Genomic DNA, 177,277 nt, shown 5'->3' with positions numbered 1-177,277 from the left:
TTCCTGTGCCCGTTCGCCGTTCATCGCCTGCGGCCTCGCCCGCGCCGACGCGCGGGGAGATCCTTGTTGTCGTTCTGCGAAGCAACGCAAATGGGGCGCCGGGATACGGCGCGCATGAGACCCCCCATCACCTGCGCTGGCAGGTGATGGGGTCAATGGGACACCACGATGCAAGAGACGGGCATGCACCCGCTCCTCCGCAATCGCGGACCGTGCCGGATCGGCACAGAATGTTTTACCCAAAGATCGCGGAGGATCATTCGTCTCGCCGCACGAGGCGGCAGTTGGCAGCAGACGCATGACAATCCGCGATCGGCCATGTCCCCCCAAGGACGTGTGAATCGCTGACATGACGCTAGCAAGCCGTGCCGAGCATCTGCAACCGAACTTCGCTGTTGACTAATCCTTTGTCGCAGCGAATCCCGAAGGCCGTCGCGAGGCGTGACATTCCCGCCAGACCGGCCTCTCGGGACGGGCCGGAAACGCAAAACGCGCCCCAGAGGGGCGCGTTTCAAGCCACTGCGATTGCAGCGAAATCAGGCCGCGGCGGGAACCGACAGCACCTTCACGCGATGCGCGAGGCGCGACATCTTGCGGGCCACCGTGTTCTTGTGGAGGACACCCTTGGTGACACCCCGAGCCATCTCGGGCTGGGCGGTCTTGAGGGCGGCGGCGGCAGCCGCCGGATCACCCGAAGCGATCGCTTCCTCGACCTTGCGCAGGAAGGTGCGGATCCGCGACCGGCGGGCCTTGTTAACGGCGGCGCGGGCCTCGGCCTGGCGGGCACGCTTCTTGGACTGGGGCGAGTTGGCCATGTATCAGGACTTCCGTCTCTACGTTCGATCTCTCATTGAAGCCGCGTCTTTACGGGCGACTCGTTTCCAAGTCAACCCGTAGGCGTCGATTCCCGCCGCGGCCCGGCGAATTACTTGTCGCGGAACTGCGGCGTGCGCTTTTCCAGGAAGGCCGCCATGCCCTCCTTCTGGTCCTCGGTGGCGAACAGCGCGTGAAACAGCCGCCGTTCGAACAGCACGCCCTCGCGGAGCGTGGTCTCGTAGCTGCGGTTGACCGCCTCCTTCACCGCCATCGCCGTCAGGAGCGACTTGCCGGAGATCTTGGCCGCGGCCTTCATCACCTCTTCCATCAGGTTCTTGGCCGGCACGACCCGGCTGACCAGACCGCACCGCTCGGCCTCGGCCGCATCCATGAAGCGCCCGGTGAGATGCATGTCCATCGACTTGGACTTGCCCACGAACCGCGTGAGCCGCTGGGTTCCGCCGAGGCCGGCCACCACCCCGAGGTTGATCTCGGGCTGGCCGAACTTGGCCGTATCGGCCGCGATGATGAAGTCGCACATCATGGCCAGCTCGCACCCGCCGCCGAGCGCATAGCCGGCGACCGCCGCGATGATCGGCTTGCGGACGCGCAGCATCGCCTCGGAGTCCGAGGTGAAGAAGTCGCTGCCGAACACGTCCACGAAGCTCTGCCCGGCCATTTCCTTGATGTCGGCGCCGGCCGCAAAGGCCTTGTCCGAGCCGGTGATCACGATGCAGCGCACCTTGTCGTTGCGGTCGGCCGCGGCGAGCGCCTCGGCCAGCTCGGACATCATCTTGCTGTTGAGCGCATTGAGCGCGTCCGGGCGGTTGAGCCGGATCAGCGCCACATAATCCTCGATCTCGACGATCAGGGTCTCGTAGGCCATTCGGGTTCCCTCGTCATGGCAATTCCGCGAAGGTCTAGCAGCCCGGCGGCAGGGATCAAGTCATCTCTGGCACTCGGGGCAGTGGAACGAGGATCGCCCCGACTGCACGATCCGCCCCACGAGGCCGCGGCAGCCCGGCGTGACGCAGGGCTGGCCCTCGCGTCCATAGACCCGGAAGGTGTGCTGGAAATAGCCGAGTTCGCCATCGGCCTGACGGTAGTCGCGCAGCGATGAGCCGCCCGCCGCGATCGCCTCGGACAGCACCTCGCGGATGATGGGAACGAGACCGGCGGCCCGGGCTTCGCCGAGGCTGCCGGCAAGCCGGACGGGCGCCAGACCTGCGCGAAACAGCACCTCGCAGACATAGATGTTGCCCAGACCGGCCACGATCCTCTGATCGAGAAGCGCAGCCTTGACCGGCGTCCGCCGCCCCGCCAGCCGGGCCGCGAGATAGGCGCCGTCGAAGGCGTTGCCGAGCGGCTCGGGCCCCAGCAAGGCCAGGAGCGGGTGGGCATCGGCCGCCTCCGTCGGCACCAGATCCATGGCGCCGAACCGTCGGGCGTCGTTGAAGGTGACGCGCGCGCCCCCCTCCATCTCGAGCACGACATGATCGTGCCGCGCGGGGGCGGGATGGTCATGGACGAAGTCGCCGACCCGCGCCCCCGACACGAGCATCCGCCCCGACATGCCGAGATGGATCAGGAGCGACTCGCCCCCCGACAGATCCGCAAGGATGTATTTCGACCGCCGGCGGAGGCGCAGGACCCGCTGGCCGGTCAACCTCTCGGCCATGCGTGGAGGCAGCGGCCAGCGCAGATCAGGGCGGTTCACCCGCGCCTCGACGATCAGCCGGCCAGCCATCGCGGGCTCGAGCCCCCGGCGCACGGTTTCGACCTCTGGAAGCTCGGGCATCGGCCACTCCGCGACAGATGGCAGCAAGGGGGTCCATTGCAGCCCCCGCGCCCGGCCCTATAAAGAGGGCGCAGCAGAGGACGGCAAGAGCCCATGAACGACGAAACTTCCAACACGACGCATTTCGGCTTCCGCACCGTGCCGGAAGGCGAGAAGGCCGGGATGGTTCATGGGGTCTTCACCCGCGTGGCCTCGAAATACGACATCATGAACGACCTGATGTCCGGCGGCATCCATCGGCTCTGGAAGGACGCCATGATGGACTGGCTCGCGCCGCGGCCGGGGCAGAAACTTCTCGATGTGGCGGGGGGCACGGGCGACATCTCGTTCCGCTTCCTCAAGCGGGCTCCGGGAGCCCATGCGACCGTCTGCGACATGACCGAGTCGATGCTGGTCGAGGGCCGCCAGCGCGCCGACGCCGCGCAGATGGCCGACCGGCTCGACTGGGTGGTGGGCGATGCGATGGCGCTGCCCTTCGCCTCGAACACCTTCGACGTCTATACGATCAGCTTCGGCATCCGCAACGTGACCCGCGTTCAGGACGCGCTGAACGAAGCCTTCCGCGTGCTGAAGCCCGGCGGGCGGCTCATGGTGCTGGAGTTCAGCCAGTTGCCCAACCCGGCGATGCAGTGGGCCTACGACCGCTATTCCTTCAACGTGATCCCGGTCATGGGGCAGATCGTGGCGAACGACCGCGACAGCTATCAATATCTTGTGGAGTCCATCCGCAAGTTCCCGGATCAGGAGACATTCGCGGGGATGATTCGCAAGGCGGGCTTCGGGCTGGTGAAATACCGCAACCTCTCGATGGGCATCGCCGCGCTGCATTCCGGCTGGAAGATCTGACTTGAAGGGGCCCCACAACATCTGGCGGCTGGTGCGCACCGCCGCCACCATGGAGCGCACGGGCGCCATCGGTGCCATACTCGAGGCCATGGATGCTCCGGCGAACCTGAGGGTGGTGGCGCGCGTTCTCGGCTGGCCCTTCGCATGGCTCGGCCTGCCCGGCGACCCGGCGCTGCCGCCGGCCACCCGCGCGCTGACGGCCCTCGGCCCGGCCTATATCAAGTTCGGCCAGATCCTCTCGACCCGCCCCGACGTGGTGGGCCCCGAGATGGCGCTGCAACTCCAGTATCTGCAGGACAAGCTGCCACCCTTCCCGATCGATGTCGCCAAGGCGCTGATCGAGGAGGAACTGCACGTTCCGGTCGATCAGGTCTTCTCGGAATTCTCCGAACCCGTTGCGGCCGCCTCGATCGCGCAGGTCCACCGCGCCCGTCTGGCCGATACCGGGGTCGAGGTGGCGGTGAAAGTGCTGCGCCCCGGCATCGAGCGCGCCTTCCGCACCGACATCGACGCCTTCTACCTGGCCGCGCGGATCATCGAGATCCTCTCGCCCTCCTCGCGCCGGCTGCGCCCCACCGAAGTGATCCGCCACTTCGAGGGCGTGGTGAACGGCGAGCTGGACCTCCGGCTCGAATCGGCCTCCGCCGGGGAATTCGCCGCCAACACCGAGAAGGACGCCGGTTTTCAGGTGCCGAAGCCGGTCTGGAACCTGTCGGCCCGGCAGGTGATGACCATCGGCTGGGCCGAGGGCATCTCGCTGGCCGACAATGTGGCGCTCGACGCGGCAGGCCACGACCGGACGGCGCTCGGCACACGGGTGCTTGCGCTCTTCCTCAGCCACGCGCTGCGCGACGGCTTCTTCCACGCCGACATGCACCAGGGCAACATGAAGGTCGCCGCCAATGGCGACATCATCGCCTATGACTTCGGGATCATGGGGCGGCTCGACGAATACACCCGCCGGGTCTACGCCGAGATCCTCTTCGGCTTCATCCAGCGCGACTACCGCCGGGTGGCCGAGGTCCATTTCGAGGCGGGATATGTCCCGGCCGACCGCGACATCGACGAATTCGCCCGCGCCCTTCGCGCGGTGGGAGAGCCGATCTTCGGCATGGAGGCCTCGCGGATCTCGATGGGTCGGCTGCTCGCCTACCTGTTCGAGGTGACCGAACGTTTCGGCATGGAGACCAGGACGGAGCTGATCCTGTTGCAGCGGACGATGGTCGTGGTCGAAGGCGTGGCCCGTTCGCTGGACCCGCACATCAACATCTGGCAAGTCGCCCGCCCCATTGTCGAGGATTACATCCGAGACAACGTCGGCCCGCGTGCGGTGGCGCGTGATCTGGTGCGGACGGCGCGGATTCTGGGCCGGTTCGGCCCCCGCCTGCCGCGCCTTGTCGAGGCCCAGCTGATCCGGCAGGGCCATTCCGAGATCGAAGAGCCCCCGCGGCGCGAGACGCATCCCCTCATCTGGATGCTCGCCGGAGCCGGGCTGACCACAGCCGGCGTCTGGATTGGCAGCCTGCTATGAGCGCGAAACGTCACGAAGCGCGGTGACGGAGGAAGCCGGAACCTCGATCCCTCCGCGCAGGACCAGCAGCGTGCCTTCGCTGCCACTGCGGGCCTCGACGATGCCGGCATAGACCTTGGCCGGCGCGGTGGCGAGCAGCCTGTCCTTCAGGTAGCTCTCCAGCGAAAAGCTGTAGGCGCCTTCGGGCAGCGGCTCGCCCGCCGCATCCGTGCCGGCCCATTCGAGGTGCCCCGCGCCGGCCGCAACCGTCTCCTGCGAGACGATCGTTCCATCCGCGCTCCGCACGATGAGCTTCATGCTGTCGGCCCCGGCCGCAGGCTCCGGCGCAATGGTGACGGGCGCGCCGTCGAACCAGGCCGCCGCCTCGACCCTCGCCTCGCGGCCGATCCAGCCCGCAAGCTCCGACAGCCCCATGGCGCCGAAGGATCCGCTCATGCCCGTGAGGATCTGGTTCGTGCGCACCTGCTGCTCCACCCCCGAGAAGGTGGCAAGCTGCATGGCGAAGTCATCCGATTCCATCGGATTCAGCGGGTCCTGATTCTGCAGCTGCGTGGTCAGCATCCGCAGGAACGTCTCATAGTCCGAAGTCGTGGAACGGCCGCTCGCCGGGGCGGAACCGGCGGTCGGGGAGGGGGCGCTGCTGACTTCCATGTAAACTCCTATATGCGCCGGTCGAGGCCGGATGTCGGCCGGGCCGTTGCGGGGACGGCGGGTTGCAGTTCGGCGACTTCGCCCCCCGAGCCGTCCGGCCGACGGGGCGAAGGCCGTCCCTCGCGGCTGCCGAAACTGAGCGATGCGCCAGAGAAGCCGGCCTGCCTGAACTCGGCGCCCAGCTGGTCGGCGTGGCGGCGTATCATGTCGAGCGTGTCGGCCCGATCCGCCTGCACGAGCACCCGAAGGTGATCGCCTTCCTGCGCCATCGTCATCCTGATCTGCCCGATGTCGTCAGGCTGCAGCACGATCTCGACGGCGTCCTCTCCGGCCGGGGCAGCGGAGGCACCGGGCACGGGCAGATGAGGCGGAGGCGCCTGACCGCGCGCGGGCTCGGCGGCGGGCCGGGGCTCGGCTCCAGCGGGAGATCCCGTCGGTGCAGGTCCCGGCAGCCGCTCCGCTTCGGGCACGACGTCGGGGAGGGCCGCTGCGCCAGTTGCAACCGGGCTCGCATCCGGCCGGTCCGGAGACACGAGCATCCGCTCGGCCGACGGTTCCTGTGCGGGACGATCGAGGTGCGGATCGATGCGCCTGTCCGACACCGCCGTGTCCGGCCGTACGCCGGGAATCTCTGCCGCTTCCGTCCGGCGCGGAATCTGATGATGTTCAACGGATCCGGCCACCGCTGGGGGAGAGCCCCCTCTGTCGCAGGCTGAGGCACCCGCGGCATGGACCTCCACCCGAGTGGCTTGCGGCGGAGCCCACCGACGCGGGCCATCAGCGGTCGAAGTCCTTTCATGCCCAACCCATCTCGGCGCCATCTCCGGCAGGGCCGCATCCTCCGCAGCCATCGCGCTCGGAGCCCGGTGTTTCGCCGTGAGATCCGTACGCCACCCCAGCTCCCCGGCAGCATCATGCACAGCTGGCTTGATTTCAACCATCGCATGTTCATCTGAAGCCCCCTCGAGTGCTGCCAGTGGGCTCGTCTCGGCCCCGGACTTCGGCGCCTCTACCCGCATGTCACGCCCCCTCAACCGCCGCTCACCCGGAGGGACAGGGTCCCCTACACCTTGCGTGAGCGCCGGAGCGTCACCGGGATCTGCGGAGGCCGCGTTGGCCGCTGACGACCGTGGTGGAGACTCGCCCCGTGCCGTTCTCGCCTCATGAGAACTGGAGGCACCGGCAAGCTCCGCCGCCATTGGCACGGCATGCGGCTGGGGCAGAGCACGAGCCAGGCCGCGTTCAGCCGGGACTGCGGAAGGTTGCCTGGGCGAACTGGCGTCAGCCCCGATGGGCTCTCGCCGAATGATCAAGTCAGCCGGAGAAATCCGCGGCTCAATTCCCTCGACAGGGATGGTCAGACCCGCGCCCACTGAAGAAGGCCCGCCTGCCGCGACAGAGGGAAAGCGGGCCACCAACCCCTCTGGTGCAGAAGCCGTGCGGTCAGACCCAGGGTGGAGACCACCCGTCGAGCCTTCGAGCGGGTCAATGGCGCTCGGCAGCGGTTCTCCGCACCCGTCGGCACCAGCCTTGCCCAGCCCCTTCAGGGCGTTCGAGCCATCCTGAGGAGGCCGCGACTCACGTTCCCCAGCGGACGGCATGGCTGCGGCGCTTCGCATCGCGAGACCTTGGGCTGCGGGCTCCTGGGCGGTCGTCGCTTGCGGCGAGATGTCGGGAAGGACGTCTGGATGCGCATGCAGCCCGGACCGCGGGGGTTCCCTTTCCCCGGCGGCGTGAGGGCGTGCATGGGCCGACAAGCCGGCGCCTTGTGGGAGGACACCCCTGATCCAACCTTCCTGCGGCGCAGCCCGGGGCACAAGCGGGACACGATCCTGCCGAAGTTCAGCGCTTTCGTGTGAGGCTGCGGGCTTCGCCACGGACATTGACGTGGCGGATCGGGCCGGGGCAAGGACCATGGGTGGCACAAGACCGCCCGGGGCCGGTTCACCCGCCACCCCGAGATCCCAGGCCAAAGTCTCGTGAGGTTCCTCTCGCGTCCGCGGTGCGCCGGAACGATCCGGCGAAGAGGCCGACGCGCCGCCGATTGCTCCGGCATCGGCTTCGCTTTCCGGCCGGGGGACGTTGCCCTCGACCGCTTCAACCGCACCGACAGGCAGCGCAAGCGCCCCCCCATCAGGGGCGAGCCCATCACAAGGCCCCCCCACAAGCGCCGCGAACACATCGCCCCTCTCCCGATCCACTGCCACCTTGGGCGGGGTTTCGAGACCATGAACCACCTGCGGGATTGAACCGATTTCCACTGTCCGGACCTTCTGTCGCCTGATTCCCGTTTTTGCAGGAAGGAATTACCGAACATTTACTCATCCCGGGCAGGATCCGATAAATGAGGAACAAAAGGAGCATGTGCATGTCGATCGCGATCCCTCCCGCTATCGGAGAGGCCCCGCATCCGCGGCAGATCCTTCGCCAGAAGGCAGAGGAACTGGAATCCGCATTCCTGTCAGAGATGCTCGGGCACACCGGGCTCGGCGCTTTGTCCGCCTCCTTCGGAGGAGGATGCGGCGAAGAGCAGTTCGGCTCCTTTCTGCGCAGGGAGCAGGCCACGGCCATGGTGCGCGCGGGCGGCATCGGGCTGGCGGAGCATTTCCACCGATCGCTGACAAGAGGGATGGACGATGCGCTCTGAACCGACCCAGCTTCTGCTGGAGCACGTGCTCGAGGACATGCGCCAGAAGGTGATCGCAGGCGATCTCGCGGGGCTTGCCGACCTCGAACGCGGGCTGGCCGACGCGATGGAGCGGCAGCCGCCCGCAACGGCCGAACAGGCGCAGCGCGTGCGGGCGCTGGCATCACGAAACCTCGGCTGCCTCGAGGCCGCTTCGCGCGGGGTGCGCGCGGCCCGCCGGCGACTCACGGAGATCCGGCAGGCGGCATCCGGCGTCGTCGTGGTCTATGACGATCAGGGGCGGCGCACCGAGAGACCGCCCGAGCCGCCGCCACGCCAGCGGCTCTGACCTGTTCCCCCTTACCGTCCCAGACAGGCCGCGAGGCGCCGGAAGCTCGCCTCGATGCCGTCCGGCGCATCCTCGGCCAGAAAGCCATCCAGCGCGGGCCAAACCCGGATCGCCGCATCCACCTGAGCATCCGAGCCCTTCGCGTAGAGACCGGCCTGAATCATCATCTCCGCCCGATCCCAGGCGCCGAGCAGGCGCCTCGCCTCGGCGATGAGGTCGTTTTCCGGGTCGGACGCGGCATCGGGCAGGCTGCGCGACACGGATCGGAGCAGGTCGATCGCCGGGAACCGGCCCCGCTCGGCAATCCGGCGATCCATCACCACATGGCCATCGAGCACCCCGCGAAGGATGTCCGCCACCGGCTCTTCCATGTCCGAGCCCGCCACCAGCACCGAGAAGACAGCGGTGATATCGCCCGTTCCCTCGGCCCCCGGCCCCGCCCGCTCGGCGAGGGACATGATGGTGTGGGCCGTCGAGGGCGGAAAGCCTCGCATGCTCGCCTCTTCCCCGCCCGCCAGGGCAACCTCACGATGCGCTTCGGCGAAACGGGTGATCGAATCGGCCAGCAAAAGGACATGCAGCCCCTGATCGCGGAAATGCTCGGCCACGGCCATCGCGGCCCAGCCGCACCGTCGGCGCATGAGCGGCGACTGGTCCGAGGTGGCCGTGACGACCACCGAGCGCGCCATCCCCCTCGCTCCCAGCACGCGCTCCGTGAAGTCGCGCAACTCGCGGCCACGCTCGCCGATGAGGCCAATGACCACCACATCCGCGCCGACGCCCCGCGCAAATTTTGCCAGGAGCGAGGATTTTCCGACGCCCGAACCGGCAAAGAGGCCAATCCTCTGACCCTGCACGAGCGGCAGCATCGTATCAAAAACCGCAACTCCGGTGGGCAGGCGCGGCCCGAGGCTCCGGCGGCGGGCCGCCGGAGGCGCCGGCGCGCGCAGGGGCCGCGCGATGGGCCCCCTGAACAGAGGCCGCCCATCGAGCGGCCGGCCCAGCGGATCCACGATCCGTCCGATCCAGCTGTCGTCGGGCGCGATCTCGGCCGAGCCCACCAGTTCGACCTGATCGCCGATGCTCAGACCCTCGATCGCCGCGTCCGGCAGAATTGTCACCTCCTGGTGTGACAGGCGCAGCACCTCCCCTCCGATCTCCCCGTTCGTCCCGTGGACGATCACCCGGTCGCCCAGACCGGCACCGCTGGTCAGACCGGTGGCCGCGATCGTCCCGCGCGCGATCTCCGTCACGCGTCCGTAGCGGCGGCTGATGGGAATCGCCCTGATCTCCGAGATGAGTCCTTCAAATTCGGCAGACATCCGATCCCTCTTTGTTCGCGCCTTACCCTTTCTAAAGGAATCGACCTTAAGCCTTGATGAAACCAGTCGAGGGAGAAGCCCCGATGTTCGAAAAGCTCGAACTCGTCAGAATGGCGCAGGCCATGGCCAGACACGCCGGTGCACGGACGGATGTGATCGCACGGAACGTCGCCAACTCGGATACGCCCGGATACCGCGCCCGCGATCTTCCGGATTTCGAAAGCTACGCCGAGGGCAAGACGGGGCTGCGCGGCACGCGGGCCGGCCATCTGCGATCGGCAGCGGCGGTCGCGGCAGAGCCCGTGCCGGTCGGGATCATGGGCACAGCCTCGCCCAACGGAAACTCGGTGTCGCTCGAGGAAGAGATGGTCAAGGCCGTGTCGGCCCGGCAGCAGCACGAGATGGCGCTCTCGATCTACCAGAGCAGCTCGCGCCTGATCCGCACCAGCCTCGGCCGGAGTTCCTGAACATGACCGACCTCAGCCAGTCGCTCTCGCTTTCGGCCTCCGGCATGCGGTCACAGGCCCTCCGCCTGCGCCACGTGTCCGAGAACATCGCGAACGTCGATACGCCCGGATTTCACCGCAAGACCGTCAGCTTCCAGTCCGAGCCGGACAGCGGTCTCGTCTCGACCGGCCCGGTCCGCCTGGACCAGAGCAGCCTGCAGAAGATGTATGACCCTGGCCATCCGATGGCCGATGACACCGGATACTACGACGGGTCCAACGTCGATCTGGTGGTGGAAATCGCTGACGCGCGCGAAGCGCAGCGCAGCTACGAGGCGAATCTTCGGATGTTCGATCAGGCGCGGCAGATGACGCAGAGCCTGTTCGACCTCCTGCGTCGATAGAAAGGACTCCAGAATGGACATCAGCACCTCGGTCGCGGCACAGACCTACGCAAGGGCCAGACTCGCGACGGCGCCGGAGGCGCCCTCGATCGGCGTGGCGGCGGCGCTCAACCGTGCCGCCGAGAGCTTCACCGAGACCCTCGCCCACGGCGAGGAGACGGCGCGGGCGGCCATGACCGGAAAGGCCGATCCCCATGCCCTGGTCGAAGCACTGGCGGCCTCGCAGACGGCGGTCGAAACGGCCGTCACCCTGCGGGACAAGGTCGTCGAGGCCTATCAGGAGATCCTGAGGATGCCGGTCTGATGTCCGAGGCCGCGCTTTACGACGCGCTCCGTCAGGGTCTTTGGGTCGCGGTGCTCATCTCGGCGCCGCTGCTCACCGTGGCGCTCGTGGTCGGGGTGGGGATCGGCATCCTGCAGGCCCTGACCTCGGTGCAGGAGATGACGCTGACCTTCGTGCCGAAGGTGGGCGCCATGCTCCTCGTCTTCTGGGTCTCGATGAGCTTCATGACCACGAGCCTCGTCGCCTTCTTCGTCGAGGGGATCATCCCGCGGATCGAGGGAGGCTGAGATGGACGCTGCAGGCTACACCACCCTCACGCGCCAGTCCGGGCTCATGCGCGAGATGCAGAGCATCGCCAACAACATCGCCAACCTCTCAACGACAGGGTTCCGGCGCGAGGGCGTGGTCTTCACCGAACATGTGAAACGGCTGGACGGCGAGGCCTCCCTCTCGATGGCCAGTGCCAGCGCACGGCACGTCGATCTTTCTCAGGGCGGCCTCACCCATACGGGCGCCACCTTCGATTTCGCCATCATGGGAGACGGGTTCTTCCTGATCGAGACGCCGCAGGGCGAGCACCTCACCCGCGCCGGAAGCTTCACGCCCGACGCGGAGGGCGAACTGGTGGACATGGACGGCAACCGGCTGCTCGATGAAGGTGGCGCGCCGGTCTTCATCCCGCCCGATGCCCGGGACGTGGTTCTTGCCAGCGATGGCACGCTCTCGTCCGGGGGCCAGCCGATCGGCCGGATCGGGCTCTGGCAACCGACCGAGCCTCTCGACCTTCGGCACGAGGGCGGCACGCGCTTCTCGGCCGAAGCGGGGGTGGAGCCCGCGGCCGGCGCTTCGCTCATCCAGGGCTCGCTCGAGGAGTCGAACGTCACCCCGATCTCAGAGATCTCGCGGATGATCGAGGTGCAGCGCGCCTACGAACTGGGCCAGGGCTTCCTCGACCGCGAGGACGACCGGATCCGCAACACCGTCAGAATCCTCGGAGACAGCCGATGAAGGCGCTTCAGATCGCAGCCACCGGGATGAGCGCGCAGCAGACGCGCGTCGATGTCATCTCGAACAACCTCGCGAACATGTCCACGACCGGCTACAATCCCCGCCGCGCGGACTTCGCCGACCTCCATTACCAGCAGATGGTCCGCCCCGGCACCGTCAGCGCCGAAGACGGGCGGATGCTGCCCACCGGCGTGCAGCTCGGGATGGGCGTGCGCCCGTCGGCGGTGTCCGTCGTGCTTTCGCAAGGCGCCCTCGCCCAGACCCGCGGCGACCTCGATCTGGCGATCGACGGGCGCGGCTACATCGAGGTCACGCTCCCCTCCGGCCAGTCCGCCTACACCCGCGACGGGTCTCTCAAGCGCAGCGGAGAGGGCCTTGTCGTCACCTCCGACGGCCATGAGGTCGCCCCCGGCATCACCATCCCCGAGGATGCCGCGAGCGTTGCGATCAACGGCTCGGGAGAGGTATGGGCCTACTTCAGCGGTCAGGTCCAGCCGCAGCTGATGGGGCAGATCACGCTCAGCGGTTTTGCCAACGAGAAGGGGCTGGAAGCCATCGGCTCGAACCTCTTTGTGGAGACGGCCGCCTCCGGCGCCCCGATCGCGGGCACCCCCGGAGAGGACGGCTTTGGCACATTGCGGCAAGGCTATCTCGAGGAAAGCTCGGTGGATTCCGTGCAGGAGATCACCGAGCTCATCAAGGCGCAGCGCGGATACGAACTCAACGCCAAGGTCATCACGGCGGCCGATCAGATGCTCGCGGCAACGGCGCAGGTGAAATGATGCGCTGGGTCCTGCTGCTCCTCTGTCTCGCCTCACCCGCGCCGGCCGACACGGTTGTTGCCACCCGCACCATCCGCGCACTGGAGGTGCTGGGGCCCGGAGATCTCGCTCTCCGGCCCGAGACCCTGCCCGGAACGCTGACGGAACCTGCCCAGGCCATCGGGCTCGAGGCGAGGGTCACACTCTACGCGGGTCGCCCCGTCGGGATCGGCGACGTCGGTCCGCCCGGGATCGTCAACCGCAACCAGATCGTGCCGCTGGCTTACAGCCTCGGCGCTCTCGAAATCCGCGCCGAGGGCAGGGCGCTTGCTCGCGGAGGCGTGGGCGACGTGATCCGCGTCATGAACCTCTCCTCCCGCTCCACCGTGTCCGGCCGCATCGCCGATGACGGCTCGGTGCATGTCGGCCCCGGCTCCTGAAGGGACAATCATGCGACACCTGCTCCTGCTCCTCCTCGCCCTGCCCTCCTGCGGACGACTTGCCGAAGTGGGCAAGGCGCCCTCCTTCAGCCCGGCGGATGAGACCTTCCAGTATCACGCGATGTATGCCCTGCCGATCCCGGAGAACCTCGGGAATCCGGGGCCTACGGCGGGTTCGTCGCTCTGGGCGGGGGATCGCGCCTCGCTGCTCGGGGACCGCAGGGCCAGTCGCCGCGGAGACATCCTGACCGTCGCCATCGAGATCGACGACCGGGCCGAGATCTCCAACTCCACCGGCCGCAGCCGCTCGGGAGGCGAGAGCCTGGGCCTGCCGTCCTTCTTCGGCATCCCCCAGCGGATCGACCGGCATCTCCCGGACGGGGCGTCGATGGAGGATGCGGTCTCGACGAGTTCCTCCTCCAGCTACTCGGGCGACGGCTCGGTGCGCCGGAAGGAGAAGCTGACACTGCGGGTCGCGGCAACCGTCGTCGAAGAACTGCCGAACGGGGTGCTCCGCATTCAGGGCCAGCAGGAGGTGCGCGTGAACTACGAGCTGCGCGAGCTGGTCGTCACGGGCTATGTCCGGCCGGGCGATATCTCGCGCCAGAACGAGATCACCTACGACAAGATCGCCGAAGCCCGCATATCCTACGGCGGGCGCGGGCAGATCACCGATGTCCAGCAACCGCGTTACGGCCAGCAGGTGGCCGATATCATTCTGCCGTTCTGACATGATGCGTCTTGTCCTGCCCCTTCTTCTGGCAGTTCTGGGGCTCGCTGCCGGCATCGGCGGCGGGATCCTGCTCCGCCCCGGCACATCCCCGTCCCCGTCCGACGAGGCCGAGGCGGTTCATCCGGGAAAGGATGACGCCCGGCCAGCCGCACCCCGTTCCGTCGATCCCGCCGAACAGCCGGACTACGTCAAGCTGAACAACCAGTTCATCGTGCCGATCGTGGAGAAGGAGCGCGTAGCCTCCATGGTGATCCTGTCGCTCAGCCTCGAGGTAGCGCAAGGGGCCGGCCAGGACGTCTATGCGGTCGAGCCAAAGTTGCGCGACGGCATGTTGGGCGTTCTGTTCAACCACGCGAACACTGGTGGGTTTCGCGGTTCGTTCACCGAAGCTGCGAAGCTCGTGTCCTTGCGACGCGCGCTGCTGGAAGTGGCGGTATCCGTGCTGGGTCCGAAGGTCACGGACGTACTCATCACGGACATCATGCGTCAGGATGGATGACATACCCCGAGGTCTGGAACCAGAGCATCCAATCTTCCGCGTATCAGTGATCTGGACCGCGCTTCCTGAATTAAGCGAGGAATCGCGCTGGTCGAGCCGCTTGAGAAGCAGGCCGACGGCACCCTTGCGCGCGAGGTTCTGGTCTTTGCGTCCGAGTGTATCGAGTCCGGCCTGAACAACCGCGAAGTGGTTTATCTGTAAGTGATAACCTGAGGTTTCAGTCGCCATGGCCTGCAGAATTTTCACAGAATTAGGCCCAGAACCGTGCAGTTTCGGCCGAGGCTGTGTGGAAACCCCTACCTGTGGTAGACTTTCTGAGGTCGGAGGGGTTCGGGATGGCAGGTTTCATCGAGGGCGCCGAGCGCAGCCAGACGGTGCTGTTTCCGGATCGGCTTGAGGATTGGATCAGCGAGGATGCCCTTGTGCGCGTCGTCGATCTCTTCGTTGACGAACTGGATCTGGCGGAACTCGGCTTCGTCCGATCGGCTGCGGCACGCACGGGTCGGCCGGGGTATCACCCGGCCGTGCTGCTCAAGCTGTTCATCTACGGGTACCTGAACCGCATCCCGTCGAGCCGCCGACTGGAGCGGGAGGCCGGCCGCAACGTCGAGGTGATGTGGCTGACCGGCAAGCTGGTGCCCGACCACAAGACCATCGCCGACTTCCGGCGCGACAATGCAGCTGCCATCCGCAAGACCTGCGCGCAATTCGTCGAACTCTGTCGCCGGATCGGCGTGCTGAAGGGCGACTGCGTCGCCATCGACGGGAGCAAGTTCAAGGCGGTCAACAACCGCGACAGGAACTTCACCAAGGGCAAGATCGCCAGCCGGCTGACCCATCTCGAAGCGGATGTCGCGCGCTGCATCAATGAGATGGTCCGGATCGACCGGCAGGAGGAGGGAGAGGCGCGGGCGGAGAAGGTTGCCCATCTCGCCCGCCGCTACGGCCGCATCCGGCGGGAAATCGAGCGGCTGAAGGCGATGGACAAGGCCTTGGCCGACGCACCGGACGGGCAGATCTCGCTGACTGATCCTGATGCCCGTGCGATGGCGACCAGTGCCAGGAACAGCGGCCTGGTCGGATACAACGCGCAGTGCGCGGTCGATGCCGAGACGCACCTGATTGTCACCCATGATGTCACCAACCACGGCTTCGACCGCGACCAGCTGAGCCCGATGGCGACGGCGGCCAGGGAGGCTCTTGGTCACGACGACCTGCACGCAATCGCCGACAAGGGCTATTTCAGCGGCACCGAGATCCTCGCCTGCCATGAGGCCGGCATCACCACGACCGTGCCGCGGCCCATGACCTCCGGCAACGAGGCCAAGGGCATGTTCGTGAAGACGGACTTTCTCTACGACCCGGCGCGCGACATCTACACCTGCCCGGCTGGCAACGGGTTGACCTACCGCGGCACCCGCGAGGAAGGCGGCCTGCAGGTCCGCCGATACTGGATCAACGACTGCCAGACCTGTCCCATCCAGCGCCGCTGCACGAGCGGCACGGAGCGGCGGATCACCCGTTGGGAGCACGAGCACCTGATCGACGCGATGCGGGAACGCCTCGCCCGCGATCCCCGACCCGATGACGCTCCGGCGCCGCACGGTCGAGCATGTCTTCGGCACCCTCAAGGCCAGGATGGGCACGACCCATTTCCTGACGCGGCGTCTGAAGAACGTCCGGACGGAGATGGCGCTGAACGTGCTGGCCTACAACATGAAGCGGATGATCTCGTTGATCGGTGCCCGGCGCCTGATGGAGGCGATTCCCGGCTGATCGGCGGAAACGAGCGCCGCTATTTGCAACGAGGAGCCCCACGCGGCTCCTGCCGCCGCCGAACCATCCCCCAGATCCGCTTGCCGGAAATCCCACCCTACAGGGCGCAGGGCCGTTCCTAACGAACGTCAGGCCGGGAGTTTCCACACAGCCTCGGCCCGTCGCATGAAGCATCGCCCCTGCCCGCCTGAGCAGAACGACCTCTTCCGGCCGCGTCTCGTCGACATGATCGACATGCGTCACGAGCTGGTCACGTTGGCGGGGCTGATCGACTGGGAGTTCTTCGATCGGGAATGGGCGGGGTTCTTCCCCTCCATCACCGGGCGTCCGGCGACCTCGCCGCGGCTCGTGGCGGGGCTGCTCTACCTCAAGCACCCCTTCCGGCTTTCGGACGAAGCCGTCGTCGCGCGGTGGGTGGAGAGGCGTTGTTGCAGAACTCAGGCCTGGGGCGTGACCGCCCCTTACCCACGGATGCTCATGCCACGCGGGCGATCTCGGCGGTGCCGAGGGCGTTGAAGTGGTTGATGAGGGCGATGCGGATGTGGATTTCGGCTGCCAGGCGGTCGGGGTCTCTCGCGGCGATGCGCTCGCCGAAGGACTTAAGGCAGCGCATCCTGGCCTCGGCGCGGCTGCGGACGTGGTAATTCCGTCCACCGTTTCCACAACGCCCGGCCGTAGTAACGCGTGGCGCGCAGGATTTCGTTGCGGGCTCGAGCCGCGGGGCAATTCTCAGCGGCAACTTGAACAACACCTTAATCGACAAGCAGAACGGGATCGCCGCATCTGAGAAGACCGGCGGGCGCCCCGGACGGCCCTCATGCGGCGCGTGCCAAGCCATCTCCTTGTCCAGCCAGATCAGCAACGACCCGCGCCTGCGGAGCGCAGCGTTGTAGGTGGACCAGTTCGTCGTGCGGTAACGCGCGGGCTTGGGCTTGCTCATCCCATCCGTCTGACCGCATGAATTCGTGATGTGCATCCTTCACGCTCAGTGTTCTGCAACAACGCCCCGTGGACCTGAAAGACGTTCTTCGCGCGATCAACACCGACAGTCACAACATCCGACATGGTGGTTCCTTCCTAATTGGAGCCCCGATGACAGCCCGGAAGCCGCTTCGCGCCGCGCCCGGGACAGGGGCCGTCCACCACATTAAAATGCACACCAAAGCACAGCCATGTCACCTTGAGACGGGAGGTTCCTCCAGAAGCCCCACGTGCGCGGCAGCGCTGGAACGAGATGCCGGTTTCAAAGTCGTCGCAGTGCCTCGGCCCGGGCAAGGGCTGTACGGGCGGAACTGGTCCTCGACGTCCACTCCGCCGTGCACCGGGCGAGTGCCACGTTGAGCTCCGACCGGCGGCCGTCCGCCCATGCCTGGTAGGAAAGCGCAACCTGAGCCGCAGTTACCGGATCCAGGTCACTCGCCGGTAGGGCCTCCAGCGCCTTCAACCCGTCGAGGCAGCTCTGCCGCTGGCGCGCGACACGGGCAAGGTCTGCCAGACGTACGTCGAGAACCATTTGGGCCAGCTCCCGGAGACGGACAATCTCCTCCTTCTGCTTCACGCTCGCACCCCTTTCATCCTGCGCCTGATCCGCTCCGAGAATCGGATGGCCGCTGCGACCGCCTTGTAATGTTCGGGACGGATCTCTTCGCCAACGCGCACGGCGGCGTGCAGCGCGCGCGCCGTCGGGGGGTCCCGATGTATCGGAACTCCGGCCTCCGCCGCCCTTTCACGGATGCGCGCGGCAATCTCGTCGGTTCCCTTGGCCACACAGAGCGGGGCGCGCCGATCCCCGCGCTTCCAGCGCAGCGCGACGGCATAATGGGTTGGATTGACCACGACCACGTCGGCGCCCGCCACATCCTGAAGCATGCGATTGGTGGCAATCTCCATCGCCTTCTGCCGCCGCTGCGCCTTCACATGCGGATCGCCCTCGGCATCCTTGGCCTCGTCCGTAAGCTCCTTGCGCGACATCCGGTGGCGTCGGAGATGCTCGGCGCGCTGCCAGAAGTAGTCGATGAGGCCGATCCCGCCCGACAGGAGCACCACAATCGCGAGAAACTCGAGCATCAACATGAACATGCGGCCAACCGCGAGGCCCGGCGCCATCGCGAGCATGTCGAGCATCCCGGCCATGTGGAACGTGATGAAGAGCGCGAAGACCACCGCCACGAGGAGGAGCTTCACGAGGCTCTTGGCGAACTCGAACAGGCCGTTGCGACCGAAGCGGTTGCGAAAGCCGGATACGGGCGAGATCCGCTCGGTCTTGGGAGCGAGCTTTGTCGGCGCGACGACCAGGGCCCGTTGCGCCACCAGTGCGGCGACCGCAGCGAGGGCGGGTATCGCGAAGAAGGGCAGGACGGCGAGCAGCACAGAGCCGAGCAGCCCCCCCACCTGCGGCTGAGCCTTGTCAGACAGGAGCGTCGAGAAACGGTCCGCCTGCCCAAGGAGCGAGGTGCCCATGTCTCCCATCCGCTGGATGGCGCCCTGCCCGAGGCCCAGAGCCGCAAGGAGGAGACCGCCATAGCTGGCGGCCGTCACGAGATCCTGCGACTTTGGAAGCTCGCCCTTTCGCCGCGCCTCCTCAAGCTTGCGTTGGGACGGTTCGTGCGGCTTGTCCTCGTCTCCCTCGCTCATGGCGGCGCCACGAGGGAGGGATTGTCGAGGAAATCGCCGAGCCTCGTCACCCAGAGCCCGAGTGCAAGCGGGGCGGACAGGGCGAGCAGCACAAGCCCGCCGAATGTGAGGGCGGGCGCCCCCACAAAGAACACCATGAGTTGCGGCATGGCGCGGTTGATGATGCCGAGCGCCACGTTGAACACGAAGGACGCGGCCACGAACGGCATCGACAGCATGAAGGCGAGGGCGAAGGTGTGCACGATCAGGTGCAGGCCCCAGTCCGCCACGTCACCCGCGACCGGAAGACGCGCCGCGGGCAGGAGGTCATAGGACAGGATCAGAAACTCGGCCAGGCGCACATGCAGGCCTCCCGCAACCGCGATCGCGAGACCGGCGAGCGTCAGGACGTTGCCGATGACGGGCTGCGGCTCGCCCGACGGCGATCCGAACATCTGGGACAGCGACACGGCCTGGGCCGCGACGGTGCCGGCCGTCTGCAACGCCAGCACGAAGAGCCGCAAGGAGATCCCGAGAACGAGGCCGATCGCGGCCTCGATTCCGAGGGCCACCGGCGAGCCGTCGAAGGCGGGCACCCGGTCACTCACGGCCGGGAAGACGATGGCGGTGAAGGCAAGGGCGATGGTCAGCCGCACGCGGGCCGGCAGCGTCATCTCTCCGAAGGCGGGCAGCAGGGCCATGGCGGCTCCGACCCGGATGAAGACCAGAAAGCCCGCCCGGAACAGGTCCTGGACCATCAGGGTCAGCTCGGTGGCCTGTTCAAACAGGGTCATGCCGGCACGATGGCGACCATCGACGCGCGCGCTTCGGTGCCGATCTCGTCGTAGGACAGCACCGGCACCCTCAGACCCTTGGCCGCCGCCACGGCCCGGACGAAGCGGCGCCGCAGGGTCGAGGTGACCAGCGCGGGCTGGATGCCGCTGTCAGCCGCGCGCGCGAGCTTTTCGGCCAGGCCGTTCGCCAGCCGGCTGAAGGCCTCGGGCGGAAGGGCCACGTCGCGAAGGCCGCGACTGCCCTCGATCTGGTAGGTGGTAAAGGTCTTCTCCCACTCGGGCGCCAGCTGGATGAGTGGAATGGTCCCGTCCTCGCGCTTCAGTTCGGCCACGATCTGGAAGCCGAGCCGCTGGCGCACATGCTCGCAGATGTCCTCAGGCGCCGTCAGGGCCCGAGCCTCGGCGATCGCCTCGAGGATCAGCGGAAGGTTGCGGATCGAGACGCGCTCCTCGAGCAGGAGGCGCAGCACCGCCAGCAGCAGATCGACCGGCACACGATCGGGGACGAGTTCATCCAGGAGGCGGCGGTTGGCGTCGGCCCTCGCCCGGTCCGAGAGGTTGACGAACTCGTCGAGGAGCCGCCGCAGCCCCTTGAGCGTCAGCAGCCGCGCCAGGTTTCCCTTCAGCACTTCCAGCAGATGAGTTGCCAGCACCTCAGCGGGCGTCACCACGGTCAGCCCATTGAGAGCCGCTTCCTCCTGGTGATCCGCCGGAATCCACCGCGCGGGCGCGCCATAGACCGGCTCGCGGACGTCGAGGCCGTCGGGCGCATCGGCTCCTTCGGCCAGCAGGACGAGAACATGGTCGGGCATGAGGCGGTCGCGGACACGCTCCACCCCCTGAAGGCGGATCCGGTAGCTGCCGGGCGGCAGCATCGCCTCGTCCGTCACCCGGATCTCGGGCAGGATCAGGCCGAAGGCCCCGGCGATGTGGTTGCGCATGTTGTTGATCCTGGAGTCGAGCCCCGTCGCGGGATCGAGAACCATGCCCACCAGACTCGGCGCAAACTCGATATGGATGTCGTCGAAGTCGAGAACGTCGCCCAGTGGCCGCGCGCGTGGCTCCTCGACGTCCTCCGGTTCGGCGGCGAGAGCGCCCTCCTTTCCCTTGAGCCCCATGTAGGACAGCCCCGCAAGGAGCACCGCCGCGATCATGAACGGCCCGAACGGGAGACCCGGAACCAGCGCGAAGAGCGCCATGAGGAGTGCGACCGTCCCGAGCGCGCCGGGGTAACGGCCCAGTTGCTGGAAGAAGGAGACGTCCGCCGCCCCCGTGGATCCGCCCCGTGCCAGCAGGAGCGCGGCCGCGATCGAGATGATCACGGCCGGAATCTGGCTCACCAGACCGTCGCCGATGGTCAGGATGGCGTAGGTCTCGAACGCCCGGCTCAGCGGCATGTCGTGCATGATGACGCCGGCCAGCAGCCCCACGACGATGTTCAGGGCGGTGATCAGCAGCCCGGCGACCGCATCCCCCTTCACGAACTTGGACGCCCCGTCGAGCGAGCCGAAGAAGTTGGTTTCGGCCAGTTCCTGCTCGCGCCGCCGCTTGGCCTCGGCGTGGTCGATGGCGCCTGCGGACATGTCGCTGTCGATCGCGAGCTGCTTGCCCGGCATCCCGTCGAGCGCAAAGCGGGCGCCCACCTCGGCCATGCGCCCGGCGCCCTTGGTGATCACCACGAAATTGACGATGAGCAGGACGCAGAAGATCACCACCCCCATCATGACGCTGCCGTTCATGATGAAGCTGGCAAAGCCTTCGATGACATGGCCGGCGGCCGAGGTTCCGGTATGGCCCTCTCCGATGATGAGCTTGGTGGACGAGATGTTCAGCGACAACCGGAGCATCAGCGACGCCAGCAGGATCGTCGGAAAGGCGGAAAAGTCGAGCGGACGCTGGATGAAGAGCGTCACGGTGAACATGAGGATCGCCAGCGAGAAGGACAGGGCGAGGCCGAGGTCAAGCATCCAGGCGGGCACCGGCAGCACCATCATGACGATGACCGCCATCAGCGCGAGGGCCAGGAGAATGGTCGGCTGGAAGAGGTCCTGTCTGGAGAAACGCATCGTGTCAGTTCCCGAACAAGGCACCAAGAGGGGCGGCATCCAGCGGCACCAGCGAGCCCCTGCCCCGCAGCGCGCCGCTTGTCAGAAGCGGATAACGGTTGACGTGGAGGGCGGCCGGCTGGACCGCCGGGCCCCGGGGCACGCCGGCGAGCAGGGTGTCGAAGCGCGCCCGGTACCGATCGGCATGTTCGGGAGTGGCGGAGTGATAGGCCCCCGCGGCCATCGACCAGTCGGCCGATCGCTCTCGAAGCCGAAGCATGTAGTGCGCGGCATAGAGGGCGTTTGCCTGAGGGTCGAACATCTCATGCACGGAGGCGAAACCGTCCGCATGCCACCTGTGATTGATCTGAAAGCAGCCGACATCGAGGTTCCGCCTCCCGGCCAGAAGGACCTGCTTCACGAAGCCTTCCGCCTCGGCCCGGGTGGAGAACCAGTGGCTTTCACCGGCCAGGTTCACGGCCCAGGGCCAGGGGCGCAGCGCGCCTTCCGCCGAACGGCGGCCGGTCTCGGCCAGCGTGATCGCCTGAAGAACCTCCTCGGGCACCCCGGTTGCGCGGGCGGCGCGTCGTGCGGCCTCTTCGCAGAGCCCGGCGTCGTCGCCGCCACGCATCAGGGCATGCGCGGCGGAGGCCGGTTGGCTCAGGATGGCCAGAAGGCCGAGGAGGATGGCCCGCGCGGGGCCGGAGAGATCCATGCGAGGCTCCAGTGACTCACGATGAGGGCACTATGGAGCGCGAATCTTGGTAAAGGGTTACGGGCCTCCGCGAGAGGGGCCTGTTGCTGCCCGGCAGCCTCAGCCGGGGCTGCGACCGGGCGTGTGGAACGCCCGATCGCGCGTCCGTCCTCAGACGAAGCGGTTCCAGAGGTTCTCGAGACGCTCCTGCCGGCCCGAGCGGGGCTGGGGGTTGATGTCCTCGGCCAGAACGCGGGCCTCGATCTCTTCGAGCGACGAGGAGAGCATCGCCTTCGCCTCGGGCGTCTCCCATCCCGCATAGCGGTCTGCACGGGCCCGTTCCAGGCTGCCGTCCTCGTAAAGACGAGCTGCGGCCTTCAGGGCACGGGCGCAGGTGTCCATCCCCCCGACATGCGCGAGGATCAGATCCTCGGGATCGAGGCTCTGGCGACGGATCTTCGCGTCGAAATTCGTGCCTCCGGTGGTGAAACCGCCCGCCCTCAGCACCTCGTAATAGGCCAGCGCCATCTCGGGGTGGTTGTTGGGGAACTGGTCGGTGTCCCAGCCCGACTGGTAATCGTTGCGGTTCATGTCGATCGAGCCGAGGATGCCAAGGCTCGCCGCCAGCGCCAGTTCGTGCTCGAAGCTGTGGCCGGCCAGGATCGCGTGCCCCTGCTCGACGTTGAGCTTCACCTCGTTCTCCAGCCCGAACCGCTTCAGGAAGCCGTAAACCGTTGCCACATCATAGTCATACTGGTGCTTGGACGGCTCCTGCGGCTTGGGCTCGATCAGGATCGTGCCCTCGAAGCCGATCTTGTACTTGTAGTCCACGACCATCTGCAGGAAGCGGCCGGCCTGCTCGGCCTCGCGCTTGAGATCGGTGTTCAACAGGGTCTCGTAGCCCTCGCGCCCGCCCCAGAGGACGTAGTTCGCCCCGCCGAGCTTCTTCGTGGCGTCCATGCAGGCCTTCACCGTCGCCGCCGACCAGGCGAAGACATCCGGGTCCGGGTTGGTCGCGGCGCCCGACATGAAGCGGCGGTGCGAGAAGAGGTTGGCCGTGCCCCAGAGCAGCCGGGTCTTCGACCTCTCCATCCTGGCGCCGATGTGATCCACGATCGCCTCGAGGTTGCGCTTGCTTTCGGCGAAGGTCGCGCCCTCGGGACGGATGTCGGCATCGTGGAAGCAGAAGAAGGGCGCGCCGAGGATCTCGAACATCTCGAAGGCCACGTCGGCCTTCATCCGCGCCAGATCGAGCGTGTCGCCGAACCACGGCCGCTCGAGGGTCTGCGCGCCGAACGGATCGCCGCCCGGCCAGGCAAAGCTGTGCCACCAGGCAACGGCGAAGCGCAGATGATCCTCCATCCGCTTGCCGAGGATCACCTCGTCCGGGTTGTAGTGGCGGAAGGCAAACTCGTTGGAGGAGCCTTCGCCCTCGTAGCGGATCTGCGGGATACCGGCGAAGAAGTCGGTCATGTGAGGCTCCTGATGGCTGTCTGGGCGGCGCGGTAGCGCGCGTGTGCGTCGTCGAAGGCGGACGTGAGGCCGCGCTCGGGCGGGATGGTGCGGGCGATGGGCGGCAGGGTCGCGATCTCGGCCCCGGCCCCGGTCGCGGCCATCAGCGCAAGGCGCGCGGCCCCGAAGGCGCCGCCGAAGTCGCCCGCCGCAGGCAGCAGCACCGGCACGTCCAGCGCCGTCGCGATGGCCGACAGCCAGTAGTCCGAGCGCGAGCCGCCGCCGACGGCCAGAAGGCTCTCCAGCCGGGTTCCCGTCGCGGCCAGCGCGTCGCGGCAGTCGCGGATGGCGAAGGTCACGCCTTCCAGAACGGCCCGCGTTCCGGCGGCGCGGTCGGTCGCATGTTCGAGCCCCGTGAAGGCGCCGCGGATCGCCGCGTCGTTCAGCGGCGTCCGCTCGCCCCCGAGATAGGGCAGGAACAACGCACGCCCCGGCGCCTGAAGCGCGCCAAGGTCGCCGGTCAGCACCCGCGCCTCCTGCCCCACCAGCCGCGCATACCAGTTCAGCGCGTCGGTCGCGGCGAGGATCACGCCCATCTGGTGCCACGCCTCGGGCAGGGCGTGGCAGAAGGTATGAACGGCCGTCTCCGGCGCCGGCTGGTAGCCGTCGGTGGCGGCAAACAGCACCCCGGAGGTGCCAAGGCTGACGAAGGCCTCGCCTGCGCGGACCACGCCCACCCCCACGGCCGAGGCGGCGTTGTCGCCGCCTCCGCCCGCCACGACCACCCTTTGGGGCAAGCCCCAGCGGGCGGCCAGCGCCGGGCGCAACTCACCCGACACGGCCGAACCCTCGACCAGCCGCGGCATCGCCTCGCGCGTGAGGTCGGTCGCGGCCAGAAGTTCGTCCGACCAGTCGCGCGCACCGACATCCAGCCAGCTCGTCCCGGCGGCGTCCGACATCTCGGCGACATGCTCGCCCGTCAGCCAGAGCCGCAGGTAATCCTTGGGCAGCAGAACCCGCGCCACCCGCGCCCGGATCGCCGGCTCGTGCCGCGCGACCCAGGCCAGCTTGGGCGCGGTGAAGCCCGGAAAGACGATGTTGCCGGTGATGGCCCGAAACCGCGGATCAGCATCCAGTTCCGTCGCCTCGGCATGGCTGCGGGTGTCGTTCCACAGGATGCAGGGCCGCAGCACCTCGTCCGAGCCATCCAGCAACGTCGCGCCGTGCATCTGGCCCGAGAGCCCGATGCCCTTCACGCCCGCAAGCCCCTGCGCCGCAAGCTGGTCCATCACCGCCTCGGCCGCGGCGATCCAGTCGGCCGGCGACTGTTCGGACCACCCCTCGTGCGGACGGCTGACAGTGAGAGGCGCGCTCGCCTCGGCCAGCACGCGCTGGCCCTCGTCGATCAGGATGCCCTTGAGCCCGGACGTCCCGAGATCGAGACCGATATACATTCAGTTTACTCCCGCCCGTTCGGGCTTCTTTCCAAGGATGATCATGCCGAGGATCTCGTCCTCGGTGACGTCGCCCACCTGCTCCGAGCCGACCAGCACTCCGTTCTTCATCACCGAGATGCGGTCGCAGAGGTCCATCACGTCGTGGATGTCGTGGCTGATCAGGAAGATGCCGAGACCCTGGCGCTTCAGCTCCTGGATCAGCTCGCCCACCATCCGCGTCTCCTGCGGACCGAGGGCCGCGGTCGGCTCGTCCATGATGAGGATTCTCGCGTTGAAATAGACCGCGCGCGCGATGGCGACCGACTGGCGCTGCCCGCCCGACAGCGCCGCCACCGGCACCTTGAACTTGCGGAAGTTGGGGTTGAGCCGCCCCATGATCCGGCGCGTCTCGGCCTCCATGCGCGAATCGTCCACGAAGCCCAGCGGCGTGACCAGCTCGCGCCCGAGGAAGAGGTTCGAGGCCGCGTCGAGATTGTCCGCCAGCGCGAGCGTCTGGTAGATCGTCTCGATGTTGTAGCGGCGGGCGTCGCGGGGATTGTGGATCTCGGCCTTCTCGCCGTCGATGAGGATCTCGCCCGAGTCCATCCGGTAGGCGCCCGAAAGACACTTGATGAGGGTGGACTTGCCGGCGCCGTTGTGGCCGAGAAGCCCCACCACCTCGCCCGCATGCAGGTCGATCGAGACGTGATCCACCGCCCGGATGCCGCCGAAGCTGATCGAGATGTCCTTCATCGCCACCAACGGCGTGGCGCCGGCGGCCCGGTTCGGGTTGAGCGTCATTTGAAGCCTCCGGTCCGCTTGCGGTAGATGATGTCGATCAGCACGGCGAGCACGAGCACCGAGCCCACGACGATGTTCTGGAAGGGCGCATCCACGCCCACCATCGCCATCCCGGACTGGAGGGACTGCATGATGATCGCGCCAAGGATCGCGCCGTAGATCGTGCCCATCCCTCCCGAGAGCGCGGTGCCCCCGATGACGGCGGCGGCGATCACGCGCAGCTCGTCGAGCGTGCCGATGTCATTGGCGTGGTTCGTCAGGCGCGCCGAGGCCACCACCGCCGAGAGCGCGCAGAGCCCACCCAGCAGCGCGAAGATCTTGACCGTCAGGAGCCGCGTGTTGATGCCCGACAGCTCGGCCGCATCCGGGTTGCCGCCGGTGGCAAAGATGTAGCGCCCGAACCGGGTGCGCTTGGCGATCACCGTCATGGCGATGGCGACCGCGATCAGCACCAGCACCGAGACGGGCAGGCCGTATCCAGTCGTGTAGCCTTCGGGCATGGTCTCGCCGCGCGCCTCGAACAGGCGGCGCAGGCGGGCGGCCGGAACCTCGTAGGCATTGACGATGGCGACGAAGCCGAGGATGGCCGCCGCCACGAGGCCGCCCATCACCAGCTCGGCCCAGGCCGGCTTGACCCTGAAGCCGTGGACCTGCTTGGCCCGCCGCGCGCTCCAGAGGCTCCACAGGGCCGCGGCTGTGCCGAGGCCGCCGACGACCCAGGACCAGAAGGGGCCGATCGTGCCGTTGATCCCGCCAAAGAGCTGGAAGGTCGGATCAAGCGGCCCGATGGTCTGGCCCGAGGTCAGATACCAGGCGACGTTGCGCCAGATGAGAAGCCCCCCCAGCGTCACGATGAAGGAGGGGATTGTCAGGTAGCCGATCAGCCAGCCGTTGAAGGCGCCGATCAGCACGCCCACCACGACGCCCGACAGGATCGCCAGCGGCGCGATCAGCGGGTGGCCGAAGCCCATCCCCATCATCTGCGGCATGACCACCACCTGCATCATGCCCATCACCGCCGAGCAGAGCGCCAGCAGCGACCCCACCGACAGGTCGATGTGCCGCGTGACGATCACGAAGACCATCCCCGTGGCCATGATCGCGACCGAGACGGTCTGGATCGCCAGCGTGAAGATGTTGCGGGGGGTCAGGAACCGCCCGTCGGTCTGGAAATGGAACACGAGACAGAGCACGATGAAAGCGCCGATCATGCCCAGAAGGCGCGTGTCGATCTCCAGTGTCTCGATGAAGCTGCGCTTCCGGGCGGCGCCATGCGCCTCGGCGGTGTCGCTCATGGGGGCTCGTCCTGCTGGGCCGGCGTGGCGCCGGGGTCAGGGGCGCCCCGGCCGGCGGGGCGCCCGATCAGAGGCGGATCAGTTGCAGGGCGCCGGCCCGTTCGACACGCCCTGACAGAGCGCGTCCAGGCCGATCCAGCCGGCATCCACCACGACGGACAGGTTGTCTCTGGTGATCGCAATCGGCTCGAGGAACACCGCGTTCATCTCGGTGCCCTTCGGCGAGGTCCATTTCTGCGCGCCCTCGACCTCTTCCATCGCCGCTCCGCCAGCCATCGCGAGGGCGATTTCGGCCGCGGCCTTGCCGAGTTCGCGCGAGTCCTTCCAGACCGAGACGGTCTGCGTGCCCTGCGCGATGCGGTTCAGCGCGGCATGGTCGCCATCCTGCCCCGAGACCGGGATGCCCTGCATCCCCTGCGCCGTCAGCGCAGCGATGGCGCCGCCCGCGGTGCCGTCGTTCGAGGCCACGACCGCATCCACGGCATTGTCGTTCGCGGTCAGGATCTGCTCCATGTTCCGCTGTGCGTTGGCGGGCAGCCAGCTGTCGGTGTAGGCCTCGCCCACGATGGTGATGTCGCCGGCGTCGATGGCCTGCTGCAGGACCTCCTGCTGGCCGCCGCGCAGGAAATCGGCGTTGGGATCGGCGGCGTTGCCCTTGATCATGACGTAATTGCCCTTCGGCGCCTGCTCGAACACGGCCCGGGCCTGCATCCGGCCCACCTCGACGTTGTCGAAGGTCAGGTAGAAGGCGCGGTTGTCCTCGATCAGCCGGTCGTAGGCCACGACCGGGATGCCCTCGTCGGCGGCGGCCTGCACCGCGGGCCCGATGGCATCGGCGTCCTGCGCGAGGATGATCAGGGCATCGACCCCCTGCGAGATCAGCGCCTCGACATCCGAGAGCTGCTTGGCCGAGGAGGACTGCGCATCGGCCGAGACATAGGTTGCACCGGCGGCGTCGAGGGCCTGCCGGATCGCGGCCTCATCGGTCTTCCACCGTTCTTCCTGAAAGTTCGACCAGCTTACTCCGACGGTCAGGTTCTGGGCCAGCGCGGCAGAAGAAAAGCCAGCCGTGGCGACCACGGCGGCCAATAGGGCAGTTCGCATTTTCTAGACCTCCCTTGGTGCGGCGGAATCGCCGCCACAGGACAGGATTGGCCGGAATAATTTCAGTTGTCAAAGTAAACTTGACCCCCCAATCTGGATGTGCGCAGCTCAGATGCGCCCCAAGGCCGGACATCAACAAGTTGAAGGCAGTCGGCACAGGATCTGCAGCATCATTATTTTGGACGGGAAACAAATGTCTCGGCAGATCCGCAAGCGCGCCGCGCCCGAGCCGACCACTGGCTGCGGGCCCCTGATTCCGCCGCTCGCCGAAACCTCGCGCTCGCTGCGCCAGCAGGTGTTCGAGCGGGTGCGGGCCGCGGGTCTGACCGCCCGGGTGCAGGTGGCGCGCGATCTCGGCGTCAGCCCGGCCTCGGTCACGACCATCGTCTCGGAACTGATCGAGGCCGGGCTGGTCGAGGAGGTGGCCACCCGCCGCGGCGGAGAAAGCGGCCGGGGCCGGCCGGTCGTCGCGCTGGGGGTGCGGGGGGCGGCGCATCGCGTGGTCGGCCTCAAGATCTCGGATCGCGACCTGTCGGCCGTGGTGATGGACTTCGCCGGCCGGCTGCTCGCCGAACATCACGAGGAACGCCGCCCCGTGGCCCTGGCGCCGGCCGCGCTTCTCGCGGTGCTCGAGACGCTGCTCGACCGGGTGACGGCCAAGGCGGGCCTTGCGCGGCAGGAGCTTGCGGCGGTGGGCATCGGTCTGCCCGGCTATGTGGACAGCACCGGCGGGCGGGTGCTCTGGTCCTCGATCCTGGCCGAGCGGGACGTGCCGCTGGGGCGGCTTGCGACCGAGCGGCTGGGCCTGCCGGTGCAGGTGGACAATGACGCGAACCTCTGCGCGATGGCCGAACTGTGGTTCGGGGCCGGGCGTCGGCTGTCGGATTTCGTGGTCGTCACCATCGAGCACGGGCTCGGGATGGGGATGGTCACCAACCACCGGATCTTCCGCGGCGCCCGCGGCATCGGGATGGAGCTTGGCCACACCAAGGTGCAGCTCGACGGCGCGCTCTGCCGCTGCGGGCAACGCGGCTGCCTCGAAGCCTATGTGGCCGACTATGCCCTCGCGCGCGAGGCGACGACCGCCCTCAACTGGACGCATCGCGAAAGCCAGTCGATGGCGATCCTGCTCGAGAGTCTGCACGACCATGCCAAGGCGGGCAACCAGGCGGCGCGCTCGATCTTCCGACGAGCGGGGCGCTACCTCGCGGTCGGGCTGGCCAATATCGTGAATCTCGTCGATCCGCCGCTCATCATCCTCGCCGGTGCCCGGCTGCGCTTCGACTATCTCTACGCCGAAGACACGCTGGCCGAGATGAACGCCCTCGTGCTCGCGACCGGCCGCCCCCTGCCCGAGATCGAGATCCACGCCTGGGGCGAGATGCTCTGGGCACACGGAGCGGCCGCCCTCGCCCTGTCCGCGCTGGGAGAGCGGCTCGTTGCGCCTGTGCGCGACGTGGCCGCGCAATAGTTGGACGTGGCCGTTCGGCCACATGAAGAATCGCATGGAAGGCGGTGAAACCCCGGAACTTCCGGCGGAAATGCGCCATTGTGTCCTGACGACGCCCCGCTGTCCGGGGGCAGAACGGGGTCTGCCGGTTGTCGCAGCAGATTCTACCTGCAATAGTTTCGGCAGACATCTGTTTCGGGGGAGGTTGCGTGTCCGTCTCTTGCATCCGGTCGCTCGGCCTCCTTGCCGGGATTGTCGGCCTCGCCTTCACATCCGCGGCGCCTTCGGCCCAGACGCTGGACCGGCTCGAATTCCGCGTCGCCGGCGGCAATGACGAGGTCGAGCGCACGATCAAGGGCGCCTCGGCCCTCATCGCGGCCCGCGATGTCGAGGGGGGCGACGCGCAGGACCTGCTGAGCGCCGCCCGCGCCGAGTACGGACGCCTCGTGACGGCTCTCTATGGACTTGGCTATTACTCGCCGGTGGTCAACGTGCTCGTGGACGGACGCGAGGCCGCTCAGATCCCGCCGCTCGATGCGCCCGAGACCATCCGCACGATCATCGTCCAGGTCCAGGTGGGTCCACCCTTCCGCTTCGGGCTGGCCCGGGTCGCGCCGCTGGCGCCCGAGACCGAGCTGCCCGACGATTTCCGCACCGGCGAGCGGGCCCGAAGCACGCTGGTTCAGGATTCGGCGAGGGCCGCGGCCGATGGATGGCGGTCGGCCGGCTTCGCCAAGGTCGATGTCGGATCCGAAACGGTCGTGGCCGACCACGCCCGGCAGATCCTCGACGCCGATGTCCGCATGGCCCCCGGGCCGCGGCTCCGCTTCGGCGAGATGCGCATTGTCGGCGCCCAGCGGATGAGCGAGCGCCGCATCCACAAGATCGCGAACCTGCCCACGGGCGAGGTCTATGACCCCGAGGAGTTGCAGGACAGCGCCGACCGCCTGCGCCGGACGGGCGTCTTCCGCTCGGTCTCACTCACCGAGGACGAGGCGGTGACGCCGCCCGATCTGCTCGGCATCACCGCGACCGTGGTCGAGGAACTGCCGAGGCGCTACAGCTTCGGCGTCGAGGTCTCGAGCCTCGAGGGCGCCACCGTGACCGGCCAGTGGATGCACCGGAACCTGCTCGGCGGGGGCGAGCGGCTGACGGTGACGGGCGAGGTGGACAACCTCGGCGCGGCGAACAGCGGCGTGGACTACCGCCTCGGGGTGACGCTCGATCGGCCCGCGACGCCGACGGCCGACACGACCCTCGGCTTCGGCGTGCAGGTGGAGCGTCTGGACGAGGAGGATTTCCTCGCCGACACGATCACGCTGAACACCTCGCTCACGCGGCTGTTCAGCCGACAGCTCACGGGCAGCATCGGCGTCTCCTACGCCTATTCGGACGTCGAGGACGATTTCGGCCAATACGTCTATGAATATGTCTCGCTGCCGGGGACGCTGATCTGGAACAGGCGCGACAACGACCTTGACACGACCGAGGGCTTCTATCTGGCCGCCGGCGCCACGCCCTTCCAGGGCTTCGGCGAGACCGGATCGGGCGGGCAACTCACGCTCGACGGACGCGCCTTCTTCGGCTTCGGCGACGAGGATCGGCCCTTCGTCCTTGCCGGCCGTCTTCAGGCGGGCGCCGTCTTCGGCCCCGAACTGATCGAGATCCCGCGCGAATATCTCTTCTACTCGGGCGGCGGCGGCACGGTCCGGGGCCAGCCCTATCAGTCGCTCGGCGTGCGGCCCGACGCGAGCGATCCCGATTACAAGATCGGCGGCACGCGCTTTGCCGCGCTGTCGGCCGAATTCAGGGCGCCGATCACCCGGAACATCGGCGTCGTGGCCTTTGCCGACGCAGGCTATGTGACGGCCGACAGCATCGACTCGGACCGGGATGAATGGCACGCGGGCGCGGGCCTCGGTGTGCGCTACGCCACCGGCTTCGGCCCCATCCGGGTGGATGTCGCAGGCCCGGTGGGCGGCGACACGGGCGACGGCGTGCAGATCTACATCGGCATAGGGCAGGCCTTCTGATGCGGATCCTCCTCGTCCTCCTCTGGCTTCTCCTGCCCGTTGCGGCCTTCGCCCAGTCGGCGGAAGAGGACCGCGGATTCCTTCAGGCGCTGATCGAGGACAATCTCTCGTCCGCCGGCCGCGAGGTGAGGATCGAGGGCTTTCGCGGCGCGCTCTCGTCGCGCGCGACCGTCGAGCGGCTCACCATCGCCGACGATGAGGGCGTGTGGCTCACGCTGAACCGGGTGGTGCTCGACTGGAGCCGCTCGGCGCTGCTCACGGGGCGGCTGTCCGTGTCGGAGCTGTCGGCCGCCGAGATCCTGCTCGAGCGGCTGCCGGTGGCCGACGATGGCATCGACGTGCCCTCGCCCGAGGCGCGCGACTTCGCGCTGCCCGATCTGCCGGTTGCGGTCGAGATCGGGCGGATCGCGGCCAACCGGCTCGTTCTGGGTGCGCCCGTGCTGGGCACCGCCGTCGAGGCGACGCTGGAAGCGTCCGGTTCGCTCGCGGGCGGCTCGGGGCAGGCGCAGCTTCTGGCGCGGCGCACCGACGGGCCGCAGGGCGAGCTGCGGATGACCACGAGTTTCTCGAACACCAGCCGCCAGCTGGCGCTGGATCTGACCCTGGCCGAGGCGGCAAACGGCATTGCGGCAACCCTTCTGGACCTGCCGGGCAATCCTCCGCTTGAGATGACGGTGCAGGGAACAGGCCCGCTGTCCGATTACACGGCCGACATCCGACTCGTGACCAACGGCGAAGAGCGGCTTGCGGGGCGCGTGACGCTTCAGGGGGACGCGGCACAGGGGCGCCAGTTCGCGGCCGTGCTGGGTGGCAATGTCGCGCCGCTGTTCCTGCCCGACTATGCCGAGTTCTTCGGACCGGATGTGCAACTCGATGTGGCCGGAACGCGGGCCTCCGACGGGCGGCTGGACCTCAGCCGCCTCAACCTCGCGACGCAGGCGCTGCGGCTTGAGGGAAATCTCGTGCTCGCGGCGGATGGTCTGCCCGAGCGGATCGCACTCGCCGGACAGATCGCTTCGGCCGATGGGGCGCCCGTGCTGCTGCCCCTCTCGGGACCTGAAACGCGGGTGGATCGCGCGGACCTGAACGTGTCTTTCGATGCGGCGCAGGGCGAGGCATGGACCGCCCGGCTGCGGGTGGCCGGTCTGGACCGGACCGACTTCTCGGCCGCGAGCTTCGCGCTTGACGGTTCGGGCCGGATCGCCCGCGTCGAGGGCGGCACGGCGACGGTTTCGGGCAGCTTCGACTACGCCGCCGACCAGTTGCAGCCCGCCGATCCCGACTTCGCGGCGGCGCTCGGCCCGCGCATCGCCGGAGCGGCCGACTTCAGCTGGACCGAGGGCGCCGACGGCCTCAGGCTGCCGCGGGTGACGCTCGACGGCGACGACTTCGGCCTTCTGGCCGATCTGACGCTGGCGGGGCTGACGAGCGGCCTTGCCGTGTCGGGCGAGGCGGAACTCCGCTTCGAGGATCTCTCTCGCTTCTCGGGCCTTGCCGGGCGGCCGCTGGAAGGGCGGGGAACGGGCTCGGCCTCGGGAAGCTACGCCGCGCTGACCGGCGTCATCGACGCCGAAGCCGCCGTCACGGGGACGGATCTGGCCATGGGTCAGGCGGAGCTGGACAACCTTCTGCGCGGCACGTCGCAAGTGCAGGTCTCGCTTCTGCGCGACATCGAGGGCACGCGCCTGCGCGAACTGCGCATCGAGGCGCAGAGCCTAACCGCCACGGCCTCGGGCACGCTGGCCACCGCCGGAAGCGACATCTCGGCAAATCTGGCCTTCGCGGATCTCGGCGTTCTGGGTCCGGCTTACGGCGGGCGGATGGAGGCTGAGGCGCGCTTCACCGGCACGCCTGAGGCCGGCGAGATCGCGGCCACCGCGACGGGTCAGGATCTGCGCGTGGGCCAGCCTCAGGTGGACGCGCTCCTGCTGGGCACGTCTCGGATCAACGTGGCGGGGCGGCTCGAGGAGGGCACTCTCGTTCTCGACCGTGCATCGGTGAACGCCCGGACGCTGGATCTGTCGGCGGCGGGCCGACTGGCCACCGAAGGCAGCGATGTGACCGCCGAACTCGACTTCAGCGACCTTTCGGTGCTCGGGCCGGGCTATGGAGGCGCGTTGGCAGCCACGGCACGCTTCAGCGGCACGCCGGAGAATGCCACGATCACGGCCGACGCTCGGGGGACGAACCTGCGCGTGGGCCAGCCGACGGCCGACACCCTTCTGCGCGGCCAAAGCACCCTGGCGGCGCAGGTGCGGCTGGTGGATGGCGCGATCCGCGTGGACCGGGCCGACCTCCGCAACCCGCAACTCACCGTCGAGGCGCAAGGCTCGGCCGCCGGAGACGACCGGACGCTCACGCTCGACGCGCGGCTGTCGAACCTCGCGCTTCTGGTGCCGCAATTTCCCGGGCCGCTCACGGTGACGGGCACCGCCCGGAGCACGGGTGGCGGCTACCAGATCGACATGCGCGCCCAGGGCCCCGGCCAGATCAACCTGCGGGCCCAGGGCACCGCCGCCGAGGACGGCTCGGCCCTCGATCTGGCCATCACCGGCAGCGCCGAAGCGGCGCTTGCCAATCCGTTCATCGAGCCCCGGAACGTGGCCGGTCCCATCCGCTTTGACCTTCGGGTGAATGGGCAGCCCGCGCTGTCCTCGGTTTCGGGCCGCGTGTCGCTCGCGGGGGGGCGCTTCGCCGATACCGATCTGGGGTTGATCATCGAAGGATTGCAGGCCACCGCCGACCTCTCGAACGGGAGGGCGACGGTCGATCTTCAGGGCAGCCCGGCGGCGGGGGGTCGGCTGGCCGTGTCGGGAGCGATCGGGCTGGAGGCGCCCTTCACCTCGGACCTCGCCATCAACATCTCGCGCGCGGTCCTGCGCGATCCCGAGCTGTACGAGACCACCGCCAGCGGCAGGGTCACGATCCGCGGGCCGCTCGCCGGAGGCGCCCAGATCGCCGGGCGCATCGACCTCGAAGAGACCGAGCTGCGCATCCCCTCGACCGGGTTTGGCGGCGCGAACGGTCTGCCCAATCTGCAGCACCGCAACGAGCCGGCCGCCGTGCGGACAACCCGCGCCAGAGCGGGCCTGATCGACAGCGGCCGCGGGGCCGCGGGCGGTCGCTCGGCGGTGCCGTTCGGGCTGAACCTTCTCATCAGCTCGCCCGATCGGATCTTCATCCGCGGTCGCGGCCTCGATGCCGAACTCGGGGGTGAAGTCCTGCTGGCGGGCACGACCGACAATGTCGTGCCGAGCGGCGCCTTCAACCTGATCCGCGGGCGGCTCGACATCCTGGGAAAACGGCTTGTGCTCAGCGAGGCGCAGCTGCTGCTGGAGGGAGATTTCGTGCCCTTCATCCGCGTCGTGGCGTCAAGCCAGAACGACGGGATCACGACCTCGGTCGTGATCGAAGGGCGCGCCGATGAGCCGGAGGTGAGCTTCACCTCATCGCCCGAACTGCCAGAGGAAGAGGTCATCTCGCGCCTGCTCTTCGGCCGGGGGCTCGACACGATCAGCCCGCTACAGGCGGCGCAGCTTGCAAGCGCCGTGGCCACGCTCGCCGGGCGCGGCGGCGAAGGGGTGATCGGCCGGCTGCGTCAGGGCTTCGGCCTTGATGATCTCGACGTGGCGACGGATGCCGATGGCGGCACCTCGGTCCGCGCGGGGAAGTATATCTCGGAGAATGTCTATACGCAGGTCGAGGTGGACCAGCAGGGCCAGAGCCAGATCAACCTCAATCTCGACATCACCTCGAGCATCAAGCTGCGCGGCAGCGTCGGAACGGAGGGCGACACCTCGCTCGGCATCTTCATCGAGCGGGACTACTGAGGATCAGTGCGGCGCGGCGCGGACGGCATCCACCGCCGCGCCGAGCAGGACCGCGAAGGCGCTGAGATAAAGCCACACGAGCAGCGCGACCACGGCCCCGATCGAGCCATAGACCTCGTTGTAGTTCGCAAAGTTGGCGAGGTAGAAAACGAGCGCCCGCGAGGCCAGCGCCCAGAGGGTGACGGCGGTCAGAAGACCCCAGGTCACCACGGGTCTCGGGCTGCCCTTGGGCCGGTTCGGTCCGAGGCGGTACACCAGCGCCACCCCGAAGATGACGACGAGCATCCCGACGGCGACGTTGGCAAGCTCGAGAACCCTCTGGTTGAAATCGCCGAGCGGGATGACGTTCAGCACCAGCGGCGCGACGACCGAGAGCAGCATGGCGACCAGCCCGACCCCGACCAGCGTCAGGGTCAGCACGATCGCCCGCACGATATGCCAGGGCCCCATCCGGTTCGGAAGCCGGTGGGTGGCGTTCAGTCCGCGGATGAGGGCGGCCACGCCCGCGCGCGCCGACCAGATGGCCGCCCCCGTGGTAAAGAGGCTTGCCCATCCGAGATGCCGGCTGTTGGCCGCCAACAGCGCCTCCACCTGCCCCCGGAAGAGGGCGTAGGCCTGTTCGGGAAGGAAATCGGCCGCAAGGTCGATCTGCGCGCGGATCACGCTCGGATCCGAAGCCCAGCCCCAGATGGCGATGAGCGCCGCAACCGCGGGAAATATGGCGAGGAAGCCGTAGAAGGCGATCCCGGCCGCCGCAAGGTTGAGATCGGCCGAGTCGACCCGATCATAGAGCCGCACCAGCAGCCGCCACCGCGCATGCCAGAAGCCTTCGGCGCCCACACGTCACCTGTCGGGGAATGAAGAAGGCCCGCGAACGTCGCGGGCCTTCGGTTCTCTTTCCTCTGGACCGAAGATCAGTCTTCGAGCGTGGTCGGCGAGCTGTCGTTGTCGTCCGAAGCGATCAGCGCGATGATCGCCGCAGCGCCGAGCACCGGGAGGAGCACGCCGCCCAGGCTGCCGGTTTCTTCGGCCGCGACGACGGCAACCGGTTCGGCTTCGTCAACCACGACCACCGGGCCGCCAGCAAAGGCCGCCATGGTGGACGAGACGAGCGCAGCAGACGCCACGAGAGCAGTGAGTTTCTTCATTTGCGTTTCTCCAAGTATGATGGCCGCTTGATTAACTGATACCATAGGGGCAACTACCAGAAAAGTCCGAACATCGGGTTTACGTCAATCGATTGCCCGGCTGATTCTGACCTTTCCGAGCATCCGGTCGAATGTCTGCAAGCTCTGCCGGATCGAGCCGGCAGCATCGACCCAATATTCATTGGTGAACCGCCCCGTAGCCCCCTCACAATGCTCCAACACATGACGTGTCGGATAGTTTCGCTCGATGATTGTAATGGTTTTGGTGCCATTCGTTGCGAGCGTGCAACGGAACTCGCGCTTCACGGTCTGATCGAGCCCGTCGATCAGGTAATTCACCCGGCGATGGCTGCCACTTCCAGAGGCAATCTGCGAAGCGGAGGGAACTTCGGCCGACATCAGATCCGGGCCAAGCCCGCGAGTCGCGACAAGGATGCCGTCCCGCAGCGCAACAGTCCGATCATCGGTGGAGGACCATGTCACCACGTCACCGTTGATCTGGAACGGCACCATCAGGGCCCAGGCTCCGGTTTTCTCGACGTCCGCAACGATGAGCGGCGTTGTCACCCGCGAGATTTTCGCGCGCGTCAGGCTTTGCGGGCCGCTCGGCGGCCCGTCTTGCCGCGTGGTGATGCCCGCCAGTCCCTGCTTGAAGAAGGCGGCACGACCGTCGCCCTGCGACCCGCAGGAGGCGAGAAACGCGCAGGCGACGACGAAGGCAAGGGGGGTTGCGTGCCGCGTCACTTCCAGAATCTCCCCCATTGGTCGTCAAGCTCCTGCGCATGGTAATGCCGCACGGTCTCGTAGAGCCTGCCGTCGACACTGACCCGCGCGCCCCCATCCCGCGTTACGGGGCGGACAGTGAAGGCCGAGTTCTCCCGCGTCGGTTGCCCAAGCAGCGCCGTCAGCGGAATGTTGATCCGGATGCCCTTGTCGAACGACCCTTCGCCAAACTCTTCCGACGAGGCATCCGTGAGCGTGGCGAAGGCCCCGACCTTCCAGCCGTTCTCGAACTCCCGGTCGATGGACAGGGTGGCGCCGACGTCCCCCGCGAGATACCGGCCCACGTCAAGTTGCCCGACGAACTGGTTGCCGAGATCGTAATAGGCCGAGGCGTGGCCGGTCACGATGTCATAGGCTTCGTCGCCCGACAGAAAACCAAACCCCTGTTCGAACTCGCGCTTTTTCGCATAGTTGATCTCGGCGCCAAGCGCGAGACGGCTGTCAACCGGCTTCCAGAGCAACTCGGCCGACCCACCGCCGTACATGCGTTCCAGATAGCCGACCGTCACGCGGCTGTAGAAATTCCCGGCCGGGCGCGCGTACCAACTGGCCGTCAGGCTGTCGAGCGTGGTCTCGCCCTCGCGGCTGTAGAGGTAGTTGTCCGTCCGAACCCGCGGAAGCCCGGACACCGAGCGGTTCTGTCCGTCGAGGTTCCCGCCGAGCTTGTGGCTCAGAACGCCGGACAGCATGAGGCCGGGCGCGACCTCATACTGACCGCGAAGGCGAAGACCCACATCCGCGCGAATGGGCTCCTGGGGGTCGAACAGGCTTGTGCGCAGATAGGGCCCGAAGGACCAGTTCAGCCTGGGATACCGCTCGGGATCGAAGGCCAGGCCCTCGATCGGCGGGCCGGCCTCTCCCACGGCGACGCGGGGCCTGATCCGGGTGGCGGCGTCCGGCGCGAACTCCAGCCGTTCGAGATCGGATCGGCGCAGCGTGACCTTCGAGAGAGGCATCCCGTTGACGACCGGCACGATCTCGAAGGTCTCGACGGAGGCCGGCAGCGAGTAGGCCATGGCGCGGGCGGTCCGCCCGATCGCCTGCGACTCGGCGTCATAGCGGACGTTCTGGATGCGGATCTGGGCCGTCCGGCCGTCGGTGCCGAAGGCCTCGATCAGCAGGCCGTCGTTGTCGAGCTGCTTCTGCATGTTGTTTCGCAGGAGGCTCGTGGCGTCGGCCTGCGTCACCCACTCGGCCGACCAGGCATCCGGATCGGCCGCACGCGCGGGCCGCGGGCGGATCGGCGTCGGCGCGCCATCGACAAGCCCCGTGGAAACACGTTCCCGCGGGTTCAACACGAAATGCAGGCCGATGCCCACCTCGCTGCCATACATGTAGTAGGCACCGAGCTGAACGCCTTGCGACACCTCATATTCTGCGCCGAAGTTGAACGGGCTCTTGCGATCAAAGATGCGCCGGTCCTCGGACTCCTCCTCATAGGAGTCCGAGGAATATTCGACCTTCAGGCTCAGCTTGTCGGTAGGCTGCCACTCGATCCCCGCGAAGCCCGCGGCATCGCCCCGGAACCACTGGTCCGCATTCACCTCGCCGCCTTCGCTCTCGGTCGGCTGAAAATCGGGGCGGGTGCCGAAGCCTCCGAAGCTGCCGTAACTGCCGAGACGGCCCCAGCCCACGCCGGCCGTGACCTTCACGTTCGGCAGGACGTGCTTCGTCGCGGCGATATATTCGCCGCTGATGATGCCGGTGCCCACGAAATCCTGCAGGCCGACCGTGACGGAGGGCATGTAGCGGCCTTCGTCGAAGGCCCGGAAACGGAGGTCGAAGCTGCGATCGTAATAGGTGCTGAACTTGTTGACGCCCACCCGGTCCGCCTCGGGGATGGCGGCATTCCAGTCGCCGATCCCTTCGTAGCGGAAGCTTGCCGAGAGGCGGGGCGTGATCTGGAAGGTCAGGGTCGTCCGGGTGATGCCCGCAAAGCTCGAGACGCTGGTGCTCAGGATCCCGTCCGGCTGCGCTTCTCCCGAAGGCATGTCGATCAGGCCGGTCGAACCATACAGGTTGAACGTCGGCCGCGTCTCCGACAGGGCGGGGGCCGTCGCCGCAAGAGCGGCACAGGACACGCCTGCGAGAAGACCGCGCCGACGCGCGGTAGAAGGCATTGCCATGGTCACCTCGTTCGTTGACCGCACTCTAGGCAGCCCGTCCCCCGCAAACAATGGCCTTTGCCGATCGGCTCGGCAGAGCGTTGCCAGCTATCGCTTTGCCGCCACAACCTCGGGGAGTCTGTAGCCCTCAACCCACGAGAGAATCACCCGGCGCGCGGCCTCTGCATCGCCGGTCGCCATTGCGCTTCGCAGCGCCCGAAGGGCCGTCGCCATCTCGAGTTCGGAGAGGCTGTCCTCCTGCGCCCGGAGGATCTTGGAATGCGGCGTCGTGAGCAGTCCCTCGCCGATGAGCAGTTCCTCATGCAGCTTCTCGCCGGGACGAAGGCCCGTCACCACGATCTCGATATCGCCAAACGGGTGGCGCTCATCCCGAACCGACTTGCCCGCGGCCTCGATCATCTGCACGGCCAGGTCGCGGATGCGCACCGGCTTGCCCATGTCGAGCACGAAGACGTCGCCCCCGCAGCTTTCAGCCTGATGGGCGAAGGATCCCGCCAGCAGCACCAGACGCGCCGCCTCGGAAATCGTCATGAAGAAGCGGGTGACATCCTCGTGGGTCAGCGTCACGGGGCCGCCGCGCGCGATCTGCTCCTTGAAGAGCGGGATGACGGAGCCCGAGGATCCGAGCACGTTCCCGAAACGCACCATCGAGAAGATCGTGCCCTTCGACCTCTTGGCCAGATCCTGGATCACCAGTTCGGCCAGACGCTTGGAGGCGCCCATGACATTGGTGGGACGCACCGCCTTGTCGGTCGAGATCAGGATGAAGCGCGCCACCCTGGCCTCATGTGCCGCATCGGCGAGCGTGCGGGTGCCAAGCACGTTGTTGGCCAGACCGGCAATCGGATTGTGCTCGACCAGCGGAACATGCTTGTAGGCGGCCGCATGGAAGACGACCTCGATCCCGTGATCCTGCATCACCATGCGCGCGAGGCGCGAATCCGTCACCGAGCCGAGGACGGGCACGATCTCCACTCCGGTGCCCTCGGCCATCTCTCGCAGTTCGCGGTCGATGTTGTAGAGCGCGATCTCGCTGATCTCGAACAGCACGATGCACCGGGGGCGGATCAGCAGAAGCTGACGGCACAGTTCGGACCCGACCGAGCCACCCGCGCCGGAGACAAGGACCGAGCGCCCGACATAGGCTTCGGCGCCCTGCGGCAGCGCATCCTCGATCTGCTGACGCCCCAGGAACCGCCCGAAGGTGAAGGGAGAGAGGTTGTCGACAAGCTTCTCCTCGCCCACGAGTTGCGCGAAGGACGGAACCGTCTGGACGTCGAGACCCACCGCCTGAAGCCGCTGGACGATCTTCGCAAGGCGGGCAGGCGACTCCGATGGCATCGCCAGGAGGACACGCGTGACGTCGCGCTCGCGCACCAGCCGCTCGAGCCGCTCGGCCGGATGGACCTTGAGCCCGCCGATGATCATGCCGTGAAGCGTCCGGTTGTCATCGACGAAGGCGATGGGACGGATGGCCCCCCTCGACCGGAGCGCGGCCGCAAGCTGCGTGCCCGTGTTGCCCGCGCCATAGATGATGACCCGGCACCCCTTCTGCTCGACCTGAAGCACCCAGAGCAGGGCGTGCAGCATCGCCATCCGGGTGCCCACGGCAAGGATGAAGAACAGCAGGCCATGGAGGATGGCTGCCGCCGCAGGAACATCCACACCCGAAAGCGTGGCCACCAGCGCCAGCGCCATGGTCAGGATCGAGGCGAAAGCGGCGGTCTTCAGGATCGCCACCGACTCATAGGCATTGAGCTTGATCCGCGGCATCCCGAGCAGCATGGAAATCCCGCCCGCGATCAGCACGGAGGCCGGGAAGAGCACCCACTCGAATGCGGAGGCCTGACCCCGGATGAAGATCCCGGTCAGAAGCAGCGCGAGCGGCGCCACCAGAAGATCCGACAGAAGCATCGCGGCGCGCTTCTGACCTCGGGTCAGTCGGTCCACCAGACCGAACAGGAGTTTCTTCACTTGGAGTGCCCTGCCCTCTTGTCGCCGCGGTTGTATCGGACTGTCCGTCGTCCCCGTGACCGACATTGTTCTATGCCCAAGAAAACTCCGAAAATCGAATGAAGAAAGCCTAGTCGAGGCCAGGAATCACTACAAGCGTGGCGGCACTATGCTCTGCGTTCCTTTGCAAAAGGTTGCCGATTGCGCAACACCATGACGCGCGCAACCGTCTGGTACATGAGCGCCAGATCCAGACAGAGGGTGCGCCTCTGCTGATAGATGAGGTCAAGCTTCGCCTTTCGGGGGATACATCTCTCCCTGTAGGTGCGGTCCGTTTCCTCGGCCGTTCGGCATTGTGCGAGAAGCCATTCCTCGTGCCTGTGGAAATGAAGACTGGCCAGCCCGGTAATTCCCGGCCGGCTGCGCAGGACGCGCGCATAGAGGTCGCGGTAATCTTCGACATAGCGTCGAAGCGGAGGTCTTGGCCCGACAAAGCTCATGTCGCCGCGCAGAACGTTCCAGAGCTGCGGGATCTCGTCGAGGCGCGTGCGTCGCAGGAACCGGCCGGTGCGCGTGATCCGGTTGGCCTTGTCACCGCCCGAAACGCCTTCGTTCCTCGCGGCCGCCCGCATCGTGCGCAGCTTCCAGAGCTGGAACGGCTCATTCGGCGCCCTCATGCGCTCGGCCACGTAAAACAGCGGCCGGCCCTCGACGACAAGCAGGATCAGCAGCAACAGCGCGAAGGGCAGCGCCAACACAAGCACCAGCGCCAGCGCCACGATCAGGTCCAGCAGACGCTTCGCGGGGGTCACGCCAGCGCCCTCCACTCCGCCACAAGGCGCGCGGGCGCGCCGGCATCGGCGGGCATCGGACACAGCGCCGCCAGCCGGCCAAGCGCGAGACTGACCCGCGGGATCACGCCATCGCGCGGCGGATCCCACCTCCAGGCCAGCCCCGCCGCCTCAAGGAGATCGGCCATGTCCACCGGCGGCGCGGCCCCGAGGTTGAGCACCTCAGGCAGCGGCGCACCGCCGATCGCCAGCCGCGCAAGCCGCGCCAGCACATCGGCAAGGCTCACCGGGCCGATGTAGGTCCGCACCGGCCCGCCCGCGCCCGGCACGGGGTCGAGCACGATGATCTCGCCGGGTGCGCGCCGAGGGCCCAGAAGCGCATCCGCCCCCGCCACATTGCCCAGCCGCAGGATCGTGAGCCCCGGCCGCCCCGGTCCTCGCCACTCCAGAGCCGCGCGCTCCATCGTGAGCTTCGCCTCGCCGTAGGGGGTGTCGGGGCGCGGCTCGTCCTCTTCTGACAGATCCTCGCTGCGGGCCGAGCCATAGACGGCACCCGAAGACAGCAGGAACACATGGCGCGCGCCCGCGGCCTCGGCCGCACGGCAGCCAGCCATGCCCAGCGCCCCATTGTCCTCAAGCCGCCCGGCACGGCTCGTCACGCCGGCCAAGGTCAGCACGATGTCGGCGCGGCCGCCGGGCCATGCCTCCGACAGCATGTCCCAGGCGAGATCGGACGAGGCGCCGCGGCCATGCCAGACCGGGCTGAGCCCCTCGGGCGGCTCCTGCCAGGCGCGGCGCAGCAGGCACCCGATCCGCCCGGTCGAACCCAGCACGAGGAGACGGGCGGTCACTCAGTCCTCCTCCTCGAACCGTGTCCGCATTTCGCGCAGCACGGGCAGCACCGCGCGTACCCGCTCGGCGCCCAACGCCTCCACCACCTCGGCGATCAGCGGCGCAATGGCGGCCACGGCCGCATCGCGGGCGCTGCGACCCGAGGGGCTGATCGAGACGAACTTCCGCCGCGCATCGTCCCAGTCGGGCCGGATATGGACATGTCCCGCCCATTCCAGCTTGGCCAGAGTGTTGGTCATGGCGCCGCGCGTCACATGGAAGGCGCGGGCAAGCTGCGCGGGCGTCCGCTCTTCGGCGGCGCGCGCCAGATGGTTCAGCACGCCGAAATGCGACAGCTCCATCCCCTTCGGCAGCACCTTCGACAGCCGGTTCCGGGCAAGCTGGTCGGCCATGAACAGCTCGCCGAACAGCGCCACCGCCAGTTCCTCGGTCCGCTCCGCCATCAGGGGCCGTCGAACGGGCGGTCATGGCCCAGCGAAGGCACGCGATGGCGCGCCCGCTCGACCTGCGAGAGATCGAGATCGACCAGTGTCACGCCCGGTTCGGTGCCCGCATCGGCAAGGATCTCGCCCCAGGGCGCGATGGCGAGACTGTGGCCATGGGTGCGCCGCCCCTTGCCCCCGGCCTCTGCGTGAAAGCCAGTCTGCGCTGGCGCCAGCACGAAGCAGCCGGTCTCGATCGCGCGCGCGCGCAGCAGCACCTCCCAGTGGGCGGCGCCGGTCAGGTGATTGAAGGCCGCAGGAACCGTCAGGATCTGCGCCCCCGCCTGCGCCAGCCGCCGATAGAGGTGCGGGAAGCGCAGGTCGTAGCAGACGGTCATGCCGATCGCGCCGAGATCGGTCCGCGCAAGCACGGCTTTCGTTCCGGGCCGATAGGCTGCGGACTCGCGATAGACCTCGGTCTCGGACACGTTCACGTCGAACATGTGGATCTTGTCGTAGCGGGCCGCCACGCGGCCATCGGGCGCGATCAGGAAGCTGCGGTTGGCAAAGCGGCCGTCCGCGTCGTGCGTCCGCAGCCCGATCGAGCCCACCAGCAGCCAGATGCCCGAGCCCGCCGCCGCCTCGCGGAGCGCGGCCAGGGTCGCATCCTCTTCCTCATGGCGGAGGATCCGGCGCTGATGCTCGCGGCTGGAGGACAGGGCGTTGGTGCATTCCGGCGTCAGCACGAGCTCCGCGCCCGCCTCGGCCGCCGCCCGGACATGGCCAAGCGTCACCGGCAGATTGGCCTCCGGGTCGTCACTCACCGAGAGCTGGACGAGGGCTGCGCGCATCGCCTGTCAGTCCGCCAGCATCGGGTCGAGCTTGCCGGCCCCGTCGAGCGCGAAGAGATCGTCGCAGCCGCCGACATGCTGCCCGCCGATGAAGATCTGCGGGACGGTCCGCCGTCCGTGGGCGCGCTGGGTCATGGCGGCGCGAAGCGACGGATCGCGGCTCACGTCGGTCTCGGCGTAGCTGACGCCCTTGCGCTGCAGCAGCGCCTTGGCCGCCTGACAGTAGCCGCAGGTGGGCGTGGTGTAGATCTCGACGGACTTCATGGCATTCCCTTCCAGTCGTTCGTGACTATAGGGATTTAGGCGTCCTTCGCAACGCGCGCCAGCACGGCCACCGTGACATGGGTGGCGCCCGCCCCCTGGCAAGCCTCGGTCGCCGCGGCGAGAGTGGCGCCCGAGGTCATCACGTCATCGACGATCAGCACACGCCGCCCGCGCAGCAACGTGCCGCGCTTCGGATGGGGCAGGATGGCGCCGGTCATGTTGTCGAACCGGCCCTCCCGGCTGCGACCTTCCTGGCTGTGGGTGTTGCGCCCCCGCACCAGCGCGTCGGGACAATGGTCCAGCCCCGCCTGCCGGGCCAGTTCCGCCGAGAGCAGGGCCGACTGGTTGTAGCGGCGCCCCAGCAACCGGGTCCAGTGCAGGGGCACCGGCACCACCAGCACGCCGGGCGAAAGGAGGGGCCGCGCGACCCCGAGGATCCATCCCGCGGCAGGCCGCGCCAGATCCAGCCGGTCCCCATGCTTCAGCGCCAGCACAAGCTTGCGGGCGTTGTCACGATAGAGCATCGCCGCGCGCCCGTGGTCCCAGGGTCGGGCCGACGTCAGGCATTCGTCGCAATGAACCGGATGGCCGGGATCCTCGCCCGGCAGGGGGCAGCCGCAGAGCTCGCAGACGAGACCCGCTACGAAAGGTGTCGCGCGCCAGCACGGACCGCAGAGGCCGAAGTCGGTCGTGACCAGCGTCTCGCAGAGCAGGCACTGCGGCGGGAACAGAAGGCGCAGCGCCGCTTGCAATCCCATGCCGCCCCTCTTACCTCGCGCCAGAGGCCCCATGACCCCCACCCTGACCGACCGCACCGCCCTCGACCGCAACCGGACCCGCGCCCGCCGCGCGCCCGAACTGTTCCTGCACGAGGAGGCCGCCCTCGAGATCGAGGAAAGACTGGCCGAGGTTAACAGGAGGTTTACGGCCCCCGCCGTTGTCTCGCCCTTTCCAGACCTCTGGCGCGATCGGCTGCCGGATGCCCGGATCGTACCGGACGCCGATCGGCTTGCGCTCGAACCCGAGGCACACGATCTCGTGATACATGCGCTGGCGATGCACTGGGCGAACGATCCCGTCGGCCAGCTGGTCCAGTGCCGCCGTGCGCTCCGGCCGGACGGGCTGTTCCTGGGGCTCCTGTTCGGCGGGCGGACGCTCTCGGAGTTGCGGATCGCGCTCGCCGAGGCCGAGGCCGCGGTGAGTGACGGCCTCTCGCCGCGGGTGCTGCCGATGGCCGAGATCCGGGACCTGGGGGGCCTTCTGCAGCGGGCCGGCTTTGCGCTTCCGGTGGCGGATTCGCTCCTCCGCGAGGTGTGTTACCGCGACACGCTTCATCTGATGCGGGATCTGCGGGCGATGGGCGAGACCAACGCCCTCGACGCCCGGCTCCGCCGCCCGAGCCGGCGCGCGCTCTTTGCCGAGGCCGAGGCCCGCTACCCGCGCAGGGCCGACGACCGGATCGTGGCGAGCTTCGAGATCATCTGCCTGACCGGCTGGGCCCCGCATGACAGCCAGCAGAAACCGCTGCGCCCCGGCTCGGCCGCGCACAGCCTTGCGGATGCGCTCGAGGCGGCGCGGAAGGATGCCATCCGGACGGGCGATGGTTGACCCCGGACCCAATGCCTATATGTGTCTCACGGATTGAATGTATGGAAGCGGAATGACGCCGATGCTGCAAGCCACGCCGGAGCAGGCGCGAACCCTGGGGGCCGAAGAGCCGATTCATCCCGGCGAAGACCGGCTGACCCACGCGCCCGCCGATCACCCGGACCTGCCGCAGCCCAAGATCGGCATCCTGCTTGCCAACCTCGGCACGCCCGACAACTATGACTACTGGTCCATGCGGCGCTACCTGAACGAGTTCCTCTCGGACAAGCGCGTGATCGACTATCCGGCCTGGAAATGGCAGCCGCTTCTCCAGATCCTGATCCTGTCCAAGCGCCCCTTCTCGTCGGGCGCCAACTACAAGCTGATCTGGAACCACGACAAGGGCGAAAGCCCCCTCATGACCATCACCCGCGACCAGACCGCCAGGATCGCCGCCGAGATGCGGGCGCTTCACGGCAACCGGGTCATTGTCGATTTCTGCATGCGCTACGGCAACCCCTCGACCGAAAGCCGCGTGCGCGCGATGGTCGATGCGGGATGCGAGAAGATCCTCTTCTTCCCGCTCTATCCGCATTACGCCGGCGCGACCTCGGCAACGGCCAACGACCAGTTCTTCCGCGCCATGATGAAGGAAAAGCGCCAGCCCGCGGTTCGGACGGCGCCGGAATATTACGCCCATCCGCTCTACATCGACGCGCTGGCCCGGTCGGTCGAGCGGGCCTACGCCGAGCTTGACCACCGCCCGGACGTGCTCGTGGCCTCCTACCACGGGATGCCGAAACGCTACCTGCTGGCCGGCGACCCCTATCATTGCCAGTGCGCCAAGACCTCGCGCCTGCTGCGCGAGCGGCTGGGATGGGACAAGGACGCGATCGACACGACCTTCCAGTCGGTGTTCGGCCCCGAGGAATGGCTCAAGCCCTACACGGTCGAGCATGTGGCCGAGCTGGCGCGCGCCGGCAAGAAGCGGATCGCGGTGATCGCGCCGGCCTTCTCGGCCGACTGCATCGAGACGCTGGAAGAGATCAACGGCGAGATCCGCGAGGCCTTTGAAGAGGCGGGTGGCGAGGAGTTCACCTATATCCCCTGCCTCAACGACGATGAGGCGCATATCAAGGCGCTGGTCGCCGTGATCGAGGAAAATCTCGCGGGCTGGGTGGGCCGGGACTGAAACCGGCCCCGACACGGCTTGCGGAAACGAAAAAGGCGGCAGGTTTCCCCGCCGCCCCGTATCCCGTGTCGCGCCGATCAGTTGGCGGCGACGGCAGCCACGACCACCAGAAGCATCAGCGGAACGAGGATGCCGCCCGACGACGCGGTTTCGGCTTCCACGACGGCCGGCTCCATGACGGGTTCGGCCATGCCGCCGGCAAAGGCCGACGTGGCGGCGATGGACAGGGCAGCGGCGAGCGCAAGTTTCTTCATTTGTGACCTCCAGATTTGGCACCCGGTCATATTGAGCTGAGGCGGCCGGGTGCCCCCAAGACTGTTCCTCGTGATGCTGACTAAGCAGCATGCCGGAGGGAAAGCAACGAGGGTCGCTGAAGTTCCCTTGACTGTTGCAGCCTTACGTCAAATCAGCAGCACCTGTGTCCCCACCTTGGCGAGGGGGAAGAGCTGCTGGATGTGCTCGTTGTAGAGGCCGATGCAACCGTTGGACGATTTGCGCCCGATCTTGCGCGTGTCATGCGTGCCGTGGATGCGGTAGTAGGTCCAGGACAGGTAGAGCGCGTGGGATCCGAGCGGGTTGTCCGGCGCCCCGCCCGGCACCATGTCCGGCCACTCGGGGTTGCGCTCCTTCATGGCGGGCGTCGGACGCCACGGCGGCGCCACCACCTTCTGCACCACCTCGGTCCGGCCACGGCGCGTCAGATCCTCGGACAGCGGCACGGAGGTGGGGAAGAGCAGGTAGGTCTGCCCGTCCTCGGACCAGTAGTGCAGCGCCCGCGAGGTGATGTCGACCAGAACGGCGCCGTTGCGCAGGCTCGAGAAGTAGGGTTGCCAGTCGAGCATCCGGAAGCTCGAGATGTTGTTGCGCACCGGGCTCTGGGCTGCCGGAATGACACTTTCGGCAGCCTCCTGCGCGCGCGCCGGCAGCGCCATCGCGCCGAGACCCGCGGCCGCGCCCCACAGCAGCGTGCGACGGTCGAGCCTGTTCGATTGATCCGCACCCATTCCGCTCGTCTCCTTGATCGTGGTGCCCGAGATTTCGGACCGAAGCATCCTATCCTTCCGGGCCAGTGGCGACAATTCACGCCCGCGTCAACGCCGAACTGCCCGCCCGAGATGCGTTTGAACAGGCTGCGGCCTTTCTGTTATGAGGGCCGGAATGATCCTTGTGGGTGGATGACACATGAAGACTATCTCCGCGCTCGCGCTTTGCGGCGCCCTGGTCCTGTCGGCCTGCGCCTCGACCACCGAGGTCGCGCTCGGACCCGACGGCAAGCCGCTTCCGCAGGTCTACAAGATCGGCCCGGGCCAGCAGAGCGAGGTCACCTACCGCCTGCTCGATTCGGTCAACACGCTGCGCCAGGCCAAGGGCGCGGCGCCGCTGCAGCTCAACTCCGAGCTGACGGCCGCGGCCGCCACCCATGCGCGGGACATGTCGGTGCAGAACCGTCCCTGGCACTTCGGCTCGGACGGTTCCTCGCCGCTCCTGCGCGTGCAGCGGTCGGGCTACGGGGGCAAGCTCAAGGGCGAGCTGATCTCCGAGACCTACCAGACCGAGCTTGAGACCCTGGCCGCCTGGATGGAGCAGAAGGACACGCGCGACATCGTGCTGGACCCCACCGCCACCGATCTCGGCTTTGCCTGGTATCAGGAGCCGCAGGGCAAGATCTGGTGGACGGTCGTGACCGGCGCCGCGGGCCCTATGGCCGTCGCCGGTCTCTGACGCGCAGGTTTTCGGCGCCCCGATCAGGCCGGGGCGCCCTTGCCCGGTCAGGGCAGGATGTAGATCGGGGTGCCCACCCGCACCATCGCGTAGATCTCCTCGACCTCCTGATCGGTCACGGCAATACAGCCGGCCGTCCAGTCACGCTTGTTCGGACCGTTGTACTTGCCCCGGCCGTGGATGAAGATGTCGCCCCCGGGCTTCTTGCCCTCGAGGAAGGCCATCTTCTGGTCCGCGGTATTGGGATAGGAGATCCCGAGCGACAGGTGGTAGGACGAGCGCGGGTTCTGCCGGTCGATGAAATACACGCCTTCGGGCGTGCGGCCATCGCCTTCATATTGCTTGTGGCCGGTCGGCTTGAAGCCGAGCCCGATGTCATACTGGCGCAGGACCTTGGCCCCGCTCAGCAGGTACATCTTTCGCTCCGCCTTGTGCACCTGCACGCTGGTGACCGGCGGGCCTTCGTATTTGCGAATCTTCGAGTCACCGCATGCGGTCAACCCGAGCGCAAGGATGATCAGGGTAATCTTCAGAAATTTCATGTTCACTGCCCGACATGTTTTTTTGTTTCTGGAATAACCGGATTCGGTCTTCCTCGCCAGACAATCTTTGGACAGCTTGGGTTAAATCCGTCTGAAGCGTGGCCCTGACCTGCTCAGGCTGGCAGGCTGAGCCGGGCGGCAAGCTCCACATGCGCCGACCACCGGAACTGATCCACCACCTGCACCCAGTCGAGCCGGTAGCCCGCCCGCACGAGAAGCGCCGCATCCCGGGCGAAGGTCACCGGGTTGCACGAGACAAAGGCGATCACCGGCACCCGCGCGCGCGCCAGCGCCGCGCACTGCGCCTCGGCCCCGGCGCGGGGCGGGTCGATCACCACCGCCTCGGCCCGGCGAAGCTCGTCCGGCTCGAGCGGGCGGCGGAACAGGTCGCGCGTCTCGACCGTCACCCGCTTCAGGCCCTGCGCCTGCCTCCAGCCGCGATCGAGCGCCGCGGTCATGGACGCATCCCCCTCGACCGCATGGACTTCGGCCGCGGCGGCCAGCGGCAGCGCAAAGGTGCCCACGCCGGCAAAGAGGTCGGTCACCGTTCGCGCTTCGCCAATGGCATCGCGCACGGCGGCGAGAAGCGCGGCCTCGCCCTCGGCCGTCGCCTGCAGGAAGGCGCCCGCCGGCGGCACCACGCGGGCCGCGCCGAACGCCTGCGCGGGCGGCACGCGCAGCGCGATCGTCTCACCCTCCCACGTCAGCCGTGCAAGCGACCGCTCTTCGGCAATCCGGGCAAGCTCGGCGCGAAGCGGCGCGTCGAGCGCCTTGCCGCCCGTCACCGCCACGTCGGGCCCCCCCAGACTGCGCGTCACGGTCAGCGACAGCTCGCCCGAGCGGGAGCCGGCGGCCCGGACCAGCGTCTCGAGTGCGGGGATCGTCTGCATCAGGTCGGGATGAAGCAGCTTGCACTCGGGGATCGGGATGATCGTGCCTGACTGGCGCGCGTGGAACCCCACCAGCGCCCCGCCCTTCGTCCGCCGCCCCGAGAGGACCGCGCGCCGGCGCGTCGCGGGCGGCGAGACCGCCATCGGCCGGAACGGCGCCTCAAGCCCCTGCCCCGCCAGCGCCGAGCGCACGACCTCCTGCTTCCACCGCTCCACGAACCCGTCCGAGGCATGTTGCAGCAGGCAGCCGCCGCAGCTGCGGGCATGGGGACAGGGCGGGCGCACACGGTCCGGCGAGGGCGTCAGGATGCGCGGCGCGGCGATCCGGCCCTCGTGAACCTCGCCCTCGACCGTCTCTCCCGGCAGGGCGCCGGACACGAAGACACCCTGGCCGATCGCATCGCCCAGATGACCCAGCCTCTCGATGGTGACGATCACTCCGCGGCCTCTTCCTCGCACGCCATGAAGCCGCCGCTTTGCCGGTTCCAGTAGCGCGCGTAAAGCCCGTTCTGGGCCAGCAGCTCGTCATGGGTGCCCTGCTCGACCAGAAGGCCCCGGTCCAGGACGACGATCCGGTCCATCGCCGCAATGGTCGAGAGACGGTGCGCGATGGCCAGCACCGTCTTGCCCTCCATCACCCGCGCCAGCGCCTCCTGGATCGAGGCCTCGACCTCGCTGTCGAGCGCCGAGGTGGCTTCATCCAGAACGAGGATCGGCGCGTCCTTCAGGAAGGCGCGCGCCAGCGCGATCCGCTGGCGCTGCCCGCCCGAGAGCTTCACGCCGCGCTCGCCGAGGAAGGCGTCATAGCCGTGGCGGCCGGAATGATCGGCCATCGCGGTGATGAATTCGTCGGCCTCGGCGGCGCGGGCGGCGGCGATCATCTCCGCGTCGCTGGCATCCGGGCGGCCATACATGATGTTGTCGCGCGCCGAGCGGTTGAACATCGCCGTCTCCTGCGTGACCATCGCGATCTGGCGCCGCAGGCTCTCCTGCGTGACCGAGCGCAGATCGTGGCCGTCGATCAGCACCCGCCCCTCCTCGGGGTCGTAGAGCCTGAGGAGCAGCGAGACGAGCGTGGATTTCCCCGCCCCCGAGGCGCCCACGATGCCCAGCTTTTCCCCCGGCCGAACGGTGAGGTCGAGGCCATGAAGCCCGCCCGAGCCGCGTCCATAGGCGAAGCTCACCCGGTCGAACCGGATCTCGCCGCGCACCCTCGCCAGCGGCGCCGCGCCCGCACGGTCGGGCAGGGCATGCGGCACCGAGAGGGTGCGCATCCCGTCCTCGACCTCGCCGATCGAGGTGTAGATCGACATCAGCGTGAAGCTCACCCAGCCCGACATCTGCGAAATGCGCATGGCGATGGCCCCCGCCGCCGCGATGGCGCCCGCGGTGGCCTCGCCCCGCTGCCACAGAAGCAGCGTGCCGCCGATCAGAAGCACGGGCAACAGCCCCGACAGCGCCATCAGCGCCGAGCGGAACCAGGTCGAGATCACGCCGAACTCGAGCGAGCGGTCGCGGAAGCTCTCCATCGCGCGGAGCGCCACCTGATCCTCGAAGTCGGCATGGGCGAAGAGCTTGACCGTCTTGATGTTGGTGATCGTATCGACCACCTGCCCCGATACCATCGCCCGCGCCGACGCTCGGGCCGCGGAATTGACCCGCACCTTGGGCAGATAGTAGCGGATGAGGCCCAGGTAGGCCACGAGCCACAGGCCCAGCGCGAGGGCCACCCGCCAGTCCACCGACAGCAGATAGAGCGTCGAGGCCACGACAGAGGCCAGCGCGAAGGCGACCGTATTGATGATCTCGGTCACGGCGTCGGTGACGGCGCGCGCCGCCTGCATCTGCTTCTGCGCGATGCGGCCGGCGAAGTCGTTGTCGAAGAAGGTCACCGCCTGCCCCAGTGTCCAGCGGTGCAGCCGGCTCAGCACCAGGGGCAGGACGTTCGGCCCGATCACGATCGAGTTCGCGGCCGACGAGAGGCCGAACGAGACCGGCCGGACAAAGAGGTAGAAGCCCAGAAAGACCGCCAGAAGCCCCAGATGCTGCGAGAAGAACGCCTCCGGCCCCGAGTCCACGGCCGCATCGATCACCCAGCCGATGATCATGGCCGAGACGACCTCGAACGTGCCCGCCAGCGCCGACAGCGCCGCCGCAAGGCCGAGCATCGGCCAGGACCCCCGCAGGCACCAGCGCATGAAGGCGCCGAGGCTCTGCGGCGGGGGCCCGTCGGCCGGGCGGAAGGCGTCGATCAGGTTGCCGAGGCGCACGAGGTTCATTCCGCGGCATCCTCGGTGCCGATGAAGCCGCCCGACTGCCGGGCCCAGAACCGCGCATAGAGCCCGCCCTGCGCCAGCAGCTCGGCATGGCTTCCGGTCTCGGCCACCCGGCCCTCCTCGAGCACCACGATCCGGTCCATCGCGGCGATCGTCGAAAGCCGGTGGGCGATGGCGATCACGGTCTTGCCCTCCATCACCCGGTAGAGCGTCTCCTGGATCGCCGCCTCCACCTCGCTGTCGAGCGCCGAGGTGGCCTCGTCGAGGATCAGGATCGGCGCGTCCTTCAGCATCACGCGCGCCAGCCCGATCCGCTGGCGCTGCCCGCCCGAAAGCTTCACGCCGCGTTCACCCACATGGGCCTCGTAGCCGCGCCGCCCCTCGGGATCCTCGAGCGTCAGGATGAAGTCATGCGCCTCGGCCCGCTTGGCGGCGAGGATCATGTCCTCGTCGCTCGCCCCCGGCCGGCCATAGAGGATGTTGTCCCGCACCGACCGATGCAGGAGGCTCGAGTCCTGCTGCACCATGCCGATGGCGCGGCGCAGGCTCTCCTGCGTGACCTCGGTCACATCCTGCCCGTCGATGCGGATGTGCCCGCCCTCGGGGTCGTAGAAGCGCAGCATGAGTTTCACGAGCGTGGATTTCCCGGCACCCGAGCGGCCGACGATGCCCACCTTCTCGCCCGGCGCGATGGAGAGCGTCACCCGGTCCAGCCCGCCCGAGCCGCGCCCGTAGTGGTGCGAGACGCTGTCCAGCTCGATCCCGCCGGCCGTCAGGCGCAGCGGCCGCGCGCCGCGCCGGTCCACGAGGCCGATGGGCTGGGCGATGGTCTCCATCCCTTCGGCCACCACGCCCAGCGCCTGCACGAGCGAGCTGGTGGCCCACATGATCCAGTAGGTCATGTTGTTCAGCCGCAGCACCAGCGCCGTCGAGGCCGCCACGATCCCGACCGTCGCCTGCCCCTGATACCACAGAAGGATGGCCCAGCCGGTGACCGAGGTGATCAGCGCGCCGTTCAGCACCGTTAGGGTCACATCCATGCGCGTGATGATGCGCATTTCCTTCTGGAAGGTGGTGCGGGCATGCTCGATCGCCTCGCGGGCATAGTCGAGTTCGCGATCGTGGTGGGCGAAGAGCTTCACGGAGTGGATGTTGGTGTAGGCATCGACCACCCGCCCCGTCACCGCCGAGCGCGCGTCGGACGAGGCCTTGGCGGCCGGGCCCGCGTGGCGGACCGTCCAGCGCACCAGCATCCCGTAAAGGACGAACCAGACGATCAGCGGCAGCGCAAGCCGCAGGTCGGCATCGGCCAGCACGAAGACCGCGCCGATCACGGTGGTGATCGCGAAGGCGCCCGCGTCAAAGGTCTGGAACACCGCATCGCCCGCCGCGGGCGGGGTCTGCATGATCCGGTTGGCGATCCGGCCGGCGAAGTCGCTCTCGAACCAGCCGACGGGCTGGCGCAGGACGTGGTTGTGGGCGCGCCAGCGGATCAGCGTGCCGAAGTTGGGCAGGATGGTGTTGTGCAGCAGCGCCACGTCCACTCCCGCCACCAGCGGCCGCAGAAGCAGGATCGCCAGCGCGACGGCGATGACCTCAAGCCCGTGGCTCTCCCAGACCTCCTGCGGCGCGCCCTCGGCCAGAAGGTCCACAAGGCGCCCCACATACCAGATCAGCAGCACCTCGACCGAGGCGTTCAGCACCGACATCAGGCCCGTGATGGCAAAGACCTTGCGGAAGGGCTGCACATAGTCCTTCAGGAAGGGCCAGAGCCGGCGGGGCGGGGTATCGGTCCGGTCCCAGGGCGCATAGGGATCGACCAGGTTCTCGAAGAAGCGGAACATGGGGAGGGCCTCGTGAATGCCGCCAAGATATAGCCTGCCCTCCCGCAAAGGAAATGCGGAGAGTTCAGCCCAGCAGCGCCGCCCGGTCCAGCCGGAAATCCGAGGCGATCCAACGCTCCTCAAGCTCGCGAAGCCGGGCGCCGAGGGCGGGGCCGGCCAGCGCGGGCATGAGGTCGGCGGCCTTCACGGGGAAGCGGGCGCCGGCCCCCCGCGCCACGTCGGCGCGCCAGCCCTCGGGCGGTGGGGCCTCGGAGAGGGCCGCATGCAGCAGCACGGCCCCGGCGCCGAGGTCCAGGCCCAGACGGTAACCCTGCTCGGCCGGCGGCGCGCCCTCCAGCGCCGCAGCCCGCAGCCGGCCCAGCGCCGCCCCATCGGCGCGCGACAGGCGCAGGCGGTCGGCCACCTCCTCTCCGCCGAGGCTGGCGAGGCGCACGAGCCAGCCCGCGGGCCGGTCCTCCTCCAGATGGACCAGCACCGGCAGGGCGCGCGCCGAGGCGCCCGGCAGAACCCGGACGAGCACGCCCGCCGCCTCCATTGCCGCCACTGCGGGGGCGGGATCGTCGGCCGCGAGCAGCTTGCGCATCTCGGCCCCTACCCGCTCACGCGAGAGCTGGCAGAGCCCCTCGGCGCGCGCCGCGCAGGCCGCCAGCCCCTCGGCGTCGAGCCCTTCCGAGGGATCGCCATAGATGGCGTGAAAGCGGAAGAAGCGCAGGATGCGCAGGTAGTCCTCTTCGATCCGCTGAATCGGATCGCCCACGAAGCGCACGCGGCGGGCGATCAGGTCGGGCAGACCGCCGAGCGGGTCGATCACCTCTCCCGTTGCCTCGGCATAGAGGGCGTTCATGGTGAAATCGCGCCGGGCCGCGTCCTCGGCCACATCCGTCGAGAAGGCCACGACCGCGTGCCTGCCGAATGTCTCGATATCCCGCCGGAACGTCGTCACCTCATGCGGGATCCCTGAGGCAATGACGGTCACGGTGCCATGCTCGATCCCGGTCGGCACCACCTTGAAGCCCGCCGCCGCCGCGACCGCCGAGACGGTGTCGGGCACCGCATCCGTCGCAAGGTCGATGTCGGCCACCGGCCGCCCGAGCAGCGCGTTGCGCACGCATCCCCCGACGAACAGCGCGCGATGCCCGGCGGCGGCCAGCGCCGCGCACAGCGTCTGCGTGGCCGGCTCGGCAATCCAGTCGCCTTCAATCCTCACGCCCGCATCCTTTCGGCCAGCCCGTAGAGGATCCGCGCGGTGGCGCCCCAGATGTAGTAGGGTCCATAGGGCACCACATAATAGCGACGCCAGACGCCGCGCCAGAGCCGCTGCTCGACCCGGTAGTGCGCGAGATCGAGAAGGTGCGCGAACGGGACGGTGAAGGCCTCCTCCACCTCGGCCTCCTGCGGGATCGGCAGGAAGGGACCGCGCACCTCGGCCAGAACCGGAACGACCGTGTAGCCTGTCACCGTCTCATGCAGCGGAAGCCGGCCGATCAGATCGACCTGCGCCGGGGGCAGGCCGATCTCCTCCTGCGCCTCGCGCAGGGCCGCCGCCTCGGGGCTGGCGTCGCCCGGATCGATCTTGCCGCCCGGAAAGGCGATCTGGCCGGGGTGGTGCGCAAGATGCGAGGCGCGCTTGGTCAGGATGACCCGCGCCCCGCCCTCGCCCTGCCAGACCGGCACCAGAACGGCCGCCGCCCGCAGGCGGCGGTCGGGCGGCAGCACCGTGCCCGGGTTCAGGTCATGGTCGGACGAGGCGGCGCCGCCGCTCTGCAGCGCGCGGCGCAGCGCGTCAGGCATCGCCGCTCCCTGCGCCGGTCCCCAGCGTCGCGGGGTCGAACTCGTAATGCGCGCCGCAGAACTGGCAGTCGGCGGTAAGGATGCCCTCATCCGTCGTCATCTCGGCGATCTCCTCGGGCGCGTAGATCGACAGCGACTCGCGCACCCGATCCGCCGAACAGGAGCAGCCAAAGCGCAGGGTCTGCGCCTCGAACACGCGCGGTTCCTCTTCGTGGAACAGCCGCACGAGCAGGTCCGGCGGCTGAACCGACGGACCCACCAGTTCGAGATCCTCGACCGTGTCGAGCAGCAGGTTCGCGCGCGTCCAGTTCTCGCCCTCGTCGCCCTCGAGCAGGTCGTGGTGCTGCAGAAGCCCGCCCTCGCCCGATCCGCCCTCGCCCGCCACGCCGGGCGAGGCCTTGGGCATGTGCTGAAGCATCACGCCGCCGCCCCGCCAGTGAGTCGCGCCGTTGGCCGTGGACTGGCCGAAGGACAGGGCGAAGCGGGTGGGAAGCTGCTCGGACTGGGCGAAATAGGTCTCGGCGCAGGCGGTCAACGACCCGCCCGCGATCGGAGTGATGCCCTGATAGGGCACCATCCCCTGCCCCTGATCGATCAGGATGGCAAAATAGCCCTCACCCAGCTGGTCGAAGGCGGCGGCGCCGGGGGCCAGATCCTCGGCGACATAGCTCGCATAGGCACGGATCCGCGCGGGCTCGCCATCTTCCGGAGGGCTGTAATAGTCGGTGGCAATCATCCGCACCGCCCCGTTGCCGCGGATCTGCAGCGACAGTTTCCAGCGCAGCTTGATGGCCTGCCCGATCAGCGCGGTCAGCAGCGACGCCTCGGCCACCAGCGCCTCGATCTGCGGCGGATAATCATGCTTCGACAGCACTTCCTCGAGCACGCCATCCAGCCGCACCACACGGCCGCGGATGTCCGAGCGGTCAAGCTGGAAGGGCAGGACGGTGTCGTCCCAGGCGATCTGTGAACCGATGGTCATGGGGTTTCCTTGAGGCACGAGCCTTGGCATACCGACACAATATAGGCAGGACAACCGGGGGACCAAGGGCAGATGATCAGGCGGTACGGCGAGCCGGTCCGGGCAGACCGGCGCTACAGGCGCAGGGCGGGGGTCTATGCGGTGCTGCTGAGCGGCAGCGAGATCCTCACGACGTTCCAGGAACAACCCTTTGCCGAGTTCCAGTTGCCCGGAGGCGGGATCGATCCCGGCGAGCATCCGGTTGCGGCCCTGCACCGCGAGGTGATGGAAGAGACCGGCTGGCGCATCGGGCAGGCCTGCAGGATCGGCGCCTTCCGCCGCTTCACCCACATGCCGGAATACGACCTCTGGGCCGAGAAGCTCTGCACGGTTTACCTCGCCCGGCCCGTCCGGCGCCTCGGCCCGCCCACAGAACCCGGCCACCACGCCGTCTGGCTGCCCATCGACGAGGCGCTGAGGCAGCTGAGGAATCCCGGTGACCGGGCGCTTCTGGAACTGGCCCTGCGCTGATCTCCCGCGGGCCACGCGGCATCAGGGACGGTAGTCGAACATCACCCCCGAGACATCGTCCCGAAGATCCGCACGCCCCATCCGGTCGTGGAGCGACCAGACCAGCGCCTCCATCAGCGCCTCGGGGTTCAGCCCCGCATTGGCGTGCAGCAGCGTCGCAAGACCTTCCTCTCCCAGTGCATGACCCGCGACGTCGGGACATTCCGTCACCCCGTCCGACAGCAGAAGCACCCGGTCGCCCGGCGCGAGGCGACATTCGGTGCGCTCGTAGCTGGCATCCGGGATCAGGCCGATCGGCAGGCCGCCCTGCCCCAACATCTCGATCGTGCCGTCGGCGCGCATCACCACGGGGTGCGGATGACCCGCCTGAACCAGTTCCACCCGTCCGGTGCCGAGATCAATCTCGGCATAGGCCATGGTGAAATACTGATCGACCTGCAGCTCTTCGAGCATCATGCGGTTGAACCGGCTTGCCACCATGTCGGGCGGCCAGGTCTGCCGCCCCTTGCACCGATAGCAGTTGCCACCTGTCAACGCGAAGTTCCGGTCGGGAGAGACACCCGAGAGCAGCCCCGCCAGCCGCGCCGTCATCAGCGCCGAGGCGACGCCATGGCCCGAGACATCGATCGAGTAGATGGCGACTCGCCCGGTCGCGATCTCGAACGAGCCCGCCAGATCCCCGCCGACCCGGCCCGAAGGCCGCATCAGGAGCGTGACGGTCGAGTTGCCGAACCGCCGGTGCCGGTCCCGCGCGAGCGACTGCTGCAGCTTGCGGGCCTCGATCAGGTCGCGATCGAGCGTCTCATAGACGGCGCGCAGTTCGCCGAAGGCCTCTTCGAGCAGGTGGTTCTTGCCCACCAGCTCGGCCTGCATCCCCAGCACGCGCTCACCGGCGCGCAGCCGGGCGCGAAGTTCGTCGGATGCGACGGGCTTGACGAGATAGTCGTCAGCCCCGCAATCGAGGCCGTCCACGACCTCACCCGTGCCCGAACGCGAGGTCAGCAGTATGAAATAGCAGTAGTTTTCCCGTGGAAGCGCCCGGATGAGGCGACACAGGTCAAGCCCCGAGAGGCCCGGCATCATCCAGTCGCTCAGGACGATGTCGATACCCGCCGTGCCGCACAGTTCCAGCGCCTCGTCGGCCCCGTCGGCCTCGCTGACGCGATAGCCCCAGCGCCTGAGCGACAGCGCGAGCAGCCGCCGCTGGGCGCGGCTGTCATCCACGACCAGCACATGCCGCGACGGAGCGGCGGATCGGCGCGGGGCGACATCCGTCATCAGAAGGGATCGGGCGCTCACGAGTCTGTCTTCAAGATGGGCCTCTCGGCGGATTGCGCGCCAAGGATGCGGGACCGGAGCTTAAGGGGGGATGAAGGCTAAAATGGTCCGCATCGGCCGGCCTCGCGGTCATGCAACGTTAAGACGGGGCGGCGAGGGTCAGCCCGTGCGAAACCGGACGGGCGGACAGGATGATAGACTGGAACAGGATCGCGGCCCTGCGGGACGAGGTCGGCCCCGAGGGCTTTGACGAGGTGGTGCAGATGTTTCTCGAGGAGACGGACGCGACAATCCGAAGCCTCTCCGGGCGCCCGGATCCGGGCCTTGAGGAGATGTTGCATTTCCTCAAGGGGTCCGCGCTCAACCTGGGCTTCGTCGCCGTCTCGCGTCTGTGCGAGGAAGGAGAGCGGCTCGCAGCCGGCGGGCGGGGATCCGAGGTCAACCTCGACGCTCTGATCGCAAGCTACCGCCGCGCGCGGATGGATTTCCTCAAGGGGCTGGAGCCTAGATCAGGAATTCCGCCAGCGCCTCATCGCCCGTGATGTCGCGATGCTTGAGACCGGCCGCCTCCATCACCTCGACGAGACGTTTGAAATTCTCGGCCTTCTTCGTCTCGATCCCGATCAGGACCGAGCCGAAGTTGCGCGCCGACTTCTTGAGATACTCGAACCGCGAGATGTCGTCGTCGGGGCCGAGCATCATCAGGAACTCGCGCAAGGCCCCGGGGCGCTGGGGCATCCGAAGGATGAAATACTTCTTGAGACCCGAGTAGCGTTGCGCCCTCTCCTTCACCTCGGGCAAGCGTTCGAAGTCGAAGTTGCCGCCCGACGTCACGCAGACGACCGTCCGGCCGCGGATCTCCTCGGCAAGCTCGGGCAGCACATCCACCGAAAGGGCGCCCGCGGGTTCAAGCACGATGCCCTCGACGTTCAGCATCTCGAGCATGGTGATGCAGATCCGGTCCTCGGGCGCGAGCAGCACCTGTCCGGGCTGCGCCCAGTCGAGCATCGAGAAGGGCAGATCGCCCAGCCGCGCCACCGCCGCCCCGTCCACGAAGCTGTTCACCCGCGGCAGCGCCACCGGCCCGCCCGCCACAAGGGCCGCGCGCAGGCTGGCCCCGCCTTCCGGCTCGACGAAGCGGAAGGCCGTGCCGGGTGCCTCGGATCGCAGGAAGGCCGTGACACCCGAGGCAAGCCCCCCGCCGCCCACCGGCAGAACCACCAGATCCGGCGCCCGGCCCAGCTGCTCGAGCAGTTCCACCCCGACGCTCGCCTGACCCTCGATCACATCGGGATCGTCGAAGGGGGCCAGGAAGTGCGCGCCCTGCTCGGCGCACCACGCCTGCGCGGCCGCGAGCGTCTGGTCGAAATAGTCGCCCGTCAGCACGATCTCGACCGCCTCGCCGCCGAAGGTGCGCGTCTTGTCGATCTTCTGCTGCGGCGTCGTCACCGGCATGAAGATCGTGCCCCGCACGCCGAAGTGCCGGCATGCATAGGCCACCCCCTGCGCATGGTTGCCCGCCGAGGCACAGACGAAGGACCGCTGCTCGGGTCGCGCAGCGCGCACCTTGCGCATCGCCGTGAAGGCCCCCCGCAGCTTGTAGCTGCGCACCGGCGTCAGATCCTCGCGCTTCAGCCAGATCTCGGCCTGATACCGGGCCGAGAGATGGTCGTTGCGCTGGAGCGGCGTCTCGGGAAACAGATCGCGCAGGGCACGGGTGGCGGAACGGGCGTTTCGGGCAAACTGGGTCATGCGCACACCCTAGCCGCTTCCGTCAGCCTCCGCCACGCCCTCGCACGCCTGCGCCCCTTGTTCAGAACGGCGAAGTTCACTAGACCGGCGTGCGAACTTTCCCGCCATGGAGCCCCGCATGTCCGCCCCGAAGAAAGTCGTCCTTGCCTATTCCGGCGGGCTCGACACCTCGATCATCCTGAAGTGGCTGCAGACCGAATACGGCTGCGAGGTCGTGACCTTCACCGCCGACCTCGGCCAGGGCGAGGAACTGGAACCCGCCCGCGAGAAGGCGGTGATGCTGGGCATCAAGCCGGACAACATCTTCATCGAGGATGTGCGCGAGGAGTTCGTGCGCGACTTCGTCTTCCCGATGTTCCGGGCCAACGCACTCTACGAGGGGCTCTACCTGCTCGGCACCTCGATCGCGCGGCCGCTGATCGCCAAGCGGCTGGTCGAGATCGCGGCCATGACCGGCGCCGATGCGGTGGCCCACGGCGCGACCGGCAAGGGCAACGACCAGGTGCGCTTCGAACTGACGGCCTATGCGCTGGACCCCGCCATCAAGGTGATCGCGCCGTGGCGCGAGTGGGATCTGACCTCGCGCACCAGGCTGATCGAGTTTGCCGAGCAGAACCAGATCCCGATCGCCAAGAACAAGCGCGGCGAGGCGCCCTTCTCGGTCGATGCGAACCTCTTGCACACTTCGTCCGAAGGCCGCGTGCTGGAGAATCCGGGCGAGGAAGCGCCCGACTATGTCTATCAGCGCACCGTCGATCCCGAAAAGGCGCCCGACACGCCGGAATTCGTGGAGATCACCTTCGAGAAGGGCGACGCGGTGGCGATCAACGGCGAGGCCATGTCGCCGGCCACGATCCTGACCCGGCTGAACGAACTGGGCGGCAAGCATGGCGTGGGCCGGCTGGATCTGGTGGAAAACCGTTTCGTCGGCATGAAGTCGCGCGGCATCTACGAGACGCCCGGAGGCACGATCCTTCTGGAGGCCCACCGCGGCATCGAGCAGATCACGCTCGACAGCGGCGCGGGGCACCTCAAGGATTCGATCATGCCGCGCTACGCCGAGCTGATCTACAACGGCTTCTGGTACAGCCCCGAGCGCGAGATGCTTCAGGCGCTGATCGACAAGTCGCAAGAGCACGTCTCGGGCACCGTTCGTGTCAAGCTTTACAAGGGCTTCGCCCGCACCGTGGCCCGCTGGTCGGATCACTCGCTCTATTCCGAGAAGCATGTCACCTTCGAGGAGGATGCGGGCGCCTACGACCAGAAGGACGCCGCCGGCTTCATCCGGCTGAACGCCCTGCGGCTGAAACTGATCGCCACGCGCAACGCACGCGTGAAGGGCTGAGAGGCCCGCAGGCGGAACCGGCGCCGGGCGGCGCCGGTTGACCTCCTTTCCCAAGGGAGAGGAGACCCTGAAATGAGCCTCAAGAAAGTCCTCGGGTTGATGCTGGCCTCGCGGATGGCCGGGCGCGGCGGGCGCGCGGGAGGGCTCGGTTCGGCCGCCGCCCTTGGCGCGGGTGTCAGCAAGAAGGCCGGAATGGCCGCCCTTGCCTACATGGCCTACCGCGCGTGGCAGGACCAGCCGTCGCGCGCGCCGGGCACGGCCACGGGCGGCACGTCTGGCAGCGCGTCGGGCGGCATCGGCGGCATGATCGGCGGCGTCATCGACAGCCTGACCGGCCAACAGAACGGCGCGCAACCGCAACAGATGGCGGATCAACCCTTCGAAGAGGCGATTTCGGACGCAAAGGCCCTGCTTTTGCTGCAGGGGATGGTGGCCGCGGCCTGGGCCGACGGCGCGCTCTCGACGGATGAGCGGCAGCGCATCATCGACCAGCTCGACGCCGCGGGTGCCGACGCGGACGATCGGCGTCTGGTGGAGCGCGAGATCGCGCATCCCCAACCGCTCGACCGCCTGCTGGAGCAGGTGCGCGATCAGGAGACGGCCGAGCAGTTCTACCTGGCCTCGCGCGCGGCGGTCGATCCCACGACCAGCGCGAACCGTGCCTATCTCTGCACGCTGCGGGGCCGGCTGAACCTGTCGGAAGCCGAGGTGCGTGAGGTCGAGGCCCTCACGTCCTGATGCGATGGGCGGCGAGGCGCTCGTAATGGGGCAGCGCCTGCCGCACCAGTTCGGCATCCGGCGGGCTCAGGTCGGGAAGTGGCCCTTCCGGCTCGTCGAATCCGGTCGAGCGATGGACGGCGCCATACCAGTGCGAGGCCCAGATGCCATCCGACGGATGGCCGCCGGCCGGCCAGTTCAGCATCGCCTCGGAGTAAGGGATGCCGAGCCCCGCGCAGAGGTTCGCAAGCGCCGCTCCGGGGTTGCGCCGGATATCGGCGCTGTCGATCACCAGCGGCGGCCGGCCGAGCCAGCCTGCGACCTCGTCGAACAGCTCGGCCTGCTGGACGTATCCGATGTCGGCCAGCGTCGGACCTTCCCGCTTTCTGGCGTAGCTGGCCACGACGCGGGCCGGGTGACGAATCAGGAAAACATTTTCACAACTGCGCATGAAGCTCCGGTCAAAGCCCGGGACCAGGTGCATGGTCATCTGCTTCTGATAGAACAGCGGCTCGCCGCCGGGTGCATCGCCCGCGCAGCGACGCGCGATCACGTCCGGGTCGGTCTCGTGAGCGGCGAGGATCTGCGCACGCATCGGATGGTCGATCCCCGTGACCTTCAGATAGGCCGCGTAGAACGGTTCGTCCCACACGCCGCAGTCGCCGCGCGTCGCGAAGGCATACATCATGGCCGTCGAGAGGTTCCGCGGCCCCGACCACATCGCGATCCTCATGCCGCCACCATCGCCTTGTAGAGATCGCGGATCCGTCGCGTCATCAGACCCATGTCGCCCGTTCCGATCCGCCGACCGTCGATCGTGCCGACCGGGGTCTGCGCGCCGAAGGTGCCGGTCAGGAAAGCCTCGTCGGCCGAGTAGGTCTCGACCAGCGAAAAGTTCTTCTCGAAGACCGGAATGCCTTCCGCGCGGCAGATCTGGATGACTTTTCCACGGGTTATGCCGTTCATGCAGTAGTCCCCCGTGGACGTCCAGACCTCGCCCTTGCGCACGATGAAGAAGTTGCAGGCGTTGGTCGTGTTCACGAAGCCGTGGACATCGAGCATCAGCGCCTCGTCGGCCCCCGCCTTTTCGGCCGCGATGCAGGCGAGGATGCAGTTCAGCTTGGAATGGGAGTTCAGCTTGGGGTCCTGGCTCATCGGCAGGCCACGGATGTGCGGCACGGTCGCGAGGCGGATGGGACGTGGAACCCTGGGCCGCGAATGCTCCATGATGATGGCGATGGTCGGCCCCTGCCGCGACAGCGAGGGATGCTGGAACGGCCGGGTCTTGACGCCGCGCGTGACCATCAGGCGCGCGTGGGCGTCCGTGACCATTCCGTTGGCCTCGGCCGTGTCGTGGATCGCCCGCCGAAGCGCGGCGCGATCCAGCCCGATCTCGAGATCGATCGCCAGCGCCGCCTCGAACAGCCGGTCGAGATGCTCGTCAAGAAAAGCCCAGCGCCCGTCATAGAGGCGGATGCCCTCCCACACGCCGTCGCCCAGCATGAAGCCCGAGTCATAGACGGACACCAGCGCCTCGGCCTTGGGTAGGATACGGCCGTTCAACCAGATGCGGATCGTCTCGTTCCGGCTGTCTTCCTCGGCCTGATGGGTGGTGATCTGTTCGGTCATCATCGGCTCCCTGTTCGGGTCCGAGGCTAGACCGGCGGCGGCAGCGCGCCAAGGGTTTCGGCAAGCGGGCGGCCGGTGTGACACCCGCCGCCCGCAGCCTTGTTCCGTCAGCCCACCTTGCAGGCCGCCATGACGGCCATGTTCAGGATGTCGTTCACGGTGGAGTTGACCGAGCAGATCTGGATCGGCTTCGACACGCCGGTGAGGATCGGCCCGATGACGGTGGCCCCGGCCATCTCCTGCATCAGCTTGATCGAGATCGAGGCCGAGTGCCGCGCGGGCACGACGAGGATGTTCGCGGGCCCGCTCAGCCGGCAGAACGGATATTGCGCCATGGCCGCCGGGTTCAGCGCCACGTCCACGGTCATTTCGCCCTCATATTCGAAATCGACCTTCATCGCGTCCAGCACGCGCGAGGCAGCGCCCATCTTCGCCGCCCGCTCGGAGACCGGATAGCCGAAGGTCGAGAAGGAGACGAAGGCCACCCGCGGCTCCAGCCCGAGGTTGCGCGCCACGCGGGCCGACTTGATGGCGATGTTGGCCAGATCCTCGGGCTCGGGCCATTCATGCACCAGCGTGTCGGCGATTAGGACGATCCGGCCCTTGTGCAGCAGCGCCGTCACGCCCACGGCCCCGTCCGACGCCTTGGCGTCGAAGACGTGGTTGATGAGCTGCATGACATAGGCCGACTTGCGCGTGGCCCCGGTCACGAGGCCGTCGCCATGCCCATGCGCCAGCATCAGCGCCGAGAACACATGCCGGTCGCGCGTCGCCAGCCGCTGGATGTCGTAGCTGTCGAAACCGCCGCGCTGGAGGCGGTTGTAGAGGAACTGCTTGTAGGCATCCATGTGGCGCGAGTTGGCGGCGTTCACCACCTCGAGCTCGCGCACCGCATCGCCGAGGCCGGCGGCCTCCAGCTTCTCGCGCACATCATGCTCGCGGCCCACCACCAGCGCCTTGCCCATGCCGGCGCGCTGGTAGGCCACGGCGGCGCGCAGCACGCGCGGATCGTCGCCCTCGGCAAAGATCATCCGGGCCTGCGCGGCCTTGGCCCGCGCATGGATGCCCTGCAGGATCGAGGCGGTCGGGTCCATCCGCGACTTGAGCGCCAGTTCATAGCCCTGCAGGTCGATGATCGGGCGGCGCGCAACGCCGGTATCCATCCCCGCCTTCGCCACCGCCGGCGGGATCGTGTAGATCAGCCGCGGATCGAACGGCGTGGGAATGATGTAGTCGCGCCCGAACGAGAGCTTGCGGCCGTAGGCCATCGCCACCTCGTCCGGCACATCCTCGCGCGCAAGCGCGGCCAGCGCCTTGGCGCAGGCGATCTTCATCTCGTCGTTGATGGCGCGGGCGTGGATGTCCAGTGCGCCGCGGAACAGGTAGGGGAAGCCCAGGACGTTGTTCACCTGGTTCGGATAGTCCGACCGGCCGGTCGCCACAATCGCATCGGCGCGGACGGCGTGGGCCTCTTCGGGCGTGATCTCGGGATCGGGGTTCGCCATGGCGAAGATCACCGGGTTCTCGGCCATCGAGGCCACCATCGCCGGCGTCACCGCGCCCTTGGCCGAGACGCCGAGGAAGACATCGGCCCCCACCATCGCCTCTTCCAGCGTGCGGCAGTCCGTCTTGGCCGCATGGGCCGACTTCCACTGGTTCATGCCCTCGGTGCGGCCCTGCCAGATCACGCCCTTGGTGTCGCACATGATGCAGTTGTCGTGGCGCGCGCCCATGGTCTTGAGGAGTTCCAGGCAGGCAATCCCCGCCGCCCCGGCGCCGTTCAGCACGATGCGGCAATCCTCGATCTTCTTGCCAGACAGCTCCAGCGCGTTGATGAGGCCCGCGGCGCAGATCACCGCCGTGCCGTGCTGGTCGTCATGGAACACCGGGATGTCCATGAGTTCCTTCAGGCGCTGCTCGATGATGAAGCACTCGGGCGCCTTGATGTCCTCGAGGTTGATGCCGCCGAAGGTCGGCCCCATCAGCTTCACGGCCTGGATGATCTCGTCCGGGTCTTCGGTGTCCAGCTCGATGTCGATGGCGTTGACGTCGGCGAAGCGCTTGAAGAGCACCGCCTTGCCCTCCATCACCGGCTTCGAGGCCATCGCGCCGAGGTTGCCCATGCCGAGGATCGCGGTCCCGTTCGAGATCACGGCCACCATGTTGCCCTTGACCGTGTAGTCATAGACCGTCTCGGGCGCGTCGGCGATCGCCTGCACCGGGACGGCCACCCCTGGCGAATAAGCGAGGCTCAGGTCGCGCTGCGTCGCCATGGGCGTCGAGGCGACGATCTCGTATTTGCCCGGCCGCGGTTCGAGATGGTAGAGAAGCGCCTCTTCGGGCGTGATCTTTGTCTTGGTCATGAGGGGGCCATCCTGTGCAAGCACGGCCCTTCTAGCGCCGCGCCGCCCTCGCAACAATCACCAAGGATTTGCGGCTTTTCCCCGCAGAGGCGCTTTTGTAGGGTCGGCCGACCTGCAGGGGAGATGATGTGAGCGACGACACCGTCACGCCGATGATGGCGCAATATCTGGAGATCAAGGCGCAGCACCCCGGCGCGATCCTGTTCTACCGGATGGGCGACTTCTACGAGATGTTCTTCGAGGATGCGGCGCTGGCGGCCGAGGCGCTGGACATCGCGCTGACCAAGCGCGGCAAGCACAAGGGCGAGGATATCGCCATGTGCGGCGTGCCGATCCATGCCGCCGAGGGCTACCTGCTGACGCTGATCCGCAAGGGGTTCCGCGTCGCCATCGCCGAGCAGATGGAGGATCCGGCCGAGGCGAAGAAACGCGGCTCCAAGTCCGTTGTCCGGCGCGAGGTGGTGCGGCTCGTCACCCCCGGCACGCTGACCGAGGACAGCCTGCTGGAGGCGCGGCGGCACAACTTCCTCTGCGCATTCGCCGAGATCCGCGACGAGGCGGCACTCGCCTGGGCCGACATCTCGACCGGCGAATTCAGCGTCACGCCCTGCCCGCTGCCCCGCCTTCTGCCCGAGCTTGCCCGCCTCGCGCCGCGCGAACTGCTGGTGGCCGACGAACGCCCGCTCGACTGGATCGAGGAGGTGGGATGCGCCCTGACCCCTCTCGCCCGCGCGAGCTTTGACAGCGCCTCGGCCGAAAAGCGGCTCTGCACGCTCTTCGGGGTCGGCACGCTGGACAGCTTCGGCAACTTCACCCGCCCCGAGCTGTCGGCCATGGGCGCGCTGGTCGATTACCTCGACCTCACGCAGCGCGGAAAGCTGCCGCTCCTGCGCCCGCCCGTGCGCGAGGTCGCGGGCGGCACGGTGCAGATCGACGCCGCCACCCGGCGCAACCTCGAGATCACGCAAGCCCTCACCGGCGGGCGCGAAGGTTCGCTGCTATCAGCGGTGGACCGCACCGTCACCGCCCCCGGCGCCCGCCTGCTCGAGCGGCGGCTCTCCAGCCCCTCGCGCGACCTTGGCCTGATCCACAACCGGCTCGCGGCTGTGAGCTGGCTGACGGACGAGCCGCGGCTGCGCGAGGATCTGCGGGCGAGCCTGCGCCGCGTGCCGGACATGGACCGCGCCCTCTCGCGGCTCGCGCTCGACCGTGCCGGGCCACGGGACATGGCGGCGATCCGCGCCGGCCTCACGCAGGCCGAGGCCATCGCAGGCCGTATGCCGGCCGACGCACCTTCCCTGCTCGCGGAGACACTCGAGGCGCTCCGCGGCCACGAGAACCTCGTGGAACTCCTCGATCAGGCGCTGGTGGCCGAGCCGCCGCTGCTGGCGCGCGACGGCGGCTTCATCGCCCCGGGCTTCGATGGTGACCTCGACGAGACACGGCGCCTGCGCGACGAGGGCCGCGGCGTGATCGCGTCGATGCAGGCCGGCTTCATCGAGACGACCGGCATCCAGAGCCTGAAGATCAAGCACAACAACGTGCTCGGCTATTTCATCGAAGTCACCTCGACCCACGCCGAAAAGATGCTCTCACCCCCCCTGTCCGAGAGCTTCATCCACCGCCAGACGACCGCGGGGCAGGTGCGCTTCACCACCGTCGCCCTCTCGGAACTCGAAACGCGCATCCTGAACGCCGGGAACCGCGCGCTCGAACTCGAGAAGATGCATTTTGCGGCGCTGCGGACGGCGATCCTCGATCAGGCGGGCGCGATCGGCCGCGCCGCCCGGGCGCTGGCCGAGGTGGACCTGATCGCGGCCTTCGCCGACCTCGCCGTGGCCGAGGACTGGACCGAGCCGCAGGTGGACGACAGCCGCGCCTTCGCCATCGAGGCCGGCCGGCATCCGGTCGTCGAGCGTGCCCTCCGCCGGACCGGCACGCCCTTCGTGGCGAACGACTGCGACCTGTCCAAGGCCGAGACGCCGGCCGTCTGGCTCATCACCGGGCCGAACATGGCCGGTAAATCCACCTTCCTGCGCCAGAACGCACTGATCGCGCTGCTCGCCCAAGCGGGCAGCTTCGTCCCGGCCCGCCGGGCCCATATCGGCCTCGTCAGCCAGATCTTCAGCCGCGTCGGCGCCTCGGACGATCTGGCCCGCGGCCGCTCGACCTTCATGGTCGAGATGGTCGAAACCGCCGCCATCCTGAACCAGGCCGATGACCGCGCGCTTGTGATCCTCGACGAGATCGGCCGCGGTACAGCCACCTGGGACGGGCTCTCGATCGCCTGGGCCACGCTCGAGCATCTGCACGACACGAACCGCTGCCGCGCGCTCTTCGCCACCCACTACCACGAGATGACGGCGCTCGCCGGCAAGCTCACCGGCGTCGAGAACGCCACCGTGTCCGTCAAGGAATGGCAGGGCGAGGTGATCTTCCTGCACGAGGTCCGGCGCGGCGCGGCTGATCGGTCCTATGGTGTGCAGGTGGCGCGGCTCGCGGGCCTTCCCGCCTCGGTGATCGAGCGCGCACGTACCGTCCTCGACGCGCTCGAGTCCGGCGAACGCGAGAGCGGTCCACGGCGGCGGGCGCTGATCGACGACCTGCCGCTCTTTCGCGCCGCCCCGCCGCCGCCCGCCCCCGCCGCTCCTCCCAAAGCCTCGCAGGTGGAAGAGCGGCTGCGCGCGATCCAGCCCGACGACCTCAGCCCGCGCGAGGCGCTCAAACTCCTCTACGATCTCCGGGCCCTCCTGCCCTGAGATCGCTTTCATTCTGGTTCAAATATCCCGCGGGGGGCCCGACCCAACGGGTCGGGCGGGGGGCGCGCAGCCCCCCTCCGACATCGGCCCGGCTCAGGCGCCGGTGTTCGACGACACGCCCACCTGCGCGGGACGCAGCAGCCGGTCATGGATCATGAAGCCCTCGGTCATCACCTGGATGATCTGGCCGGCCTTGGTGCCGGGCACCGGAGCCTCGAACATCGCCTGATGCTGCTGCGGGTCGAACGTGTCGCCGACCTGCGGCGTGATCGGCCGCACGCCATGCTTGTTCATCACGTTGCGCAGCTCGCGAAGCGTGAGTTCCACCCCCTCGATCAGCGCCGCGGCGGCGGCCCGCTGCTCGTCCCCGGCCACCTCGAGCGCGCGGCTCAGGTTGTCATAGACCGGCAACAGGTCGCGCGCGAGGCGCGTGCCGCCATATTGCTCGGCCTCGCGCCGGTCGCGGTCGGCCCGCTTGCGGCTGTTCTCGGCATCGGCCAGCGCGCGCATGAAGCGGTCGCGCAGCTCGTCGCGCTCGGCGCGCAGCACCTCGAGCTCGTCGATCTCGGGCGCCTCCGCCAGTTCCGGCGCATCCACACTCTCGTCCCGGGGTGCCTGGTCCTCGGCCATCTCGTCTTTCCTTGCGTTCGTCATGCTCGTCATCCCTTGCCGCGGTCGGACACCAGCCGACCCACCAGCTGCGCCGTGTAATCGACGATCGGCACGATGCGCCCGTAGTTGAGCCGCGTCGGACCGATCACGCCAATGGCGCCGATGATCTTTCGATCCGCGTTCATATAGGGAGAGACCACCAGAGAGGAACCCGAAAGTGAGAAAAGCTTGTTTTCCGAGCCGATGAAAATGCGCACGCCCTCGCCCTCCTCGGCCAGTTCGAGGAACTCGGCGATGTCGCGCTTGCGCTCCAGATCGTCGAAGAGCGTTCGGATCCGCTCGAAATCAGCCGCCTCGGTCGATCCCTCCAGGAGGTTGGCGCGCCCCCGCACGATCAGGCGCTCGGACTGCTCGCCCGGGTTCTCCCACACGGCAAGGCCACTCTGGACCAGATCATGCGCCAGCGCGTCGATCTCCCGCCGGCGCCGGGAAATCTCATGACCGATGGTCTGGCGCATGTCGGCCAGCGTCCGGCCCTCGACCAGCGCGTTGAGGAAGTTCGCCGCCTCCCGCATCGAGGAGGCGGTCTGGCCCGGCGGCGGGCGGAAGACGCGGTTCTCGACATGGCCATCGGCGAAGACCAGCACGACCAGCGCCCGGTCGGCCCCGAGGCTCACGAATTCGATATGGCGGATCGGCGCCTCGTGCTTGGGCGACAGGACGAGGCTGGCACCGTGGGTGATCGAGGAGAGCGTCGCCCCCACCCGGTCGAGCAGCGACACCACGTCATGCTCGTTCCCGCCCATCGTGGCGTCGATCCGCTCGCGGTCCTCGTCCGAGACGGTGCCGACCTCGAGCAGCCCGTCCACGAACATCCGCAGGCCCAGCTGCGTCGGGATCCGCCCCGCCGAGACATGCGGACTGTCCAGCAGGCCCAGATATTCCAGATCCTGCATCACGTTGCGGATGGTGGCCGCGCTGACCTTCTCGGTCATGTGGCGTGTCAGGGTGCGCGATCCCACCGGATCGCCCGAGGCGAGATAGCCCTCGACCACGCGCCGGAACACCTCGCGCGAGCGGTCATTCATCTCGGATAGCATCTTGCTGCCTTGACTCATCACCCAGCCTTCAAGCGACTGCCGACTTTAGCGAGGCGGCTTGGTGCCCGTCAATCGGGCTGGCCTTCACTAAGGGTTGCATCTGCGCGCGCGGGCGGCCTATCTGGCCCGGTTCCAGACATGAGGTTTTCCATGCGTCCTTCCGGCAGAAAGCTCGACCAGATGCGGTCGGTGTCCATCGAGCCCAACGTGATGAAACATGCCGAGGGCTCGTGCCTCATCCGCATGGGCGAGACGCATGTGCTCTGCTCGGCCTCGATCGAGGACAAGCCGCCGCCGTTCCTGAAGAACACGGGCCTCGGCTGGGTGACGGCCGAATACGGGATGCTGCCGCGCGCCACCACCTCGCGCAACCGGCGCGAAGCCACCGCCGGCAAACAGAGCGGCCGCACGCAGGAGATCCAGCGCCTGATCGGCCGCGCGCTGCGCGCCGGCATCGACCGCTCGGCGCTGGGTGAGCGGCAGATCGTGATCGACTGCGACGTGCTGCAGGCCGACGGCGGCACCCGCTGCGCCTCGATCACAGGCGGGTGGGTCGCGCTGCGGCTGGCCGTCAACAAGCTGCTCAAGGCCGGGATCGTGGTCTCGGACCCGATCGTGGATCACGTCGCGGCCGTCTCTTGCGGGATCTACGCCGGCCAGCCGGTCCTTGACCTCGACTATGCCGAGGATTCCACCGCCGGCACCGATGGCAACTTTGTCCTGACCGGCCGGCAGCGGCTGATCGAGGTGCAGATGTCGGCCGAGGGCGCCAGCTTCTCGCGGGACGAGATGGGCCAGCTGCTCGACCTGGCCGAGGCGGGCATCGCCGATCTGGTGGCGGCGCAGAAGGCGTCGCTCGGATGACGCGGACGTTCTCGGGCGACCGGCTGCTGGTCGCCACGCACAACAAGGGCAAGCTCGAGGAGATCCAGCATCTCTTCGAGCCCTTGGGGATTGCGGTCGTCTCGGCGGGTGAACTGGGCCTGCCCGAGCCGGAGGAGACCGAAACCACCTTCGTGGGCAACGCCCGCATCAAGGCCCATGCCGCGGCGAAGGCGGCCGGCATGGTGGCGCTGGCCGACGATTCCGGCATCACCATCGACGCGCTCGACGGGGCGCCGGGCGTCTATACGGCCGACTGGGCCATGACACCCACGGGTCGGGATTTCGTCAAGGCGATGACCGACACATGGGCGAAGCTCGAGACGGCGAACGCCCCCTTCCCGCGCAAGGCGCAGTTCCGCTGCACGCTGGTTCTGGCCTGGCCCGACGGGCACGACGAGGTGTTCGAGGGCGTGATGCCCGGACAGGTCGTCTGGCCGATGCGCGGCGATCAGGGCCACGGCTACGATCCGATCTTCCAGCCCGACGGCAGCGATCTGACCTTTGGCGAAATGGACCGCTGGGAAAAGAACCAGATCAGCCACCGCGCCCGCGCCTTCCGCAGCCTGATGGCGGGGTGCTTCACGTGAAACGGATTTCCAGCGGTTCGCCCTTCGAGGCTGCGATGGGCTATTCCCGCGCCGTGGTGAAGGGCAACTGGTGCTTCGTCGCGGGCACTACGGGCTATGACTATGCCACCATGACCATGCCCGAGGGCGTGGCCGAGCAGGCCCGGAACTGCCTTGGCACCATCGCACGGGTTCTTGATGAGGCCGGTTTCTCGATGGCCGACATCGTGCGGGTGCAGTATACCGTCACCGACGCGGCGCTGATCGAGGCGCTGGCCCCCGTTCTGGGGGACGTGCTGGGCGAGATCCGTCCGGCCGCGACCATGGTCATCGCCGGGCTGATCCGCCCCGAGATGCTGGTCGAGATCGAGGTGACGGCCTTCAAGGGGTAGCGATGGACGACTGGCGGAACGGCGGCTTCGGGCTTTACCTGCACTGGCCGTTCTGTCAGTCGAAATGCCCCTACTGCGACTTCAATTCCCACGTCGCGGCCACCATCGACCAGAGCCGCTGGCAGCGGGCCTACCTGTCCGAAATCCGCCGTCTGGGCAACGAGACCGAAGGACGGGTGCTGAACTCGGTCTTCTTCGGCGGCGGCACGCCCTCGCTGATGGAGCCCGAGCTGGTGGCCGCCATCCTCGAGACGGTGCGGGCCACCTGGCCGCTTGCCAACGATCTGGAAGTGACACTTGAGGCCAACCCCGGATCGGTCGAGGCTGGCCGCTTCCGCGGCTTCCGCGACGCCGGCGTCAACCGGATCTCGATGGGGATACAGGCGCTGAACGACGCCGACCTCCGCCAGCTCGGGCGGCTGCATACGGTGGCCGAGGCGCGCGCGGCCTTCGACGTGGCGCGCGCGACCTTCGACCGGGTGAGCTTCGACCTGATCTATGCCCGGCAGGACCAGTCACTCGCGGACTGGCGACAGGAACTGTCGGAGGCGCTGGCCATGGCGGCGGATCACCTCTCGATGTATCAGCTCACGATCGAGGACGGCACGGCCTTTGGCGAGCGGTTCAAGCGCGGCAAGCTGAGAGGCCTGCCGGAAGAGGAACTGTCGGCCGACATGTATGCGCTGACGCAGGATCTGTGCGACGCGGCCGGCCTGCCCGCCTACGAAATCTCGAACCACGCACAACCGGGCGCCGAATCACGCCACAATCTGATCTACTGGCGGGGCGGCGACTATGCCGGAGCCGGCCCCGGCGCTCATGGTCGCGTCAGTCTGGCGACCGGCCGCTGGGCAACGGAGGCACCAAAAGCGCCCGGCGGATGGCTGGAACGTGTCGAACGCGACGGAAACGGCGAGCTGCCGCGCGTAAGGCTGGACCGCGAGGACCATGCGCTGGAATATCTGATGATGGCGCTGCGATTGCGCGAGGGCCTGGACAGCGAGCGTCATGCCGCGCTGGCCGGGCGACCACTGGACGAGCGGCGGGTCACCGACCTGCAGGAGATGGGCATGATCGAAACAGACGGCGCGCGGCTGCGCGCAACCACCCGGGGCCGCATGGTCCTGAACTCCGTCATCGCCTCATTGGCGGGTGAGTGACATGCGGCTGCTGTGGGTCTCGGCCGGTCTCACGTCGCTGGGGCTCGGAACGCTCGGCATCTTCCTGCCGCTGCTTCCGACCGTACCGTTCCTGCTGCTGGCAGCCTTCTGCTTCGCCCGCTCGTCCGAGCGGTTGCATCACTGGCTGGTCACCCACCCCGTCCTGGGGCCGCCGATCCAGGATTGGCAACGTTCGGGCGCCATCTCGATCAAGGGCAAGCGGATGGCCACCGTGTCGATGCTGGCGGTCTTCGGCTTTTCGGTCGGGATGGAGCTTCGCCCGGCCATCCTCGCCGTTCAGGCGGCCGTGCTCTGCGCCACCAGCATATTCATATGGACCCGTCCCTCGGCATGACCGAGAGGGTGCGGCAGAGCGTGTCCAGATCGTCGAGCGTGTTGTAGCGGATCGTCAGGCGCCCGCTTTCTCCACCCGGCTCGTGATCGATCGTGACCGCCATCTTGAGATTGGCCGAAAGATCGGCCTCCAGAGCCCGCGTATCCGCATCCTTCTCGCGCCCACCGCGCGGGGCGCTCGGCTTCCGCTTGTCGGTGGCGCCCCGGGCGAGCCGCTCGGTGTCACGGACCGACAGGTTCCGCGAGATCACCTGACGCGCCAGATCCGAGGCGTTCGGCGTTGTGATCAGGGCGCGCGCATGGCCCGCCGTCAGCTTCCCCTCACGCAGCCAGCCTTGGACTTCGTCAGGAAGTTGAAGCAATCTCAACAGGTTAGCGATGTGAGAGCGGCTTTTGGAGAGCGCCTCGGCCAGCTTTTCCTGCGTATGGCCAAACCGGTCCATCAGCTGACGGTAGCCCATGGCCTCTTCGATCGCGTTGAGATCCGCGCGCTGGATGTTCTCGATGATCGCAACCTCGAGAACCTCGGTGTCGTCGAACTCGCGCACGATGACGGGCAGCTCATGCACCTGCGCAAGCTGGGACGCACGCCAGCGCCGCTCACCCGCCACGATCTCGTAGCGGTCGGTCTCGGGGATCGGTCGGACGATCAGCGGCTGGATGACGCCCTTCTGCCGGATCGATGCCGCCAGATCCTCCAGCGCCTCCGGGCCAAAATCACGGCGCGGCTGGTTGGGGTTGGGAACCAGCTTCTCGACAGGCACCAGAAGGTCTGCGCGACGGCCGGCGCCCTGCCCCGGATCAACCTCCACCTGAATGTCTGCCATCAAGGCGGACAGGCCGCGGCCGAGCCCCCGACGTTCCATCTTTCTCTCCATTCCTACGCGGGTTCCTGTTGGGCCGCAAACTTGTGCCGGGCGGCAATCTCGCGTGTCAGTGCCCGGTAGGCCTCACTGCCCTTTGATGCGGGATCGTAGGCAAGCACCGGAAGCGCGTAGGACGGCGCCTCACTGACCCGCACGTTCCGCGGAATCATGGTGCGAAACACGAGGTCCCCCAGGTTCTGCCGCGCGTCTCCCTCAACAAGTTGCGAGAGGTTGTTGCGCTTGTCATACATCGTGAGAAGCACGCCCTCGATCTTCAACGCCGGATTGGCGGTGCTGCGCACCTCGCGAATCGTCAGCATGAGTTGCGACAGACCCTCAAGGGCGAAAAACTCGCTCTGCAGAGGCACGAGCACCGAATCGCATGCGATCAGAGCATTCACGGTCAGCAGGCTCAGGGAGGGCGGACAGTCGATCAGGATGTAGTCGAAACCGAACGTCCCCATCGCTGGCTGCCTCAGCGCCTCGCGGAGAAGCTGGCTTCGCTTTTCGTTTGCCGCAAGCTCGATATCCGCCGAGGCGAGATCCGCGTTGGCGGGACAGATAAAAAGCGTCTCGACCCGCGTCGGCTGAATGACCTCGGCCAGATCCGGCTGGTCCAGGATCAGATCGTAGCTGGTCTTGAGCCGGCTGCCGACGTCGATGCCAAGCCCGGTTGAGGCATTGCCCTGAGGGTCGAGATCCACGACCAGAATCCGCGCACCCAGCTCGGCGAGTCCCGCGGCGAGATTGATCGCCGTTGTTGTCTTGCCGACCCCTCCCTTCTGGTTGGCAATCGCCATGATGCGCGGCTTTGCGGGGCGGATCGTCTCAGACATGAGCCATGGCCTTCAGCTTCAGGATGACAGCGCTGGGATCGGTGACGCTCGGATGAATCTCTGGCTCCATGTTCCACGAAAGGCGCGCCGCCGCAATCTCGGACGCATGGTTGGCGCCCTTCGGGAAGAGGCACATGCCCTCTGGCGCAAGATGAGGCGCCGCGAGGGCGCACAGGTCCGTGAGGGGGGCGAGTGCCCGGGCGCTGATGACGTCCGCGCGCTGTGGAGGCAGTTGTTCCACGCGCGCAGCGTGGACTGTCACGTTGAGACAGAGGGTCCGGGCCGCAGTGCGAAGAAAGGTTGCTTTTCGCTGATCCGATTCGACCAGAACGAATCGAGACTCGGGCGCCTTTTCGGTGGCTATCGTGGCCAAGACGATACCGGGAAGTCCGCCGCCGCTTCCGAGGTCAAGCCAGGTACCAAACGGCGCCGCCCGGAGACCCCAAAGCTGAGCCGAATCCTGGATGTGCCGGATCCAGATCTGCCCTTCGGTGGATCTGCCGATCAGGTTGATCGCGCTGTTCCACTTGCGGACAAGATCCGCATATTGCTCGAGCTTTCCCAGTGTTTCACGTGAAACATTCAGCGCCTCGGCGACTTTGAAATCATCCTCTGTCATCCTGCCGCGGCGCTCCTGCTGGCCCGGCGGAGGCGCGAGAGGATAAGCATCAGCGCAGAGGGTGTCATTCCCTCCAGGCGGGCGGCCTGGGCAATCGTCGCCGGCCGCGCGCGGAGCAGCTTTGCTGTCAATTCATGCGACAGGCCGGAGAGCGATCCATAGTCGAAATCTGAGGGGATTCGAACCGCCTCGTCACGCTTGAGCGACTGAGCTTCCAGTTCCTGTCGTGCAATGAACTGCGCGTAAAGCGCATCTCTGGCCAGTTGCTGACGAATGTCGTGCGGAAGCTGGGCAAGTTCGGGAACGGCCCGCTCGACTGCGGACGCCGCCTCCTCGCCGAACGCCATGACGTCGAAAGCCGATCTGCGCGTGCCGTCCTGACTGATCCTGATCTCCAGACGTGCCAGATCCGTCGGGGTCAACGTAACCTGTTGCAACATCGTTCGCCCACGAGCGAGTGAGTCCATCTTTGTCAGAAACGCATCTCTCCGCGCCGGTCCCACGCAACCGAGGTCGATGCCGGTCTGGGTGAGGCGCTGATCCGCGTTGTCCGCGCGAAGTGACAGCCGAAACTCCGCCCGCGATGTGAACATGCGGTATGGTTCCGTCACGCCCCGGCTGGTCAGATCATCAATCATCACGCCGATGTAACTGTCAGAGCGGCTGAAATGCAGCGGCTCCCTCCCCCGCACCGCCAAGGCGGCATTCAATCCCGCGGCCAGGCCTTGCGCGGCAGCCTCTTCATAGCCCGTCGTGCCGTTGATCTGGCCGGCAAAATACAGGCCGCACATGGCCTTCACTTCCAGCGTTGGACGAAGCTCGCGAGGGTCGAAATAGTCATATTCGATGGCATAGCCGGGTTGGAGGATCTTGACCTCCTCCAGACCAGCGATTGTGCGAACGTAACTTTCCTGCACCTCCGCGGGCAGCGAGGTGGAGATGCCGTTCGGATAGACCGTGTGATCGTCGAGGCCTTCAGGCTCCAGGAACACCTGGTGCCCTGTCTTGTCCGCGAAGCGAACGATCTTGTCCTCGATCGACGGGCAATACCGCGGCCCAACGCCTTCGATATGTCCGCCGTACATGGCGGATTGATGCAGATTATCCCGGACAATCTCGTGCGTCCGCTCGTTGGTGCTGGTGATTCCGCAGGAAATCTGCCGAGCGACCGGAGCGTGGTTCAAAAAGGAGAACATCACCGGATCCGCGTCGCCCGGCTGCATCTCCAGCTGAGTCCAATCGATTGACCGGCCGTCGAGCCGCGGGGGCGTGCCCGTCTTGAGGCGACCGCGAGACAGGTTCAGGTCCATCAGCCGCTGAGCAAGCCGGATTGAGGGCAGGTCCCCCATCCTCCCCCCCGGTCGCCTGTCGTGCCCAATGTGAATGGTACCATTCAGGAAGGTCCCGGAGGTCAACACAACAGCCTTGGCATCAAGACGCGTTCCATCTGCCAACAGGACGCCGGTCGCCGTCCCCTGATCCAGAAGCAGATCAACAACTTCGCCTTCGACGACATCAAGACCGGGTTGTTCCAGGAGAAATCTCTGCATCGCCGCCCGGTAGAGACGACGATCGGCCTGTGCACGCGGGCCCTGAACCGCCGCCCCCTTCTTGCGGTTCAAGAGCCGGAACTGGATCCCTGCGGCATCGGCCGCCCGCCCCATGAGACCATCCAGCGCATCGATCTCGCGCACAAGATGCCCCTTCCCCAGCCCACCAATCGCGGGATTGCACGACATCACGCCGAGATCCGAAGGGCGAAGTGTGACCAAAGCGGCGCGAACGCCCATCCGCGCCGCCGCAGCGGCCGCTTCACAGCCCGCATGCCCGCCGCCAATGACAATCACATCGAACTGTTTCACGTGAAACATGCTCATTTCCCAATGCAGAAGCTGGAGAAGATCTCGCCCAGCAAGGCCTCCACATCCACCCGACCCACGAGAGAATCCAGCGCCCTCAGGGCCAGCCGCAGATCCTCGGCCGCGAGTTCCGGATGCGGCACGCCCTGCATTAGCTGAACATGCGCCGATTCCATAGCCCTGATCGCCCGCTCCATGGCAAGGCGATGCCGCTCACGGGTAAAACTTCCGGCACCGGCGGTCCGAGCGAGAAGCCGATCCTGCAGCGCCTCCACCAGTTCCTGGATTCCGTCGCCCGTCAGGCCGGACACGCTGAGGCCCCGGGTCAGGCGCGTGTCCGCCTTCCCCTGCACGATCAGATCGTCAGCCTCCGGCTCAAGACCCACAACTTCCCCGCTCCGATCCAGCAAGAAGATTCGCAGATCGGCCGCCCGAGCCCGTGTCAGCGCCCGATCGATGCCCAGAGCTTCCACCGGGTCATGGGTTTCGCGCAGCCCGGCCGTGTCCAGCAAGGTCACGGCGAGCCCGCCCAGGTTCATCCGCACCTCGATGACATCGCGCGTCGTACCGGCCACTTCGGAAGTGATGGCGGCCTCGCGCTGTGCCAGCGCATTCAGAAGCGTGGACTTGCCAGCGTTCGGGGCGCCAATGATGGCAACTTCAAATCCATCGCGAATCCGTTCGGCGACGCGGGAGCCATCCACTTCCCTCTTCAGGTCCGAAATCAGGCGCTCCAGAAGGCCCCGCACTTCCGGGGTTACATCAACCGGAACATCCTCATCGGCGAAATCGATCGTCGCCTCGAGCAGCGCCGCTGCGCGGATCAGATCCGACCGCCAACGTTCCGTACGCTTGCCGATGGCGCCAGAGAAGACCCGCATCGCCTGTCGCCGCTGGGCCTCCGTTTCGGAGTCGAGCAGGTCTGCAAGCCCCTCCACCTGGGCCAGATCCAGCCGCCCGTTGTCCAGCGCCCGTCGCGTGAACTCGCCGGCGTCGGCCAGCCGCAATCCGGGCAGTTCCGAGAGGGCCTGAAGGACCGACGAGACAGCGGCCGCACTGCCATGAAGGTGTATCTCTGCCGAACGTTCGCCTGTGAAGCTGGCCCCTTCCGCAAACAACAGGATCAGCGCCTCATCGAGCACCTCGCCGTTCCACGTCAGGCGTCGCAACGCCGCACGCCGGACCTCCGGCAACGACACTCCGAAGGCAGCCACCGCCTCATGCGCCTGCGGCCCGGAGAGGCGCAATACCGCCACCCCGGCCTTGCCGCGTGCGCTGGCCAAGGCGTAGATCGTGTCCATTTCGGCGTCCCGTGATTCCGGGTCTGTCAGGTGTTCATCGAGTCGAAGAACTCGGCATTGCTCTTGGTTTGCCGCAGCTTCGAGATCAGGAATTCGATCGCGTCCGTCGTGCCCATCGGGTTCAGGATGCGGCGCAGGACGTAGGTCTTCTGCAGGTCCGACTTGTCGACCAGCAGATCCTCTTTCCGCGTGCCGGATTTGAGGATGTCCATCGCCGGGAAGACCCGCTTGTCGGCCACCTTCCGGTCCAGCACGATCTCGGAGTTGCCGGTGCCCTTGAACTCTTCGAAAATCACTTCGTCCATGCGGCTGCCGGTATCGATCAAGGCCGTGGCAATGATCGTCAGCGATCCGCCCTCCTCGATGTTCCGTGCCGCACCGAAAAACCTTTTCGGACGCTGCAGGGCGTTGGCATCGACGCCGCCGGTCAGCACCTTGCCCGACGAGGGCACCACGGTGTTGAAGGCTCGGCCCAGACGGGTGATCGAGTCGAGCAGGATCACCACGTCGCGCTTGTGCTCGACGAGGCGCTTGGCCTTCTCGATCACCATTTCCGCCACCGCCACGTGCCGCGTCGCCGGCTCGTCGAAGGTCGAGGACACGACCTCGCCCTTCACCGAGCGCTGCATGTCGGTCACTTCCTCGGGCCGCTCGTCGATCAGGAGCACGATCAGGTAGCACTCGGGGTGGTTCGTCGCGATGGAATGGGCGATGTTCTGCAGCAGCACCGTCTTGCCGGTCCGCGGCGGCGCCACGATCAGACCGCGCTGGCCCTTCCCGATTGGCGCCACCAGGTCGATGATCCGGGCCGAGCGGTCCTTCACCGTCGGATCGTCCACTTCCATCTTCAGCCGCTCGTCAGGATAGAGCGGCGTCAGGTTGTCGAAATGCACCTTGTGGCGGGCGCGCTCGGGATCGTCGAAGTTGATCCGCGTCACCCGCGTCAGGCTGAAATAGCGCTCGTTCTCGCGCGGGGCAACGATCACGCCCTCGACGGTATCGCCGGTGCGCAACGAGAACTGGCGCAGGATCTCGGGCGAGACATAGATGTCGTCCGGGCCCGGCAGATAGTTCGCCTCGGGCGAGCGCAGGAAGCCGAAGCCGTCCTGCAGCACCTCGAGCACGCCGTCGCCTCCGACCTCGTACCCTTCCTCGGCATGCTCCTTCAGGATCGAGAACATCATCTCGCCCTTGCGCATGGAAGGTGCGTTCTCGATCTCCCATTCCTCGGCCATCGCCAGCAGGTCGGCCGGGGTCTTGGCCTTCAGGTCCGCAAGATTGAGACGTTCGGTCATGGCGATCTGCCGTTCATGGAGGGCCCACCGCACGGATGGGGCGCTTCGGTCAGGACTGGGAAATGCGATGGGCCGGACGGCCCTGCAAGGCCGCACATAGGCGCTGCAGCGCCGCGAGTCAATCGCCTTGGCCTTCGGCTCAGAAGTCCCAGAAGTTCCACTTGGCGACCGCCGAGAAGACGATCACCAGCATGAGAAGCGTCGGCAGCTCGTTCATCATGCGGTAGGTGCGCCCCGCCCGGCTGTTCGTCCCGGCGGCGAAGTCCTTGCGGCGGGCGGCGAGCCACATGTGGAAGGCCGTCATCGCGATGACGGATGCGGCCTTCGTCCAGGGCCAGAGCATCGACCAATCCACGATCCCCGGCGTGAAGACGAGCGCGAGGCCGAAGATCCAGGTCGCGATCATCGCAGGGTTCATGATCGCCCGCAGAAGCCGCCGCTCCATCGTCTGAAAGAGCGTGTCGGTCTCGGTTCCGGTTTTCACGACCTCCGCGTGATAGACGAAGAGGCGCGGCAGGTAGAACAGCCCCGCCATCCAGGCCAGCACCGAGATCACGTGAAGCGACTTGGTCCACAGGTAGTAGTCGGCCAGGAACGTGCCCATCGTGATCTCCTCGAAGCGGTTGGGCATCTGCATAAGAAAAGAAAGAATGAAAGGGAATGATGCAGTAGGGCGCAGGGATAACTGGATTTGCCGCTTTGCCCCGCCTCTTGTCCACAGATACCCGGCTGGGGGCAACGGTGTGTATCAATGTGGAGAAATTTTTTCGTGTCCGTGAAACATAATATAAATCAGTATCTTGCAAAAGTTCTGCCCTGTGGATTGTTTTCGCCGTTCTGTCCCGTCCCTCGGGAGAGAAGAGTCGTCCACCGACGCCGTGACGCTTCTTCCAGAAGTGGACAACTGTGGCTCTTTGCCCGATAAGATAGGATCTTGACGAACGAACGGTCGCCGACGGCCCGGATTGTGCCGGATTCGCCGTCAGGAACAGAAGCAGACTATCCACAGCCTCCTCCCCATGCGCCTCCTCCTCGCCTCTGCCTCGGAAACGCGGCTCGCGCTCCTTCGGGCCGCGGGGCTGGAGCTTGAAGCCATCCCCGCCCGCATCGACGAGGAGGGCGTCCGCGCGGCGCTGGAGGCCGAGGGCGCCTCGCCCCTCGACGTGGCGGACACGCTGGCCGAGATGAAGGCGCAGAAGCTGGCCGAGCGGCATCGGGAGGCGCTGGTGCTCGGCTGCGATCAGGTGCTGGCCTTCCGGCGCGAGGTCTGGGGCAAGGCGCCCGACCCCGAGGCGCTGCGCGCCCAGCTGGTCCGTCTTCGTGGCGAGACCCACAAGCTGATCTCCGCCGTTGTCCTCTACGAGGCGGGTCGCCCGGTCTGGCGCCATGCCGGCGAGGTGCGGCTCACGATGCGCGACTTTTCGGATGGCTGGCTTGACGACTACATCGCCCGCAACTGGCAGACCGTGCGCCACTCGGTCGGCGGCTATCATCTCGAAGGCGAAGGCGTGCGGCTCTTTTCCGCCGTCGAGGGCGATTATTTCACCGTCCTCGGCCTGCCGCTGCTGCCGCTCTTGAATTATCTGGGTCAAAGAGGCTTCATCCCGACATGACGGAACATATGCGCATCCCGCTTGCGGGGGTGATCGGATCGCCCATCGCCCACAGCCGTTCGCCGGCCCTGCACGGCTACTGGCTGAAACGCTACGGCCTGAAGGGCCACTACATCCCCATGGATGTGGCCCAGGCCGACCTGCGCGAGGTGCTGGCCGCGATGCCGCGGATGGGGTTCGTCGGCTGCAACGTGACGATCCCGCACAAGGAGACGGTGATTGCGCTGGCCGACATCGTCACCGACCGGGCCGCGCTGATCGGGGCCGCCAACACGCTGATCTTCCGCAAGGACGGCAAGATCCACGCCGACAACACGGACGGGGCGGGATTCAGCGCCAACCTGCGCCAGAACGCGCCCGACTGGCAGCCTCAGGCGGGGCCGGCGGTCGTCTGGGGGGCGGGCGGGGCGGCGCGCGCCGTGATCGCGGCCCTGATCGAGGTGGGAGTGCCCGAGATCCGGCTGTCGAACCGGAGCCGGGCGCGGGCCGATGCGCTGCGCTCGGACTTCGGGGCCAAGGTGCAGGTCTTCGACTGGGTACAGGCCGGCAACATCCTCGAGGATGCGACGACGGTGGTGAACACGACCTCGCTCGGCATGATCGGCAAGCCGGACTTCCGGGTGCCGCTGGATGCGCTGAGCCCGAAGGCCGTCGTGACCGATCTCGTCTATACACCTCTGCGGACGCGGCTTCTCGCCGAAGCCGAGGCCGCCGGCTGCCGCACGGTGGACGGGCTCGGGATGCTGCTGCATCAGGCCGCGCCGGGGTTCGAGCGGTGGTTCGGGGTGCGGCCGGAGGTGGACGAGGACACCCGGGCCGCCGTGCTGGCGACATGAGATCCTTCCGCCTTGGCCTCACCGGCTCGATCGGCATGGGCAAGTCCACCACCGCGGCCCTCTTCGCCGAGGAGGGCGTGCCGGTGTGGGACGCCGATGCCGCCGTGCATCGCCTCTATGCCCGGGGCGGTGCGCTGGTCGCGCCGGTGGGTGCGCTCTGCCCCGCCGCGGTGCTGGAGGGCGCGGTGGACCGCGGCGCCCTGCGGGACTGGATCGCGGCGGACCCCTCGGCCCTGCCCCGGCTCGAAGCGGTGGTTCACCCCGCCGTTGCGGCGGACCGGACGGCATTCCTCGCCCGCACACAGGCCGACATCGTGCTGCTCGACATCCCGCTGCTGTTCGAGAAGGGCTCGGAGGCCGAGATGGATGCGGTGCTCCTCGTGACCGCCCCGCCGTCCCTGCAGCGGGCCCGGGTGCTCGCGCGCGGCGCCATGACCGCGGCGCAGCTCGAGGCGATCCTTGCCCGCCAGATGCCCGACCGCGAGAAGCGCGCCCGCGCCACCCACATCCTCGAGACGTTGGGGCTGGAGGCCGCGCGCGCCTATGTCCGGGCGCTGATTGCCCATATCCTCGAGAGTGCCCATGCGTGAGATCGTCCTCGACACCGAAACCACCGGCTTCGAACCCTCCGAGGGCCACCGGATCGTCGAGATCGGGGCGGTCGAGCTGTTCAACCACATGCCGACCGGGCGGACCTACCACCAGTATATCAACCCCGAGCGGCCGATGCCGAACGAGGCCTTCGAGGTCCACGGGCTTGGCGACGAGTTCCTGCGCGACAAGCCGGTCTTCTCCGAGATCGGCTCAACCTTCCTCGAGTTCGTGGGCGAGGCGCGGCTGGTGATCCACAACGCCGCCTTCGACATGAAATTCCTGAACTTCGAGCTGGGGCGGGTCGGGCTGCCCCGCCTGCCGTTCGAAAGGGCGCTCGACACGCTGGCGCTGGCACGAAAGCGGTTCCCCGGCGCGCCCGCGACGCTCGACGCGCTCTGCCGCCGGTTCGGCGTGGACAATTCGGCGCGCGAAAAGCACGGGGCGCTGCTCGACAGCGAGATCCTGGCCGAGGTCTATCTGGAACTGATCGGCGGCCGGCAGCCGGATTTCGGCCTGTCCGCGGCATCCGGCACGCGGTCGGGCGGCGCCGAGGGCGAGTGGCGCCCGCGTCCCCGGCCCGTGGCGCTGCCGCCCCGGATCACCGAGGAAGAGGCCGCCGCCCATGCCGCCTTCGTGGCAAAGCTGGGCGACGGCGCGATCTGGCTCAAGCGGGCCTGAGCGTCACTGGACGGGCTGGGCGGCCTTCTGCGCTTCGGCGCGGCGGGCCAGCTCCATCCGGTAGAGCGCGAGGAAATCGACCGTGTCGATGTTGAGCGGCGGGAAACCGCCGTCGCGCGTCACGTCCGAGATGATGCGGCGCACGAAGGGGAACAGCAGGCGCGGGCATTCGATCAGCAGGAACGGATGCATCTGCTCTTCCGGCACGTTCTCCACATGGAAGATCCCGCCGTAGTCGAGTTCCATCAGGAACAGCGTCTCGGCCGCGCCGGACTTGTTCTTCGAGGTCACCTTGAACTTCGTGATGACCTCATACTGATGTTCGACCGACCGCTTGCGGGCGTCGAGGCTCACCTGAACCTGGATGTCGGGCTGCACGTCCCCGCCCTGAAGGCCCTTCTGGGCCACCATGTTCTCGAACGACATGTCGCGCACATACTGCGCGAGCACCTGCATCCTGATCTGCGGTGCCGCCTCGGCGGGCGCTCCGTTGGCATCGGTCATCGTGTCTCTCCCTGGGTCACGGGCCATTTCCGGCCGGTGTATCAGGTCGTTGGCTGCGCCTCAATGCCGCGTCCAGCCGGAATTGCCCGGCGGCCGGGTCGGCGGGGCCAGCGGATCGCGCGGGGCCGGGTCCACCTCGTGATAGTCGCCCTCGATCGGCCGGTCATCCGTCATGGGGCCGCGCCAGGTGGTCGTGCGCACCTGCACGTTGCGGCCGAGCCGGCGGATCAGCGCGCGCCGCAGCGGCGGGATCAGCAGCAGAAGGCCCAGCGTGTCGGTGAAGAAGCCGGGCAGGATCAGCAGACCCGCCGCCAGCGACACCACGGCCCCGTCCGCCATCAGCGCCAGCGGATCCATCCGCCGCGGCATCTGAAGGGCGGCCTGCATCTCGACCCCCTGCCGGCGCAGCAGGACGATGCCGAGCGCGGCCGTGCCGAAGATGACGAGCAGCGTCGCCAGCAGGCCGATCGCCCCGCCAATGGTGACGAACAGCGCGATCTCGAGGATCGGAAGGGCAAGGACGGCCGCGAGTGGCCACATGGGAGCCTCCTGTATCATGCGACTTGTCGGGCGCAGCGGTGGACTTGCCGCCAGCCCTCCCCTACATAGGGAAGGATCGCTATCCGTACCAACCCCGATATGCCGCGGGACTTCAGGCCCGACGCCCCCGACCGAGGTTAAAAATGAGTTCGTCCCTGATCCAACTGCTGGTGCTGGCCGGGATCGCCGTCTTTCTGATCATCAAGCTCAAGAGTGTTCTGGGCACCCGCGAGGGGTTCGAGAAGCCTCCGGTGCCGCTGGAAGACCCCAGGCCGCGGCCACGGCGTGAGTTCGAGGTGATCGAGGGCGGACCCGACCGCGACATCATCGACCACGTGACCGACGGCAGCCCCTCCGCGAAGGCGCTCGCCGGCATGAAGATGGCCGAGCCGGGCTTTTCGGTGTCGGAATTCCTCACCGGCGCCCGCGGGGCCTATGAAATGATCGTGATGGCCTTCGAGAAGGGCGAGCTGGAGCAGATCCGGCCCTTCCTCTCGGCCGAGGTGTTCGAAAGCTTCGAGGATGCCGTCAACGCCCGCGAGGCCGAGGGGCTGAGCGTCGAGGCGAACTTCCTCGGCCTGCGCGAGATCGACATCCACGAGGCCTCCTTCGAACGCGACTCGCGGATCGGGCAGATCGCCGTCCGCTTCGTGGGCGAGCTGACGTCGGTCGTGCGCAATCGCGAGGGCCAGGTCGTCGAGGGCAGCCCCACCGAGATCAAGCGTCAGCGCGACGTCTGGACCTTCGAGCGGCACATGGGCGCGAACGATCCCAACTGGCAACTCGTCGCCACCGGGGAGTGATGCGTGCCCTGCTCTGCGCGCTGGCGGTCTGCGTTGTGACGGCAGCGTCCGGTGCCGCCCCGGCGCAGGTGCTCGACTTCGAAGAGCTGGACGGCTGGCGCGAGGACGATCATTCCGAGGCGCTGGCCGTCTTTCGCCAGACCTGCGATCTGCTGAAGGGGCCCGAATGGGCCCCGCTCTGCCAGCTTGCGGGTGACATGGCGGGCCGACCCGAGGCCGCGCGCGAATTCTTCGAACTGTTCTTCCGGCCTGTTCAGGTGGGTGACCCGCCGGCGCTGTTCACCGGCTACTACGAGCCCGAACTCGAAGGGTCGCCCGTCCGCACCTCGCGCTTCAACTGGCCGATCTACGCCCGCCCCCCCGAATTGCAGGACGGCACCGTCTGGCGCAGCCGCATGGAGATCGACGGCGGGATCCTCTCGGGCCGCGGGCTTGAAATCGCCTGGCTCGACGATCCGGTCGAGGTCTTCTTCCTCCATGTCCAGGGCTCGGGCCGGATCAGGATGCCTGATGGCCGGGTGCTCCGCGTAGGCTTTGCGGGCAAGAACGGCCATCCCTATGTCTCGGTCGGCAAAGAGATGGTCCGCCGCGGGCTGCTGCGGCTCGAGGAGGCCTCGGCCCGGACGATCCGCGACTGGGTGCAGCGCAACCCGATCGAGGGGCGGGCGCTGCTTGGCCTGAACCCGTCCTACGTCTTCTTCCGCAAGCTGCCGCAGCTGGCCTCCGACAAGGGGCCGATCGGGGCGATGGGCCGGTCGATCACAACGCTGCGCAGCATCGCGGTGGATCCGCTGTTCACGCCGCTCGGCGCGCCCGTCTGGGTCGAGAAGGACGGCGGGCGCCCGCTGCGCCGGCTGTTCGTGGCGCAGGACACCGGCGGGGCGATCAAGGGCACGCAGCGGGCGGACATCTTCTACGGCACCGGCGCCCGCGCGGGCGAGATCGCGGGCGAGGTCAAGGACGGCGGGCGGATGATGGTGCTGCTGCCCATCGACCGCGCCTTCGCCATGCTGCCGGAACACTGATGGCCCGCCGTCGGACGCTCCGCCCGGACGAGGAAGAGCTGTGGCAGGCCGTCGCCCGGTCGGCCCAGCCGCTCCATCCTCAGCGCATCCGCAGCCACACGCCCAAGGCCGATCCCCTGCCCCATGCACCCGAACCGCGGGCGCAGGTGCCGGCCTTTCCGCATTTTCATGTCGGAGAGAAGGTCCGGCACGCCTCGGGCCACGATCTCGTGCCTGCGCTGCGCGACCAGCTTGCGGCGCAACCGCTCCGCATGGATGCCAAGAGCTTCGCGCGCATGTCGCGCGGCAAGCTCTCGCCCGAGGCGCGGATCGACCTGCATGGCATGACCCTCACCGAGGCCCATCCCGAGCTGATCCGTTTCATCCTGAACGCGCACGCCGACGGGTTGCGGCTGGTGCTGGTCATCACCGGCAAGGGCAGCCGGAGGGTGGACGATCACGGCCCGATCCCGCAGCGGCCGGGCGTCCTGCGCCATCAGGTGCCGCACTGGCTGCGGATGCCGCCACTTGGCGCGGCGGTGCTTCAGGTGGCCATGGCGCATCTGAAGCACGGCGGCGAGGGCGCCTATTACGTCTATCTCCGCCGCCCCCGCTGAGGCGCGTCCTTCGCGCTTCGTGAAGGGTCACGACCAGATCGCGGGATCCGCAAACTCGATCGAATTGCCGGCGGGGTCACGGACATAGATCGAGCGCGCACCGTTCGGCCAGTGGAAGTCCGCCTCGATCTCCACGCCCGCCTCCTCCAGCCGCCGCCGCCAGAGATCGAGCGCCTCGGGCGGGACGGCGAAGCAATAGTGCCCCTGCCCCTTCGTCCCGTGCGGCGGCACCGGCAGCGCGGGGTTGCCCGGCGGCTTGACCGTTTCCGCCGGGTTGAAGACCAGCAGCACCCCCTCGCCCACCTGGAAGAAGATGTGCCTGTCGCCGGCCCGGGCCAGCACCGGCAGGCCGATCAGCCCGTGATAGAAGGCCTCGGCCTCGGCCAGGTCATCGGTGTAGAGCGCGGATTCGAGGGTGCCGAGGATCGGAGGATGGGTCATGGGGATGCTCCTGTGCCACAAGGAGGTGCAACGCTCTGCCGCCGGATCAGCTCCACCGGCAGCAGTTCGGACGGGCCGGTGAGGGTGCGCGTGTCGATCATGGCCGACAGCAGTTCGGCCGCCCGGCGCCCGATCAGGCGGCGCGGTTGCCGGATCGTGGTCAGCGCCGGCGTGAGATGGGCCACCACCTCGATATCGTCAAAGCCCACCACCGAAACATCCGCCGGAACCGCGATGCCCGCATGCTGGAGCGCCCCCATGAAGCCGCAGGCCATCTCGTCCGAGGCGCAGAAGACCGCCGTGGGGCGGTCCTTGAGACCGAGCCACGTCATCGCCGCCGCCGACCCCGAGGCCAGCCCGAAGTCGCCGCGGAAGATCCAGTCGTCGCGCAGCGGCAGCCCGAGGTCGCCGCGCGCCCGTCTCACGCCCTCGAGCCTGCTTTCGGTCAGCACGTTGCCCGCGGGGCCCATCACATGGCCGATGCGCCGGTGCCCCATCTCGTGCAGGTGCCGGATCGCGATCTCGGCCCCGGCCGCATTGTCCACCCGGACCGAGGGCAGCGCCTCGCCCATCCATTCGCAGGCAAGGATCACCGGCGGTCGCCGCCGCGTGGCCAGCGCCTCGAGAGGCAGGCTGCCGTCGAAGATCACCACCCCGTCGGCCAGCCCGCTCTCGAGATAATGGGCCAGCCGGCCGGCCGGGTCCGTGTGCGTATCCGCGATCAGAAGACCGTAGCCCGCAGGCGTCAGGACGGAGGCGAGGCCCGAGAGGATCTCCGAGAAGAACGGATTGGCGAGGTTCGGCACCAGCGCAAGGATGCTGCCTGTGCGCCGCCGCCGCAGGTTCCTCGCCATCGAGTTCGCGACATATCCCGTGTCGCGCACCGCGCGCAGCACCGCCTCGCGCGTGGTTTCGGCCACGCGTTCGGGGTGCGACAGGGTGCGGCTCACGGTGGCGGTCGAGACCCCCGACAGCCGGGCAACATCCTGAATCGTGGCGACTTTCTGCGGCATCTCACCCTCCGGTTCGGCGCCATCCTGCGGTGCAGGAGAATCGTTGTAAACGATTGTTGCGTGCCTATAGTGAATCTGCAAACGATTACATCAACGACGCCGGTCGCGATGGGGACGTTGCGCCGGTGGCGACCGGAGGGAGGAAAGCGCTTGAAGACGATCAAGGGGCCTGCGCTGTTTCTGGCGCAGTTCGCGGGCGATGCTGCGCCCTTCAACTCGTGGACGTCGATCACCCGATGGGCCGCCGACTGCGGCTATGCCGGGGTTCAGGTGCCGACATGGGACGCGCGGCTGTTCGATCTGGACCGGGCGGCCGAGTCAAAGGACTGGTGCGACCAGTTCAAGGGCGAGGCGGCCGAGGCCGGCATCGAGGTGACCGAGCTGGCAAGTCACCTGCACGGCCAGCTCGTCGCGGCCCATCCGGCCTATGACACGATGCTCGACGGCTTTGCCGACGCCTCCGTGCGCGGCAATCCCAAGGCACGGCAGGAATGGGCGGTGGACCGGGTGATGAAGGGCCTGACCGCCTCGCGCAATCTGGGCCTGAAGGCGATGGCCACCTTCTCGGGGGCGCTGGCCTGGCCCTATCTCTATCCCTGGCCGCAGCGCCCGGCGGGCCTTGTCGAGACCGCCTTCGACGAACTGGCCGCCCGCTGGCGCCCGATCCTCGATCATGCCGAGGCGTGCGGGATCGACCTCTGCTACGAGATCCACCCGGGCGAGGATCTGCACGACGGAGTGACCTTCGAGATGTTCCTCGAGCGCGTCGGCGGCCACGCCCGCTGCAACATGCTCTACGATCCGTCGCATTATGTGCTGCAGGCGCTGGATTACCTCGACAACATCGACATCTACGGCAGCCGCATCCGCATGTTCCACGTCAAGGACGCCGAGCTGAACCCGACGGGACGGCAGGGCGTCTATGGCGGCTTCCAGTCCTGGGTGAACCGGGCCGGCCGCTTCCGCAGCCTCGGGGACGGGCAGGTGGATTTCGGCGCGATCTTCTCCAAGCTCACCGCGATCGACTTCGACGGCTGGGCCGTGGTCGAGTGGGAATGCGCGCTGAAACATCCCGAGGACGGAGCGCGCGAGGGGGCGGAGTTCGTCCGCAACCACATCATCCGCGTCACCCCCAACGCCTTTGACGATTTCGCGGGCGCGGGCACGGACGAGGCCGCCAACCGCGCCATGCTGGGGCTCGACCGATGAGCCGGTTTGCAGGGCGCGAGGGGCCGATCCGCCTCGGCATGGTGGGCGGCGGCAGCGGGGCCTTCATCGGCGCGGTCCACCGGATCGCGGCGCGGCTCGACGGGAAATACCAGCTGGTGGCGGGGGCGCTCTCCTCGACACCCGAGAAGGCGCGGGACAGCGCGGCGGCGCTTGGCATCCCGCGCAGCTATGATGATTTCACCGCCATGGCGAAATCCGAGGCCCGGCGGCGCGACGGGATCGAGGCGGTGGCGATCGTCACCCCGAACCACATGCACGGGCCGGTGGCGCGCGAGTTCCTCAAGCGCGGCATCCATGTGATCTGCGACAAGCCGCTGACCGCGACGCTGACCGAGGCCAAGCGCCTCCAGCAGGCGGCCGAGAAGGCGGACGCCCTCTTCGTGCTCACGCACAATTACACCGGCTATCCGATGGTGCGCGAGGCGCGGGCGCTGGTGGCCTCGGGCGCGCTGGGGCGGCTGCGGGTGGTGCAGGTCGAGTATCCACAGGGCTGGATGGCGGCGCCCGTCGCCAACAAGCAGGCCGAATGGCGCAACGATCCGGCGCGCAGCGGTGCGGGCGGCTCGACGGGTGACATCGGGACGCACGCCTACAACCTCGCCCGCTTCGTGACCGGCCTGAAGGTCGAGGCGCTGGCGGCGGACCTCTCGGAGTTCGTCGAGGGGCGGCAGAACGACGACAACGCCCATGTGATGCTGCGCTTCGAGGGCGGGGCGCGCGGGATGCTCTGGTGCAGTCAGGTGGCGGTGGGGCACGAAAACTCGCTCCGCCTGCGGATCTACGGCGAAACGGGCGGGCTCGAATGGGCGCAGGAGAACCCGACCGAGCTATGGCACACCCCCTTGGGCGAGCCGAAGCGCCTGATCACCCGCATGGGCGCGGGCGCAGGCCCCGAGGCCGCGCGGGTGAGCCGCACCCCCGCAGGCCATCCCGAGGGCTTCCTCGAGGCCTTCGCGACCATCTATTCCGAAGCGGCCGAGGCGATCTTCGCCCATCGCGCGGGCAAGGCTGCGCCCGAGGGCGTGACCTTCCCCGGCATCGCCGACGGCATGGAGGGCATGGCCTTCATCGACGCCTGCATCCGCTCGTCGCGGCGCAACGCCGCCTGGGTGGTGCCATGACCGAGCCGGTGCTCGCGATCCGCAAGGTCTCGCGGCTGTTCGGGCCGGTCCAGGTCCTGTTCGATGTGGATTTCGACCTCCGCCCCGGCGAGGTCCATGCGCTGATCGGCGAGAATGGCGCGGGCAAGTCCACGACAATGAAGATCCTCGCGGGCTATCTCGCGCCCTCGGCGGGTGAGGTGCTGCTGGACGGCCAGCCCGTCCACTTCCCCTCCTCGCGCGAGGCCGAGGCGGCGGGGATCGTGATGATTCATCAGGAGTTCAACCTCGCGACCCCGCTCACCGTCGAGGAGAACATCTTCCTCGGGCGCGAACTGAAGCGAGGCCCCTTTCTCGACCGCCGCGCCATGCAGGCCGAAAGCCGCCGCCTGCTCGAGCGGCTGCACTGCGCGGTCGATCCGGGTGCGCGTGTCTCGTCGCTCTCGGTGCCGAACCGGCAGATGGTCGAGATCGCGAAGGCGCTGGGGCTGAAGGCGCGTGTCCTGATCATGGACGAGCCGACGGCCGTGCTGACCCACCGCGAGACCGACACGTTGCTGGAGCAGGTGGACCGGCTGCGCAGGGCGGGCACGGCGATCCTCTACACCTCGCACAAGCTGGATGAGGTGGCGCGGATCGCGGACCGCGTGACGGTCCTGCGCGACGGGCGCCGGGTCATGACGGTTCCGGCGAAGGGCCTCACCGAGGACCGGATGGCCGAAGCGATGGTGGGGCGCGAGTTGTCGGACCTCTTCCCGCCCAAGGGCACGCCCGCGGCCGAGCCGGTGCTTGAGGTGACGAACCTGACCGTGCCGGGCTTCGTCCGCGACGCCTCGTTCACGCTCCGGCGGGGCGAGGTGCTGGGCTTTGCGGGCCTCGTGGGGTCGGGCCGGACAGAGCTGATGGAGGGGATCGTGGGCCTCCGCCCCGCCACGGGCGAGGTGCGCATGGCGGGCCGCGCCCTGCCCCACGGATCGGTTGCGGCGGCGCGCGCGGCGGGCCTCGTCTATCTGACCGAGGACCGCAAGGAGAAGGGCCTGCTTCTCGGAAAGTCGCTGACCGAGAACCTGACCCTCCTCGCGCTCGACCGCTTCGGCCGGGTGCTGATCGACAAGGCCGCCGAAGAGCGCGCCCTGACGCAGGCCATCTCGGACTTCGACATCCGCGCGGGCGACCGCGGGATCATCGCGGGCAGCCTGTCGGGCGGGAACCAGCAGAAGCTGCTTCTGGCCAAGACCATGCTGGCCGAACCGCAGGTCGTCATCATCGACGAGCCGACGCGCGGGATCGACGTGGGCACCAAGCAGCAGATCTACGGCTTCATCGCCCGCCTCGCCGCTGAGGGCCGCAGCGTGATCGTCGTCTCGTCCGAACTGCCCGAGGTGATCGGCGTGGCCAACCGCATCGTGGTGATGAGCGCGGGCCGGATCGCCGGCGAGGTCGAGGGCCCGGCCATCACCGAAGAGAACATCGTCCGCCTCGCGATGGGGCTGAACCACCGGAAGGCCAGCGCATGAGTGCCGTCACCGTTCCCCGTCCCCGTTTCCAGCTTTATGTTCTCGGGCCGCTGCTCGCCCTCTTCGTGCTGATCGCGCTGGGGGCCTGGCTTAACCCGAACTTCCTCAGCTACGGCAACATCACCAACGTGCTCGCGCGCTCGGCCTTCATCGGCATCATCGCGGTGGGCATGACCTTCGTCATCACCTCGGGGGGGATCGACCTTTCGGTGGGCTCGATGGCGGCCTTCATCGCGGGCCTCATGATCCTGTCGATGAACGCGCTTCTGCCCCACATGGGCGCAGGCGTCCCGGTCATTCTGATGGGGGTGCTGGTGGCGGCCTGCGCGGGGCTGCTCGCGGGCTGGCTCAACGGGTTTCTCATCGCCAAGGTCGGGATCGAGCCCTTCATCGTGACGCTGGGCACCATGGGCATCTACCGCTCGCTCGTCACCTGGCTGGCCGACGGGGGCACGCTTTCGCTCGATTTCGGGCTGCGCGGCCTCTACCGGCCGGTCTATTATGGCGGGATCTTCGGCATAGCCTGGCCGATCATCGTCTTTGCGATCGTCGCCATCCTGGGCGAGATCGTGATGCGCCAGACCGCCTTCGGCCGGCATGTGGCCGCCATCGGCGCCAACGAGCAGGTGGCGCGCTACTCGGCCGTCAAGGTGCCGCGGGTGCGGATTGCGACCTATGCGCTGCTGGGGCTGCTCGTGGGGCTCGCCACCATCATGTATGTGCCGCGGCTGGGCTCGGCCTCGGGCTCGACCGGCGTCCTGTGGGAGCTTGAGGCCATCGCCGCCGTCATCATCGGCGGCACGGTGCTCAAGGGCGGCTACGGCCGGGTCTGGGGCACGGTGGTGGGTGTCCTGATCCTCAGCCTGATCGACAATATCCTGAACCTCGCCTCGATCGTCAGCCCCTACCTGAACGGCACGATCCAGGGCGTCATCGTGATCCTCGCTGTCGTGCTGCAGCGGGAGAAGAAGGCCGCCGACGCGCGGTAGATCCTTGGGAGGTATGTGATGAAACGGAGACAATTTCTGACGAGTGCCGCCGTGGCCGGGGTGGCGGCGGGTGCCGGCGCACCCGCACTGGCGCAGGAGAAGGTCGGCACCATCGGGATCGCCATCCCGTCGGCGACGCACGGCTTCATGGGCGGGCTGAACTTCCACGCGCAGGACACGATCAAGCGCCTGCAAGAGGTCTATCCGCAGCTCGACTTCGTGCTGGCGACGGCCGGAAACGCGGGCAAGATGGTCAATGACATCGAGGACATGGTGGCGACGCGCAACATCAGCGCCCTCGTCGTCCTCCCGTTCGAGAGCGAGCCCCTGACCTCGCCCGTGCAGGCGGTGAAGGAGGCGGGCATCTGGGTAACGGTCGTGGACCGCGGCCTCTCGGTCGAGGGGATCGAGGATCTCTATGTGGCCGGCGACAATCCCGGCTTCGGGCGCGTGGCGGGCGAGTATTTCGCGCAGAACCTCGGATCCGGCAAGAAGATCGTCGTCCTGCGCGGCATCCCCACCACGCTCGACAACGAGCGGGTCGAGGCCTTCACCGCGGCCATCGAAGGGTCGGGGATCGAGGTGCTCGACATGCAGCACGGCAACTGGAACCGCGACGACGCCTTCAACGTGATGCAGGATTTCCTGTCCAAGTATTCCCAGATCGATGCGGTGTGGGCCGCCGACGACGACATGGCGATCGGCGCGATGGAGGCCATCGCGCAGGCCGGCCGCACCGAGGAGATGTGGGTCATGGGCGGCGCCGGCATGAAGGAGATCATCCGGCGCATCGCCGACGGCGATCCGCAGCTTCCGGCGAACGTCACCTACCCGCCGGCGCAGATCTCGACCGCCATCGAGCTGACGGCGCTGAAGCTCGTCTCCTCGACGCCGGTTTCGGGGCGCTTCATCATCGGCTCGCAGCTCGTCACGCCCGAGAATGCCGAGCAGTTCTACTTCCCCGACAGCCCCTTCTGAACAAGGTGGAGCGCGGCACCCCCATGCCGCGCTCCGGCCGCCCTACTGGGCGACCTGGGCGAGCAGCGGCTCGAACCGCTTCTTCGCCGTTCCCTTCATCGGCACCCCCGCAACCTCCTCGTGGTTGACCGGCGCGCCCACCTGGATCAGCGCCACCATCCCCATCGAAAAGTGCGGGGCGCATTTGACGCCGTAGAGCCCTTCGTCCGTCAGCGTCACCGAGACGTCCTTGCCCATCTTGCCCTTGAAGGCCTCGGCCCCCTCGGGAAGCATGCCCTTGATCGTCTCGGCGTTGTGGCCCTTGTCGGTGGCCTTGAAGAGGATCGTGTCTCCGGGCTGGGCCACGACGAAGGCGGGCTCGAACACCATGGCGCCGTCGGCGCCCTTGTTGAGCATGATGACCTCGTGCGTGGCGGCCTGCGCCGCGGTGCCGAGAACAAGCATGAGCGTGGCCGCGGCCGTTATCTTCTTGAGCATCTGGCTTTCCTTGCAACTGATGCCCTTCGGATAGCAGGCGCGGTTCCTGCCCTTGTTGTGCTGCCGCAAGCTCGGATTGCGAATCATGCCTGCCGCTTCACCGGGCAGCGCGTGGACGTTCGGGGGCCCGCCTGCGCATGCAAACGATTGCTCATGCCGCGCCTGCGCAGCATCCCGCTTCCCACGCCAAATTTCATTGACGCATTGTGCAAGAGTCCCCACCGTCGCGCCATGCGTCCAAAGTCGCAGAAGTTACGACCGATCTGGAGGATGAACATGACCAAACCGGCCGAGACGTCCCGCACCATCTACGACACGATGACCGAGCTTTTCTCGAGCATGTCCGCCGCGCCCATGGGGGCGATCATGGCCAAACGTGCGCTCGACATGCAGCAGGGCATCGCTGGCGAAATGAACCAGGCCGCGCACGATTGGCTCGACCGCCGTCAGGCCGCGGTCTCGAGCCTCGTCGGCACGGCGCACAAGGTGATGGACAAGGGCTTCTCCGACACGGCGACCTTCAGTTCGATGCAGGAATGGTATGGCGGCATGGTCGAGCGTCTCGCCGCCGACATGAAGAGCCCCTATGACCTCATGCTGGCCTGCAGCGCACATGTCGTTCCAGCCACGACCAGGAAGCCGGCCGAAAAGCCCGCATCGACGATCCGGCGCGCCGCCTGAGGCGTCCCTCGACCGGATGCCGGAGCGCTTCGGCATCCGTCACGGTCGGCGCCGTGATCCTTCATCGGCGCCTCCACGCCGACTTCCTGTCCGGCGAACGATTGTCCCTGTCGCCGATCGGTCGGCGGATCCTGCGCGCACGTCCACCCGGTGCGCCTGAGGCTGACGTGCAACAGATTCCCGTTCGCGATCCGACATATATTCAAAAGTATATGTTTTCATACCTCAAAGAGATTGTCCGTCCGTCCAGACCTTAGGTATGGTGAGAAAAATTGGCCACAGAGCCGGCTTTCCTCGCTGGCTTGGGAAGGCCGGGGATGGTCGGAATGAAGTTGAACATTGAGCGGTTGACTCGGGACGAACTTATAGACCTCTACGGTCGGATTTCCGCGGCACTGGATGCCTGCGAAAGCCGTCAAATCGCCAGAAAGGCGAAAGAAGAGGCCGCAAGGATCAAGGGCGAGGCAGGAGAGAGCGGAAAGAGGGTGAGTTACTTCAACCCCACCAACCGCTCCGTTTCATGGAACGGGCGCGGGCGCTGCCCGCACTGGTTCAAGGTCGCCATGGCGCAGGGCCGCACGCCGGAAGAACTGGCGGCGCTCTGAGCAACGGCGCCCTCGGATAATTCTCGTTTTCGCTCCCCGGTTCCCGGAGCCCGCCATCCGGCGGGCGCCGGGAACCGAGGCCGGCGTCAGAGCCAACCCTCGGTGCGGGCCTCCGCTGCGCAGGCGGCGACCGCCGCTTGATACTCATCAATGAGCCGGCGGCAGAGATCGCCCGCCCCGGGAATGTCGCCGATGCCGCCGACGCCCTGCCCCGCCGACCACACGTCCCGCCAGACCTTGGCCTCGGACTCCATGTCGAGATGCGGAGATGCGCCCCCCTCGGGATCGATGCCCGCGGTGGCCAGGCTCTGGCGCAGGAAGCTGGCCGGGATACCGCTGACCTTCGGCGTATAGACGATGTCGGCGGCCGTGCTGTCGGCCACCATCCGCTTCTGCGCCTCGGGCACCATCGCTTCCTCGGTCGCCAGGAAGCGGGTCCCGAGATAGGCCAGATCCGCCCCCATCATGCGGGCCGCCGCGACTTCATGGCCCCGGTTCATGGCGCCCGACAGGATGACGGTGCCCGCAAAGAAGGACCGGATCTCCGAGACCAGCGCGAAGGGGCTGAGGGTGCCGGCGTGCCCCCCCGCCCCCGCCGCCACCGCGATGATCCCGTCCACCCCCGCTTCGGCCGCCTTGCGCGCGTGCCGTGCATTCACGACATCGTGGAACACCAGCCCGCCATAGCCATGAACCGCCGCCACCAGTTCGGGCACCGCGCCGAGCGAGGTGATGATCAGCGGCACCCTTTCCTCGATGCAGATGGCGAGGTCGGCCTCGAGGCGCGGGTTCGACTTGTGGACGATGAGATTGACGCCGAAGGGCGCGGCATCGGGCGCCAGACGGCCGCGGATCGCCCTGATCCATTCGCGGAACCCGTCACTCGTGCGCTGGTTCAGCGCGGGGAAGGTGCCCAGGAGGCCCGCGTTGCAGGTCTCCACCACGAGGTCCGGGCCCGAGGTCAGGAACATGGGTGCGGCGATCACGGGCGCCTTGAGGCGGCCCTTCAGGGCCTCGGGTATGGGCATGGTCTCCTCCTCACGATTGGGCCGAGGTGACACCCGCTTGCCCGCGTGGGTCAACCGTTCCGCTGCGTCCTAGAGCGGCAGGATCAGCGGAACGAGGGTGACGCTGACGACGAGGCAGAAGAGCGTCAGCGGCACGCCCACCTTGACGAAATCCACGAAGCGGTAGTTGCCCGGCCCCACCACCAGCATGTTCACCGGCGAGGCGACCGGCGTCATGAAGGCGGCCGAAGCCCCCAGCGCCACGATCATGGCGAAGGCCTGGGGCGAGGAGTCGAGCCGCTCGGCCAGCGCCACGGCCACGGGCGCCATCAGCACCGCCGTGGCCGTGTTCGAGATGAAGAGACCGAGCACCGCCGTCACGCAGAAGAGCGCGCCGAGGATCATCCGCGGCCCGGCATCGCCCAGAAGGCCGATCAGCGCCTCGGCCGCCAGATCGACGCCTCCCGTCCGTTGGAGCGCGATGGAAAAGGGCAGCATCCCCACGATCAGAACCAGCGTGTCCCAGCGGATCGAGCCGAGGGCCGAGCGCATGTCGATGCAGCGGAAGAGACCGAGCAGAAGGCAGCCCACCAGCGCCGCCTGCACGTTGGAGACGAGGCCCGAGATCATCAGCCCGACCACCAGCGCCAGCACGGCGAGCGCCGCCGGCGCGCGGCGCCGTTCGGGCGCAACATCGTCGGCCTCGCCGGGCAGGTCGAGCAGGATCATCTCGCGCTGCCGCCCCGAGAGTCGCCGGATCGCCCGCCAGGGGCCGACGACCAGCAGCGTGTCGCCTCCCCGCAGCTTCTCGTCCGCAACGGGTGTGGTCAGAGGGTGCGCGCCGTGCTTCAGCGCCACCACGGCGAGGTTGTGGACCGACCGGAAGCGCAGATCGACGACGCTCTGGCCGACGAGGGGCGAGGTTGCCGGGATCATCACCTCGGCCATGCCGATGTCGGACACACGGTCGGCGAAATAATCTCCGGTCGGCGGCAGCTCCTCGAGCTGCCAGCGCGAGCAGAGCGCCGCCAGATCAACCTCCGACCGCGCCGCATCCAGCAGCAGGATGTCCCCCGGCCGGAGCCGGGTCGAGGCCGTCGGATGGACCAGCTCGGCCCCGAAGAGGCCGCGCCGCTCGATGGCGAGGATGGTCATGCCCTGGCTGGACAGCAGGCCCGTGTCCGAGACGGGACGGCCCGCGAGCAGGGAGGCAGGGCCAAGCCGCAGCCGCGCCTCATGTCCGGCAAGTCCATATTCCGACACCCAGTCCCCCAGATGCCGCCGTTCGGCCGGGGCCGCGCCGTCCGCCGAACCGAGAAACCGGCGGGCCACCAGCATCCAGAGGATCGCCACCAGAAGGATCGGCAGACCGAAGGGCGTGAAGGCGAAGAACGAGAAGCCTTCGTGCCCGCTCCGAACCAGCTCGCCATGCAGGACGAGGTTCGGGGGCGTCGCCACCAGCGTCGTCATGCCCGCCGTCAGCGCCGACACCGAGAGCGGCATCATCAGGCGGCCGACGGGTATGCCCGAGTCCCGCGCGATGCGCAGGACCACCGGAACGAAGATGGCGACCACGCCGGTCGAGCTCATGATCGCCGACAGGGCCGCCACGGACAGCATCAGGAACACGATCAGCCGAGTCTCGCTGCCGGCGGCGCGGGCGATCACCCAGTCGCCGAGCCCCTTGGTGACCCCTGTCCGCACCAGCGCCTCGCCGATGACGAAGAGCGCGCCGATCAGGATCACGTTGGGATCGGCAAAGCCCGAAAGCGACTCCTGGAGCGTGATCGCTCCGGTGAAGGGCAGGGCAACCATCATGATGACCGCCACGGCATCCATGCGCGGGCGGTTCATGGCGAACATCACGACAGCGGCACAGAGCAGGGCGAGAACAAGCGCAAGCTCGAGCGTCACTGCAAGTCTCCTTCCGGGGTCGGAGACTGCCGGGAGGGCGGCCGCTTGTCCAGCCGCCTTCCCGCAACGTCAAGGCCACTGGCCGCGCGAGAGGCGCAGCGCAGACGCCGGGCGGGCCGTTGTCAGCGGATGACCGCGCCTCCGACACCACCGACCACGGCGCCGGTGATCGGGTCGTCGGCAAGCACCTGGCCGGCCACCGCACCGCCGAGGGCGCCGGTCGCGACGCGCTGGGTCCGGGTCTCGCCGCAGGCGGCAATCACGAGGCTCGCCGCGAGGGCGGGCAGCAGGAACTTCGGAATGGTCATGGGGATCCTCCGTGTCGGGTCCGGGCGGTGGTGCCCGCCCGGAACATTACGCAGAGGAATGCGCGCCGTGACAGGAACGTTCCCCGCCGCCACCGATATGAGCGGACAACCGCGAATCCGGTCGTCAGGCCAGCGCGCTGCGGGCGGCGAAATGGGCGATCTCGCCGCGGTGGAGGGCGCGCAGGATCACCTCTTCCTCGTCCGTTGCGATGACGGCTGCGGCCACCCGGCTGCCGGGGGCCGAGATCACCCCCTCGCCCGCAAGGTTCGCGGCCGGATCGGGGACGAGCCCCAGCCAGCCGAGCCCCGCCATCACCCGCGCCCGGATCTCGGGCGCGTGCTGGCCGATGCCGGCCGTGAAGACCAGCGCGTCGATCCCGCCCATGCCGGCCGCCAGCGCGCCGATCTGGCGCAGGATGAAGCGCACGAACAGCTCCACCGCCTCCGCGGCCTCGGGCCGGTCGCTCTGCAGCAGGTCGCGCATGTCGGGGCTGATCCCCGAGACGCCCAGAAGCCCGCTCTTGCGGCCGAGGATCGCCTCGATCTCGGGACCCGTCAGGCCCTGCCGCAGGAAGTGGAGGATCACGCCGGGGTCGAGTTGCCCGCAGCGCGTGCCCATCATCAGCCCGTCGAGCGCGCTGAAGCCCATCGTGGTATCGACGCTGCGCAGGTTCTCCATCGCGCAGAGGCTGGCGCCGCTGCCCAGATGCGCCACGATCACCTTGCCCCGTCCGGCCTCGCCCAGAACCTCGGGCAGGCGCGTCGCGATGTAATCGTAGGAGAGCCCGTGAAAGCCGTAGCGCAGGATGCCTTCCTCGGCCATGGCGCGGGGCAGGGCGTAGAGCCGGGCGAGGCGGGGCCGGTCGTGGTGGAAGGCCGTGTCGAAGCAGGCGATCTGCGGCACCCCCGGCCAGCGCGCCTCGACCGCGCGAATGCCTGCGAGGTTGAAGGGCTGGTGGCTGGGGGCCAGCGGCGAAAAGCTCTCGAGCCGCTCGATCACCTCGGGCGTCAGCAGCACCGGCGCGTTGTAATCCGGGCCGCCATGCACGACGCGGTGGCCGGCGGCGTGCAGGTCGAGCGGTCCGAGCCGCCCCTCCAGCAGGCCCAGCAGCCACAGCGTCAGCTCCTTCGCATCCCGCGCATCGGCCGGCGCGCGCAGCTCGAGCGTGCCGTCGGGCAGGCTGGCCTTCAGCCGCGGAGCAAGGCCGATCCCTTCGACCAGACCGCGCACGAGAGGGGTGGCGTCCTCCACGCCGAACAGTCCGAACTTGACTGTGGAAGAGCCGATGTTCAGGACCAGCCAGACGGGTTTCATTCGGCCACCGGCTTCGTGGGCCGTGCCTCGGCGTGAAGGCGGGCGAGGGCGGCCGAGGTGAGGCGCGCCGAGGGGCCGTCGGCCCGGCTGGTGAGCATGATCGGCACCTTCGCCCCCAGCACGAGGCCCGCGGCCTCGGCGCCGCCCAGATGGATCAGCTGCTTGGCGATCATGTTGCCGCTTTCGAGGTTGGGCGCCACGAGGATGTCGGCGCGGCCCGCCACGTCCGAGACGATGCCCTTGGCCTTCACCGCCTCGAGCGAGATCGCATTGTCATAGGCGAGCGGCCCGTCGATCAGCCCGCCCACGATCTGGCCCCGGTCGTGCATCTTGCAGATCGAGGCCGCAAGAAGCGTCGAGGGGATCTTGCCCGTGATGGTCTCGACCGCCGACAGAAGCGCCGTGCGTGGCGTCTCGATCCCCAGCGCCATCACGAGGTCGATGGCGTTCTGCACGATGTCCTTCATCGTCTCGAGATCGGGGGCGATGTTGATGGCCGCGTCGGTGATGAACAGCAGCCGGTCCACGTCCGGCACGTCGAGGGCGAAGACATGGCTGAGGCGCCGCTCGGTCCTGAGGCCCTTGTCGCGGCAGAGCACGGCCGAGAGAAGCTCGTCGGTGTGCAGCTTGCCCTTCATCAAGGCGCCCGCGCGCCCGTCGCGCACCAGATCGACCGCGACTTCCGCCGCGGCATGGCTGTGGGGCGCGTCGATGATCCGGCTCTCGTCCAGCGTGACGCTGGCCGCGGCGGCCGTGGCGAGGATCTTCGCCTTCGGCCCGACCCAGAGCGCGGTGATGATGCCCGCGGCCTCCGCCTGGATCGCGCCCAGAAGGCTCAGGTCGTCGCAGGGATGGACGATGGCGGTGGGCAGGGGCGGCAGGGCGCGCGCGGCGAGAATCAGGTTGGCAAAGCGCGCGCCGGGCGTGTGCAGCCGCACTTCGGGCAGGTGCGAGACCGGCCGGCGCACCTTCTCGCGGGGCGCCAGCACCAGCGCCTCGCCGGTGATCACCATCTCGCCGGACTGGTTGAGGCAGACGCAGTCGAGCGTGACCTTGGCCGTGGCCATGTCCTTTTCCCGCACCGTCACGCGGACGGTGATCTTGTCGCCGGGCGAGACGGGCCTGCGGAAGCGCAGCGACTGTCCGAGGTAGATCGTGCCGGGGCCGGGCAGGCGGGTGCCCAGCACCGCCGAGATCAGCGCGCCGCCCCACATCCCGTGGGCGATCACATGGTGAAAGCCCGTCTCGGCCGCATAGGTCGCATCCAGATGCGCCGGGTTCACGTCGCCCGACATGACGGCGAACAGCTCGATGTCCTTGGGCGTGAGCACCCGGTCCACCTCGGCGCTGTCGCCGATCTGCAGCTCGTCCAGCGTCCGGTTCTCGACCGTGGTGATGGAAGGATCACATCCGAACATGTCGGCCTCCGTCGATATGGGTCACGGTTCCGGTGACGCCCGAAGCGGCATCGGAGGCGAGGAAGGCGGCCACGGCCCCCACCTCGTCGATGGTCACGAGCCTCCGCTCGGGCGCGCGGGTCCGGGCATCCTCGATCAGCGCGTCGAAATGGTCGATGCCGCTGGCCGCGCGGGTCGCGATCGGACCGGGCGAGAGCACGTTGGCCCGGATCCCCTGCGGCCCCAGTTCGGCCGCCACATGGCGGGTGCAGGCCTCCAGCGCGGCCTTGACCGGGCCCATGATGTTGTAGTGATCGACCACCTTCTCGGCGCCATAATAGCTCACGGTCATCAGGCTGCCGCCCGCCGTCATCAGCGGCTCGGCCAGCCGCGCCATGCGCAGGAACGAATGGCACGAGATGTCCATCGCCTGCGCGAAGCCTGCGGCCGAGCAGTCGGTCACGCGGCCGTGCAGATCCTCTTTCGGGCAGAAGGCCACCGAATGGAGCAGGAAGTCGAGCCGGCCCCAGCGGCCGCGGATGTCGTCGAACACCGCCTCGAGCGCGCCCTCCTGCGCAAGGTCGAGCGGCAGCAGAGCCGCGGCACCGATGTCCTCGGCCACAGGCCGGACGTGGGGCAGGGCGCGCTCGTTCAGGTAGGTGAGTGCCAGGTCGGCTCCGGCCCCGGCGAAGGCGCGGGCGCAGCCGGCGGCGATCGACTGGCTGTTGGCGACGCCCACCACCAGCCCGTATTTTCCCTTCAGCATCGTCTTGTCCCCTCAGCGCTGCAGGATGTAGGCGCCGGGCGCATCGCACAGCGGCGGGTAGCCGGCCGATGCGCTGCCCATCGGCGGCAGTTTCGCCTTGGCCGAGGACCGCTCGGCCAGCCAGGCGCCCCAGGCCGGCCACCATGACCCCTCGACCGAGGCATGGGCGGCAAACCACTCGTCGGCGTCCTTGTAGGGGTCGTCGCGTTGGGTTGTGGCGATGCGGAAATGCCGCCGCGGATGGCCCGGCTCGGACACGATGCCGGCGTTGTGCCCGCCGGAGGTGAGGATGAAGGTCGTCTCGGTCTCGGTCAGCCGCTGGATCTTGAACACCGACCGCCAGGGCGCGACATGGTCCGTCTCGGTGCCCACCGCGAGGATCGGCACCCGAAGCTCGGTCAGCGACAGCGTATGACCCTCCAGCTCGAACTTGCCCTCGGCGAAACGGTTCTCGAGGAACAGTTGGCGGAGGTATTCCGAATGCATCCGGTAGGGCATCCGCGTGGAATCCGCGTTCCAGGTCATCAGATCGTTCGGATGCGGCCGCTCGCCCATCAGATATTCGTGGATCATTCGCGACCAGATCAGGTCGTTCGAGCGCAGCAGCGTGAAGGCGCCGCTCATCTGGTCGCTGTCGAGATAACCCTGATGCCACATCATGTCCTCGAGCAGCGCCACCTGCGCCTCCGAGATGAAGAGCGCCAGTTCCCCCGCTTCCGAGAAATCGACCTGCGCGGCAAAGAGCGTCATCGAGGCCAGCCGCTCGTCATGGTCGCGGGCCATCTGGGCCGCCATGATCGACAGGAGCGTCCCGCCGAGGCAGTAGCCCGCGGCATGGACCTTCGGGGCGCCGGTGATCGCCTGAATGGCCTTGAGCGCGGCCCGCGGCCCCTGGTCGATGTAATCCACGAGGCCGAGGTCGCGGTCCTCGGGGCCGGGGTTGCGCCACGAGATCATGAAGACGGTGAAGCCCTGCGCCACGAGCCAGCGGACCAGCGAGTTCTGCTCGGTCAGGTCGAGGATGTAGTATTTCATGATCCAGGCCGGCACGATCAGCACCGGCTCGGGATGCACCTGCCTCGTGGTGGGCGTGTACTGGATCAGCTCCATCAGATGGGTGCGCGCCACCACCTTGCCCGGTGTGACGGCGAGGTTCTCGCCAACGCGGTAGTCGCCGGTCTCCATCGGGGCGCCGGTCGCGAGCTGCATCATGTCGCCGGTGAAGTTCACCGCGCCCTGGATCAGGTTCGCGCCGCCGGTCTCGGCGGTGCGGGTCAGGATCTCGGGGTTGAAGAACGGCACGTTCGAGGGCGACCAGACGTCGAGGATCTGCCGCACCGAGAAGCTGAGGGCGGCCTCATGCGCCCGGTCCATGCCGCGCAGCCCGGTCGTCGCCGCCTGCCACCAGTCCTCGGTCAAGAGGAAGCTGTCGCGCAGCGCGGCGAAGGGTTGCCGGCTCCAGGCCTCGGTCGCGAAGCGGCGGTCCTTCACCGGCGCCTCGTGCGCGTGAAGCCCGCCCTCCATGATCGCTGTCGCCGACCTGGCGGCCTTTTCCCACAGCTCCGCCTGCTTTCCCGGCGCAGCCGCCAGATGCATCATCCAGTCCAGCGTCGCCGTCGCCAGCACCGACGGGGCAAGGCCCCGCGTCATGCCCGCGATCGTCGCCCGTGCCGCCCGATCGAGCGCCTGCCCATAGGTCGGCACGCCTTCCGCATTCCACTTCATGTCAGACATTGGTCTTTCCGTATCCGGTGTCCCGGGAGTCGATCTTAAACCGTTTTCATGAAAAGGATGTAATGCAGGTGCAGCATTGAGCAATTGAGCAGGATCAACTTGCTCAATTGCCTTGATTTAAGGCGATGATCCCCATGCTGCGTTGCAGCGCAAGGGCTTGACCTGAACCGTCGCGCCGAGGTGCGGCACGATGCCGCGCGGCGCTATGAAGCATTGACGAGGAAGAGGTGCGCTCTATCTGCCCGAATCACGAGTGAAGCGATTCTCCGGTGCTTGCGGCAACGGGGAAGCGGCTGTCGAGTTCCGAGCGGTGGTGCATGTCCAGGATCCGTCATATCCGTCTGATCTTCGTGTTCAACCTCATGATCGCCGTCATGCTGGGGACGGGACTGGCGCTCTGGACGCCGGATCTGCCGCGGGCCGAACTCGAGCAGCGGTATCTGGCCAATCCCGCCGATCTTGTGGAGGTCGCGGGCACCACGCTTCACATGCGCGACCGCGGGCGGCGGGACGCGCCGGCCGTGATCCTGATCCATGGCTTCGGCTCCAGCCTGCACACCTGGAGCGCCTGGCAGGACCGCATGGCCGGGAGCCGGCGCGTGATCAGCTTCGACCTGCCCGGCTTCGGTCTCTCTCCGCCCGATGCGACCGGGAATTATTCCGATGCCCGTGTGTCGCAGATCGTTCTCGGCATCATGGATCGGCTGGATCTCAAGCAGGCGGACCTTATCGGCAATTCCATCGGCGGCCGGATCGCCTTCACCTTCGCGGCGGCCCACCCCGAGCGGGTGCGCAAGCTCGTCCTCGTGTCGCCCGACGGCTACGAAAGCCCCGGCTTCACCTATGGCCAGCCGCCCGATGTGCCGATGCTGGCGCAGGCGGTCCGTTTCTGGCTGCCAAAGCCGCTGCTGCGCCTCTCGCTGGGCATGGCCTATGCGGATCCGACCGTGATGTCCGATCAGATCGTCAGCCGCTACCACGACCTGATCCGGGCGCCCGGCGTGCGCGAGGCCCTGTTCGACCGGATGCGCCAGACGGTGCTGGTGCCGCCCGAGACGCTGCTGGCCAATGTCCGCGCGCCGACGCTGCTGCTGTGGGGCGAGGAGGATGCGGTGATCCCTGCAGCGAATGCCGGATCCTACGCCCGCGCCCTGCGCGACGCGCAGACGGTCCTTCTGCCCCGGATGGGCCATGTTCCGCAGGAAGAGGGACCGGCCCGGTCGCTCGCCCCGGTCGAAGCCTTCCTCGCCACCTGAGCGCCGCTCCGCGGCCTCCCTGCCCGGCGCGGGCGGCGTCCGAGGAACCTCGGTTCCGGCGGGGCGTTGGCCGGGAGAGGCATCCCGCACAGGAGGACGTTGCAGATGGAGATGAATATGTTCCAACTTCGGGGGTTCGGGGGCCTGATCATCCTTGCGCTCGATCTGTGGGCCTTGGTATCCATTCTCGGCTCCTCCGCTTCGACGGGGCGGAAGGTGCTCTGGGCGCTGATCGTCATCCTGCTTCCCGTGGTCGGCTTCATTCTCTGGCTGATCCTCGGTCCGCGCTCGGGGTCGCGGGGGATCTGATCGGACCCGGATCGCCTCGGGCCACCCAGATGGAGGACGAGTTGATGGCCGGGATCAGACCCTTTGCCGCGCCGGAACCTGCGGCGCTGAAGGCGCTCGAGACATTGCACCTGCGGTGCGTCGATGTGCTTGCCGGCTTCGAGACAATGGTGGGGCGGGCAGAGCCCGAGTTCCGCGCCACGGCCGAGCGTTTCCGCGACCTTCACCGCGCGCAGGCGCAGGAGCTTGCGGAAATGATCGCCCGCTTCGGCCGCGAGCCCGAGATCGACGGCAGCCTCATGTCCACGGTGAACCGGGCCGTCGTGTCGATGCGGTCCCTGATCAACGGGATCGACGGCAGCATCCTCGACCAGATCCAGGATGGCGAGCAGCATGTGGTCGATGCTTTCGACGATGCGCTTGGCGCGGGGCAGCCCATCGACGTGACCGCCCGCCTGCGGTCGATGCGGCGCGAGCTGTGCCTCCTGCTGTTCGAGACCCAGGCGGCGGCGACGGGGCGCTGAACCCGGTCCAGTCCGCTGAACAAGCAAAAGGCCCGCCGAGGCGGGCCTTGTCTTCGTCGTGCCAGAGGCTCAGAGGCCGCGCATCCAGTCATCGACCTTGCGCTCGGCATCGGCCTTGTTGTCGCCGTACTTGCGCTGGATGAGGCCGACCATCCGCTCGCGGTCGCCTTCGACCTGATCGATCTCGTCATCCGTCAGCTCACCCCACTTGGTGCGAGCCTGACCCTTGAATTCCTTCCAGCGACCGCTGATCTGATCCCAATTCATCTCACTTGCTCCTTGTACTGTTGCCTTATCGGGCTGCCGTAAGAACGCGGTGCGCTGGGCACGGGTTCCACCGCGCATCGCATCGACCATACGGTGCCGTGGGGTCAGGACGCGGCGGCCGCGCTGCTCTCGGCGTCCGTCTCGTTGCGGGCTTCGGCATCGGCCAGCGGACGGATCTCGAACCGCACCTTGAGGCTGTGCCGTGTCTCGGTCCGGTCGATGCGGACCTCGCCGCCGATCTGCTGGGCAAAGCCGGCCAGAAGCTGCGCGCCAAGGCCGGTGCCCATCGCGGCGGTCTCCGGCGAAGGGGGGCCGATCCCGACGCTGTTCGTGACGTCGAGCACCGCCATTGCGGCATCCTCGCGCCGCAGCGAGACATCGAGCCGCGGCGTCTCGCCCGCCGGAGCGCCCGCATATTTCATGACGTTGGTGAGGGCTTCGGTCAGCAGGAGCGCCAGCGGTACCGCCTGATCCGGCGTCAGGCGCACATCGCCGAAGTCGGTGTGGACGGCGATCCGCCGCCCCGGCCCGGTGGCGAGGTTCACGACCTGCCGCACGATGTCGGACAGAAGCTCGTCGGCCCGGATGTCGGTGAGGCCGGTGGTCTGGTAGAGCCCGCGGTGGATGGTGGCGAGGCTCATCACCCGATCCTGCAACCCTTTCATCAGCCCCTTCGCTTCGGGCGTGCGGGCCTGCCGCATCTGCATGTTCATGATCGAGGCAATGAGCTGGAGGTTGTTCTTCACCCGATGGTGGACCTCCCGCAGCAGGACCTCCTTCTGGTGGACCATGTCCTCGAGTTCCGCCTCGTCATGCAGGATCGTGTCCGTCATGCGGGCGAAGGCCTCGGCAAGCTGCCGGATCTCTTGCGGCGCGTCGGCGTAATCCTGCGGATCGACGACCCGGCTGCCCTTGGCAAAGTCGAGGATCGCCTTGCGCAGGTGCCGGATGGGCCGGACGATCATCCTCTCGGCCGCGAGCCACGTCACCAGAAGGCAGGCCAGCCACATGAGCGAGGGCAGGGCGAAGGCGGGCAGGGTGCGGATCCAGAGCCCCGCCTCGCCCCCCGCGGGCCAGGAGCCGAGGGCATAGAGCCGCTCGGGGATGATGGGGACGATCGAATAGACCCGTTCACCGCCGCTCTCGGTGAGGGCGGTAAAGGCGATGCTGCGCGACTCTCCTGCGAGTGCCGCAAGCGACCGGTCGCGGGGCAGGAGTTGACGGCCCAACTCGAATCCCGCCGACGAGGTGAGGATGTCTCCGGCGCCGTTGAAGGTGATGAGAACCGGAGGAACCTGGCCCGAGGATAGGCTCGGCTGACCTATGAGCGCGCCGTGGGGCAGCGAGATCGCCAGCACGCCCAATTGCCGCCCGCTCGTGTCCATGACCGGATTGCTGGCGATCACCACGGACTTGCCAGAGATCCGTCCCGTCGGATTGACCTGCAGCAACGGCTCGCCGGCACGCAGGGCGAACGCCGCGGTCTCGGAATCGGACATGTCCTGTTCCTGACCGATCGAGGAACAGGTCATCCTCATGTCATTGCCGACGAACCCGACGACTTCGTAGATCTGCGATGCTTCGCGCACCTCCTGCAGGGCATTGTCGCAGGCCTCGCCTGTGGCCAGCAGCGGCCGCACCACTTCGGCCAGGGCGGCGGCGGCCCCCTGTGCCTTCTGGATCAGGCGGACCTCATGCTCGGCCGCGCGCATGGTCTCGCCCGTGAGCGCGGCCTCGGATCGGGCCTCGGCCTCGCGCAGCACCGCATGGGACTGCGCCACGGAAATCGCACCCAGCGGAAGCAGCGCCAGAGCGAGCAGGAAGGCCATGCGCGACCCGATCCTGTCCGCGTAACGGCGCTGCAACCCGGCGAGGGATGTCATGCAGCCGTCATCCCCGACCGGGACATGACGGCCATCGTCTGCCCGTCCACGCCGGAGAAGATCTCTTCGCCCTTCTCGAGGCCCAGAAGCTCGGCCAGACGGGCCCGTGCGCGGTTGGCGCGGCTCTTCACGGTGCCGACCGCCACGCCCATCATGGCCGCCGCATCCTCATAGGCAAAGCCGGACGCCCCCACGAGGATCAGCACCTCGCGGTGTTCGGGCGACAGCTGGTCGAAGGCCGCGCTGAAGTCCGAGAAGGCCAGATGGCCGTCATGAGCGGGCTTTACATACAGCGTTGCCGCATGAATGCCTTCGGGGTCGGGTACCTCGCGGCGGTGCTTGCGCTTGTCCGAATAGAAGGTGTTGCGGAGAATGGTGAAGAGCCATGCCCGCAGGTTCGTTCCTTCGGTGAACTTGTCGAAGTTCGTCCAGGCCTTCACGATCGTGTCCTGCACGAGGTCGTCGGCGACGGCCACGTTGCGGGTAAGACTGATGGCAAAGGCGCGCAGCGCCGGGAGGTGTTCGGGCAATTCTTCCCGCGGGTCACGACGCTCTGGCGGCGAAGTCTGCGTGCTGGTCATACGCCTGGCCCCTTCTGTCGCAGCTGGTCGAGCAATTGCGCAAAACGGTCCGGGATTTCCTGCACCAGTGCCTCCTCGTACACGCGCCTGAGGTTTTCGTCGATCTGTCGTTGCAGCTCCTTCCGGTTGCCTTCCTTCGTCTTGCCCCGTCCCTTGACTGCCGCCTCGGCAGGCGATGCCTTGGGTTCCGTAGATTGCGTCATGGAAACTGCCGCGCCCTTTACAAAAGTTGATAGATGCCCGGGAACCGAACGCCAGGATCGGCGTTCGGTTCCCAAGAATGTTGCAGACAGGGGACCTTGTATATGACCTCCGACACGACGCCCGACCTCGCAAGTGTGATCGGGAGCAATCTGCCGTATCTGCGTCGCTACGCGCGGGCGCTGACCGGCAGCCAAGAGACCGGCGACCGATATGCCGCCGCGACTCTCGAGGCCATCTTGGAGGATACGCATATCTTCGAGGCGACCGAAAGCCCCAAGGTGGCGCTGTTCCATGCGTTCCACCTGGTCTGGGCCAGCGCGGGCGCGCCGCTGGGCGAGCCGGACACGCGCCTGTCCCGGCGGGCGCAGGACCATATGGCCCGCCTCACGCCCAACACGCGCGAGGCGCTTCTGCTGCACGCCATCGAGAGCTTTCACCACGACGAAATTGGCGCGATCATGCAGATCGACCCGTCCGAGGCGGCCGAACTGATCGAGATCGCGCAGCGCGAGATGGCGAACTCGGTCGCGGGCCGCATCATGGTGATCGAGGATGAGGCGATCATCGCGATGGACATCGTGGCCATCGTCCGCGAGATGGGCCATGGCGTGACCGGCATCGCCCGCACGCGCACCGAGGCGGTGGCGCTTGCGGCCAAGGAGCGGCCGGATCTCATCCTTGCCGATATCCAGCTTGCGGACAATTCCTCGGGCATCGACGCGGTGAATGACATCCTCAAGCAGTTCGAGGACATTCCCGTGATCTTCGTGACCGCCTTCCCCGAACGTCTGCTGACGGGCAAGCGGCCCGAGCCCGCGTTCCTGATCACCAAGCCCTATTCGGAGGATCAGGTGCGCTCGGCGGTCAGCCAGGCGATGTTCTTCTCGTCCACCGAGACGCTGAACGCCTGACCCGTGCCGGCGCCGTCACCCCGCAACCTGGCCCCGCCGCTCCTCCGCGGCGCGGGCCAGCAGGGCGAGGACGGCATCCGAGGTGAACGGACGCGAGAGCACCCACCAGTCCTGGCTCTCGCCCGCAGCTTCCGCCTCTTCGCCAAGCAGCACCAGACGGGTGCCCTGTTCGAGAAGCGCCCGGATCACCGGATGGGCCTGTGCCTTGTCCGGCGCCAGACCCACGAAGGCCACACAGATCCGGTGATCGGGCGCAAGGTCTTCGGGACGACGCCCCACAACCACCTCTGCCTCGGGGTCATGGTCAAGTATGGTCTGGGCAAGATCCTGAGCGATGACAACATGTTTCAGGGCAACGAAATAACGGGCGCGCATCGGTCCAGACATTCATGAAGCTACAGACAAGGCACGCTATGCGCCCATTTCACCGCTCCTGCATTAAACTATGACATGTCGACGACCGCTATAGCCCCTGGGGCGACTCCCTGTCGGAACTGCCCCCTGCGGCGCAAGCCGCTGTTCCTGCCCTTTTCCGATCGCGAACTGTCCTTCATGGAAGCGTTCAAGGTGGGTGAGCTTGTCGTGGGTCCGAATGTCATGCTGCTCGAGGAGGGGCAGGGCAGCGCCCACCTCTTTACCGTGCTGAGGGGGCTCGGCATCCGCTCCACCATGCTCGAGAATGGGCGGCGGCAGGTGATCAACTTCCTCTTTCCCGGAGACTTCGTGGGCCTGCAGGCGGGACTGGCGGGCGAGATGCGCCATTCGGTCGAGAGCACGACGCCGATGGTGCTCTGCGTCTTCAATCGCGCGGATCTCTGGACGCTGTTCCGCGAAGAGCCGGAACGTGCCTATGACCTGACCTGGATCGCGGCGGTCGAAGAGCACTTCCTCGGCGAGACCATCGCCTCGCTCGGGCAGCGGGATGCCATCGAGCGGCTTGCCTGGGCCCTGCTGCGGATTCACGAGCGCCTTTCGTCGGTGGGCCTGTCCGAGGAGGGGAAGGTGCCGATGCCCTGGCGGCAGCAGGACCTGGCCGACGCGCTGGGCCTGTCGCTCGTCCATACCAACAAGACCATCCGGCGCCTGCGCGAGATCGGCCTCGCGCACTGGAGCGCCGGAACCCTGTCGATCGACCGCGAGCGGCTTGCCGCGCTGGCACTGACGGACCCTGATCGCCCGCGGCGCCGACCCCTGATCTGACGACCGGAACCCGGAGGGCGGTTTCGCGTTGCTTGTCCACAGGATGGGCAACCGTTCCGCCCACGCCCAAACCAAGTTCGGAGATTCATTCTATGTATGGGAAGACCTTCGCGGCCGCCCTTCTGGGTGCGGCCCTGACTCTGCCTGCGCTGGCTTCGGCCGACGAACCCACGATCAAGTCGATCGATGTCGAGACCTCGCTGAGCGACCTGAGCAATGCCGAGGCCGCGGCCCACTGGAGCTCGCTGGATACCGATCTCGAGACGGCGATCGCGGCCCTGCTTGTCGGTCGTCTTGCCGACGAGGGCATGGACATCAAGATCGACATGAACGAGGTGGCGCTGGCCAATTTCGTCGAGGCCGCAGTCGGCGCCGAGAGCACCATGGCGGGCACGGTGAACGTGATCGACCTGAGCAACAATACCAACTTCAAGACGTTCGACCTGACGGTCACGATGGCGCAGGCCGCGCCGCTGCTGCCGCCGGACACCGATATCGCCGTCATCGCGCCGACCAGCGGCGAGGTCTATTCGGCGATGGTCGCCACCTTCGCAGCCGCCGTGGTGGATCGCATCGAGAACTGATCCGGCTTCCCGTCTTGACGGTCAGGGGCGGCACGTCGGTGCCGCCCCTTTCCGCTGAGGGGCAGGCACCCGCCAGCGACATCGTGGCGGCACCAGCAAATCGGAGGGGTAAAAACGAGTCGCGCCGCCAGCAGGGGAGGGAAAACCCTGATGGCGGCGCTCGGCCCGTGGCAATTCAGGGCAAGGCGTCGGGGAAAAGCGCCAGCCACGGGATTGTCGGTTCAACCTGCGGCAGAGGTGGAAGTTCCACATCTTCAGAAAAAATCTTTCTGACCTTCAGCCGCGCGCCGGACCGGCGAGAGAAAGCGTCCGCAAGCCCTGCAAGACGCCCGCCGACGGCGGAACCAGCGGGATCAGGCAGGCCTGAACCGCGTGATAGAGGTCGGGCTTGCCGCGAAACACCCGTTCCACCGGATTGAGCGCAGGATCAAGCTCGGCGAACCAGCCGCCGTGCGTGCGATCGACGAAATGCGCCGCGACAAAGTTCCAGATCCTGCGATACCAGCCCTCGAACCTCTCGTCCCCGCCCGACCGGCGCAGCGCATGGGCCGCGGCGATCCCTTCCGCGCAGGGCCACCAGTAGCGGTCCTCGCGGTCAGGCCGGTCGCTCCAGCGCAGCGTGTAGTAGAAGCCGCCGTGGCGATGGTCCCACCCAATACGGGTCGTGTGCAGGAAGAGCGCCTCCGCCGCCTCCTGCAACCAGCCGTGGCGCCGCCCCCCGAGGTGCCAGAGCTGCACGAGCAGCCGGGACCACTCCAGGGCATGGCCCGGCGTGGTCCCGGCCGGGCGGAACATCGGATCGCCGGCGTAATCGCGGTTCACCTGCCAGCGGTCGTCGAAGTGTTCGGGCACCCGCCAGCCTTCGGCGCGCGCGTGGCGATCGATGAGAAGGAGCGCGATGCTCTCGGCCATCCGCAGCCACTCGGACTCTCCGGTCGCCTCGAAGGCGGCCATCAGCGCCTCGGTGAGATGCATGTTCGAGTTCTGCCCCCGGTAGGGGCCGAGCGGGTGCCAGTCCTCGGTGAACTCCTCGCGCGAGGCGCCGGCGGTTGCGTCCCAGAACCGGGTGCGGATCACTTCGGCCACGTCCGACAGCAGCCGGTCGGCGTCCGGGTGCCCCGCCATCCGGGCCGATGAAGCCGCCAGCAGCACGAAGGCATGGCCATAGGCCTGTTTCGTGGCATTGACCGGCCCCTCCGGCCCAAAGCTCCAGACATAGCCGCCGTGGCGGGCATCGCGGTGGCGGGTCCAGAGCGCCTCCATCCCGTGATCGATCATTCGCCCGGCCCCCGGCAGCCCCAGCTCCTGCGCAAGAGCGTAGCCATGGACCATGCGGGTCGTGTCATGGATCTGGCGCAGCACGCCCGCGGGGCCCTCCAGCGGCTGCCATTGCCGGTCGAGCGGCCGGAAGCCGCCCGCAGGATCGAAGGAGGGCAGGAAGAGATCGAAGAGCTGCCGCGCCTGATCCAGCAGCCACAGCCGATGCGCCGGTCGCTCCACCCAGTCCGGTCCGCCGTTGCCGATCGCGCCCATGCCTGCCCCCCCTCTGTGCGGGACAGGATAGCCTTCCGCGCCCCGTCAGGCCAGAAGATGCCTCAAGAGGTCCGGCAGCTCGTCATGGTGGCTGAACAGGCCGTGATGCGGAAGGTCATGCACCGGCGCGTGGCGATAGCCCTCGGTGAACAAGGCAAAGCGCAGCCCGGCGGCCTCCGCGGTCGCCGCATCCACTTCGCTGTCGCCGACATAGAGCACGACCTCTTCCGTCAGGGCCGCCGCCGCGGCCCGCAGGGGTGCGGGATCCGGCTTGCGCTGGGGCAGGCAGTCCCCCCCCACGATGGCGTCGAAAAGGTCGAGGATGCCGAAGTTCGAGAGGATCTGGCGCGACGCCGCATAGGGCTTGTTGGTGCAGAGCGCGATGCGCCAACCCTCGGAATGAAGGTGCCTCAGCGCGGCCTCGGCGCCCGGATAGACACTGGTCAGCGCCGTCGGATCCGCTTCGTAGTGTTTCATGAAGCGATCCTGCATCTCGGCATGGCGATGTCCGTCGGGCGTCTCGCCGCGCGCGGCCAGCACCCGCTTGATCAGGACGGGCACGCCGTTGCCGATAAAGCGCGTGATCTCGGCCAGCGAAAAGGGCTCGGCGCCCTCTTCGGCCAGAGCCCGGTTGACGGCCGCATGAATGTCGGGCGCGGAATGGACGAGTGTCCCGTCCAGATCGAAAACCACACCCGGCATCAGACCACCGGCGTCAGAAGGTCGAGCCCGGCCAGCCCGCCAAGCTCGGAAAGGCAGCCGACAAGCCGATCCGCTCCGGCAAATTCCTCGTGCCGCGTGTAGAACCCCGGCGAGACGATGCAGCGCAGCCCGGCACCCTTGGCGGCGCGCAGCCCGTTCAGCGAATCCTCGATGGCCACGGCTCGCTCCGGCGTCAGCCCCAGTTCGCGCAGCGCGAGATGATAGACGTCAGGGGCCGGCTTCTTCTCGGCCACCATGTCGCCCGCGGCGATGACGTCGAACACCTCTGAGGCCGCCGTGCCAAAGCAGGCCCGGCACAGCGCCTCGACGTTGGGCAGGCTGGTCGTCGTCGCCACCGCAAGCCGGACACCCGCCCCCTTCGCCTCGGCAATGAGATCGGCAATTCCGGGGCGCAGCGCGATCTCGCCCTCGGCCATCAGCGCCACGAACCGCTCGGTCTTGGCCTTGTGGATGTCGGCGATCGGCAGCGGAGCGGGATCCCCCTTCTGCTGGCGCAGGAAGCGCGCGATCCGCTCCTTGCCGCCGGTGGTGGTCAGCAGCTCGCGGTAGTCGTCGCGGTCCCAGAACCAGTCCACCCCGATCGCGGCGAAGGTTTCGTTGAACGCCCGGCGGTGCAGCTCCTCCGTCTCGGCGAGCGTTCCATCCACATCGAAGATGATCGCCTCGATCATTTCGCCAGTGCCTCCGCCGCCCGGCGCTCGCTGTCGAGTCCGCCCCTGAAGACACGGCTTGCCCGGATGTCCGCTTCCTCGATGGTCGAGAGTGCCCGCGCATTAAGCGGCCCGGAGGCATGGGTGAAGAGGCGGTTGGCCTGCCTGAGCCGCGCGCGGTCGAGGGCGTTGCGGATCGAGCGCGCGTTGGCGAAATGCGGCTGCGCGCGCCGCAGTCCGATATAGTCCCGCAGCGCCGCCTCGGCGCCGTGCGTCATGTGATAGCTCTGGTCGTCCAGCATGTGTCCTGCGATCTCGAACAGCTCGTCGTCGGTATAGTCGGGAAACTCGATGTGGTGCGCGATGCGCGAGCGGAAGCCCGGGTTGGACTGGAAGAAATTCTCCATCCGGTCCGCGTAGCCGGCCAGGATCACCACGAGGTCGTCGCGGTTGTTCTCCATCACCTGCAGCAGGATCTCGATGGCCTCCTGTCCATAGTCGCGCTCGTTGTCGGGGCGGTAGAGGTAATAGGCTTCGTCGATGAAGAGCACGCCCCCCATGGCGCGCTTCAGCACCTCCTTGGTCTTGGGCGCGGTATGACCGATATACTGCCCCACCAGATCGTCGCGGGTGACGCTGACGAGGTGGCCCTTGCGGACATAGCCCAGCCGGTGCAGCAACCCCGCCATCTTCAGCGCGACCGTGGTCTTGCCGGTGCCCGGATTGCCGGTAAAGCTCATGTGCAGCGTCGGCGTCTCATGCGCGAGCCCCAGCTTCTGCCGCGCCCGTTCGACCAGAAGCAGCGCCGCCGTCTCGCGGATCCGGTCCTTGACGGGCTTCAGCCCGATCAGTTCGCGGTCGAGTTCCTCGAGCACCTCCTTCGCGCCCGAACCCTCATATTCGGCATGCAGGTCGATCGAGCTGGGGGCGGCTGCCGCGTCGTTCATCTCGAACTCCGGTGTGGTCGTTGCATCTGAGAGTAGCCCACGCGGGCGCGGGTCAAGGCAAGCCATTCGTCGCAGGCGGCCGCCTCTCTCCTTCATTCTGGCTCAAATATCCCGCGGGGGGACCGGGGGGCGCGAAGCCCCCCGGCCTTGCCCGTCCGCCGGTCCGTGGGAGGAGCGGCTCAGCGGACGATGCCGTGCGTATAGCGGATGGACCGGCCGTCCACCTCGGTGCGGTCCATGCGGATGGTCGGCTCGACCTTCGGGCGGTTGACGATGAAGCTCATCGTCACGGTCTCGAAGCCGCGGGTGGAGTCGAAGGCGTTGATGCGGATGTAGTGGTCCGGGACAGCCTTGCGGCATTCCTCCAGCTCCATCATCACGCCCTTGGGGTCGCGCAGGTCGAACATCGGCATCCCCCACATCTCCCAGTAGGTGTTCCGGGGATGGGGCGCGTCGGTGTATTCCAGACTCACGGCCCAGCCGCGCGACAGGCAATATTCCACCTGCGCCGAGATCTGCTCGTCCGTCAGGTCCGGCAGGAACGAAAAGCAGCCCTGGGTAATGCGCATCGGGTTTCTCCTTACATCGAGACCGAGGGGGTCGGCACGAAGTCCGACGTGTCGGTGGAGGTGTAGTTGAAGGTGATGTTGCCCCAGGTATCGAGGGCGGCCTCCAGCGGCTTGCACCATTTGGCGGCGGCGCGCAGGATCTCGGGGCCTTCCACGTCGATGTTGCGGCCCTCGTTGCGGGCCAGGACCATCGCTTCCAGCGCCACGCGGTTCGCCGTCGCGCCCGCCTGGATACCCATCGGGTGCCCGATGGTGCCGCCGCCGAACTGCAGCACCACATCATCGCCAAAGAGGCTCAGCAGCTGGTGCATCTGCCCCGCGTGGATGCCGCCCGAAGCGACCGGCATGACCTTCTTCAGATCCGCCCAGTCCTGCTCGAAGAAGAGGCCGCGCTGCAGGTCCACCGTGTTGAACGGCTCGCGGCAGACGTTGTAGTAGCCCTGAACGGTCGGCGGATCGCCCTCCAGCTTGCCCACGGCGGTGCCGCAATGCAGGTGGTCCACGCCCGCCAGCCGCAGCCACTTGGCGATCACGCGGAAGCTGATCCCGTGGTTCTTCTGCCGGGTGTAGGTGCCGTGGCCCGCGCGGTGCATGTGCAGGATCATGTCGTTCTGCCGGCACCACTCCGAGATCGACTGGATCGCGGTATAGCCGATGATCAGGTCCACCATCACGATGACCGAGCCCAGCGACTTGGCGAACTCGGCCCGGCGGTACATTTCCTCCATCGTGCCGGCGGTGATGTTGAGGTAGTGGCCCTTCACCTCGCCGGTCTGGGCCGAGGCGAGGTTTACCGCCTCCATCACATAGAGGAAGCGGTCGCGCCAATGCATGAAGGGCTGCGAGTTGATGTTCTCGTCGTCCTTCATGAAGTCGAGGCCACCCTTCAGCCCCTCATAGACCACGCGGCCGTAGTTCTTGCCCGACAGGCCGAGCTTCGGCTTCGTCGTGGCGCCGAGCAAGGGCTTGCCGAACTTGTCCAGCCGCTCACGTTCCACGATGATGCCGGTCGGCGGGCCCTTGTAGGTCTTCACATAGGCGACGGGGAAGCGCATGTCCTCGAGCCGCGCGGCCTTGAGCGGCTTGAAGCTGAAGACGTTGCCGATGATCGAGGCCGTCAGGTTGGCGATCGAGCCTTCCTCGAACAGGATCAGGTCGTAGGCGACGTAGCAGAAATACTGCCCCGGCGTGCCGGGCACGGGTTCGACCTTGTAGGCCTTGGCGCGGTAGCTGTCGCAGGCGGTCAGCCGGTCGGTCCAGACCACGGTCCAGGTCGCGGTCGAGCTTTCGCCCGCCACCGCGGCCGCGGCCTCGATCGGGTCCACCCCCTCCTGCGGCGTGATGCGGAACAGCGCCAGCACGTCGGTGTCCTTGGGCTGATAGTCCCCGTCCCAATAGCCCATCTGGGCATATTTCAGGACGCCCGCCTTGTAGCGTTCCTTGCCCTTGATCTCGGTGTTCTTGGTGTCCATTTCACTCCCTCCCTTCACGCGGCCTTGGCGGTCTGCACCGCCGGATCGAGCGCGCCGCTCGCGTAGCGCTTCGCCATATCATCCATCGGGATGACGGTGATCTTCGAGGCATTGCCCGCCGTGCCGAACCGCTCGAGACGGTCGCGGACGAGGGTCTCCATCTCCTTCATCGCCGGGATGAGGAACTTGCGCGGGTCGAACTCCTTCGGGTTCTCCATCGCCACTTTCCGGAACTGGCCGGTCAGCGCCATCCGGCAGTCGGTGTCGATGTTGACCTTGCGCACGCCGTGACGGATGCCGCGCTCGATCTCCTCCACCGGGACGCCGTAGGTCTGGGGCATCTCGCCGCCGTAGCGGTTGATCAGGTCCTGCAGCTCCTGCGGCACCGAGGAGGAGCCGTGCATCACCAGATGCGTGCCGGGCAGGCGCTTGTGGATCTCCTCGATCACGCTCATGGCGAGAATCTCGCCATCCGGCTTGCGGCTGAACTTGTAGGCGCCGTGGCTGGTGCCCATCGCGATCGCCAGCGCATCGACCTTCGTCGTCTGCACGAAATCGACCGCCTGATCCGGGTCGGTCAGCATCTGGCTGTGGTCGAGCTTGCCCTCGGCGCCCGAGCCGTCCTCGGCCTCGGCCTCGCCCTTTTCAAGGCTGCCGAGCACGCCCAGCTCGCCCTCGACCGAGGCGCCGACCCAGTGGGCGCAGTCGGTGACGCGGCGGGTGATGTCCACGTTGTAGTCGTAGGAGGCCACCGTCTTCATGTCGGCCTGAAGCGAGCCGTCCATCATCACCGAGGTGAAGCCGTGGCGGATCGCCGAGAGGCAGGTGGCCTCGTTGTTGCCGTGATCCTGATGCAGGCAGATCGGGATCTGCGGATACATCTCGGCCAGCGCCTCGACCATGTGGCGCAGCATGATGTCGCCGGCATAGCTGCGCGCCCCGCGGCTGGCCTGCAGGATTACGGGCGCGTCGCAGGCCGCGGCCGCCTTCAGGATCGCCAGACCCTGCTCCATGTTGTTGATGTTGAAGGCGGGCACGCCGTAGCCGCGTTCGGCGGCATGGTCGAGCAATTGTCTGAGCGTGATCAGGGCCATGGTTTCCTCCCGGGCGTCAGGTCAGTTCAGGCGTATGAAGTCGGGTCGGGTCAGGTCGGATCGCGTCCGGCCCGAGGGTGCGGGCCGGGGAAGGTCGGTCTCGGTCAGGTCAGGCCGCGGCGGTTCGGGATCGGGGGCCGCGGGGCAGGGTCAGGCCACCTTGCTTTCGCGCACGAGGCGCTCGATCAGCGGCGTGAGGATCAGTTGCATCGCCAGATCCAGCTTGTTGCCGGGCACCACGATCGAGTTCGCCCGGCTCATCCACGAGCCGTGGATCATCGAGGTCAGGTAGGGGAAGTCGATGCCGCGCGGATTGCGGAAGCGGATCACCACCACGCTCTCGTCGGCCGTGGGGATCCAGCGCGCGATGAACGGGTTCGAAGTGTCCACCACCGGCACGCGCTGGAAGTTGATGTCGGTCTGCGAGAACTGCGGCACGATGCAATGCACATAGGCGTGCATCCGGCGCAGGATCACATCCGTCACCGCCTCTGTCGTATAGCCGCGGGTGGCGCGGTCGCGGTGGATCTTCTGGATCCATTCAAGGTTGATGACCGGCACCACCCCGATCTTCAGATCGGCGAGCCCGGCGATGTTGACCTCGCTGTTGACCACCGCCCCGTGCAACCCCTCGTAGAACAGGAGGTGGCTGTCGGGATCAAGGTCGCGCCATTCGGTGAAATTGCCCGGCGCCACGCCCGTCCGGGCCGCTTCGGCATCGTCATGCACATAGGTGCGGGTGCGGCCGCGCCCCGTGTCGCCATATTCGCGTAAGACCCGTTCCAGCTCCTGCAGCTCGTTGGCTTCATAGGAGAAGTGCGAGAAGGTGGCGTCGCCCGCCGCGTAGCGGCGCTCGAGTTCGGCCTTCATGTCGGCACGGTTGAAGCGGTGGAAGGCATCGCCCTCGATCGAGACCGCCTTGACCCCTTCGCGCCGGAAGATCTGGTCGAACGTGTGCTTCACGGTCGAGGTGCCCGCGCCGGACGAGCCCGTGACCGAGATGATGGGATGTTTCTTGCTCATGGTGGTTCAGCTCCGGAACAGGCCGCGATTGCCGAAGAGGGCCGACGTCTCCTGCTCCGGCAGGTCATGGTAGGCCGTGATGCGGGCCACCTTCTCGGCCGACCCGAAGATGAAGGGCGTGCGCGCGTGAAGGCGCGCGGGCGTCTGGCCGAGGATCGGGTTCTCGCCGTCCGTGGCGCCGCCGCCCGCCTGGGTGATGACGAAGGCGATGGGCGCGCATTCGTAGAGGTAGCGCAGCCGCCCCTGTTCATAGCCCTTGCGGCCGTCGCGCGGATAGAGGAACACGCCGCCCCGCGCGAGGATGCGGTGGGTCTCGGCCACCAGCGAGGCCAGCCAGCGCATGTTGAAGTTGCGCCCGCGCGGACCTTCGGTGCCGGCCACGCAATCGTCGATGTAGGCGCGGATCGGCTTCGACCAGTGGCGGTAGTTCGAGGCGTTGATCGCGAATTCCGTCGAGGTGGGCGGCACCTTCACGGCGCGGTCCACCAGCACGAAGCTGCGGCTGCCGGGATCGAGGACATATTTCTGCGTTCCCTGGCCAAAGCTGACCATCAGGCAGACCTGCGGGCCGTAGATGATGTAGCCGCCGGCGATCAGATCGGACCCGGGCCGCAGGAAGCTTGTCTCGGCGGTGGCGGCCGCGGGCCAGATGGCGAAGATCGTGCCGACCGACAGGTTGGTGTCGATGTTGGACGAGCCGTCCAGCGGATCGATCGCCAGGGCGAGCGTGCCGGCCTCGTTCAGCGTGACGGCCTCCTCCTGCTCTTCCGAGGCGTAGAACCTGACGGCGGAACCGTCGAGCGCCGCCCGGAACGCGTCGTCGGCGATCACGTCGAGCGCCTTCTGCCCGTCGCCGTCGGTGTTGGTTCCGCAGAGGCCGGCCAGATCCTCGTCAATCCCGCCCCGGGCGATCCGGGTCGCAACCTCGATCGCGACCGAACCGAGGCGATCCATCACGTCCTGCAGGTCGGCCGGTATGGCGTCGGGATGGGTGGCAAAGGGCTTCACTTGCGTCTCCTCCACGGGTCGATCCGAAGCTTGCCTCAAGCCGGATTTTATGGAATTTAATAAGACTGAAGTAATCTTTCAGAAAAGCGAAATGGTCCGCCTCGACGCCATCACATTGAAGCAGCTTCGGGCCCTGTCTGCGGTGACGGACTGTGCCTCACTGACGGGTGGCGCCTTGCGGCTTGGGCTGACGCCTCCGGCAATCCACAGCCAGATCAAGAACTTGGAGGAGGCCTTCGGCGTGCCGCTGCTGCACCGCCCGCCCGAGGCCGGAGCTTTCACCCCGACTCTCGCGGGAATCACCGTGCTCGAGGCGGCGCAGCGGATCGAGGTCGTTCTGTCGCAGTGCTCATACCAAGTGATGGCGGTCAGCGAGGGGCGCGCGGGTCAGGTGACGCTGGGCGTGGTCTCGACCGGGCGCTACTTCGCGCCGCGGCTGGTCAAGATGCTGAGCCTCGCCTGTCCCGAGATCCGAATCGCGCTCCGGGTGGGCAATCGCGAGCAGCTGATCGACGATCTGGCGCGGCATGTGGTGGATCTGGCCATCATGGGTCGCCCGCCTCGCCAGCCCGAGGTGGCATCCGTGGCGCTGGGCATCCACCCGCATGGCATTGTGGCCCCGCCCGACCATCCGCTCGCGGGTCTGGCCGAGGTGCCGGTCCAGGATCTGCTGGCTCAGACCTTCCTTGCCCGCGAGGAGGGGTCGGGGACGAGGCTTCTGATGTCGCGCTATCTCGACCGTCTGGGCGATGGTCAGGTGGTGGACCTGATCGACATGGACTCGAACGAGACCATCAAGCAGTCGGTCATCGCGGGCCTCGGGATCGCCTTCATGTCGCTGCATGTGGTGATGGACGAGCTGCGTTTCGGCCAGCTCGTGCAGCTCGCGGCGCCGGGCCTGCCGATCGAGCGTCACTGGTTCCTTGTCCATCCCGTCGATCGTCAGCTCAGCCCGGCGGCGCAGAGGTTGCAGGAAGAGATCGCACGACTGAAGGGCGCCTACCTGCCGGGGGCGCCGGTGCAGCCCTGACGGCTCTTCAGACCCCGACGTAGCGGGCGAACTGAGGCGCGGCGGGCGTGAGATCGGCGGCGGGCAGGGTCTCTGCCACCTGCCCGGTCTCGACGAACGCCACCCGGTCAGCGAGTTCCAGGACCGCCTCGATCCGCTGTTCGACCAGCACCACCGCCACGCCCATGCCGCGCAGCGTCCGCACCGTGTCACGGATCAGCGCGATCATCGACGGCTGAAGCCCCTCGGTCGGCTCGTCGAGCAGCATCACCTTGGGCTCGAGGCAGAGCGCACGCCCGATGGCCAGCATCTGCTGCTCGCCGCCCGAGAGGGTCGAGGCGGTCTGCCCCAGACGCTCGCGCAGGCGCGGGAAGAGGTCGAGCACCCGTTCGCGCGTGCGGGCGCCGTGGCCGCGGGTCATCAGGCCGATCTCGAGGTTCTCGGCCACCGTCAGCGGGCCGAAGAGCCGGCGGCCCTGCGGCACATAGCCGATGCCGAGCCGCGGGATGCGATGCGCCGGCAGCCCGTCGAGCCGCTGCCCGTCGAGGGCGATACGGCCCGCGGTCAGCGGGATCTGCCCCATGATCGCGCGCAGCATGGTGGTCTTGCCCGCGCCATTCCGGCCCATCACGCAGGTCACTTCGCCCGCCTGTGCCGCGAACGACAGGCCGCGCAGCACCTGCACCCGGCCGTAGCCCGCATCGACACCTTCGAGGGTCAGCATCTCAGCCTCCGAGATAGGCGGCCTGCACCGCGCGGTCGGCCCGGATCCCGGCGGGCGTGCCCTGCGCCAGAACCCGGCCGTTGTTCAGCACCGTGATGCGCTCGGCAAGGTCCATCACCACCTCCATGTTGTGCTCGATCAGAAGCACCGTGACCCTGGGCACCAGCCCCCGCACCAGGGTCTTGAACCCCTCGATCTCGCCCGCAGCCAGACCTTGCGTCGGCTCGTCGAGGATCAGCAGGCGCGGCTCGAGCGCGAGGCCCATCGCGATCTCCAGGAGGCGCTGATGCCCGTAAGAGAGGGCACCCGCCATCCGGTCCGCCTCGGCCTCGAGCCCCACTCGCGCCAGCGCGGCCCCCGTCGCGGCGGCCAGATTGCGGGCGCCCGCGCGCTGCACGGCCAGCGCCACATTGTCGAAGGTCGTGAGGCGCGGAAAGACCGAGGTGATCTGGAAGGCATAGGCGATGCCGCAGCGCACCCGCGCGTGGGCGGGCAGGCGCGTGATGTCGCGCCCGTCGAAGCGGATCGTGCCCTCCTGCGCCGGGATCCGGCCGGACAGAAGCCCCACCAGCGTGGACTTGCCCGCCCCGTTCGGCCCGATCAGCGCGTGGATCTCACCGGGCGCGAGGTCGAAATCCACCCCGTCGATCGCGCGAAGGCCACCGAAATGGCGCACGAGACCACGGGCCTCGAGGAGGCTCATGGCAATCTCCGCATTGCATGGTCGCGCACGAGGCCCAGCAGGCCGCGCGGCGCAAAGAGGACAAGCAGGATCAGCACCGCGCCCACCACGAACTGCGAGGCGGTGGTGACGGACGAGGCCCAGTCGATGAGGTAGAACATCAGCGCCGTGCCCAGGAGTGGACCCAGAACGGTGCCCGCTCCGCCGAGAAGCACCCAGATCAGCGGCAGGATCGAATACTGGATCGAGGCGAACGAGCCGCCGACATAGCCGAACATCAGCCCATAGGTGGCCCCCGCCGCCCCCGAGATGAGTCCCGAGAGTGCGAGGGCGAAGAGCTTCGCGCGGAAGGTGTCATAGCCCAGCATCCGGGTGCGCTCCTCGTTCTCGCGCACCGCGACCAGCACCCGGCCGGTGCGCGAACGGGCCAGCGCGAGGCAGCCGAGCATCGCGGCCCCGAACAGCAGGAAGGCCGCGGTGTAGCGCGTCGCAGGGTCGGCGAGGTCGAAGGCCCCGATCCGCCGGGCCGCGCCCGACAGCGTGAAGCCCTCATCCCCGCCGGTGAAGCGCCCCCAGTAGAGAATGGCCAGGTGGAACGCCTGCGCGAACATGAGCGTCACGATCATGAAGGCCGGCCCCGCCGTCCTCAGCGCGAGCAGCCCCACGGCTGCGGCCAGCGCCCCTCCCGCAAGGGGCCCGGCCACCAGCGCCAGCCACGGCTGCCAGCCGCCCTGATCCACCAGAAGCCCCGTCGCATACATGCCCCCCGCAAAGAAGAGCGCGTGGCCCAGCGACAGGAGGCCGGAGTAGCCGAAGGCGATGTTGAACCCGATCGCGTAGGTCGCGAGGACCATAATCCGGGCCGCGTTGGTGTGATGGTAGGCCGGCAGCACGAACTGGAGCGCGGCCAGCACCGCCAGAACGGCCAGATGAAGGGCGATCATCCTCATGCGCGGGCACCGAACAGGCCCTGCGGGCGGAAGACCAGCACCAGCGCCACGAGAAGCGTGGCGAGGATCTTGGCCAGCGTCGGCTCGAAGAAGGTCGAGATCACCCCGTCGGACAGGCCGATCAGCAGCGCCGCGACCAGCGTGCCCCGCAGCGAGCCGAGGCCCCCGATCACCACGACGATGAAGGACAGCAGCAGCGGGTCGCCTCCCATCAGGTAATGGGCCTGCTGGATCGGCACGATCAGCACGGCGGCGATGGCCGCAAGGCCCGCGCCGAGCGCGAAGGTGGCCGCATAGACACGATCCACGTCGATGCCGAAGGCCGTCGCGGTCTCGCGGTCCACCTGCGTCGCCCGCATCACGAGGCCGATCCGGCTCCGCGACAGGAGAAGCCACAGGCCCGCCAGAACCGCGCCCGCCGCCCCGATCACGAAAAGCTTGTAGCCCGACCAGCCGAACCACGGCAGTTGCAGCCGCGCCTCGAAGGGCGGCGGAACGGGCCGCGCCTCGGGGCCATAGAGGCTGAGCGCCGCCTGTTGCAGGATGTAGAGCAGCCCGATGGTCGCGATGATCGTGGCCTCGGGCTCGTAGGCGAGGCGCTTCAGCACCAGCCCGTCGGCCAGCGCCGCAAGCCCGGCCACCAGAAGCGGGCAGGCCACCAGTGCCACGGCAAAGGCCAGGCCCGGCGGTCCCGGCACCCATTGGCTCACGAACCAGGCGGCGACCGCGCCCAGCATGAAGAACTCGCCATGGGCCACGTTCACCACCCGCATCACGCCGAAGACGAGGCTCAGCCCCGAGGCCGTCAGCGCGAGCACCGCCGCGCCGACCAGCCCCTCCATCACCGCGAGAAGCAGGAAGGGTCCGAACTCCATCCTCAGAAGGACATGGCAGTGTAGTCCACGTCGCTCTCGTAGAGGCTGTCCTCGATCGAGGTCTCGTGCACCTTCACGAGCTTGCCGCCCTCGAGCTTCGTGATGAACTGGTGCCCGAAGGCCTGATGCAGCTTCGCGTTGAAGACCTTTGCGCCCTGCGGACGCTCGCGCCCGGCGGGCATGTCGGTGAAGGCCTCGACCGCCTCGACGAAGGCCTGCCGGTCCTGCGGGCCGCGCCAGCCGCAGGCCTCCATGCCCTCCTTGATGGCGAAGAGCGTTTCCCAGACCGAGAACATGTGCCCGTAGCACGAGACATTATTCGGATCCTCGATCGCCGCGCCATTGGCATCCACGCCCACCGCGTCGCGGTAGAAGGTCTCGGCCTCGGAGGCGTCGGGCTGCAGCATCCGGCACTGGCCCTCCCAGAAGTGCGAGCCCTCGAGGAACTCGAGGCCGGGGCTCGCGATGTCCACCGCCTCGAGCGAGTCGATGAAGCCGAAGATCTCGGGCTTCGCGCCCGATCCGTAGAACTCGCCCAGTTCCTTGACGAAGGTCAGCACGGCCGGCCCGACCATGACGTGGTAGAGCACCTCGGTGTCGCGCGGGATGCGCGGGAAGTAGCGGGTGAAGCTGGTCTCGGTCGGCGGGATGGCAATCTGGGCGATCACCTCGCCGCCCTGCGCCGCCACGGCCTCGGTGAAGAAGTCGCGGTGGTCGTGGCCGAAGGCGTAGTCGGGGAAGATCATCGTCACCTTCTTGCCGAGGTTTTCCGTCACGAAGGGCGCCATCGCCGTCACCTGCGCCCGCACGTCGGTAATTCCGGGCTGCAGCGTCCAGCGGTTCAGCTTGCCCGAGGCGACATGGTAGCCCTCGGAGCAGACGAGATAGGGGATCTTCAGCTCGCCCGCGCGCGGGGCCGAGCCGATCACGACATGGCTGAAGAGCGGCCCGAAGATCAGGTCCACCCTGGCCTGCGTGGCAAGCTTTTCCACCACCTCGGCGCCGCGGCGGGGGTCCGTCGCGTCATCCTCGAACAGGATCTCGACCGGGCGCCCGGCGATCCCGCCCGCCTCGTTCACGACCTTGAGCGCGGCCAGCGCCGTCCGCTCGTACCAGCGCCCGTAGGCCGCGCCGATCCCCGTGCGGTGAAGCTGGAAGCCCAGCCGGATCGGCTCGGAGCTTTGCGCCTGCGCGTAGCGCGGCAGGGCTGCGGCCGTCAGCGCGGCGGCACCGCCGGCAAGCAGCGAGCGGCGGGTGGGATGAAGGATCGTCTCGCGAGTCATGGGCGTCTCCGCGGTGGCTGAGCCTTGGGGTTGAATTGCTGCAACGCAAAACACCGCGGGCGCCGATTGTCAAGCAAGAATGTTGCGTCAGCCGAGCAGATCGGTGGCCGGATTGCCGGTGATCTCCACATCGTCGTAATAGCGCTGCGCCTGCGCAACAGAACGGTGCAGCGAAAGCCGCATCGCCGCCTGGATCGGTGCCCCGTCCAGCGCGGCCTGCGTGAGAAATCCCGAGCGCAGGCCGTGCGGGCTGGCGTGATCGGGCGGCAGGCCGGCCAGCGCGAGCCGGTGGACGAGGATCGTCCGGATCGCATCCGGCGCGAGCCCCCGTGCCAGCGGCCGGCCCGCCTTCGAGATCGGCCGGAAGAGCGGCCCCTCCTCGGCGCCGAGCGCGAGCATCCAGCCCATCACCGCGCGCGCGGCCCGCCCCTTCAGCACCAGCCGCGGCGCGGTGCCCTTCGCCGTCGTCTTGGTCTCGAAAAGCCGCAGCCAGAGGATGCCCTGCCCGGCGAAATCGTCCGTCCCGATGTCCTCGATCCGCAGCGCGGTGATCTCGGACCGCCTGCGTCCGCCGCTGGCAAAGCCGAGCGACAGGATCGCCCGGTCGCGCAATCCGCGCATCGTGGAATCGCAGGTGGCGAGAAGCTGATCCAGCAGCGGGCGGGTGATGGGTCGCGCGCTCTTGGGCCGGCGCGGCCGGGCCGCGGCACGGCGGGCCTTGGCGCGGGCCTCCCGGACGAGGGGCGCCTCGAAGGGCGAGACGAGGTTGCGCATCCGGTGGAAGGTCTGCCAGCTCGCGATGCGCCGGTCGAGCGTGGCCGGGGCGGGGCAGTCGAGCGACCGGCGAAGCCCCGCGGCCACAAGCGCCTCGGCCACCCGGCGCCCCGGATCGTCGGCGGCCGCAAGGCCCAGATCGCGCGCATGATCGGTCACGAAGCGGAGGGCGACCGCCTCGCTCTCGGGCCAGACCAGCGGCTGGCCGAACGCCTCCTGCTTCCAGGCGGCGAGGTAGATCAGGTCCCTCTCATAGGCGCGCAGCGTGTTGGCGGGCGTGCCGCGGATGAAGAGATCCGTCAGCGCGGCCTCGTCGGCGGCCGACAGGCTCGGCACCGTGGGCGCCGGAAGGGAAGCGGGTCGCATCATGCCGCAGGCCGTGTCATCCTGGCTGCACCCTAGCTGGACGCCGGCCGCCGCGGAAGCCCCGCCGGGTCGGTCAGCGGCCCATCCCGTAGAACTCGGGGTTCGCGCGCATGTCGGTCGCGTTCGCGATCCGGTTCGACATGCCGAAGAAGGCCGCGATCGCGGCGATGTCCCAGGCATCCTCGGCATCGAAGCCGTGCGCGGCCAGCGCCTCGTGATCCTCTGGCCCCACCCGATGCGACGCCTGCGAAACCTTCATCGCGAAATCCAGCATCGCCCTCTGTCGCGGCGTGATCCGGGCCTTGCGGTAGTTGACCGCCACCTGATCGGCGACCAGCGGATCCTTGGCCCGGATGCGCAGGATCGCGCCATGGGCGATCACGCAATACTGGCAGCCGTTCGCGTTCGAGGTCGCCACCACGATCATCTCGCGCTCGGCCTTGCTGAGGTTGCCCGGCTTGTCCATCAGCGCGTCGTGATAGGCGAAGAAGGCCCGGAATTCGTCGGGCCGCCGGGCGAGCACGAGGAACACGTTCGGGACGAACCCCGATTTCTCCTGAACGGCAAGGATGCGGTCGCGGATGTCCTCGGGCAGTCCCTCGATGTCGGGAACGGGGTAGCGGCTGATCGGTTCGGCTGTCATCTGTGGTCCTCCCGGCCGGATGGTGGCACGGCTGGAACCTTGAGACGAGACCCGCTTGCGCGGGATCAAGGCGGGTGACGCCGCGTCGGGGCAGAGAGGGGCCATGAAACAGAGCGATATTCCCGACGAGCGGCTTCCGATTGCCGCGCTGCCGATCCGGCCCGACGCGCCCATCGACCGGCTTCTGGCGTGGGTGGTGGCCGACCTTCAGGCCGAGGGGCTGCGCATCGCGGGCTTTCGGCAATGCGACGGGGTGCGGCTCGAGGATCTGATCACCGGCGCCTCCTACCCGATCACCCAGAGCCTCGGCCCCGGCTCGAGCAGCTGCCGGCTGGACCCGCAGGGGCTGGCCGTCGCCGCCGCGGCCGCCCTCGCGGCGCTGGAGGAGGGGCCGGACCTCCTCCTGATCCCGCGCTTCGGCAAGGCCGAGATGGAGGGCGAGGGGATGCGGGCGGTCATCGCGCGCGCCTGCGAGCGGGATGTGCCCGTGCTCGTCGCCGTCCGATCCAGCGCCGAGCCCGCCTGGCAGGCGTTTGCCGGCGGCCTCTCGCACTGGCTGCCCGTCGAGCGGGAGGCGGTGACGGGCTGGTGCCGTACCGCCTGCGCAGAGCGCGCCTGAGGTCAGATGTCGAACCTGACCCCCTGGGCCAGCGGCAGCGCCGACGACCAGTTGATCGTGTTCGTCTGCCGCCGCATGTAGCCGCGCCAGGCGTCCGACCCGCTCTCGCGCCCGCCGCCCGTTTCCTTCTCGCCGCCGAAGGCCCCGCCGATCTCGGCGCCCGAAGGGCCGATGTTCACGTTGGCGATCCCGCAGTCGGACCCTGCCGCCGAGACGAAGGCCTCGGCCTCGCGCAGGTTCAGCGTGAAGATGCAGGAGGACAGGCCCTGCGGCACGGCGTTCTGCAGCGCGATGGCCTCATCCAGCGTCTCGTAGCCCATGATATAAAGGATGGGCGCAAAGGTTTCCTCGCAGACGACGCCGGTCTGGGCGGGCATCTCGACCAGCGCGGGCTGGATGTAGGCGCCCCCCGGCACACCCTCGACCACCTGGCCGCCGTGGACGGTGCCGCCTTCGGCCCGCGCCCGGTCGAGCGCCGCCACCATCCGGTCGCGCGAGGCCGTGTCGATCAGCGGGCCGACGAGGGTTCCCTCCGCGCGCGGATCGCCGATCCTCAGCGAGCCGTAGGCCTTGACCAGCCGCCCCACCAGCTCGTCGCGCACCGAATGGTGCACGATCAGCCGCCGGAGCGAGGTGCAGCGTTGCCCGGCCGTGCCCACCGCCGAGAAGACGATGGCGCGCACCGCCATGTCGAGATCGGCCGAGGGCGCCACGATCATCGCGTTGTTGCCGCCCAGCTCGAGGATCGGGCGGCCGAAGCGGGCCGCCACCCTGGGCCCGACGATCCGTCCCATCCGGGTCGAGCCGGTGGCCGAGACGATCGGGATCGCGCTCGACGCCACGAGCGTCTCGCCGATCTCTGGGCCCCCGATCGCCAGCTGCACCAGCCCCTCGGGCGCATCCCCGAAGCGCGCCAAGGCCCGCCCGAGGATCTTCATCGAGGCGATGGCGGTCAGCGGCGTCTTTTCCGACGGCTTCCAGATCACCGGGTTGCCGCAGACGAGCGCCAGCGCCGCGTTCCACGACCAGACGGCGACCGGGAAGTTGAAGGCCGAGATGACCGCGCAGGGCCCCATCGGGTGCCACGTCTCCATCATCCGGTGGCCCGGCCGCTCGGAGGCGATCGTCAGGCCATAGAGCTGCCGCGACAGGCCCACGGCAAAGTCGCAGATGTCGATCATCTCCTGCACCTCGCCAAGGCCCTCCGAGGTGATCTTGCCCGCCTCGAGCGTGACGAGGGCGCCGAGGTCGGCCTTGGCCGCCCGCAGCTCCTCGCCCAGCAGGCGCACCAACTCGCCGCGACGGGGGGCGGGCACCTCGCGCCAGACGCGGAACGCCTCCTGCGCCCTGAGGATCATGCCCTCCATCGCGGCGGGATCGGTGGTGCGGACGCGGCCGATCTCGGCTCCGTCGATGGGGGACCGGACGGACAGGCTCCCTCCCGTTGCGTCATCCGCGATGCCGAGGGCGTTGAACAGATCTGTCATGTGGGTCCTCCTGTGACGAGCCCGCGCTGGTCCTCGCGCCCCATTGCGATGAGGAGAGGGCTCTCGGTCTGCCGGGTCTGGAAATCCTTGCGGTCCTTCATCCCGCGCCAATCGGCGAGGATCAAGCTCTGGGCGACGGCGCCGCCCAATGTCGTGCCGGGGCCGAGCACCACGAAGGCGTCGGGCGCGAACTCGTGGGCAGCCACCGTGATGGCGCGGGTGAAGTCGTAGGGCTCCGTGACCTGATGGCCGAGCGTGTAGCCGCGCAACGCGGCCACGTCGGTGGCCTTGGGCCACCAGACCGCGCCGCGCCCGTCGATCAGCGGCCGTCCGGGCTGTCGGAACAGGCTCTCGGGCAGCGCCGCCTGCCCGCGCGCGGCGACCGGCGCCTGAAGGGCGGTGTGGAAGGCCGCGTGATTGGCCAGCCGCATCGGGAAACGGCCCTGCTCGGGCGGCACCTCGGCCTCGAAATCGGCAAGGCCCTCCGCATTGCCCGCCAGCACGAGCATCCCTCCGAGCGCGATGGAGAGGCCGAGGATGCGCCCCGGGCGGGCGTCGATCTCGGCCACCTTCTCCAGCAGTTGCGCGCGGCGGGCGGGATCCGGCCGCCAGTCCTCGCCCATCGCCGGATGGACGATCTGGCCGCCGATCAGCGCCTCCTGCATCAGAGCGCCCATCGTGTTGACGACGTGGAAGCCATCCTCGGCCGAGAGTGCGCCACCGCAGGCCAGCGCCGTGTACCAGCCCATCGAGTTGCCGGTGACGGCCACCACCTCGACGCCCGCCAGTGACAGGAAGTCCGCGTAGCTCGCGGCGTAGATCAGCGCCGAGGCGTTGTCGCCCCTCGTGTGCCGCGCCACGGAATAGCTGGCGGCCCCGTCGAGATCGGCCAGCGTCTCCTGGCCCTCGGCCCGGCGCCGGGCGTCGAACCGGGCGAAGAGCGCAGCCTTGTCGGGATGGAGCCGGCCGAGCGAGCCCAGTTCGGCCTTGGTGTAGGTGCCGCGGCCGGGGCAGACGACGACGACCCTCATGTCCGCACCAGCGCAAGCGCGGCTTCGGCGATGCCGGCGGCCGAGGGCAGGGTGGCGGCATAGGCGGGGCCGGTGGCGATGAAACTGTCCTCGGCGGTGACGCGGGCGATGCGGGTGCGGCCCGCCTCGGCCAAGGCCGTCATCAGCGCCTCGGCCGGGCCGCCGGCCGAGCGGCGGCATTCGTCCACCACGAGGACGGCGCGGCAGTCGCGCGTGGCCTCGAGCATCGCCTCGAGCGGCAGGGGCGCCAGCCAGCGCAGATCGAGGATCCGTGCGGCCACTCCATTTTCGCGAAGCGTGAAATTCGCCTGCTGCGACAGATACATGCCGTTGCCGAAGGTCACGATGGCCAGATCCTGACCCTCGCCGTGGCACCCGATCTCACCAAAGGGGATGCGCCGCGACCGGTCGGGATAGGTCCGCATCCAGCCCCCGTCCTTCTCCTCCGTCAGATCGCGCATCGGATAGAGGGCGATGGGTTCCAGGAAGACCACCAGCCGCTGCTCCTCGCGCGCGAGCCGCACGCATTCGCGCAGCATCATCGCGGCCTCGGCCCCGTCCGAGGGGCAGGCGAGGATCAGCCCCGGAATGTCGCGCAGGACGGCGATGGAATTGTCATTGTGGAAATGGCCGCCGAAGCCTTTCTGGTAGCCGAGCCCCGCGATCCTGAGGACCATCGGGTTGGTGTATTGTCCGTTCGAGAAGAAGGGCAGGGTGGCCGCCTCGCCGCGGATCTGGTCCTCGGCGTTGTGGAGATAGGCGAGGAACTGGATCTCGGGGATGGGCAGGAAGCCGTTGTGGGCCATGCCGATCCCGAGGCCGAGGATCGACTGTTCGTCGAGCAGCGTGTCGATCACCCGATCGCAGCCGAAGCGGGTCTGGAGCTTCTGGGTCACGCCATAGACCCCGCCCTTGCGGCCCACATCCTCGCCCATCAGCACGATTTCGGGGTGCGCGAGCATGAGGTCGGTAAGCGCCCAGTTGATGAGGCGGCTCATCGGCTGCGGCTCGGCCATCGCCTTGAGGTCGGCGCCGAAGGCCGCGGCGCGGGCCCCGGACGAGGGGCCGTTGGTGGGCGCGCAGGGCCGCGGCGGGGGGATCAGGCTCGCCATCACGTCAGCGGCCGTCTTCAGGCGCGGCCGGGTGACGGCCTCGGCGGCCACACGGTCCACCCGCTCCTGCGTCTCGAGATAGATCGCGAGCGCCTCGTCGGGGGTCAGCGCACCCGCGTCCGCCATCAGCCGGACGGAGTGCAGGAGCGGATCGTTGGCCTCCTCGGCCTCGACCTCCTCGCGGCTCAGGTAGGTGGTGGGCAGGTCCGCCCCGGCGTGGCCATAGAGGCGGACGGTTCTGAGGTGCAGGAAGGCGGGCTTGCGGCGGCTGCGGACATAGTCCGCGGCCTCGGCCGCCACGGCGTAGGTCTCTGTAATGTCAAGCCCGTCGGCGCGGAAATAGCGCAGGCCGGGGCGGGCGCGGAAGCTCGCCTCGATCCAGCCGCGAGGGGTCTTGGTCGAGATGCCGATGCCGTTGTCCTCGCAGACGAAGAGGAGCGGCAGCGGCACCGACTGGAAGGCGGTCCAGCCCGCGGTGTTGAAGGCGCCTTGCGCGGTGGAATGGTTGGCCGAGGCGTCGCCGAAGCTCGCCATCACCAGCGCATCCACGGGCAGCGAGCGGTGTTCCGGCGGGCGGCGCCGCGCGAGGCCCAGCGAGTAGGCGGCGCCCACCGCTTTCGGCAGGTGGCTTGCGATGGTCGAGGTCTGGGGCGGAATGGCGAGCGCCTTCGAGCCCAGCACCTTGTGGCGCCCGCCCGAGATCGGATCCTCGGAGGAGGAGGCGAAGGACAGGAGCATGTCCCGGGCGATGCTCTGGCCGAGCTGCGCCGCGCGGGCGATCTGGAAGGCCGCGTCACGGTAATGCAGGAACGCCATGTCGGAGGGACGCAGCGCATGGGCTACGGCCGCCATCCCCTCGTGCCCCGAGGAGCCGATCGTGTAGAAGCCCTGCCCCGCCTTCTGCATCGCCCGGCTGGTCCGGTCGAGCGCGCGTGACAGGCACTGGCTGCGAAAGAGCGCCACCATCTCGTGCGGCGCGAGGCCCGGTGTGGGTGGGGCGCCCGCCGGCAGGTCGCGGGCCTTCACGCGGGACAGGAAATTCTCGTGGACGATCAGGGAGCGGGGCATGGGGCCTTTCCGTCCGGCGGAGGCTTTGGGGAACGGTCGGAGCCTCCGGCGGGGATATTTGTGCCAGAATGAACGTCAGAAGAAGGCTTGCAGCCCGGTGATCGCGCGGCCGAGGATGAGGGCATGGACGTCGTGCGTGCCCTCGTAGGTGTTGACCGTCTCGAGGTTGGCCATGTGGCGCATGACGTGGAAATCTTCCTGGATGCCATTGCCGCCGTGCATGTCGCGGGCGTGGCGCGCGGCCTCGAGCGCCTTGCCGCAGTTGTTGCGCTTGACGATGGAGATCATTTCGGGCGCGGCGTTGGCCTCGTCCAGCAGCCGGCCAACGCGGAGGCTGGCCTGCGCGCCCAGCGAGATGTCGGTCATCATGTTGGCGAGCTTGAGCTGGTAGAGCTGGGTCCGGGCCAGCGGGCGGCCGAATTGCTTGCGGTCGAGCCCATACTGGCGCGCGGCGTGGAGACAGGCCTCGGCCGCGCCGAGCACACCCCAGCTGATGCCGTAGCGGGCGCGGTTGAGGCAGCCGAACGGACCCTTGAGCCCCTCGACGCCGGGCAGGAGCGCCTCCTCGCCGACCTCCACGCTGTCCATCACGATCTCGCCGGTGATCGAGGCGCGCAAGGAGAGCTTTCCGCCGATCTTCGGCGCCGAGAGGCCCTTCATCCCCTTCTCGAGCACGAAGCCGCGGATCTTGCCGCCGTGTGCCTCGGACTTGGCCCAGACGACGAAGACATCGGCGATGGGTGCGTTCGAGATCCACATCTTCGAGCCGTTCAGGACATAGCCCGTGGCGGTCTTGCGGGCCGTGGTCTTCATGCCGGCCGGGTCGGAGCCCGCGTCGGGTTCGGTCAGGCCGAAGCAGCCGATGAGCGCGCCCGTCGCGAGACCGGGCAGGTAGCGGCGGCGCTGTTCCTCGGAGCCGTAGGCGTAGATCGGATACATCACGAGCGAGGATTGCACCGACATCATCGAGCGGTAGCCCGAATCCACCCGCTCGATCTCGCGCGCGATGAGGCCGTAGGAGACGTAGGAGGCGCCGAGACCGCCGTATTCCTCGGGCACGGTGGCGCCGAGCAGGCCCATCTCGCCCATCTCGCGGAAGATGGCGGGATCGGTCTCTTCCTCGCGGTAGGCGGCGGTCACGCGGGGCATCAGCCGCTCCTGCGCGTAGGCGCGGGCGCCGTCGCGGAGCATCCGCTCTTCTTCCGAAAGCTGAAGCTCCATGCGGAAGGGGTCCTCCCAGTCGAAGCGGCCGAGATCGGGGGCATCCTTGGCCTTCAGGTCCTTCATGGTGTCCTCCGGGGATATGCGGTTTGCGGGCAGATACCGCTTCATGCCGGCCAAGGATAACGCTAATTTCGCCGGAGTTCATGCAGGGAGTGCATCAAGTGGCTTTCGCGCGGCGCTACCTGCCCCCGGTGGGGCAGCTTGCGGCCTTCGAGGCGGTGACGCGGACAGGCTCGACGGCGGCGGCCGCGCGCGAGCTCGATCTGACGCAGGGCACGGTGAGCCGGCTGGTGCAGGGGCTCGAGGAGCAGCTGGGCGTGGCGCTTTTCCAGCGGCAGCGGAAGCGGCTGAAGCCCACGCAGGCGGCGCTGGCCTATGCGGCCGAGGTGCGGCGTGCGCTCGACATTCTCGGGCGGGCCTCGCTGCGGCTCGCTTCCGACCCGGACGGCGGGGTGCTGTCGCTGGCGATCCTGCCGACCTTCGGGACGCACTGGCTGGCTCCGCGTCTGCCGGGGTTTCTGAGGGCCCATCCGGGGGTGACGATCAACCTCGCCACCCGGCTGAAGCCGTTCGAGTTCGAGGGCGAGGAGTTCGACGCGGCGATCCACTTCGGCAGCCCGACCTGGCCGAGGGCCGGGCACATGCGGCTCTTTGGCGAGGGGGTGGTGGCGGTCGCGGCGCCGGAGTTCCTTGCCGCGCATCCGGTGGCGGGCGCCGCGGACCTGCTGGCGCTGCCGCTGCTCACGCTCGAGACGCGGCCGCGGGGATGGACGGGGTGGTTTGCGCACCATGGGGTGACGGCGGCGGTGCCGCGGGGGATGGTGTTCGACCAGTTCGCCACCATGATGCAGGCGGCGATCCACGGGATCGGCGTGGCGCTTCTGCCGGAGTTTCTCGCAGGGCCCGCCTTGGCCGAGGGGGTGCTGGCACCGGCCTTCGGTGGGGCGGTCGAGGGGCGACACGCCTACTGGCTGGTCTGGCCCGAGGACCGCGGCGACCACCCGCCGCTTGCCGCCTTCCGCGACTGGCTCAGGGTCGAGACGGAAGGTCTCGCCTGACGCCGGCGCGCCAGATCGCGGTGGGGTGCAGGTCGGGTGTGAGGAGCACGAGGTCGGCGGGCGTGCCGGGCGCGATGCGGCCGAGATCGGGGCGACCGATCGCACGGGCCGGGGCCGAAGTCGCCATGGCCAGCGCGCGCTCGGCCGGGGCGCCGAAGCGCACGAGGTTGCGGATCGCGGCGGGCAGCGTCAGGTCGGCGCCGGCGAGCGTGCCGGAGGCGAGCGTGAGCTGGCCGTCGCGGCGGAGGATGCGCCGGCCGTTGAGTTCGAACTCGTCGAGGTCGGTGCCCGCCACCGCCATGCAGTCCGAGACGAGGAAGAGCCCCTCGGGCTTGGCGGCAAGCGCGATGCGGATCACCTCGGGGGCGACATGGCGGCCGTCGGCAATGAGGCCCGTGGACACCGCAGAGGTGAGGGCCGCCCCCGGCAGGCCGGGCTCGCGATGACCGAGGGCGCTCATGGCATTGAACAGATGGGTGACGCAGGCGGCGCCCGCGGCGAAGGCGGCGCGGGCCTCGGCCATCGTGCAGTCGGTATGTCCGAGGCTCACGACGATGCCCGCCGCGGCGAGGGCCGCGATCTGCCGCGTGCTGGCCGCAGCCGGCGAGAGGGTCAGCATGAGCCGGGGCAGGGCTCGGGCGGCGGAGAGGTAGAGGGCGAGGTCCGCCTCTTGCATCGGGCGGATGAGGCTGCCGTCGTGCGCGCCCTTCCGTGCAGGATCGAGGTGCGGCCCCTCCAGATGGAGGCCAAGGAGGCCGGGCGTGCCGGCTGCGCCCCGTGCGGCCTCGATCACGCGCGCAACGGCTTCGGGCCGGTCGGTGATGAGGGTGGGAAGGACATGAAGGACGCCCAGAGCCTCCTGGCTGTCGCAGATCCGGGCGAAGGTTGCGGGCGTTGCCGTGCCGTCCAGCGTGACGCCACCGCTGCCATTCACCTGAAGGTCGATCAGGCCGGGGGCGAGGATGCCCTCGATCTCCTCGACCGTCCCTACCGTCGCCGCGCCGGGCGGAAGGATCTCGGCCACCTGGCCGTCGCGCAGCACGAGCGCGCCCTCGCGGAAGGAGAACCCGTCGAAGATCCTGGCGCCGCGGAGGATCAGGGGCATGGGGTTCCCTTCCGAAATCAGGAGTGGCGCGCGCGGCCGGCTTTGACGTTCGCTTGACGCCTCGATCACGCGCAGGGGCTAAGGATCCTATCCGAAGTCGTCAAGGAGGGACGGGATGCTGTCCTGTGCCATCGCGGCCGCCGCTCGTGGGTCCGCCGCGCCGGTCATTCTCGTTACTGCTTTACCGAAGCTCGTCCCTCGGTCACTCTGTCGTGATCGGACGGATGCCGGGGCTCCGTCGTGCGACGTGGTGGTTGACCGGATGACGGGCGTGCCTCCTGCCTTGCGGATGTATCTTTTCGGGCCTTTCACCCTGCTGGGGCCCGACGGCGAGGAACTGACCCCGAAATCCCGCAAGTCACGAGCGATCCTTGCCATGCTGGCGGTCGCGCCCCGCGGCTCGCGCTCGCGCGTGTGGCTGCGGGACAAGCTCTGGAGCGATCGGGGCGAGGATCAGGCGTCCGCGAGCCTTCGGCAGGCGCTGCTCGATATCCGCAAGTCGCTGGGGCCGCGCGCGGCCCATGTGCTGACGGCCGACAAGAACACCGTCTCGCTCGATCTGGCGGCGGTCTCGGTCGATGCGCTCGAGTTCGCCTCGCGCGAGCGGCGGGGAGAGGAGGCGGGGACGACCGAACATTTCCTCGAGGGGATCGACGTGCGCGATCCCGAGTTCGAGGACTGGCTGTCGCTCGAACGGCAGAGCTGGTTTGCCCGGCTCGAGGAGGCGGGGTTCGAGGCCGACCTGGCCCCGCGGCCCGCGCCGTCCGAGGCGCGGCGCGAGGCTTCGCAGGCGGTGCCGCGCACCTCGCCCCCGGCAACGCCGCAGGGGCCGTCACAGGGGATTGCCCGGCCGGAGGATGAGGCGGGATGGCGCGTGGCGATGATGCCTCCCGTCATCCTCGGCGGTGATCCCGCGGCCGCGGTGCTGCAGGCCGACGTGCAGCGTGCGCTGCGCCGCGCGCTGATGGAGACGGGCGACCTGCGCCTCGTGGACATGGGGCCGCTGGGGTTCGGCGACACGGGATTGGCCGGAGGCGCGCTCGCGGCACGGCTGCCCGAGCTGATCCACCTGAGCGTTCAGGTCCGTGTCCTGTCGGACGTCAGCTATTTTCGTCTCGGGATCGTGCTGCAGAACCCGGCGGACAACGGGCTGGTCTGGGCAGACGAGATGGTGGTGCCCCGCCGGGAAGCGGCCACCGAGGCAAGTTTCGCCATGCCGCTGATCGTGCGGGCCACGGAGGAGGCCATGCTGTATTTCCTCCGCCGGCACGGAGGAGAGGCGGCCGAGGCCGACGGACGCATCGCCGCTGCGGTGGCCTCGATGTTCCGGCTGGCGCGCGGCGATCTGGACCGTTCGGAGCAGATCCTGCGCCGGCATCTCGACCGGACGCCCACGGCGCAGGGCTATGCCTGGCTGGCCTTCCTGAACACCTTCCGCGTGGGTCAGAGGTTCAACCCCGCCGATGCGCCGCTGATCGAGGAGACGCAGCATCTCGCGCGCCGGGCGCTCGCGCTCGAGCCCGGCAACGCGCTGGTGTCGGCGCTGGTCGGACATATCCACTCCTACCTGTTCGGCGAGTTCGACTATGCGGCGGCATTGTTCGAACAGTCCTTGCGGGTCAATCCGGCGCAGACGCTGGCGTGGGATCTCTACGCCATGCTGCACGCCTATGCGGGCCAGCCGAAGCGGGCGCTGGCCATGGCGCGCTGGGCGCGGCATCTGGGGGCCTTCAGCCCGCACCGCTACTATTTCGAGACGACGCGGGCGATCACCGGCAATTTCTCGGGCGATCACCGGACGGCCATCGACGCCGGCCAGTCGGCGCTGGCCGAACGGCCGGACTTCAACTCGCTGCTGCGGGTGCTTGTCTCGTCGAACGCCCATCTCGACCGGCCCGACGAGGCGCGGCTGTTCCTCGAGCGCCTGTTGCAGGTCGAGCCGAACTTCTCGATCGCCTCGTTGCGCGAGGGGGGCTACCCCGGCCTCGACACCGAGGGGGGGCGGCATTTTCTGGACGGGCTGATGAAGGCCGGCGTGCGCAGGCACTGAACCGGACATCTTGCGGAGGATGAGGGATGTGTGAACCCGGAGGAGGGGGTGTGGCGGCCTTTCTGAACCGCCATCCGTATGAAGTGAACGCCGAGCGCGTGCTGCCGCTGGACGGAGGGCCCGCGCATCCGGTGGGCGCCGACGGCTCGGCCGTGGGCGATGTGCCGATGGGAGGGGCCGCACTGTCGGCCCTGAACAAGTCGGTGCGGAACAAGTCCTCGCTGAACAAGAACAAGAACAAGAATAAAAACAAGAACAAGAACAAGAACAAGATGGCGGGGACCGGCGGCGGGGGGGCCGCGCTGTCCAGCCTCATGCCCGCGCTGGAGTTGCGGCGCCTGCATCAGTTGCCCGAAGCCGATCCCTTCACGGTGGCGCGTCGCTTCGTGTGGGAGTGCCTCGACATCTGCCTTCCACCGGGGCCCGACTTCACACGGCTCGAGACGGCCGTGCTGCTTGCCATGCAGGCCCGCGACGCCGAGCGGATGCGGCGGCTGCCCGACATCGAGGCGCAGGCCGTCTTTTCGGTCGAGGAGTTCCTGCGCCCCCTCGGCATCTCGGAGGTGGCGGGATACGAGGCGACCGAGGGGCTGTTCCTGAACATCCTGCAGGCCACGGAATATGTCGGGCTGCTCTACAAGGGCCGGATCGACCGCGACCGGCCGAATGTGGTCGAGCCCCGGCTGCGGCCGCTGCTGGCGGTGCCCGCGCATCAGAGCTTCCCCTCGAACCACGCCTTTCAGGCCCATTCCATCGTGTTCGCCTTCAACGCGATCCTGCCCGAGCATCCGGCCACCGAGGAACTGCAGCGGATCGCGCAGAACGTGGCCGAGAACCGGGAGTGGGCGGGGCTGCACTATCCGTCCGACACGCTGGCGGGAAAGGAGCTGGCACGCCGCTTCGCGCCCTACCTGCGCGATGCCTTCGCCGCCGGCTTCCTCGCGGCCCAATCGGAGTGGCACTGACATGGAACGGCAGACGATGACGCGCCCGGTTGCGCCCCGTTACTACTGGCTCTGGCACCTCGCGGCGCTGAAGGTGATCGACGCGGACTTCGGCCCGTTGATGGATCCGCTCCCGCCGGTCTCGGAAAGTGCGCTGCGCGAAGTGCCCGCGCCCGGGATCCGCTCGACGGTCTGGGACCGGATCAAGGGCGGCACGGCGACCGTGGCCCTGATCGACACGGGCGTCAGCCGCACCCATCCAAACCTCGCGAGCCGCGTCGATGCCGACCGTTCGATCGATTTCACGACCCATCGGTATGGCGCGCAGAGCCTCGCCATGGAGCAGGCCACGCCCTGGACGCGCGAGGGGCGGCGGGCCTTCTTCCCGGATCTGGACCTTGACGGGCTGCATCCGCTGCAACTCTCGTCCCACGAGCAGGATTTCCTCGAGGCCCTGGTCGAGGATCTGCGCCAGTCCCGGGGCGTGACCCGCCCGTTGCCGGATGGGGACGAGAGCTTTTCGGCGCATGGTACCGCCTGTGCCGGGCTGATCGTGGGCGAGCCTGCCGCGGTGGCGCCCGGATCGGCCGAGCCGCTTCCGCCTGAACGGGCCTTTCCGCAGGGTGAGCCCAACCCGAACGGCAATCTGCTGCCCTATTTCGGGGTGGACCCCTTCTCGCACCTGATCTCGATCCGCACCTCGTTCGAGAGCGATCCCTACCAGTACATCAACGCCTTTCTCTACGCCTGGCAGCACAAGGTCGATGTGATCGTGCTGCCGCGCGGCCTGCCCGACCCGGTGCGGGGCCCGCTGCGGCCGAAGGAGGACCTGAAGGCCGACCTCGAGACCTGGAAGAGCCGTCATGCGGCCGACCTGTTCGCAAGGCTGGAGGTGCTTGGAAACGGGGTGGGCGATCCCTTTGCGGCGCAGCCGGGGTTTCAGCCCGACCGGCCGTGGAAGATCCTCAGCCATCTGATGCAGGCCATCTCGTGCCACATTCCGGTGATCTGTGCCGCGGGGAACGACGGCGAGAGCCAGCTGATCTATCCGGCCGGTCTGGCCGACGATTCGAACGGCATCGTGGCGGTTGGCGCCGTGACGGCCGAGGGGCTGCGGGCGGGCTATTCCAGTTACGGCGAGGGGCTGACGTTGGTGGCGCCTGCGGACGATTATCCCGTCTACAACCGGCACCAGATGCGCCTGAACCGCTTCGACCCGCTGATCGCGATGCACGATTACTCCGTGGCCGCCGGCAAGGAGCATGTCTTCTGCCCGCTCGAACTGGTGACGACCGACCTTCCCGGTGTCTTCGGTTATGACAGCGGCTCTCGGCCGTGGTCCTCGGTCATGCCCACCCAGGGCAATCCGGGGCTGGGCGGGGGCTACTACACCGCCTTCGGGGGCACATCCGGGGCTTGCTCGCTGATCGGGGGGCTGGTGGCCCTGGCGCAGCGCGCGCGCCGGGCCGCGGGCAAGGCTCCGCTCGACGGATTGCAGATCAAGCGGCTGCTCGTCCGTTGCTCTTCGACCGCGTCCGTGGTCGAGCCGGGCTGCCGTCCCCTGACGCCCGACACGATGAATGCCGACGACGAGCATCACCTCGGTCATGCCGCCTTCTTTGGCGCCGGCCTGCCGGACGCGGGCGCCCTCGTGACGGCCGCCCTTGCCGGGACCTGAACCGACAGGCCGCGGATTTGTCGCAGGGCGGAGCGGCACGTCCGCGGCGGAGCAATGATCTTGCGGTTTGACGCATGTTTGACGTGTCCGTTACGATGAAGTCACACCGTCGGAGGCAAGCTGACCGCAGAGAAACAGGGAGCAAGCCATGTCTGCCACAGTGACATCGTCGTGCCGAGTGCGTGTAACTCTCCTGTCTGCGCCGCGGCGGTCCTCCATTGCGGCCGGCCTTCTGGTGCAGCATCTGGGGCTGGACCGGGCCCTCGCCGGCCGGTTGCTGGCCCGCGAGGGCGGCGTGCTGGCCGAGTCCGTGCCCGTTGCGCAGGCAGAGCGGCTGGGGCCGCTGCTCGACGCGCTGGGCGTGAAGGTGCGGCTGGATCCCGTGGGCGCCCCCGACGTTCCGGCGATGGTCGAACTGGCGATCCAGCCCGTCCGCCGCCCGTCCGAGGGCACCCTGACGCGGGTCGCGGCGCATCTGCGCCGGCCCTGCCCGGAGGTGCGCGAGGCGCTGACCCAGTGTCAGGGGCTGGTGCTCAGCCTGTGCCGCCGCGAGGCCGAGGCTTTGCGCCAGTCCTTTCGCCGCGACCGGAGCCTGCGCATCGTCCTCTCGAACCCTCACGCCGCAAGGTTCGACCTGTTCCTGAAGCCGGAGCGCGTCCCGAGCCCGGACCTGTCACGGCTGCTGCGCCGCCTTGGGCTCTTGCCTTGCCCGTTCAGCGGTGCGGTGGGGGCGGCCCTGGACCGGCGGACCGCCCGGCTGGTGACGGCCCGGCACGGCGACATCGTCGAGGCCCTGAACCGCGACTTTCAGCGATTTGACCTGTTTCTCGCGGGTGGGGGCGGTCTTGCACGGCCGGAGCTGGCGGATTTCCTCGCCAGCCGGGCGCGGGTCGAACGGGCCCGCCTGTCGGCCTCGGCCGAGCTTCAGAACATCCGGCTCGAGGCAGGGCTCAGCCGGACCGCCGCGCGGCGCTTCCACGCCGATTACGCCACCATCGGCCTCGACACGCGGATCGCGCTGGCCTTCCGGCCTTCCCCGTCCAACGATTAAAATCCCGCCGGTTAAGGCGCCATTCATTCGACGCCTCTAGTGTCGGACCCGGGTGTGTAGGAACGGGTGGACGGAATGGCCGGGCAGTCGAATGCCGCGCCAGTCGTCATCAAACGGAAGAAGGTCGTGCAGGGCGGCGGGCATCATGGCGGTGCCTGGAAGGTTGCCTATGCCGACTTCGTGACGGCCATGATGGCCTTCTTCCTGCTGATGTGGCTGCTGAACGCGACGACGGAAAAACAGCGCAAGGGTCTGGCGGATTACTTCAATCCGACGATCCCGATGAACCGGGTTTCCGGTGGGGGCGACGGAGCCTTCGGCGGCGACTCCGTCTTTCACGACCGGACGATGACCCAGACGGGCACCGGCGCTGTGGACGAACGCGCCACGCCCGAGAACAAGGCACGCGGCGAACGCGGGGAGACGGGCGAAGCCGCGGAAGAGCAGGCGCGCCTCGAAGAGGTCGAGAAGCTGCTGAAGGCGCGCACCGGCGAGAGCATGACGATGGAGCGCCTCTTGCGCCATATCGTGACGCGGATCACTGACGAGGGGCTCGTGATCGAGATCTTCGACCTGCCGGACGTGCCGCTCTTTCTCGGCGACACCGATCAGCCCGCGCCGATCCTGCCGCAGATTGCGCGCCTTCTGGCCGAGGTTCTGCCCATCACCACCAACAGGATCGCGGTGAGCGGCCATGTGCGGAGCTATCCGATCACCCTGATCCGCAACCCGGCCTGGGACCTGTCCGCGCTCCGGGCCCAGCGGATGCGGGAACTGATCGAATCGGCGGGACTTCCGGGAGAACGGACGCAGAGGATCTCGGGCTTCGCGGATCGCAAGCCTGCCACGCCTGATCCCATGGCGGTCCGAAACAATCGACTTGAAGTAATTCTCCTCCGAAAGGACCGATAAGCGCTTCGGTCGGGGGCTGATGTTAGCCCGGTGTTAAGGCGCCGCGCGCAGTTTCGGGAGGACAAGGCCCGAAGCAGCAGAAAGGCGCTTTCCTCCATGACCATCTCATCCTCGCTCAACGCGGGAGTGGCCGGACTCTATGCCAACGCCACCAAGCTCGCCAGCATTGCCGACAATATCGCGAACTCCGGCACCTATGGCTACAAGCGCGCCGACGCCGATTTCGAGAGCATGGTGATCACCCAGTCGGCAAATTCGGGTACCTATTCGGCGGGTGGCGTCCGTGCGAACACCCTGCGACTGGTCGAGGAGCGGGGGGCGATCGTCTCGACCTCGAATGCGATGGACATCGCCATTTCGGGCCGCGGCATGCTGCCGGTCGTGCGTGAGACATCCCTGGGCAGCACGACGGGGAATGACGCGCTGCTCATGACCCGTACGGGGTCGTTCAAGACGGATCCCAATGGCGTTCTAAAGACGGATACGGGTCTTGTGCTGCTCGGTTGGCCCGCCAACGCTGACGGGACGGTGCCCACCATGTCGCGCGACTCCATCTCCCAACTCCAGCCGGTGGTCATCGCGGCCAATCAGACGGCAGCCGACCCGACGACGCGGATGAATCTGGGCGTCAATCTTCCTGCGGAGCGGACCAAGCTGGGCGCGTCCGCTTCTCCCCTGACGGTGGCGGTCGAGTATTTTGGCAACCTCGGCACGTCCGAAACGCTGCAGGTCAGCTACTATCCGACGATCCCGACGGTTGCAGCGGACTCACCCACCAACAAGTGGACGATGGTCATCCAGGATTCGGCCAGCTCTGACCGGACGATTGCGATCTACGAGTTGCAGTTCAGTGACGCGCGGAGTGGCGGCGGCACGCTTCTCGATCTCTCTGGAGCCACGCCCGCCGGGTCTCCGGCCGTCAAGCCGCTGAGCACCTTCTCTCCGGTTGCAGGCGTGTCTTTCGATGTGGATCCCTACGGAACGGGCACGCCCACGGCCTCCCCCGCCTATAACAGCGCCACGGGCCAGGTGACGCTCGCCGTGGGCGGCAGCGCGGCCAACACGCTTGATCTGACGCTTGGCAGACCGGGCAGCGCCAGTGCCCTCACGCAGGTCTCGGGCGACTTCGCCCAAACCGGCATTACCAAGAACGGATCGCCGGTGGGCAACCTGACCGGCGTCGAAATCGATGCCGGAGGTCTCATCAAGGCCACCTACGACACCGGATTCACGCGGGTCATCTATCAGATCCCGCTGGTGGACGTGCCCAACTACAACGGGCTGACCGCGCTCAACAACTAGACCTTCGCGATCTCGCCGGATTCGGGCTCGTTCTATCTCTGGGATGCGGGCGACGGCCCGACGGGTGACGTCGTCGGTTATGCGCGGGAGGGCTCGACAACAGACGTCGCGCAGGAGTTGACGAACCTCATCCAGACCCAGCGGGCCTATTCCTCCAACGCAAAGATCATCCAGACCGTGGATGAAATGCTGCAGGAAACCACCAACCTCAAGCGCTGACGGGCTGAGACATGAGCATCACCACCGCCCTGTCGAGCGCGCTTTCCGGTCTCACCGTCACGTCGCGGGGAGTCGAGACTGCCGCGAACAACATCGCCAATGCCCTGACCGAGGGCTTTGCGCGGCGCGAGCTCGAGGTGTCGGCCCGGGCTTACGGCGGCGAAGGGCAGGGCGTCCGGGTGGTGGGCGTCAACCGCATCATCGACATGACCCTGGTCGGCGATCGACGGCTTGCGGACGCGGCGGCGGGCGACCGCAATACGCGGTCCGCCTTCTATGAGAGCATTGCAAAGGTTGTGGGGGACACGGCGGACGGCTCCCTGCTGTCCCGCATCACGGGTCTTTCGGCCGCTCTCGCCTCAGCCGCCAGCCGGCCTGAATCGACAGTTCGTCTGCAGGATGTGCTCGACACGGCTCAGGCGCTGGTCTCCGGCCTGAACGCGGCGTCCGATGCGGTGCTGACCGCACGTCGCGGCGCGGATGCCTCGATCGCGGACCAGGTGGACCAGCTGAACGCGGGGTTGGAGAGTGTGAGGGATCTCAACCTCCGCATCACGCGCCTCCGGGTGACCGGGCGCGACAGTTCCGCGCTCGAGGATGAACGGCAGCGGGTGGTGGACAGCATGGCCACCATCGTGCCTCTCCGCGAAATCGAGCGGGAGAACGGCCAGATCGCGCTCTTCACCACGGGCGGGGCCGCCCTGCTGGACGGGCGCGTGGCCGAGATCGGTTTCACGCCGACACCGGGACTGGTCTCGGCGTCTTCGTCCTTGGGAAGTCTGACCATGGATGGCAGGCCGATCAGCGTGCCAGGCGACCCGGGCCTGATGGCGGGCGGCTCGCTTTCGGCGGCCTTTGCCGTTCGCGACACGCTTGCGCCGAACGAGCAGCAAAGGCTCGATGCGCTGGCCCGAGACCTGATCGAGCGGTTCACGGCCGCGGACTCCAGTCTGTCCGCGGGCGACGCAGGTCTCTTCACCGACGAAGGTCTTGCCTTCGACGCGGCAAATGCAAGCGGTCTGGCGGGCCGCATCGGTGTGAACGGCAAGGTTGATCCAGAACGGGGAGGGGCGCTGCGCTATCTGCGTGACGGTCTTCAGTCGGCGGCCGGCAGCACGGGAGATGGCACGCTCTTCAACGCCATGAGTGCGGCTCTCGATCGTCGTGTTCCCTGTTCCGCGGCGGACATCGAGGGCAGTTTCAGCCTTGCAGGCCTCGCGACCGAGATCGTCTCGGGCCTGTCCTCCTCGCTGCTTTCGGCCGATCAGGAGGCGAGCTTTGCTTCGGCGAGGCGCGACGAGCTTCAGGTCCTCGTCCTGGGTGACGGTGTCGACACCGACAAGGAACTCGAGCAGCTCCTCCTGCTCGAGCGCGCCTACGCGGCCAACGCCAAGGTGGTCACGGCCTGTGATGCCCTTCTTCAATATCTTCTGGAGATGTAGATGAGCGCTGTTTCCCTGGGCGATCTCGCGCGGACCTTCATGCTTCGGCGACAGAACGTAGCCCTGAAGGCCGATGCACAGCGCCTGTCGACGGAAGTCATCACCGGGCTCGCGGCGGATACGCGCAGGAAGGTCGGCGGCGATCTCGCCGTCCTCAACAGCATGGATTCCAGTTTGGCTCTCCTCGCCGCACGCTCTTCCATAACGACAGAGACAGCGATGACCGCCTCTGCCATGCAGACGGCGCTCGCGCAGATGGACGGAGTGGCTTCCGGGCTCTCGCTTGATCTTCTGAGCCTGACGCCCGGGGGCTCGAGCACGACGATCGACCAGTTGGGTGAACAGGCCGAAGACGCCTTCCGAAGCGCCGTCTCGGCCCTGAACACCCAGGTCGGCGACCGCTCGATCTTTGGAGGCACAAGACCGCAGGCGGCCGCGGTGGTGGACGCCGACGCTCTTCTGGGCCTGCTCGACACTGTCGCGGCAGGTGCGGCGAGCGCCGCCGATGTTCAGACGGCAATCGGGAACTGGTTTGACAGCCCCGCCGGATATGCGGGTCTCGCTTATGGCGGAGGGGATGTGCTGGCCCCGGTGACCGTCGGTCCCGGCGAGAAGGTCACGCTTGGTGTGACGGCAAATGATCCCGCCCTGCGGGAGACACTGAAAGGTCTGGCCATGGCGGCGATGCTCAACCGGGGCGCCTTGGCGGGCGCGTCGGCCGACCGGGCCGAACTGGCTCAGATTGCGGGCAAGGTCCTTGTCCAGGGCCACGGCGAACGTGTGGATCTGGCCGCGCGTCTGGGGCGGACGGAAGCACGGATCGACCAGGCTGCCAGTGCCGCCGCCGCGGAGGCGACCGCTCTCAAGATCGCGCGCAAGGATCTGCTGGGGATCGACGAATATGAGGCGGCAAGTCGGCTGCAGGCCACCCAGTCCCAGTTGGAGACGCTCTACAGCCTCACAGCGCGCCTGAGCCGCCTGAGCCTGACGGACTACCTGTGATGCTGATCCGGCTGCTCGTCCTGTTTCTCTGCCTGACATCCTCGGCCTCCGCCGGTCAGATCCGGATCAAGGATCTGGTCCGCTTTGACGGTGTGCGCGGCAACGACCTGGTCGGCTACGGGCTGGTCGTGGGACTCAATGGAACGGGCGACGGGCTGCGCAACTCGCCCTTCACCGAAGACATCATGTCAAACCTTCTGGAACGGCTGGGTGTCAACGTGACCGGCGAGGAGTACAGGCCGAAAAACGTGGCCGCCGTCTTCGTGACCGCCACGCTGCCGCCCTTTGCGAGGGCGGGCGCGCAGATCGACGTGACGGTCTCGGCGATGGGGGATGCGAAGAGCCTCCTGGGCGGCACTCTGGTGATGACGCCCCTGAACGGCGCCGACGGGCAGATCTATGCCGTGGCGCAGGGCGCGATCATCGCAGGTGGCATCGCGGCTGAGGGGCAGGCCGCGCGCGTGGTGCAGGGTGTTCCGACCGCCGGCATGATCCCGGAAGGCGCGCGTGTTGAACGCGAAGTGGATTTCGATTTCGCGAGTCTGAACAACGTCCGGCTCGCCCTGCGGACGCCCGATTTCACCACGGCAGGTCGGATCGAGGAGCGGATCAACCGCGAGCTTGGTCGCGGTGTGGCCGCGATGCTCGACGCGGGCACCGTCTCGCTCGATCTCGCGCGGGTGCGCTCGCCCTCACCCGCCCACACGCTGAGCCGCATCGAGAACCTTGCGGTCGAGCCCCAGATGGTTGCGCGGGTCGTCGTGGATCAGCGGTCGGGGACGATCGTGATCGGCGAGGAGGTGCGGATCAGCCGCGTGGCCGTGGCACAGGGCGGGCTGACCTTGCGCGTCGAGGAGCAGCCCGCCGTTGTTCAGCCGAACCCCTTCAGCCAGGGCGAAACGATCGTCGTCCCTCGCACCCGCGCGTCCATCGAGGAACGCGAGGGCACCGGGCTTGCCGAGATCCCCTCGGAGACCACCCTGTCTCGCGTGGTCGCCGGCCTGAACGCTCTCGGGGTCGCGCCCAATGACATGATCGACATCCTCAAGAGCATCCATGCCGCCGGAGCACTTCATGCCGAGTTCATCGTGAAATGACCTCACCGGCCAGGAGTCGCGCCACGCACTCGAGCATCGCCTCGTCTCCGAACGGCTTGATCAGCACGTCGGCGTGCGGCCTGAACTCGAGATCGGGGATCTGGCTGTCGCCCGTCGCGAACAGGATCGGCAGATCCGGGCGGATGGTCCGGGCCGTCCGGGCCAGTTCGAGGCCGCTCATGTCAGGCAGGCCAAGATCCACCAGCAGCATGTCCGGGGCTTCCTGCCTGATCTGCAGGAGCGCGGCACCACCTGCCCCTGCCTGAGTAACCCGGTAGCCGGCCTCCGCCAGCGTCTCGGCGAGGTTCATGCGGATGATGACATCGTCCTCGCACACAAGCACATGGCGCGCGGGTGCCGGCGGCGCGCTCGGTGAACCGCCCGTCGAAAGCACTTCGCGGATCTTCCGTGCCAGGGCCTCCTGCGTGTAGGGCTTGCTGAGCAGGTGCACGCCGCTGTCAAGTCGGCCCCCGTGCACGATGGAATTCTGCGTGTAACCCGAGGTGAAGAGGACCGGCAGACCGGGCCTCAGCATCCGGGCCTTCTCTGCCAGCTGCCGGCTGTTCAGCTGCCCGGGCATGACGACATCGGTGAAGAGCAGATCGATGCGGGCGCCGCTTTCGACGATCGTCAGCGCACGATCGGCATCCCGGGCCTGCAGGACCGCATAGCCCAGATCATGCAGAAGACCCGCTGCGGTGAGGCGCACCTGCTCGTCATCCTCGACCAGCAGAATCGTCTCGTCGCCACCGGTCATGGGACCGATCGCCGGAGGCCGCGCAGCATCTTCGGCCTCGAGGGAGCGGGGCAGGTAGATCTTGATCGATGTGCCGTTGCCGACCTCGCTGTAGATCTTGATATGTCCCCCCGACTGTTTGACGAATCCATAGACCATGGACATCCCCAAACCCGTGCCGCGCCCTTCCGCCTTTGTGGTGAAAAAAGGTTCAAACACGCGCTCGATGATGTCGGGGGCCATGCCGCAGCCGGTGTCGGTTACGGCCAGCATGACATACTGGCCCGGTGCCAGATCCTGGATCCCCTTGGTGTAGGCATCGTCCAGCCAGGAGTTGCCGATTTCAATCGTGAGGTGCCCGCGGCCGTCCATGGCGTCGCGCGCATTGATCGCCAGGTTGAGAAGAGCCGTCTCGACATTCGCCGGATCCACGCAGGTGTTCCACAGCCCGCCCGCCACGATCGTCTCGACCTCGATGCCCTCGCCCACGGCACTGCGGACGATATGGTCGGCGTCCCGCAGGAGCCGGCCGAGATTGATCACGCGGGGCGCCAGGGGCTGCCGGCGGCCGAAGGCCAGCAATTGTGACGCCAGAGTTGCACCGCGCCCGACGGCGCTCAGGGCCTGGTCGAGGCGGGGGCGTGCCGCATGTCCTTCGTCCAGCGATCGCAGAGCCAGCTGCACGCTGCCCGTGATGGTCTGAAGCAAATTGTTGAAGTCATGAGCAATTCCACCTGCGAGATTTCCGATGGCCTCCATCTTCTGGCTCTGCCGCAGCGTGTTGCTCAGTTCCTCCAGCTCACGGTTGCGCTGCTCAACCCGCTCCTCAAGGGTGGCGTTCAGCCCGGCGATCGCTTCCTCGGCAAGCTTGCGATCCTCGATATCCGTGTTCGTGCCGATCCACCGCAGGATGTGGCCCTGGTCGTCGCGGATCGGCAAGGCCCGCGAGAGGTGCCATCGGTCGGCGCCGTCATGTCGCCGGATGCGGACCTCCTGCTCGAAGGGAACGCCCTGCGTCAGCGAGTTCGACCAGGCTTCCTGTGCGCGCTCCCTGTCCTCGGGGCGAAGGATGGACATGGGCGCCGCTCCCACCAGGTCCTCGGCCGGCAGACCGCAGTAGTCGCGCAACCGATCGTTGATCCAGTCGAGCCTGCCATCGGTCCTCGCTGTCCAGACGTGGTTGGGCATCGTCTGCGCCATCAGCCGGAACCGCTCGCGCGTCTCGATCACCTCGGCTTCGGCCAGCTTCTGGCCCGTGACGTCATGGCCCTCGACGAAGACGCCGCGCACATCCCCATCCGGGCCCCGCAGTGGACACATGATGAAATCGACGTATCTGCGGTCCATCTCGGCGCCGTTGCGCAGCAGGACAGGCGCGGCGCGGCGGGTGAACGCCCGGCCGGTCAGGAACACATCGTCCAGAAGCTCGAAGAACCCCTGTCCGTCGAGTTCTGGCAGCGCCTCGCGCACCGTGCGATGCACCAGGTCGCGACGCCCCACGAGTTGCAGGTACGCCTGGTTCACGATGCGGAAGACATGATCCCGGCCCTCAAGCACGACCATGAAGCTCGGCGCCTGGTCGAACGCGCTGCGGAAGAAATCGATCGCGCTGCCGAGTTCGAGGTTCTCGCGCGTCACCGCCTCGGCGCGCCGGATCATCCGCGCCTGATCCGAAGGCTGCGCGCCGACCCCGTCCTCACGATAAAGCGCCGTGATGTCGTTGGTGTTCTGCAGGATGAACTCCACCTGCCCGTCTGCATCCTTGATCGGCGTGTTCGTCGCGCTCCAGAACCGGTCCTCCTTCCGGCCGTCGCCGCTTGTGATCGGGTAGGGGATGAGCGGCAGATGGTCGGGGCGCCCCAGTTCGATCACCCTGCGAAAGGAGCCGCGGAGCATCTGGTCAGGGATGGAATCCGGGTCGGCCGGAAAGACGTCGGTCATGCACTTGCCGATAATGTCCTCGCGCGTGCGCCCGGTGGCACGCAGGTAGGCGGTATTCGCCCAGATCATTGTCAAATCGCGTTTCAGAAGAACGTAGGGTGATGGATCTTCGGCAAAAATCTTGTCAAGTGCGACGAGCATCGGGCTCTCCGTGGAACTTCTCCGGATCGGAGACAGGCGCAGGATGACGATGTTCCCCGGCAGGGTAAAGACCACTCGTGTGGCAATGGGACGCACCCTCCCTTCGGCCCCGCAGTGGTGGTATGCTGTCTGGATGAAGTGGCCCCAGTTGGATCCCGATGAGACCTTGCCGTCCCTCTATGACCGGGAATCGGCTGATGATGACCTCTGGTTTGCCCCCTGCAGTCTCGATGAGGAGGAGCCGTCGCTCCGCGCGCCCCTGCCTGAGGCTGACCGCAAGGACCTGTTGCGTGCGGCGGAGTGGCGACGTGCGGAATCCGCGCTTGCTCCCGAGCTTGCGCGGGCTGCCCAGCGGTTTGGAGCCCTGGATGAGCGGCTGCGGGCATCTTCCCCGGGGGCGCGCGAGCGCCTGGCGGTTCTCGAGGCTTCGGAGATCAGCTGGTGGGTCGGTGATCGCGTGACGGCGGACAGACTTTCGCTCTGGATGGCGCTCCGGTTGAGCGCGGCGCACGAAGACAGCCTTGCCCTGTCGCGTGCCGCATGGGCTGCCCGCCGTCTGGTGTCCGGCCCCGGTCCCGAGACCGGCCTCGCGGCCTTCGTCGGGCGACCCGAGGACGCGGACTGGCTCATGGACTGGCGCGATGTGGAGGCGGCTTCGCTCGGACTTCATCCCATGACGCGGGCCGCCATGGGTTTTCACGGCTGGACGCTGATTTCCGGCGGAGCCGAAAGCCGGCGCATGGAAGCGGCCGTGGTCGCGGCCCGCGCGGCGGCCGTGGAAGGCCGGTCGCAGGCATTCCTGCCCCTCGCTTCCGGAGGAGCCACGGCTCTCCGATCAGGAGGCACGCCGGAAGAGCGACTCGCGCGCTGGTATGCCGGAGCGAATCAGGCAACCTGGTCGCTCCTGCGGCTGCTTGACCGGCTGGACGACTGGCGCACGGTCGCGCTTGCCCGCGTCTCCGGCCTGTCCGGCAGGACGCCGCCGCGACTGATCGAGGCGCTCTGTCGTTGGCCGCTGCTCTCCGCTCCGGTCGCGGAAGCCGAAACCGGCTCGTCCCGCGCGGCCGTCCAGCGCAATCTCGAGCGTTTGACCGATCTTGGCCTGATCCGCGAGGTCACCGGGCAGGAACGCTTCCGGCTCTGGACGGCGGAGTTTCAGAAGTAACTTCGCACGAGAGCGCCCGAGATCAGGCTCCAGCCGTCGCCCACCACGAAGAAGGCCAGTTTGAAGGGCATGGAGACGACGGCCGGAGGCACCATCATCATCCCCATGGACATAAGGACGGCAGCCACCACCAGATCGATGATCAGGAACGGCAGAAAGATCAGGAAGCCGATCTCGAAGGCGCGCTGGATCTCCGAGAGCAGGAACGACGGGACGAGCACCGAGAACGGGGCCTCGAGGGGAGGCGAGATCTCGCCCGGCCTCAGCGCCTGAAGCGTCGAGAAGGTCTCGAGGTCGAGGCGCGCGGCCATGAAGCCCCGGAACGGGGCGCTGGCCAGGACGAGCGCCTGCTGAATGTCGATCTCGTTTCGGGTGAGCGGCTCGATGCCCCGGGTCCAGGCCTCGGTGAAGACCGGGTCCATGATGTACCAGGTCAGAAAGAGCGCGAGACTGACAATGAGCATGTTGGGCGGCGCCTGCTGCAGCCCGATCGCCTGCCGCAGGATCGAGAGCACCGTCACGATGAAGGGAAAGCAGGTGATCATCATCCCCAGGGCGGGCACGAGGCTGAGAAGCGTGATGAGCACGATGAGCTGGACGCTGCGCGTGGTGAGAGAGCTTCCGTCGCCAAAGTCCACCGAGAGGGACTGCCCCGCCGCCGGTGCAGCCGTGGCGGCAAGCACCAGAAGAGGCATGAACATGCGCGTCACAGTCCCCCCCGAAGGTTGGCGACCTCTGTAAGCCGGACCGCGAGTTGCCCTGCCTGATCGCCCTCGAGTTCGGTCAGCTCGCCCCGCCCGATCAGCCGGTCGCCGACATAAAGGTCCACGGGATCATCCACGCGCCGATCAAGCGCCAGAACCGCGTCTCGCTGCAGTTTCAGCAGCTCGCGCACGGGGGGGCGCGCCCGCCCGACCGAGATGGTGATCTCGATCGGGACCTGGCTGAAAGGGTTCGGGTCGGCCTCATCCATGACGGATCTCCTTTTGGTCGAGATCGAAGAAGCTGCGCACCGCGCCCGCGATCTCATTCACCGCACGGTCCAGGTCCACACATGTCTCCGCACCTCCCAGACGCAGCGACACCTGCCCGTCTCCGAGGCTTGGCTCGTCCACAAGGGACAGCGGAAGTCCCGTCGCCGGACCGAGCAGCGCCTCGATCTCCGGGCGGACCGAGGGATTGACCAGGATCGTGACGGGGGCGTCGGCCATCTGCTCGGCGAGGGGCATCAATGTCTCGAGCACCACCGGAGCCAGCGTTTCCCGCGCCATCTCGGGTAGAATGCGGCCAATGAGCGCCTCCATCAGGGGCTCCATGGCGCGCAGAACATGCATGCGCGCTTCGTGAAACGTGAAGCCCAGCGCCTGCATGTTCCTTGAGAGGTCGCTGTGCAGGCGCGCCTGATCCGCCGCCTGCGCCTTGACCGCGTCCTCCCAGCCGGCACTGTAACCCTCTTCGTAGGAGGCCAGGCGGCCGTTCTCGATGGCCGTTGCGTCCGTGACGACAAGATCCGATGCCGCTTCAGCCTCGACCTCGAATGTCTCGAGCCGGATCGCCATCACGGCGCCTCACGCTGCGGTTCCATCCAGCCTCGCAGGATTTCAACCGACTCGGCCTGCCGTTCCTCGATCAGTCGGCGCAAGCGCGCGACGGGATCGGGTTCGTCGTCGAAATCCAGCGGAGCCGAGGCCACCATCGGGAAATCGGGCAGATCAGTGCTGTCGTCGATTTCCCCCGTCAGCGCCTCGTTGGTGCCGCCGTAGCCGGGCAGGGCGAGCGGCGGCGTCACTGGCGACAGCGCCGGATCGCGCCGCGCGGTCAGCACCGGCCGCACGACGAACAGGCCCAGAATCAGCGCCACGAGTGCCAGAACCGCTATCTGGATCAGGCTCATCAGGTCGAAGCTGCCCAGGCGCCCCAGCATACCGGCCTCTGCCAGTGTGCCGAGGTCCGGCGGCGTCTCGAAGATCAGCGATCGCAGGGTCAGCCTGTCTCCGCGCGATTCGTCCAGCCCGACGGCCGCGCCGACCAGTTCGCGAAGCACCGCCAGTTCCTCTTCCGGCCGAGGTTGCCAGGTCAGCTGTCCATCCTCCCCGGCCATTCGGACACCATCGACCAGCACGGCGACCGTGAGGCGCCGGACCGTGCCGGGCTGGCGCAGAAGCTCGCGCTGCGTCTGCGACACCTCGAAGTTGGTTGTCTCGCGCGTCTCGCTCGAGTTCGACTTGCCGGCAGAGCCGCCAGCGGCATCGCCTTCCGGCAAGTTCGAGGCCACCGTCACGTCGGGCGCGGGCTGTGTGGACGAACTGGTCTTTTCCTGCAATTCCGATGAGATCGGCACGCGCCCCTTCGGATCGAAGGTCTTCTCCACGATCGTCTCGCTCGCGGTCTCGACATCCAAGCTGACTTCGACGACCGCACGGCCCGGCCCGACCCGCGCCTCGAGCAGGCGCTCCACGTTGCGGCGCAGTTCTGCTGCGCGGGTGCCGGCTGTGCCCGCGATGCCGTCTCCGGTGTCACCCGCCCGGATGAGTCCGCCAACCGTGTCGATCACCGAGACATCCTCAGGCTGCATTCCCGCCACGGCGGAGGCGATCAGGTGCTTGAAGGCCCGTGCCTGTTCCATGGTGAGGTTTCCGCCCGATGTCGTCACCGTGACGCTGGCCGTGGGCCTGCGCTCGCGCTGAAAGAGTTGCGCGGCGGCTGGTGCGATATGCACGCGCGCCGCCTTGACCGGCGGACTGGCAAGGATCGTCCGGGCAAGCTCTCCTTCCTTCGCGCGCAGATAGGCGGCATCGAACATCTGCGACGTTGTTCCGAAGCCGGACAGTCCGTCGAGCAGTTCGTACCCCGCCGTGCCCGTGGCAGGGAGACCTTCACCCGCCAGCTTCATTCGCAGCTCATCCCGCCGGCTCGCATCGACGTGGATCGAATCGCCCTGCACCTCATATGCCACGCCCTGCGCTTCGAGAGCCGCGACGACCTCGCCCGCAACCGCACCCTGCAGGCCCGCATAGAGAAGGGCCATGCGCGGCTTGTTCGCGAACTGCGACAGGCCGAATATGGCAAGGAACATGGCCACCGTCGCCCCGACGACGATGGCGCGGCGGCGCCCGTCAAGATCGTTCCAGATGGAAATCAGATTCTGCACTTCGGTCTCCGACTTGGGGCTTCTGCCTCGCCGGACCATCAATGGCGGATGTGGCTTAACAATCGGTTAGGAGGATCTCGCCTATAGATCGACTGCGAGGGAAGGAGTCGATCATGGCGGATGCGGCGGCGGATCAAGTCGAAACGGGAAAGAAGCGGTCACTGATGCCGTTGATTGGCGGCGCTGTCCTTGCCCTGGCGCTGGGCGGTGTCGGATTCTACGCGACCTGGTCGGGCCTGATCCTGTCTCCGACAGGGCACGGCGGTCCGACGGTGGAGGCGGGCCCGGTTCCTCTGCCCGATATCGCCTTCGTGCCCGTTGATCCGATCGTCATCAGTCTGGGCCGCGATACGACCCTTTCTCATCTGCGATTCACCGCGCAGCTCGAGGTTGCGAAGGCCAATGCGGCCGATGTCGCGCTCCTCATGCCGCGGATCATCGATGTCATCAACGGCTACCTGCGGGCCGTGGCCGTCTCGCGCCTGGAGAACCCCGGCGCGCTGGTCGAACTGCGCGCGCAGATGCTGCGCCGCATCCAGATGGTCACCGGAGAAGGCCGCGTGCGTGACCTTCTGGTGACCGAATTCGTGCTGAACTAGGAGGCGAGAGTGGATTTCATTGCGGACATCCTGATGGCCGGCGGTGCATTCGGCGCCGCCCTTTACTGCTATGTCCTGTCTCAGCGGCTCAAGCGCTTTTCGACGCTCGAGGGGGGGATGGGCGGTGCGATCGCCGTGCTGTCCTCTCAGGTGGACGAGATGACCCGCGCGCTGGAGAAGGCGCGCGGTGCGGCCATGGTCTCGGCCAGTTCCCTCGAATCGCTGACGGAGCGGGCCGAGGCGGTTGCGGCCCGACTCGAGCTCTTGCTCGCCTCGATGCACGACCTGCCCGACACGGGTGGGGATCCGCGTGCCGAGCAGGAGGCCGAGGCCGAGCGACGTCTCCGCTTCGTGCGCCGCCGTTCCTACCGCGATGAAGCCGAGGCGCGCGCATGACGTCCCGTCGCTTTCGCGCGCGCGGTGCCCTCGTGCTGCTCGCGTTGCTTCTCGCGTCCTCAGCCGCGATGCGTCTGGGCTCGGGCATTGGAGCCGCGATGGCGCGGGCCCCGGAGACGTCGGTGTCCGATGCGCCTCTCACCTGCCCGGAGCCGCCTCTCGCCCTTGCCGAGGCACTGCGCGAACGCGAAGCGGAGGTTCGGGCGCAGGAGCAGGCGATGGAGGACCGAAGGGCCGCACTCGACGAGGCGGAAGTGCTTGTGCGAGAGCGGCTTGCCGAACTGGCGGCAGCCGAGGCTTCCCTGAGCGAGACCATCGCGCGAGCCGACGGAGCCGCCGAGAACGATGTGGCCCGCCTCACCAGCGTCTATGAGTCCATGAAGCCGAAGGAGGCTGCGGCGCTGTTCGAAGCCATGGCTCCGGAATTTGCGGCGGGCTTCATGGGCCGCATGCAGCCCGAGGCGGCCGCGGCCGTCATGTCCGGCATGTCGCCGGAGGCGGCTTACAGCGTCAGCGTCCTGCTCGCCGGGCGGAATGCGCTCGCGCCCACGGAGTGAGGCTTTCTTAACGCCGCCCTGCGAAGGTCGGCCGCACCACAAGCAGGAGGTTGGTCATGTTCGGGATCGTCGGCGTCATCGTGCTGTTCGTGATGGTGTTCGGCGGCTACATGATGGCCGGCGGAAAGATCGGCATCATCCTGAAGGCGTTGCCGTTCGAGATGATCATGATTGGCGGCGCTGCGGTTGGCTCCTTCCTGCTCTCCAACGACCTCTCTGCGGTCAAGCAGACCCTCAAGGACGTCGGAAAGGTATTCAAGGGGCCGCGCTGGAAACCGGCAGACTACCGGGACCTGTTGTGCCTGCTGTTCGAGCTTGTGCGGATTGCCAAGGTCAATCCTGTCGGCCTCGAGGAGCATATCGAGAATCCGGAGGCGTCCCCGGTCTTCTCGCGCTATCCGAAGATTCAGCACGATCACGACGCGATCGAACTGATTTGCGATACGCTCCGCGCGGCTTCAATGAACTACGATGATCCGCATCAAGTCGAAGAGGTGCTCGACAAACGAGTCGAGAAGGCGCAGCACCACGCCCTTCATTCCAGCCATGCGCTGCAGTCCATGGCAGATGCGCTGCCGGCCCTGGGGATTGTCGCCGCCGTTCTGGGGGTGATCAAGACCATGAGTTCCATCGACCAGCCGCCGGAGATTCTCGGAAAGATGATCGGCGGTGCGTTGGTGGGAACATTCCTCGGCGTCTTTCTGGCCTACGGTCTCGTCGGTCCGTTCGCGACCCGCGTGCGGGCCGTGATCGAGGAGGATGGCCATTTCTACAATCTGATCCGCGAGGTGCTGATCGCCAATCTCCACAATCACCCGGCAAACATGTGCATCGAAGTCGGGCGGCAGAATACACCGCATCATGTCCGGCCCAGTTTCACGGACCTCGAGGAAGCGATCCGCGCCCTGAAGCAGGAGGCGGCATGACAAGGATTGGCATGGGCTCCGTCCTCACGCTCCTGGCCGCAAGCGCCGTTGCAAACGCAGAGCCGGTGGTCGTACGTACGGGGGAGCATCCGGGCTTCACGCGCCTTGTTGTGGAGGACGCCGGCATCCGGGCCTGGACGCTCGGCCGGACGGCCGAGGGCTACGCACTTCGCCTGTCCCCCGGAGGTCGCACGTTCGCCTTGTCGAACGCCTTCCGCGTGATCACGCGCCAGCGCCTGGGATCTCTGGAGCCGGCTCCGAACGGCGATCTCAGGATCGGTCTTTCCTGCGCCTGTCACATCACGCCCACCGAGATCCGGCCCGGCGTGATCGTGCTTGATATTCATGATGGGGCAGCCCTCGCGGGGGCTGCCCACGAAAAGCCCCTGCCGCAGCCCGGCGTGGCCGAGATCAGGCCGCGTGCCCGCCCCGTTTCCTCTCCGCCTCCCTACGACTGGCGGACCGTCGATAGGCGGCCGTTCGAAGCTGCGCCCGCGCCGCCCTTGGAGCAACCGTTCGTAGCAGCCATGCGTCAGTCGTTGGTCGAGCAACTCAGCCGCGGCTCGGCTGCCGGAGCTGTCGATTTCGTCGAGAAGACGCCCGTTGCGGCAAGCGCTGCACCTGCGACCGATCCTGGAGCGAATGTTCGGATCCTGCCGGAGCCGGGCTACGGAATCTCGGTGCTCCAGCACGATCCTGCTAAGCTCACCGCCACGGGCGCCGAATGTCCGGCGGATGAGAGGATGGATGTTGCTTCCTGGCTCGACGGTCGGCCCGTAGCCGAGCAGATGAGTGCGGCGCTTTCGGGTCTGACCGGTGAATTCGACCAGCCTCGGCCGGAGGCCATTGCGGCTGCTGTCCGCTTCTACCTCGGTCTCGGCTTCGGGGCAGAGGCCCGGCTCCTGCTTGAGACCTTCACGTTCGAAAGCGCCGACCGTGAGACATGGGAGACGATGGCGCGTGTGCTCGACGGTGAAAGACAGCCGGGTGGACCACTGTCGTCGATGGCAAGCTGCGATACGGCCGCCGCGCTTTGGTCGGTACTCGCTGATCCGCCCACGAGCAGCCGGGCTGTCAATGCTCCCGCCGTATTGCGTGCCTTCTCCTCGCTGCCGCGACACCTGCGCCAGACGCTTGGGCCCCGGCTGGCCGAGACGCTCATGAATCTGGGCGATCTGGCAAATGCCGAAGGCATCCGGCAGATCATGATGCGAGGCAGCACGGACCCGAGCGCTGGCGTGACCCTGACGGAGGCGCGCCTCATGATGGTCACAGGGGAACCCCTTCCTCTCGCCGATCTTGAGCGCGTAAAGGCGGAGCCGGGTTCCATGAGCGGCGAGGCTCTTGCGCTGCTGATCGAACGGAAGGCCGCTTATGGGGAGGCTCCGACGGCAGACGATGTGCTGCAACTGGCGGCCATGCATCATGAAGCTCGAGGAACCAGGCTGGAGGCAAGACTGGGCCGAGCTTACCGACTTGCCCTTGCTTTGAGCGGTGACTTCGATCAGGCCTTTGCGCGTCACGACCTTGCACCTGAAGCGGACGAGGATGTCTGGCGCCTTCTCGCGGCGTTTGGACCCGACAGCAGCCTGCTGGAACATGCAGTTCTGGCCGACTCTGATCCGCGTCCACCGCTGCCTCAAGCCACGCGCCAGGCCTTGGCGGACCGGCTGCGCTCTCTCGGCCTGGAGGCATCAGCCGACCGATGGTGGAGAGGGGACGACGCGACCAAGGATAGCGCCGCCATCATGCCCCCGCTTCACTTTATCACGCAAGGGACTGACGAAGTTATCCCGCCAGTGCCCGCGGCTGGCGCCAGTGGGGCAGATCGTCCAGAGGATGAGGTGCGAGCGACAGCCGATGATGCGCCTCAGGCGGCCTCTGCAAGCCAGGCGGTCGTGACGCCGGAGAAGGCCGCTGTTTCTCTCCACCATGGTCGGAACGCCCTCGAAGAGAGCGTCCGCACGCGCCAGAAGATTGAAGACCTGCTGCGCCCGCTCCGTTGAATTCCTGTGTCCTGACCACCGCTTGCGGACGATGACATCGTCGGCCAGTCTGATCCAGATGGCGTGCGCAGCAGGTCAAGCTTCGGCTTGTCCTGCCGCGAGTGGAAGACAGGCTACAGCCGGGCGATGCCGGTCAGCGGCTCACGATCCGCACGCGAGCAAAGCCGCGTCCAGGTCACGACGGCGCCGGTCCGGGTTCCGGTTACTGGGCCGCCCTCTCGAGAGCCATCATGTCGTTCAGGTATCCCGAGAATTCATCGCGCAACTCGGGTCGGGCGAGTCCAAAGGCCACCGTCGCCTGCAGGAAGCCGGCCTTCGAGCCGCAATCGTAGCGCTGGCCGCGGAACCGGAAGCCATACACCTTGCCCGAACCCTCGATCTCCTCGGCGATGGCGTCTGTCAGCTGGATTTCGCCGCCTGCACCTTCCTTCTTGCGGTTCAGGTTGTTCAGCACCTTTGGCGTCAGGATGTAACGCCCGATCACCGCGAGGTTCGAAGGCGGATTTGCCTTCGGTTTCTCGACCATCCCGTTGACCTTGACGATCGAGCCCATGTCTTCCTCGACCGAGAGCACGCCGTAGGCCGAGGCTTTCTCGGGCGGCACCTCCATCGCGGCCACCATGTTGCCGCCGGTCTGCTCATACGCCTCCACCATTTGCTGGAGGCACGGCTTCTCGGCCGCGATTACGTCGTCGGGCAGCATCACGGCGAAGGGCTCGTCTCCGATCAGCCGCCGGGCGCACCAGACGGCGTGGCCGAGGCCCAGGGCCTTGTGCTGGCGGACGTAGGCGATGGCGCCACTTTCCATGTTGGTGCTTTCCAGCACCTCGAGCAGATGCTCCTTGCCCGGCTTCTTCAGCGCCGCCTCGAGTTCCGGGGCATTGTCGAAATAATCCTCGAGCGCGCTCTTGCCGCGCGAGGTGACGAAAATGAATTCCTTGATGCCGGCCGCCCGCGCCTCGTCGATCGCATATTGGATCAGGGGGCGGTCAACCAGCGTCATGATCTCTTTCGGGATCGACTTGGTCGCCGGCAGAAAGCGCGTCCCAAGCCCTGCGACCGGGAAAACGGCTTTGGTAACCTTCTTTGTTGTCATAGCTCTCACTCTGCTTCGCCTGCCCTGATCCGCAGGCACCGTGCAACTTACACGGAGTTGGAACCCACCGCACCTTGTCGCGGAGATATGTCGGCAATTAGGCGCCGGTAGGGAAAGTTCCCTCCTGTGGATAAGATTCTACAGAAAATCCACCGGGCCGCACATCGGAAAGACGCAGGTGCGCCGCTTTTTGCAGGTGCCAAGTCGATCAGCCGAAAGGCGCAATCCGCGGCCGCAATCAGGCTGGGTCTCGTCCAGTCTGCATCTCGGCCAGCATGGCCTCGATCCGGGCCACGTCCTCGGGATTGTTCAACTCCCAGAACTGCCGGCCGCGCGCCTCGACCTCGACGCAGAGCACCCGGCGGCCGTTCTCGAGGAAGCGGAGCTGCTCCAGCCCCTCCAGCTCTTCGAGAGGGCCTGTGGGCCAGTCCGGATAGAGCGCCAGCGCCGAGGGGCGGTAGGCATAGACGCCGACATGATGGAAGACCGGCGTCGCTTCGGCGTCGGCATAGGGACGGCCGGTGTAGGGAATCACTTCCTTGGAGAAGAAGAGCGCGTGGCGCGTCACCCCGAAGACGGCCGTCGTGCCGCCCACCCGCCCGGCGCGGCGGTCGGCGAGAAAGCTGTTCAGCGCCCGCCCGTCGCAGCGCAGGACGGGCGTGGCCACCTCGGCCGAAGGATCGGCGCGCAGCCCTTCGATCAGATCCTCGATGAACCAGGGCGGGGTCAGCGGCGCATCGCCCTGCAGGTTCACCACGATCTCGGAGCCGGGCAGCGCCGCAGCCACCTCGGCACACCGTTCGGTGCCGTTCCGGCAATCCGACGAGGTCATCACCACTTCGGCGCCAAATCCCTCGGCCGCGTCCCGGATCCGCGCATCGTCGGTGGCCACGACCACGCGCGCGATGCCGCGGACGGCCATCGCGGCCTCCCAGCTGCGCTGGATGAGGGTCTTTTCGGTGCCGTCCGGGTCGCGCAGGGCGACGAGCGGCTTGCCGGGGTAGCGGGTCGAGGCGTAGCGGGCGGGGATCACGATCAGGACGGACATGGCACCTTCCGGGGCTGGAACGGCGGGCGCCGTGCCCGCCGCAATGTCGATGAGCCGGGCCGCGCGGGGCCCGGCGGCGCATCAGCCTTGCAGGGTCACGCCCGGCGCGTAGGCGATGAAGAAGGGATTGTCCCAGCCCTGCTTGCCGTAGCCGAGCGGCTGATGGTCGTCGAACCGCACCACCGCACCCCCGGCGCCGCGCAGCACCGCATCGCCGGCGGCCGTGTCCCACTCCATCGTGCGGCCGAGGCGGGGGTAGAGGTCGGCCTCGCCGGTTGCCACGAGGCAGAACTTCAGGCTCGATCCCGCGCTCGTCATGTCCTTCACGGCATATCGGGCAATGTAGTCGTCGGTCGCCTGGTCGCGGTGCGACTTCGAGGCCACGACCATGAGCGCGCCGTTGTCGGGCTTCGAGACCGAGAGGCGGCGGAGGTTGCCGGGCTTCGCCTTGTCGAGGGCGCCGGTCTCCTCCACCGCCGTGCCATCGGCCTGGGTGTAGAACAGCCGCCCCTTGGCCGGGGCATAGACGACCCCGCGGACCGGCACGCCCTCCTCGACATAGGCGATGTTCACGGTGAAGTCGCCCCGGCGCTGGACGAATTCCTTGGTTCCGTCGAGCGGGTCCACGATCAGGAAGGTCCGCGCGCTCAGCCGGTGCGACTCGGCCTGTTCCTCGGTGATGAGGGGCAGGTCCGGGTAGGCCGCCCGCAGCCCCGCCGAGATCAGCCGGTCGGCGGCTTCGTCCGCCTCGGTCACGGGGCTGGAGTCGGACTTGGCCTTCACCTCGAAGTCCGGGCTGTTGTAAACCTCCATGATCCGGTCACCCGCTTCCAGCGCGAGACGGCGGATGAGGGCAACGAGTTCTTCGTGGTTCATGGAGACCTCTGGAATGTGGATCGGCAGGGATGGCGACCTTATCCCCGCTCGGCGGGTAAACGGCAAGGTTTCCATGCCGGGCGAGGGCCGTGCGGGGCGCCGCCTGTCAATCGGCGCTTGCGTCGAAAGGGGTTTGGCCCTATACGCGCCTTCATAGCGGCGCCTCGGCCTCCAAACCCGACGGCTCCACCGATGATCGCAACGGGCCGCTCGGCCCGTTTTTTCGTTTTGGGGGTTCCCATGTCCGACCTCGTCGCCAAGACCGCCATCGACCGCCGCCTCGCCGACATCGTGACGCCGGTGATCGAGGGCATGGGATTCGAGCTTGTCCGCCTCCGGCTGATGAGCGGCAAGACCCGCACGCTGCAGATCATGGCCGACCGGCCGGATGGCGGCATCGTCGTGGACGAATGCGCCGAGATTTCGACCGCCGTTTCGGCCGTGCTCGATGTCGAGGACCCGATCGAGGACAATTACACGCTCGAGGTCTCCAGCCCCGGCATCGACCGCCCGCTGACCCGGCTCAAGGATTTCGACGCCTGGGCGGGCTACGAGGCGCGGATCGAGACGGCCGAGCTGATCGACGGCCGCCGCCGCTTCAAGGGCGAGCTGGCCGGGACCGAGGGCGATGAGGTTCTCATCACCATCGAGGATGGCAAGGAGGGCTTCGTGACCATCGGGCTGAAGTTCGACTGGCTGTCGGATGCCAAGCTGATCCTCACCGACGAGCTGATCGCCGAGATGCTGCGCCAGAAGAAGGCCAGCGGCAATTTCGACGAGAGCCAGTTCGACGAGATTCAGGAAACCGAAGGCGAGGAGGCCGACGAGGCCGAGACGCCCATCACCCGCCACTGACCGCCAACCCGGAGCACGCCCATGGCAATCACCTCTGCCAACCAGCTTGAACTGCTGCAAACCGCCGAGGCGGTCGCGCGGGAGAAGATGATCGACCCCGATCTGGTGATCCAGGCGATGGAGGAAAGCCTCGCGCGGGCCGCCAAGTCGCGCTACGGCTCGGACCTCGACATCCGGGTGAAGATTGACCGCAAGACGGGCCGCGCCACCTTCGCGCGCATTCGCACCGTGGTCGAGGACGAGGCGGTCGAGAATCACCACGCCCAGCTGACGGTGAAGCAGGCGAAGGCCTACAAGTCCGATCCCCAGATCGGCGACGAGATCATCGACGAGGTGCCGCCGGTGGACCTCGGCCGGATCGCGGCGCAATCGGCCAAGCAGGTGATCCTGCAGAAGGTGCGCGAGGCCGAGCGCGACCGCCAGTACGACGAGTTCAAGGACCGCAAGGGCTCGATCATCAACGGCGTGGTCAAGCGCGAGGAATACGGCAACATCATCGTGGACATCGGCCGCGGCGAGGGCATCCTGCGCCGCAACGAGAAGATCGGCCGCGAAAGCTACCGCCCGAACGACCGGATCCGCGCCTACATCAAGGACGTCCGCCGCGAGGCCCGCGGCCCGCAGGTGTTCCTGTCGCGCACCGACCCGCAGTTCATGGCCGAACTCTTCAAGATGGAAGTGCCGGAGATCTACGACGGCATCATCGAGATCAAGGCCGTGGCCCGCGATCCGGGCTCGCGCGCGAAGATCGCCGTGATCTCCTATGACAATTCGATCGACCCGGTGGGCGCCTGTGTCGGTATGCGCGGCAGCCGCGTTCAGGCCGTGGTGAACGAGCTTCAGGGCGAGAAGATCGACATCATCCCGTGGAATCAGGATCAGGCCACGTTCCTCGTGAACGCGCTGCAGCCGGCCGAAGTGTCCAAGGTCGTGATCGACGAGGAAGCCGGCAAGATCGAGGTCGTGGTGCCGGACGAGCAGCTCTCGCTCGCCATCGGCCGCCGCGGCCAGAACGTGCGTCTGGCCAGCCAACTGACGGCGCTCGACATCGACATCATGACCGAGGCCGACGAATCGGCCCGCCGCCAGGCCGAATTCGCCGAGCGGACGAATCTCTTCATGGAGACCCTTGATATCGACGAGATGATGGCCCAACTTCTGGTGTCCGAAGGGTTCACGAACCTTGAGGAAGTCGCCTACGTCGATCCTGAGGAACTCCTTTCGATCGACGGGTTCGACGAGGATACGGCCGCCGAACTTCAGGCCCGTGCCCGCGACCATCTGGAAGAAGCCAACCGCAAGGCGCTCGAATCCGCCCGCGCCCTCGGGCTCGAGGATTCCCTGGCCAATTTCGAGGGGCTGACGCCGCAGATGCTCGAGGCGCTGGCCAAGGACGGCATCAAGACGCTGGAAGATTTCGCCACCTGCGCCGACTGGGAACTGGCCGGCGGCTGGACCACGGTGAACGGCCAGCGGGTGAAGGACGAAGGTGTCCTCGAGAAGTTCGACGTGAGCCTCGAGGAAGCGCAACATCTGGTGATGACCGCGCGCGTCATGCTCGGCTGGGTCGATCCGACCGAGCTTGAGACGGCCGAAGAGAAAGAAGAGACGGAGGGCGAGGCCTGAGCCTCGCGAATCCGATGACTCGCGGGGGCCGGGACGACATGCGGGACGAGCCGGAACGGCGCTGCCTTGCCACGGGCGAGAGCGGGCCGAAAGCCGGCCTGATCCGCTTCGGGCTTGGACCCGAGGGTGAGGTGGTGCCCGACATTCTCGGGCGTCTGCCGGGGCGGGGCATGTATGTCTCGGCCGACCGCAAGGCGATCGAGAAGGCCGCGGCAAAAGGTCTTTTCGCCCGTGCCGCGCGCCAGCCGGTGAAGGTGCCGGAGGGGCTGGCCGATCTGGTCGAGTCGCAGCTCGCGCGGAGGGTGATCGATCTGATCTCGCTTGCTCGCAAGGCGGGAGAGGCGGTCGCCGGATACGAGAAGGTGAAGGACTGGCTGACCAAGGATGAGGCGGAAGTTCTCATCCAGGCCAGTGACGGGTCGGAGCGCGGCAAATCGAAGCTGCACCCGCCCAGTGGGAAGAGGTCGTTCATCGGCTGTCTGACGGCCCGGGAATTGGGTTTGGCATTCGGCCGTGAACATGCGATACACGGCGCGCTCGCGGCTGGTGGACTCACGACGCGCGTTCAGGATGAAGCGGCCAGACTGGCCGGGCTTCGCGGGCAGATCGGCGGCAGGGCCGCCGGAAGGGATACGAAAGACGCATGAGCGATACAGACGGCAAGAAACCCCTCGGCCTGGGTGGCGGCTCGCGTTCGGGCCAGGTGAAGCAGAGCTTCAGCCACGGCCGCACCAAGAGCGTCCTGGTCGAAACGAAGCGCAAGCGCGTGGTCGTTCCGAAGCCGGGTGCTTCGGGGTCTTCGACCACGACGAGTTCGCCGTCGCACCTCGGCGACCCGGCGAAGCGCCCCGCCGGCATCTCGGATGCCGAGATGGAGCGTCGCCTCGCCGCCCTGCGCGCTGCCAAGCTGCGCGAAGTCGACGACGCCAAGCGCCGCGCCGAGGAAGAGCGCCAGCGCGAGGAAGAGCGCCAGCGCCGGCGCGAAGAGCTCGAGGCGAAGGAACGCGAAGAGCGTGAGCGCGCCGAAGCCCTGCGCCAGAAGGCCGAGGATGAGGAGCGCGCCCGCCGCGAGGCCGAAGAGGCCGCCCGCCGTGCCGAAGAGGCCAAGCGTGCGCCCGCCCCGGCTCCGGCCACCGCACAGCCGGACGCAGCCGACTCGCGCGCCTCTGCGCCGACCTCGGCCAAGCCCGGTCTGCCGCCCTCGCGCAAGGAGCGCGAGCGCGAGGCCGATCGCGACCGCACGACCAAGAAGGACGATTCGCGCCGCTCGGGCAAGCTGACCCTGAACGAGGCGCTTTCGGGCGAGGGCGGGCGCACGCGCTCGCTCGCCGCGATGAAGCGCAAGCAGGAGAAGGCCCGCCAGAAGGCGATGGGCTTCGGCCACAAGGCCGAAAAGCAGGTGCGCGACGTGCAGCTGCCGGAAACCATCGTGGTGCAGGAGCTTGCCAACCGCATGGCGGAGCGGGCGGCCGACGTGGTCAAGGCGCTCATGAAGATGGGCATGATGGTCACGATGAACCAGTCCATCGACGCCGACACGGCCGAACTGGTGATCGAGGAATTCGGCCACCGCGCCGTCCGGGTCTCGGATGCCGACGTCGAACATGTGATCGACACGGTCGAGGACAAGGCGGAGGATCTCCAGCCGCGTCCGCCGATCATCACGATCATGGGCCACGTTGACCACGGCAAGACCTCGCTTCTGGACGCGATCCGCAAGACGAGCGTGGTCTCGGGCGAGGCCGGCGGCATCACGCAGCACATCGGCGCCTATCAGGTGAAGACCGAAAGCGGCGCCGTGCTGACCTTCCTCGACACGCCCGGCCACGCGGCCTTCACCTCGATGCGTGCCCGTGGTGCGCAGGTGACGGACATCGTCGTGCTGGTGGTGGCGGCGGATGACGCCGTGATGCCGCAGACCGTCGAGGCCATCAAGCATGCCAAGGCGGCCAAGGTGCCGATGATCGTCGCGATCAACAAGATCGACAAGCCGGACGCGGACCCGAACAAGGTGCGCACCGACCTGCTCCAGCACGAGGTCATCGTCGAGAAGATGTCGGGCGACGTGCTCGATGTCGAGGTCTCGGCAAAGACGGGTCTGGGGCTCGACGAGCTGCTCGAGAACATCGCGCTTCAGGCCGAGCTTCTCGACCTTCGCGCCAACCCCAAGCGGGCGGCTCAGGGCGCGGTGATCGAGGCCAAGCTCGACGTGGGCCGCGGCCCGGTCGCGACGGTGCTGGTGCAGCACGGCACGCTCAAGCGCGGCGACATCTTCGTCGTGGGTCAGCAGTGGGGCAAGGTCCGCGCGCTGGTCAACGACAAGGGCGAGCGCGTGGACGAGGCCGGCCCTTCGGTCCCGGTCGAGGTTCTGGGTCTGAACGGGACGCCGGAAGCCGGTGACGTGCTGAACGTGGTCGAGACGGAGGCCCAGGCTCGCGAGATCGCCGACTACCGCGAGAAGGCGGCGCGTGACAAGCGCGCGGCTGCGGGGGCGGCGACGACGCTGGAACAGCTGATGGCCAAGGCCAAGGCCGATGCCGACGTGGCGGAACTGCCGGTGGTCATCAAGGCCGACGTGCAGGGCTCGGCCGAGGCCATCGTGCAGGCGCTGGAGAAGGTCGGCAACGAGGAGGTCCGCGTGCGCGTCCTCCACTACGGCGTGGGCGCGATCACCGAGACCGACATCGGCCTCGCAGAAGCCTCGCAGGCCGCGGTCATCGGCTTCAACGTCCGGGCCAACGCCTCGGCGCGTCAGGCCGCGAATCAGAAGAGCGTCGAGATCCGCTACTACAGCGTGATCTATGATCTCGTGGACGACGTGAAGAAGGCGGCCTCGGGTCTGTTGAAGGCGGAAGTGCGCGAGCATTTCATCGGCTATGCCCGGATCCAGGAGGTCTTCCGCATCACCGGCGTCGGCAACGTGGCGGGCTGCCTCGTGACCGAGGGTGTGGCGCGGCGTTCGGCCGGTGTGCGCCTGCTGCGTGACAACGTGGTGATCCACGAGGGCACGCTGAAGACGCTCAAGCGCTTCAAGGACGAGGTCAAGGAAGTGCAGTCCGGTCAGGAATGCGGCATGGCCTTCGAACGCTACGAGGACATCCGTGCCGGAGACGTCATCGAGATCTTCGAACGCGAGGAAGTCGAGCGCAAGCTCGCCTGAACCGCAGGTCTTCCGCCGAAAAAGAAAGGCCGGGCGCTTGCCCGGCCTTTTCCTTCAACACTCCGGGCCGCCTGCCCGCAGGATCATCAGGCGGCGCGTTTCGATGGAATCGGGTATCCGACGAAGGTCTTTTCATCGACCCGGACCATCACCTTGCCATCGGCGAGCTGACCGATGAGAAGACCCTGAACCGAGACGCAGCTTCCGATCGTGATCGTCCTGAGCATCTGCTTTCCCCCAAAGAAGCAAGTTTCCCCAGGTTCAGGTTAGTCACAAATCGATAAAGAAACACGCAGGATTTTGGTCGTAGAGCCTTATTGGGGTGCGGCAAATAAACGATTGATACCCTAATGCCACAGGGACGTTACAGCCAGTCGCGCAGGATCGGGATGAGCGGCAGGTCCGCCGGCGGCATCGGATAGTCGCGCAGCGCCTGCGGGCGCACCCAGGTGAGCTTCTGGCCCTCGTGCGGCTGGGGGATTCCCTCCCAGCGGCGGCAGGCGAAGAGCGGCATCAGCAGGTGGAAATCCTCGTAGGCATGGCTCGCGAAGGTGAGCGGCGCCAGGCAGCTCGCCTTCGTGTCGATGCCAAGCTCTTCCCTCAGCTCGCGGATCAGCGCGGCCTCGGGGCTCTCACCGGGCTCGACCTTGCCGCCGGGAAATTCCCACAGGCCCGCGAGCGACTTGCCCTCGGGCCGCTGCGCCAGAAGCACGCGGCCGTCGCCGTCGATGAGGGCCACGGCCGAGACGAGGACGATCTTCACGAGCGATAGTCGGCGTTGATGTCGATGTAGCGGTGCGTCAGGTCGCAGGTCCAGACCGTGCGGCTGCCGGTGCCGAGGCCCAGATCCACCGCAATGACCAGATCGGACTGTTTCATGTAGGCCGCGCCGTCCTCCTCGCGATAATCGGGGCTGCGCCAGCCCTTCTCGGCGACCAGGATGTCGCCGAACCGGATCGACAGCCTGTCGCGGTCGGCAACCGCACCCGACTTGCCCACGGCCATCACGATGCGGCCCCAGTTCGGATCTTCCCCCGCGATGGCCGTCTTGACGAGCGGCGAATTCGCGATGGCCATGGCGACCCGGTGCGCGTCTTCGGGGCCTTCCGCACCCGTGACCCGAATCTCGACGAACTTCGTGGCGCCCTCACCGTCACGCACCACCTGATGCGCGAGGTCCAGCATCACCCGCCCCAACGCAGCCTCGAAATCGCGTCCCGCCTTCGAGCGTCCGTTCAACTCGGCCGCCGGGCTGGTGCCGGTGGCGGCCAGCAGCAGCGCGTCCGAGGTGGAGGTGTCGCTGTCCACGGTGATCGCGTTGAAGGTGGCCTCCACCTGCCGCGAGAGCATCTTCTGCAGGAGGGGCTGGGAGATCTTCGCGTCGGTGAAGATATAGACCAGCATCGTAGCCATGTCGGGTGCGATCATGCCCGAGCCCTTGGCGATGCCCGCGATCTGGATCGGGCCGCCCTCGCCCTCGACCACCGCACAGGCCCCCTTCGGGAAGGTGTCGGTCGTCATCATGGCGCGCGCCGCCATTTCGATCGCGTCCCCCGACAGGCCCTCGACCAGCGCGGGGATCTGCGCGGTGATGCGCTCGTAGGGCAGCGGTTCGCCGATCACGCCGGTCGAGGAGGAGAAGACCCGCTCCACCGGCAGGCCCAGGGCCTCGGCCACGCCGCCGGTCACGGCCTCGACCGCCTCGACGCCCACGGCGCCGGTGAAGGCGTTCGAGTTGCCCGAGTTCACGATGATCGCCGCACCGGCCTCCGAGACCTTGCCGATCTTGGCCTGACAGTCGAGCACGCAGGCCGCCCGCGTCGAGGAGCGGGTGAAGACACCCGCCATGGAAGTGCCCGGCGCGAGCCGGATCAGCATCACGTCCTTGCGGTTCTGGTAGCGCACGCCCGCCTCTACGGCGGAGAATTCCACCCCGCCGATGGCCGGAAGGGTGGGGAAGGAGGCGGGGGCCAGCGGCGACACCAGCTTGGCGCCCGCGGTCCTTGCTTCGGGCTTCTCGGCCTTCGTGCGGGCCTTGAGCTTCGACAGCTTCTTCTTCAGCGCCTTGGCTTCGTCTTTCCAGTCCGTCTTGCCCATGCCCGTGCCTCCGGTTCGCGGATCAGTCGAGCAGTTCTTCCTTCCGAAGCGTCGCCGGGTCAATCCCCTCGCCGGGGCGGACGATGGTCGCCTTGGCCGTCACCTCGTCAATGTGGCGGGCGATCGCCTCCTGTTCGATCTGGCCGGCCAGCTCGTCGCGCATCTCGTCAAGCGTGGGCTTTTCGGCGATGCGGGTCTCGTTCAGCTTGACGAGGTGCCAGCCGAACTGGGTCTCGATCGGGCCCGCAACCTCGCCGGGCTTCATCCCGACGACCGCATCCTCGAAAGGCTTCACCATCATCCCGAGACCGAACCAGCCGAGCGAGCCGCCATTGGCCGCCGCACCGTCGGACGAATGCTCCCGGGCCATGTCGGCGAAGTCGGCGCCGCCCTCGATCTCGGCCTTGAGCTTGGTGGCCTCTTCCTCGGTCTCCACCAGGATGTGCGAGGCGTTGTATTCCGTCTGTTCGGCCGCATCGGCAAAGCGCGCGTCATAGGCCGCCTGAAGGGCCTCGTCCGTGACGGCGCCTTCAACCACCCGGCGCATCGCCACGGCCGAGAGGAACCCGCGCTCTTCGTTCTGCAGCGACAGCTGGTCGCGCTTCGTCACCGTTCCCTCGACCGATTGCGAGAGGGCGGCCTGCTGGATCAGCTGCTCGAGGATGCCCTTGAAAAGCGCCTCGTCCGGCAGGCTCTGATACTGGTCCGGCAGACCCGCCCGGAGCGCGATCATGTGGCCCAGCGTGATCTCCTGCCCGTTGACCGTCGCCACCACCGTGTCGGCCGTCACCTCGTCCGCACGGACCGGAGCGGCCAGCGCCAGGGCGCAGAGGGCCGCGACGGAGGCGCCCCGCCAGAACCTTGCAATGTTCGCCATTTTCACCTTCTCCTGAACGGGCGCGCCCTCGCGCGACGTTGACTTGACCCCTCCATCCCCTTACATCGCTTGGGTCGCGTGAGCCGGGGCCGGGCTGTCTGCCTTCTAGGAGACTACGGGCGGAAGGAGCAAGGCCGATGGGTCACACGATCATGTCAAGAGCACTTGGCTTGTCAGGAACGACCAGGCGGAGAAAACATGCTGGGTCTCGGAACGCTCGCGCGCAAGATCTTCGGAACGCCCAACGACCGCAAGGTGAAGTCCGTCCGCAGCCTCGTGGCTCGCATCAACGAACTTGAGACGGAATTTCAGGCGCTCTCGGACGAGGGCATCAAGCAGAAGACCGCCGAATTCCAGCGACGGGTGCAGGAAGGCGGAGAGAGCCTCGACGATCTTCTGCCCGAAGCCTTCGCCAACTGCCGCGAGGGCGCGCGCCGCGCCCTTGGCCTCCGGGCCTTCGACGTTCAGCTGATGGGCGGGATCTTCCTGCATCAGGGCAACATCGCCGAGATGAAGACGGGCGAGGGCAAGACGCTCGTCGCCACCTTCCCCGCCTACCTGAACGCGCTCGCCGGCAAGGGCGTGCATGTCGTGACGGTGAACGACTACCTCGCCAAGCGCGACTCCGAATGGATGGGCAAGGTCTATGCCCAGCTCGGCCTGACGACGGGCGTGGTCTATCCCTTCCAGTCCGAGGAAGAGAAGAAGGCCGCCTATCGCGCCGACATCACCTATGCGACGAACAACGAGCTCGGCTTCGACTATCTCCGCGACAACATGAAGGCGTCGAAGGAAGAGATGAAGCAGCGCGGCCATTTCTTCGCCATCGTGGACGAGGTCGACTCGATCCTGATCGACGAGGCGCGGACGCCGCTCATCATCTCGGGGCCCAGCCAGGACCGCAGCGATCTCTACACCAAGGTGGACAAGCTGATCCCGGAACTCGTCGAGGAGCACTACAAGCTCGACGAGAAGACGCGGAACGTGACCTTCACCGAGGAGGGCAACGAGTTCCTGGAAACGCGGCTGCACGAGACTGGCCTGCTGCCCGAGGGTCAGTCGCTCTATGACCCGGAAAGCACGACCATCGTGCACCACGTCAACCAGGGCCTGCGCGCCCACAAGCTCTTCCACCGCGACCAGCAATATATCGTCCGCAACGACGAGATCATGCTGATCGACGAGTTCACCGGCCGCATGATGCGCGGCCGCCGCCTGTCGGACGGTCTGCATCAGGCGATCGAGGCCAAGGAGGGCGTCTCGATCCAGCCCGAGAACGTGACTCTCGCCTCGGTCACCTTCCAGAACTACTTCCGCCTCTACGACAAGCTGGGCGGCATGACCGGCACCGCGGCCACCGAGGCCGAGGAGTTCATGGAGATCTACGGCCTCGGCGTGGTCGAGGTGCCGACGAACCGCCCCGTGGCCCGGACCGATGAACACGACGCCGTCTATCGCACCGCCCGCGAGAAGAACGACGGGATCGTCGCCTCGATCAAGGAGGCGCACGAGCGCGGACAGCCGATCCTCGTGGGCACCACCTCGATCGACAAGTCCGAGGCCCTGTCCGAACTTCTGAAGGCCGCGGGCATCCCGCACAACGTCCTGAACGCGCGCCAGCACGAGCAGGAGGCGCAGATCGTGGCCGACGCGGGCAAGCCGGGCGCCGTGACCATCGCCACCAACATGGCCGGCCGCGGCACCGACATCCAGCTCGGCGGCAACGTCGAGATGAAGGTGATGCAGGCGCTGGCCGCCGATCCGACCGCGCACCCCGACGAGATCCGGGCCCGGATCGAAGCGGAACATGCCGAAGAAAAGCAGAAGGTCATCGACGCCGGCGGCCTGTTCGTGCTCGGCACCGAGCGCCACGAGTCGCGCCGGATCGACAACCAGCTCCGCGGCCGCTCGGGCCGTCAGGGCGACCCGGGCCGCTCGGCCTTCTTCCTCAGCCTCGAAGATGACCTGATGCGGATCTTCGGTTCGGACCGGCTCGACAAGGTGCTGTCCACGCTCGGCATGAAGGACGGCGAGGCGATCGTCCATCCGTGGGTGAACAAGTCGCTCGAGAAGGCTCAGGCCAAGGTCGAGGCTCGCAACTTCGACATCCGCAAGCAGCTGCTGAAGTTCGACGACGTGATGAACGACCAGCGCAAGGCGATCTTCAGCCAGCGCCTCGAGATCATGGAGGCCGAGGATCTGTCGGACATCGCGCAGGACATGCGCTATCAGGTGATTGACGACCTGATCGACATGCACATGCCGCCGAAGAGCTACTCGGACCAGTGGGACATCGAGGGCATGCACCGGGCGGTGATGGACAAGCTGGGCCTCGATGCGCCGCTCGCGAAATGGGCGCAGGAGGAAGGTGTCGATCAGGATGTGGTGCGCGAGCGGCTGTGCGAAGCGGCCGACCGGCAGATCGCCGACAAGACCGCCGCCTTCGGCCCCGAGACCATGCGGTCGATCGAAAAGCAGATCCTTCTGCAGGCCATCGATGCGAAATGGCGCGAGCATCTTCTGACTCTCGAGCATCTGCGCTCGGTGGTGGGCTTCCGCGGCTATGCCCAGCGGGATCCGCTGTCGGAATACAAGACCGAGGCCTTTGCGCTGTTCGAATCGATGCTGAACTCGCTGCGGCAGGATGTGACGCAGAAGCTGGCTCAGGTGCGCCCGCTGTCCGAAGAGGAGCAACAGGCCGTGATGCGCCAGTTCCTCGATCAGCAGCGCACGGCGGCCGAAGCTCCTGCATCGGTGCCGCAACCGCAGGCCGCCGTGGCGCCGCAGCCCGCCCCGGAACTCGTCGGCGCCGACAACGGCGAATCGCAGCCCCAGGCTTGGGGCGACGTCGCCCGGAACGATCCGTGCCCGTGCGGCTCGGGCCTCAAG

170 protein-coding genes and 4 pseudogenes (1 of these 174 cut by a window edge) are annotated in these 177,277 nt (G+C 67.6%); 74 read left to right on the top strand and 100 right to left on the bottom strand.

Annotated elements, in window-relative coordinates; genetic code table 11:
• Positions 1-536: 536 nt before the first annotated feature.
• The 3 genes from rpsT to mutM all read right to left on the bottom strand — a co-directional run bounded on the left by rpsT (position 537) and on the right by mutM (position 2,614).
• Positions 537-815 carry a 30S ribosomal protein S20 gene (gene rpsT / locus LV780_RS15095; RefSeq protein WP_011907071.1) on the bottom strand — a complete coding sequence of 93 codons (279 nt, stop codon included), beginning with the start codon at positions 813-815 and terminating at the stop codon, positions 537-539.
• Positions 816-925: 110 nt separating this feature from the next.
• Positions 926-1,702: an enoyl-CoA hydratase gene (locus LV780_RS15090; protein WP_011909540.1), complete on the bottom strand. Its 777-nt coding sequence runs from the start codon at positions 1,700-1,702 to the stop codon at positions 926-928.
• A 60-nt stretch (positions 1,703-1,762) separates the two neighbouring features.
• A complete protein-coding gene (mutM, locus tag LV780_RS15085; protein WP_108222148.1) occupies positions 1,763-2,614 on the bottom strand; it encodes a bifunctional DNA-formamidopyrimidine glycosylase/DNA-(apurinic or apyrimidinic site) lyase in 852 nt (283 codons plus the stop codon).
• Positions 2,615-2,707: 93 nt separating this feature from the next.
• On the opposite strand from mutM, the gene ubiE reads away from it, so the two are divergent.
• Complete coding sequence (gene ubiE, locus LV780_RS15080; protein ID WP_011909542.1) at positions 2,708-3,460, top strand: bifunctional demethylmenaquinone methyltransferase/2-methoxy-6-polyprenyl-1,4-benzoquinol methylase UbiE; 753 nt, start codon at positions 2,708-2,710, stop codon at positions 3,458-3,460.
• Between the two features lies 1 nt (position 3,461).
• The gene (ubiB, locus tag LV780_RS15075; protein ID WP_108222146.1) at positions 3,462-4,991 is read left to right on the top strand and encodes a 2-polyprenylphenol 6-hydroxylase; all 1,530 of its coding nucleotides are present in this window, start codon (positions 3,462-3,464) and stop codon (positions 4,989-4,991) included.
• Here ubiB and LV780_RS15070 read toward each other — a convergent pair.
• Both LV780_RS15070 and fliK read right to left on the bottom strand, forming a co-directional pair.
• Entirely contained in the window at positions 4,986-5,642 is a 657-nt protein-coding gene (locus LV780_RS15070; RefSeq protein WP_108222144.1) for a flagellar hook assembly protein FlgD, read from the bottom strand. The two genes, ubiB and LV780_RS15070, sit on opposite strands and share 6 nt — an antisense overlap.
• Positions 5,643-5,650: 8 nt before the next feature.
• A complete protein-coding gene (fliK, locus tag LV780_RS15065) occupies positions 5,651-6,325 on the bottom strand; it encodes a flagellar hook-length control protein FliK (RefSeq protein ID WP_233863856.1) in 675 nt (224 codons plus the stop codon).
• A 1,685-nt stretch (positions 6,326-8,010) separates the two neighbouring features.
• On the opposite strand from fliK, the gene LV780_RS15060 reads away from it, so the two are divergent.
• On the top strand, positions 8,011-8,289 hold the full coding sequence (locus LV780_RS15060) for a rod-binding protein (RefSeq protein ID WP_108222140.1): 279 nt from the start codon (positions 8,011-8,013) through the stop codon (positions 8,287-8,289).
• Positions 8,279-8,617 carry a hypothetical protein gene (locus tag LV780_RS15055; RefSeq protein ID WP_108222138.1) on the top strand — a complete coding sequence of 113 codons (339 nt, stop codon included), beginning with the start codon at positions 8,279-8,281 and terminating at the stop codon, positions 8,615-8,617. Before LV780_RS15060 ends, LV780_RS15055 begins: the two co-directional genes overlap by 11 nt.
• An 11-nt stretch (positions 8,618-8,628) precedes the next feature.
• Here LV780_RS15055 and LV780_RS15050 read toward each other — a convergent pair whose 3' ends face one another.
• Complete coding sequence (locus LV780_RS15050) at positions 8,629-9,939, bottom strand: FliI/YscN family ATPase (protein WP_108222137.1); 1,311 nt, start codon at positions 9,937-9,939, stop codon at positions 8,629-8,631.
• Between the two features lie 83 nt (positions 9,940-10,022).
• Between LV780_RS15050 and LV780_RS15045 the strand changes: the two genes are divergently transcribed.
• From LV780_RS15045 to LV780_RS14995, 11 genes and pseudogenes are all read left to right on the top strand, one after another.
• Positions 10,023-10,406: a FlgB family protein gene (locus tag LV780_RS15045; RefSeq protein WP_108222135.1), complete on the top strand. Its 384-nt coding sequence runs from the start codon at positions 10,023-10,025 to the stop codon at positions 10,404-10,406.
• A gap of 2 nt (positions 10,407-10,408) precedes the next feature.
• A complete protein-coding gene (gene flgC, locus LV780_RS15040) occupies positions 10,409-10,789 on the top strand; it encodes a flagellar basal body rod protein FlgC (protein ID WP_101341499.1) in 381 nt (126 codons plus the stop codon).
• 13 nt (positions 10,790-10,802) lie between these two features.
• Positions 10,803-11,093 (top strand): flagellar hook-basal body complex protein FliE, encoded by a 291-nt coding sequence (gene fliE, locus LV780_RS15035; protein ID WP_011909551.1) that lies wholly within the window; start codon positions 10,803-10,805, stop codon positions 11,091-11,093.
• Positions 11,093-11,359, top strand: coding sequence for a flagellar biosynthetic protein FliQ (locus LV780_RS15030; protein ID WP_101341498.1), 267 nt, complete (start codon positions 11,093-11,095; stop codon positions 11,357-11,359). Before fliE ends, LV780_RS15030 begins: the two co-directional genes overlap by 1 nt.
• 1 nt (position 11,360) lies before the next feature.
• Positions 11,361-12,080 carry a flagellar hook-basal body complex protein gene (locus LV780_RS15025; RefSeq protein WP_108222134.1) on the top strand — a complete coding sequence of 240 codons (720 nt, stop codon included), beginning with the start codon at positions 11,361-11,363 and terminating at the stop codon, positions 12,078-12,080.
• A complete protein-coding gene (gene flgG / locus LV780_RS15020; RefSeq protein ID WP_011909554.1) occupies positions 12,077-12,862 on the top strand; it encodes a flagellar basal-body rod protein FlgG in 786 nt (261 codons plus the stop codon). The genes LV780_RS15025 and flgG overlap by 4 nt, the downstream gene beginning before the upstream one ends.
• A complete protein-coding gene (gene flgA / locus LV780_RS15015; RefSeq protein WP_011909555.1) occupies positions 12,862-13,281 on the top strand; it encodes a flagellar basal body P-ring formation chaperone FlgA in 420 nt (139 codons plus the stop codon). Before flgG ends, flgA begins: the two co-directional genes overlap by 1 nt.
• Before the next feature lie 10 nt (positions 13,282-13,291).
• On the top strand, positions 13,292-14,011 hold the full coding sequence (flgH, locus tag LV780_RS15010; protein WP_101341496.1) for a flagellar basal body L-ring protein FlgH: 720 nt from the start codon (positions 13,292-13,294) through the stop codon (positions 14,009-14,011).
• Positions 14,012-14,015: 4 nt separating this feature from the next.
• Positions 14,016-14,513, top strand: a complete 498-nt coding sequence (locus LV780_RS15005) for a flagellar basal body-associated FliL family protein (RefSeq protein ID WP_407647917.1) — start codon at positions 14,016-14,018, stop codon at positions 14,511-14,513.
• A 335-nt stretch (positions 14,514-14,848) separates the two neighbouring features.
• A pseudogene (locus LV780_RS15000) lies at positions 14,849-16,289 on the top strand (IS1182 family transposase).
• Positions 16,290-16,454: 165 nt separating this feature from the next.
• A pseudogene (locus tag LV780_RS14995) lies at positions 16,455-16,709 on the top strand (IS5/IS1182 family transposase); the annotation flags it as partial.
• Positions 16,710-16,764: 55 nt separating this feature from the next.
• On the opposite strand, the pseudogene LV780_RS14990 reads toward LV780_RS14995, so the two are convergent.
• The 10 genes and pseudogenes from LV780_RS14990 to xylF form a co-directional block, all read right to left on the bottom strand.
• Positions 16,765-17,229: pseudogene (locus LV780_RS14990) on the bottom strand (transposase).
• Between the two features lie 614 nt (positions 17,230-17,843).
• Positions 17,844-18,923, bottom strand: coding sequence for a flagellar type III secretion system protein FlhB (flhB, locus tag LV780_RS14985; RefSeq protein WP_108220835.1), 1,080 nt, complete (start codon positions 18,921-18,923; stop codon positions 17,844-17,846).
• Positions 18,920-19,696, bottom strand: a complete 777-nt coding sequence (locus LV780_RS14980) for a flagellar biosynthetic protein FliR (RefSeq protein ID WP_101340027.1) — start codon at positions 19,694-19,696, stop codon at positions 18,920-18,922. The genes flhB and LV780_RS14980 overlap by 4 nt, the downstream gene beginning before the upstream one ends.
• On the bottom strand, positions 19,693-21,762 hold the full coding sequence (flhA, locus tag LV780_RS14975) for a flagellar biosynthesis protein FlhA (RefSeq protein WP_101340026.1): 2,070 nt from the start codon (positions 21,760-21,762) through the stop codon (positions 19,693-19,695). Before flhA ends, LV780_RS14980 begins: the two co-directional genes overlap by 4 nt.
• 4 nt (positions 21,763-21,766) lie before the next feature.
• Entirely contained in the window at positions 21,767-22,456 is a 690-nt protein-coding gene (locus tag LV780_RS14970; protein ID WP_101340025.1) for a transglycosylase SLT domain-containing protein, read from the bottom strand.
• A 150-nt stretch (positions 22,457-22,606) separates the two neighbouring features.
• A complete protein-coding gene (xylA, locus tag LV780_RS14965) occupies positions 22,607-23,908 on the bottom strand; it encodes a xylose isomerase (RefSeq protein WP_101340024.1) in 1,302 nt (433 codons plus the stop codon).
• On the bottom strand, positions 23,905-25,341 hold the full coding sequence (xylB, locus tag LV780_RS14960) for a xylulokinase (protein ID WP_108220836.1): 1,437 nt from the start codon (positions 25,339-25,341) through the stop codon (positions 23,905-23,907). Before xylB ends, xylA begins: the two co-directional genes overlap by 4 nt.
• Positions 25,342-26,124 (bottom strand): ATP-binding cassette domain-containing protein, encoded by a 783-nt coding sequence (locus LV780_RS14955; RefSeq protein WP_108220837.1) that lies wholly within the window; start codon positions 26,122-26,124, stop codon positions 25,342-25,344.
• Positions 26,121-27,419 carry a sugar ABC transporter permease gene (locus LV780_RS14950; protein ID WP_108220838.1) on the bottom strand — a complete coding sequence of 433 codons (1,299 nt, stop codon included), beginning with the start codon at positions 27,417-27,419 and terminating at the stop codon, positions 26,121-26,123. The genes LV780_RS14955 and LV780_RS14950 overlap by 4 nt, the downstream gene beginning before the upstream one ends.
• Before the next feature lie 78 nt (positions 27,420-27,497).
• Entirely contained in the window at positions 27,498-28,523 is a 1,026-nt protein-coding gene (gene xylF, locus LV780_RS14945; protein ID WP_108220839.1) for a D-xylose ABC transporter substrate-binding protein, read from the bottom strand.
• Positions 28,524-28,716: 193 nt separating this feature from the next.
• On the opposite strand from xylF, the gene LV780_RS14940 reads away from it, so the two are divergent.
• From LV780_RS14940 to LV780_RS14930, 3 genes are all read left to right on the top strand, one after another.
• Positions 28,717-29,994 (top strand): ROK family transcriptional regulator, encoded by a 1,278-nt coding sequence (locus tag LV780_RS14940; RefSeq protein WP_108220840.1) that lies wholly within the window; start codon positions 28,717-28,719, stop codon positions 29,992-29,994.
• A 188-nt stretch (positions 29,995-30,182) separates the two neighbouring features.
• The gene (locus tag LV780_RS14935; protein WP_108220841.1) at positions 30,183-32,006 is read left to right on the top strand and encodes an autotransporter assembly complex protein TamA; all 1,824 of its coding nucleotides are present in this window, start codon (positions 30,183-30,185) and stop codon (positions 32,004-32,006) included.
• On the top strand, positions 32,006-35,836 hold the full coding sequence (locus LV780_RS14930) for a translocation/assembly module TamB domain-containing protein (RefSeq protein WP_108220842.1): 3,831 nt from the start codon (positions 32,006-32,008) through the stop codon (positions 35,834-35,836). The genes LV780_RS14935 and LV780_RS14930 overlap by 1 nt, the downstream gene beginning before the upstream one ends.
• A 3-nt stretch (positions 35,837-35,839) precedes the next feature.
• Here the strand turns inward: LV780_RS14930 and LV780_RS14925 are convergent, their stop codons facing one another.
• The 11 genes from LV780_RS14925 to LV780_RS14875 all read right to left on the bottom strand — a co-directional run bounded on the left by LV780_RS14925 (position 35,840) and on the right by LV780_RS14875 (position 45,784).
• A complete protein-coding gene (locus LV780_RS14925) occupies positions 35,840-36,676 on the bottom strand; it encodes a YihY/virulence factor BrkB family protein (RefSeq protein WP_108220843.1) in 837 nt (278 codons plus the stop codon).
• A 74-nt stretch (positions 36,677-36,750) separates the two neighbouring features.
• Complete coding sequence (locus LV780_RS14920) at positions 36,751-36,984, bottom strand: hypothetical protein (protein ID WP_011909572.1); 234 nt, start codon at positions 36,982-36,984, stop codon at positions 36,751-36,753.
• Positions 36,985-37,068: 84 nt separating this feature from the next.
• Complete coding sequence (locus LV780_RS14915) at positions 37,069-37,746, bottom strand: YjbF family lipoprotein (protein WP_101340019.1); 678 nt, start codon at positions 37,744-37,746, stop codon at positions 37,069-37,071.
• Complete coding sequence (locus tag LV780_RS14910) at positions 37,725-39,893, bottom strand: YjbH domain-containing protein (protein WP_101340018.1); 2,169 nt, start codon at positions 39,891-39,893, stop codon at positions 37,725-37,727. The genes LV780_RS14915 and LV780_RS14910 overlap by 22 nt, the downstream gene beginning before the upstream one ends.
• Before the next feature lie 87 nt (positions 39,894-39,980).
• Positions 39,981-41,867: a polysaccharide biosynthesis protein gene (locus tag LV780_RS14905; protein ID WP_011909575.1), complete on the bottom strand. Its 1,887-nt coding sequence runs from the start codon at positions 41,865-41,867 to the stop codon at positions 39,981-39,983.
• 146 nt (positions 41,868-42,013) lie between these two features.
• Positions 42,014-42,658 (bottom strand): sugar transferase, encoded by a 645-nt coding sequence (locus LV780_RS14900; protein ID WP_101340030.1) that lies wholly within the window; start codon positions 42,656-42,658, stop codon positions 42,014-42,016.
• Positions 42,655-43,488: an NAD-dependent epimerase/dehydratase family protein gene (locus tag LV780_RS14895; protein WP_108220844.1), complete on the bottom strand. Its 834-nt coding sequence runs from the start codon at positions 43,486-43,488 to the stop codon at positions 42,655-42,657. The genes LV780_RS14900 and LV780_RS14895 overlap by 4 nt, the downstream gene beginning before the upstream one ends.
• Positions 43,489-43,932: a MarR family winged helix-turn-helix transcriptional regulator gene (locus LV780_RS14890; RefSeq protein WP_011909578.1), complete on the bottom strand. Its 444-nt coding sequence runs from the start codon at positions 43,930-43,932 to the stop codon at positions 43,489-43,491.
• Positions 43,932-44,762: a carbon-nitrogen hydrolase family protein gene (locus tag LV780_RS14885; protein WP_108220845.1), complete on the bottom strand. Its 831-nt coding sequence runs from the start codon at positions 44,760-44,762 to the stop codon at positions 43,932-43,934. Before LV780_RS14885 ends, LV780_RS14890 begins: the two co-directional genes overlap by 1 nt.
• Positions 44,763-44,768: 6 nt before the next feature.
• Positions 44,769-45,026: a glutaredoxin 3 gene (grxC, locus tag LV780_RS14880; protein WP_011909580.1), complete on the bottom strand. Its 258-nt coding sequence runs from the start codon at positions 45,024-45,026 to the stop codon at positions 44,769-44,771.
• Between the two features lie 35 nt (positions 45,027-45,061).
• Positions 45,062-45,784, bottom strand: a complete 723-nt coding sequence (locus LV780_RS14875) for a ComF family protein (RefSeq protein WP_108220846.1) — start codon at positions 45,782-45,784, stop codon at positions 45,062-45,064.
• 31 nt (positions 45,785-45,815) lie between these two features.
• Between LV780_RS14875 and LV780_RS14870 the strand changes: the two genes are divergently transcribed.
• Together LV780_RS14870 and hemH are read left to right on the top strand one after the other, a co-directional pair.
• Complete coding sequence (locus LV780_RS14870; RefSeq protein WP_108220847.1) at positions 45,816-46,634, top strand: methyltransferase domain-containing protein; 819 nt, start codon at positions 45,816-45,818, stop codon at positions 46,632-46,634.
• A 37-nt stretch (positions 46,635-46,671) separates the two neighbouring features.
• Positions 46,672-47,805 (top strand): ferrochelatase, encoded by a 1,134-nt coding sequence (hemH, locus tag LV780_RS14865; RefSeq protein WP_180325114.1) that lies wholly within the window; start codon positions 46,672-46,674, stop codon positions 47,803-47,805.
• Positions 47,806-47,882: 77 nt separating this feature from the next.
• On the opposite strand, the gene LV780_RS14860 is transcribed toward hemH, so the two are convergent.
• The gene (locus LV780_RS14860; RefSeq protein ID WP_044248320.1) at positions 47,883-48,059 is read right to left on the bottom strand and encodes a hypothetical protein; all 177 of its coding nucleotides are present in this window, start codon (positions 48,057-48,059) and stop codon (positions 47,883-47,885) included.
• 147 nt (positions 48,060-48,206) lie between these two features.
• On the bottom strand, positions 48,207-48,809 hold the full coding sequence (locus LV780_RS14855; protein WP_044248887.1) for a L,D-transpeptidase: 603 nt from the start codon (positions 48,807-48,809) through the stop codon (positions 48,207-48,209).
• Between the two features lie 178 nt (positions 48,810-48,987).
• Between LV780_RS14855 and dalA the strand changes: the two genes are divergently transcribed.
• Positions 48,988-49,527: a divisome-associated lipoprotein DalA gene (gene dalA, locus LV780_RS14850; RefSeq protein ID WP_011909586.1), complete on the top strand. Its 540-nt coding sequence runs from the start codon at positions 48,988-48,990 to the stop codon at positions 49,525-49,527.
• Positions 49,528-49,574: 47 nt separating this feature from the next.
• On the opposite strand, the gene LV780_RS14845 is transcribed toward dalA, so the two are convergent.
• The 7 genes from LV780_RS14845 to hslO all read right to left on the bottom strand — a co-directional run bounded on the left by LV780_RS14845 (position 49,575) and on the right by hslO (position 57,852).
• Entirely contained in the window at positions 49,575-50,069 is a 495-nt protein-coding gene (locus LV780_RS14845; protein ID WP_011909587.1) for a L,D-transpeptidase family protein, read from the bottom strand.
• A 113-nt stretch (positions 50,070-50,182) separates the two neighbouring features.
• Positions 50,183-51,397: a class I SAM-dependent RNA methyltransferase gene (locus LV780_RS14840; RefSeq protein WP_108220848.1), complete on the bottom strand. Its 1,215-nt coding sequence runs from the start codon at positions 51,395-51,397 to the stop codon at positions 50,183-50,185.
• A complete protein-coding gene (locus tag LV780_RS14835) occupies positions 51,394-53,238 on the bottom strand; it encodes an ABC transporter ATP-binding protein (protein ID WP_108220849.1) in 1,845 nt (614 codons plus the stop codon). Before LV780_RS14835 ends, LV780_RS14840 begins: the two co-directional genes overlap by 4 nt.
• A complete protein-coding gene (locus LV780_RS14830; protein ID WP_011909590.1) occupies positions 53,235-55,079 on the bottom strand; it encodes an ABC transporter ATP-binding protein in 1,845 nt (614 codons plus the stop codon). Before LV780_RS14830 ends, LV780_RS14835 begins: the two co-directional genes overlap by 4 nt.
• A 64-nt stretch (positions 55,080-55,143) precedes the next feature.
• Positions 55,144-56,286, bottom strand: a complete 1,143-nt coding sequence (locus tag LV780_RS14825; RefSeq protein WP_108220850.1) for a CCA tRNA nucleotidyltransferase — start codon at positions 56,284-56,286, stop codon at positions 55,144-55,146.
• Entirely contained in the window at positions 56,283-56,870 is a 588-nt protein-coding gene (locus LV780_RS14820) for a CoA pyrophosphatase (RefSeq protein WP_101339704.1), read from the bottom strand. The genes LV780_RS14825 and LV780_RS14820 overlap by 4 nt, the downstream gene beginning before the upstream one ends.
• Entirely contained in the window at positions 56,863-57,852 is a 990-nt protein-coding gene (gene hslO, locus LV780_RS14815) for an Hsp33 family molecular chaperone HslO (protein ID WP_011909593.1), read from the bottom strand. The genes LV780_RS14820 and hslO overlap by 8 nt, the downstream gene beginning before the upstream one ends.
• Positions 57,853-57,924: 72 nt before the next feature.
• On the opposite strand from hslO, the gene LV780_RS14810 reads away from it, so the two are divergent.
• Positions 57,925-58,362 carry an NUDIX domain-containing protein gene (locus LV780_RS14810; protein WP_011909594.1) on the top strand — a complete coding sequence of 146 codons (438 nt, stop codon included), beginning with the start codon at positions 57,925-57,927 and terminating at the stop codon, positions 58,360-58,362.
• Positions 58,363-58,383: 21 nt separating this feature from the next.
• Here LV780_RS14810 and LV780_RS14805 read toward each other — a convergent pair whose 3' ends face one another.
• Positions 58,384-59,640, bottom strand: a complete 1,257-nt coding sequence (locus LV780_RS14805) for a PP2C family protein-serine/threonine phosphatase (RefSeq protein WP_108220851.1) — start codon at positions 59,638-59,640, stop codon at positions 58,384-58,386.
• Between the two features lie 191 nt (positions 59,641-59,831).
• On the opposite strand from LV780_RS14805, the gene LV780_RS14800 reads away from it, so the two are divergent.
• Positions 59,832-60,182 carry an Hpt domain-containing protein gene (locus tag LV780_RS14800; RefSeq protein ID WP_180325096.1) on the top strand — a complete coding sequence of 117 codons (351 nt, stop codon included), beginning with the start codon at positions 59,832-59,834 and terminating at the stop codon, positions 60,180-60,182.
• On the opposite strand, the gene ilvA is transcribed toward LV780_RS14800, so the two are convergent.
• Complete coding sequence (gene ilvA, locus LV780_RS14795; RefSeq protein ID WP_108220852.1) at positions 60,145-61,392, bottom strand: threonine ammonia-lyase IlvA; 1,248 nt, start codon at positions 61,390-61,392, stop codon at positions 60,145-60,147. The two genes, LV780_RS14800 and ilvA, sit on opposite strands and share 38 nt — an antisense overlap.
• Before the next feature lie 118 nt (positions 61,393-61,510).
• Here ilvA and LV780_RS14790 point away from each other — a divergent pair, with 118 nt between their 5' ends.
• Entirely contained in the window at positions 61,511-62,737 is a 1,227-nt protein-coding gene (locus LV780_RS14790) for an argininosuccinate synthase (protein ID WP_011909598.1), read from the top strand.
• A gap of 72 nt (positions 62,738-62,809) precedes the next feature.
• On the top strand, positions 62,810-63,475 hold the full coding sequence (locus tag LV780_RS14785) for a tellurite resistance TerB family protein (RefSeq protein ID WP_011909599.1): 666 nt from the start codon (positions 62,810-62,812) through the stop codon (positions 63,473-63,475).
• Here LV780_RS14785 and LV780_RS14780 read toward each other — a convergent pair.
• From LV780_RS14780 to LV780_RS14770, 3 genes are all read right to left on the bottom strand, one after another.
• Complete coding sequence (locus LV780_RS14780) at positions 63,465-64,187, bottom strand: sulfotransferase-like domain-containing protein (protein WP_101339701.1); 723 nt, start codon at positions 64,185-64,187, stop codon at positions 63,465-63,467. The two genes, LV780_RS14785 and LV780_RS14780, sit on opposite strands and share 11 nt — an antisense overlap.
• Complete coding sequence (locus tag LV780_RS14775; RefSeq protein WP_108220931.1) at positions 64,184-65,083, bottom strand: D-amino acid aminotransferase; 900 nt, start codon at positions 65,081-65,083, stop codon at positions 64,184-64,186. Before LV780_RS14775 ends, LV780_RS14780 begins: the two co-directional genes overlap by 4 nt.
• A gap of 107 nt (positions 65,084-65,190) precedes the next feature.
• Positions 65,191-67,446: an NADP-dependent malic enzyme gene (locus LV780_RS14770; protein WP_108220853.1), complete on the bottom strand. Its 2,256-nt coding sequence runs from the start codon at positions 67,444-67,446 to the stop codon at positions 65,191-65,193.
• Positions 67,447-67,574: 128 nt separating this feature from the next.
• Between LV780_RS14770 and mutS the strand changes: the two genes are divergently transcribed.
• Positions 67,575-70,205, top strand: coding sequence for a DNA mismatch repair protein MutS (gene mutS / locus LV780_RS14765; RefSeq protein ID WP_108220854.1), 2,631 nt, complete (start codon positions 67,575-67,577; stop codon positions 70,203-70,205).
• A gap of 93 nt (positions 70,206-70,298) precedes the next feature.
• Here mutS and LV780_RS14760 read toward each other — a convergent pair whose 3' ends face one another.
• Both LV780_RS14760 and hrcA read right to left on the bottom strand, forming a co-directional pair.
• On the bottom strand, positions 70,299-70,859 hold the full coding sequence (locus tag LV780_RS14760) for a nucleotide exchange factor GrpE (RefSeq protein ID WP_180325095.1): 561 nt from the start codon (positions 70,857-70,859) through the stop codon (positions 70,299-70,301).
• 5 nt (positions 70,860-70,864) lie between these two features.
• Positions 70,865-71,935 (bottom strand): heat-inducible transcriptional repressor HrcA, encoded by a 1,071-nt coding sequence (gene hrcA / locus LV780_RS14755; protein WP_101339697.1) that lies wholly within the window; start codon positions 71,933-71,935, stop codon positions 70,865-70,867.
• A gap of 132 nt (positions 71,936-72,067) precedes the next feature.
• Between hrcA and rph the strand changes: the two genes are divergently transcribed.
• Genes rph through LV780_RS14730 form a run of 5 tightly spaced genes read left to right on the top strand, consistent with a single transcriptional unit; the run spans position 72,068 to position 75,275 of the window.
• A complete protein-coding gene (rph, locus tag LV780_RS14750; protein WP_180325094.1) occupies positions 72,068-72,781 on the top strand; it encodes a ribonuclease PH in 714 nt (237 codons plus the stop codon).
• Positions 72,778-73,389, top strand: a complete 612-nt coding sequence (gene rdgB, locus LV780_RS14745; protein ID WP_101339695.1) for an RdgB/HAM1 family non-canonical purine NTP pyrophosphatase — start codon at positions 72,778-72,780, stop codon at positions 73,387-73,389. The genes rph and rdgB overlap by 4 nt, the downstream gene beginning before the upstream one ends.
• Positions 73,386-73,760, top strand: a complete 375-nt coding sequence (locus LV780_RS14740) for a RidA family protein (RefSeq protein WP_011909608.1) — start codon at positions 73,386-73,388, stop codon at positions 73,758-73,760. The genes rdgB and LV780_RS14740 overlap by 4 nt, the downstream gene beginning before the upstream one ends.
• 2 nt (positions 73,761-73,762) lie before the next feature.
• The gene (gene hemW / locus LV780_RS14735) at positions 73,763-74,920 is read left to right on the top strand and encodes a radical SAM family heme chaperone HemW (protein WP_108220855.1); all 1,158 of its coding nucleotides are present in this window, start codon (positions 73,763-73,765) and stop codon (positions 74,918-74,920) included.
• Between the two features lies 1 nt (position 74,921).
• Positions 74,922-75,275 (top strand): YbaN family protein, encoded by a 354-nt coding sequence (locus LV780_RS14730; RefSeq protein WP_108220856.1) that lies wholly within the window; start codon positions 74,922-74,924, stop codon positions 75,273-75,275.
• Here LV780_RS14730 and LV780_RS14725 read toward each other — a convergent pair.
• The 7 genes from LV780_RS14725 to hemJ form a co-directional block, all read right to left on the bottom strand.
• On the bottom strand, positions 75,250-76,152 hold the full coding sequence (locus LV780_RS14725; RefSeq protein WP_011909611.1) for a ParB/RepB/Spo0J family partition protein: 903 nt from the start codon (positions 76,150-76,152) through the stop codon (positions 75,250-75,252). The genes LV780_RS14730 and LV780_RS14725 overlap by 26 nt on opposite strands.
• A gap of 2 nt (positions 76,153-76,154) precedes the next feature.
• Positions 76,155-76,976, bottom strand: coding sequence for a ParA family protein (locus LV780_RS14720; protein ID WP_108220857.1), 822 nt, complete (start codon positions 76,974-76,976; stop codon positions 76,155-76,157).
• Positions 76,969-77,595 (bottom strand): 16S rRNA (guanine(527)-N(7))-methyltransferase RsmG, encoded by a 627-nt coding sequence (rsmG, locus tag LV780_RS14715; RefSeq protein WP_108220858.1) that lies wholly within the window; start codon positions 77,593-77,595, stop codon positions 76,969-76,971. The genes LV780_RS14720 and rsmG overlap by 8 nt, the downstream gene beginning before the upstream one ends.
• Entirely contained in the window at positions 77,592-79,457 is a 1,866-nt protein-coding gene (gene mnmG / locus LV780_RS14710; protein ID WP_181318488.1) for a tRNA uridine-5-carboxymethylaminomethyl(34) synthesis enzyme MnmG, read from the bottom strand. Before mnmG ends, rsmG begins: the two co-directional genes overlap by 4 nt.
• 11 nt (positions 79,458-79,468) lie before the next feature.
• Complete coding sequence (gene mnmE / locus LV780_RS14705; protein WP_108220860.1) at positions 79,469-80,755, bottom strand: tRNA uridine-5-carboxymethylaminomethyl(34) synthesis GTPase MnmE; 1,287 nt, start codon at positions 80,753-80,755, stop codon at positions 79,469-79,471.
• A 26-nt stretch (positions 80,756-80,781) separates the two neighbouring features.
• Positions 80,782-82,050 (bottom strand): transcription termination factor Rho, encoded by a 1,269-nt coding sequence (gene rho, locus LV780_RS14700; RefSeq protein ID WP_011909616.1) that lies wholly within the window; start codon positions 82,048-82,050, stop codon positions 80,782-80,784.
• Between the two features lie 139 nt (positions 82,051-82,189).
• A complete protein-coding gene (hemJ, locus tag LV780_RS14695) occupies positions 82,190-82,687 on the bottom strand; it encodes a protoporphyrinogen oxidase HemJ (RefSeq protein WP_011909617.1) in 498 nt (165 codons plus the stop codon).
• Positions 82,688-83,069: 382 nt separating this feature from the next.
• Between hemJ and LV780_RS14690 the strand changes: the two genes are divergently transcribed.
• Genes LV780_RS14690 through dnaQ form a run of 4 tightly spaced genes read left to right on the top strand, consistent with a single transcriptional unit; the run spans position 83,070 to position 85,771 of the window.
• The gene (locus LV780_RS14690; protein ID WP_108220861.1) at positions 83,070-83,663 is read left to right on the top strand and encodes a Maf family protein; all 594 of its coding nucleotides are present in this window, start codon (positions 83,070-83,072) and stop codon (positions 83,661-83,663) included.
• A complete protein-coding gene (locus LV780_RS14685) occupies positions 83,660-84,499 on the top strand; it encodes a shikimate dehydrogenase (RefSeq protein ID WP_108220862.1) in 840 nt (279 codons plus the stop codon). The genes LV780_RS14690 and LV780_RS14685 overlap by 4 nt, the downstream gene beginning before the upstream one ends.
• The gene (coaE, locus tag LV780_RS14680) at positions 84,496-85,089 is read left to right on the top strand and encodes a dephospho-CoA kinase (RefSeq protein WP_108220863.1); all 594 of its coding nucleotides are present in this window, start codon (positions 84,496-84,498) and stop codon (positions 85,087-85,089) included. Before LV780_RS14685 ends, coaE begins: the two co-directional genes overlap by 4 nt.
• Positions 85,082-85,771, top strand: coding sequence for a DNA polymerase III subunit epsilon (dnaQ, locus tag LV780_RS14675; protein WP_108220864.1), 690 nt, complete (start codon positions 85,082-85,084; stop codon positions 85,769-85,771). Before coaE ends, dnaQ begins: the two co-directional genes overlap by 8 nt.
• A 3-nt stretch (positions 85,772-85,774) precedes the next feature.
• On the opposite strand, the gene secB is transcribed toward dnaQ, so the two are convergent.
• Together secB and LV780_RS14665 are read right to left on the bottom strand one after the other, a co-directional pair.
• Positions 85,775-86,275, bottom strand: coding sequence for a protein-export chaperone SecB (gene secB / locus LV780_RS14670; RefSeq protein ID WP_011909622.1), 501 nt, complete (start codon positions 86,273-86,275; stop codon positions 85,775-85,777).
• A gap of 60 nt (positions 86,276-86,335) precedes the next feature.
• Positions 86,336-86,815 (bottom strand): FxsA family protein, encoded by a 480-nt coding sequence (locus LV780_RS14665; RefSeq protein ID WP_011909623.1) that lies wholly within the window; start codon positions 86,813-86,815, stop codon positions 86,336-86,338.
• Positions 86,816-86,958: 143 nt separating this feature from the next.
• On the opposite strand from LV780_RS14665, the gene LV780_RS14660 reads away from it, so the two are divergent.
• The 3 genes from LV780_RS14660 to LV780_RS14650 are packed head-to-tail and all read left to right on the top strand — an operon-like array spanning position 86,959 to position 89,239.
• Entirely contained in the window at positions 86,959-87,618 is a 660-nt protein-coding gene (locus LV780_RS14660) for a Tim44/TimA family putative adaptor protein (RefSeq protein WP_011909624.1), read from the top strand.
• Positions 87,618-88,643: a murein transglycosylase A gene (mltA, locus tag LV780_RS14655; RefSeq protein WP_108220865.1), complete on the top strand. Its 1,026-nt coding sequence runs from the start codon at positions 87,618-87,620 to the stop codon at positions 88,641-88,643. The genes LV780_RS14660 and mltA overlap by 1 nt, the downstream gene beginning before the upstream one ends.
• Complete coding sequence (locus tag LV780_RS14650) at positions 88,643-89,239, top strand: Smr/MutS family protein (protein WP_011909626.1); 597 nt, start codon at positions 88,643-88,645, stop codon at positions 89,237-89,239. Before mltA ends, LV780_RS14650 begins: the two co-directional genes overlap by 1 nt.
• A 27-nt stretch (positions 89,240-89,266) precedes the next feature.
• Here LV780_RS14650 and LV780_RS14645 read toward each other — a convergent pair whose 3' ends face one another.
• Complete coding sequence (locus LV780_RS14645; RefSeq protein ID WP_011909627.1) at positions 89,267-89,680, bottom strand: VOC family protein; 414 nt, start codon at positions 89,678-89,680, stop codon at positions 89,267-89,269.
• Positions 89,677-90,693, bottom strand: coding sequence for a LacI family DNA-binding transcriptional regulator (locus tag LV780_RS14640; RefSeq protein WP_101339682.1), 1,017 nt, complete (start codon positions 90,691-90,693; stop codon positions 89,677-89,679). The genes LV780_RS14645 and LV780_RS14640 overlap by 4 nt, the downstream gene beginning before the upstream one ends.
• Positions 90,694-90,843: 150 nt before the next feature.
• On the opposite strand from LV780_RS14640, the gene LV780_RS14635 reads away from it, so the two are divergent.
• The 5 genes from LV780_RS14635 to LV780_RS14615 are packed head-to-tail and all read left to right on the top strand — an operon-like array spanning position 90,844 to position 96,507.
• Positions 90,844-91,902, top strand: a complete 1,059-nt coding sequence (locus tag LV780_RS14635; RefSeq protein ID WP_108220866.1) for a sugar phosphate isomerase/epimerase family protein — start codon at positions 90,844-90,846, stop codon at positions 91,900-91,902.
• On the top strand, positions 91,899-93,044 hold the full coding sequence (locus LV780_RS14630) for a Gfo/Idh/MocA family protein (protein WP_108220867.1): 1,146 nt from the start codon (positions 91,899-91,901) through the stop codon (positions 93,042-93,044). The genes LV780_RS14635 and LV780_RS14630 overlap by 4 nt, the downstream gene beginning before the upstream one ends.
• Positions 93,041-94,540: a sugar ABC transporter ATP-binding protein gene (locus LV780_RS14625; RefSeq protein WP_108220868.1), complete on the top strand. Its 1,500-nt coding sequence runs from the start codon at positions 93,041-93,043 to the stop codon at positions 94,538-94,540. Before LV780_RS14630 ends, LV780_RS14625 begins: the two co-directional genes overlap by 4 nt.
• Complete coding sequence (locus tag LV780_RS14620; protein WP_011909632.1) at positions 94,537-95,529, top strand: ABC transporter permease; 993 nt, start codon at positions 94,537-94,539, stop codon at positions 95,527-95,529. Before LV780_RS14625 ends, LV780_RS14620 begins: the two co-directional genes overlap by 4 nt.
• An 18-nt stretch (positions 95,530-95,547) precedes the next feature.
• On the top strand, positions 95,548-96,507 hold the full coding sequence (locus LV780_RS14615) for an ABC transporter substrate-binding protein (protein WP_108220869.1): 960 nt from the start codon (positions 95,548-95,550) through the stop codon (positions 96,505-96,507).
• A 42-nt stretch (positions 96,508-96,549) separates the two neighbouring features.
• Here the strand turns inward: LV780_RS14615 and LV780_RS14610 are convergent, their stop codons facing one another.
• Positions 96,550-96,984 carry a pseudoazurin gene (locus LV780_RS14610; protein WP_108220932.1) on the bottom strand — a complete coding sequence of 145 codons (435 nt, stop codon included), beginning with the start codon at positions 96,982-96,984 and terminating at the stop codon, positions 96,550-96,552.
• Positions 96,985-97,260: 276 nt separating this feature from the next.
• On the opposite strand from LV780_RS14610, the gene LV780_RS14605 reads away from it, so the two are divergent.
• Positions 97,261-97,665: a hypothetical protein gene (locus tag LV780_RS14605; RefSeq protein WP_011909635.1), complete on the top strand. Its 405-nt coding sequence runs from the start codon at positions 97,261-97,263 to the stop codon at positions 97,663-97,665.
• 326 nt (positions 97,666-97,991) lie between these two features.
• Positions 97,992-98,270 carry an H-NS family nucleoid-associated regulatory protein gene (locus LV780_RS14600; RefSeq protein WP_101339712.1) on the top strand — a complete coding sequence of 93 codons (279 nt, stop codon included), beginning with the start codon at positions 97,992-97,994 and terminating at the stop codon, positions 98,268-98,270.
• Between the two features lie 86 nt (positions 98,271-98,356).
• Here LV780_RS14600 and LV780_RS14595 read toward each other — a convergent pair whose 3' ends face one another.
• The 7 genes from LV780_RS14595 to LV780_RS14565 all read right to left on the bottom strand — a co-directional run bounded on the left by LV780_RS14595 (position 98,357) and on the right by LV780_RS14565 (position 106,711).
• On the bottom strand, positions 98,357-99,298 hold the full coding sequence (locus tag LV780_RS14595; protein ID WP_108220870.1) for an NAD(P)H-dependent flavin oxidoreductase: 942 nt from the start codon (positions 99,296-99,298) through the stop codon (positions 98,357-98,359).
• 69 nt (positions 99,299-99,367) lie between these two features.
• Positions 99,368-101,191 carry an SLC13 family permease gene (locus LV780_RS14590; RefSeq protein WP_044248337.1) on the bottom strand — a complete coding sequence of 608 codons (1,824 nt, stop codon included), beginning with the start codon at positions 101,189-101,191 and terminating at the stop codon, positions 99,368-99,370.
• Positions 101,192-101,313: 122 nt separating this feature from the next.
• Positions 101,314-101,499, bottom strand: a complete 186-nt coding sequence (locus LV780_RS14585) for a hypothetical protein (RefSeq protein ID WP_044248339.1) — start codon at positions 101,497-101,499, stop codon at positions 101,314-101,316.
• Positions 101,500-101,623: 124 nt separating this feature from the next.
• Positions 101,624-102,814: an acetate/propionate family kinase gene (locus LV780_RS14580; RefSeq protein ID WP_108220871.1), complete on the bottom strand. Its 1,191-nt coding sequence runs from the start codon at positions 102,812-102,814 to the stop codon at positions 101,624-101,626.
• Entirely contained in the window at positions 102,811-104,232 is a 1,422-nt protein-coding gene (locus LV780_RS14575) for a bifunctional enoyl-CoA hydratase/phosphate acetyltransferase (protein WP_011909641.1), read from the bottom strand. Before LV780_RS14575 ends, LV780_RS14580 begins: the two co-directional genes overlap by 4 nt.
• Positions 104,219-104,977: an enoyl-ACP reductase FabI gene (gene fabI / locus LV780_RS14570; protein WP_108220872.1), complete on the bottom strand. Its 759-nt coding sequence runs from the start codon at positions 104,975-104,977 to the stop codon at positions 104,219-104,221. Before fabI ends, LV780_RS14575 begins: the two co-directional genes overlap by 14 nt.
• Before the next feature lie 12 nt (positions 104,978-104,989).
• Entirely contained in the window at positions 104,990-106,711 is a 1,722-nt protein-coding gene (locus LV780_RS14565; protein WP_108220873.1) for a PHA/PHB synthase family protein, read from the bottom strand.
• Positions 106,712-107,028: 317 nt separating this feature from the next.
• Here LV780_RS14565 and LV780_RS14560 point away from each other — a divergent pair, with 317 nt between their 5' ends.
• The 3 genes from LV780_RS14560 (at position 107,029) to LV780_RS14550 (ending at position 108,779) form a co-directional block, all read left to right on the top strand.
• Entirely contained in the window at positions 107,029-107,967 is a 939-nt protein-coding gene (locus tag LV780_RS14560) for an alpha/beta fold hydrolase (protein WP_101339670.1), read from the top strand.
• A 105-nt stretch (positions 107,968-108,072) separates the two neighbouring features.
• Positions 108,073-108,276, top strand: coding sequence for a PLD nuclease N-terminal domain-containing protein (locus LV780_RS14555; protein WP_011909645.1), 204 nt, complete (start codon positions 108,073-108,075; stop codon positions 108,274-108,276).
• Positions 108,277-108,320: 44 nt separating this feature from the next.
• The gene (locus LV780_RS14550; RefSeq protein WP_101339669.1) at positions 108,321-108,779 is read left to right on the top strand and encodes a ferritin-like domain-containing protein; all 459 of its coding nucleotides are present in this window, start codon (positions 108,321-108,323) and stop codon (positions 108,777-108,779) included.
• Positions 108,780-108,848: 69 nt separating this feature from the next.
• On the opposite strand, the gene LV780_RS14545 is transcribed toward LV780_RS14550, so the two are convergent.
• The 4 genes from LV780_RS14545 to LV780_RS14530 form a co-directional block, all read right to left on the bottom strand.
• A complete protein-coding gene (locus LV780_RS14545; RefSeq protein WP_011909647.1) occupies positions 108,849-109,046 on the bottom strand; it encodes a CsbD family protein in 198 nt (65 codons plus the stop codon).
• Between the two features lie 104 nt (positions 109,047-109,150).
• Positions 109,151-110,929: a sensor histidine kinase gene (locus LV780_RS14540; RefSeq protein ID WP_101339668.1), complete on the bottom strand. Its 1,779-nt coding sequence runs from the start codon at positions 110,927-110,929 to the stop codon at positions 109,151-109,153.
• The gene (locus LV780_RS14535) at positions 110,926-111,510 is read right to left on the bottom strand and encodes an RNA polymerase sigma factor (RefSeq protein ID WP_011909649.1); all 585 of its coding nucleotides are present in this window, start codon (positions 111,508-111,510) and stop codon (positions 110,926-110,928) included. Before LV780_RS14535 ends, LV780_RS14540 begins: the two co-directional genes overlap by 4 nt.
• Complete coding sequence (locus LV780_RS14530; protein WP_011909650.1) at positions 111,507-111,713, bottom strand: NepR family anti-sigma factor; 207 nt, start codon at positions 111,711-111,713, stop codon at positions 111,507-111,509. The genes LV780_RS14535 and LV780_RS14530 overlap by 4 nt, the downstream gene beginning before the upstream one ends.
• A gap of 102 nt (positions 111,714-111,815) precedes the next feature.
• Between LV780_RS14530 and phyR the strand changes: the two genes are divergently transcribed.
• Complete coding sequence (phyR, locus tag LV780_RS14525; protein ID WP_011909651.1) at positions 111,816-112,625, top strand: response regulator PhyR; 810 nt, start codon at positions 111,816-111,818, stop codon at positions 112,623-112,625.
• A gap of 15 nt (positions 112,626-112,640) precedes the next feature.
• Here the strand turns inward: phyR and LV780_RS14520 are convergent, their stop codons facing one another.
• Positions 112,641-113,000 carry a hypothetical protein gene (locus LV780_RS14520; RefSeq protein WP_101339667.1) on the bottom strand — a complete coding sequence of 120 codons (360 nt, stop codon included), beginning with the start codon at positions 112,998-113,000 and terminating at the stop codon, positions 112,641-112,643.
• A 75-nt stretch (positions 113,001-113,075) separates the two neighbouring features.
• On the opposite strand from LV780_RS14520, the gene LV780_RS14515 reads away from it, so the two are divergent.
• Positions 113,076-113,825 carry a Crp/Fnr family transcriptional regulator gene (locus tag LV780_RS14515; protein WP_011909653.1) on the top strand — a complete coding sequence of 250 codons (750 nt, stop codon included), beginning with the start codon at positions 113,076-113,078 and terminating at the stop codon, positions 113,823-113,825.
• A 92-nt stretch (positions 113,826-113,917) separates the two neighbouring features.
• Positions 113,918-114,409, top strand: a complete 492-nt coding sequence (locus tag LV780_RS14510) for a hypothetical protein (protein WP_108220874.1) — start codon at positions 113,918-113,920, stop codon at positions 114,407-114,409.
• Between the two features lie 276 nt (positions 114,410-114,685).
• Here LV780_RS14510 and LV780_RS14505 read toward each other — a convergent pair whose 3' ends face one another.
• From LV780_RS14505 to LV780_RS14465, 9 genes are all read right to left on the bottom strand, one after another.
• Positions 114,686-115,942 (bottom strand): AGE family epimerase/isomerase, encoded by a 1,257-nt coding sequence (locus tag LV780_RS14505; protein ID WP_108220875.1) that lies wholly within the window; start codon positions 115,940-115,942, stop codon positions 114,686-114,688.
• Positions 115,943-115,987: 45 nt separating this feature from the next.
• A complete protein-coding gene (gph, locus tag LV780_RS14500; protein WP_108220876.1) occupies positions 115,988-116,644 on the bottom strand; it encodes a phosphoglycolate phosphatase in 657 nt (218 codons plus the stop codon).
• Positions 116,644-117,336: an HAD family hydrolase gene (locus LV780_RS14495; RefSeq protein ID WP_011909657.1), complete on the bottom strand. Its 693-nt coding sequence runs from the start codon at positions 117,334-117,336 to the stop codon at positions 116,644-116,646. Before LV780_RS14495 ends, gph begins: the two co-directional genes overlap by 1 nt.
• Positions 117,333-118,262 (bottom strand): CbbX protein, encoded by a 930-nt coding sequence (gene cbbX, locus LV780_RS14490; protein ID WP_108220877.1) that lies wholly within the window; start codon positions 118,260-118,262, stop codon positions 117,333-117,335. Before cbbX ends, LV780_RS14495 begins: the two co-directional genes overlap by 4 nt.
• Before the next feature lie 179 nt (positions 118,263-118,441).
• The gene (locus LV780_RS14485; RefSeq protein ID WP_108220878.1) at positions 118,442-118,831 is read right to left on the bottom strand and encodes a ribulose bisphosphate carboxylase small subunit; all 390 of its coding nucleotides are present in this window, start codon (positions 118,829-118,831) and stop codon (positions 118,442-118,444) included.
• Between the two features lie 11 nt (positions 118,832-118,842).
• Positions 118,843-120,303: a form I ribulose bisphosphate carboxylase large subunit gene (locus tag LV780_RS14480; RefSeq protein ID WP_011909660.1), complete on the bottom strand. Its 1,461-nt coding sequence runs from the start codon at positions 120,301-120,303 to the stop codon at positions 118,843-118,845.
• 14 nt (positions 120,304-120,317) lie between these two features.
• Positions 120,318-121,397 carry a class II fructose-bisphosphate aldolase gene (fba, locus tag LV780_RS14475; protein ID WP_117345040.1) on the bottom strand — a complete coding sequence of 360 codons (1,080 nt, stop codon included), beginning with the start codon at positions 121,395-121,397 and terminating at the stop codon, positions 120,318-120,320.
• A 150-nt stretch (positions 121,398-121,547) separates the two neighbouring features.
• Positions 121,548-122,420: a phosphoribulokinase gene (locus LV780_RS14470; protein ID WP_011909662.1), complete on the bottom strand. Its 873-nt coding sequence runs from the start codon at positions 122,418-122,420 to the stop codon at positions 121,548-121,550.
• Positions 122,421-122,426: 6 nt separating this feature from the next.
• On the bottom strand, positions 122,427-123,428 hold the full coding sequence (locus tag LV780_RS14465; RefSeq protein ID WP_108220880.1) for a class 1 fructose-bisphosphatase: 1,002 nt from the start codon (positions 123,426-123,428) through the stop codon (positions 122,427-122,429).
• Between the two features lie 91 nt (positions 123,429-123,519).
• On the opposite strand from LV780_RS14465, the gene cbbR reads away from it, so the two are divergent.
• Positions 123,520-124,458 (top strand): LysR family regulator CbbR, encoded by a 939-nt coding sequence (gene cbbR, locus LV780_RS14460; RefSeq protein WP_108220881.1) that lies wholly within the window; start codon positions 123,520-123,522, stop codon positions 124,456-124,458.
• A 7-nt stretch (positions 124,459-124,465) separates the two neighbouring features.
• Here the strand turns inward: cbbR and LV780_RS14455 are convergent, their stop codons facing one another.
• The 7 genes from LV780_RS14455 to LV780_RS14425 all read right to left on the bottom strand — a co-directional run bounded on the left by LV780_RS14455 (position 124,466) and on the right by LV780_RS14425 (position 130,734).
• Entirely contained in the window at positions 124,466-125,161 is a 696-nt protein-coding gene (locus LV780_RS14455) for an ABC transporter ATP-binding protein (protein WP_108220882.1), read from the bottom strand.
• A gap of 1 nt (position 125,162) precedes the next feature.
• A complete protein-coding gene (locus LV780_RS14450; RefSeq protein WP_108220883.1) occupies positions 125,163-125,864 on the bottom strand; it encodes an ABC transporter ATP-binding protein in 702 nt (233 codons plus the stop codon).
• Positions 125,861-126,793, bottom strand: coding sequence for a branched-chain amino acid ABC transporter permease (locus LV780_RS14445; protein ID WP_011909667.1), 933 nt, complete (start codon positions 126,791-126,793; stop codon positions 125,861-125,863). The genes LV780_RS14450 and LV780_RS14445 overlap by 4 nt, the downstream gene beginning before the upstream one ends.
• Positions 126,790-127,668 carry a branched-chain amino acid ABC transporter permease gene (locus tag LV780_RS14440; protein ID WP_108220884.1) on the bottom strand — a complete coding sequence of 293 codons (879 nt, stop codon included), beginning with the start codon at positions 127,666-127,668 and terminating at the stop codon, positions 126,790-126,792. Before LV780_RS14440 ends, LV780_RS14445 begins: the two co-directional genes overlap by 4 nt.
• Positions 127,669-127,670: 2 nt before the next feature.
• Complete coding sequence (locus LV780_RS14435) at positions 127,671-128,951, bottom strand: ABC transporter substrate-binding protein (protein ID WP_108220885.1); 1,281 nt, start codon at positions 128,949-128,951, stop codon at positions 127,671-127,673.
• 87 nt (positions 128,952-129,038) lie between these two features.
• On the bottom strand, positions 129,039-130,094 hold the full coding sequence (locus LV780_RS14430) for a tyrosine-type recombinase/integrase (RefSeq protein WP_233863853.1): 1,056 nt from the start codon (positions 130,092-130,094) through the stop codon (positions 129,039-129,041).
• Between the two features lie 70 nt (positions 130,095-130,164).
• Complete coding sequence (locus LV780_RS14425; protein WP_011909671.1) at positions 130,165-130,734, bottom strand: peroxidase-related enzyme; 570 nt, start codon at positions 130,732-130,734, stop codon at positions 130,165-130,167.
• A gap of 103 nt (positions 130,735-130,837) precedes the next feature.
• On the opposite strand from LV780_RS14425, the gene LV780_RS14420 reads away from it, so the two are divergent.
• Complete coding sequence (locus tag LV780_RS14420) at positions 130,838-131,353, top strand: DUF2478 domain-containing protein (protein WP_108220886.1); 516 nt, start codon at positions 130,838-130,840, stop codon at positions 131,351-131,353.
• A 2-nt stretch (positions 131,354-131,355) separates the two neighbouring features.
• Here the strand turns inward: LV780_RS14420 and amaB are convergent, their stop codons facing one another.
• From amaB to LV780_RS14400, 4 genes are all read right to left on the bottom strand, one after another.
• Positions 131,356-132,840 carry an L-piperidine-6-carboxylate dehydrogenase gene (amaB, locus tag LV780_RS14415; RefSeq protein ID WP_108220887.1) on the bottom strand — a complete coding sequence of 495 codons (1,485 nt, stop codon included), beginning with the start codon at positions 132,838-132,840 and terminating at the stop codon, positions 131,356-131,358.
• Positions 132,837-133,871, bottom strand: a complete 1,035-nt coding sequence (locus LV780_RS14410; RefSeq protein WP_108220888.1) for an acyl carrier protein — start codon at positions 133,869-133,871, stop codon at positions 132,837-132,839. The genes amaB and LV780_RS14410 overlap by 4 nt, the downstream gene beginning before the upstream one ends.
• A complete protein-coding gene (locus tag LV780_RS14405) occupies positions 133,868-136,051 on the bottom strand; it encodes a dehydrogenase E1 component subunit alpha/beta (protein WP_108220889.1) in 2,184 nt (727 codons plus the stop codon). The genes LV780_RS14410 and LV780_RS14405 overlap by 4 nt, the downstream gene beginning before the upstream one ends.
• Positions 136,052-136,126: 75 nt before the next feature.
• Positions 136,127-137,338, bottom strand: coding sequence for an acyl-CoA dehydrogenase (locus LV780_RS14400; RefSeq protein ID WP_108220890.1), 1,212 nt, complete (start codon positions 137,336-137,338; stop codon positions 136,127-136,129).
• Positions 137,339-137,418: 80 nt separating this feature from the next.
• Between LV780_RS14400 and LV780_RS14395 the strand changes: the two genes are divergently transcribed.
• Positions 137,419-138,333, top strand: a complete 915-nt coding sequence (locus tag LV780_RS14395) for a LysR family transcriptional regulator (RefSeq protein ID WP_108220891.1) — start codon at positions 137,419-137,421, stop codon at positions 138,331-138,333.
• Here the strand turns inward: LV780_RS14395 and nagA are convergent.
• Positions 138,305-139,438: an N-acetylglucosamine-6-phosphate deacetylase gene (nagA, locus tag LV780_RS14390; RefSeq protein WP_108220892.1), complete on the bottom strand. Its 1,134-nt coding sequence runs from the start codon at positions 139,436-139,438 to the stop codon at positions 138,305-138,307. The genes LV780_RS14395 and nagA overlap by 29 nt on opposite strands.
• Positions 139,439-139,553: 115 nt before the next feature.
• Here nagA and LV780_RS14385 point away from each other — a divergent pair, with 115 nt between their 5' ends.
• The 9 genes and pseudogenes from LV780_RS14385 (at position 139,554) to LV780_RS14345 (ending at position 151,135) form a co-directional block, all read left to right on the top strand.
• Positions 139,554-141,488, top strand: coding sequence for an SARP family transcriptional regulator (locus tag LV780_RS14385; RefSeq protein WP_108220893.1), 1,935 nt, complete (start codon positions 139,554-139,556; stop codon positions 141,486-141,488).
• A gap of 26 nt (positions 141,489-141,514) precedes the next feature.
• Positions 141,515-142,453 carry a phosphatase PAP2 family protein gene (locus LV780_RS14380; protein ID WP_108220894.1) on the top strand — a complete coding sequence of 313 codons (939 nt, stop codon included), beginning with the start codon at positions 141,515-141,517 and terminating at the stop codon, positions 142,451-142,453.
• 1 nt (position 142,454) lies between these two features.
• Positions 142,455-144,110 carry a S8 family serine peptidase gene (locus tag LV780_RS14375; protein ID WP_108220895.1) on the top strand — a complete coding sequence of 552 codons (1,656 nt, stop codon included), beginning with the start codon at positions 142,455-142,457 and terminating at the stop codon, positions 144,108-144,110.
• Between the two features lie 148 nt (positions 144,111-144,258).
• Positions 144,259-145,161, top strand: coding sequence for a hypothetical protein (locus LV780_RS14370; RefSeq protein ID WP_108220896.1), 903 nt, complete (start codon positions 144,259-144,261; stop codon positions 145,159-145,161).
• Between the two features lie 75 nt (positions 145,162-145,236).
• Positions 145,237-146,073: a flagellar motor protein MotB gene (locus LV780_RS14365; protein ID WP_101339646.1), complete on the top strand. Its 837-nt coding sequence runs from the start codon at positions 145,237-145,239 to the stop codon at positions 146,071-146,073.
• A gap of 96 nt (positions 146,074-146,169) precedes the next feature.
• A pseudogene (locus LV780_RS14360) lies at positions 146,170-147,594 on the top strand (flagellar hook protein FlgE).
• Positions 147,595-147,605: 11 nt separating this feature from the next.
• Complete coding sequence (gene flgK, locus LV780_RS14355; RefSeq protein ID WP_108220897.1) at positions 147,606-149,036, top strand: flagellar hook-associated protein FlgK; 1,431 nt, start codon at positions 147,606-147,608, stop codon at positions 149,034-149,036.
• Complete coding sequence (locus LV780_RS14350; RefSeq protein WP_108220898.1) at positions 149,037-150,038, top strand: flagellin; 1,002 nt, start codon at positions 149,037-149,039, stop codon at positions 150,036-150,038.
• Positions 150,038-151,135: a flagellar basal body P-ring protein FlgI gene (locus tag LV780_RS14345; protein ID WP_101339642.1), complete on the top strand. Its 1,098-nt coding sequence runs from the start codon at positions 150,038-150,040 to the stop codon at positions 151,133-151,135. Before LV780_RS14350 ends, LV780_RS14345 begins: the two co-directional genes overlap by 1 nt.
• Here LV780_RS14345 and LV780_RS14340 read toward each other — a convergent pair.
• Positions 151,122-154,028 carry a hybrid sensor histidine kinase/response regulator gene (locus LV780_RS14340; protein WP_233863843.1) on the bottom strand — a complete coding sequence of 969 codons (2,907 nt, stop codon included), beginning with the start codon at positions 154,026-154,028 and terminating at the stop codon, positions 151,122-151,124. The genes LV780_RS14345 and LV780_RS14340 overlap by 14 nt on opposite strands.
• Positions 154,029-154,086: 58 nt before the next feature.
• On the opposite strand from LV780_RS14340, the gene LV780_RS14335 reads away from it, so the two are divergent.
• On the top strand, positions 154,087-155,118 hold the full coding sequence (locus LV780_RS14335; protein WP_117345055.1) for a helix-turn-helix domain-containing protein: 1,032 nt from the start codon (positions 154,087-154,089) through the stop codon (positions 155,116-155,118).
• Here the strand turns inward: LV780_RS14335 and fliP are convergent.
• From fliP to fliF, 4 genes are read right to left on the bottom strand one after another with little or no spacing between them, the layout of a single operon-like run.
• Positions 155,109-155,819 (bottom strand): flagellar type III secretion system pore protein FliP, encoded by a 711-nt coding sequence (fliP, locus tag LV780_RS14330; RefSeq protein ID WP_011909690.1) that lies wholly within the window; start codon positions 155,817-155,819, stop codon positions 155,109-155,111. The two genes, LV780_RS14335 and fliP, sit on opposite strands and share 10 nt — an antisense overlap.
• Positions 155,820-155,824: 5 nt before the next feature.
• Positions 155,825-156,091: a FliM/FliN family flagellar motor switch protein gene (locus LV780_RS14325; RefSeq protein ID WP_011909691.1), complete on the bottom strand. Its 267-nt coding sequence runs from the start codon at positions 156,089-156,091 to the stop codon at positions 155,825-155,827.
• Positions 156,084-156,677 carry a FliH/SctL family protein gene (locus tag LV780_RS14320; protein ID WP_108220900.1) on the bottom strand — a complete coding sequence of 198 codons (594 nt, stop codon included), beginning with the start codon at positions 156,675-156,677 and terminating at the stop codon, positions 156,084-156,086. The genes LV780_RS14325 and LV780_RS14320 overlap by 8 nt, the downstream gene beginning before the upstream one ends.
• The gene (gene fliF / locus LV780_RS14315) at positions 156,677-158,308 is read right to left on the bottom strand and encodes a flagellar basal-body MS-ring/collar protein FliF (protein WP_108220935.1); all 1,632 of its coding nucleotides are present in this window, start codon (positions 158,306-158,308) and stop codon (positions 156,677-156,679) included. Before fliF ends, LV780_RS14320 begins: the two co-directional genes overlap by 1 nt.
• Before the next feature lie 74 nt (positions 158,309-158,382).
• Between fliF and LV780_RS14310 the strand changes: the two genes are divergently transcribed.
• The 5 genes from LV780_RS14310 to LV780_RS14290 are packed head-to-tail and all read left to right on the top strand — an operon-like array spanning position 158,383 to position 162,753.
• A complete protein-coding gene (locus LV780_RS14310) occupies positions 158,383-158,868 on the top strand; it encodes a flagellar basal body-associated FliL family protein (protein WP_011909694.1) in 486 nt (161 codons plus the stop codon).
• Positions 158,869-158,877: 9 nt separating this feature from the next.
• Positions 158,878-159,264, top strand: a complete 387-nt coding sequence (locus LV780_RS14305; RefSeq protein ID WP_101339639.1) for a hypothetical protein — start codon at positions 158,878-158,880, stop codon at positions 159,262-159,264.
• On the top strand, positions 159,261-159,821 hold the full coding sequence (locus tag LV780_RS14300; RefSeq protein WP_108220901.1) for a MotE family protein: 561 nt from the start codon (positions 159,261-159,263) through the stop codon (positions 159,819-159,821). Before LV780_RS14305 ends, LV780_RS14300 begins: the two co-directional genes overlap by 4 nt.
• 56 nt (positions 159,822-159,877) lie before the next feature.
• Entirely contained in the window at positions 159,878-160,747 is an 870-nt protein-coding gene (gene motA, locus LV780_RS14295) for a flagellar motor stator protein MotA (RefSeq protein ID WP_101339638.1), read from the top strand.
• Positions 160,744-162,753: a hypothetical protein gene (locus LV780_RS14290; protein ID WP_108220902.1), complete on the top strand. Its 2,010-nt coding sequence runs from the start codon at positions 160,744-160,746 to the stop codon at positions 162,751-162,753. Before motA ends, LV780_RS14290 begins: the two co-directional genes overlap by 4 nt.
• Before the next feature lie 202 nt (positions 162,754-162,955).
• Here the strand turns inward: LV780_RS14290 and galU are convergent, their stop codons facing one another.
• The 3 genes from galU to cysQ form a co-directional block, all read right to left on the bottom strand.
• Positions 162,956-163,849: a UTP--glucose-1-phosphate uridylyltransferase GalU gene (galU, locus tag LV780_RS14285; RefSeq protein WP_011909699.1), complete on the bottom strand. Its 894-nt coding sequence runs from the start codon at positions 163,847-163,849 to the stop codon at positions 162,956-162,958.
• A 238-nt stretch (positions 163,850-164,087) separates the two neighbouring features.
• Positions 164,088-164,897: a 3-deoxy-manno-octulosonate cytidylyltransferase gene (locus LV780_RS14280; RefSeq protein WP_108220903.1), complete on the bottom strand. Its 810-nt coding sequence runs from the start codon at positions 164,895-164,897 to the stop codon at positions 164,088-164,090.
• 81 nt (positions 164,898-164,978) lie between these two features.
• Complete coding sequence (gene cysQ, locus LV780_RS14275; RefSeq protein ID WP_108220904.1) at positions 164,979-165,773, bottom strand: 3'(2'),5'-bisphosphate nucleotidase CysQ; 795 nt, start codon at positions 165,771-165,773, stop codon at positions 164,979-164,981.
• 240 nt (positions 165,774-166,013) lie between these two features.
• Here cysQ and rimP point away from each other — a divergent pair, with 240 nt between their 5' ends.
• From rimP to infB, 4 genes are read left to right on the top strand one after another with little or no spacing between them, the layout of a single operon-like run.
• Positions 166,014-166,628 (top strand): ribosome maturation factor RimP, encoded by a 615-nt coding sequence (gene rimP / locus LV780_RS14270; RefSeq protein ID WP_108220936.1) that lies wholly within the window; start codon positions 166,014-166,016, stop codon positions 166,626-166,628.
• A gap of 21 nt (positions 166,629-166,649) precedes the next feature.
• The gene (gene nusA, locus LV780_RS14265) at positions 166,650-168,254 is read left to right on the top strand and encodes a transcription termination factor NusA (protein WP_108220905.1); all 1,605 of its coding nucleotides are present in this window, start codon (positions 166,650-166,652) and stop codon (positions 168,252-168,254) included.
• Between the two features lie 14 nt (positions 168,255-168,268).
• A complete protein-coding gene (locus LV780_RS14260) occupies positions 168,269-168,901 on the top strand; it encodes an RNA-binding protein (protein ID WP_044248359.1) in 633 nt (210 codons plus the stop codon).
• Entirely contained in the window at positions 168,898-171,414 is a 2,517-nt protein-coding gene (gene infB / locus LV780_RS14255; RefSeq protein ID WP_108220906.1) for a translation initiation factor IF-2, read from the top strand. Before LV780_RS14260 ends, infB begins: the two co-directional genes overlap by 4 nt.
• Positions 171,415-171,500: 86 nt before the next feature.
• On the opposite strand, the gene LV780_RS14250 is transcribed toward infB, so the two are convergent.
• From LV780_RS14250 to LV780_RS14235, 4 genes are all read right to left on the bottom strand, one after another.
• A complete protein-coding gene (locus LV780_RS14250; RefSeq protein WP_044248362.1) occupies positions 171,501-171,641 on the bottom strand; it encodes a hypothetical protein in 141 nt (46 codons plus the stop codon).
• 137 nt (positions 171,642-171,778) lie between these two features.
• The gene (locus LV780_RS14245) at positions 171,779-172,177 is read right to left on the bottom strand and encodes a (deoxy)nucleoside triphosphate pyrophosphohydrolase (protein WP_117345039.1); all 399 of its coding nucleotides are present in this window, start codon (positions 172,175-172,177) and stop codon (positions 171,779-171,781) included.
• Positions 172,174-173,511, bottom strand: coding sequence for a bifunctional glutamate N-acetyltransferase/amino-acid acetyltransferase ArgJ (gene argJ / locus LV780_RS14240; RefSeq protein WP_108220907.1), 1,338 nt, complete (start codon positions 173,509-173,511; stop codon positions 172,174-172,176). The genes LV780_RS14245 and argJ overlap by 4 nt, the downstream gene beginning before the upstream one ends.
• Before the next feature lie 22 nt (positions 173,512-173,533).
• Positions 173,534-174,388: a peptidylprolyl isomerase gene (locus LV780_RS14235; RefSeq protein ID WP_101339632.1), complete on the bottom strand. Its 855-nt coding sequence runs from the start codon at positions 174,386-174,388 to the stop codon at positions 173,534-173,536.
• 198 nt (positions 174,389-174,586) lie between these two features.
• Between LV780_RS14235 and secA the strand changes: the two genes are divergently transcribed.
• Positions 174,587-177,277: the 5' portion of a preprotein translocase subunit SecA gene (secA, locus tag LV780_RS14230; RefSeq protein ID WP_011909709.1), read on the top strand. Its footprint extends 30 nt past the window's final position; the window shows 2,691 of its 2,721 coding nt (coding positions 1-2,691); the start codon lies at positions 174,587-174,589; the stop codon falls past the right edge of the window.

Source organism: Cereibacter azotoformans, from assembly GCF_021391315.1.
In the GTDB taxonomy this organism is placed as follows: domain Bacteria; phylum Pseudomonadota; class Alphaproteobacteria; order Rhodobacterales; family Rhodobacteraceae; genus Cereibacter_A; species Cereibacter_A azotoformans.
Note: the sequence above shows the minus strand (reverse complement) of the source record. Positions and strands in the feature narration are given on the sequence as shown.

Coding starts and splice junctions, on each gene's coding strand:
- argJ (WP_108220907.1), bottom strand. CDS start 173,511: ATGGGCAAGACGGACTGGAAAGACGAAGCCAAGGCGCTGAAGAAGAAG.
- ilvA (WP_108220852.1), bottom strand. CDS start 61,392: ATGACCCAGTTTGCCCGAAACGCCCGTTCCGCCACCCGTGCCCTGCGC.
- LV780_RS14440 (WP_108220884.1), bottom strand. CDS start 127,668: ATGGAGTTCGGACCCTTCCTGCTTCTCGCGGTGATGGAGGGGCTGGTC.
- LV780_RS14380 (WP_108220894.1), top strand. CDS start 141,515: ATGTGTGAACCCGGAGGAGGGGGTGTGGCGGCCTTTCTGAACCGCCAT.
- LV780_RS14785 (WP_011909599.1), top strand. CDS start 62,810: ATGAGCCTCAAGAAAGTCCTCGGGTTGATGCTGGCCTCGCGGATGGCC.
- LV780_RS15070 (WP_108222144.1), bottom strand. CDS start 5,642: ATGGAAGTCAGCAGCGCCCCCTCCCCGACCGCCGGTTCCGCCCCGGCG.
- LV780_RS14870 (WP_108220847.1), top strand. CDS start 45,816: ATGACCCCCACCCTGACCGACCGCACCGCCCTCGACCGCAACCGGACC.
- LV780_RS14890 (WP_011909578.1), bottom strand. CDS start 43,932: ATGGCGGAGCGGACCGAGGAACTGGCGGTGGCGCTGTTCGGCGAGCTG.
- LV780_RS14835 (WP_108220849.1), bottom strand. CDS start 53,238: ATGAACCTCGTGCGCCTCGGCAACCTGATCGACGCCTTCCGCCCGGCC.
- LV780_RS14885 (WP_108220845.1), bottom strand. CDS start 44,762: ATGCGCGCAGCCCTCGTCCAGCTCTCGGTGAGTGACGACCCGGAGGCC.
- LV780_RS14335 (WP_117345055.1), top strand. CDS start 154,087: ATGAAGTGGCCCCAGTTGGATCCCGATGAGACCTTGCCGTCCCTCTAT.
- rsmG (WP_108220858.1), bottom strand. CDS start 77,595: ATGACAGAGGATGATTTCAAAGTCGCCGAGGCGCTGAATGTTTCACGT.
- LV780_RS14955 (WP_108220837.1), bottom strand. CDS start 26,124: ATGACGCTCAACCCGAACCGGGCCGCCGGCGCCACGCCGTTGGTGGCG.
- LV780_RS14575 (WP_011909641.1), bottom strand. CDS start 104,232: ATGTTCGGATGTGATCCTTCCATCACCACGGTCGAGAACCGGACGCTG.
- mnmE (WP_108220860.1), bottom strand. CDS start 80,755: ATGGACACGATCTACGCCTTGGCCAGCGCACGCGGCAAGGCCGGGGTG.
- LV780_RS14770 (WP_108220853.1), bottom strand. CDS start 67,446: ATGACCAAGACAAAGATCACGCCCGAAGAGGCGCTTCTCTACCATCTC.
- fliE (WP_011909551.1), top strand. CDS start 10,803: ATGGACATCAGCACCTCGGTCGCGGCACAGACCTACGCAAGGGCCAGA.
- rimP (WP_108220936.1), top strand. CDS start 166,014: ATGTCCGACCTCGTCGCCAAGACCGCCATCGACCGCCGCCTCGCCGAC.
- LV780_RS14535 (WP_011909649.1), bottom strand. CDS start 111,510: ATGACCAGCACGCAGACTTCGCCGCCAGAGCGTCGTGACCCGCGGGAA.
- LV780_RS14625 (WP_108220868.1), top strand. CDS start 93,041: ATGACCGAGCCGGTGCTCGCGATCCGCAAGGTCTCGCGGCTGTTCGGG.
- fliF (WP_108220935.1), bottom strand. CDS start 158,308: ATGGTCCGGCGAGGCAGAAGCCCCAAGTCGGAGACCGAAGTGCAGAAT.
- flgA (WP_011909555.1), top strand. CDS start 12,862: ATGCGCTGGGTCCTGCTGCTCCTCTGTCTCGCCTCACCCGCGCCGGCC.
- flgK (WP_108220897.1), top strand. CDS start 147,606: ATGAGCATCACCACCGCCCTGTCGAGCGCGCTTTCCGGTCTCACCGTC.
- LV780_RS14290 (WP_108220902.1), top strand. CDS start 160,744: ATGACAAGGATTGGCATGGGCTCCGTCCTCACGCTCCTGGCCGCAAGC.
- LV780_RS15055 (WP_108222138.1), top strand. CDS start 8,279: ATGCGCTCTGAACCGACCCAGCTTCTGCTGGAGCACGTGCTCGAGGAC.
- LV780_RS14660 (WP_011909624.1), top strand. CDS start 86,959: ATGAGTTCGTCCCTGATCCAACTGCTGGTGCTGGCCGGGATCGCCGTC.
- LV780_RS14620 (WP_011909632.1), top strand. CDS start 94,537: ATGAGTGCCGTCACCGTTCCCCGTCCCCGTTTCCAGCTTTATGTTCTC.
- LV780_RS14730 (WP_108220856.1), top strand. CDS start 74,922: ATGCGGCTGCTGTGGGTCTCGGCCGGTCTCACGTCGCTGGGGCTCGGA.
- hemW (WP_108220855.1), top strand. CDS start 73,763: ATGGACGACTGGCGGAACGGCGGCTTCGGGCTTTACCTGCACTGGCCG.
- phyR (WP_011909651.1), top strand. CDS start 111,816: ATGACCTCCGACACGACGCCCGACCTCGCAAGTGTGATCGGGAGCAAT.
- LV780_RS15050 (WP_108222137.1), bottom strand. CDS start 9,939: ATGTCTGCCGAATTTGAAGGACTCATCTCGGAGATCAGGGCGATTCCC.
- motA (WP_101339638.1), top strand. CDS start 159,878: ATGTTCGGGATCGTCGGCGTCATCGTGCTGTTCGTGATGGTGTTCGGC.
- LV780_RS14615 (WP_108220869.1), top strand. CDS start 95,548: ATGAAACGGAGACAATTTCTGACGAGTGCCGCCGTGGCCGGGGTGGCG.
- rpsT (WP_011907071.1), bottom strand. CDS start 815: ATGGCCAACTCGCCCCAGTCCAAGAAGCGTGCCCGCCAGGCCGAGGCC.
- LV780_RS14345 (WP_101339642.1), top strand. CDS start 150,038: ATGCTGATCCGGCTGCTCGTCCTGTTTCTCTGCCTGACATCCTCGGCC.
- LV780_RS14435 (WP_108220885.1), bottom strand. CDS start 128,951: ATGACTCGCGAGACGATCCTTCATCCCACCCGCCGCTCGCTGCTTGCC.
- nagA (WP_108220892.1), bottom strand. CDS start 139,438: ATGCCCCTGATCCTCCGCGGCGCCAGGATCTTCGACGGGTTCTCCTTC.
- LV780_RS14235 (WP_101339632.1), bottom strand. CDS start 174,388: ATGGCGAACATTGCAAGGTTCTGGCGGGGCGCCTCCGTCGCGGCCCTC.
- LV780_RS14565 (WP_108220873.1), bottom strand. CDS start 106,711: ATGTCTGACATGAAGTGGAATGCGGAAGGCGTGCCGACCTATGGGCAG.
- LV780_RS14400 (WP_108220890.1), bottom strand. CDS start 137,338: ATGAAGGACCTGAAGGCCAAGGATGCCCCCGATCTCGGCCGCTTCGAC.
- LV780_RS14915 (WP_101340019.1), bottom strand. CDS start 37,746: ATGGGGGAGATTCTGGAAGTGACGCGGCACGCAACCCCCCTTGCCTTC.
- LV780_RS14260 (WP_044248359.1), top strand. CDS start 168,269: ATGACTCGCGGGGGCCGGGACGACATGCGGGACGAGCCGGAACGGCGC.
- LV780_RS15045 (WP_108222135.1), top strand. CDS start 10,023: ATGTTCGAAAAGCTCGAACTCGTCAGAATGGCGCAGGCCATGGCCAGA.
- cbbX (WP_108220877.1), bottom strand. CDS start 118,262: ATGAACGACGCGGCAGCCGCCCCCAGCTCGATCGACCTGCATGCCGAA.
- LV780_RS14665 (WP_011909623.1), bottom strand. CDS start 86,815: ATGTGGCCACTCGCGGCCGTCCTTGCCCTTCCGATCCTCGAGATCGCG.
- LV780_RS14510 (WP_108220874.1), top strand. CDS start 113,918: ATGTATGGGAAGACCTTCGCGGCCGCCCTTCTGGGTGCGGCCCTGACT.
- LV780_RS14940 (WP_108220840.1), top strand. CDS start 28,717: ATGTCTCGGCAGATCCGCAAGCGCGCCGCGCCCGAGCCGACCACTGGC.
- LV780_RS14385 (WP_108220893.1), top strand. CDS start 139,554: ATGCTGTCCTGTGCCATCGCGGCCGCCGCTCGTGGGTCCGCCGCGCCG.
- infB (WP_108220906.1), top strand. CDS start 168,898: ATGAGCGATACAGACGGCAAGAAACCCCTCGGCCTGGGTGGCGGCTCG.
- LV780_RS15025 (WP_108222134.1), top strand. CDS start 11,361: ATGGACGCTGCAGGCTACACCACCCTCACGCGCCAGTCCGGGCTCATG.
- LV780_RS14470 (WP_011909662.1), bottom strand. CDS start 122,420: ATGAGCAAGAAACATCCCATCATCTCGGTCACGGGCTCGTCCGGCGCG.
- xylA (WP_101340024.1), bottom strand. CDS start 23,908: ATGACCGACTTCTTCGCCGGTATCCCGCAGATCCGCTACGAGGGCGAA.
- LV780_RS14455 (WP_108220882.1), bottom strand. CDS start 125,161: ATGCTGACCCTCGAAGGTGTCGATGCGGGCTACGGCCGGGTGCAGGTG.
- LV780_RS14600 (WP_101339712.1), top strand. CDS start 97,992: ATGAAGTTGAACATTGAGCGGTTGACTCGGGACGAACTTATAGACCTC.
- LV780_RS14640 (WP_101339682.1), bottom strand. CDS start 90,693: ATGCCGCAGAAAGTCGCCACGATTCAGGATGTTGCCCGGCTGTCGGGG.
- LV780_RS14545 (WP_011909647.1), bottom strand. CDS start 109,046: ATGAATTGGGATCAGATCAGCGGTCGCTGGAAGGAATTCAAGGGTCAG.
- rho (WP_011909616.1), bottom strand. CDS start 82,050: ATGACCGAACGTCTCAATCTTGCGGACCTGAAGGCCAAGACCCCGGCC.
- LV780_RS14580 (WP_108220871.1), bottom strand. CDS start 102,814: ATGAAACCCGTCTGGCTGGTCCTGAACATCGGCTCTTCCACAGTCAAG.
- LV780_RS14830 (WP_011909590.1), bottom strand. CDS start 55,079: ATGTTCCGCTTCTTCGAGAACCTGGTCGATCCCTATGCGCCCTGGGAC.
- LV780_RS15030 (WP_101341498.1), top strand. CDS start 11,093: ATGTCCGAGGCCGCGCTTTACGACGCGCTCCGTCAGGGTCTTTGGGTC.
- galU (WP_011909699.1), bottom strand. CDS start 163,849: ATGACAACAAAGAAGGTTACCAAAGCCGTTTTCCCGGTCGCAGGGCTT.
- LV780_RS14560 (WP_101339670.1), top strand. CDS start 107,029: ATGTCCAGGATCCGTCATATCCGTCTGATCTTCGTGTTCAACCTCATG.
- LV780_RS14410 (WP_108220888.1), bottom strand. CDS start 133,871: ATGAGGGTCGTCGTCGTCTGCCCCGGCCGCGGCACCTACACCAAGGCC.
- fba (WP_117345040.1), bottom strand. CDS start 121,397: ATGGCCCTGATCACGCTCAGACAATTGCTCGACCATGCCGCCGAACGC.
- LV780_RS14805 (WP_108220851.1), bottom strand. CDS start 59,640: ATGACGGATGTCGCCCCGCGCCGATCCGCCGCTCCGTCGCGGCATGTG.
- LV780_RS14555 (WP_011909645.1), top strand. CDS start 108,073: ATGGAGATGAATATGTTCCAACTTCGGGGGTTCGGGGGCCTGATCATC.
- nusA (WP_108220905.1), top strand. CDS start 166,650: ATGGCAATCACCTCTGCCAACCAGCTTGAACTGCTGCAAACCGCCGAG.
- LV780_RS14790 (WP_011909598.1), top strand. CDS start 61,511: ATGTCCGCCCCGAAGAAAGTCGTCCTTGCCTATTCCGGCGGGCTCGAC.
- LV780_RS14585 (WP_044248339.1), bottom strand. CDS start 101,499: ATGACCATTCCGAAGTTCCTGCTGCCCGCCCTCGCGGCGAGCCTCGTG.
- LV780_RS14350 (WP_108220898.1), top strand. CDS start 149,037: ATGAGCGCTGTTTCCCTGGGCGATCTCGCGCGGACCTTCATGCTTCGG.
- LV780_RS14910 (WP_101340018.1), bottom strand. CDS start 39,893: ATGGCAATGCCTTCTACCGCGCGTCGGCGCGGTCTTCTCGCAGGCGTG.
- LV780_RS14370 (WP_108220896.1), top strand. CDS start 144,259: ATGTCTGCCACAGTGACATCGTCGTGCCGAGTGCGTGTAACTCTCCTG.
- fabI (WP_108220872.1), bottom strand. CDS start 104,977: ATGCTGAAGGGAAAATACGGGCTGGTGGTGGGCGTCGCCAACAGCCAG.
- LV780_RS15090 (WP_011909540.1), bottom strand. CDS start 1,702: ATGGCCTACGAGACCCTGATCGTCGAGATCGAGGATTATGTGGCGCTG.
- flhB (WP_108220835.1), bottom strand. CDS start 18,923: ATGAGCGAGGGAGACGAGGACAAGCCGCACGAACCGTCCCAACGCAAG.
- LV780_RS14650 (WP_011909626.1), top strand. CDS start 88,643: ATGGCCCGCCGTCGGACGCTCCGCCCGGACGAGGAAGAGCTGTGGCAG.
- LV780_RS14930 (WP_108220842.1), top strand. CDS start 32,006: ATGCGGATCCTCCTCGTCCTCCTCTGGCTTCTCCTGCCCGTTGCGGCC.
- LV780_RS14375 (WP_108220895.1), top strand. CDS start 142,455: ATGGAACGGCAGACGATGACGCGCCCGGTTGCGCCCCGTTACTACTGG.
- LV780_RS14845 (WP_011909587.1), bottom strand. CDS start 50,069: ATGAAATTTCTGAAGATTACCCTGATCATCCTTGCGCTCGGGTTGACC.
- cysQ (WP_108220904.1), bottom strand. CDS start 165,773: ATGAACCACGAAGAACTCGTTGCCCTCATCCGCCGTCTCGCGCTGGAA.
- LV780_RS14970 (WP_101340025.1), bottom strand. CDS start 22,456: ATGGATCTCTCCGGCCCCGCGCGGGCCATCCTCCTCGGCCTTCTGGCC.
- LV780_RS15060 (WP_108222140.1), top strand. CDS start 8,011: ATGTCGATCGCGATCCCTCCCGCTATCGGAGAGGCCCCGCATCCGCGG.
- LV780_RS14520 (WP_101339667.1), bottom strand. CDS start 113,000: ATGCGCGCCCGTTATTTCGTTGCCCTGAAACATGTTGTCATCGCTCAG.
- mutM (WP_108222148.1), bottom strand. CDS start 2,614: ATGCCCGAGCTTCCAGAGGTCGAAACCGTGCGCCGGGGGCTCGAGCCC.
- hslO (WP_011909593.1), bottom strand. CDS start 57,852: ATGACCATCGGTTCACAGATCGCCTGGGACGACACCGTCCTGCCCTTC.
- LV780_RS14860 (WP_044248320.1), bottom strand. CDS start 48,059: ATGAAGAAACTTGCGCTCGCCGCTGCCCTGTCCATCGCCGCCACGTCG.
- LV780_RS14515 (WP_011909653.1), top strand. CDS start 113,076: ATGTCGACGACCGCTATAGCCCCTGGGGCGACTCCCTGTCGGAACTGC.
- LV780_RS14395 (WP_108220891.1), top strand. CDS start 137,419: ATGCAGGGAGTGCATCAAGTGGCTTTCGCGCGGCGCTACCTGCCCCCG.
- LV780_RS14645 (WP_011909627.1), bottom strand. CDS start 89,680: ATGACCCATCCTCCGATCCTCGGCACCCTCGAATCCGCGCTCTACACC.
- LV780_RS14595 (WP_108220870.1), bottom strand. CDS start 99,298: ATGCCCATACCCGAGGCCCTGAAGGGCCGCCTCAAGGCGCCCGTGATC.
- LV780_RS14505 (WP_108220875.1), bottom strand. CDS start 115,942: ATGGGCGCGATCGGCAACGGCGGACCGGACTGGGTGGAGCGACCGGCG.
- LV780_RS14630 (WP_108220867.1), top strand. CDS start 91,899: ATGAGCCGGTTTGCAGGGCGCGAGGGGCCGATCCGCCTCGGCATGGTG.
- rph (WP_180325094.1), top strand. CDS start 72,068: ATGCGTCCTTCCGGCAGAAAGCTCGACCAGATGCGGTCGGTGTCCATC.
- LV780_RS14875 (WP_108220846.1), bottom strand. CDS start 45,784: ATGGGATTGCAAGCGGCGCTGCGCCTTCTGTTCCCGCCGCAGTGCCTG.
- LV780_RS14800 (WP_180325096.1), top strand. CDS start 59,832: ATGATAGACTGGAACAGGATCGCGGCCCTGCGGGACGAGGTCGGCCCC.
- secB (WP_011909622.1), bottom strand. CDS start 86,275: ATGACCGATGCCAACGGAGCGCCCGCCGAGGCGGCACCGCAGATCAGG.
- dnaQ (WP_108220864.1), top strand. CDS start 85,082: ATGCGTGAGATCGTCCTCGACACCGAAACCACCGGCTTCGAACCCTCC.
- LV780_RS14325 (WP_011909691.1), bottom strand. CDS start 156,091: ATGGATGAGGCCGACCCGAACCCTTTCAGCCAGGTCCCGATCGAGATC.
- hemH (WP_180325114.1), top strand. CDS start 46,672: ATGTATGGAAGCGGAATGACGCCGATGCTGCAAGCCACGCCGGAGCAG.
- LV780_RS14450 (WP_108220883.1), bottom strand. CDS start 125,864: ATGAGCCTCCTCGAGGCCCGTGGTCTCGTGCGCCATTTCGGTGGCCTT.
- LV780_RS14685 (WP_108220862.1), top strand. CDS start 83,660: ATGACGGAACATATGCGCATCCCGCTTGCGGGGGTGATCGGATCGCCC.
- LV780_RS14550 (WP_101339669.1), top strand. CDS start 108,321: ATGGCCGGGATCAGACCCTTTGCCGCGCCGGAACCTGCGGCGCTGAAG.
- LV780_RS14250 (WP_044248362.1), bottom strand. CDS start 171,641: ATGCTCAGGACGATCACGATCGGAAGCTGCGTCTCGGTTCAGGGTCTT.
- grxC (WP_011909580.1), bottom strand. CDS start 45,026: ATGAAGTCCGTCGAGATCTACACCACGCCCACCTGCGGCTACTGTCAG.
- LV780_RS14405 (WP_108220889.1), bottom strand. CDS start 136,051: ATGCCCCGCTCCCTGATCGTCCACGAGAATTTCCTGTCCCGCGTGAAG.
- xylB (WP_108220836.1), bottom strand. CDS start 25,341: ATGTATATCGGTCTCGATCTCGGGACGTCCGGGCTCAAGGGCATCCTG.
- flgG (WP_011909554.1), top strand. CDS start 12,077: ATGAAGGCGCTTCAGATCGCAGCCACCGGGATGAGCGCGCAGCAGACG.
- cbbR (WP_108220881.1), top strand. CDS start 123,520: ATGGTCCGCCTCGACGCCATCACATTGAAGCAGCTTCGGGCCCTGTCT.
- coaE (WP_108220863.1), top strand. CDS start 84,496: ATGAGATCCTTCCGCCTTGGCCTCACCGGCTCGATCGGCATGGGCAAG.
- mltA (WP_108220865.1), top strand. CDS start 87,618: ATGCGTGCCCTGCTCTGCGCGCTGGCGGTCTGCGTTGTGACGGCAGCG.
- LV780_RS14690 (WP_108220861.1), top strand. CDS start 83,070: ATGCGCCTCCTCCTCGCCTCTGCCTCGGAAACGCGGCTCGCGCTCCTT.
- flgC (WP_101341499.1), top strand. CDS start 10,409: ATGACCGACCTCAGCCAGTCGCTCTCGCTTTCGGCCTCCGGCATGCGG.
- flgH (WP_101341496.1), top strand. CDS start 13,292: ATGCGACACCTGCTCCTGCTCCTCCTCGCCCTGCCCTCCTGCGGACGA.
- LV780_RS14610 (WP_108220932.1), bottom strand. CDS start 96,984: ATGCTCAAGAAGATAACGGCCGCGGCCACGCTCATGCTTGTTCTCGGC.
- LV780_RS14820 (WP_101339704.1), bottom strand. CDS start 56,870: ATGCCTGACGCGCTGCGCCGCGCGCTGCAGAGCGGCGGCGCCGCCTCG.
- LV780_RS14760 (WP_180325095.1), bottom strand. CDS start 70,859: ATGACGAACGCAAGGAAAGACGAGATGGCCGAGGACCAGGCACCCCGG.
- LV780_RS14310 (WP_011909694.1), top strand. CDS start 158,383: ATGGCGGATGCGGCGGCGGATCAAGTCGAAACGGGAAAGAAGCGGTCA.
- LV780_RS14980 (WP_101340027.1), bottom strand. CDS start 19,696: ATGACCCTGTTTGAACAGGCCACCGAGCTGACCCTGATGGTCCAGGAC.
- LV780_RS14320 (WP_108220900.1), bottom strand. CDS start 156,677: ATGGCGATCCGGCTCGAGACATTCGAGGTCGAGGCTGAAGCGGCATCG.
- LV780_RS14280 (WP_108220903.1), bottom strand. CDS start 164,897: ATGTCCGTCCTGATCGTGATCCCCGCCCGCTACGCCTCGACCCGCTAC.
- LV780_RS14365 (WP_101339646.1), top strand. CDS start 145,237: ATGGCCGGGCAGTCGAATGCCGCGCCAGTCGTCATCAAACGGAAGAAG.
- LV780_RS14810 (WP_011909594.1), top strand. CDS start 57,925: ATGATCAGGCGGTACGGCGAGCCGGTCCGGGCAGACCGGCGCTACAGG.
- LV780_RS14605 (WP_011909635.1), top strand. CDS start 97,261: ATGACCAAACCGGCCGAGACGTCCCGCACCATCTACGACACGATGACC.
- LV780_RS14780 (WP_101339701.1), bottom strand. CDS start 64,187: ATGAGGATCGCGATGTGGTCGGGGCCGCGGAACCTCTCGACGGCCATG.
- hrcA (WP_101339697.1), bottom strand. CDS start 71,935: ATGAGTCAAGGCAGCAAGATGCTATCCGAGATGAATGACCGCTCGCGC.
- LV780_RS14480 (WP_011909660.1), bottom strand. CDS start 120,303: ATGGACACCAAGAACACCGAGATCAAGGGCAAGGAACGCTACAAGGCG.
- LV780_RS14950 (WP_108220838.1), bottom strand. CDS start 27,419: ATGAGCGACACCGCCGAGGCGCATGGCGCCGCCCGGAAGCGCAGCTTC.
- xylF (WP_108220839.1), bottom strand. CDS start 28,523: ATGCGAACTGCCCTATTGGCCGCCGTGGTCGCCACGGCTGGCTTTTCT.
- LV780_RS15005 (WP_407647917.1), top strand. CDS start 14,016: ATGCGTCTTGTCCTGCCCCTTCTTCTGGCAGTTCTGGGGCTCGCTGCC.
- LV780_RS14920 (WP_011909572.1), bottom strand. CDS start 36,984: ATGAAGAAACTCACTGCTCTCGTGGCGTCTGCTGCGCTCGTCTCGTCC.
- LV780_RS14445 (WP_011909667.1), bottom strand. CDS start 126,793: ATGAGGATGATCGCCCTTCATCTGGCCGTTCTGGCGGTGCTGGCCGCG.
- LV780_RS14495 (WP_011909657.1), bottom strand. CDS start 117,336: ATGATCGAGGCGATCATCTTCGATGTGGATGGAACGCTCGCCGAGACG.
- LV780_RS14775 (WP_108220931.1), bottom strand. CDS start 65,083: ATGACCGAACAGATCACCACCCATCAGGCCGAGGAAGACAGCCGGAAC.
- LV780_RS14430 (WP_233863853.1), bottom strand. CDS start 130,094: ATGATGCGACCCGCTTCCCTTCCGGCGCCCACGGTGCCGAGCCTGTCG.
- LV780_RS14425 (WP_011909671.1), bottom strand. CDS start 130,734: ATGACAGCCGAACCGATCAGCCGCTACCCCGTTCCCGACATCGAGGGA.
- gph (WP_108220876.1), bottom strand. CDS start 116,644: ATGCCGGGTGTGGTTTTCGATCTGGACGGGACACTCGTCCATTCCGCG.
- rdgB (WP_101339695.1), top strand. CDS start 72,778: ATGACGCGGACGTTCTCGGGCGACCGGCTGCTGGTCGCCACGCACAAC.
- dalA (WP_011909586.1), top strand. CDS start 48,988: ATGAAGACTATCTCCGCGCTCGCGCTTTGCGGCGCCCTGGTCCTGTCG.
- LV780_RS14420 (WP_108220886.1), top strand. CDS start 130,838: ATGAAACAGAGCGATATTCCCGACGAGCGGCTTCCGATTGCCGCGCTG.
- hemJ (WP_011909617.1), bottom strand. CDS start 82,687: ATGCAGATGCCCAACCGCTTCGAGGAGATCACGATGGGCACGTTCCTG.
- LV780_RS14300 (WP_108220901.1), top strand. CDS start 159,261: ATGACGTCCCGTCGCTTTCGCGCGCGCGGTGCCCTCGTGCTGCTCGCG.
- ubiE (WP_011909542.1), top strand. CDS start 2,708: ATGAACGACGAAACTTCCAACACGACGCATTTCGGCTTCCGCACCGTG.
- flhA (WP_101340026.1), bottom strand. CDS start 21,762: ATGCGTTTCTCCAGACAGGACCTCTTCCAGCCGACCATTCTCCTGGCC.
- fliP (WP_011909690.1), bottom strand. CDS start 155,819: ATGTTCATGCCTCTTCTGGTGCTTGCCGCCACGGCTGCACCGGCGGCG.
- LV780_RS14725 (WP_011909611.1), bottom strand. CDS start 76,152: ATGGAGAGAAAGATGGAACGTCGGGGGCTCGGCCGCGGCCTGTCCGCC.
- LV780_RS14540 (WP_101339668.1), bottom strand. CDS start 110,929: ATGACATCCCTCGCCGGGTTGCAGCGCCGTTACGCGGACAGGATCGGG.
- LV780_RS14530 (WP_011909650.1), bottom strand. CDS start 111,713: ATGACGCAATCTACGGAACCCAAGGCATCGCCTGCCGAGGCGGCAGTC.
- LV780_RS14485 (WP_108220878.1), bottom strand. CDS start 118,831: ATGCGCATTACCCAGGGCTGCTTTTCGTTCCTGCCGGACCTGACGGAC.
- LV780_RS14855 (WP_044248887.1), bottom strand. CDS start 48,809: ATGGGTGCGGATCAATCGAACAGGCTCGACCGTCGCACGCTGCTGTGG.
- LV780_RS14720 (WP_108220857.1), bottom strand. CDS start 76,976: ATGTCTGAGACGATCCGCCCCGCAAAGCCGCGCATCATGGCGATTGCC.
- amaB (WP_108220887.1), bottom strand. CDS start 132,840: ATGACAGATCTGTTCAACGCCCTCGGCATCGCGGATGACGCAACGGGA.